Source organism: Bacteroides fragilis (assembly GCF_019583405.1).
GTDB lineage: Bacteria > Bacteroidota > Bacteroidia > Bacteroidales > Bacteroidaceae > Bacteroides > Bacteroides fragilis_B.
In genome coordinates this window covers 634,386-865,071 of sequence record NZ_SZUU01000001.1, presented here as the reverse complement: position 1 = coordinate 865,071, position 230,686 = coordinate 634,386, and the positions used below count along the sequence as shown (strand labels likewise).

At 43.5% G+C, this 230,686-nt stretch carries 188 protein-coding genes, 10 tRNA genes, 1 pseudogene and 2 riboswitches (2 of these 201 only partly in view); of the genes and pseudogenes, 128 read left to right on the top strand and 71 right to left on the bottom strand.

All coding sequences use genetic code 11. The features are described 5' to 3' along the window. Positions 1 to 2,004 carry the 5' portion of an excinuclease ABC subunit UvrB gene (gene uvrB, locus FDF36_RS03730; RefSeq protein WP_220390375.1) on the bottom strand. It extends 30 nt beyond the left edge of the window, so only the first 2,004 of its 2,034 coding nucleotides appear in the window; its start codon is at positions 2,002 to 2,004; its stop codon lies off the left edge, out of view. Between the two features lie 116 nt (positions 2,005 to 2,120). Here uvrB and FDF36_RS03725 point away from each other — a divergent pair, with 116 nt between their 5' ends. The 5 genes from FDF36_RS03725 to FDF36_RS03705 all read left to right on the top strand — a co-directional run bounded on the left by FDF36_RS03725 (position 2,121) and on the right by FDF36_RS03705 (position 5,774). After that, complete coding sequence (locus tag FDF36_RS03725; RefSeq protein ID WP_220390374.1) at positions 2,121 to 3,419, top strand: phenylacetate--CoA ligase family protein; 1,299 nt, start codon at positions 2,121 to 2,123, stop codon at positions 3,417 to 3,419. A 27-nt stretch (positions 3,420 to 3,446) separates the two neighbouring features. After that, positions 3,447 to 3,872 (top strand): hypothetical protein, encoded by a 426-nt coding sequence (locus FDF36_RS03720; RefSeq protein WP_005778250.1) that lies wholly within the window; start codon positions 3,447 to 3,449, stop codon positions 3,870 to 3,872. A gap of 188 nt (positions 3,873 to 4,060) precedes the next feature. Continuing rightward, complete coding sequence (locus FDF36_RS03715; RefSeq protein WP_220390373.1) at positions 4,061 to 4,864, top strand: outer membrane protein assembly factor BamD; 804 nt, start codon at positions 4,061 to 4,063, stop codon at positions 4,862 to 4,864. A gap of 15 nt (positions 4,865 to 4,879) precedes the next feature. After that, the gene (locus FDF36_RS03710) at positions 4,880 to 5,215 is read left to right on the top strand and encodes a DNA-directed RNA polymerase subunit omega (protein WP_005788198.1); all 336 of its coding nucleotides are present in this window, start codon (positions 4,880 to 4,882) and stop codon (positions 5,213 to 5,215) included. A 109-nt stretch (positions 5,216 to 5,324) separates the two neighbouring features. Further along, the gene (locus FDF36_RS03705) at positions 5,325 to 5,774 is read left to right on the top strand and encodes a DUF4293 domain-containing protein (RefSeq protein ID WP_220390372.1); all 450 of its coding nucleotides are present in this window, start codon (positions 5,325 to 5,327) and stop codon (positions 5,772 to 5,774) included. Between the two features lie 81 nt (positions 5,775 to 5,855). On the opposite strand, the gene FDF36_RS03700 is transcribed toward FDF36_RS03705, so the two are convergent. Continuing rightward, positions 5,856 to 6,563, bottom strand: coding sequence for a porin family protein (locus FDF36_RS03700; RefSeq protein ID WP_220390371.1), 708 nt, complete (start codon positions 6,561 to 6,563; stop codon positions 5,856 to 5,858). Then, on the bottom strand, positions 6,560 to 8,329 hold the full coding sequence (locus FDF36_RS03695; RefSeq protein WP_220390370.1) for a LysM peptidoglycan-binding domain-containing protein: 1,770 nt from the start codon (positions 8,327 to 8,329) through the stop codon (positions 6,560 to 6,562). The genes FDF36_RS03700 and FDF36_RS03695 overlap by 4 nt, the downstream gene beginning before the upstream one ends. Positions 8,330 to 8,505: 176 nt before the next feature. Here FDF36_RS03695 and uvrA point away from each other — a divergent pair, with 176 nt between their 5' ends. The 3 genes from uvrA to FDF36_RS03680 all read left to right on the top strand — a co-directional run bounded on the left by uvrA (position 8,506) and on the right by FDF36_RS03680 (position 13,696). After that, the gene (gene uvrA, locus FDF36_RS03690; RefSeq protein ID WP_220390369.1) at positions 8,506 to 11,334 is read left to right on the top strand and encodes an excinuclease ABC subunit UvrA; all 2,829 of its coding nucleotides are present in this window, start codon (positions 8,506 to 8,508) and stop codon (positions 11,332 to 11,334) included. A 162-nt stretch (positions 11,335 to 11,496) separates the two neighbouring features. After that, entirely contained in the window at positions 11,497 to 11,976 is a 480-nt protein-coding gene (ybaK, locus tag FDF36_RS03685; RefSeq protein ID WP_005788187.1) for a Cys-tRNA(Pro) deacylase, read from the top strand. Between the two features lie 61 nt (positions 11,977 to 12,037). Continuing rightward, positions 12,038 to 13,696 (top strand): peptide MFS transporter, encoded by a 1,659-nt coding sequence (locus tag FDF36_RS03680; protein WP_220390368.1) that lies wholly within the window; start codon positions 12,038 to 12,040, stop codon positions 13,694 to 13,696. A gap of 111 nt (positions 13,697 to 13,807) precedes the next feature. Here the strand turns inward: FDF36_RS03680 and FDF36_RS03675 are convergent, their stop codons facing one another. Continuing rightward, the gene (locus FDF36_RS03675; protein ID WP_220390367.1) at positions 13,808 to 14,305 is read right to left on the bottom strand and encodes a GNAT family N-acetyltransferase; all 498 of its coding nucleotides are present in this window, start codon (positions 14,303 to 14,305) and stop codon (positions 13,808 to 13,810) included. A 161-nt stretch (positions 14,306 to 14,466) separates the two neighbouring features. Here FDF36_RS03675 and FDF36_RS03670 point away from each other — a divergent pair, with 161 nt between their 5' ends. The 3 genes from FDF36_RS03670 to FDF36_RS03660 all read left to right on the top strand — a co-directional run bounded on the left by FDF36_RS03670 (position 14,467) and on the right by FDF36_RS03660 (position 17,041). Next, the gene (locus tag FDF36_RS03670) at positions 14,467 to 14,802 is read left to right on the top strand and encodes a PadR family transcriptional regulator (RefSeq protein WP_005788181.1); all 336 of its coding nucleotides are present in this window, start codon (positions 14,467 to 14,469) and stop codon (positions 14,800 to 14,802) included. Between the two features lie 12 nt (positions 14,803 to 14,814). Next, positions 14,815 to 15,894, top strand: coding sequence for a PspC domain-containing protein (locus FDF36_RS03665; RefSeq protein WP_011202943.1), 1,080 nt, complete (start codon positions 14,815 to 14,817; stop codon positions 15,892 to 15,894). 151 nt (positions 15,895 to 16,045) lie between these two features. Continuing rightward, the gene (locus FDF36_RS03660) at positions 16,046 to 17,041 is read left to right on the top strand and encodes an MBL fold metallo-hydrolase (protein ID WP_220390366.1); all 996 of its coding nucleotides are present in this window, start codon (positions 16,046 to 16,048) and stop codon (positions 17,039 to 17,041) included. 100 nt (positions 17,042 to 17,141) lie between these two features. Here FDF36_RS03660 and dpp5 read toward each other — a convergent pair whose 3' ends face one another. The 4 genes from dpp5 to FDF36_RS03640 form a co-directional block, all read right to left on the bottom strand. After that, complete coding sequence (gene dpp5 / locus FDF36_RS03655) at positions 17,142 to 19,250, bottom strand: dipeptidyl-peptidase Dpp5 (RefSeq protein WP_220390365.1); 2,109 nt, start codon at positions 19,248 to 19,250, stop codon at positions 17,142 to 17,144. Positions 19,251 to 19,323: 73 nt separating this feature from the next. Beyond that, a complete protein-coding gene (locus FDF36_RS03650) occupies positions 19,324 to 20,655 on the bottom strand; it encodes an MATE family efflux transporter (protein WP_220390364.1) in 1,332 nt (443 codons plus the stop codon). Between the two features lie 88 nt (positions 20,656 to 20,743). Continuing rightward, positions 20,744 to 22,600, bottom strand: coding sequence for a membrane protein insertase YidC (yidC, locus tag FDF36_RS03645; RefSeq protein ID WP_220390363.1), 1,857 nt, complete (start codon positions 22,598 to 22,600; stop codon positions 20,744 to 20,746). Positions 22,601 to 22,647: 47 nt separating this feature from the next. Then, on the bottom strand, positions 22,648 to 24,249 hold the full coding sequence (locus tag FDF36_RS03640; protein WP_005778216.1) for a CTP synthase: 1,602 nt from the start codon (positions 24,247 to 24,249) through the stop codon (positions 22,648 to 22,650). 381 nt (positions 24,250 to 24,630) lie between these two features. Between FDF36_RS03640 and FDF36_RS03635 the strand changes: the two genes are divergently transcribed. The 10 genes from FDF36_RS03635 to galE all read left to right on the top strand — a co-directional run bounded on the left by FDF36_RS03635 (position 24,631) and on the right by galE (position 33,604). Next, the gene (locus FDF36_RS03635; RefSeq protein ID WP_005778214.1) at positions 24,631 to 26,061 is read left to right on the top strand and encodes a DUF3078 domain-containing protein; all 1,431 of its coding nucleotides are present in this window, start codon (positions 24,631 to 24,633) and stop codon (positions 26,059 to 26,061) included. 119 nt (positions 26,062 to 26,180) lie between these two features. Beyond that, complete coding sequence (locus FDF36_RS03630) at positions 26,181 to 26,585, top strand: hypothetical protein (protein WP_220390362.1); 405 nt, start codon at positions 26,181 to 26,183, stop codon at positions 26,583 to 26,585. 251 nt (positions 26,586 to 26,836) lie between these two features. Then, entirely contained in the window at positions 26,837 to 27,256 is a 420-nt protein-coding gene (locus FDF36_RS03625) for a SoxR reducing system RseC family protein (RefSeq protein WP_220390361.1), read from the top strand. Between the two features lie 5 nt (positions 27,257 to 27,261). Next, positions 27,262 to 28,134, top strand: a complete 873-nt coding sequence (locus FDF36_RS03620; RefSeq protein ID WP_220390360.1) for a Fe-S cluster domain-containing protein — start codon at positions 27,262 to 27,264, stop codon at positions 28,132 to 28,134. 36 nt (positions 28,135 to 28,170) lie between these two features. After that, positions 28,171 to 29,508: an electron transport complex subunit RsxC gene (gene rsxC, locus FDF36_RS03615; protein WP_220390359.1), complete on the top strand. Its 1,338-nt coding sequence runs from the start codon at positions 28,171 to 28,173 to the stop codon at positions 29,506 to 29,508. A gap of 5 nt (positions 29,509 to 29,513) precedes the next feature. Beyond that, positions 29,514 to 30,506, top strand: a complete 993-nt coding sequence (locus FDF36_RS03610) for an RnfABCDGE type electron transport complex subunit D (RefSeq protein WP_032540529.1) — start codon at positions 29,514 to 29,516, stop codon at positions 30,504 to 30,506. Beyond that, the gene (locus FDF36_RS03605; protein WP_005806529.1) at positions 30,503 to 31,177 is read left to right on the top strand and encodes an RnfABCDGE type electron transport complex subunit G; all 675 of its coding nucleotides are present in this window, start codon (positions 30,503 to 30,505) and stop codon (positions 31,175 to 31,177) included. Before FDF36_RS03610 ends, FDF36_RS03605 begins: the two co-directional genes overlap by 4 nt. Before the next feature lie 17 nt (positions 31,178 to 31,194). Continuing rightward, positions 31,195 to 31,782: an electron transport complex subunit RsxE gene (gene rsxE / locus FDF36_RS03600; protein WP_220390358.1), complete on the top strand. Its 588-nt coding sequence runs from the start codon at positions 31,195 to 31,197 to the stop codon at positions 31,780 to 31,782. Between the two features lie 11 nt (positions 31,783 to 31,793). Continuing rightward, positions 31,794 to 32,366: an electron transport complex subunit RsxA gene (gene rsxA / locus FDF36_RS03595; protein WP_005778198.1), complete on the top strand. Its 573-nt coding sequence runs from the start codon at positions 31,794 to 31,796 to the stop codon at positions 32,364 to 32,366. Between the two features lie 203 nt (positions 32,367 to 32,569). Then, entirely contained in the window at positions 32,570 to 33,604 is a 1,035-nt protein-coding gene (galE, locus tag FDF36_RS03590; protein WP_220390357.1) for a UDP-glucose 4-epimerase GalE, read from the top strand. Between the two features lie 324 nt (positions 33,605 to 33,928). On the opposite strand, the gene FDF36_RS03585 is transcribed toward galE, so the two are convergent. The 3 genes from FDF36_RS03585 to ispE form a co-directional block, all read right to left on the bottom strand. Continuing rightward, positions 33,929 to 35,188, bottom strand: coding sequence for a DUF4934 domain-containing protein (locus tag FDF36_RS03585; protein WP_220390356.1), 1,260 nt, complete (start codon positions 35,186 to 35,188; stop codon positions 33,929 to 33,931). 133 nt (positions 35,189 to 35,321) lie between these two features. Next, a complete protein-coding gene (locus FDF36_RS03580) occupies positions 35,322 to 36,566 on the bottom strand; it encodes a 6-bladed beta-propeller (RefSeq protein WP_220390355.1) in 1,245 nt (414 codons plus the stop codon). 22 nt (positions 36,567 to 36,588) lie between these two features. Continuing rightward, positions 36,589 to 37,413, bottom strand: a complete 825-nt coding sequence (gene ispE, locus FDF36_RS03575; RefSeq protein ID WP_220390354.1) for a 4-(cytidine 5'-diphospho)-2-C-methyl-D-erythritol kinase — start codon at positions 37,411 to 37,413, stop codon at positions 36,589 to 36,591. A gap of 177 nt (positions 37,414 to 37,590) precedes the next feature. On the opposite strand from ispE, the gene dnaB (FDF36_RS03570) reads away from it, so the two are divergent. From dnaB (FDF36_RS03570) to FDF36_RS03440, 27 genes are all read left to right on the top strand, one after another. Continuing rightward, on the top strand, positions 37,591 to 39,138 hold the full coding sequence (dnaB, locus tag FDF36_RS03570; RefSeq protein WP_005788141.1) for a replicative DNA helicase: 1,548 nt from the start codon (positions 37,591 to 37,593) through the stop codon (positions 39,136 to 39,138). Positions 39,139 to 39,167: 29 nt separating this feature from the next. After that, positions 39,168 to 39,497, top strand: a complete 330-nt coding sequence (locus tag FDF36_RS03565) for an L-rhamnose mutarotase (protein WP_005788139.1) — start codon at positions 39,168 to 39,170, stop codon at positions 39,495 to 39,497. 4 nt (positions 39,498 to 39,501) lie between these two features. Further along, the gene (locus FDF36_RS03560) at positions 39,502 to 42,351 is read left to right on the top strand and encodes a bifunctional fucokinase/fucose-1-phosphate guanylyltransferase (protein ID WP_220390353.1); all 2,850 of its coding nucleotides are present in this window, start codon (positions 39,502 to 39,504) and stop codon (positions 42,349 to 42,351) included. A gap of 1,140 nt (positions 42,352 to 43,491) precedes the next feature. After that, complete coding sequence (gene upeY, locus FDF36_RS03555) at positions 43,492 to 44,010, top strand: capsular polysaccharide transcription antiterminator UpeY (protein WP_220390352.1); 519 nt, start codon at positions 43,492 to 43,494, stop codon at positions 44,008 to 44,010. Positions 44,011 to 44,045: 35 nt separating this feature from the next. Next, entirely contained in the window at positions 44,046 to 44,516 is a 471-nt protein-coding gene (locus FDF36_RS03550) for a UpxZ family transcription anti-terminator antagonist (protein WP_181996477.1), read from the top strand. A 23-nt stretch (positions 44,517 to 44,539) separates the two neighbouring features. After that, positions 44,540 to 45,427: a glucose-1-phosphate thymidylyltransferase RfbA gene (gene rfbA, locus FDF36_RS03545; protein WP_220390351.1), complete on the top strand. Its 888-nt coding sequence runs from the start codon at positions 44,540 to 44,542 to the stop codon at positions 45,425 to 45,427. Positions 45,428 to 45,440: 13 nt separating this feature from the next. After that, positions 45,441 to 46,013, top strand: coding sequence for a dTDP-4-dehydrorhamnose 3,5-epimerase (gene rfbC, locus FDF36_RS03540; RefSeq protein WP_220390350.1), 573 nt, complete (start codon positions 45,441 to 45,443; stop codon positions 46,011 to 46,013). Then, positions 46,006 to 47,349 carry a lipopolysaccharide biosynthesis protein RfbH gene (gene rfbH, locus FDF36_RS03535; RefSeq protein WP_220390349.1) on the top strand — a complete coding sequence of 448 codons (1,344 nt, stop codon included), beginning with the start codon at positions 46,006 to 46,008 and terminating at the stop codon, positions 47,347 to 47,349. The genes rfbC and rfbH overlap by 8 nt, the downstream gene beginning before the upstream one ends. Positions 47,350 to 47,386: 37 nt before the next feature. Continuing rightward, complete coding sequence (rfbF, locus tag FDF36_RS03530; protein ID WP_005781149.1) at positions 47,387 to 48,163, top strand: glucose-1-phosphate cytidylyltransferase; 777 nt, start codon at positions 47,387 to 47,389, stop codon at positions 48,161 to 48,163. Positions 48,164 to 48,168: 5 nt separating this feature from the next. Then, entirely contained in the window at positions 48,169 to 49,242 is a 1,074-nt protein-coding gene (gene rfbG, locus FDF36_RS03525; protein ID WP_220390348.1) for a CDP-glucose 4,6-dehydratase, read from the top strand. Between the two features lies 1 nt (position 49,243). Continuing rightward, positions 49,244 to 50,164, top strand: coding sequence for an NAD-dependent epimerase/dehydratase family protein (locus FDF36_RS03520; protein WP_220390347.1), 921 nt, complete (start codon positions 49,244 to 49,246; stop codon positions 50,162 to 50,164). Further along, complete coding sequence (locus FDF36_RS03515; RefSeq protein WP_220390346.1) at positions 50,151 to 51,881, top strand: thiamine pyrophosphate-binding protein; 1,731 nt, start codon at positions 50,151 to 50,153, stop codon at positions 51,879 to 51,881. Before FDF36_RS03520 ends, FDF36_RS03515 begins: the two co-directional genes overlap by 14 nt. A gap of 320 nt (positions 51,882 to 52,201) precedes the next feature. After that, complete coding sequence (locus FDF36_RS03510) at positions 52,202 to 53,752, top strand: lipopolysaccharide biosynthesis protein (RefSeq protein WP_220390345.1); 1,551 nt, start codon at positions 52,202 to 52,204, stop codon at positions 53,750 to 53,752. 12 nt (positions 53,753 to 53,764) lie between these two features. Then, complete coding sequence (locus tag FDF36_RS03505; protein WP_220390344.1) at positions 53,765 to 54,655, top strand: alpha-1,2-fucosyltransferase; 891 nt, start codon at positions 53,765 to 53,767, stop codon at positions 54,653 to 54,655. Positions 54,656 to 54,743: 88 nt separating this feature from the next. Further along, a complete protein-coding gene (locus FDF36_RS03500) occupies positions 54,744 to 55,598 on the top strand; it encodes a glycosyltransferase (protein WP_220390343.1) in 855 nt (284 codons plus the stop codon). Next, positions 55,570 to 56,175, top strand: coding sequence for an acyltransferase (locus FDF36_RS03495; RefSeq protein WP_220390342.1), 606 nt, complete (start codon positions 55,570 to 55,572; stop codon positions 56,173 to 56,175). The genes FDF36_RS03500 and FDF36_RS03495 overlap by 29 nt, the downstream gene beginning before the upstream one ends. Further along, positions 56,154 to 56,768: an acyltransferase gene (locus FDF36_RS03490; protein WP_220390341.1), complete on the top strand. Its 615-nt coding sequence runs from the start codon at positions 56,154 to 56,156 to the stop codon at positions 56,766 to 56,768. The genes FDF36_RS03495 and FDF36_RS03490 overlap by 22 nt, the downstream gene beginning before the upstream one ends. Before the next feature lie 11 nt (positions 56,769 to 56,779). Then, entirely contained in the window at positions 56,780 to 57,919 is a 1,140-nt protein-coding gene (locus FDF36_RS03485; protein WP_259281355.1) for an NAD-dependent epimerase/dehydratase family protein, read from the top strand. After that, entirely contained in the window at positions 57,916 to 58,794 is an 879-nt protein-coding gene (locus FDF36_RS03480) for a glycosyltransferase family 2 protein (RefSeq protein WP_220390340.1), read from the top strand. Before FDF36_RS03485 ends, FDF36_RS03480 begins: the two co-directional genes overlap by 4 nt. Before the next feature lies 1 nt (position 58,795). Beyond that, complete coding sequence (locus FDF36_RS03475; protein WP_220390339.1) at positions 58,796 to 60,064, top strand: O-antigen polymerase; 1,269 nt, start codon at positions 58,796 to 58,798, stop codon at positions 60,062 to 60,064. Between the two features lie 93 nt (positions 60,065 to 60,157). Then, positions 60,158 to 61,240, top strand: coding sequence for a glycosyltransferase family 4 protein (locus FDF36_RS03470; RefSeq protein ID WP_220390338.1), 1,083 nt, complete (start codon positions 60,158 to 60,160; stop codon positions 61,238 to 61,240). A gap of 91 nt (positions 61,241 to 61,331) precedes the next feature. Continuing rightward, complete coding sequence (locus FDF36_RS03465) at positions 61,332 to 62,084, top strand: glycosyltransferase family 2 protein (RefSeq protein ID WP_220390337.1); 753 nt, start codon at positions 61,332 to 61,334, stop codon at positions 62,082 to 62,084. 10 nt (positions 62,085 to 62,094) lie between these two features. Then, positions 62,095 to 62,991, top strand: a complete 897-nt coding sequence (locus tag FDF36_RS03460; protein ID WP_220390336.1) for an NAD-dependent epimerase/dehydratase family protein — start codon at positions 62,095 to 62,097, stop codon at positions 62,989 to 62,991. Positions 62,992 to 63,108: 117 nt separating this feature from the next. Beyond that, the gene (locus FDF36_RS03455) at positions 63,109 to 64,062 is read left to right on the top strand and encodes an MraY family glycosyltransferase (RefSeq protein WP_220390335.1); all 954 of its coding nucleotides are present in this window, start codon (positions 63,109 to 63,111) and stop codon (positions 64,060 to 64,062) included. Between the two features lie 149 nt (positions 64,063 to 64,211). Continuing rightward, complete coding sequence (gene pheT / locus FDF36_RS03450) at positions 64,212 to 66,674, top strand: phenylalanine--tRNA ligase subunit beta (protein WP_220390334.1); 2,463 nt, start codon at positions 64,212 to 64,214, stop codon at positions 66,672 to 66,674. Between the two features lie 95 nt (positions 66,675 to 66,769). After that, positions 66,770 to 67,507 (top strand): YebC/PmpR family DNA-binding transcriptional regulator, encoded by a 738-nt coding sequence (locus tag FDF36_RS03445; RefSeq protein WP_008768977.1) that lies wholly within the window; start codon positions 66,770 to 66,772, stop codon positions 67,505 to 67,507. Continuing rightward, complete coding sequence (locus tag FDF36_RS03440) at positions 67,507 to 67,752, top strand: TIGR03905 family TSCPD domain-containing protein (RefSeq protein WP_005788104.1); 246 nt, start codon at positions 67,507 to 67,509, stop codon at positions 67,750 to 67,752. Before FDF36_RS03445 ends, FDF36_RS03440 begins: the two co-directional genes overlap by 1 nt. Before the next feature lie 149 nt (positions 67,753 to 67,901). Here the strand turns inward: FDF36_RS03440 and FDF36_RS03435 are convergent, their stop codons facing one another. After that, entirely contained in the window at positions 67,902 to 68,294 is a 393-nt protein-coding gene (locus tag FDF36_RS03435; protein ID WP_005788103.1) for a hypothetical protein, read from the bottom strand. Positions 68,295 to 68,436: 142 nt separating this feature from the next. Between FDF36_RS03435 and FDF36_RS03430 the strand changes: the two genes are divergently transcribed. Beyond that, positions 68,437 to 69,690 carry an Nramp family divalent metal transporter gene (locus tag FDF36_RS03430; RefSeq protein ID WP_005788100.1) on the top strand — a complete coding sequence of 418 codons (1,254 nt, stop codon included), beginning with the start codon at positions 68,437 to 68,439 and terminating at the stop codon, positions 69,688 to 69,690. 10 nt (positions 69,691 to 69,700) lie between these two features. After that, complete coding sequence (locus FDF36_RS03425; protein WP_220390333.1) at positions 69,701 to 70,462, top strand: exodeoxyribonuclease III; 762 nt, start codon at positions 69,701 to 69,703, stop codon at positions 70,460 to 70,462. Position 70,463: 1 nt separating this feature from the next. Here the strand turns inward: FDF36_RS03425 and FDF36_RS03420 are convergent, their stop codons facing one another. Beyond that, positions 70,464 to 70,874: a secondary thiamine-phosphate synthase enzyme YjbQ gene (locus FDF36_RS03420; protein WP_220390332.1), complete on the bottom strand. Its 411-nt coding sequence runs from the start codon at positions 70,872 to 70,874 to the stop codon at positions 70,464 to 70,466. 69 nt (positions 70,875 to 70,943) lie between these two features. Between FDF36_RS03420 and FDF36_RS03415 the strand changes: the two genes are divergently transcribed. The 7 genes from FDF36_RS03415 to FDF36_RS03385 all read left to right on the top strand — a co-directional run bounded on the left by FDF36_RS03415 (position 70,944) and on the right by FDF36_RS03385 (position 78,509). Further along, complete coding sequence (locus tag FDF36_RS03415) at positions 70,944 to 71,408, top strand: C-GCAxxG-C-C family protein (protein ID WP_220390331.1); 465 nt, start codon at positions 70,944 to 70,946, stop codon at positions 71,406 to 71,408. 146 nt (positions 71,409 to 71,554) lie between these two features. Next, a complete protein-coding gene (locus FDF36_RS03410; RefSeq protein WP_005788091.1) occupies positions 71,555 to 71,755 on the top strand; it encodes a winged helix-turn-helix domain-containing protein in 201 nt (66 codons plus the stop codon). 125 nt (positions 71,756 to 71,880) lie between these two features. Beyond that, positions 71,881 to 73,662, top strand: a complete 1,782-nt coding sequence (gene lepA, locus FDF36_RS03405) for a translation elongation factor 4 (RefSeq protein WP_220390330.1) — start codon at positions 71,881 to 71,883, stop codon at positions 73,660 to 73,662. A gap of 144 nt (positions 73,663 to 73,806) precedes the next feature. Next, positions 73,807 to 74,985, top strand: a complete 1,179-nt coding sequence (locus FDF36_RS03400; RefSeq protein ID WP_220390329.1) for a cation:proton antiporter — start codon at positions 73,807 to 73,809, stop codon at positions 74,983 to 74,985. Between the two features lie 44 nt (positions 74,986 to 75,029). Next, positions 75,030 to 76,343 carry a Na+/H+ antiporter NhaA gene (gene nhaA, locus FDF36_RS03395; RefSeq protein ID WP_220390328.1) on the top strand — a complete coding sequence of 438 codons (1,314 nt, stop codon included), beginning with the start codon at positions 75,030 to 75,032 and terminating at the stop codon, positions 76,341 to 76,343. Positions 76,344 to 76,492: 149 nt separating this feature from the next. Further along, positions 76,493 to 76,858 (top strand): BlaI/MecI/CopY family transcriptional regulator, encoded by a 366-nt coding sequence (locus tag FDF36_RS03390; protein WP_220390327.1) that lies wholly within the window; start codon positions 76,493 to 76,495, stop codon positions 76,856 to 76,858. 4 nt (positions 76,859 to 76,862) lie between these two features. Next, a complete protein-coding gene (locus FDF36_RS03385; protein ID WP_220390326.1) occupies positions 76,863 to 78,509 on the top strand; it encodes a M56 family metallopeptidase in 1,647 nt (548 codons plus the stop codon). A 148-nt stretch (positions 78,510 to 78,657) separates the two neighbouring features. Here the strand turns inward: FDF36_RS03385 and FDF36_RS03380 are convergent, their stop codons facing one another. From FDF36_RS03380 to map, 3 genes are read right to left on the bottom strand one after another with little or no spacing between them, the layout of a single operon-like run. Continuing rightward, complete coding sequence (locus FDF36_RS03380) at positions 78,658 to 79,413, bottom strand: DUF169 domain-containing protein (RefSeq protein ID WP_220390325.1); 756 nt, start codon at positions 79,411 to 79,413, stop codon at positions 78,658 to 78,660. Positions 79,414 to 79,441: 28 nt separating this feature from the next. Then, a complete protein-coding gene (locus tag FDF36_RS03375) occupies positions 79,442 to 80,668 on the bottom strand; it encodes a DNA recombination protein RmuC (RefSeq protein WP_220390324.1) in 1,227 nt (408 codons plus the stop codon). Next, a complete protein-coding gene (gene map / locus FDF36_RS03370; RefSeq protein WP_005788078.1) occupies positions 80,669 to 81,523 on the bottom strand; it encodes a type I methionyl aminopeptidase in 855 nt (284 codons plus the stop codon). It lies immediately after the preceding gene. Between the two features lie 826 nt (positions 81,524 to 82,349). On the opposite strand from map, the gene FDF36_RS03365 reads away from it, so the two are divergent. Both FDF36_RS03365 and FDF36_RS03360 read left to right on the top strand, forming a co-directional pair. After that, entirely contained in the window at positions 82,350 to 82,793 is a 444-nt protein-coding gene (locus FDF36_RS03365) for a hypothetical protein (RefSeq protein ID WP_005815531.1), read from the top strand. A 22-nt stretch (positions 82,794 to 82,815) separates the two neighbouring features. Next, on the top strand, positions 82,816 to 83,220 hold the full coding sequence (locus FDF36_RS03360; protein ID WP_005788073.1) for a hypothetical protein: 405 nt from the start codon (positions 82,816 to 82,818) through the stop codon (positions 83,218 to 83,220). Positions 83,221 to 83,379: 159 nt separating this feature from the next. Here the strand turns inward: FDF36_RS03360 and FDF36_RS03355 are convergent, their stop codons facing one another. Continuing rightward, on the bottom strand, positions 83,380 to 84,297 hold the full coding sequence (locus FDF36_RS03355) for an RluA family pseudouridine synthase (protein WP_220390323.1): 918 nt from the start codon (positions 84,295 to 84,297) through the stop codon (positions 83,380 to 83,382). A gap of 10 nt (positions 84,298 to 84,307) precedes the next feature. Next, positions 84,308 to 85,726 carry a 23S rRNA (uracil(1939)-C(5))-methyltransferase RlmD gene (gene rlmD / locus FDF36_RS03350; protein WP_220390322.1) on the bottom strand — a complete coding sequence of 473 codons (1,419 nt, stop codon included), beginning with the start codon at positions 85,724 to 85,726 and terminating at the stop codon, positions 84,308 to 84,310. A gap of 266 nt (positions 85,727 to 85,992) precedes the next feature. Between rlmD and ppdK the strand changes: the two genes are divergently transcribed. From ppdK to FDF36_RS03335, 3 genes are all read left to right on the top strand, one after another. Then, positions 85,993 to 88,713, top strand: a complete 2,721-nt coding sequence (ppdK, locus tag FDF36_RS03345) for a pyruvate, phosphate dikinase (RefSeq protein WP_220390321.1) — start codon at positions 85,993 to 85,995, stop codon at positions 88,711 to 88,713. Between the two features lie 215 nt (positions 88,714 to 88,928). After that, on the top strand, positions 88,929 to 89,498 hold the full coding sequence (locus tag FDF36_RS03340) for a porin family protein (protein WP_220390320.1): 570 nt from the start codon (positions 88,929 to 88,931) through the stop codon (positions 89,496 to 89,498). A gap of 201 nt (positions 89,499 to 89,699) precedes the next feature. Next, positions 89,700 to 90,212 carry an outer membrane beta-barrel protein gene (locus FDF36_RS03335; protein WP_005788062.1) on the top strand — a complete coding sequence of 171 codons (513 nt, stop codon included), beginning with the start codon at positions 89,700 to 89,702 and terminating at the stop codon, positions 90,210 to 90,212. A 77-nt stretch (positions 90,213 to 90,289) separates the two neighbouring features. On the opposite strand, the gene FDF36_RS03330 is transcribed toward FDF36_RS03335, so the two are convergent. The 9 genes from FDF36_RS03330 to FDF36_RS03290 all read right to left on the bottom strand — a co-directional run bounded on the left by FDF36_RS03330 (position 90,290) and on the right by FDF36_RS03290 (position 97,830). After that, a complete protein-coding gene (locus tag FDF36_RS03330) occupies positions 90,290 to 90,898 on the bottom strand; it encodes a thiamine phosphate synthase (protein WP_220390319.1) in 609 nt (202 codons plus the stop codon). A gap of 61 nt (positions 90,899 to 90,959) precedes the next feature. Next, complete coding sequence (locus FDF36_RS03325; protein ID WP_220390318.1) at positions 90,960 to 91,661, bottom strand: HesA/MoeB/ThiF family protein; 702 nt, start codon at positions 91,659 to 91,661, stop codon at positions 90,960 to 90,962. Positions 91,662 to 91,683: 22 nt separating this feature from the next. Beyond that, positions 91,684 to 92,808: a 2-iminoacetate synthase ThiH gene (gene thiH, locus FDF36_RS03320; RefSeq protein ID WP_220390317.1), complete on the bottom strand. Its 1,125-nt coding sequence runs from the start codon at positions 92,806 to 92,808 to the stop codon at positions 91,684 to 91,686. A 1-nt stretch (position 92,809) separates the two neighbouring features. Next, on the bottom strand, positions 92,810 to 93,364 hold the full coding sequence (locus FDF36_RS03315; RefSeq protein ID WP_220390316.1) for a hypothetical protein: 555 nt from the start codon (positions 93,362 to 93,364) through the stop codon (positions 92,810 to 92,812). Between the two features lies 1 nt (position 93,365). Beyond that, on the bottom strand, positions 93,366 to 95,060 hold the full coding sequence (gene thiC / locus FDF36_RS03310; protein ID WP_220390315.1) for a phosphomethylpyrimidine synthase ThiC: 1,695 nt from the start codon (positions 95,058 to 95,060) through the stop codon (positions 93,366 to 93,368). A gap of 85 nt (positions 95,061 to 95,145) precedes the next feature. Continuing rightward, positions 95,146 to 95,922, bottom strand: coding sequence for a thiazole synthase (locus FDF36_RS03305; protein WP_220390314.1), 777 nt, complete (start codon positions 95,920 to 95,922; stop codon positions 95,146 to 95,148). Positions 95,923 to 96,055: 133 nt separating this feature from the next. Next, positions 96,056 to 96,670, bottom strand: coding sequence for a thiamine phosphate synthase (locus FDF36_RS03300; RefSeq protein WP_032575593.1), 615 nt, complete (start codon positions 96,668 to 96,670; stop codon positions 96,056 to 96,058). Positions 96,671 to 96,673: 3 nt separating this feature from the next. Next, entirely contained in the window at positions 96,674 to 96,871 is a 198-nt protein-coding gene (thiS, locus tag FDF36_RS03295; protein WP_005815690.1) for a sulfur carrier protein ThiS, read from the bottom strand. Positions 96,872 to 96,939: 68 nt separating this feature from the next. Beyond that, positions 96,940 to 97,032, bottom strand: a riboswitch (TPP riboswitch). Positions 97,033 to 97,212: 180 nt separating this feature from the next. Then, positions 97,213 to 97,830, bottom strand: coding sequence for a superoxide dismutase (locus FDF36_RS03290; RefSeq protein WP_220390313.1), 618 nt, complete (start codon positions 97,828 to 97,830; stop codon positions 97,213 to 97,215). 121 nt (positions 97,831 to 97,951) lie between these two features. Between FDF36_RS03290 and FDF36_RS03285 the strand changes: the two genes are divergently transcribed. The 8 genes from FDF36_RS03285 to FDF36_RS03250 all read left to right on the top strand — a co-directional run bounded on the left by FDF36_RS03285 (position 97,952) and on the right by FDF36_RS03250 (position 102,319). Continuing rightward, entirely contained in the window at positions 97,952 to 100,312 is a 2,361-nt protein-coding gene (locus tag FDF36_RS03285; RefSeq protein WP_220390312.1) for an ATP-dependent helicase, read from the top strand. 118 nt (positions 100,313 to 100,430) lie between these two features. Next, on the top strand, positions 100,431 to 101,570 hold the full coding sequence (gene nspC, locus FDF36_RS03280; protein ID WP_032536722.1) for a carboxynorspermidine decarboxylase: 1,140 nt from the start codon (positions 100,431 to 100,433) through the stop codon (positions 101,568 to 101,570). Positions 101,571 to 101,700: 130 nt separating this feature from the next. After that, a tRNA-Gly gene (locus FDF36_RS03275) sits at positions 101,701 to 101,773 on the top strand. Between the two features lie 25 nt (positions 101,774 to 101,798). Then, positions 101,799 to 101,880: transfer RNA gene (locus FDF36_RS03270), tRNA-Leu, on the top strand. A 37-nt stretch (positions 101,881 to 101,917) separates the two neighbouring features. Next, a tRNA-Leu gene (locus tag FDF36_RS03265) sits at positions 101,918 to 102,001 on the top strand. A 22-nt stretch (positions 102,002 to 102,023) separates the two neighbouring features. After that, positions 102,024 to 102,096 (top strand) — tRNA-Gly (locus FDF36_RS03260). Positions 102,097 to 102,157: 61 nt separating this feature from the next. After that, a tRNA-Leu gene (locus FDF36_RS03255) sits at positions 102,158 to 102,239 on the top strand. Positions 102,240 to 102,246: 7 nt separating this feature from the next. Then, positions 102,247 to 102,319: transfer RNA gene (locus FDF36_RS03250), tRNA-Gly, on the top strand. 228 nt (positions 102,320 to 102,547) lie between these two features. Here FDF36_RS03250 and FDF36_RS03245 read toward each other — a convergent pair. From FDF36_RS03245 to FDF36_RS03225, 5 genes are all read right to left on the bottom strand, one after another. Beyond that, a complete protein-coding gene (locus FDF36_RS03245; RefSeq protein WP_032539239.1) occupies positions 102,548 to 102,991 on the bottom strand; it encodes an N-acetylmuramoyl-L-alanine amidase in 444 nt (147 codons plus the stop codon). 218 nt (positions 102,992 to 103,209) lie between these two features. Next, positions 103,210 to 103,689 (bottom strand): HU family DNA-binding protein, encoded by a 480-nt coding sequence (locus FDF36_RS03240; protein WP_220390311.1) that lies wholly within the window; start codon positions 103,687 to 103,689, stop codon positions 103,210 to 103,212. A 128-nt stretch (positions 103,690 to 103,817) separates the two neighbouring features. Further along, positions 103,818 to 105,182, bottom strand: coding sequence for a replicative DNA helicase (gene dnaB, locus FDF36_RS03235; RefSeq protein ID WP_220390310.1), 1,365 nt, complete (start codon positions 105,180 to 105,182; stop codon positions 103,818 to 103,820). Positions 105,183 to 105,313: 131 nt separating this feature from the next. Beyond that, positions 105,314 to 105,934, bottom strand: coding sequence for a hypothetical protein (locus tag FDF36_RS03230; RefSeq protein ID WP_220390309.1), 621 nt, complete (start codon positions 105,932 to 105,934; stop codon positions 105,314 to 105,316). Between the two features lie 364 nt (positions 105,935 to 106,298). Continuing rightward, positions 106,299 to 106,610: a DUF4248 domain-containing protein gene (locus tag FDF36_RS03225; protein WP_005778027.1), complete on the bottom strand. Its 312-nt coding sequence runs from the start codon at positions 106,608 to 106,610 to the stop codon at positions 106,299 to 106,301. A 295-nt stretch (positions 106,611 to 106,905) separates the two neighbouring features. Here FDF36_RS03225 and FDF36_RS03220 point away from each other — a divergent pair, with 295 nt between their 5' ends. Next, positions 106,906 to 108,114 carry a hexokinase family protein gene (locus FDF36_RS03220; RefSeq protein ID WP_005778023.1) on the top strand — a complete coding sequence of 403 codons (1,209 nt, stop codon included), beginning with the start codon at positions 106,906 to 106,908 and terminating at the stop codon, positions 108,112 to 108,114. A 293-nt stretch (positions 108,115 to 108,407) separates the two neighbouring features. Further along, a pseudogene (locus FDF36_RS03215) lies at positions 108,408 to 109,603 on the top strand (ATP-binding protein). 75 nt (positions 109,604 to 109,678) lie between these two features. Here the strand turns inward: FDF36_RS03215 and FDF36_RS03210 are convergent. Then, the gene (locus FDF36_RS03210) at positions 109,679 to 110,053 is read right to left on the bottom strand and encodes a hypothetical protein (RefSeq protein ID WP_220390308.1); all 375 of its coding nucleotides are present in this window, start codon (positions 110,051 to 110,053) and stop codon (positions 109,679 to 109,681) included. A 206-nt stretch (positions 110,054 to 110,259) separates the two neighbouring features. On the opposite strand from FDF36_RS03210, the gene FDF36_RS03205 reads away from it, so the two are divergent. The 13 genes from FDF36_RS03205 (at position 110,260) to FDF36_RS03145 (ending at position 125,556) form a co-directional block, all read left to right on the top strand. After that, a complete protein-coding gene (locus tag FDF36_RS03205; protein ID WP_220390307.1) occupies positions 110,260 to 111,207 on the top strand; it encodes a Tsr25 family tyrosine-type DNA invertase in 948 nt (315 codons plus the stop codon). Positions 111,208 to 111,592: 385 nt separating this feature from the next. Further along, positions 111,593 to 111,967, top strand: a complete 375-nt coding sequence (locus FDF36_RS03200; protein ID WP_220390306.1) for an Rrf2 family transcriptional regulator — start codon at positions 111,593 to 111,595, stop codon at positions 111,965 to 111,967. Positions 111,968 to 112,002: 35 nt separating this feature from the next. Further along, positions 112,003 to 112,560 carry a DUF3575 domain-containing protein gene (locus tag FDF36_RS03195; protein WP_220390305.1) on the top strand — a complete coding sequence of 186 codons (558 nt, stop codon included), beginning with the start codon at positions 112,003 to 112,005 and terminating at the stop codon, positions 112,558 to 112,560. 8 nt (positions 112,561 to 112,568) lie between these two features. Next, positions 112,569 to 113,969 (top strand): OmpA family protein, encoded by a 1,401-nt coding sequence (locus FDF36_RS03190; RefSeq protein WP_220390304.1) that lies wholly within the window; start codon positions 112,569 to 112,571, stop codon positions 113,967 to 113,969. 24 nt (positions 113,970 to 113,993) lie between these two features. Continuing rightward, entirely contained in the window at positions 113,994 to 115,640 is a 1,647-nt protein-coding gene (locus tag FDF36_RS03185) for an Mfa1 family fimbria major subunit (protein ID WP_220390303.1), read from the top strand. A gap of 168 nt (positions 115,641 to 115,808) precedes the next feature. Next, a complete protein-coding gene (locus tag FDF36_RS03180; RefSeq protein ID WP_220390302.1) occupies positions 115,809 to 116,861 on the top strand; it encodes a FimB/Mfa2 family fimbrial subunit in 1,053 nt (350 codons plus the stop codon). Continuing rightward, positions 116,848 to 118,401: an Mfa1 family fimbria major subunit gene (locus FDF36_RS03175; protein WP_220390472.1), complete on the top strand. Its 1,554-nt coding sequence runs from the start codon at positions 116,848 to 116,850 to the stop codon at positions 118,399 to 118,401. Before FDF36_RS03180 ends, FDF36_RS03175 begins: the two co-directional genes overlap by 14 nt. A 35-nt stretch (positions 118,402 to 118,436) precedes the next feature. Next, complete coding sequence (locus tag FDF36_RS03170; RefSeq protein ID WP_220390301.1) at positions 118,437 to 119,462, top strand: hypothetical protein; 1,026 nt, start codon at positions 118,437 to 118,439, stop codon at positions 119,460 to 119,462. A gap of 111 nt (positions 119,463 to 119,573) precedes the next feature. Continuing rightward, the gene (locus tag FDF36_RS03165; RefSeq protein ID WP_220390300.1) at positions 119,574 to 121,676 is read left to right on the top strand and encodes a fimbrillin family protein; all 2,103 of its coding nucleotides are present in this window, start codon (positions 119,574 to 119,576) and stop codon (positions 121,674 to 121,676) included. 10 nt (positions 121,677 to 121,686) lie between these two features. After that, on the top strand, positions 121,687 to 122,736 hold the full coding sequence (locus tag FDF36_RS03160; RefSeq protein WP_220390299.1) for a BF2992 family fimbrillin-A clan protein: 1,050 nt from the start codon (positions 121,687 to 121,689) through the stop codon (positions 122,734 to 122,736). A 117-nt stretch (positions 122,737 to 122,853) separates the two neighbouring features. After that, a complete protein-coding gene (locus tag FDF36_RS03155; protein WP_220390471.1) occupies positions 122,854 to 123,753 on the top strand; it encodes a DUF4906 domain-containing protein in 900 nt (299 codons plus the stop codon). 288 nt (positions 123,754 to 124,041) lie between these two features. Then, positions 124,042 to 124,644, top strand: a complete 603-nt coding sequence (locus FDF36_RS03150; RefSeq protein ID WP_220390298.1) for a hypothetical protein — start codon at positions 124,042 to 124,044, stop codon at positions 124,642 to 124,644. Between the two features lie 237 nt (positions 124,645 to 124,881). Beyond that, positions 124,882 to 125,556, top strand: coding sequence for a DUF421 domain-containing protein (locus FDF36_RS03145; protein ID WP_005806367.1), 675 nt, complete (start codon positions 124,882 to 124,884; stop codon positions 125,554 to 125,556). 6 nt (positions 125,557 to 125,562) lie between these two features. Here FDF36_RS03145 and cbiD read toward each other — a convergent pair whose 3' ends face one another. The 8 genes from cbiD to FDF36_RS03105 form a co-directional block, all read right to left on the bottom strand. Beyond that, positions 125,563 to 127,464, bottom strand: a complete 1,902-nt coding sequence (cbiD, locus tag FDF36_RS03140) for a cobalt-precorrin-5B (C(1))-methyltransferase CbiD (RefSeq protein WP_220390297.1) — start codon at positions 127,462 to 127,464, stop codon at positions 125,563 to 125,565. Position 127,465: 1 nt separating this feature from the next. Further along, on the bottom strand, positions 127,466 to 129,265 hold the full coding sequence (cobM, locus tag FDF36_RS03135) for a precorrin-4 C(11)-methyltransferase (protein ID WP_220390296.1): 1,800 nt from the start codon (positions 129,263 to 129,265) through the stop codon (positions 127,466 to 127,468). After that, on the bottom strand, positions 129,262 to 130,500 hold the full coding sequence (gene cbiE / locus FDF36_RS03130) for a precorrin-6y C5,15-methyltransferase (decarboxylating) subunit CbiE (RefSeq protein ID WP_220390295.1): 1,239 nt from the start codon (positions 130,498 to 130,500) through the stop codon (positions 129,262 to 129,264). Before cbiE ends, cobM begins: the two co-directional genes overlap by 4 nt. Positions 130,501 to 130,532: 32 nt before the next feature. Next, a complete protein-coding gene (cobJ, locus tag FDF36_RS03125; protein ID WP_220390294.1) occupies positions 130,533 to 131,942 on the bottom strand; it encodes a precorrin-3B C(17)-methyltransferase in 1,410 nt (469 codons plus the stop codon). Between the two features lie 224 nt (positions 131,943 to 132,166). After that, positions 132,167 to 133,639, bottom strand: coding sequence for a PepSY-associated TM helix domain-containing protein (locus tag FDF36_RS03120; RefSeq protein WP_220390293.1), 1,473 nt, complete (start codon positions 133,637 to 133,639; stop codon positions 132,167 to 132,169). Beyond that, positions 133,639 to 135,993: a TonB-dependent receptor gene (locus tag FDF36_RS03115; protein ID WP_220390292.1), complete on the bottom strand. Its 2,355-nt coding sequence runs from the start codon at positions 135,991 to 135,993 to the stop codon at positions 133,639 to 133,641. The genes FDF36_RS03120 and FDF36_RS03115 overlap by 1 nt, the downstream gene beginning before the upstream one ends. Continuing rightward, positions 135,990 to 136,907 (bottom strand): sirohydrochlorin cobaltochelatase, encoded by a 918-nt coding sequence (locus FDF36_RS03110; RefSeq protein ID WP_005806353.1) that lies wholly within the window; start codon positions 136,905 to 136,907, stop codon positions 135,990 to 135,992. Before FDF36_RS03110 ends, FDF36_RS03115 begins: the two co-directional genes overlap by 4 nt. A 3-nt stretch (positions 136,908 to 136,910) precedes the next feature. Beyond that, on the bottom strand, positions 136,911 to 138,989 hold the full coding sequence (locus FDF36_RS03105) for a TonB-dependent receptor plug domain-containing protein (protein ID WP_220390291.1): 2,079 nt from the start codon (positions 138,987 to 138,989) through the stop codon (positions 136,911 to 136,913). 56 nt (positions 138,990 to 139,045) lie between these two features. After that, positions 139,046 to 139,282, bottom strand: a riboswitch (cobalamin riboswitch). Between the two features lie 810 nt (positions 139,283 to 140,092). On the opposite strand from FDF36_RS03105, the gene FDF36_RS03100 reads away from it, so the two are divergent. The 5 genes from FDF36_RS03100 (at position 140,093) to FDF36_RS03080 (ending at position 144,088) form a co-directional block, all read left to right on the top strand. Further along, positions 140,093 to 140,860, top strand: a complete 768-nt coding sequence (locus FDF36_RS03100) for a threonine/serine exporter family protein (RefSeq protein ID WP_005777974.1) — start codon at positions 140,093 to 140,095, stop codon at positions 140,858 to 140,860. Beyond that, positions 140,857 to 141,342 (top strand): threonine/serine exporter family protein, encoded by a 486-nt coding sequence (locus FDF36_RS03095; protein ID WP_220390290.1) that lies wholly within the window; start codon positions 140,857 to 140,859, stop codon positions 141,340 to 141,342. Before FDF36_RS03100 ends, FDF36_RS03095 begins: the two co-directional genes overlap by 4 nt. A gap of 33 nt (positions 141,343 to 141,375) precedes the next feature. Further along, entirely contained in the window at positions 141,376 to 142,110 is a 735-nt protein-coding gene (locus FDF36_RS03090; RefSeq protein ID WP_220390289.1) for a DUF6064 family protein, read from the top strand. Positions 142,111 to 142,181: 71 nt separating this feature from the next. After that, positions 142,182 to 143,516: a cobyrinic acid a,c-diamide synthase CobB gene (locus FDF36_RS03085; protein WP_220390288.1), complete on the top strand. Its 1,335-nt coding sequence runs from the start codon at positions 142,182 to 142,184 to the stop codon at positions 143,514 to 143,516. Further along, positions 143,516 to 144,088 (top strand): cob(I)yrinic acid a,c-diamide adenosyltransferase, encoded by a 573-nt coding sequence (locus tag FDF36_RS03080; protein ID WP_220390287.1) that lies wholly within the window; start codon positions 143,516 to 143,518, stop codon positions 144,086 to 144,088. The genes FDF36_RS03085 and FDF36_RS03080 overlap by 1 nt, the downstream gene beginning before the upstream one ends. 147 nt (positions 144,089 to 144,235) lie before the next feature. Here the strand turns inward: FDF36_RS03080 and FDF36_RS03075 are convergent, their stop codons facing one another. The 5 genes from FDF36_RS03075 to FDF36_RS03055 form a co-directional block, all read right to left on the bottom strand. Then, positions 144,236 to 144,814 carry an RNA polymerase sigma-70 factor gene (locus FDF36_RS03075; RefSeq protein WP_220390286.1) on the bottom strand — a complete coding sequence of 193 codons (579 nt, stop codon included), beginning with the start codon at positions 144,812 to 144,814 and terminating at the stop codon, positions 144,236 to 144,238. Between the two features lie 353 nt (positions 144,815 to 145,167). Then, the gene (locus tag FDF36_RS03070) at positions 145,168 to 147,120 is read right to left on the bottom strand and encodes an alpha-L-fucosidase (protein ID WP_220390285.1); all 1,953 of its coding nucleotides are present in this window, start codon (positions 147,118 to 147,120) and stop codon (positions 145,168 to 145,170) included. Between the two features lie 63 nt (positions 147,121 to 147,183). After that, positions 147,184 to 149,070 (bottom strand): RagB/SusD family nutrient uptake outer membrane protein, encoded by a 1,887-nt coding sequence (locus FDF36_RS03065; protein ID WP_220390470.1) that lies wholly within the window; start codon positions 149,068 to 149,070, stop codon positions 147,184 to 147,186. Positions 149,071 to 149,105: 35 nt separating this feature from the next. Then, positions 149,106 to 152,555: a TonB-dependent receptor gene (locus tag FDF36_RS03060; protein ID WP_220390284.1), complete on the bottom strand. Its 3,450-nt coding sequence runs from the start codon at positions 152,553 to 152,555 to the stop codon at positions 149,106 to 149,108. A 249-nt stretch (positions 152,556 to 152,804) separates the two neighbouring features. Continuing rightward, the gene (locus tag FDF36_RS03055) at positions 152,805 to 153,815 is read right to left on the bottom strand and encodes a FecR family protein (protein WP_220390283.1); all 1,011 of its coding nucleotides are present in this window, start codon (positions 153,813 to 153,815) and stop codon (positions 152,805 to 152,807) included. A 356-nt stretch (positions 153,816 to 154,171) separates the two neighbouring features. Here FDF36_RS03055 and FDF36_RS03050 point away from each other — a divergent pair, with 356 nt between their 5' ends. Beyond that, entirely contained in the window at positions 154,172 to 156,076 is a 1,905-nt protein-coding gene (locus tag FDF36_RS03050; RefSeq protein ID WP_220390469.1) for a sensor histidine kinase, read from the top strand. Here the strand turns inward: FDF36_RS03050 and FDF36_RS03045 are convergent. From FDF36_RS03045 to FDF36_RS03015, 7 genes are all read right to left on the bottom strand, one after another. Beyond that, positions 156,039 to 157,229, bottom strand: coding sequence for an ABC transporter permease (locus FDF36_RS03045; protein ID WP_220390282.1), 1,191 nt, complete (start codon positions 157,227 to 157,229; stop codon positions 156,039 to 156,041). The two genes, FDF36_RS03050 and FDF36_RS03045, sit on opposite strands and share 38 nt — an antisense overlap. Beyond that, positions 157,213 to 158,385, bottom strand: coding sequence for an ABC transporter permease (locus FDF36_RS03040; protein ID WP_220390281.1), 1,173 nt, complete (start codon positions 158,383 to 158,385; stop codon positions 157,213 to 157,215). The genes FDF36_RS03045 and FDF36_RS03040 overlap by 17 nt, the downstream gene beginning before the upstream one ends. A 143-nt stretch (positions 158,386 to 158,528) precedes the next feature. After that, a complete protein-coding gene (locus tag FDF36_RS03035; RefSeq protein ID WP_005777960.1) occupies positions 158,529 to 159,527 on the bottom strand; it encodes an HlyD family secretion protein in 999 nt (332 codons plus the stop codon). A 30-nt stretch (positions 159,528 to 159,557) separates the two neighbouring features. Continuing rightward, entirely contained in the window at positions 159,558 to 161,006 is a 1,449-nt protein-coding gene (locus FDF36_RS03030; protein WP_409013148.1) for a TolC family protein, read from the bottom strand. A 127-nt stretch (positions 161,007 to 161,133) separates the two neighbouring features. Continuing rightward, positions 161,134 to 161,457, bottom strand: a complete 324-nt coding sequence (locus FDF36_RS03025; protein WP_005793605.1) for a type II toxin-antitoxin system RelE/ParE family toxin — start codon at positions 161,455 to 161,457, stop codon at positions 161,134 to 161,136. Further along, the gene (locus FDF36_RS03020) at positions 161,454 to 161,801 is read right to left on the bottom strand and encodes a hypothetical protein (protein ID WP_005793606.1); all 348 of its coding nucleotides are present in this window, start codon (positions 161,799 to 161,801) and stop codon (positions 161,454 to 161,456) included. The genes FDF36_RS03025 and FDF36_RS03020 overlap by 4 nt, the downstream gene beginning before the upstream one ends. Positions 161,802 to 162,537: 736 nt before the next feature. Next, on the bottom strand, positions 162,538 to 163,329 hold the full coding sequence (locus FDF36_RS03015; RefSeq protein ID WP_220390279.1) for a DNA-binding protein: 792 nt from the start codon (positions 163,327 to 163,329) through the stop codon (positions 162,538 to 162,540). Positions 163,330 to 163,945: 616 nt separating this feature from the next. Here FDF36_RS03015 and FDF36_RS03010 point away from each other — a divergent pair. Genes FDF36_RS03010 through cbiB form a run of 3 tightly spaced genes read left to right on the top strand, consistent with a single transcriptional unit; the run spans position 163,946 to position 167,431 of the window. Next, positions 163,946 to 165,433: a cobyric acid synthase gene (locus FDF36_RS03010; protein WP_005803609.1), complete on the top strand. Its 1,488-nt coding sequence runs from the start codon at positions 163,946 to 163,948 to the stop codon at positions 165,431 to 165,433. Further along, on the top strand, positions 165,426 to 166,439 hold the full coding sequence (gene cobD / locus FDF36_RS03005) for a threonine-phosphate decarboxylase CobD (protein WP_220390278.1): 1,014 nt from the start codon (positions 165,426 to 165,428) through the stop codon (positions 166,437 to 166,439). Before FDF36_RS03010 ends, cobD begins: the two co-directional genes overlap by 8 nt. 35 nt (positions 166,440 to 166,474) lie before the next feature. Beyond that, positions 166,475 to 167,431: an adenosylcobinamide-phosphate synthase CbiB gene (cbiB, locus tag FDF36_RS03000; RefSeq protein WP_220390468.1), complete on the top strand. Its 957-nt coding sequence runs from the start codon at positions 166,475 to 166,477 to the stop codon at positions 167,429 to 167,431. On the opposite strand, the gene cobC is transcribed toward cbiB, so the two are convergent. Genes cobC through cobU form a run of 4 tightly spaced genes read right to left on the bottom strand, consistent with a single transcriptional unit; the run spans position 167,409 to position 170,372 of the window. After that, entirely contained in the window at positions 167,409 to 167,954 is a 546-nt protein-coding gene (gene cobC / locus FDF36_RS02995; RefSeq protein WP_005787967.1) for an alpha-ribazole phosphatase, read from the bottom strand. The two genes, cbiB and cobC, sit on opposite strands and share 23 nt — an antisense overlap. Before the next feature lie 2 nt (positions 167,955 to 167,956). Then, positions 167,957 to 168,700: an adenosylcobinamide-GDP ribazoletransferase gene (locus tag FDF36_RS02990; RefSeq protein WP_032594172.1), complete on the bottom strand. Its 744-nt coding sequence runs from the start codon at positions 168,698 to 168,700 to the stop codon at positions 167,957 to 167,959. A 12-nt stretch (positions 168,701 to 168,712) separates the two neighbouring features. Next, positions 168,713 to 169,750 (bottom strand): nicotinate-nucleotide--dimethylbenzimidazole phosphoribosyltransferase, encoded by a 1,038-nt coding sequence (gene cobT, locus FDF36_RS02985; RefSeq protein WP_220390277.1) that lies wholly within the window; start codon positions 169,748 to 169,750, stop codon positions 168,713 to 168,715. Positions 169,751 to 169,772: 22 nt separating this feature from the next. After that, the gene (gene cobU / locus FDF36_RS02980) at positions 169,773 to 170,372 is read right to left on the bottom strand and encodes a bifunctional adenosylcobinamide kinase/adenosylcobinamide-phosphate guanylyltransferase (protein ID WP_081319858.1); all 600 of its coding nucleotides are present in this window, start codon (positions 170,370 to 170,372) and stop codon (positions 169,773 to 169,775) included. A gap of 64 nt (positions 170,373 to 170,436) precedes the next feature. On the opposite strand from cobU, the gene FDF36_RS02975 reads away from it, so the two are divergent. The 6 genes from FDF36_RS02975 (at position 170,437) to FDF36_RS02950 (ending at position 177,753) form a co-directional block, all read left to right on the top strand. After that, positions 170,437 to 170,509 (top strand) — tRNA-Gly (locus tag FDF36_RS02975). 153 nt (positions 170,510 to 170,662) lie between these two features. Then, positions 170,663 to 173,896, top strand: a complete 3,234-nt coding sequence (locus FDF36_RS02970) for a S41 family peptidase (protein ID WP_220390276.1) — start codon at positions 170,663 to 170,665, stop codon at positions 173,894 to 173,896. A gap of 131 nt (positions 173,897 to 174,027) precedes the next feature. After that, positions 174,028 to 174,762 carry a TIGR02757 family protein gene (locus FDF36_RS02965; RefSeq protein WP_220390275.1) on the top strand — a complete coding sequence of 245 codons (735 nt, stop codon included), beginning with the start codon at positions 174,028 to 174,030 and terminating at the stop codon, positions 174,760 to 174,762. An 84-nt stretch (positions 174,763 to 174,846) separates the two neighbouring features. Next, the gene (locus FDF36_RS02960; RefSeq protein ID WP_005820357.1) at positions 174,847 to 175,611 is read left to right on the top strand and encodes a CDGSH iron-sulfur domain-containing protein; all 765 of its coding nucleotides are present in this window, start codon (positions 174,847 to 174,849) and stop codon (positions 175,609 to 175,611) included. Positions 175,612 to 175,790: 179 nt separating this feature from the next. Continuing rightward, a complete protein-coding gene (gene proS, locus FDF36_RS02955) occupies positions 175,791 to 177,284 on the top strand; it encodes a proline--tRNA ligase (RefSeq protein ID WP_220390274.1) in 1,494 nt (497 codons plus the stop codon). 88 nt (positions 177,285 to 177,372) lie between these two features. Further along, a complete protein-coding gene (locus FDF36_RS02950) occupies positions 177,373 to 177,753 on the top strand; it encodes a YccF domain-containing protein (RefSeq protein WP_005820355.1) in 381 nt (126 codons plus the stop codon). Between the two features lie 105 nt (positions 177,754 to 177,858). Here FDF36_RS02950 and FDF36_RS02945 read toward each other — a convergent pair whose 3' ends face one another. Continuing rightward, entirely contained in the window at positions 177,859 to 182,463 is a 4,605-nt protein-coding gene (locus FDF36_RS02945; protein WP_220390273.1) for a translocation/assembly module TamB domain-containing protein, read from the bottom strand. Positions 182,464 to 182,495: 32 nt separating this feature from the next. Between FDF36_RS02945 and tsaD the strand changes: the two genes are divergently transcribed. The 19 genes from tsaD (at position 182,496) to FDF36_RS02850 (ending at position 200,194) form a co-directional block, all read left to right on the top strand. Then, positions 182,496 to 183,515 carry a tRNA (adenosine(37)-N6)-threonylcarbamoyltransferase complex transferase subunit TsaD gene (gene tsaD / locus FDF36_RS02940; RefSeq protein WP_220390272.1) on the top strand — a complete coding sequence of 340 codons (1,020 nt, stop codon included), beginning with the start codon at positions 182,496 to 182,498 and terminating at the stop codon, positions 183,513 to 183,515. A 7-nt stretch (positions 183,516 to 183,522) separates the two neighbouring features. Then, positions 183,523 to 184,755, top strand: a complete 1,233-nt coding sequence (locus FDF36_RS02935; RefSeq protein ID WP_220390271.1) for a CinA family nicotinamide mononucleotide deamidase-related protein — start codon at positions 183,523 to 183,525, stop codon at positions 184,753 to 184,755. Positions 184,756 to 184,876: 121 nt separating this feature from the next. Beyond that, complete coding sequence (gene rpmB, locus FDF36_RS02930) at positions 184,877 to 185,137, top strand: 50S ribosomal protein L28 (protein WP_005787937.1); 261 nt, start codon at positions 184,877 to 184,879, stop codon at positions 185,135 to 185,137. A 26-nt stretch (positions 185,138 to 185,163) separates the two neighbouring features. After that, positions 185,164 to 185,352: a 50S ribosomal protein L33 gene (gene rpmG, locus FDF36_RS02925; protein ID WP_002560155.1), complete on the top strand. Its 189-nt coding sequence runs from the start codon at positions 185,164 to 185,166 to the stop codon at positions 185,350 to 185,352. 19 nt (positions 185,353 to 185,371) lie between these two features. After that, a complete protein-coding gene (locus FDF36_RS02920) occupies positions 185,372 to 185,530 on the top strand; it encodes a DUF4295 domain-containing protein (RefSeq protein ID WP_220390270.1) in 159 nt (52 codons plus the stop codon). A 149-nt stretch (positions 185,531 to 185,679) separates the two neighbouring features. Continuing rightward, the gene (gene ftsY, locus FDF36_RS02915; RefSeq protein ID WP_220390269.1) at positions 185,680 to 186,639 is read left to right on the top strand and encodes a signal recognition particle-docking protein FtsY; all 960 of its coding nucleotides are present in this window, start codon (positions 185,680 to 185,682) and stop codon (positions 186,637 to 186,639) included. Further along, entirely contained in the window at positions 186,636 to 187,934 is a 1,299-nt protein-coding gene (gene rimO / locus FDF36_RS02910) for a 30S ribosomal protein S12 methylthiotransferase RimO (RefSeq protein ID WP_220390268.1), read from the top strand. The genes ftsY and rimO overlap by 4 nt, the downstream gene beginning before the upstream one ends. Positions 187,935 to 188,010: 76 nt before the next feature. Beyond that, a complete protein-coding gene (locus tag FDF36_RS02905; protein WP_005787931.1) occupies positions 188,011 to 188,301 on the top strand; it encodes an HU family DNA-binding protein in 291 nt (96 codons plus the stop codon). After that, the gene (locus tag FDF36_RS02900) at positions 188,294 to 189,745 is read left to right on the top strand and encodes an HU family DNA-binding protein (RefSeq protein ID WP_220390267.1); all 1,452 of its coding nucleotides are present in this window, start codon (positions 188,294 to 188,296) and stop codon (positions 189,743 to 189,745) included. The genes FDF36_RS02905 and FDF36_RS02900 overlap by 8 nt, the downstream gene beginning before the upstream one ends. A 243-nt stretch (positions 189,746 to 189,988) precedes the next feature. Next, positions 189,989 to 190,984, top strand: coding sequence for an AAA family ATPase (locus FDF36_RS02895; protein WP_220390266.1), 996 nt, complete (start codon positions 189,989 to 189,991; stop codon positions 190,982 to 190,984). Between the two features lie 56 nt (positions 190,985 to 191,040). Beyond that, the gene (locus tag FDF36_RS02890; protein WP_005793731.1) at positions 191,041 to 191,910 is read left to right on the top strand and encodes a DUF58 domain-containing protein; all 870 of its coding nucleotides are present in this window, start codon (positions 191,041 to 191,043) and stop codon (positions 191,908 to 191,910) included. A gap of 8 nt (positions 191,911 to 191,918) precedes the next feature. Next, positions 191,919 to 192,992 (top strand): BatD family protein, encoded by a 1,074-nt coding sequence (locus FDF36_RS02885; RefSeq protein ID WP_220390265.1) that lies wholly within the window; start codon positions 191,919 to 191,921, stop codon positions 192,990 to 192,992. Positions 192,993 to 193,044: 52 nt separating this feature from the next. Then, a complete protein-coding gene (locus tag FDF36_RS02880) occupies positions 193,045 to 194,028 on the top strand; it encodes a vWA domain-containing protein (protein ID WP_220390264.1) in 984 nt (327 codons plus the stop codon). Positions 194,029 to 194,041: 13 nt separating this feature from the next. Then, the gene (locus FDF36_RS02875; RefSeq protein ID WP_005787920.1) at positions 194,042 to 195,067 is read left to right on the top strand and encodes a VWA domain-containing protein; all 1,026 of its coding nucleotides are present in this window, start codon (positions 194,042 to 194,044) and stop codon (positions 195,065 to 195,067) included. 8 nt (positions 195,068 to 195,075) lie between these two features. Next, positions 195,076 to 195,786, top strand: coding sequence for a tetratricopeptide repeat protein (locus tag FDF36_RS02870; protein WP_220390263.1), 711 nt, complete (start codon positions 195,076 to 195,078; stop codon positions 195,784 to 195,786). 35 nt (positions 195,787 to 195,821) lie between these two features. Beyond that, the gene (locus tag FDF36_RS02865) at positions 195,822 to 197,645 is read left to right on the top strand and encodes a BatD family protein (RefSeq protein ID WP_220390262.1); all 1,824 of its coding nucleotides are present in this window, start codon (positions 195,822 to 195,824) and stop codon (positions 197,643 to 197,645) included. Between the two features lie 18 nt (positions 197,646 to 197,663). Continuing rightward, positions 197,664 to 198,500, top strand: coding sequence for a tetratricopeptide repeat protein (locus FDF36_RS02860; RefSeq protein WP_220390261.1), 837 nt, complete (start codon positions 197,664 to 197,666; stop codon positions 198,498 to 198,500). Positions 198,501 to 198,709: 209 nt separating this feature from the next. After that, entirely contained in the window at positions 198,710 to 198,994 is a 285-nt protein-coding gene (locus FDF36_RS02855; RefSeq protein WP_220390260.1) for a DNA-binding protein, read from the top strand. A 78-nt stretch (positions 198,995 to 199,072) separates the two neighbouring features. Beyond that, positions 199,073 to 200,194, top strand: coding sequence for a universal stress protein (locus FDF36_RS02850; protein ID WP_220390259.1), 1,122 nt, complete (start codon positions 199,073 to 199,075; stop codon positions 200,192 to 200,194). A 256-nt stretch (positions 200,195 to 200,450) separates the two neighbouring features. Here FDF36_RS02850 and FDF36_RS02845 read toward each other — a convergent pair whose 3' ends face one another. Both FDF36_RS02845 and gyrA read right to left on the bottom strand, forming a co-directional pair. Next, positions 200,451 to 201,662 (bottom strand): tetratricopeptide repeat protein, encoded by a 1,212-nt coding sequence (locus tag FDF36_RS02845; RefSeq protein WP_220390258.1) that lies wholly within the window; start codon positions 201,660 to 201,662, stop codon positions 200,451 to 200,453. A gap of 32 nt (positions 201,663 to 201,694) precedes the next feature. After that, the gene (gyrA, locus tag FDF36_RS02840) at positions 201,695 to 204,232 is read right to left on the bottom strand and encodes a DNA gyrase subunit A (RefSeq protein WP_220390257.1); all 2,538 of its coding nucleotides are present in this window, start codon (positions 204,230 to 204,232) and stop codon (positions 201,695 to 201,697) included. Positions 204,233 to 204,623: 391 nt separating this feature from the next. On the opposite strand from gyrA, the gene FDF36_RS02835 reads away from it, so the two are divergent. The 7 genes from FDF36_RS02835 (at position 204,624) to FDF36_RS02805 (ending at position 213,813) form a co-directional block, all read left to right on the top strand. Continuing rightward, entirely contained in the window at positions 204,624 to 207,158 is a 2,535-nt protein-coding gene (locus tag FDF36_RS02835; RefSeq protein ID WP_220390256.1) for an ATP-dependent Clp protease ATP-binding subunit, read from the top strand. A 130-nt stretch (positions 207,159 to 207,288) separates the two neighbouring features. Beyond that, complete coding sequence (gene htpG / locus FDF36_RS02830) at positions 207,289 to 209,334, top strand: molecular chaperone HtpG (RefSeq protein ID WP_220390255.1); 2,046 nt, start codon at positions 207,289 to 207,291, stop codon at positions 209,332 to 209,334. Positions 209,335 to 209,503: 169 nt separating this feature from the next. After that, complete coding sequence (locus tag FDF36_RS02825; protein WP_220390254.1) at positions 209,504 to 211,804, top strand: patatin-like phospholipase family protein; 2,301 nt, start codon at positions 209,504 to 209,506, stop codon at positions 211,802 to 211,804. Between the two features lie 80 nt (positions 211,805 to 211,884). Then, a tRNA-Arg gene (locus tag FDF36_RS02820) sits at positions 211,885 to 211,958 on the top strand. Between the two features lie 18 nt (positions 211,959 to 211,976). Beyond that, a tRNA-Arg gene (locus tag FDF36_RS02815) sits at positions 211,977 to 212,050 on the top strand. A 22-nt stretch (positions 212,051 to 212,072) separates the two neighbouring features. After that, positions 212,073 to 212,146 (top strand) — tRNA-Arg (locus FDF36_RS02810). Between the two features lie 308 nt (positions 212,147 to 212,454). Further along, the gene (locus FDF36_RS02805; protein ID WP_220390143.1) at positions 212,455 to 213,813 is read left to right on the top strand and encodes a transposase; all 1,359 of its coding nucleotides are present in this window, start codon (positions 212,455 to 212,457) and stop codon (positions 213,811 to 213,813) included. Positions 213,814 to 214,191: 378 nt separating this feature from the next. On the opposite strand, the gene dapA is transcribed toward FDF36_RS02805, so the two are convergent. After that, positions 214,192 to 215,085 (bottom strand): 4-hydroxy-tetrahydrodipicolinate synthase, encoded by an 894-nt coding sequence (gene dapA / locus FDF36_RS02800; RefSeq protein WP_005787869.1) that lies wholly within the window; start codon positions 215,083 to 215,085, stop codon positions 214,192 to 214,194. Positions 215,086 to 215,188: 103 nt separating this feature from the next. Further along, complete coding sequence (ligA, locus tag FDF36_RS02795; RefSeq protein WP_220390253.1) at positions 215,189 to 217,186, bottom strand: NAD-dependent DNA ligase LigA; 1,998 nt, start codon at positions 217,184 to 217,186, stop codon at positions 215,189 to 215,191. 76 nt (positions 217,187 to 217,262) lie between these two features. Between ligA and trmD the strand changes: the two genes are divergently transcribed. Beyond that, positions 217,263 to 217,940, top strand: coding sequence for a tRNA (guanosine(37)-N1)-methyltransferase TrmD (gene trmD, locus FDF36_RS02790; protein WP_220390252.1), 678 nt, complete (start codon positions 217,263 to 217,265; stop codon positions 217,938 to 217,940). A gap of 217 nt (positions 217,941 to 218,157) precedes the next feature. Here trmD and FDF36_RS02785 read toward each other — a convergent pair whose 3' ends face one another. From FDF36_RS02785 to FDF36_RS02765, 5 genes are all read right to left on the bottom strand, one after another. Further along, positions 218,158 to 219,069, bottom strand: a complete 912-nt coding sequence (locus tag FDF36_RS02785; RefSeq protein ID WP_220390251.1) for a dihydroorotate dehydrogenase — start codon at positions 219,067 to 219,069, stop codon at positions 218,158 to 218,160. After that, a complete protein-coding gene (locus tag FDF36_RS02780) occupies positions 219,057 to 219,833 on the bottom strand; it encodes a dihydroorotate dehydrogenase electron transfer subunit (RefSeq protein WP_005793749.1) in 777 nt (258 codons plus the stop codon). Before FDF36_RS02780 ends, FDF36_RS02785 begins: the two co-directional genes overlap by 13 nt. Before the next feature lie 72 nt (positions 219,834 to 219,905). Continuing rightward, entirely contained in the window at positions 219,906 to 220,361 is a 456-nt protein-coding gene (locus FDF36_RS02775; protein ID WP_220390250.1) for a helix-turn-helix domain-containing protein, read from the bottom strand. Between the two features lie 1,203 nt (positions 220,362 to 221,564). Beyond that, a complete protein-coding gene (holA, locus tag FDF36_RS02770; protein WP_220390249.1) occupies positions 221,565 to 222,584 on the bottom strand; it encodes a DNA polymerase III subunit delta in 1,020 nt (339 codons plus the stop codon). A gap of 18 nt (positions 222,585 to 222,602) precedes the next feature. Continuing rightward, entirely contained in the window at positions 222,603 to 223,379 is a 777-nt protein-coding gene (locus tag FDF36_RS02765; protein ID WP_220390248.1) for an AMP nucleosidase, read from the bottom strand. 64 nt (positions 223,380 to 223,443) lie between these two features. Here FDF36_RS02765 and FDF36_RS02760 point away from each other — a divergent pair, with 64 nt between their 5' ends. Beyond that, positions 223,444 to 223,893 carry a type I restriction enzyme HsdR N-terminal domain-containing protein gene (locus FDF36_RS02760; protein ID WP_005815818.1) on the top strand — a complete coding sequence of 150 codons (450 nt, stop codon included), beginning with the start codon at positions 223,444 to 223,446 and terminating at the stop codon, positions 223,891 to 223,893. Between the two features lie 344 nt (positions 223,894 to 224,237). Here FDF36_RS02760 and FDF36_RS02755 read toward each other — a convergent pair whose 3' ends face one another. The 4 genes from FDF36_RS02755 to FDF36_RS02740 form a co-directional block, all read right to left on the bottom strand. Next, positions 224,238 to 227,360 carry an efflux RND transporter permease subunit gene (locus tag FDF36_RS02755; protein ID WP_220390247.1) on the bottom strand — a complete coding sequence of 1,041 codons (3,123 nt, stop codon included), beginning with the start codon at positions 227,358 to 227,360 and terminating at the stop codon, positions 224,238 to 224,240. 4 nt (positions 227,361 to 227,364) lie between these two features. After that, complete coding sequence (locus FDF36_RS02750; protein ID WP_220390246.1) at positions 227,365 to 228,504, bottom strand: efflux RND transporter periplasmic adaptor subunit; 1,140 nt, start codon at positions 228,502 to 228,504, stop codon at positions 227,365 to 227,367. An 18-nt stretch (positions 228,505 to 228,522) separates the two neighbouring features. Continuing rightward, positions 228,523 to 229,929, bottom strand: coding sequence for an efflux transporter outer membrane subunit (locus FDF36_RS02745; protein ID WP_220390245.1), 1,407 nt, complete (start codon positions 229,927 to 229,929; stop codon positions 228,523 to 228,525). A gap of 236 nt (positions 229,930 to 230,165) precedes the next feature. Beyond that, positions 230,166 to 230,686: the 3' portion of a zinc ribbon domain-containing protein gene (locus tag FDF36_RS02740; protein WP_005787827.1), read on the bottom strand. Its footprint extends 304 nt past the window's final position; 521 of the gene's 825 nt are visible here — the last part of the coding sequence; the start codon falls outside the window, past its right edge — the gene reads right to left on this strand; its stop codon occupies positions 230,166 to 230,168.

Sequence of the window (230,686 nt, the reverse complement as noted above, 5' to 3'; positions counted from 1 at the left end):
CTCCATCTTAAGTAATTCGTCTCTGTATTGAGCTGCTTCAATGAATTCAAGTTTCTTAGCTGCTTCCTGCATTAACTTGCGAGTACGCTCCATACTTTTTTCCAGTTGGGTTTTGCTCATATACTGTACGACCGGATCAGCTGCAATATTGGGTGAAGAGGGCTCCACGTATGCATGGGTACCTTTTTGAGTATATTCTGTCTCAGCTCCGCTTCCGAAAACAGACAGATTACGGGCCTTCTTAATTTGTTGCGGAGTAATGCCATGTTCTTCGTTGTATGCAAGTTGCTTCTCACGTCGACGATTGGTTTCATCAATAGTCAGTCGCATGCTATCTGTGATTTTATCTGCATACATGATCACCATTCCATTTACATTTCGGGCTGCTCGTCCGGCAGTTTGTGTCAATGAACGGTGGGAACGGAGAAATCCTTCTTTGTCCGCATCGAGGATGGCAACCAGTGACACTTCCGGAAGGTCGAGACCTTCGCGCAATAAATTCACCCCGATCAACACATCGTAAACTCCTTGGCGGAGATCATCCATGATCTTGACTCGTTCCAATGTATCCACATCGCTGTGAATGTAGTTGCAACGTACATTATTGTTTAATAGATATTCTGTCAATTCTTCGGCCATGCGTTTGGTCAGTGTGGTGACAAGTACGCGTTCTTCTTTCTCAATGCGTATCTGTATTTCTTCCATCAGATCATCTATTTGATTCAGGCTGGGACGTACCTCAATTACCGGATCGAGCAGACCGGTAGGACGGATCACTTGCTCGACAACAATACCCTCGGACTGTACTAATTCATAATCGGCAGGAGTAGCGCTGACGTAAATCACCTGTTTAGCCATCGACTCGAATTCTTCGAATTTCAGGGGGCGGTTGTCCATAGCTGCTGGTAAACGAAAACCATATTCCACTAAGTTTATTTTACGGGCACGGTCACCTCCGTACATAGCCCGTATTTGTGGCACGCTGACGTGGCTTTCATCTATTACGATCAAAAAATCGTCAGGGAAAAAATCCAGCAAACAGTATGGACGTGTACCTGCAGCACGACCGTCAAAGTATCGTGAATAATTTTCAATACCTGAGCAATGACCGAGTTCCCGAATCATCTCCATATCATATGTCACTCGTTCGTACAAGCGTTTGGCTTCGTACTCTTTACCGATAGACTCGAAATAGGCAACTTGTTTGGTAAGATCATCTTCTATTTCATGGATGGCCCGTAAAGTTGCTTCTTTAGTAGTCATAAACAGGTTAGCCGGGTATATTTTATAGGCTTCAAAAGGTGCGATGGTGACTCCGGATACCGGATCTACTTCTTCGATACCGTCAATTTCGTCTCCCCAAAAGGTTACCCGAAGCAGATTGTCCGAATAGGCCAGATATATATCCACCGTATCTCCTTTGACACGAAAATTTCCACGATTCAGTTCGATATCGTTACGCATATACAGGCTATCTACCAACCGACGAAGAAATATATTGCGGTTGATGGTCCGGCCTCGCTCTATTTCAATTACATTGTTATAAAAATCGGATGGGTTCCCCATACCATAAATACAAGATACGGAGGATACAACCACTACATCTTTTCTGCCGGATAGGAGAGCCGAAGTCGCAGCCAATCTGAGCTTGTCTATTTCGTCATTGATAGCGAGGTCTTTTTCTATATATGTATCCGAACCTGGCAGATAGGCCTCCGGCTGGTAATAATCATAATAAGATACATAATATTCGACAGCATTATTGGGGAAAAATCCTTTAAATTCGCTGTAGAGCTGAGCTGCCAGTGTTTTGTTATGGCTTAAGATCAATGTTGGTTTATTGATGTTGGCAATAACGTTGGCTATTGTAAATGTCTTTCCGGAACCGGTTACTCCCAGTAACGTTTGTGCCGGTATGCCTTCAAGAACCCCTTCGGTCAGTTGCGCAATTGCTTCCGGCTGATCTCCGGTCGGCTTGTATGCGGATGTTAATTCAAAATTCATGCTTCTTTTTTTCTTTCAGAAGACAATATTCGGCAAAATAGTTGAGATAAACAAATCAAATTTTAAAATAAATCCTTTACTTTGCACAACATAACTAACAAAATACAACGAAAGACATGATTTGGAATGAGAGCATCGAATGCATGGAACGCGACAATTTGCATAAAATCCAGAGCATTAGACTAAAGAAAATAGTAGAATACGTTTATCATAATACGCCGTTCTATCGTAAAAAAATGCAAGAGTTGTGCATCACGCCCGATGATATTAACGGGATAGAAGATATATCCAAATTACCATTTACCACTAAATTAGATTTACGCGACAATTATCCGTTTGGTTTATGCGCTGTGCCCATGAGCCAGATTGTCCGTATCCATGCGTCCTCCGGTACTACTGGGAAACCGACTGTAGTAGGGTATACCCGTAAGGACTTATCGACTTGGGCGGAATGCCTGTCGCGAGCTTTCACAGCTTATGGTGCCAGTCGTTCTGATATATTTCAGATATCTTACGGTTACGGTTTGTTTACGGGCGGACTGGGTGCACATGCCGGTGCCGAGAATATCGGAGCGTCAGTTATCCCCATGTCAAGCGGTAATACGGAAAAGCAGATTACATTGATGCATGATTTCGGTTCGACTGTGTTATGTTGTACACCGTCTTATGCCCTTTATCTGGCTGATGCCATTAATGACTCAGGTTTTCCACGCGAAGAATTTAAACTGAAGGCGGGTGCTTTCGGTGCGGAACCCTGGACGGAGAGTATGCGTAAAGACATCGAAACCAAATTGGGCATTAAGGCTTATGATATATATGGATTGAGTGAAATTGCAGGTCCCGGTGTTGGATATGAATGTGAATGCCAGAATGGTACGCACTTGAATGAAGATCACTTCTTCCCTGAAATAATAGACCCGCATACACTGCAGCCTGTAGAACCCGGACAGACCGGAGAACTTGTTTTTACCCATCTGACGAAAGAAGGTATGCCTTTATTGCGCTACAGGACAAAAGATCTGACGGCTTTGCATTATGAAAAATGTTCTTGCGGACGTACTTTGGTGCGTATGGACCGCATCTTGGGACGTAGTGACGATATGCTTATTATCCGTGGAGTCAATGTATTCCCGACACAGATAGAATCTGTTATTCTGGAAATGGCGGAGTTCGAGCCACATTATCTGTTGACCATTGACCGCAAGAACAATACGGATACTATGGAACTGAAGGTTGAGGTTCGTCCTGACTATTATTCGGATGAAATTAACAAGATGCTGGCTTTAAAGAAGAAATTGACAGGCCGCTTACAAAGTGTATTAGGTCTGGGAGTAGACGTGAAGCTGGTAGAGCCGCGCAGCATCGAACGCAGTGTGGGCAAAGCGAAGCGTGTGATTGATAATAGAAAACTATAACGAATATTAAATATAAAGTCATTTATTATGGTAGCAAAACAACTTTCCATTTTTTTGGAAAATAAATCAGGCCGACTGACAGAGGTGACTGAAGTATTGGCAAAGGAAGGTATTAATCTTTCTGCTCTTTGCATTGCTGAAAATGCCGACTTTGGCATTCTCCGGGGGATTGTTTCCGATCCGGATAAAGCTTATAAAGCTTTAAAAGATAATCATTTTGCAGTGAATGTGACAGAAGTGGTAGGCATCAACTGTCCTAACGTGCCCGGTGCGTTAGCCAAAGTATTGCAATACCTTTCCAATGAAGGAGTTTTTATTGAATATATGTATTCATTTGCCAATAATAACTCTGCAAATGTAATTATCCGTCCTAATGATATGGAAAACTGTATCCGTGTGTTGACGGAAAAGAAAGTTGACTTGTTGGCGGCAAGCGATTTGTATAAACTGTAAAATCTGTGATTAAGTGGTGGATGGTTAATGAATAGCTGCTATATTGTTTATAAATTAACCATCCATCAATGCTTATTCACCCATTCGTAACTAAACTCTATTCTTCCATTCTTTTTTATCTTAAAAAACATTGATTAATTGGTTTATTCAGCGCGAATCTTTAACTTTGCGCATTATTTAAATACAGAATGAAGAAGAACATCATTATAACGCTGCTTGCAGCTACTGTTTTATCCTCGTGTGGAGAGTACAATAAGTTGCTAAAAAGCACTGATTACGAATACAAGTATGAGGCCGCTAAGAACTACTTCGCCAAAGGTCAGTATAATCGGTCGGCTACATTGCTGAACGAGTTGATAACTATCTTGAAAGGTGGTGATAAGGCAGAAGAATCATTATACATGTTAGCTATGAGTTATTATAATCAGAAAGATTATTCTACTGCTGCACAGTCGTTTATCACTTATTTTAATACATATCCGCGTGGTCAGTTCTCTGAATTGGCTCGTTTTCATGCAGGCAAAGCTTTGTTCTTGGATACTCCGGAGCCCCGCTTGGATCAGTCAAGTACTTATCAGGCTATCCAGCAGTTGCAGATGTTCTTGGAATATTATCCTCAAAGCAGCAGAAAGCAAGAGGCACAGAATATGATTTTTGCTTTGCAGGATAAGTTGGTTTTGAAAGAACTTTATTCAGCAAGATTATATTATAATCTGGGTAATTATATGGGCAATAACTATCTGTCTTGTGTAATCACTGCACAGAATGCTTTAAAAGATTATCCTTATACTGATTATCGTGAGGACTTATCTATTTTGATTCTCCGGGCCAAATATGAGATGGCAGTGAATAGTGTAGAAGACAAAAAGATAGATCGTTATCGCGAAACGGTAGACGAATATTATGCTTTCAAAAATGAATTTCCGGAAAGTAAATATCTGAAGGAAGCCGAAAAGATTTTCAAAGATTCTCAAAAAGTAATTAAAGACTAAATTATAAATAGATTTATGGATTACAAAAAAACAAATGCTCCGACGAATACCATTACCCGTGATATGATGGACTTGTGTGCCGATACCGGTAATGTTTACGAAACAGTGGCTATCATTGGTAAGCGTGCCAATCAGATTAGTGTGGAAATAAAAAATGACCTTTCCAAGAAACTTGCGGAGTTTGCTTCTTACAACGACAATCTGGAGGAAGTGTTTGAAAACAGAGAGCAGATCGAAATTTCACGTTATTACGAGAAATTGCCGAAACCCAATCTGATTGCTGCGCAGGAATATGTAGAAGGAAAGATCTATTATAGAAACCCAGCGAAGGAGAAAGAAAAATTACAGTAATTTACTTCGCTGATTGAAGAGCTAAGAGTCAAGTAGTAAGTGGGAGTCTATTCTTCTATCTCTTATTGCTTGACTTTTTTATTCCGGATTAAACACAACTTTAAAAACTATGATTCAACGAATTCAAACGATTTATCTTTTACTTGTTACTGCATTATTGATAACAAGTATGTGTCTGCCTGTGGGCAGCTTTATAGGTGCTGATGCTGCAATGTATGTTTTTAAACCATTGGGGGTAGAGATGAACGGTACGCTTTATTCTACATGGGGTGTATTTGGTATTTTGTTGCTCAGTGCAATCATTGCATTCGCTACGATTTTTCTGTTCAAGAACCGTATGTTGCAAATTCGTATGACGATATTCAATAGTATTCTGCTGCTTGGTTATTATCTTACTTTTCTTGCTTTCATGTTTGTCCTGAAGAAAGATCTGAGTGCTACTTTTCAGATTTCATGGGCATTATGCTTACCGTTAATCTCGGTTATCCTGAACTGGCTGGCGGTCCGTGCGATTGGACGGGATGAAGTGATGGTAAAGGCTGCCGATCGTCTCCGATAAAAATAAAATCGCCACAAAGGATTTAGAAATTATTCTCTATAAACTCTAAATCCTTTGTGGCGATTTTGTATATATGTTTTTCTACTTCTTTATATCAAACAGATAAGTGATTTTTGCTGTAATGGTACTATTGGCAGAGCGCGAAAAATAATCTTTTTTGGTGCTGTTGTAGAAGTCGGCCAAGCCAAAATAATACCTGCCTTCCAAAAGGAAATTACCGGCTTTAGTCCTGACCTCAATGCCTCCTCCTCCTACAATTCCGTAATCGAACTTATTTTCAACCCATTTACCATATTGTTCATTGGGTGCCCGATTGGCAGTTTCCCAGGTACCTTTTCTTTTTTCGCTCTCGCTTAACAAGAGGCCGATTTGTGGTCCCAGGTTCACGAAGAATTGTACCCCTTTGTCTTTACCAAAAGCCAGATGGGCAAGGAAAGGAATCTCAAGGTAGTTCATGGTACGAACATAAGAGTCTTCGGAAGAGAATCCCTGTTCCGGATCGAATTTTTCATCCCATCCGCGTTGAGAAAAGTTAAGTTCCAATTGTGCACCACAGATCATAGCAAAGTATTTTTCGGAAATGTAGCGTGCTGTGATACCTCCGGTAATTCCCAAAAGACCGTTTTGCTTGATGGTGGGCTGGAAAGATACAGTGCTGTAATTAGCACCGCCATTGATTCCGATTGCAAAATTATGTCGTTGTTCGCCTATCTGGGCTTTTGCCGGCAAGGTAATGCCTGCCAGCAAAACGCTTCCCAGTAGGAGTGATTTCAGTTGATTCCTTTTCATTCGAAGTCAAGTTTAATCAATTCAAAGTTCTTTGTGAAATGAACAAAGAATACTTTCTTGTTCACAAATCCTCCCCAGTTGTTGACACGTTGGAATTTAAATCCGGTCTGGATAGGAGTCAAATCCATTTGCGGAAGGTTCTTTTCCAGTTCGGAACCGTATTTAGACAGTCCTTTAAGGAAGAAGTATCCAGTGTCAAAGCCCAGCATACCATACTTCGGATACCGTTCCTCCATCTCTTTACTGTACCATTTGCGGTATGCCTGAGTGAAGTTGATGGCGGCCGGTAATAGATTGTTCGTGTAGAATGACGAATAAAAATAGGTATCCAGTTCAAAGAAACTTTCCAAATGGTCTTTTGTATACGTCTGCCATTCCGGATAACCGAATAAATGAATACGTGCTTCCGGATTGTCTCTAACGAGTAATGTCAATTGAGGAATGATTCTCAGAAGCGTCAGATCATTCCCCGAAGTCGGAATGAAGAAGTTCTCCTTGTCATTGCGCAGAGCTGCTTTTAGAGTTTCTACCGGGGCATTTTCTTTCAATGTCTTTACGGGTATACCTTTGCTTCCCAATTCTTGTTTCAGACCTTTGATAAACTCTACTTTATCTTTATCTACAACCGCCGATTCCAGAAGAATCACGTTGGCGTTTGGAAATTGGCGTGTGAAGTGCTCGTATACTTCCGAATACAAATAAGATTGCGGAGTATTGATCTGGTAGATAAACGGGTTGTTGAATACTTCTCCCTCTTTTGAAGAAAAAGGAATGACCAGGCGTATATCGTTTTTCTTGGCAAAGGCTGCCAATGGTTTGATATGCTGCTGTTGCGCCGGACCGAAGATCACATTCATATTTTTCATCTCGCTTTTGGCCAGAATGCTGTTCAGCGACGAACTTTCTTTATTGCAATCGTACACATACAGGTCGATTGAAGTTCCGGCACGTTTCAGACTGTCAACTGCCATCAGGAAACCTTCGTAATATTCTACCATTCGCTTGTCGTCAAATGGTAACAGGAGGGCCGCTTTAACAGTGGAAATACTCTTAGGAATTTCTTTGTTTTCACGGAATAATTCGCTGTCACTTGGCGGTATGATGTTGGCATCTGTTTTGGGGACAGTGACTGTCGGTTTTTCAGACGGGTAGGGGATACAGAGAAATTGCCCTTTTTTCATGCCATTCTTTAATTCTGGATTGGCAGCAATCAGTTCTTGTTCGGAAATGCCATATTCACGGCTGACGCTGAAAATGGTTTCTCTGCGTTTCACCTTATGCATATCTTTACAGCGTGGCTTGACGGCCGGTTGCATAGCAGGCTCTGAGGGGATTGACACTACGGCTTCTACAGTAGAATCAATAGCCTCGGCAGCCGAGGGAATACGGATAACTTGTCCGATGCGGAAGTTCTCCGCGCTTAATCCGGGGTTGGCATCACAGATAGCTTTGGCAGAAACTTTATAGGTCGTTGTCAGCCGATAGAGTGTCTCGCCCGGCTGGATCGTATGAAAGGTTTCACCTTTTTGAGCAGTTTTGTTCTGTGGGATTTTAATGGCTTGTCCTGCGTAGATTTTGTCCTCACAACCGGGATTCAGTCGGATAATGTCTGCTTTGCTGACTCCATACATGCTTGAGATGGAGTATAAACTTTGGCCCTTTTCAATGGTGTGCAGGAAGTAGGATTGGTTCTCTTGTGCAAAGGTGCTTAAATAGGAAACACTTATAAAGGACAGGAGAAAGAAGATTCGTTTGATTGATTTCATCAATTTATTAATCTTAATTTGTAATTTTTACTATTCAATTCTCAATTGATTACGGCAAAGGTACGAATAATGTCATACATTCACATAATATATTGAGTTAAGAAAATAATATTGTGTTTTTTAAAACTATATTTCGGGCGGAAACATTAATTTTGCAGCTCAATAAAAGTTAGAATATGCAGGAAACAGAATATATAAATGTGTATGGTGCGCGCGTACATAATCTGAAAGACATTGATGCGGAAATACCACGTAATAGCCTGACTGTAATTACCGGACTTAGTGGGAGCGGGAAGTCGTCTCTTGCTTTCGATACGATATTTGCAGAAGGACAGCGCCGCTATATTGAAACTTTTTCGGCTTATGCCCGCAACTTTTTGGGCAATCTGGAGCGTCCGGATGTAGATAAGATAACAGGATTGAGTCCGGTTATTTCCATTGAACAGAAAACTACGAACAAAAATCCTCGTTCTACGGTTGGAACCACTACGGAGATTTACGACTACCTCCGTTTGCTTTATGCCCGTGCCGGAATAGCTTATTCTTATCTTTCGGGAGAAAAGATGGTGAAATATACCGAAGAACAGATATTGGAACTCATTCTGAAAGATTATAAAGGGAAGAAAATCTATATGTTGGCCCCTCTGGTGCGTTCGCGTAAGGGACATTATAAAGAACTCTTTGAACAAATCCGGAAAAAAGGATACCTGTATGTCCGTATTGACGGGGAGGTTCGTGAGATCACACATGGTCTGAAACTGGATCGTTATAAGAATCATGATATTGAAGTAGTCGTTGACAAACTGATCGTAGAAGATAAGGATGATAAACGGCTGAAACAGAGTGTTGCCACCGCTATGCGTCAGGGAGACGGATTGCTGATGATTCTCGATGCGCAGACAGAGAGTATCCGACACTATAGCAAACGCTTGATGTGTCCTGTTACGGGATTGTCGTATCGGGAGCCGGCTCCGCATAATTTTTCGTTCAACTCTCCGCAAGGTGCTTGTCCGCGTTGTAAAGGATTGGGAGTAGTTAGCCAGATCGATGTGGATAAAGTGATTCCCAATAAAGAGATGTCGATCTATGAAGGGGCAATAGCTCCTTTGGGTAAATATAAGAATGCGATGATTTTCTGGCAGATCGGTGCTCTGCTGGAGAAGTACGATGCGTCACTGAAGACTCCGGTAAAAGACCTGCCCAATGATGCTATTGATGAAATTCTGTATGGTTCGGATGAACGTATCAAAATAAAAAGCTCATTGATAGGTACTTCTTCCGACTATTTTGTAACGTATGAAGGGGTTGTGAAGTATATCCAGATGTTGCAAGAGAAAGACGCTTCGGCCACTGCTCAGAAATGGGCGGAACAGTTCGCTAAAACTACGGTTTGTCCTGAATGTAAGGGGGCGAAGCTGAATAAGGAGGCACTTCACTTCCGTATCCATGACAAAAACATCAATGAACTCTCTAATATGGACATCAACGAGCTGTATGACTGGTTGATGAAAGTAGATAAGTTCCTGACAGATAAACAGAAAACGATTGCCGCCGAGATTCTGAAGGAGATACGCACCCGTTTGAAATTCCTGTTAGATGTGGGGTTGGATTATCTTTCGTTAAATCGCAGCTCGGTCAGTCTGTCCGGAGGTGAAAGTCAACGTATCCGCTTGGCCACACAAATTGGGTCTCAGTTGGTCAATGTACTTTATATTCTTGACGAGCCGAGTATCGGGTTGCATCAACGTGATAACTTGCGGCTGATTAATTCTCTGAAAGAACTGCGTGACATGGGTAACTCCGTGATCGTGGTAGAGCATGACAAAGACATGATGCTTGCTGCCGACTACGTAATCGATATGGGACCTAAGGCCGGACGATTGGGAGGAGAAGTCGTTTTTGCCGGTACTCCTGAAGAGATGTTGAAGACCAGTACACTGACTTCTCAGTATCTTAACGGACAAACGGCTATCGAAGTGCCCTTTAAGAGACATCCCGGAAACGGCAAGTCTTTATGGTTACGGGGCGCGAAAGGGAATAACCTGAAGAATGTGGATGTGGAATTTCCGTTGGGTAAATTAATTTGTGTAACCGGAGTTTCCGGTAGTGGCAAATCTACTCTGATTAATGAAACCTTGCAACCGATACTTTCGCAAAAATTCTATCGTTCTTTGCAGGATCCTTTGGAATATGATTCGATCGAAGGACTTGAGAATATAGATAAGGTGGTTAATGTGGATCAGTCCCCTTTGGGGCGTACCCCACGTTCCAATCCGGCTACTTATACCGGAGTCTTTTCTGATATCCGGAGCCTGTTTGTCGGACTGCCGGAAGCTAAGATCCGCGGTTATAAGCCCGGCCGGTTCTCTTTCAATGTGTCCGGTGGCCGTTGTGAGGCATGTTCCGGTAACGGCTACAAAACGATTGAAATGAATTTCTTACCCGATGTATACGTTCCGTGCGAAGTCTGTCATGGTAAACGCTACAATCGTGAAACACTGGAAGTACGTTTTAAGGGAAAATCTATTGCCGATGTGCTGGATATGACTATTAACCGTGCGGTAGAGTTTTTTGAGAATGTTCCTCAGATCCTGAATAAGATCAAGACCATCCAAGATGTGGGATTGGGGTATATCAAACTGGGACAATCGTCAACAACTCTTTCGGGAGGTGAGAGCCAGCGTGTGAAATTGGCTACTGAACTTTCAAAACGAGATACCGGAAAGACTTTGTATATTCTTGATGAACCGACTACCGGCCTGCATTTTGAAGACATACGTGTGTTGATGGGAGTCCTGAATAAATTGGTAGATAAAGGCAATACCGTGATCGTTATTGAACACAACTTGGATGTGATTAAGATGGCGGATTACATAATCGATATGGGGCCCGAAGGTGGTAAGGGAGGAGGAGAACTTCTCAGTTTCGGAACACCGGAAGAAGTTGCGAAGAGCAACAAAGGATATACTCCGAAGTTTCTTCGCGAAGAATTGAAAATCAATTGAATATTTATATGTATGATATTAACTTCTTATTTACTAAGAAGTTAATATCGTATTTGTCCGAGGTTAACTCCGTGATTGCAGGAAGTTAACTTCGTAGAGTTACATTATTAACTTACTAATGGGCAGCTCCTTTCTGTGGCTGCCGAAATACACATATTGTCTATGAAAATCAATAAGACCAATGCCGCCCGTCTGCTGGATAAGGCCAAGATTGCCTATGAACTTATTCCTTACGAGGTAGACGAGAGCGATCTGAGTGCCGTGCATGTAGCGGCAAGTTTGGGAGAGAATATTAATCAGGTTTTTAAAACCCTTGTACTTCACGGTGATAAAACGGGATATTTTGTTTGTGTAATTCCCGGAGATCAGGAAGTGAACCTGAAGCTTGCTGCTAAAGTGTCCGGCAATAAAAGTTGCGATATGATCCCTATGAAAGAGCTTCTGTCCGTCACCGGATATATCCGGGGCGCCTGTTCGCCCATCGGAATGAAAAAGCATTTTCCTACCTATATTCATGAAACCTGTCTGGGCTTTCCGTATATTTATGTAAGTGCAGGGCAGAGAGGATTGCAGATAAAAATAGACCCTAAAGAGCTAATAAACGAGGTTCGGGCGGAAGTTTGTGTATTATATACTGTTTAATTTCAGTAAAAAGTATATATTTGCAAAAAATATCTATTTAATAATCTAATATTCTAATTTTATGTTTGAAGGACAACCTAAGGGTTTGTATGCTCTGGCACTTGCCAACACAGGCGAGCGATTCGGTTACTACACCATGCTTGCGATTTTTACTTTGTTTTTACAAGCAAAGTTTGGTTACACTGCTGCTGAAACTTCTACTATTTTCGGATGTTTTCTGGCTGCTGTTTATTTTATCCCCTTCTTTGGCGGTATTCTTGCCGATAAGTTTGGTTATGGCAAAATGGTGACAATGGGTATTGTGGTCATGTTTATCGGCTACGCACTGCTTGCCATTCCGACTTCCAACGATTCCGGCAAAGTAATGATGTTCGGTGCGTTGGCCCTGATTGCTTGCGGTACCGGTCTTTTTAAAGGTAATTTACAGGTGATGGTGGGTAATTTGTATGATGCCCCCGAATATAGTTCCAAACGCGACACTGCATTCAGTATTTTCTATATGGCTATCAATATTGGCGCAATGTATGCTCCGACAGCCGCAACGAAAGTAACCAATTATATGTTGGGCAAGGCAGGTCTGTCGTATGTCCCTCAGATTCCTTCATTGGCACATCAATATCTTGATGGAACAATCACTCCTGCCAATCAGGCTACTCTGGAATCCTTGCAGGCTGCGCAAAACTTTACCGGTGACATTGCTACTTTCTGTACTACTTATATCGATAAGCTCTCCGAAGCTTACAACTATGGATTTGGTGTGGCATGTGTGTCCTTGATTATTTCAATGCTTATTTATGTAGCTTTCCGTTCTACATTTAAACATGCGGACTATAACTCTAAACAGGCTAAGCCGGCCAACGTGGTAGAAGAGAAGTTGACTCCGGAACAGACTAAACAACGTATCGTAGCTCTGTTGCTTGTGTTTGCCGTAGTTATTTTCTTCTGGATGGCTTTCCACCAGAACGGGCTGACTTTGACATTCTTCGCTCGTGACTATACGGCACAAGAGGTGACCGGTCTCGACCGTCTGGGCTTTAATATCGTGAACCTGACCTTCTTGCTGGTCGTTATCTATGGCCTGTTTTCACTGTTCCAGGGTAAAACCGGAAAGTCGAAAACGATTGCCGGTGTAGTAGTTATGGTGGCACTCCTCTGCCTGGGATGGAGTTATACTTCTATGGATCCTACAATCAACATCCTGCCACAGATCTTCCAGCAGTTTAATCCGTTCTTTGTGATCGCTTTGACTCCGGTTTCGCTGGCAGTATTCGGCTATCTGGCCAGAAAAGGAAAAGAACCTTCTGCACCGCGTAAAATCGGTATCGGTATGATGATTGCCGTATGCGGTTTCTTGATTATGGCTATCGGTTCTATCGGTCTGCCTACTCCGGACGCTTTGGCTGCCAGTGGTATTGAGAAGGATGCGTTAGTTTCTCCGAACTGGTTGATCTCCACTTATCTGGTTCTTACTTTTGCCGAGCTTTTCTTATCGCCGATGGGTATCTCTTTCGTTTCGAAAGTAGCTCCTCCCAAGTACAAAGGTATGATGATGGGTGGTTGGTTTGCTGCAACTGCCATTGGTAACTACCTGGTTGCCATCATCGGTTATCTGTGGGGAGGCATGCAATTGTGGATGGTATGGAGTGTGCTTATCGTATGTTGTTTGCTGGCCGCTCTGTTTATCTTCTCTATCATGAAGAAACTTGAAAAGGTAGCATAAGACCTTCGGGTTACTGACTATACACCAAACGCCCCGTTACATTACTTGTTATTTCGATAACAATATATGTAACGGGGCGTTTCTCCTATTGGCCTTTTCTTTACAGATAGATCAAAGTTCCAATCCCATAATATAGTCATTCATATAATATCCGTTTCCGATAGGGAAGTCTCCTTCCCGCAATTTCTTCATCCCTTTATGTTCGTAAAAGTGCAGCGCTTTGTTGTTTCGGTTTACATTTAGTTCCATCAGGCAGGGAGACGGGTGTATCCCTTTGATATATTGCACTGCGTGATCAAATAGTTTGCTGCCTAAATGTGCCCCCTGAAAGCCGGGGAGAACATATATTTTCTGGAGATGAAACACATCGGCATCCTGGGGCTGGACAGAGACGTAGCCGCAAGGTTCGTCTCCCTGATAGGCGATAAAGTATACGTGCCCTTCTTCTTCCATTTGTTTACGGATGTTTTCGGGTGCATACATCCACTCCATCATGTAGTCAAGTTGCTCGGTCGAAAGTATTTCTTTGTAAGTGGTGGGAAATACCTGGTTTGCCAGTTCGTTAATCAGTTTGCAATCATCTGAGGTTGCTTTTCGGATAGTAAACATGTTTGTTGTATTTTTCAATTTATACGGCAAATATAGTGATAATTTGCATTTATAATAAGGTGAAAGGGTCTTAATGCGTTAATTAGTATAAAAATAAAGTACTTTGTATTGCATAGTACCATGGCAATGCATATATTTGCTGCATCTAAAAGATAGAACTTATGAATGTAGATAATGTAAAGTCGCAAATGCGAAAGGGTATGCTGGAGTATTGCATCATGTTATTGTTGCATAAAGAGCCGGCTTATGCTTCGGATATCATTCAGAAACTGAAAGAGGCGAGGCTGATTGTAGTGGAGGGGACTTTGTATCCATTGCTGACCCGACTGAAAAATGATGATTTGCTCAGTTACGAGTGGGTTGAGTCAACACAAGGGCCGCCACGCAAATATTACAAACTAACCGGGAAAGGAGAGTCTTTTCTTGGTGAACTGGAGGCTTCCTGGAAAGAACTGAATGAAACCGTGAATCATATAGCTAATAGAGAATCCATTTAAAAAGAAATAAAGATGAAAAAAACATTAACCGTAAATTTAGGCGGAACCGTTTTTCATATTGACGAAGATGCCTATCGGTTGCTTGATAATTATCTGTGCAACCTGAGACTTCACTTTCGCAAACAAGAAGGAGCAGAGGAGATTGTAAATGATATAGAGAACCGCATTTCCGAGCTTTTTGCCGAAAAGCTGTCAGCCGGTTCGCAGGTCATTACGATTGCGGATGTGGAAGAGGTGATTGCACGTATGGGTAAACCGGAAGACTTCGGCGAGGATACCGAAGAAGAGGAGCCCAAAAAGACAACCGGACAAACGGGGGCACAGCAAGGTGCGACCATTCGGCGCAGATTATATCGTAATCCTGACGATAAGATACTGGGTGGTGTAATCAGCGGGTTGGCAGCTTATCTTAATTGGGATGTCACGGTGCTCCGGCTTATCATGTTTGTGGTACTTATCTGCGGATATGGCGTGTTGATTCCTATCTATATTATTTGTTGGTTAGTTATTCCCGAAGCTCGTACGGCAGCCGAGAAACTGAACATGCGGGGAGAGGATATCACTATCGAGAACATTGGCAGGACGGTGACCGATGGCTTTGAAAGGATGGCCAACGGTGTAAACAACTACGTAAACTCAGGTAAGCCCCGTAGCTTTCTGCAGAAAGTAGGAGACGCATTGGTGTCCATTGCCGGATTCTTCCTGAAAGCTTGCCTGGTGGTTCTTGCCATCATTTGCAGTCCTGTTCTTTTTGTTCTTGCCATCGTTTTCGTTGCTCTGGTGATTGCTGCCATTGCAGTAGCCATCGGAGGTGGAGCCGCTCTTTATCAGATGTTGCCTTCGGTCGACTGGTCACCATTGATCTCTACTTCTCCGATGATGACTATCGCCGGGAGCATTGCAGGAGTTGTCTTGGCAGGTATTCCTTTAGCCGCCATCATTTTCGTGATTCTCCGGCAAATCTTCAATTGGTCTCCTATGTCATCCGGACTGAAATGGTCACTGTTGATTATATGGATACTGGCTGTCGTTATTTTTGTCATCAACCTCTCTTACCTGGGATGGCCTTATCCTTTCCTTTGGGTCGGATGACGTGAAATGCCAATTAGTTGATGATCATAGAAATGCTTCCCGTAGTGTGTCCGGGAGGCATTTTTTTTGTAAGAAAAATACGGTTTTGTGCAACGAACCGCAAATCTTTTGTTATTTTTGTTTGTTACTCATCGAAAAGAATACGTATCATATGGGCGAGCATATATGTTTCAGAAGAAATGAAAGACTGGCAACGGTCAATCCTCATTGGCGGGGCAATCCTGTAGTAAGAGGAAAGTTTGTCAATCGCCAGCATCGTTTTCGTCCCGGAATGGGGAGTGTGTTGAAGTGGCGTCTTTCGCCCAATCCGCAGCGGAAAGAGAAAAAGAGTGTGAAGTGGAGTCCCAAGTTGAATTATCTGCGTTCGCTGGATGGCGTGGTAGGCAATTCACTGATTTGGCTCGGGCATAATTCTTTCTTCCTGCAGTTGGGTAGGAAGCGGATCATGTTCGACCCCGTTTTCGGTGATATTCCTTTCGTTAAGCGGCAAAGTGATTTTCCGGCCAATCCCGATATATTTACCGATATCGATTATCTGCTGATCAGCCACGATCATTTTGATCACCTCGATAAGCAAAGTGTGGCACGGTTGGTCAAAAATAATCCGGGGATGAAACTCTTTTGTGGCCTGGGCACCGGAGAACTGATCAAAGGATGGTTTCCTGAGCTTGAGGTGACAGAAGCAGGCTGGTATCAGCAGATAGAAGATGACGGGCTGAAAATAACGTTTCTTCCCGCACAACATTGGAGCAAACGTTCCGTTCGCGATGGAGGGCGCAGGCTGTGGGGGGCATTTATGGTGCAGGCCGATGGCATTTCCCTCTACTACAGCGGTGATACCGGTTATTCCAGGCATTTCCATGAAATACCCGATCTTTTTGGAACTCCCGATTATGCCTTGGTGGGTATCGGGGCCTATAAACCGCGCTGGTTTATGCAACCCAATCATATATCGCCCTACGACGCTCTGACTGCATCGACCGATATGAAGGCTGCTCTCACAATTCCGATGCATTACGGAACTTTCGATTTGTCCGATGAACCTCTGCATGACCCTCCTCTGGTTTTTGCTGCCGAAGCCAAGAAGCGAAAGATAGATGTATATATCCCCGTACTGGGAGAGGTGGTGAAGTTGAAGCGGATGTAGACTTTGGGTACTTCTTACCTTCCAAATAGAGCTTCTGTTGTCAACAAATAAAGGCTCTGTCCGGCAGGGACAGAGCCTTTATTTCTTAGAAACACAGCCTTTATTTCTGTGCCGTTTCGTTTGGTTTCAACCATTGATCCAGCCATTCGAAGAAAGTCCGTTGCCACAGTACACCGTTCTGTGGTTTCAGTACCCAGTGGTTTTCATCCGGATAAATCAGTAATTCGGCAGGTACACCACGCATCACGGCAGCATCGAATGCAGCCATTGCCTGGTTGGCAAGGATGCGGTAGTCTTTCTCACCGTGAATACAGAGAATTGGAGTATCCCATTTTTCGACAAACAAATGGGGAGAATTGGCAAATGTACGTTGGGCTGTCGGGTTCTGTTTTTCCCAGTAAGCGCCGCCCATATCCCAGTTGGCAAACCATTTTTCTTCTGTCTCCAGATATTGCATTTCCATATTGAAGATACCGTCGTGGGCAATGAATGCCTTGAAGCGCTTGTCGTGATGTCCGGCCAACCAATACACAGAAAATCCTCCGAAGCTGGCACCTACACAACCCAGACGATCACTATCCACAAACGGCTCTTTGGCCATTTCGTCGATAGCCGTGAAATAATCCTTCATACATTGACCACCGTAATCACCGCTGATGGCCTCGTTCCATTCCAATCCGAAGCCCGGAAGACCGCGACGATTCGGAGCTACGACAATATAACCGTTGGCGGCCATAATCTGCATGTTCCAACGATAACTCCAGAACTGGCTTACAGGACTCTGAGGACCACCTTCGCAGAAGAGCAGTGTCGGGTACTTCTTATTTGGATCGAATTGAGGCGGATAAATGACCCATGTCAGCATCTCTTTGCCGTCAGTTGTTTTCATCCAGCGGCCTTCTACTTTACCCATTTCGATCTGGTCATAGATTTGCTTGTTCTCTTGGGTCAGCTGTGTGGTTTGTCCGTCCAAAGCTATTGCGTAAATTTCGTCACCCATGCTCATTGAATGGCGTTTGGCAATCAGTTTGTCTCCGAAGAGGGCGACGCCTTCGTAGTCGTACATACCCGAAGTGATGGGGCGTACGGAATCGTTAGCCAGATCGAGTGAGTAAATCTGTGTCTCGCCATGCCATACACCGGTGAAGTAGATCGTCTTGGCATCCTGGCTCCATACGAATGCATCTACATTTGAATCGAAAGCTTTACTTACAAAACGTTTCTCACCCGTTTCCAGGTTCATGACGAAGAGGCGGTTTTGGTCAGCCTCGTAACCGTCGCGCTCCATGCTTTGCCAGGCAATGCTTTTTCCATCCGGAGAATATTGCGGGTTTGTATCATAGCCCATCATACCTTCGGTGATGTTTACTGTTTTCTTGGTATTCAGGTCATATACGTAGATATCCGAGTTGGTAGATATGGCGTAAGCCAGTCCCGTTTTTTTGCGGCAGGTATAGGCTACCTTGTCCGAAGTCGTATTCCAAGCCAGTTGTTCGATGCCTCCCCAAGGTTTCATCGGGCTTTCGTAAGGTTCTCCTTCCAGCGCATCTATGATGTTGGAGATTGATTTGCCATCAAAGTCGGCGATGAAAGGATGTGGAGCGGTGGTCACCCATTCGTCCCAATGTTTATACATCAGGTCGGTGATGATGATTCCGGTCGCTTTATCCAGGTCGGGGTATTTATCAGCCGTGCTCTTTACTGTTTTCACTTGAGCGATGAAGAGTATCTTTTTACCGTCCGGTGAGATGGAATATCCTTCGATGTCTCCGTCATACTTGGAGATCTGTTTGCGTCCGCTACCGTCCGGATTCATTTCATACAGTTGGCTGCTGCCGTTGTCATTGCTCAGGAAGAGCAGCTTGCTTCCGTCTGCCGCCCAAGTCACTTCATTTTCCTGATAAGGAGTGTGGGTAATCTGTCGATTATCCGTTCCATCCGCGTTCATCACAAAAACTTCTCGGTTGCTCTTGTTCTCGGGGACACTGTAATAAGCCACAGTATAGGCTATTTGCTTTCCGTCAGGCGATACGGCCAGTCCGCCGATACGTCCCATCGCCCAAAGCGCTTCGGGAGTCATCCGCTTTCCTTCGATCTTGATATCGGATTTACCGATCAGCGCCTGATCTGTTTTGCCTGCATCTTTGGTTCCACCACAAGATGCTAACATCATTGCTGCCGACATAATAAATAGGTTTACTTGTCTCATAGTTATTTTAATAATTAGTAATTTACTTGTGTTCTCTTCCATAATAGTGCTGCGAAGATAAGCAAAAATCAGGTCAAATCTGCTTTTTCTGCCAGTTTCCTTTCTTTATATAAAGGTATGAAAGGAACAGGATACAGATTCCGTACAGATGTTCCGTAGTCCAGCAGACAGCTACATCTACTCTCAGATAGAGAATCATATAGGTGATATAGATCAGATAAATGGCCAGTACACAGAGTTCCAATCCCAACGCCGTACGTGTGTTGCCCGTTCCGGATACTGCCTGAAAATAGACGTTGGCAGGTACGAGTATCAGATAAGCGGAGCATAGTACCCATAAAGAAGGAATGGAGGCCTCCCGCAAATCGGGAATATCCGTATAGATACTCAATATCAGGTTAGGAAACAGTGCGAAGAGTATAACCAGCGGCAGCACGAAAATATAACCGATACGGATGTGCTGGCGGATCGTTCCGGGAACACACTTGATTTCGCCCGCACCGATCAGGTTACTCACCAGGGAGCCGCAAGTAGCTGCAAATGCCATGGTGACCATAAACGGGATGCCCGATACGTTACGGATGATATTGGTTATGGCCAGTGCACGTTCGCCTAAGTGTTCGACGAATAGGAAGAACATGAACCAAGTGGACAGTGAGAAAAAGTTCTGAATCATTGTCCAAAAGGATACGTTCAGGATTCGTTTCAGCATCTCCGGCCGGAATCCGGGCAGATGATTCAAGGCATACTTTTTACAGTCTATCCGTTTCCAGGTGTAGATGACGAAGAAGATGACCGAAACCATTTCGGCCAGTGACGAACCGATGGCGGCTCCGGCGATGCCTAACTGTGGAGCACCGAACTTACCGAAAATCAGTATGTAGTTGAACACCACATTGGACAATACCATGACTATAGAGTTCAGTGTCAGGGTTTTGGTTTGAGTTGTACCCACGAAGAAAGCACGAAACATTACTCCGATAAAGGAGAAGAAAAAGCCGAAGACCCTCCAGTTGATGTAGCTGATGGACGCATCGTATATATGTTCCGAGCTAATGACCTTTTTCAGTATGTGCGGTGAGAAGCACAGCGAAAGAGTGAATGCTACCACTGCGAGTGAAAGCAGAAAGTAGACACCCTGATAAAAGATGGACCCGATAGCTTGATATTGCTGTTCACCGTTACGACGGGCGATCAGGATTTGTGCGCCTATACTGAATCCGAATGCCATCATAAAAATAGCCAGATAGTATACACCGGCAATGGCCGAGGCTCCCAGTTCGACTTCGCCCACACGTCCCAGAAAAGCAGTGTCGGTCATGCCTATCAGCTGTTCCATGATCAGGCTGATCAGGATGGGGTAGGCGATAATCCATATTTCTTTGTATGTGTATTTAGTAGTCATGTTGTAATTTGTTCAATAAAGGAAAAGAAAGCCGGACAAACATACACTGCTTGTCCGGCTCTTCGGTATTTAAGCTGATTTCTATCTCTTATTTCTTATTCTGCTTATTAGCCCGTTCTTTTGCCAATTGTTCCTGTTGTTTTTGCATAGCTTCCAGGCGTGCGGCAAATCCGGTCTTTTTCATCTGTTTCGGATCTTTCTTCTTAGCTTCCAGTTCGGTAAGCAATTTGTTTTCGTCAGTTGTCCGGCGCAATATGATCATGGTTACTACACTGATCAGAGTCGAAATGAAGTAGTAATAGTTCAATCCCGAAGGATAGTCGTTCAAGACGAAGAGGAACATGATCGGCATCAGGTACATCATCCACTTCATCGCAGCCATTTGCGGCTGGGCACCCGTATCCTGCTGTTGCATTGTGTACTTCGTATTCAGGATGTTGGTAACAGTCATCAGCAAGCAGAACAAACTGAGGTGATTACCCAAGAATGGAATATGGAACGGGAAAGTGATGAATGCGTCATAAGTCGACAAGTCATCCGCCCAAAGGAAACTCTGCTGACGAAGTTCGATAGCACTCGGTACGAACATGAACAATGCCATCAGGATAGGGAATTGCAACAACATCGGCAGACAGCCACCCATCGGGCTTACACCGTACTGGCTGTACAGTCCCATCACCTCCTGTTGTTTCTTCATCGCATCTTCCTGTTTGGGGTATTTCTTGTTGATCTCATCGATTTTCGGTTTCAGCACTCGCATTTTGGCTGATGACATATAGGTCTTCCATGTTGCCGGAAAAACGACAATTTTCACCATGATGGTGAGTAGCAACAGAACGATACCCATACTTAATCCCCAGCCAGACAACCAGTCGAACACGTTGATGGTGATCCATTTGTTGATCCAACGAATCAGCGGCCAGCCGAGATATACCAGGTTGTTAAGTTCCCATTTCTCTTCACGTCCCTTGTCCAATGCGGTCAGTGTTTTATAGTGGTTTGGGCCGAAGTAGAAATACATGTCGGTCGGTTGTTTGCCGGTAGGATCGAAGAACGTACTCATTTCAGCCGAGTAGTCTTTGATGTAGCCACTTCCCTGTTTCTCCATTTTCGATCTGACCGTAGTCTTTTCGAAATCCTGTTCTGCAATGAATACAGAAGAGAAGAACTGGTTTTTGAAAGCAATCCAGTCCAGACGCTCCGGTACTGACTTTTCATCGTCTTTACTTGCCGAAAGGTTGTCTACATCATCACCTGTATATTTGTAGGTGAGGTCTGCCAAACGGTTCTCGTAAGTATATCCTTTCTCGATCTGGCGGGCACGTTGTGACCACGAGATGTCCACATAGTTTGTAGTAGCAGCCAGTTTGCCTTCCATACCTGTTGCTTTAATCACAAAGCTCATCAGATAATTATCCGGTTTCAGTGTATAAATAAAGTCGATATAGCTGGCACTGTCGGCGGCCAGACGCATCGTAACACTGCTGTCTGTTTTATTGACTGCTTCGAAATAGAAGTCTTTTGTCTGGAGGGCACCCTTCTTATTGTAGAAGTTGAAGTTCATGGAAGCATCGCTGCCGTTGAACAACACAACCGGTTTCTTATCTTGTCCCATGTAGTTTTTCAACAGGGCAGAGTAAACGCGGCCGCCTTTGTTATCCAGAGTGATTTCTACCAAATTGTTCTGGATAGTAGTAAACGCCTCTTTACCTTGGGTGGCATTGAAGAAGAGAGATGCCGAATCAGCGGCTGTTTCCTCTTTTTCGTTAGCCAGTGCAGCTTCGGTTTTGGCTTTCAGTGCTTCTTCTTGCTGCTGTACCACGGCTATAGAGTCATAATACCGCTTCTGGGCGGCAATTTGCTCCTCGCTGGGACGGCTCAGAAAACTGAATCCTACCAGTAATATACCTATTAAAACGAGGCCTGTGATGGTGTTTTTATCCATTCTCTTGTTTTAGTGATTAATGATTAATAATCTATACGATAGTGATTTTACTTATCGATTGCAGCCTTAATGAACGATACGAACAACGGATGCGGGTGTAGCACTGTACTGCTGTATTCCGGATGGAACTGCGTTCCGATGTACCATTTCAATGTAGGGATCTCTACAATCTCTACCAAGTCCGATTCCGGATTGATACCTACACATTTCATGCCGGCCTCTTCGAATTGCCTGCGATAGTCGTTGTTGAATTCGTAACGGTGGCGATGACGCTCCTGAATGTGTTCTTGTTTATAAGCTTCGTATACTTTAGAGTCTTTTTTCAAGACGCATTCGTAAGCACCCAGACGCATGGTACCTCCCATATTGGTGATGGCTTTCTGCTCTTCCATGATGTCGATCACGTTATGTTTGGTCTTTTCGTCCATTTCAATAGAATTGGCATCGGCATAACCCAGTACGTTGCGGGCGAATTCGATGGCCATGCATTGCATACCCAGGCAGATACCAAAAGTCGGAATGTTGTGCTCGCGGGTGTACTTGGCAGCTACGAACTTACCTTCGATACCACGTGAACCGAATCCCGGACAGATAACTACTCCGTCTACATGTCCCAACTGTTCGTCCACATTGTCCGGAGTGAGGTGTTCGGATGATACATATTCTATTTTAACTTTACGGTCATTGTAAGTGGCAGCCTGTGACAATGATTCCAGGATAGACTTATACGCGTCCTGCAGTTCAACGTATTTACCTACCATTGCAATAGTCACCGTTTCGGTAGCATTGGCACGACGGTTCAGGAAGTCTTTCCAAGGTCCCAACGGCGGACGTTCGCCCACAGGTAAGCCCATTTTCTGAAGTATGGTTTCGTCCAAGCCTTGTTCCTGCATCAACAGGGGTACTTCATATATAGTTGAAGCATCGATTGACTGAACGACCGCATTCTCGGCAACATTACAGAACAATGCCACTTTCTTACGCAGGTTGGCGTTCAGGTCATGTTCGGTACGAAGCACCAGAATATCCGGTTGCACTCCGAGTGACTGCAATTCTTTTACAGAGTGTTGGGTCGGTTTGGTTTTCAGTTCTTGAGCGGCAGACAGGAAAGGTACATAAGTTAAATGCACGCACAACGCATTCTGTCCCAACTCCCATTTCAACTGACGGATACTTTCCAGATAAGGTAAGGATTCGATGTCACCTACTGTACCTCCGATTTCTGTAATTACAAAGTCGAACTTATACTTGTTGCCCAGCAACTTGACGTTACGCTTGATTTCATCCGTGATGTGAGGAATGACTTGAATGGTTTTTCCCAGATAGTCTCCACGGCGTTCTTTATCAATGACGCTCTTATAGATACGGCCTGTCGTGATATTGTTGGCCTTTGTAGTCTGGATGCCCAGGAAACGTTCGTAGTGTCCTAAGTCAAGGTCGGCTTCATGGCCGTCTACAGTCACGTAGCATTCTCCGTGTTCATAAGGGTTCAATGTTCCCGGGTCAATGTTGATGTACGGGTCAAACTTTTGGATAGTTACTTTATAACCTCTTGCTTGCAGCAATTTACCGATGGAAGATGAAATGATACCTTTTCCTAAAGAAGAGGCAACACCACCGGTTACGAAAATATACTTTGTTTCTCCCACAGCTATAACTGTTTTAATAATTTGTTTCTAAATCGTTTGATTTGAATCTTAAAAACCGCAAAATTACAAAAAAATGGGGAAGAACGGATGCTTTCTACAAAACAAATTTATTAAAAAATGCAATTCCGGGTTCCGAAATGTTTGGACGACAAAAGGCTGTATGGCTGTAACGGATGAATGGGGCTTTATCCGTCTGGTGGCATAAGTAGCATAAACCTGTCTACAGGATAAATTCGCATAGCTCTGTATGCCATACAAATTCCGGTAAAACAGATCGGTTGTTTCATCGATCCGTTTGATCGGTTATTCCTATTAAAAATGAGCGAATTTTATGTAATCTAAACTATTTAATGTAAATTTGCCCTCAAATTTGTTATAAAAATGAAGACTAGTCACATCTCAACATTAGCATTTGCAATCCTGTTTTCTTCGTCAGTGATGGCGCAGAAGACGATAAAACCGGTTTCCGAGACAGTGCAAAATGAAGTGAAAGCTGATACACTTTCCGAGGTGCTTCAGCAGTACCTTCTCCTGAAACTGAATCTGGATGGTCCGAAGCCCAAGATGGATACAGTGTCCATCTTATATAATAACTATATAGGAGAATTGGAATACCTCAATGATCCTTCAGTACCTATGCGTTATGTGAAAACAGATCCGGATTACTACCGCCTGTTTGTTCCGCTAACTTATTATTATTCGCCTATTGCGGAATATTCTACTATGCGCTGGAAATTTAAAGAGCCTTTTACTGCACCTTCCCTTAATGAGCAGTTATCACCGTATGACACTTTGCAGTTTACCAAGATCAAGAGATCGGCCCGGCTGGTAGATGCCGCTTTGATGGATTTATACCTGAACCATCCCAATTTGGTTGTTACTACCGAAGATCATATAATGAGCCGTAAATTGTATCATGGCGATAAAAAGATTGAAATTCCGAAGACGGAAGTGAAAAGCCTGTTCCGTGCAGATAAGGTAGAAGAGAATGTAGGTGAAGCAGAAATGGTAATTTCGAAACCTAACTGGTGGGTGACGGGAGGTAACGGTTCGCTTCAGATTACTCAGAACTATATATCGGACAACTGGTATAAAGGTGGTGAGAGTAACAATGCTGTAATGGCTAATTTACAGTTGTTTGCCAATTACAATGACCGTGAGAAAGTACAGTTTGAGAATCTGTTGGAGGCTAAATTGGGATTTAACTCTTCTCCATCGGATGAATATCATAAGTATCTGGTCAATACCGACCAATTGCGCTTGTATTCCAAATTAGGTATCCAGGCTGCACATAATTGGTACTATACTATCACCGGTGAGTTTAAGACTCAGTTTGCCAAAGGTTATAAGGCTAACAGTGAAGAATTGGTTGCTGCTTTCCTTGCTCCTGCTGATGTGATTGTCAGTGTCGGTATGGATTATAAGCTGAAAAAGAAAAAGTTCAACCTTTCTGTATTCATGTCTCCATTGACCTATAACCTTCGTTATATTGGTAACAAAAATGTGGACGAAACCAAGTTCGGACTGGATAAAGGCAAATGTTCAAAGAATGACTTTGGTGCACAGGTACAACCTACCATTTCATGGACCATTATTCCGTCCATTGTAGTCGATTCCCGCCTGAACTATCTGACTAACTATAAATGGGTACGCATTGAGTGGGAAAATACTTTCAATTTTGTATTGAACCGTTATCTTTCTACTAAGCTTTTTGTGCATGCACGCTTTGATGACAGTGCAAAGCCGACCACCGGTAGCAGTTATTTCCAGTTGAAAGAGTTGCTCAGTTTTGGTCTGAACTATAAATGGTAAAGGAATAGTTGACACAAAGATAAATATGGAGCCGGCGGGAGTTTTCAGTCGGCTCTGTTGTTTCCGTTAGTGCAATTTCATCGTTGTAATCAAAATGTTATACTTAAAGAAAGTGTCTTATGATTAAACAAGATTATCTGATACGAATGATTCAGGAAATCATTTCGTTAATTGTTAATATGATTTTGAATAAAAAGAAGTTTCGTAAGGATGAATGGACAGAATATGACTGTCTTACGCGACAGATTTTAGGACTTCCCCAAGAGCAGTTGCAGAGCATGAGTCCGGATGAACTGATTGACCATTATGAAGGAGATCCTAACCGGATGGGAAAGATAGAACTGGCTGCCATGACCCTGCTGAAGATCTCGGATGAAATGGAATCTAACATTTTGCAAAAGTCTAAACTGCGTCAGGATGGTCTTGTTTTACTGAAGTATGTTCAGAAAGAAAGCAGCACTTTTTCTATTCAACGGACAGATTTGATTCAGATGATTGAGATCAATGAATGTTTGAAGATGTAAAAGGGAAAATGAACAGAAAGTGATAAAAGAATCGGTTTCTGTTTCTAATTTATTTTAAAATATCGGAGGATGATAACAATTTAGCAGTAAAGCAGGCAAAAAGCCTGCTTTTTCTGTTTCTACTCCTGATTAATGGAGTAAAAAAATACTTCAAAAAGAACTCTTATTACGCTATAAAAAACATTCAAATACTTCGTAGTTCTCAAACTTATGCTTAAATTTGCCGCAATTTGTAATGTGCAGTTTGCAAAATGACTAATATAATAACTCATCAAGGTATTGTGGAAAACATAAGTGGTTCTCAGGTTTCTGTGAGGATCATCCAAACATCGGCCTGCTCAACTTGCAGTGTCAAGGGACATTGCTCTTCGACAGATAGCAAAGAGAAGGTAATTGAGATTACCGACACTTCATCTGTATGGAAGGTAGGTGACGAGGTGACAATTATTGGTGCTACTTCCATGGGTATGCAGGCTGTATTTCTGGCCTTTGTTATTCCTCTCTTTCTTTTAATTCTCGGCCTTTTCGTTTTCAAGACAGTTCTTCATAGTGAACTATATGGAGCGCTTGCTGCTTTAGCGGTGCTTGTTCCTTATTATTATATAATATGGCTGAACAGAACTCGGTTGAAACAAAAATTTTCTTTTACTATAAAACCAATAAATAACTAAAAATTATGAATTTGATTCTGATTGCAGTGATTTCTTTGGGAGCTATTGCGCTTGTACTGGCTGCGATATTGTATGTTGCTTCCAAGAAATTTGCCGTGTACGAAGACCCACGAATAGCCCAGGTATCCGAAGTGTTGCCTCAGGCTAACTGCGGTGGATGTGGTTATCCGGGTTGCAGCGGATTTGCTGATGCTTGCGTCAAAGCCGGTTCGCTGGAAGGTAAGTTTTGTCCGGTAGGCGGACAACCTGTGATGTCGCAGGTTGCTTCGATCCTCGGGCTGGACGCCGGAACTGCAGAACCGATGGTGGCAGTGGTTAGATGTAACGGAACCTGCACGAACCGTCCGCGTACAAATATGTATGACGGTGCAAAGAGTTGTGCTATTGCCGCTTCGCTTTATGGTGGAGAAACCGGTTGTAGCTATGGGTGTCTGGGATGTGGCGATTGTGTGGCTGCTTGTCAGTTCGATGCTATTCACATGAATCCCGAAACAGGACTTCCTGAAGTGGATGAAGAAAAGTGTACAGCCTGTGGCGCTTGCGTCAAAGCTTGTCCGAAAGCGATAATCGAACTTCGTGCTAAGGGCAAAAAATCGCGCCGCGTATATGTATCTTGTGTCAATAAAGACAAGGGGGCTGTTGCGCGTAAAGCTTGTACGGTAAGTTGCATCGGTTGCGGTAAGTGTGTCAAGACTTGTCCGTTTGAAGCAATCACTCTTGAGAACAATCTTGCTTACATTGACTACAACAAATGTAAGTCTTGTCGTAAGTGCGTTGAAGTTTGCCCGCAGCACACTATCATCGAGTTGAATTTCCCTCCGCGCAAACCCAAAGAGGAAGCACCTGTTGCCGAAGCTGCTAAAACAGCTGAAGCTTAAGAAAACGAGTAATAAACAGATAAAATACAGAATTGTATGTTGAAGACATTTTCAATTGGTGGTGTTCATCCACACGAAAATAAACTCTCAGCACATCAACCTATTATTACGGCGGAAGTTCCGGCAAAAGCTGTAATACTTTTGGGGCAGCATATCGGTGCACCTGCTAAGCCTATTGTGGCAAAAGGTGATGTGGTGAAGGTGGGCACTAAAATAGCCGAAGCCAATGGCTTTGTTTCGGCAGCCATTCACTCTTCTGTCAGTGGCAAAGTCGCTAAGGTTGATTCGATCGTCGATGCGAGTGGTTATGCCAAACCTGCTATTTTTATAGATGTAGACGGGGACGAATGGGAAGAATCTATCGATCGCAGCCCTGAACTGGTGAAAGAGTGCGAATTGACTTCGGAAGAGATTGTGAAGAAGATAGCCGATGCCGGTATTGTTGGTTTGGGAGGAGCTTGTTTCCCCACTCAGGTTAAACTCTGTCCGCCTCCTTCATTTAAAGCAGAATGTGTTATTATAAACGCTGTAGAGTGTGAGCCTTATTTAACCGCCGATCATCAGTTAATGTTGGAGCATGCCGAAGAGGTAATGGTAGGAGTTTCCATTCTGATGAAAGCCGTAAAGGTAAATAAAGCATTTATCGGTATTGAAAACAATAAACCCGATGCTATTGAGTTGATGACAAAAGTTGCATCCAGTTATGCCGGTATCGAGGTTGTACCTTTGAAGGTGAAATATCCGCAAGGAGGTGAGAAGCAGCTGATCGATGCTATAACCAAACGTCAGGTTGCGAGTGGTGCACTACCCATCTCTACAGGAGCGGTTGTTCAGAATGTAGGTACAGCATTTGCGGTATACCAGGCTGTGCAGAAAAATAAGCCTTTGTTTGAACGTGTGATTACGGTGACCGGTAAATCGGTTGCTAAACCTTCCAACTTCCTGGCACGTATCGGAACTTCGATGCAACAACTGATTGATGCTTGTGGCGGTTTGCCCGAAGACACCGGAAAGGTAATTGGCGGCGGCCCGATGATGGGTAAAGCATTGGTTAATACCGATGTTCCTACTGCCAAGGGAAGTTCCGGAATTTTGATTATGAACCGGAAAGAGGCTAAACGCGGAGAAATACAAAATTGCATCCGTTGTGCGAAGTGTGTAAGTGCTTGTCCGATGGGACTGGAGCCGTATCTGCTTTCCGCTTTGGCCGAGAACACAGAATTTGAAAGAATGGAATCAGAAAGAATCATGGATTGTATCGAATGCGGCTCTTGCCAGTTCACTTGTCCTGCCAATCGTCCGTTACTCGACTATTGTCGTTTGGGTAAAGGGAAAGTCGGTGCCATGATTCGTGCACGTCAAGCTAAAAAATAATAAGTATGGAAAATAAATTAATCGTATCATTATCGCCTCACGTTCATGGTGGAGACAGTGTACAGAAAAACATGTACGGTGTGTTGATCGCACTGATTCCTGCCTTTATCGTTTCGCTCGTATATTTCGGACTGGGTGCGTTGATTGTCACAGCGACTTCTGTAATAGCCTGTCTGTTTTTTGAATGGGCAATCGGTAAGTTCTTGCTGAAGAAAGAAACCACTACTATTTGTGATGGGTCTGCTATCATCACGGGGGTGTTGCTGGCATTCAATCTTCCGTCGAACCTGCCTATTTGGATCATTATTTTAGGTGCTTTATTCGCTATTGGCGTCGGTAAGATGTCATTTGGAGGATTGGGAAATAATCCGTTTAACCCGGCATTGGCAGGACGTGTGTTTCTGTTGTTATCATTCCCTGTACAAATGACTTCGTGGCCGGTGGTTGGTCAGTTGACTGCCTATACTGATGCTACTACCGCTGCTACTCCGTTAGCCTTAATGAAACAAGCCGTTCATGGTGATGCCTCAGCTTTTAGCCAACTTCCTGATGCCTGGAATTTGTTCATTGGCAATAATGGCGGATGTTTGGGCGAGGTGAGTGCAGCTGCTTTGATTTTGGGCCTCCTCTATATGTTATGGAAGAGAATCATTACATGGCATATTCCGGTATCTATTCTGGCCACTGTATTTGTATTCTCAGGCATTATGTACCTGGCCAATCCGGAAGCTTATGCTTCTCCGGTAATCCAGTTGCTTTCGGGAGGTCTGATGCTGGGTGCCATTTTTATGGCGACTGATTATGTGACTTCTCCGATGAGTAAAAAAGGTATGCTGATTTATGGTGTTTGCATCGGTTTGCTGACAGTTGTTATCCGTTTATTCGGTGCATATCCGGAAGGTATGTCATTTGCTATTCTGATTATGAATGCATTCACTCCGCTAATCAATACATATTGTAAACCAAAACGCTTTGGGGAGGTAGCGAAGAAGAAATGAAAAAGTTAGAATCATCATTGAAAAATATGTTGCTGGTACTCACGGGAGTAACAGCTATTTCGGTAGCTCTGCTGGCTTATGTGAATGAGTTGACCAAAGGGCCTATTGCAGAAGCAAATGCAAAAACACTGAATGAGGCTTTAAAAGAAGTCTTACCCGAATTCACGAATAATCCGGTTGCAGAGTGTGATACTATGTTTAGTGAGAAAGACGGTAAGAAGATTGTTGACTTTATTATTTATCCGGCTAAAAACGGAGATCAATGGGTCGGGACGGCGGTTGAAGCTAAATCGATGGGATTTGGCGGAGAACTGAAAGTACTGGTTGGTTTTGATGCCGAAGGCAAAATCTATAACTATTCATTGTTGTCACATGCCGAGACTCCCGGGCTTGGTTCAAAAGCGGCCGATTGGTTTAAGGAAGGCAATAAAGGTAGTATTAAAGGAATGAATCCGGGTGAGCAACCGTTAACGGTAAGTAAGGATGGGGGACAGGTAGATGCTATTACCGCTTCTACAATCACTTCACGCGCTTTCTTGAATGCCGTGAACGCTGCGTATGGTGCTTATAAAGGCAATGGCGATACTAACGGGACAACCGGTGCTTCTCAGAAAGCCGCTCCGGTACAGGAGTCTGAAACTGCGATTGTCGATTCAGTAGTTATTAAATAAGAAAGGAGTATAAAGATATGAATAACTTTAAAGTATTGATGAATGGGATTGTTAAAGAGAATCCGACATTTGTGCTCCTGCTTGGTATGTGTCCTACATTGGGTACGACTTCTTCGGCCATTAACGGTATGGGTATGGGACTTGCCACTATGTTTGTTTTGATTTGCTCTAATGTGGTGATCTCGTTGATAAAGAACTTGATTCCGGACATGATACGCATTCCGTCATTCATTGTGGTAATCGCGTCTTTTGTGACTTTGCTTCAGATGGTGATGCAGGCTTATGTCCCTGGATTGTATGCTACATTAGGGCTTTTTATTCCGTTGATTGTTGTGAACTGTATTGTATTGGGACGTGCAGAAGCATTTGCAGCTAAGAATAATGCTCTTTCGTCCATGTTCGACGGAATTGGTATGGGACTGGGCTTTACGATTGCTCTTACATTGTTGGGAGCTGTCCGCGAGTTTCTGGGTACAGGTAAGATATTCAACTTGTCAATCATCCCCGAAGAATATGGTATGCTTGTCTTTGTTCTTGCTCCGGGTGCGTTTATTGCATTAGGATATCTGATTGCGCTGATTAACAGCCTTAAGAAAGCAAATTAAAATAAACGATTATGGAATATATATTGATATTTATCTCGGCAATCTTTGTTAATAACATTGTGTTGTCGCAATTTCTGGGAATCTGTCCGTTTCTGGGTGTTTCCAAGAAAGTGGATACAGCGTTGGGTATGAGTGCAGCGGTGGCTTTTGTGCTTACCATTGCCACAATCGTAACGTTCCTGATCCAGAAGTTTGTGCTCGATGCTTTCGGATTGCAGTACTTGCAGACTATTACGTTTATTTTGGTCATTGCGGCACTGGTCCAGATGGTGGAAATTATTCTAAAAAAGGTTTCCCCTGCACTTTATCAGGCACTGGGCGTATTCCTTCCCTTAATTACGACAAACTGTTGTATTTTGGGGGTGGCTATTCTTGTTATCCAAAAAGATTATGATTTATTGACGGGAGTTGTCTATGCATTCTCTACTGCTATCGGTTTTGGCTTGGCCTTGGTGCTTTTTGCCGGACTGCGTGAGCAAATGAGCCTTGTGAAAATTCCCGAAGGTATGAAAGGAACTCCGATTGCTTTAATTACAGCCGGATTGCTGGCTATGGCATTTATGGGATTCTCCGGAGTGGTATAAATCCTGACGACAAACAACTGAAGGATGAGCGGCGGACAGGCTATCGTTAAGGTAGTTCTTCCGTCGCTTTTTCTGTTATTTTGTCTTAATCCACATTAGCATCATGAAATAATATTCGTTTTTTGTGCATTTATCTAAATTTATTTTGTTACATTTGCAAACACTTTACAAGAAAACCGAAAAAACTAACCATTATACACGTTATGAAAGAAAGAATTTTAGTAACAGGCGGAACCGGATATATCGGCTCTCATACTGTTGTAGAGCTGCAAAACAGTGGATACGAAGTAATCATCATTGATAATTTATCTAATTCAAATGCTGATGTCGTAGATAATATCGAAAAGGTATCAGGTATTCGTCCTGTTTTCGAGAAACTGGATTGCTTGGATTTTGACGGTTTAGATGCCGTGTTCAATAAATATAAAGGTATTAAAGCGATTATCCACTTTGCGGCCAGTAAGGCAGTAGGTGAGTCAGTAGAAAAACCATTGCTTTATTATCGTAACAACCTCGTTTCTTTAATAAACTTGCTTGAATTAATGCCCAAACATGGCATTGAGGGCATTGTATTCTCTTCTTCATGTACTGTATATGGTGAACCGGATGAATTGCCTGTAACAGAGAATGCTCTGATAAAGAAAGCTACTTCTCCTTATGGAAATACCAAACAGATTAATGAGGAGATTGTAAGAGATACAGTAGCTTCCGGTGCTCCGATTAATGCAATTTTACTGCGTTATTTTAATCCGATTGGTGCTCATCCGACAGCATTGTTGGGAGAACTTCCTAATGGTGTACCTCAAAATCTTATTCCGTATTTGACTCAGACTGCTATTGGAATTCGCGAAAAATTGAGTGTCTTCGGTGATGATTATGATACACCTGACGGTTCATGTATCCGTGACTTTATCAATGTAGTCGACCTTGCTAAAGCACACGTAATTGCTATTGCACGTATTCTTGAAAAGAAACAAAAAGATAAAGTTGAAACTTTCAATATCGGTACAGGACGTGGAGTTTCAGTTCTTGAACTGATCAACGGATTTGAGAAAGCTACCGGCGTAAAACTGAACTATCAGATTGTTGGACGTCGTGCCGGTGATATTGAAAAGGTATGGGCTAACCCTGATTATGCGAACAATGAATTGGGTTGGAAAGCTCAGGAAACTCTGGAAGATACACTGCGTTCTGCTTGGGCATGGCAGTTGAAACTTCGTGAAAGAGGTATCCAATAAATAAGAATATTGTTTTAATTAACATATAAGACATGAACAAATGTTTTTATACATTTGTTTATAGGATGCAAATCGGCCTGAAGCTGTTTATGTGTATGTGAATATCCATAATTAGTACTTATGCCTCCCCGGCATAGACAGGTAAGATTGCATAGTAGTTTTGTCGTGTTTTATTTTGTGTTTGTGTTGTGACAGTACTACGACGTGAGTCGTGGTACTGTTTTTTTATTATAAACTTTATTTTATCTATGAGATTTTATTTTGTCTGACTATTGGATAGAAAAAACTCTCCTCTTTGAACTCCTTCAAAGAGGAGAGTCGTTATTATTTTACCAATACTACTACCGGGTTTGATTCTTCATTCAAATTCTTCAGGACGCTTAGTTCTTTTTCTATTTTGACTTCCGGATGTTCCTCTAGCCAAGTAAGAATGTCAGCAGCTTGAACCAAAGAGGCACATTCACCTTTTTCATTAAGAAAGCTGGGATTAAAAGGCATAAAATGGGTCAAGTCATCAACGAAGTTATTTTCAGCTAAAGCTATATTAGTCACTTTTGTATTTTTGTCATAAATTCCATTGTACAAGATGTGTTTGTCTGTGTAAAGCCCTCTGATGAACTGGAAATAGAGTAACTTGTCATTCTCGATTGCATAGCTGATCATAATTCGGTCACTGTTATTGTCTGTAAGCGTACGTTCGGAAGCCGGCCAGTAATATTTACCGGTATTGAATATTATGTACTTTTCCAGCTGATTGTGTCTCAATGTGTAGATGGTGTCGGTAAATAATTCTTTGAATCGGATTTCGTCATTACACTTCCATAGTGCCGTATATCCGGGTACACAGATGCTTTGTTTTCCATTGTTATACTGTATTTGAATAATGCCTTCTAACAGTCCGAATCCCTTGCGTACCGAAATGTTGTTGATATCTCCAACCTGTCCTGTTCCTAATTCGGGAATGATATTCGGGATAGTATCTATGTAATTACCCTTATCGGAGAAATATAATACCGAACTGGGACATCTTTGCCCTAATCCTCCTACATAATGCCCTATAATAATGGAATCAGAGAATACAAATCCATTCATTCCGGGACGGTTTATTTGTATATTGCCCGTTGAAGTTTCTGGCGAAGGGATGGTGATGACTCCTGCGAAATTTCCTTTTTGGTCATATTTTACCAATTGGTTGGGATCGCGATTAAAATACAATAACTGGTTTTTAGGATTCAGATATCCGCAAGTACTGCTATAAGCTTCAGGATCGTCTCCTTTGTGCCCTACAGAACAAATAAACTTTCCGGTTTCTTTGTCAAACAGCAAACACTGTTTGCCGTTATAGACCATAATTTTGTCATCCAGAAGTTTGATATTAGGAAAATCTCCGATCAGGCAGGAGTCCGTTGTTTCTAAAGGAATGTATCGGATTGTTTTCCCGAGATCAGATACTTTTAGTTCTGTCAGTTTTTCCATTCCTCCGGCAATATCTATCAGATCGACTTCAGAGGTTTGCTGCGCTCCATTGCAGGAGGCTAACAATAGCATAGCAAAAATGCCGCATGATACAATTTGTCTCTTCATGTTTTTATCATTTAATCAGGTCGTAAAATACCTGTTGTTTGTTATGAAGGACAAATAAACTAAATATTTTAGTGATTAAACTATTGTATGTAGTTAAATAACCAAAATATTTAGTTTGTTATTGTTTTATGATCTATTTCATTAAGATAACGACCGGGTTGGATTCTTCATTTATTCCTTTGATGAAAGAGAACTTGCCGTCTGGATTTACTTCCGGATGTTCTTCCATCCATTCCAGTATAGTGTTTGCCTGAACGAGATCTACATATTCATTGTCAGTATTACAATTCCGGGGATTTAATGGCATAAAATGATCGATATCGTTTACAAAATTTTGTCCTTTGGCTATTTGAGTTATTTGAGTATCTTTATTGTATATGCCGGTATACACTTCTCCTCGTTGTCTGAACTGGAAGATGACCAAAGTGGTACTTTCCATCACATAGTCGATCTTGACTCTTTCGTCATTTTCTTTTTGCTGATATCTTTCTTCTGCCGGATAATGATACTTGCCTGTATTGAAAATCAGATAAGGAGATAATTTATTTTCGGATAAAGTATAGATTGTATCCAGATATGCCTCTTTAAATCGTACTTTTCCGTTATGTTTCCATAGTGTTGAAAGTACTCGCGGTGATTCAATTGCGTCATCATTATTAAAGTATGCTGTCATCATACCATGAACTCCTATATTACCGTAAAGCTCCCGTGCTTTTTCACTTTTTAATATGTTTAATCGTACTACATTAGTGGTGACAGGTATAACCGGGAGTAAAGAAGGGATACTATCTATCACATTTCCTTGTTTGTCAAGAAGTAGGAAAGGAGATTTCTTTTCATTTCCTTGTATTGGCAGGAGACTCAATTGATGACTGACAATTAATGAATCTGTGAAAACAAAACAAGCGGGATTTCTTACTCCCAGGTTTGGGGCAACCTTGACGTCACCCAAGTAGTTGCCTTGCAGGTCGTATCGCATAAGAGTACCGTTCCATCCTATGAAATACAGTTCTCCTGTTATATCGTCAATCCAGAAGGTTGCTTCGCTGTACCCTCCCGGGTCATTGCCTATATGACCGATAGAACGCAGGAATTTTCCACTGTCTTTATCGAAAACCAAACATTGTTTGTTTGTATTTACAATAATGTTATTTTTGAAAACCTGTATATTAGGATTCTCGTTTACTAAACAACTGTCTGTAGTCTCCAATGCCACATAGTTGATCTCTTTAATAAAATCAGATGCTTTAAGTTCTGTCAGGCTCTCTATTTTTCCGGCAATATCTATCTGTCCCGGTGCTTTGGTCTGTTGGGATGGAGATCCGCAAGAGGCTAATAGAAACATGGCACAGCCATACGTTATTAAGTAGTTTTTCATGGTATTATATTTTATGATCAGATTATTTCAATTCGGCTTGGAAACAGAATGCTGCTTCAAAATCCATCTTCGTTATTTTTTCTTCGGGAGAGAATAAACCGAAAACAGATGAACCAGAACCCGACATGGCGGCATATATGGCTCCTTTGCTGTACAATTCTTTTTTTATTTCTTCAATGACAGGGTATTGTGGAAAGACGCTTTCCTCAAAGTCATTGAACATGCAGTTTTTCCATTCGCTTACCGGACGTTTTATAATTTCTTTCAATGAATGATCCGGGTAGTGAGGTTTTATTTGTGAAAAGGCATCTCGGGTCGAGACAAAGACATCCGGTTTTACAAGTACCAACTGATATCCTTTCAATGATAAATCGACTGGGGAAAAAATGTTGCCGATACCCTCTGCAAAGATTGGTTTGTTTTTAATAAAAAAAGCGCAGTCAGCTCCTAATATGGCAGCATACTCTTCCAATTTTTCATCTGCCAGATGTAAATTGAATTTTTCGTTCAACAATTTTAGCATGAAAGCAGCATCTGCCGAGCCACCTCCCAAACCGGCACCCGAAGGAATATGTTTATATAGATAAATGTCTACCGGAGGTAATTGAAATTCCTGTTCCAGCAGCAGGTATGCCTTTACTACCAGGTTGGTTTCCGGCTCCCCGCTGATTTCCAGGCCGGATTGGTGCAGGACAAATTTTTGTTTCGAGTCATTTAATATTGTGATTTCAAGGGCATCCTCCAGAGGTATGGGATAAAATACAGTTTCCAGATTGTGGTATCCGTCCGGACGTTTCTCGGTAATGTTCAGTCCCAGATTTATTTTGGCATTCGGAAATGTAATCATGTCTTTGGGCTATTAGTGATTCGTGATTAATGATTAATGCTGTCTAATGGACGCAAAGTTAAATAAATAATTCAGATTTGATAATGGAAAATTGATAATAGAGAATTATCTTTGCCTACATTTTGTGGATGTGCGCAGCCATCCACTATTCATTTTCTATATTTCAATAAAATACAGATGGCCGAACAAAGAAGAAATACCCGCAGTACTGCTAAGTCTAAGGTGCAACCCGTAAATGATTACGGGCGGATCCAACCGCAAGCGCCGGAACTGGAAGAAGCCGTGCTCGGGGCCTTGATGATTGAAAAAGATGCCTATTCGCTGGTGAGTGAGATTCTCCGTCCGGAATCGTTTTACGAACATAGGCATCAATTGATTTATGCAGCTATTACCGATCTTGCCGTTAATCAAAAACCGGTAGATATTCTTACTGTGAAGGAGCAGCTCAGTAAGCGTGGTGAGCTGGAAGAAGTCGGAGGACCGTTTTATATTACTCAATTGAGCAGTAAAGTGGCATCTTCCGCCCATATTGAATATCATGCCCGTATTATTGCACAAAAATATTTGGCAAGAGAACTCATTACTTTTACAAGTAACATACAGAGTAAGGCTTTTGACGAAACTCTCGATGTAGACGATCTTATGCAAGAGGCCGAAGGAAAACTCTTTGAGATTTCACAGCGGAACATGAAGAAGGACTATACGCAGATCAATCCGATTATTGCCGAGGCTTATGAACAGATTCAGAAAGCCGCCGCACGTACCGATGGTCTGAGCGGATTGGAGAGTGGATATACCAAACTGGATAAGATGACTTCCGGATGGCAGAAATCCGACTTGATAATTATTGCTGCCCGTCCGGCCATGGGTAAAACGGCTTTTGTACTTTCAATGGCTAAGAATATTGCCGTGAATTTCAGGAATCCGGTAGCCTTGTTTTCTCTTGAAATGAGTAACGTTCAGTTGGTCAATCGTCTGATCTCGAACGTTTGTGAAATTCCGAGTGAAAAAATCAAGAGCGGACAATTGGCAGCTTATGAATGGCAACAGCTCGATTATAAATTGAAGGATTTGCTGGATGCACCGCTTTATGTTGATGATACTCCCTCTCTGTCCGTATTTGAGCTTCGAACTAAGGCACGTCGATTGGTTCGTGAGCATGGAGTAAGAATTATTATCATTGACTACTTGCAGTTGATGAACGCCAGCGGTATGGCATTTGGCAGCCGTCAGGAAGAGGTTAGTACTATTTCACGTTCGTTGAAGGGGCTTGCCAAAGAGTTGAATATTCCGATTATTGCTCTGTCTCAGTTGAATCGTGGTGTCGAGAGTCGTGAAGGACTTGAAGGAAAACGTCCTCAGTTGAGTGACCTTCGTGAATCCGGTGCCATTGAGCAGGATGCCGATATGGTGTGTTTCATTCATCGCCCCGAATATTACAAGATATTTCAGGATGATAAAGGAAACGATCTCCGTGGAATGGCCGAAATTATTATCGCTAAGCATCGTAATGGTGCGGTTGGCGATGTTCTGCTACGATTTAAAGGTGAGTATACCCGTTTCCAGAATCCGGATGACGATATGGTAATTCCGTTGCCTGATGCCGGGGCCATGCTTGGATCACGAATGAATAATACCGGAACAGTACCTCCGCCTCCTGCTGAATTTGCCCCTCAGAATAGTAATCCGTTCGGAGGTGGAAATGACGGACCTCTGCCTTTTTAAAAGAGATATTTATTTAATTTTATAATACCATGAAAAGATATTGCCAAACACTCGAATTGTATAATGATTCGGAATTGATTCGTGCTTATGTCGCAGAACATCAGCATGTGTGGCCGGAAATTAAAGCCGGTATCCGTGAAGTCGGGATACTCGATATGCAGATTTATATCCACGAACATACACTCTTTATGATTGTCGATACGGTAGATGAATTCGATTGGATAAAAGATAACGAGCGCTTGGCTAAACTTCCCCGGCAGGCAGAATGGGAGGCTTATATGTCTCGCTTTCAGCGTTCATTGCCCGGACAAGCGTCACATGAGAAGTGGAAAATGATGGAACGTATATTTAAACTCTGACAATATGCAAAAACTACTATCTTTACCGCCCAATCTGGTTCAGTCTTTTCATGAACTGGAGAGGGTGAACCGTACCGATTGGTTTTGTACTTCCGACCCGGTAGGTAAGAAACTTGGTTCCGGTGGTGGAACATCCTGGCTGCTTGAAGAATGTTATAATGAATATTCAGATGGCGCTACTTTTGGAGAGTGGCTTGAAAAAGAAAAAAGAATTCTTCTTCATGCGGGTGGGCAAAGCCGCCGTTTACCCGGCTATGCACCTTCTGGAAAGATTCTCACTCCGGTTCCTGTGTTCCGGTGGGAGAGAGGGCAACATCTGGGACAAAATCTGCTTTCTCTGCAACTTCCCTTATATGAAAAAATCATGTCTTTGGCTCCGGATAAACTCCATACACTGATTGCGAGTGGTGATGTCTATATTCGTTCGGAGAAACCTTTGCAGAGTATTCCCGAAGCGGATGTAGTTTGTTATGGACTGTGGGTCGATCCGTCTCTGGCTACCCATCATGGCGTGTTTGCTTCCGATCGCAAACATCCCGAACAACTCGACTTTATGCTTCAGAAGCCTTCGTTGGCAGAATTGGAATCTTTATCGAAGACCCATTTGTTCCTGATGGACATCGGTATATGGCTTTTGAGTGACCGTGCCGTAGAAATCTTGATGAAACGTTCTCATAAAGAAAGCTCTGAAGAACTAAAGTATTATGATCTTTATTCCGATTTTGGATTAGCTTTGGGAACTCATCCCCGTATTGAAGACGAAGAGGTCAATACGCTATCCGTTGCTATTCTGCCTTTGCCGGGAGGAGAGTTCTATCATTACGGGACCAGTAAAGAACTGATTTCTTCAACTCTTTCCGTACAGAATAAGGTTTACGATCAGCGTCGTATCATGCACCGTAAAGTAAAACCCAATCCGGCTATGTTTGTCCAAAATGCTGTAGTGCGGATACCTCTTTGTGCCGAGAATGCTGATTTATGGATCGAGAACAGTCATATCGGACCAAAGTGGAAGATTGCTTCACGACATATTATTACCGGGGTTCCGGAAAATGACTGGTCATTGGCTGTGCCTGCCGGAGTGTGTGTAGATGTGGTTCCGATGGGTGATAAGGGCTTTGTTGCCCGTCCATACGGTCTGGACGATGTTTTCAAAGGAGATTTGAGAGATTCCAAAACAACCCTGACGGGTATTCCTTTTGGTGAATGGATGTCCAAACGCGGTTTGTCATATACAGATTTGAAAGGACGTACGGACGATTTACAGGCAGCTTCCGTATTCCCTATGGTTAATTCTGTAGAAGAGTTGGGATTGGTGTTGAGGTGGATGTTGTCCGAACCCGAACTGGAGGAAGGAAAGAATATCTGGTTACGTTCCGAACGTTTTTCTGCGGACGAAATTTCGGCAGGTGCCAATCTGAAGCGTTTGTATGCACAACGTGAAGAGTTCAGAAAAGGAAACTGGAAAGCATTGGCCGTTAATCATGAAAAAAGTGTTTTCTATCAACTTGATTTGGCCGATGCGGCTGAAGATTTTGTACGTCTTGGTTTGGATATGCCTGAATTATTGCCTGAGGATGCTCTGCAGATGTCACGCATCCATAACCGGATGTTGCGTGCGCGTATTTTGAAATTAGACGGGAAAGATTATCGTCCGGAAGAACAGGCTGCTTTTGATTTGCTTCGTGACGGCTTGCTGGACGGGATCAGTAATCGTAAGAGTACCCCAAAATTGGATGTATATTCCGATCAGATTGTTTGGGGACGTAGCCCCGTGCGCATCGATATGGCAGGTGGATGGACCGATACTCCTCCTTATTCACTTTATTCGGGAGGAAATGTGGTGAATCTGGCCATTGAGTTGAACGGACAACCTCCCTTACAGGTCTATGTGAAGCCGTGTAAAGACTTCCATATCGTCCTGCGTTCTATCGATATGGGTGCTATGGAAATAGTATCTACGTTTGATGAATTGCAAGATTATAAGAAGATCGGTTCACCTTTCTCTATTCCGAAAGCCGCTCTGTCATTGGCAGGCTTTGCACCTGCGTTTTCTGCTGTATCTTATGCTTCATTGGAGGAACAGCTTAAAGATTTCGGTGCAGGTATTGAAGTGACTTTATTGGCTGCTATTCCTGCCGGTTCCGGTTTGGGCACCAGTTCCATTCTGGCTTCTACCGTACTTGGTGCCATTAACGATTTCTGTGGTTTAGCCTGGGATAAAAATGAGATTTGTCAACGTACTCTTGTCCTTGAACAATTGCTGACTACTGGTGGCGGATGGCAGGATCAGTATGGAGGTGTGTTGCAGGGTGTGAAGCTTCTTCAGACTGAGGCCGGCTTTGCTCAAAGTCCATTGGTGCGTTGGCTGCCCGATCATTTATTTACGCATCCTGAATATAAAGACTGTCACTTGCTTTATTATACCGGTATAACTCGTACGGCAAAAGGGATCTTGGCAGAAATAGTCAGTTCCATGTTCCTCAATTCATCGTTGCATCTCAATTTACTCTCGGAAATGAAGGCGCATGCATTGGATATGAATGAAGCTATACAGCGTGGAAGTTTTGTTGAGTTTGGCCGTTTGGTAGGAAAAACCTGGGAACAAAACAAAGCATTGGATAGCGGAACAAATCCTCCGGCTGTGGAGGCAATTATCGATCTGATAAAAGATTATACCTTGGGATATAAATTGCCGGGAGCCGGTGGTGGCGGGTACCTATATATGGTAGCGAAAGATCCGCAAGCTGCTGTTCGTATTCGTAAGATACTGACTGAGAATGCTCCTAATCCTCGTGCACGCTTCGTTGAAATGACGCTGTCGGATAAGGGGTTCCAAGTATCACGATCATAAAATCATTATTAGTCGACGGGAGGTAAATACTTTATCTCTCGTCGACTTCTTTTTCCATTCCTCATTAAGTTTGCCTCTTCTGTTATTCTGATAGTAAAATAGAGATTCTGATATCTTTAAGTCTGCTTTTTTCTTGTTTTAAAAACTCTGTTGTCTTGAGAAAGTGATGAAATAGCAAGTGATGGAGCATTAACTTGCCTTTAATTCGTTTCTTCATACGTGTACTCTTCATACGATGTTAACTTCGTCTTTGCAAAACATTAACTTCTTGTGAAGAAAAAGTTAGTTATAAGAAAATACGAAGTTAACTTCGTATAGTTACGAAGTTCATTTTCATTGAAAATCCTCCTACTTTTTGCCTGGCGGTTTCATTTATTGAACAAAAACTATAGAATTCTTTTCTGTAGCATAGGTCAATATGAATCATTTCTGAATGTTATTCTGGAGGTATAGGATGCCTTTGCCGTTGCTTACTGATTGAAATTAGTGCATGTTTATCGATCTTTTGACAGGTGATCTGATTTATTTGGTGGAGATATGATATTGGTGAAAATAGAATCCCGGTGTTTTTTATAACAACTTAGTCAGTGGTCCGTAAATAAGGGATTCCTGAGGCTACTCAAAATACAATGTGACAGAATGCTTTTGGGAGTATATAGTTTCTAAACCTTTATAGATGGAATAATGAAGATTTTATCTTATTGTGTAATTTGTTTATAATCAGTATGTTATGTGGTAAATACGAAAAGGATAAAAAGAGTGAATTCTTTTGTAATTAACTGATAGTCAGTGGTGAATGTGTTTCAAAAGACGTTCGTTTAATAGCACAAAGGTATAAACTAAATTTTGATGTGCAAAATATTTTTAGATGAAAAAGTAAATAGACTTCTTTATGTACTGATTATCAGATAATAATCTGGTAATAAAAACAGCTTTTTACTTATTTTGTATGTGGTCTTTTATCTCCATAATTGATGTTTCAAAAGACGAACGTTTTTTGAAACATCAATTGATCGAATTCGTTCGTTTCCACCTAAAATAAGTCATAAAAAATCTTGCAGTTTGGCTGAGAAAAAGAGTCTCACCCAACTGCGAAGCATACCCGGACTTAAGTAAATCACTCAGGAATATTCCTTCTAAATGTCTCAACAACAAGAATATTGGTTCGCTGCCCGTACCCGTAAGGATCAGGAGCTTACTACTCGTGACGCATTAGAGAAAATAGGTGTCGAGTATTTTTTGCCGACCCAATTTGTCATTCGTCAATTGAAATATCGCCGGCATCGTGTAGAAGTTCCTGTCATTCGTAATCTTATTTTTGTACATGCTACCAAAGAGTTTGCTTGTGCTATTGCCAACGAATACGGGGTGCGTCTTTTCTATATGCGTGATTTTGACACTAAGAGTATGCTTATTGTTCCCGATAAGCAGATGAAAGATTTTATGTTTGTCATGAATCTCGATCCTGTTGCTGTTATCCTCAACGATGATTGTTTCGCAGTTGGCACCAAAGTACAAGTCATCAAGGGAGATTTTTGTGGAGTTGAAGGTGAACTGGCCAGTCTTTCTAATCGTACTTATGTCACTATCCGAATTCGTGGCGTTTTATCTGCCAGTGTCAAGGTTCCTAAAAGCTACCTTCGCATTCTCGCACCGTAATCAGTAATATTTTATCATATAAAATGAATACTCTTATGACCCAGATTCATGAGCTGCAACATGTGGCTCACGAATTATTGTATTTGGGTGCTGACGGTTCTCCTATCTATGCCGACAGTTTCCGTCAATTAAACACTGAAGTGCTTCAAAAATCTGATGCTTTGTTTGCTTTGAAAGGAGAAAATCCGGAAGAAGAAGCACGACTTTGCCTGGCTCTCTTGATGGGCTACAATGCAACAATCTATGATTATGGCGACAAGGAGTCTAAGAAACAGGTTATTCTGGATCGTTCCTTGCTTGTGTTAGAGTCTCTCCCGTCTTCTTTGCTCAAGTGTCAGCTTTTGACATATTGTTATGGAGAAGTTTTTGAAGAAGAGTTGGCAAAGGAAGCTCATGCAATTATAGATTACTGGGATAATAAAACTTTATCGATAGATGAACAGGAGACTGTAGATATGCTGAAGATGATAGAGGAAAATCAGTATCCAAATAATTACATAGATTAATTTTTAACCTATAATTTATTGTCATGAAAGGTATTGTCTTGGCCGGTGGTTCGGGCACTCGCTTATATCCGATCACCAAAGGAGTCAGTAAGCAGTTGCTTCCGATATTTGATAAGCCGATGATCTATTATCCTATCTCTGTACTTATGTTGGCAGGGATTCGTGAAATATTGATTATCTCCACTCCATACGATTTACCCGGCTTTCAACGTTTGCTGGGTGACGGTTCTGACTTTGGAGTACGATTTGAGTACGCCGAGCAACCTTCTCCTGACGGCTTGGCACAGGCATTTATTATTGGTGAGAAGTTTATAGGTGGTGATTCTGTATGCCTGGTTCTTGGCGATAATATCTTTTATGGGCAAAGTTTTACCCGTATGCTGCGTGAAGCAGTCCATACAGCCGAATCAGAGAACAAAGCCACTGTTTTTGGTTATTGGGTAAGCGATCCCGAACGCTATGGTGTAGCTGAGTTTGACAAGGCTGGGAATGTTCTCAGTATCGAAGAGAAACCTGCTGTTCCTAAGTCCAATTATGCCGTTGTGGGTCTTTATTTTTATCCTAATAAAGTGGTGGAAGTAGCCAAGAGTATTCAGCCTTCCCCTCGTGGAGAATTGGAAATCACGACGGTCAATCAACGGTTCCTGTCCGATCGAGAACTGAAGGTCCAGCTTTTGGGGCGCGGCTTTGCCTGGTTGGATACAGGTACTCATGATTCTTTGTCCGAAGCAAGTACATTTATCGAGGTTATTGAAAAACGTCAGGGTTTGAAAGTGGCCTGTTTGGAAGGCATAGCCCTGAGGCAAGGCTGGATTTCTCCTGAAGAGATGAAAGCATTGGCAGGTCCGATGCTGAAGAATCAATATGGACAATATCTGTTGAAAGTTATCGATGAATTATCCATAAAGTAGAATTTTTATTCCAATGAATATAATAACAACATCAATCGAAGGTCTTGTTATCCTTGAGCCCCGTCTGTTTCAGGATGACCGTGGTTACTTTTTCGAATCCTTCAATCAGGGGGAGTTCGAATCAAAGGTATGTCAAACGACTTTTGTCCAGGACAATGAATCCAAATCGAGCTACGGTGTCATTCGCGGTCTCCATTTTCAGAAACCTCCTTTTGCCCAAAGCAAACTGGTACGAGTGATTAAGGGTGCAGTTCTTGATGTGGCTGTCGATATCCGCAAGGGTTCTCCCACATTTGGAAAACATGTTTCGGTTGAATTGACAGAAGACAATCACCGTCAGTTTTTTATTCCGCGTGGCTTCGCACATGGTTTTAGTGTGCTGAGCGAAGAGGTCATCTTCCAATACAAGTGTGATAGTTTCTATCATCCGGAAGCTGAAGGGGCGATTGCCTGGAATGATCCGGATTTGAATATCGACTGGAAGATACCACAAGACCGGGTTATATTGAGTGGTAAAGACTACACACATCCTCTGTTACATAACATAGAACTACAGTTTGATATAAACAATACATTATATGAGTAAGAAAGAAACACTCAAGCAACAAATTCTCGATTTAACCCGGGAATACTACAAAGAGGTTCACGGTTCCTCCCCCTCCTTCGAACCCGGTAAGAGTTTTGTCAACTACGGTGGTCGCTATTTCGATGACCGCGAACTGGTGAACCTGGTTGACTCGTCCCTTGACTTCTGGCTGACCGCCGGTCCCTGGGCCCGGAAGTTTGAAATCCGTTTTGCCGCATGGCTGGGTGTGAAGTATTGCTCCCTGACTAACTCGGGCTCTTCGGCCAACCTTCTCGCCTTTATGGCCCTGACCTCGCCGCAGTTGGGTGAGCGCAGGATCAGGCGGGGCGATGAAGTGATCACGGTAGCCTGCGGCTTTCCCACAACGGTGACCCCCTGCATCCAGTATGGTGCTATTCCCGTTTTCGTGGATGTCACTATCCCTGAATATAATATTGACGTGACTCAACTGGAAGCCGCATTATCTCCCAAAACTAAAGCGGTAATGATTGCCCACTCTTTGGGTAACCCGTTTGATTTGCAGGCTGTCAAAGATTTCTGTGATAAACATAACCTCTGGTTGGTAGAGGATAATTGCGATGCCCTTGGCTCTACTTATACAATCGACGGTGTAGAAAAGAAAACAGGTACGATCGGCCATATCGGCACAAGTAGCTTTTATCCTCCACACCACATGACGATGGGAGAGGGCGGTGCTGTCTATACCGATGATCCTCTGCTGCACAAACTGGTCAACTCTTTCCGTGACTGGGGCCGTGACTGCTGGTGCATCGGGGGTGTTGACAACACGTGCAAATACCGTTTCAGCAAACAGTTCGGCGACCTCCCGGTAGGTTACGACCATAAATATGTCTATTCCCATTTCGGGTATAACCTGAAAGTGACCGATATGCAGGCCGCCATCGGCTGTGCCCAGCTTGAGAAGCTGGACTCCATTGTCGAAGCCCGGCGGTCGAACTTCGCCTACCTGAAAAAAGGCCTTGCGGGTACATCTGGCCTTATCCTTCCCGAAGCGCAGAAGAACTCCGACCCGAGCTGGTTCGGCTTCCTTATTTCGGTGAAGGAAGATGCGGGCTTCACCCGTAACGACCTTTCCCAACACCTGGAGAGCAGGAAGATCCAGACACGCAACCTGTTTGCGGGCAACCTACTGAAGCATCCCGCCTTTGATGAAATGCGCTCCACGGGTGAGGGCTACCGCGTAATCGGCAATCTGGAAGGTACTGATTACGTTATGAATCATACCCTCTGGATCGGTGTCTATCCGGGTATGACCCGTGCCATGCTCGACCACATGATCGGTACGATCCGTGACTTTGTCTCTTCCCATAAGTAATTTCCGGTTATTAACCTTCAGTAATCTGTCAAGCATAATGAAAGCTGTCATTTTAGCCGGTGGCTTCGGCACCCGCCTGAGCGAAGCCACTAACCTGATCCCCAAACCTATGGTGGAGATCGGTGGTAAACCCATCCTCTGGCATATCATGAAAACCTACAGCCATTACGGCATCAACGATTTCGTGATCTGCTGCGGTTATAAACAATATATCATCAAGGAGTATTTCGCCAACTATTTCCGCCATAACAGCGATATGACCGTGGACCTTTCCAACAATACGACCACCATTCTGGATAACCATTCCGAGAACTGGAAAGTCACGATGGTCGATACCGGGCTGAACACCCAAACGGGCGGGCGTATCCGGCGTGTACAGAAATATCTCGGGAACGAACGTTTCCTGCTGACCTATGGTGACGGTGTCACCGACCTGAACATCGGTGATACCCTGAAGGCTCACGAGTCTTCGGGCTGCCTCCTTTCCCTTACGGCCTACAAACCCGGTGGTAAGTTCGGCGCCCTGCAGCTCGATCTCGATACGGACAAGGTCCTCTCTTTCCAGGAGAAGCCCGACGGGGACCGTAACTGGATCAATGCGGGCTATTTTGTGTGTGAACCCGAAGTGTTCGATTATATCCCTGAGGGTGACTCCACCATCTTTGAGCGGCAACCCCTCGAGTCTATAGCCAAGGCGGGCCGGATGCACGCTTTCCGCCATACGGGTTTCTGGAAACCGATGGATACTCTGAGAGACAATACAGAATTGAATGAAATGTGGGATCAGGGAGTCGCTCCCTGGAAAGTGTGGTAAGCCGTATGGGAATTGATATATTTGATAATTTTTATCGGGGCAAACGTGTCCTTGTCACCGGTCATACGGGTTTTAAAGGTAGCTGGCTCTCCATCTGGTTGCATGAATTGGGGGCCGAGGTGATTGGTGTGGCTCAAGACCCTTTTACGGCTCGAGACAATTTCGTACTTTCCGGTATCGGCGAGAAAATTAAGGCCGACCTTCGTGCCGATATCCGCGATGGTGAGCGTATAAAGGCTATCTTTCAGGAATATCAACCTGAGATTGTTTTTCATCTTGCTGCCCAACCTCTGGTTCGCTTGAGTTATGACATCCCTGTTGAAACCTACGAAACCAATGTAATGGGAACAATCCATGTTCTTGAGGCAGTCCGTTCTACGGATAGCGTGAAGGTAGGTGTGATGATTACCACAGATAAATGTTACGAGAATAAAGAGCAAATCTGGGGCTATCGTGAAAACGAGCCTATGGGCGGTTATGACCCTTATTCCAGTAGCAAGGGAGCCGCTGAGATTGCTATTGCTTCATGGCGTCGCTCTTTCTTTCACCCCGAGCAATACGATAAACACGGAAAATCCATCGCCAGTGTAAGAGCTGGTAACGTTATCGGTGGTGGAGACTGGGCCTTGGACCGTATCATTCCGGACTGCATCAAGGCTTTGGAATCTGGAGCGGCTATCGATATCCGAAGTCCGAAAGCTATCCGTCCCTGGCAGCATGTACTTGAACCGTTGAGCGGTTATATGCTGCTCGCGCAGAAGATGTGGAGTGATCCTACGAGATACTGTGAAGGCTGGAACTTCGGTCCGAGAGCCGAGTCAATCTCTACTGTATGGGATGTGGCTACGAAAGTAGTGAATAATTACGGTTCCGGTGAACTTCGTGACCTTTCTGATCCGCATGCGTTGCATGAAGCGAAGTTGTTAATGCTGGATATTTCGAAGGCAAAATTCCGTTTAGGTTGGGAACCGAAGATGAATATTGAGCAGACGGTTGAGTTGACGGTGGACTGGTATAAAAGATACCGGAAAGAAGAGGTATATGATGTTTGTGTTGACCAGATAAAAAATATTTATTAAAATGAAGATATTATTGACGGGGGCGACTGGTTTTTTAGGATCGCATATTGCAGAAGCCTTGCTGGCAAACGGTGTTAATCTGATGATAACTAAACGGTCAATGTCTTCGTTGAACAATTGCACCTCTTTCATTGATCATGTACAAGTCATAAACTCGGATAACCCTATCTGGATATCCCAAGCTTGTTCTTTTAGCCCTGATATTATTATTCATTCAGCCTGGACGGGGGTTCTGTCTGGCAATAGAGACGATTGGCCGGTCCAACTGTCTAACATTGACTTTATGAATTCTTTGCTTTATATAGCAGAGAAAAGTAACGTTTCTAAATTTATAGCTTTGGGTAGTCAGGCCGAATATGGGGATTTTGATGGGATAGTCTCTGAAAATGCCGGCTTGTTTCCTGTCAATAGCTATGGATACGTGAAGTCCATGGTTTCTCGGATGGTTGGTTCTTTCTGTGATTTACGTGGGATTGATTGGTACTGGTTAAGAGTTTTTTCCGTATACGGAGAGCGGGAGTCAAACCAATGGCTGATCCCCGGTCTTTTGACTAATATGCTTGACAATATGGCTGGTATGGATCTGACTTTAGGGCAACAACGCTACGCTTATTTATATGTGAAGGACTTTGCCAATGCCGTAATGAAAGTATGTTCAGGGAAAGCTCCCTGCGGTGTCTATAATTTATCATCTTCTACTGCGATCGAATTAAGAGTACTTCTTGAACATTTGAGAGATAGATTAAATCCGGCTTTTGAGTTGCGTTTTGGTGCGTTGCCCTATCGTGCCGGTCAACCAATGTTGGTGCAAGGTGATGTGTCGAAATTTGTAAAGTCGTTTGGGCACTTTGAGAATACACCGTTAAATGCCGGTTTGGAGTATACTATCACTTATTATAAAAAACAACATGAAAGTATCTGACTATATAATATCGTATATCGAGTCCCGGGGAGTACATGTCATATTCGGATATATAGGTGGAATGATCACCCATCTGGTCGATTCTGTTTCTCAGAATCCGAATATGCAATTTATTCAAACTTACCACGAACAGACCGCTGCTATCGCTGCAGAAGGCTTTGCGAAAGAATCCGGACTTTTTGGAGTTGCTATTTCGACCAGTGGTCCTGGAGCTACTAATATGATGACGGGTATTGCTGACGCATATTTTGACTCTATTCCGGTTCTTTATATAACGGGCCAGGTAAATACATATGAATACAAATATGATAAGCCTGTCCGTCAGCTAGGTTTTCAGGAGACGGATATTGTAAGTATGGTTAAGCCGGTCACTAAATATGCCAAATTGATAGATAAGGCTGAAGATATTAAATATGAACTGGATAAAGCCTTATATATTGCTTTGTCGGGTAGAAAAGGGCCTGTACTGCTGGATCTGCCAATGGATATCCAACGGGAGGAAATTAATCCGGAAACATTGATCGGATATTCCGGTGAGAGTATTTTAAATAATCCTTTGATAGCCTGGGAGGAAATCAGGTTATTAATGGAGTCGTCCCATCGTCCCATGTTGCTTTTAGGGGCAGGATGTTGCAATTCGGATATGGTTTTGCTGAATGATTTCATAAGACGGCACCATTTCCCGGTTATTACTTCTTTAATGGGTAGAGGGGCTATTGATGAAACATACGATAATTATATTGGGATGATAGGCAGTTATGGCAACCGTTGTGCTAACATGGGCGTTGCCAATGCCGATTTGCTGATTGCATTAGGAACCAGATTGGATACTCGACAAACCGGTGCCCGGTTGGATCAATTTTTATCAAATGGGCACATCATTCATGTTGATATTGATGACAACGAACTGGAATATCATCGTTTATTGAATCGTAAAAAAGTGAATTGTACCATTGATTGTTTTCTACAGAAGGAAAAAGAAATGCCGGTTTCTTTAGGGGACATTTCAGAGTGGAATTTTTTCCTGCATGGGCTCAAGAAACGATATGGTCAGGATGAAGAAATAGAGCGTTTTGTTGAAAACAAATCTCCATATCGCTTCATGCAATATTTTGATTCGCTGACCCAAACCGACGATGTTATATGTGCGGATATAGGTCAGAATCAAATGTGGGCGGCTCAAACCTTACGGTTAAAATCCGGGCAAAAATTTGTAACAAGTGGCGGACTTGCTCCAATGGGCTTTTCATTACCGGTAGCCATCGGGTGTTCGTTTGCCAATCCAAATAAGAAAGTTTTTTCCATAAATGGTGATGGAGGTTTTCATATGGCTATCCAGTCTTTGATGCTTATTTCTCAATATGATCTTCCTATTAAGGTAATAATATTGAATAATGCTTCTTTAGGTATGATTACTCAATTTCAACATTTGTATTTTGGTGATCGAATGTGTGGAACTACTTTGAATGGAGGCTACAGAGTGCCGGATATTAAATCTCTCTCTACGGCTTATGGCTTACCTTATTTTAGATTGACTGTTGATCGGTTGGATGATCCTGATTTGCGGGAAGAGATGCAGGCAGCCCACAACTGTATTATTGAATGTGTGGTAGAAGGCTTGACTAGTGTTTCTCCGAAATTGGAATATGATAAGCCTATTTCCAAGCCTTTACCTTTATTGCCAGAAGAAGAATATAAAGAGAATATGCTATTTTAGATTTGATTATATATCTAGGAGTTGTATAGTCTTAAATATATATATAGTCAATAAATTGAGTATTTGTTTATAAGGACAATGCAGAGCTATCTGGAGTAATAACAAAATAATTCTTTATGTTTTGTAGCTAAGCGCTTAGTGGAGTTATTTTTCTCTTCTCTTTATTATAAGACATTTGATTGGTATAGAATAGAGGCTTTATATACATTTAGCAGTCGAACTACTATTTGGATTATTTTTTGATATAGGAATGATTTATTGTAAATAATTGAAAATCATCTGGGGCTAAATGCTCAGTAGTGATTTATAATAGATAATATATGATTATCCCTTTGATAAATTCAAGGAGGAAATCTGCTATGATAAATTCAAGTATCGGATTTATTACGCAGATGGTGCTATTGATCCTTCAATTTTTTTGTCGTCAGATTTTCTTGCATTATTTAAGTATTGAATATTTGGGAATTAGTGGGACATTTACCTCTTTGTTGGATACTTTGTCATTAACTGAGTTAGGGTTTCAAACAGCTATTGTTTACGGTCTCTATAAGCCACTAAAAGAAGGAAGTATACAACAAATCAATAGCATTATTAATATATTAAGAGTTATTTATAAATATATTGGACTATTTTTTCTTTTGATCACAATTTTTGTAACACCTTTTGTTGGCTATTTTTTGTCAGGAATAGAGGTCACAACAAGTATATATGTTTTCTTTGCTATTCAATCAGTTAGTGTTGCCATATCATATTTTGGTGCTTATAGAAGAGCTTTATTATTTGCAGATCAGAAAGACTATATAGCAAAAATTTCTGATACAGTTTGTTCTACAGTATTTATAGCTATTCAGATCCTAGTGATAGTTGCTTATCGTGATTTTGCTTTATTTTTGATTGTAAATGTTTTTAAAATTTTCTCTTCGAATTTGATTGTACACCTTTTATCTAAGAGGCTTTATCCTTTTTTGCATAAAGAGAAAATAAATATTGAAAAATTCAGAGAAATATGGGGAAATACAAAGAATGTATTTGTTGGTAAAATGGCTGCATATGTCTATTCTTCAACAGATAATTTAATTATATCTGTATGTATTAATACTGTTTCTGTTGGGCTGATTGGAAACTACAAGTTATTAATTCAAGGATTAATGAGATTGGCTAATGGTGTGTTTAGCCCGATAGGACCTATTATTGGGAATTTATTATTAGAAGAAAATAATAGTAGGAAGGAAGAGATATTTAGGACCTATAATTTTATACGTTTTTTGATAACCGCATCTATACTTTCACCAACTATGATTCTTATTAATAGTTTTATCGCTGTATGGATTGGAGAACAATATGTAATGACGGAAGGAGTTGTTGCATTACTAATAATTGATGTATATATTAGTCTTGTTTACTCTTCTTGTTGTGACTTCCTTTCAGCCGCAGGACTCTTTAAACAAGATAGAAAGATAGCCTTGTTAGGAGCTTCTATAAATTTTATTACTTCTATTATTTTAGCTTATATTTGTGGAATTGAAGGTGTTTTATTGGGGACAATAATTAGTCAGTTTTGGTTTTGGGGTGCTAGAAGCTATTTGGTATATTCATCTTGTTTCGGGGTATTTGATAAAAAAAAATATAAGAAATATTGGAAGATGAATATAGTTTATATACTTATTGCTGTTATGTCTTTTTGTCTATCTAATTTTATTTGTCATTTCTATAATTTTGATTGGTTTGTACATTTTCTTTTAAGTGGAATTACAAGTATGTTTGTAACTTGTATATTAATATTGATTCTTTTATGTAGAACCCAGGAATCAGCTGAATGCATTGCTGTTTTTTTTCGTCTCTTACGTAAAATTTATAAGATAAATTCTTAATATGAGTAATCTATGATGATAGTTAGTTTTTTTGGAGGATTAGCCAGCCAGATGGATCAATATGCTTTTTATCAAGCATTAAAGTTTCATTATCCCGATGTGAGTATAAAGATGGATATTTTTAATTTGTTTCCTATAGAACATAATGGATTTGAATTAGATACAGTGTTTAATATCGAAAGAAATGAATGTAGGTGGATTGATGTAGTAACACTTGCTGATATTTTCCCTCTTAAAAAACGCTATTTTCTGCCACGCTACTTAAATAAAGTGCGACAGATCTTTTTAGGAGTAAAAGAATCTTGGATAACGCCTGATGATCCTACAGCTTTTTATAAAGATGTTTTTGAATTAAATCCCTTAAGGCCTTATCTTTTTTTTGGTAATTGGAGTCATGAGAATTATAAGAAAGGAATTGAGGCAAGATTACGTTCAGATTTTAAATTTAAAGAAGAATTGACTGGATTTAACTTGGATTTTGCCCAAAAAATTCAAGAATCGGAATCGGTAAGTATTCATGTTAGGCGTGGAGATTATAAAAAATGTAATTTTCCAATGTTGGATTTGAACTATTATAAAGCAGCCGTGGATATAATAAGTCATAATGTGAATAATCCATTGTTTTTTATTTTTTCTGATGATATCGAATATGTGAGATCTCATTTTTCCTTTTTAAGTAATTATGTGATAATTCAAGGTAATTGTAGGGAAAAAAGCTATATTGATATGCAATTAATGAGTCTTTGTAGACATAATATAATAGCTAATAGTGGGTTTAGTTATTGGGGGGCATGGCTTAATACCAATCCGCAAAAAATTGTAATAGCTCCTAAGAATCATGTAAAATGGTGTAAATATCCTATCGCATGTCATGATTGGACTCTTATAGACAATTGTATTTAAATAAGGTGAAGCAAGCGCCTATATTGTTATGTCTGTTTTGATTTGTTTGGAAAATAATATACTGATCATTAATTTGTGATATTAAATTATGAATAAAAAGATAAGTTACCATCCAATAACATTTGTTGTGTTTACTTATAATGAAGAAAAACGAATAGAGAATGTTATCAGGAATTTTATAAATTTTGGTAAAGTACTGATTGCTGATGATGGAAGTACTGATGGGACTTTGGAAATTGCTAGAAAATATGGCTGTGATATATATATAAGAGAAAATTTTGGCTATGGATACGTTGAAAATCAACCTTTAGTAGATCGACTATATGAATTAGTTGATACGGAATGGATTTATTGGGCTTTTGCTGACGAAATGTTAGCTTTGGATACTATTCAGGAAATTATGAAGATAGTGAAAGAAGATAAATATGAGATAATTAATATAGATAGGAAAAATTATTTTATGGGCCGCTTCTGTTATAACATGTTTCATTCGAGAACTAATAAATGTTTTAAGAAAAGAGCTATTGATTTCTCTAATAACGAGATTCATGGCTTTGGAAAAGCTGTTGTTGCTACAGATAAGATATATACATTGCCTGATAAATACTATGTACATCATTTTATTTCTAACAATGTATCTTCATATATTAATGTTATTAATAGGTATACAGAGGAAGAAAACGGACGAGGATATAAGTCTTCATTTGTATTTCTCATATCTTGTATTTTGTTATTATTTCGCTTTTTAATAAAACACTATCTTTTGGGTAAAGGATATAAGGCCGGAATAGTGGGTGTTTCCTTCCTTTTTTTAATGTATATATACCATATTGTTAAATTGATGAAGTCTGTTGAAGGTCTTAATTTGTTGAATGTAGATGATCGAATAATGAAACGTTATAAAATATATCAGCATGATTTATTATCAAAGATTGTGGAGTAAAAGTAAGTATGCTTTTAATGCTATAATCTCATATGTCAGATATTCAGTTGTGTGCAAAAGATATGGTTTTAAAACAATAATTCTTTCTCCATTAGCTATTGTAGGTACAAAATATATGTCTATAGGAAAGTGTTGTTTTATTCATAAGAATGCTCGAATAGAGGCTGTCTCTTTTTATGAAAATGTCGTATATACACCAAATTTGATAATGGAAGATGGAGTCTTCATTCAGCAAAATTTTCATTGTACTTGTGCACATTTAGTTAAAATAGGCAGAGGTACATCTATAACTGCAAACGTTGGAATATTCGATATTATTCATCCGTATGAAAATATTGATATAAATCCACGTAATCAGTCTATATTGACAAAGGATGTTATAATAGGAGAGAACTGTATGGTTGGGATGAATAGTGTAATATTACCAGGAACTATATTAGGAAAGCATTGTGTGGTTGGTGCCAATAGTGTCGTTTCTGGAGTTTTCGATGATTATTCTGTAATTGTTGGCTCTCCAGCCAGAGTTGTGAAGAAATATAATAAAGAGACAAGGGAGTGGATACATATAAAATTATAGCTTTTGTTAAAAGAAAAACAATAATGGAGGTAACCCGCATATATTATAAACTATTCTTTAGACATATGGGGAAGAAAACATATATAATATCTCCATTGCATGTTGATAATCCGCGTTATATTTCTTTGGGAAATAATGTTATAGTTCGTGAATTTACTTGGTTGGCTTCTGTCCCTTTAACGGGAGAAAATGAAAGCTTACTTGTAATAAATGATGGTTCCGTCATAGGACATTTTAATCATATCTATGCAACTCATAAGGTTATTATTGAGAAGAATGTATTAACTGCTGATAAAGTTTATATATCAGATAATTTACATGGATATAGGGATATTACTATTCCCATAAAATGTCAATCTATAGTTCAAAACGGAGAAGTTGTTATCGGAGAGGGAACATGGATTGGAGAAAATGCTTGTATTTTGGGGGTTACAATTGGTAGACATTGTGTCGTTGCGGCAAATTCTGTTGTAAATCGAAATATTCCAGACTATTGCGTTGTAGCGGGAGTGCCTGCAAAAATAGTGAAAAGATATTGTGTTGAGACTAAAAAGTGGTATCGGACAACTCCTAAAGGTGATTTTATATACTAAATATTGAAATAATGAAGAATATACTTATTAGTGGAGGAGCTGGTTTTATTGGCTCTAAATTGGCTTTACGGCTTGTTGAGAAGGGGTATGATGTAACAGTTCTTGATAATCTATCTCCACAGATTCATGGTGATAATCCAGATTTAACATCACCACTTTATAATTCTATTAAAGGTAAAGTCCGCTTTATTAAAGGATCTGTTAATTTAAAAGCAGATTGGTTACAAGCAATTGAAGGCCAGGACTGTATTGTACATTTGGCTGCGGAGACAGGAACAGGGCAATCGATGTATGAAATATATAAATATGTCAATGTTAATATTGGGGGTACTGCCCTGTTGCTGGATATTCTTGCTAATGAAAAACATTCCGTGAAAAAGGTTATAGTGGCTGAATCCAGAGCTATTTATGGAGAAGGTCGTTATTTTTGTGAAGAATTAAATCAATATGTTTATCCCACAGAACGCTTAGAGGAAGATATGCGTAATGGTTTTTTTGAAGTGCAATATCCTGGATGTACAAAACCATTAACTTTAGTTGCTACAACGGAAGATTCATTAGTTCATCCAACTTCTGTTTATGGTATTACTAAACAAGTGCAGGGACAATTAGTACACTTAGTTTGCGGTTCAATTGGTATTGCTTCTGTTTCATATCGTTATCAGAATGTGTATGGTCCTGGTCAATCTTTATCAAATCCTTACACTGGAATACTTTCAATCTTTTCAACTCGTATAAAAAATAAGAATAGTATCAATATTTTTGAGGATGGTAGAGAAGCCCGTGATTTTGTGTATATTGATGATGTTGTTGAAGCTACTATTCTTGGAATAGAGAAAAAAGAAGCTAATGGCCACGTTTTTAATGTAGGGACAGGTGTTGCTACTAGTGTATTGACAGTTGCAAAGACTTTGATGAAGAAGTATGGTATAGATGTACCTTTATTGATTTCTGGTAATTACCGTTTAGGAGATATTCGTTCTAATTATGCTGATATATCTGCTGCAAGAAACATTTTGGGCTTTGAGCCTAAATGGAGTTTTGATGGTGGTATTACTGAGTTTGTGAAGTGGGTAAACACTCAGGAGGTTTATACTGATAAATATGAGAAATCTATTGAGGAAATGAAAATAAAAGGTTTGTATAAATGAAAAAGGCTAAAATTGGGTTAGTAACTGTTTTATATAAATCAGAGAGTGTTTTACCAGGATTTGCAGAAAGCTTACAAAAACAGGATTATGATAATTGGATATTATATTTGGTAGATAATTCTCCTTCAGATGATAACTTAGCTTTGATAGATAGATGTTTCCGATTTTGTCGAGGTAAATATGTATATATAAAAAATGAAGATAATGTCGGGGTAGCTAAAGGAAATAATATTGGAATTAAGCAAGCTTTAATTAATAATGTTGATTACATACTTTTATTGAATAATGATATTGAATTCTATCAAAGAGAATTGCTATCAGAGATGTTGAGATTAGCGAATGATAATGATGAAAAAATTATAGTTCCTAAGATTTTTTATTATGGTTCTCGTAAAATATGGATGGCAGGAGGATATTTTCAGCCATTGTTGGCGCGTACTCCACATATTGGAAATGGTAAAGAAGATTCAGAGCAATATAATATTCCTAAATATGTGAATTATGCGCCTACTTGTTTTATGTTTCTTTCGTCATCTGTGTTTTCTGAAATTGGGTTTATGGATGAAAAGTTTTTTGTTTATTATGATGATTCTGACTTTGTCTTTAGGGCATATAAAAAAGGGTATTATATATATTATATGCCATCATTAGAAATTTTTCATAAAGTCAGTTCGTCTACTGGTGGAGGTGTGTCGTTATTTACAATCTATTATACAAATAGAAATCGAGTTTATTATATAAGAAAACATTATTCGTTATTTCATTTCTCTTTTTTTTATTCTTTATTATCTACTATATTTTTTTATTTATTTAAATATAATTCAGAACAGAGAAGAGCTCTTTTAAAAGGATTTGTTGATGGAATAAGACTCTGATATGGAAGTTGTATTTTATGTATTTAATATATTATTATGCGTATGGCTCATACTGTACTATCCATTTTTCTTGTCTCGGAAGTTGAATGTTGGATTATTTAATCCAATAACGATTCCTGCTCTTTGTAATTTTCCTGTAGTTATAGCTCAAGTGTTAATTGGACCTGCGTACTTTTTAGAAGAAGGACTACTTAATCCATATTATAATTTTGCGTTATTTACAACAAATGTAGATTATATATCTCGCTATATTTTGACGATTGTAGGTTTTATGCTTTTTAGGAAAAATGAAAGTAAAATCACGATGATAGTGAATAAATATAATCCTAAATGGAAAGTGAAAAAAAATAAAATGATTTTAGTGTCATTGTTTTTTTTCTTCTTAGCTATTTTTTCGTTTTTATTACTTTCTTCACATTCTTTTGGGGTTTGGAATTGGATTAATGACCCGCGTACAGGTTATCAATATCACCGTGTTGGTGGAGGACAGTATTATGCTTTTTTTCTTCTTTTTCTATCTACTTCTTATTCGATATTATTATTATATATTAAGCGAAATTCTATAGTGCTATTTTCTTATTTTTCTTTTATGTTTGTTGTGTGGTTGTTGGGGTCAAAAGGACATTTGCTTACATTTTCTATTTATACTTTTATTATATTATGGTTTAGACAGTATAGATATATTGATAAGGTCATTAAGTTCTTTCTACCTCTTATCTTTGGATTGATGATTCTTAATTTAGGGGAAATTTCGTTTGTTGAAATAGTGTCATATTTTGATGATTTTTATGTAAATAGTGCGAAGTTTTTTGAAGAATATTTTAACGATCGAATTGAATTGTTTTATGGAAAAGTATGGTTTAGTCAATTTTGGGACTTGGTACCTCGTGCTTTGTATAGAGATAAGCCATACGTATATGGTATTATATTGATAAATGAATACTTCTTTCCAGGGGCAGCTGAAGCATCTCATACCCCAGTGTTTAGTGGCCCTATAATGGCATTTGCCGATTTTGGTTTATTAGGTGTCTTTTTAAATGGTATATTCAATTTTAGTGTTTTAGTGAAAATATTAGCATATAAAATAATATTAAATAAGTTTTCGTTTGATGATATTCGTAGCCGTCCTATTCTAGTTTATATTTTTATTTTACTTTTTGCTCCAGGATTTTTAACTTTCTTCTCCTTTCCTTGGTCATTGCTTGTTTTTATATTTCTTGTAAAAAATATAAGTTTTATAAATAGAGCTGTATGTAAAATGTCTTATTGATTATCACATTATTATTAATGTCCGATTATCATTTTTTTGTTGGGGTTTTAGTGGATAATTTAGTTGTCAAATAGTATAATTTGAATTTTAAAAATGTTGATTTTAGATAATATAATTTTTTATTTGCAAAAATCCGGAGGGGTTTCTGTCGTATGGAATGAATTAATTAGTAGATTAAATAAAGAAGAATGTTTGGATATTTTGTTCCTTCAGTATAATACTTGTCCTGATAATATTTATTGTGGTAAAATGAACATTTCTTCAAGGAAAATCCTTATTTCAAGATTGCTCTATTTACCAGTTCAACGATATATTCCAGTACGGTTATCATCTATTAAGGAACCTTTTATTTTTCATTCTTCTTATTATAGATTTTCAATAAATCCTTTTGCAATTAATATAACAACTGTTCATGATTTTATATATGAATATTATATAAAGGGTATAAGAGGAAGAATACATTTATGGCAAAAATATTATTCTATTCGTAATTCAGATTATATAATATGTGTTTCAGAAAATACAAAAAAAGATTTATTGAAGTTTGTCCCTGAAGTAGATCCAGCAAAGGTAAGAGTGGTTTATAATGGGGTTTCAGATGATTATTTTGTTTTATCAGGTAATAATAGTTTGACTAAAGTCCCGTTTAATATCAAGCAATATATTGTTTTTGTTGGTTCTAGAGCGGAATATAAAAACTTTATGTTTACAATTGATGCTGTGATGCAATCACACTATAATTTGGTCATAGTTGGGGCTTCTTTATCTCTGGGAGAAAGAAAAATATTGAATATTAAATTAGGTGAAGAACGTTACCGTCATGTTGGTAGAGTTTCTAATGAAGAGCTAAATACATTGTATAATAATGCTTTTGCATTGCTTTATCCCTCTTCATATGAAGGTTTTGGCATTCCTATTTTAGAAGCGCAAAAAGCAGGGTGTCCTGTTATTGCATATAATTCATCTTCAATACCTGAGATAATAGGGGATACTCCGTTACTACTTCAAAGCTTGACAATAGCAGAAGTTAATAGATGTATCTTATTATTAGAAGATTTAGAGCATAGAAATAATATAATTCTAAATGGCCTTAAGAATGCAAAAAGATTTTCTTGGGATAGAATGTATGCTCAAATATTAGCTATATATAAAGAGGCGTTATTATCTAAACTGTGACAAGATGTGTATTATTATGAGTTTTATTTTTACATGTTTGTTTTGTTTGTGTTAAAAAATAAATGTATATAAATGTGAAAGATGTGTATTTATGAAAGTATCTTTAATTACTGTGACTTTTAATAGTGAACAAACACTACTTTATACATTAGATTCTGTTCTATATCAAACATATATGGATATAGAATATATTCTTATAGATGGTTTTTCTCAAGACAATACAATTGGTTTAATGAAAATGTATGAACCTTTATTTAATGGGCGTATGTTTTGGATCTCTGAAAAAGATGATGGACTCTATGATGCTATGAATAAGGGATTTTCTATGGCAACTGGAGATATAATTGGAATTATAAATTCAGATGATGTGTTGGCTGATCCTGCGGCGATAGAGAAAGTGGTAAGATGCTTTGAGACTGATGAAACAATTGATGCTGTTTATGCTGATTTGTATTATGTTGCTCAAAACGATATATCAAAGATAGTACGTCATTGGGTTTCTGGGAAACAGAGGAGCTTTGCCAAAGGTTGGCATCCTGCACATCCCACGTTTTATGTGAAAAAAGAGGTGTATCATAAGTATGGAGCTTTTGATTTGGATTTTAAGTTTGCCGCAGATTTTGAATTAATGCTTCGCTTAATAGAAAAGTATCATATTAAGTTACACTATCTTCCGGAACCTTTGGTTAGGATGCGTTTAGGAGGGACAACTAGTAAAAATTTATCCAATATAAGTAAGGGTAATATAGAATGTATCAATGCTTTTAGAAAGAATAATATACCTGTTAGTTGCTTATATCCATTGTTTCGTTTATTACCTAAATTGAAACAATATTTCCAATAATTTTTTGTTTATGAAACTTTTATTTACAGGAGGTTCCGGCTTTTTGGGAAATAACATATACCCGTTGTTGAAGAAAAAATATGTTATTGAAACTGTTGGGCTCACTTTAGAGGATAATTATAATGTAAATCTTGCTTGGGAAATACCTAATTTAACAGGTACATTTGATGTCGTATTTCATGCTGCAGGTAAAGCGCATTCTACTCCTAAAAGCGAATTGGAAAAACAAGCTTTTTTTGATGTTAACTTACAAGGTACTAAGAACTTATGTGCTGCTTTGGAACAAAGTGGTATTCCTAAAGCTTTCATTTTTATTAGTACCGTTGCCGTTTATGGTTGTGATTCGGGTGAGAATATTACGGAAGAGCATCCTTTAAATGGAACTACTCCTTATGCTTTGAGTAAGATTAAGGCCGAGAAATACTTGGAAGGGTGGTGTGCTATGCATAATGTAAAGTTAAGTATACTTCGTCCTTCATTGATTGCCGGACCTAATCCTCCTGGAAATTTAGGAGCGATGATTCGTGGGATTAGAAATGATAAGTACTTAAGTATTGCCGGGGGAAAAGCCCGGAAAAGTGTTCTGATGGTTCAGGATATTGCAAATCTTCTTCCTATGTTAATAGAAAAGGGTGGAATATATAATGTTTGTGACAGTTACCAGCCGAGTTTTCGTGAATTAGAGATGGTGGTATGTAAGCAATTGAATAAAAAAAGACCAATATCTATTCCTTATTGGTTGGCTAAAAGTATGGCTGTCATTGGAGATTGCTTGGGTGAAAAAGCTCCGATCAATTCATTGAAACTTCGTAAAATCACAAGCTCTTTGACCTTTAGTAATGAAAAGGCTGTACGAGAACTCAAGTGGAAGCCCATGAATGTACTGGAGACTTTTCTTATAGAATAGAAGAAAGTGTGGATGGAAACTTTTCTTTGGATTATGGGCATTTTGACCGGATTGGCAGCTTTAGTCTTTTTAGGGCTTCAGTTTTGGTTTCATTTAATAGACAAGAATGAATAACTTATGTATTATCTGATAATCTTAGTTCTGCTATTCTTAGTAGAACTTTTTTATTTCCGTATTGCTGATAAATGCAATATCATCGATAAACCGAACGAACGGAGTTCGCATACCCGGATCACGCTACGGGGTGGAGGTATTATTTTCTACTTTGGTACGTTGGCTTATTTTCTGACAAATCAGTTTGAGTATCCTTGGTTTATGCTGGCTCTGACTTTGATAACCTTTATTAGTTTTGTGGACGACATTCGCTCTACCTCTCAGGGATTGCGTTTAGTTTTTCATTTTACTGCAATGGCCTTGATGTTTTATCAATGGGGATTATTCAGTCTGCCTTGGTGGACTATCCTTGTTGCCTTGATTGTATGTACAGGCATTATCAATGCTTATAACTTTATGGATGGGATTAATGGCATTACGGGAGGGTATTCTTGGGTTGTATTACTTGCTTTAGCTTTTATCAATGTGCAAATTGTCCGTTTTGTGGAGGAGGATCTGATATACACTATGCTTTGTGCTGTGTTGGTATTTAATTTTTTCAATTTTCGCAAGAAGGCCAAATGCTTTGCCGGGGATGTGGGATCGGTCAGTATTGCCTTTGTGATTCTTTTCCTGATAGGTAAACTAATAATTCGAACAGAGAATTTCAGTTGGATTGTTTTGCTTGTGGTTTATGGGGTAGATAGTGTGCTGACTATTATCCATCGGCTTATGCTACATGAAAATATTGGTTTGCCACATCGGAAACACTTATATCAGTTGATGGCAAATGAACTGAAGATCCCGCATGTGGTGGTTTCACTGATTTACATGACATCACAAACCATAATTATTGTTGGTTATCTGTTAACTCCCGGTTGGGGCTATTGTTATTTATTGGGCACAATTGTCATACTAAGTATGGTGTATATCTTATTTATGAAGAAATATTTCCATTTGCATCCGGCTATGAAATGATATCATGATATCGACTCTGATAGAAAATGCCTCCCGGCCATCTTTTTTAAAGCTGACCGGGAGTTTTTTTATAACCATTCATTCCCCATCAACCAAAAAATCTTATTAACTTTGCGGGTCACTTTTGAAAACATAAAAAACTTAATGATATGAATATCTCTTATAATTGGCTGAAAGAGTATGTCAATTTCGATCTGACGCCCGATGAAGTGGCGGCTGCGCTGACTTCTATCGGACTGGAAACAGGTGGAGTAGAAGAAGTTCAAACGATTAAAGGCGGGTTGGAAGGCCTCGTGATTGGCGAGGTGCTGACTTGCGTGGAACATCCCAATTCAGACCATTTACACATCACAACCGTAAATTTGGGTAACGGCGAACCTACTCAGATTGTGTGCGGAGCTCCAAACGTAGCTGCCGGACAGAAAGTCGTTGTTGCCACTTTGGGCACGAAGCTCTATGACGGTGACGAATGTTTTACTATTAAGAAATCAAAGATTCGCGGCGTGGAGTCGATCGGTATGATATGTGCTGAAGATGAAATCGGGATCGGAACTTCACATGACGGCATCATCGTATTGCCGGAAGATGCCGTACCGGGTACTCTTGCGAAAGATTATTATAATGTAAAGAGCGACTATGTACTTGAAGTAGATATTACTCCGAACCGTGCTGACGCTTGTTCACACTATGGGGTGGCACGCGACTTGTACGCTTATCTGGTACAGAATGGCAAACAGGCTGCACTGACCAGACCGTCTGTCGATGCTTTTGCTGTCGAAAATCATGATCTGGACATCAAGGTAACTGTAGAAAACAGTGAGGCATGCCCACGTTATGCGGGCGTTACTGTGAAAGGGGTTACTGTTAAAGAGAGTCCGGAATGGTTGCAAAATAAACTTCGCATCATCGGTTTGCGTCCTATTAATAATGTAGTGGATATCACAAATTACATTGTGCATGCTTTCGGGCAACCGCTTCATTGCTTTGATGCAAACAAAATAAAAGGGGGCGAGGTGATTGTGAAAACAATGCCGGAAGGCACAACGTTTGTCACGCTGGATGGCGTTGAACGTAAGTTGAATGAACGCGATCTGATGATCTGTAACAAAGAAGACGCTATGTGTATTGCCGGTGTTTTCGGAGGTCTTGATTCCGGTTCTACAGAGGCCACAACGGATGTGTTTATCGAAAGTGCATATTTCCATCCGACGTGGGTGCGTAAGACGGCCCGTCGTCATGGCTTGAATACAGATGCTTCTTTCCGTTTTGAGAGAGGTATTGATCCTAATATCACGATCTACTGCCTGAAATTGGCGGCCATGATGGTAAAGGAACTTGCCGGAGGTACCATTTCTTCGGAGATTAAAGATGTCTGTGCTGCTCCTGCACAGGATTTTATTGTCGAGTTGACTTACGAGAAGGTACACAGCCTGATTGGTAAAGTGATTCCGGTAGAGACGATAAAGAGCATTGTTACCAGTCTTGAAATGAAAATCATGGACGAGACGGCCGAAGGGCTGACATTGGCCGTACCTCCATACCGTGTGGATGTACAGCGTGACTGCGACGTGATTGAAGATATCCTGCGTATTTACGGATATAATAATGTGGAAATTCCATCGACACTGAAGTCGAGCCTGACTACAAAAGGAGATTGTGACAAGTCGAATAAGTTGCAGAACCTGGTGGCTGAACAGTTGGTAGGTTGTGGTTTCAACGAGATCCTGAATAACTCTTTGACTCGTGCCGCTTATTACGACGGTTTGGAAAGCTATCCTTCCAAGAATCTGGTTATGTTGCTGAATCCGCTAAGTGCAGATTTGAATTGTATGCGACAGACACTGTTGTTCGGTGGATTGGAAAGCATTGCCCATAATGCTAACCGTAAGAACGCGGATTTGAAATTCTTTGAATTCGGTAACTGTTATCACTTTGACGCGGAGAAGAAGAATCCGGAGAAAGTTTTGGCTCCTTACTCAGAGGATTATCATTTGGGACTGTGGGTGACCGGTAAAATGGTATCAAATTCATGGGCACATGCAGATGAAAACACTTCTGTCTACGAATTGAAGGCTTATGTGGAGAATATTTTCAAACGTTTAGGATTGGATTTGCACTCTCTGGTAGTGGGCAACCTGAGTGATGATATTTATTCTACGGCCTTGACGGTAAATACTAAAGGTGGCAAGAGGCTGGCTACATTCGGTGTCGTTACCAAGAAGATGCTGAAAGCTTTTGATGTTGATAATGAAGTCTATTACGCTGACTTAAACTGGAAAGAGCTGATGAAAGCGATTCGTTCAGTAAAAGTAAGCTATAAAGAGATTTCTAAGTTCCCGGCTGTGAAACGTGACTTGGCTCTGTTGCTGGATAAGAAGGTACAGTTTGCCGAGATTGAAAAGATCGCTTATGAAACAGAGAAGAAACTCTTGAAAGAGGTTTCTTTGTTTGATGTTTACGAAGGCAAGAATCTTGAAGCCGGAAAGAAATCTTATGCTGTCAGCTTCTTGCTTCAGGATGAAAACCAGACTCTAAACGATAAGATGATTGATAAGATCATGTCGAAACTGGTGAAGAACCTGGAAGACAAACTGGGAGCCAAACTCAGATAAATATATAATATAGAAACAACAATTAAATAATTAATAAAACTCATGCCCGCTTCTTCTCTGAATTAGAAGCGGGGTGAGGCAAATATTTTAAACCAATGGGAAGAGCGTTCGAATATAGAAAAGCTACCAAGCTGAAAAGATGGGGCAACATGGCCCGTACATTTACGAGAATCGGTAAACAAATTGCTATCGCTGTAAAAGCCGGCGGTCCTGATCCCGAAAACAACCCGCATCTGCGTGCGGTTGTTGCTACTGCAAAACGTGAGAACATGCCGAAGGATAACGTGGAACGCGCTATCAAGAATGCCATGGGTAAAGACCAGAAGGACTATAAGGAAATGAATTATGAAGGTTACGGTCCTTTCGGTATTGCGGTATTTGTAGAAACAGCTACAGATAACACAACCCGTACTGTTGCCAACGTTCGTAGCGTTTTCAATAAGTTTGGCGGAACATTGGGTACTTCAGGCAGTCTTGATTTTATGTTCAGCTGGAAGTCAATGTTCACCATTACAAAGAAAGAAGGCGTGGATATGGACGATCTGATTCTGGAACTGATCGATTACGGGGTAGAGGAAGAGTATGATGAAGACGAAGATGAAATCACGCTTTACGGTGATCCGAAGTCGTTTGCCCAGATTCAGAAATATCTTGAAGAGAATGGCTTCGAGGTGAAAGGTGCTGAGTTTACCCGTATTCCGAATGACGAAAAAGATCTGACACCGGAACAACGTGCCACCATTGATAAGATGGTAGAGCGCCTGGAAGAAGACGAGGATGTACAGAATGTGTACACCAACATGAAGCCTGCAGATAACGAAGGCGAAGAGTAATGAAATACGTTTATAAAACTCAGGGTACTTGCAGCACAAACATCGAATTGGAGGTGGAGAATAATATTGTGAAGGAAGTGGCTTTCTGGGGTGGATGTAACGGTAATCTGCAAGGAATTTCACGTCTGGTGACCGGAATGCCTGTGTCGGATGTCATTACGAAACTTGAAGGGATTCGGTGCGGGGCTCGCTCTACTTCATGTCCCGATCAACTATGCCGTGCTTTGCACGAGATGGGTTTCTAAGAAAAATAAAGGCTGTATTTGATGTCAACGCAGACTCTGTTACGGAGTAACAAAGCTTCTGTAAACATCATTTAGAGGCTGTATATAAAAATAAGAGAGGCGGCAACTCAAAGTTGACCGCCTCTCTTATTTTTATATAAACCGATTTCTTATTTATACATATCGGGAGTAACTGTTACTTGAATCAGCTCTTCCTTTGTTTTGCCTGACAGATAGATGTATTTAATGGTCACATCCGATTCTCTGTACACTTTCATCTCTTCAGTGTTCTTTATTGTTTCCGGCAGGGTTTCTTCCAATGATTTCTTCAGTTGTTCTGACATGGTAGGGTCGTCAGCCTGGCCGCTTAAGGTATAGAAATAGGTAAATGTATTGTCTTTACCTGAATAAGTGGTGCTGTCCATTCTTGTCATTTCATCGACAGTGATGGGGCATTGTTTGTTTACTTGTTCGGCAGCCAGTTCGAAAACTTTTTGTTTGGCCTGTTGGCAAGAAGCAAGCGTGAAAAGAACAGCGCATGCTCCGAGAATAATTTTTTTCATTTGCTTAATCTTTTTAATGTGTGAATATTGGGCAAAGATAGTTGTTAAAAGTGAACCGAACAAGGTTCTCGCTTGTTATTAATAACTATCTTTGTAGATAGATTTTATGAATTAGAAGAAAAACAAGAGACATGACATCCTTATGAAAAATATTTTTAAAGATTTAAAAAGTAAAGACCACAAACGCTATCTGGGAGGTTTGGACGTCTTCAGATATATTGGTCCCGGTTTATTGGTTACTGTAGGTTTTATTGATCCGGGCAATTGGGCTTCTAATTTTGCGGCAGGTTCAGAATTTGGTTACTCACTGTTATGGGTGGTTACGCTGTCCACCATCATGCTGATCATATTGCAACACAATGTTGCTCACTTGGGAATCGTGACAGGGCTTTGCCTTTCGGAGGCGGCAACGCAGTATACGCCCAAGTGGGTATCGCGTCCCATACTGGGGACGGCCGTACTTGCTTCCATCTCTACATCACTGGCCGAGATTCTGGGAGGGGCCATAGCACTGGAAATGTTGCTCGACATTCCTATTGTCTGGGGGGCCGTTCTGACTACCGTTTTTGTTTCCATCATGCTTTTTACAAATTCATATAAGAAAATAGAGCGCTCCATCATTGCTTTTGTGTCGGTGATCGGCTTGTCGTTCATCTATGAACTCTTTTTGGTGGATATTGACTGGCCTATGGCAGTAGAAGGGTGGGTGACGCCGGCTATACCTAAGGGGAGCATGCTCATTATTATGAGTGTGCTGGGTGCTGTGGTGATGCCTCACAATCTTTTCCTGCATTCGGAGGTGATTCAGAGCCACGAATACAATAAGCAGGATACAGCGTCCATAAAGAAAGTGTTGAAGTACGAATTGTTTGATACGCTCTTTTCAATGATTATAGGATGGGCCATCAACAGTGCCATGATTCTGTTGGCAGCCGCTACCTTCTTTAAAAGTGGCATTCAGGTTGAAGAGCTGCAGCAGGCGAAATCATTGCTCGAACCCCTGTTGGGAAGTAATGCGGCTATTGTTTTTGCTTTAGCCCTGCTTATGGCGGGTATCTCATCTACGATTACCAGCGGGATGGCGGCCGGATCTATTTTCGCCGGTATCTTTGGCGAATCATACCACATTAAGGATAGTCACTCTCAGGTAGGGGTTATTCTGTCGTTGGGCATTGCGTTGCTGCTGATTTTCTTTATCGGTGATCCGTTTAAGGGTCTGATCATCTCTCAGATGGTGCTGAGTATCCAGTTGCCGTTTACGGTTTTTTTGCAGGTCGGTCTGACCTCTTCGCGTAAGGTGATGGGCGATTATGTCAATAGTAAATGGAGCACGTTCGTGCTTTATACCATTGCCGTGATAGTGACAGTGTTGAATATAATGTTGTTGTTCTCGTAAAATATAAAAGATGAAAATTATAACTTATAATGTGAACGGACTTCGTGCCGCAGTAAACAAGGGGCTGCCCGAATGGTTGGCCGAGGAAAATCCCGATGTGCTTTGTCTGCAGGAAACCAAACTGCAACCCGAACAATATCCGGCAGAGGCTTTTGAGGCACTTGGATATAAAGCATATCTCTATTCGGCACAGAAAAAAGGATATAGCGGAGTAGCCATCTTGACCAAAGTAAAGCCCGATCACATAGAATATGGCATGGGAATTGAAGAATATGATAACGAAGGGCGTTTTATTCGTGCGGATTTTGGTGATTTGTCTGTGGTGAGCGTTTACCATCCTTCGGGCACAAGCGGAGACGAACGCCAGGCTTTTAAGATGGTCTGGCTGGAAGCATTCCAGAAGTATGTGACGGAATTGCGTAAATCACGTCCCAATCTGATTCTTTGTGGGGATTATAACATTTGCCATGAACCGATCGATATTCACGATCCGGTTCGTAATGCTACCAATAGTGGTTTCTTGCCCGAAGAACGGGAATGGATGACCCGTTTCCTGTCGGCGGGCTTCATTGATTCTTTCCGTACGCTTTATCCTCAAAAGCAAGAGTATACTTGGTGGAGTTACCGTTTCAATTCGCGTGCCAAGAACAAAGGGTGGAGAATCGATTATTGTATGGTCAGCGAGCCGGTACGCTCTTTGCTGAAAGAAGCCGTTATTCTGAACAACGCCGTTCACTCCGATCATTGTCCGATGGCGTTGGAGATCGGCTGATTTACTCCAAAATGGTAATACTCAGTTTGCGTTTGTCGCCCCCGTTCCGGAATTCACACAGGTAGATCCCTTGCCAGGTTCCGAGGTTCAGACGGTGATTCCGGATGGGGATACTGACTGAGGTTCCGATTAGTGAAGCCTTAATGTGTGCGCTCATATCGTCCGGGCCTTCAAGGGTGTGGACGAAATAAGGGCCACCGTCGGGTACGAGTTTGTTGAAAAACGTATTGAAGTCATGACGCACGTCCGGATCGGCATTTTCGTTGATAGTGATGCCTGCTGAGGTATGCTTGATGAACACAACCAGCAATCCGTTTTCCGGCAGGTCCGGAAGGATAGAAAGGATGTCACGGGTGATCAGATGGAAGCCACGTGGATAGTGTGGCAATTGTATGTCAAAGGTTGTTGCCATAAAAATCATTGATTAGTTGCCGACAAAGATACTTTTTTAATAATTTTGCAAGAAATAAAAAAATATAAAATGACAAAGGAAGAAAGGATAAGCCGTGCTACTGAGCTTTTCAAGAGCGGCTATAATTGTTCGCAGTCTGTAGTAGCTGCATTTGCCGATATGTATGGATTTACTGAAGAGCAGGCGCTGCGTATGGCAGCTTCGTTTGGCGGAGGTATCGGGCGCATGCGTGAAACGTGTGGCGCTGCCTGTGGCATGTTTCTGCTTGCCGGACTGGAGAAGGGGGCAATTGACGGAGCCGATCGTGAGGGAAAGGCTGCCAATTATGCTTTGGTGCAAGAGCTTGCGGCCGAATTCAAGAAACGAAATGGTTCGTTGAATTGTGGCGAACTGCTTGGTTTAAAGAAGAAAGCACCGGTGTTGTCCGAGCCGGAAGCCCGGACAGAACAGTATTATGCCAAAAGACCTTGTTCGAAAATGGTAGAGGAGGCAGCCAGAATTTGGGCAGAATATCTCGAAAAAGAGAAGAAATAGTCTTCAAATTGATGTTTTCATTACAAAAAAGAGAAAAAAGTTACTAATAATCTGTTATATAACATAATTATAACTATATTTGCAGTCGAAATAAAACCTGAATTGTTCGGGTTTTAACTCATGTCTAACTAAAATTTCTAAAGCAAATGTTGAAAGAAAAAGCAGGTGAAATTGCAGGTAAAATCTGGAATGCACTGAATGGAACAGAAGGACTGACTGCCAAGCAGATTAAGAAAGCAACTAAATTGGTGGATAAAGATTTGTTCCTTGGCCTCGGATGGCTGTTGAGAGAAGATAAGATCTCTACTCAGGAAATCGAAGGTGAACTCTTCGTTACATTGAACTAAGGAGTGAATTACTTCCCCAATAAAAAAATGCGTTGATACATTATGATATGTTATCAGCGCATTTTTTTATGTTCTGGCATTTGTGTATATTTGCGCACCAAATTAAATTAAGATAATAGTATCAGATGGATAAAATCAGAAATTTTTGCATCATAGCTCATATCGACCATGGTAAATCAACATTAGCGGACCGCTTGTTGGAGTTCACTAATACCATTCAAGTGACAGAAGGGCAGATGCTTGATGATATGGACCTGGAGAAGGAGAGGGGGATTACAATTAAAAGTCACGCCATACAGATGGAGTATACATACAGGGGGGAAAAGTATATTTTGAACCTGATTGATACTCCGGGGCATGTTGACTTTTCGTATGAAGTGTCCCGCTCGATAGCTGCCTGTGAAGGTGCGTTGCTTATTGTAGATGCATCACAAGGGGTCCAGGCACAGACCATCTCAAATCTTTATATGGCTATTGAGCACGATCTTGAAATCATTCCGATCATTAACAAGTGCGACATGGCAAGTGCCATGCCCGAAGAGGTGGAAGACGAGATCGTAGAGCTGCTGGGATGTAAGCGGGATGAAATTATCCGTGCGTCCGGTAAGACCGGTATGGGTGTGGAAGAGATACTGGCAGCGGTCATCGAGCGTATACCTCATCCTCAAGGTGATGAAAGTGCGCCGTTGCAAGCTTTGATATTCGACTCCGTATTCAACTCATTCCGTGGAATCATCGCTTATTTTAAGATAACGAACGGAGTCATCCGTGCGGGGGACAAAGTGAAGTTCTTCAATACCGGAAAAGAGTATGTTGCAGACGAAATCGGAGTGTTGAAAATGGAAATGGTTCCACGCAAGGAACTTCGGACGGGAGATGTAGGCTATATTATTTCGGGAATTAAGACTTCGAAAGAGGTGAAAGTGGGAGATACGATCACTCACGTAGCCCGCCCTTGCGATAAAGCGATTGCGGGATTCGAAGAGGTGAAACCGATGGTGTTTGCCGGAGTTTATCCTATCGAAGCCGAAGAATTTGAAGATCTGCGAGCTTCACTTGAGAAGTTGCAGCTGAATGATGCCTCACTGACATTCCAACCGGAATCATCTTTGGCCTTAGGCTTCGGTTTCCGTTGTGGTTTCCTGGGGTTGCTTCACATGGAAATAGTACAGGAGCGTCTGGATCGTGAGTTCGATATGAATGTCATTACTACGGTTCCTAACGTATCTTATCATATCTACGATAAGCAAGGCAATATGACGGAAGTTCATAATCCCGGCGGTATGCCCGATCCGACTATGATCGACCATATAGAAGAGCCTTATATCAAAGCTTCTATTATTACAACGACCGATTATATCGGACCTATCATGACGCTTTGTCTTGGTAAGCGGGGAGAACTGTTGAAGCAGGAATATATCTCGGGAAACCGCGTCGAGCTGTTTTACAATATGCCTTTGGGCGAGATTGTGATCGACTTCTATGATAGATTGAAGAGTATCTCGAAAGGTTATGCTTCGTTTGATTATCATCCGGATGGTTTCCGTCCGTCTAAGTTGGTGAAACTGGATATTCTGTTGAATGGCGAATCGGTTGACGCGCTTTCCACCTTGACTCATTTCGATAATGCCTACGATATGGGACGCCGGATGTGTGAAAAATTGAAAGAACTGATTCCGAGACAGCAGTTTGAGATTGCCATCCAAGCTGCCATCGGTGCCAAAATCATAGCACGTGAGACGATCAAGGCTGTGCGTAAAGATGTTACGGCGAAATGTTACGGAGGTGATATCAGCCGTAAACGTAAATTGCTTGAGAAGCAGAAAAAAGGAAAAAAACGTATGAAGCAGATCGGTAATGTGGAAGTGCCGCAGAAGGCATTCCTTGCCGTGCTTAAACTGGATTAGGAAATAAAGGCTGCAACGTAATAAAAAACAGGAATCTTTCTGAACAAATTTTGTTGCAGCCAGTTTCTAATATACCAGGCAATTGTCATCTGTCCGCAGAGCTTTCCCTGGCAATTGCCTTTAAAACAACGATAAACAATAAAAATGAGAAAAGTTCTGTCTTTTTCGGCCTTTTTGATTATTGGCCTTTTGCTATCACAATACTTGCCGTTATTGGCAGGTGAAGGATATGCTACCGTAAAAATTGTATCTAACATTCTTCTTTACATCTGCCTGAGTTTTATTATGATTAACGTAGGGCGTGAGTTTGAAGTTGATAAGACCCGTTGGCGAAGTTATGCCGGAGACTACTTCATTGCGATGGCTACTGCCGCCATGCCTTGGTTCCTGATTGCTATCTATTATGTATTTGTGCTTTTGCCGCCAGAATTCTGGAACAGTTGGGAGGCTTGGAAAGAGAATCTGCTGTTAAGCCGTTTCGCTGCTCCTACATCGGCCGGTATTCTTTTCACGATGCTCGCCGCTATCGGACTTAAATCAAGTTGGATTTATAAAAAGATTCAGGTCCTGGCAATTTTTGATGACCTCGATACCATTTTGTTAATGATTCCCCTGCAGATAATGATGATTGGTTTGCGCTGGCAGCTGATCGTGGTCGTCTTTATTGTCTTCTTATTGCTTTCATTGGGTTGGAAACAGTTGGGAAGGTATAACTGGCGTCAGGACTGGAAAGCGATAATGGGCTATTCGGTGCTTGTGTTTGTTGCTACCCAAGCCGTTTACTATTTTAGTAAGCAGCTCTATGGCGAAGAGGGGAGTATTCACATCGAGGTGTTGTTGCCGGCTTTTGTGCTGGGTATGATCATGAAACACAAAGAAATAGATACTCCTGTCGAGCATAAAGTTTCAACAGGGGTTTCGTTCCTGTTTATGTTCTTGGTAGGTATGAGCATGCCGCATTTCATTGGGGTGAACTTTGCCGAGACACATGCCGGAACCCATTCGGTGACAGGTTCGCAGGAAATGATGTCGTGGGGAATGATAGCACTTCACGTATTGATTGTTTCACTGCTTTCAAATATCGGTAAGCTGTTTCCTGTGTTCTTTTACCGGGAGAGGAAGTTCAGCGAACGCTTGGCGCTTTCTATCGGTATGTTTACCCGTGGTGAAGTAGGAGCCGGAGTCATCTTTATTGCCCTCGGATACAACTTGGGTGGTCCTGCATTGGTTATTTCAGTGCTGACCATTGTATTGAATTTGATTTTGACCGGTATCTTTGTACTATGGGTGAAGAAGTTGGCATTGCGAAGCTATACAACTTAGCCGTGTCATAGAATTGCTTAAATCTAATATTATATATACCTATTATGACAGTTTTACGTTCGATGAAGGATTTCTCGTCGATGAATATTACGGCGAGTATTCTATTGTTTGTCACAGCGATTGCCGCTGCGGTAATCGCTAACTCTCCGGCAGCATCGGTGTATCAGGAGTTTTTGTCGCATGAACTTCATTTTCGTATCGGAGGCTTTAATTTACTTTCGCATGCGGGACACAATCTGACGATGATTGAGTTCATTAATGACGGACTGATGACGATTTTCTTCTTGATGGTCGGACTGGAGATTAAGCGAGAGTTACTGGTAGGCGAGCTTTCCTCGTTCCGTAAAGCTGCACTGCCATTCATTGCCGCATGTGGCGGAATGGTAGTGCCTGTTGTCATCTATTCCATGGTTTGTGCTCCGGGCACTGAAGGCGGGCAAGGACTGGCTATCCCTATGGCAACCGATATTGCCTTTTCTTTGGGAGTACTCAGTCTGTTGGGCAAGCGTGTGCCGCTAAGTTTGAAAATCTTCCTTACAGCTTTTGCGGTAGTCGATGATATAGGCGGCATTTTGGTGATTGCTATCTTTTACAGTTCACATGTGGCTTATGAGTATTTGTTATGGGCGGCGTTACTTTACGTACTGTTATATTTTATAGGTAAGAAGGGAGCCACTAATAAGATTTTCTTTTTAGTTGTCGGTGTGGTTATCTGGTATCTTTTCCTGCAATCAGGTATCCATAGTACGATTTCCGGTGTCATTCTGGCTTTTGTTATTCCCGCCAAACCTCAGTTGAATGTTGGTACTTATATTGAGCGTATCCGGCGTATTATCAGTACATTCCCCGAAATGGGAGCAAACAATATTGTATTGACTAACCAGCAGATAGCTAAGCTGAAGGAGGTTGAGTCGGCTTCCGACAGAGTCATCAGTCCGCTTCAGTCGCTTGAGGATAACTTGCATGGTGCGGTGAATTACCTTGTTCTTCCATTATTCGCTTTTGTCAATGCCGGTGTTATGTTCAGTGGTGAAGGCGAGGTCATTGGCGGAGTTACCTATGCGGTTGCTCTGGGGCTATTGGCAGGCAAGTTTCTGGGGATTTATTCTTTTACCTGGCTGGCTGTCAAAAGCGGTCTTACTCCGATGCCTTTGGGGATGAACTGGAAGAATATATCCGGAGTGGCATTACTGGGTGGAATAGGCTTTACGGTATCGCTTTTCATTGCCAATCTTTCGTTCGGTTCCGCCCATCCTGTATTATTGAACCAGGCCAAACTCGGTGTTTTGTCCGGTACGGTAATAGCAGGTATATTGGGATATCTGGTTTTGCATTGGGTCTTGCCTCGGAAAAGATAATTTTCTTATATAATAAGGTAGTCTTCTAATCTCCTGCTAAGATTAGTTAAATAACTTATGTTGTTAGTTTAATAACTAATAATATTAGTTGTTTGTTCTGAATGATTTATTATCTTTGCGGTATACGAACCTTTTAATGTTTAATTACGATGAAAAGACTTACTGCCAAAGAAGAAGAGATCATGCGCATATTCTGGAAAGAAGGTGCAATGTTTGTCCGTGAACTTCTGAAGTATTATGACGAGCCCAAACCCCATTATAATACAGTATCTACTATCGTACGTGGGCTTGAAGAAAAAGGGTTTGTCGGATATAAAGCTTACGGCAATACCTATCAGTATTTTGCCTTGATCTCAGAGAAACAGTATAAGCGCTCCGCTCTTCATGAAGTTGTTTCTCAATATTATGATAATTCCTACACCAATGTTGTATCGGCATTTATTGAGGAAGAAGGGTTATCTGTTGAAGACCTGAAAGCTTTGATTTGCCAGATCGAACAAGGACGTAAAAAATAATCTTATGGGAACTTTCTTGTTTTACCTGCTCAAGTCAGCTTTCTGCCTGATATTATTTTATGTGTTTTATCGGGCGTTGCTGAGCCGCAGCACTTTCTTTCGCTTCAACCGATTGACATTGCTGGTGGGGATGTCGGTATGTGTCGTCCTCCCTTTGATGGAGTTTACTACTGGGGAAGAACATTTGTTGCATACTCCTTTTCAGGTGATGCATCGGGTATTGGTGGAAGAGGGGTATTCTGATTCTTTATTGGGGATGAATCTCGACGGAGAGGAGGGGCTGTTGGCAAACTTGTCTGAAACACTACAACAGCCTACTTCTGACACTACTCTCCGGCACGAATTGGTAAAGGCGGGAGGAGTCATTTATATAGTAGGGAGCAGCGTAGTGTTCTTGGGTTTTGTTCTTTCTACGATTCGTATGTGGCTCCTAATATCGCATGCCGGAAAGAGTAAATATGGAAAATACACATTGGCCCTTACCTCTCAGGCAGTCGGTTCTTTTAGCTGGGGGAGAGTGATCGTTATGTCCGAGACAGATTACAATCATTCACAAGAAATTCTACTACACGAGGTGATGCATCTGCGTAACTGGCATACACTGGATTTATTGTGGATTCAACTTCTTCTTGTTTTATTCTGGTTTAATCCGGCTGTGTGGTTGTTGAAAAGTGAATTGCGGGAGGTTCACGAGTTTGAAGCAGATAATGGGGTTATTAATAATGGCATCGATGCAACGAGATATCAACTTTTATTAGTGAAGAAGGCTGTTGGTACAAGGCTCTACTCTATGACCAGCGGTTTCAATCACAGTAAACTTAAAAACCGAATCACCATGATGTTGAAAGAAAGAACCAATGGGTGGGCACGTTTGAAGCTGTTGCTTTTTGTGCCCGTGATGGCCGGAACGCTTTATGCGTTCGCCCGGCCCGAAGTGAAGGAGACATTTGTACAGGCAGTACCCGGCCTGCATCAGAAACAAATGATGAGTTATCAGACTCTGTCTAAACTGCTGAAAAATGAAGAAGAGGCTTACAACCTTCGGAAATTTGGAAAGAGAGCAACTCCGGATATTCCTGAGAGTCAAATGAATCGATTGCTTATGAATGCCAAGAATGTACTGATGTTCGATGGAGATTATGTTACAAAAGAGAATCTGAAGGATAAAGTTAAGGAGAGACTCTTGTATAAGCAACGGAAGGAGAAAGAAAAGTATGGTCGCAAAGACGAACAGATTGTTGGATTCTGGTGTGATAGAGGAGCCAATGTGAATGAAGCAAGCCAGGTATTGCAAGCGGTTTACGATGCATACACCGAGATACGCGATAGCATCGCTGCTGTTTCGGGCAATAATGGCAAAGACTTTCTTGATAAGGAGTTTCCCATCGTTGTTTTGCAGTCTGAAAATCTGAAAACATTTGGTCCGCAAGTCGGAGAACGTCTGAGTGGAATCGAGCTGAATTTTATGTCCGGTGAGGAGTCGTATAAAGTATTGAAAAATCCTACGGTGGAGGAGTTAGAGCAGACGGTGACCGATTATCGGGAGAAATTGAAAATAGGCGGGGAACTTAGTGTGAAGGTCAAGGCCGATCGTGATTGTAATATGGGGACCATGCTAAAGATGAAACAAATACTCAAGGAGAACTGGTAAGAAAAGCCGGTCCGGCGTATTAGGGTAAGGAGGGTGTGTTATATTCGCCACACAGATAGATGACATTAGTTATCAATATATTAAGCTTGCTCAGTGAAACTCTGTGTTACTCTGTGGTGAATATGAGTTTCGACACACCCTGCTTTATTTAAAGTTGATCGGACCTGTCTATTCTCTTTTTGATTATGTCCCACGTTGCTGTCTTTAGGAAACTTTCTTCCATTTGTGATACTATGCTTTTGAACTTGTTAAACGGAATGGCAAAAGATAAGAGATCGGATTTCATACATTTGCGTGCAGAAGGGTCGAATGATCCCAATACCGCCCGATTGGTTCCGTCCAGTTGTTCCCGGTACGGATGATAGATAATAGAAGCACAGCCTGCACCAAAAGGAGCGATCACTGCATCAGGAGCTACATTGTCAAAATAAGCCAATGTGAACAAACCGGAGAGGATATCGGCAGATACAAAAAAGATAACAACTTCCGGCATGTCTTCCGCTTCCAGCTTATCCCAACGTTTGAAGATCAGGTTTTCTCCCTTGACAGGAAGTGCAGGCAACTGTGCCAGAGCGGCAGCTGCCAACTCCGGAGTCTGCTTGTATCGTTCTCCTTCGCCCTGTTCATTGTGTGAAAGGAAGCATTCGAATCCGGGAAACATCTTGTCCGTAAAGTTTGTGTACCGTTTTCCACCCCGGCATCCCACGGAATCCGCCTGCATACAGAGAGTTTTTCCACGCTGTACTTGGGCCAACTGTGCAATGATGCACCGATGTTCTTTCGGAGCTTCCACTATCGGGAGATTTTGTGCATTTGCCGAGTATTGGAATGTTATCGGAAGTCCGGCTTGTGGAAAATAAGTATTCCACAAAGTAATGAACTGATTTTTAAGTGTTATTTCCATGGCTGTATACTTCTTTGTTTTTTAGTGGTCAGTCATCTTCTCCGCCATCGTCTATCGGTAATATTCTCCGGCTTTCCTCGTGGGGGAGTTCTTCGACCTGACGGAGCTTGCGTTCGATGGCGCGTGTACGTTTTCCCATCACTTCTTCCAACTGGTCACCTGCGCTTTGTAGATTCTTCTGTACCTTTTCAAGCAGTCCTCCGAATTTTCCGAATTCGGTTTTTACAGCTCCCAGTACGGTCCATACCTCGCCTGTGCGTTTCTGTATGGCGAGTGTCCGGAATCCCATTTGCAAACTGTTCAGGATAGCTCCCAAAGTAGTCGGTCCGGTTACTACAATCTTGTAATCCTTTTGTAGCGTTTCAACTAAGCTTGTCCGGCGGATCACTTCTGCATAGATGCTTTCGAAGGGGAGAAACAAGATGGCGAAGTCCGTTGTAAACGGAGGATCGACATACTTGTCGTGGATATCCTTCGCCATTTTTTTGATGGTTGTCTCCAGTTGTCGTCCGCACGATTCCATCAATGCGGCATCTCCGGCTTCGAAAGCATCGTAGTATTGTTCGTAAACATCTTTGGGGAATTTTGCGTCGATCGGCAGATAAACAGTGCTGTTGGCATCATCTTTTCCCGGAAGTTTGATGGCGAACTCCACAAATTCGGTTCCGCTTTTCTTGGTCTTGACATTCGCTTCATACTGTTCCGGACTCATCATCTGTTCCAGAAGTGCGCCTAACTGGACCTCACCGAACGTTCCGCGCATTTTCACGTTACTCAGAACTTTCTTGAGACCGCCTACGTCTTGTGCGAGCGACTTCATTTCGCCCAGGCCCTTTTGCACATTTTCAAGTTGCGAACGGACTATCTCGAAAGATTGTCCGATGCGTTCGTTGAGAGTCTTTTGTAATTTCTCTTCAACCATCACGCGCATGTCGTCCAGACGCTTCTCGGTGGACTGTATCAGCGTTTCCTGCTGGCGTGCCATTGCGTCGAACTTCTGGCGTTGCAGTTCTCCGGTGGTCATCATGTTCTTATGCATGGCATCCTGCAGCTGTTGCAAACCCTGATTCAGGGTTTGCGTCATTTCCATGCGTAACTCGCGAATACTGCGATTCAACTCTTCCCGGTTTTCCTGCATTTGTTGGCGCAATGCCCGTTGCATCTCTTCGCTTTGTGCGTGATTGTTGCGGGTTAGTGTCAATGCGAGCAGGGCAACCAGTAAGGCTGCAATAATCAAGAGGAGAGTCAGTTCCATTTAATAAGTCAATATTTCGTTTCCGGTTTCAGTAATCAGAATCATATTTTCCCATTGTGCAGACGGCAATCCGTCGTCTGTACAGACAGTCCAGTCGTCAGCAGAGTCGACAAAGACCTCATACGTTCCCATGTTGATCATCGGTTCGATGGTAAAAGTCATTCCCGGAAGAATCAACATACCGGTACCGCGGCGTCCGAAGTGCTCTACGTCGGGTTCTTCATGGAATTTGATTCCCACTCCATGTCCGCATAAGTCGCGTACCACACTATAACCGTTCTTTTCGGCATGTTCCTGAATAGCCGCACCTACGTCACCTAAACGGGCCCAAGGCTGTGCGGCAGCTATGCCGATTTCCATACATTCTTTAGTGACCTGTACCAATCTTTGTTTTTCAGGGCTGACTTCGCCGATCATAAACATGCGTGATGCGTCAGAGAAATAACCATTGTAAATGGTAGAAACATCTACGTTGATAATATCTCCGCTTTTTAGAATTTCGGTTGAACTGGGGATTCCGTGGCACACTACATCGTTGATGCTGGTGCAGACGCTTTTGGGAAATCCTTCATAGTTTAGAGGAGCCGGAATAGCCCCATGGGACGTGGTGAAATCGTAGACCAAGCGATCGATCTCTTCGGTGGACATTCCTTCACGAATATTTTCTGCAATGTGGTTCAGCAGAGCTGTGTTGATCTTTGCACTTTCACGGATACCTTCAATTTGTTCCGGTGTGCGCAATACCTTGCGTGGAGGAAGTTTGTAACCTTGTTTTCTGTATTTCTGTATTTTATCTTCTATTTCATCCGGATAATTGGAAGGAGTAAACCGGACTCCTTTGATAAATTTTTTCATTTTACTATCTTGATTTTTTATTCGTAGTACAAATGTAGGGAATAAAAAGGGGAATGCGGTATTTTAGGAAAGATAATTTCGGGGAATCAGGGGTGAAGAAAAGTAATAAAGGCTAATTAGTCATTTTGTCATTTTGTATTTTAATGCTGCTCAGATTTGATTCTTTAAGCTCCATATCCACTCTTGCGGAAAAAAACGCTAAATAGGAGCATTAGGACGATTCAAGATGATGCTGATTATACGGTTTTCTTGTGATATGGATCGTTTATTGTTTCTGTTTATATTATTGTGCTGTCTGTTTTAACGATTTTGTATGTATCTGCCATCTTCTTTCGGTTGCTTCTCTCAGTGCTAATAAATGGAAAAAGTGCTTTTATGCAGCCATATATCTCTTTTCTTGTCATGGAGTTAACAAAAGACTTGGACGAAGTTTACAAAAGACTTGAATGAAGTTAATAAAAGACTTGGAGGAAGTTAACAAAAGACCTAAACGATATTAATAAACGTCCGAGTGTTTTTGCATATTTATCTTAAGACAGCACTGAAACTGCATGTTATTTCTCTTTTTATTCATTTTGCTTTAAATAAAAGTTCTATCCGATAACTTTTATATCTCAATAGAGTTAGCAATTTATCTGTAAATAAAGCAATCTGTAGCCAATTTGTTTTTTTAAGTTACTTTTTGAAATTTACAGTAAGCCACATGGAATACTTTCGATGCACACCGTATGGTTTTTGTTTGTCTGAAATGTTTTTATTTATCCTATTTCCTTTTTATTAGAAAACAATCCTTATATTTGTCCGTGTATTATTAATTTAATGACAAATGACACTTATGAAGACATTGAATTTTATGAAAACGCTATTCTTATTGGTAGCTATAGTAGGCCTAAGCTCTTGTGGTGACAAGTATTATTCAGATGATTATCTACGAAATAGCAATGCAAAGCTCTGTGGCAAAACCTGGGTGAATGATTCGGAGAAGAATGATGTAGACGAGTGGGTTCGGCATACATTGAAGTTTGATGATAACGGCCGGCTGGCAGAGACTTATGCCTATTATCATGTAAATGAAAGTCAGCCTTACCGTACGGAGACCAATAATCTGACCTGGTCGTGGATAGACGATACGATGGAAGGTATTGTTTTTGACTATGGAGTGAACGGGGTGACTTATTTCGATAACGTGTGGGTACGTGAGCATAATCTGTCCGGGAAGCTGAACGGAAAGGTAGTTGTATTTGTCGATTCAAAATATAACAGAAACTAATTAGAGAAGGAGATAGGAAGAAATGAAAGGCTATTGGAAGATTTTACTGATACTGATGCTCGCTGTCGGATTCGCGTCTTGCGAGGACGATCAGGGAGAGATTGAATATGTCATTACCGGGCGGGCATGGACCGGCGATGTAGGGATGAATGCCCATAATGGTGAACCCCTGTTCAGTACCTTTGAGTTCGGGAACGACGGTTTTGGAGTGGAGACCCAGTTCTATGCTTCAGACGGTCTTTTGTATGATCAGTTTCGCTTTCAGTGGTATTGGGAAGATTCTTATAATCGTAATTTAGTATTGAATTACGGTAAGAACGGTATCTCTTATATGGACGACGTAAGGATATACGGAGATCGGATAACCGGTGCCTTTTATCTTTCGGACGATGCCCGGGGATTTAACTTTGAATTAAGAATGGAATAAACTTATATCCGGCAAATATTAAATGAAAGTGTTTCATAACTCACCACAGATTACACAGATTTACACAACGATTTTTAATTTACTGATAACAATAATATTTATCTGTGTAAATCTGTGTAATCTGTGGTAAATACGAGTTTTGATACATCCCTATTTATATTATCTCTTCAGAAATAGCTTCTTGAATGTAGGAGGGTAAGGGGTTTCAAACTCCATTAGCTGATCTGTCACCGGATGATAGAAACAAAGTTTGAAAGCATGCAAAGCCAGGCGCCCGAGAGGATTGGGTCCACCGTCTATCCCATAACGTCCGTCTCCGATCAGAGGATGCCCCAGATCCTGCATGTGTACACGTATCTGATTCTTACGTCCGGTTTCCAATCGCAATTCTACCAGTGAGTAGCCATTGGCACGTTTGATGGTGCGATAGTGGGTGATCGATTTGGAACCGCCATCATCATAGCTGCTTGAGCTAACGTACAAGGTACGGTCTGTCAGCCAGGACACTACCGTGTCGCTGTCTTTCTCCATCTCGCCGGTAACCACTGCTACATAGCGACGGTCCGTCACGATGTCGTGCCAATGGTCACGCAACGTATATTGTGTTTTTTCGTCTTTGGCAAACATCATTAACCCCGAAGTATCCCGGTCCAGGCGATGAACCACGTAGATGCGGTTTCCGCGTCCCGAACGACCTACGTATTCACTTAAAATATGCTGGGCAGTACGTTCTTTCTGCCGCTCTGTGCCAACGGAAAGCAATCCTTCCTTTTTCTCCACTACGATGATATAGGCGTCCTCGTAGACTATCTTCAGTAGCGGATGGCGGAATTCTTTCTTGTTCTTATCCTTGCTGATAAGCACCTTCATGCCCGGTTGCAGAGGAAAGTTGAATTGTGTCGTGATCACATTGTCAACCAGCACGATTCGTTTGCTCAACAGAGACTTTAGCTTGGTGCGGCTGGCATCGGGCATTTTGGCCGCAAGGAAATCCATTAATTCCATCGGCTCTTTCACCAGATAGCCGGTATATTGTGCACGGGCCTTCTCGGCCGGAGTTCGTTTTATTCTCTTCATATTCATTTTTTTATTTAAGTTCAAGCAGCACTACGTTTTCCACGTGATGGGTGTGGGGGAACATATCTACCGGTTGCACTGCTTTTACACGATATTTGACATCCAGCAACTGGAGGTCACGTGCTTGTGTAGCCGGATTACAACTAACATATACGATCCGTTTGGGTTCGGCAAATAAGATTACGTCTACCACATCCTGATGCATTCCCGCCCGGGGAGGGTCGGTGATGATTACATCCGGACGCCCGTACTGATTGATGAAATCCTGTGTCAGAATATCCTTCATGTCTCCGGCAAAGAACAGGGTGTTCTCTATTCCATTGATCTCGGCATTCACTTTTGCATCTTCTATGGCTTCGGGAACATATTCGATGCCGATCACTTTTCGTGCCTGGCGTGACACAAAATTGGCGATGGTTCCGGTACCCGTATAGAGGTCATATACCAGTTCGTCACCTGTCAGCCCGGCAAAGTCGCGTGCCACCTTATAAAGATTGTACGCCTGTTCCGAGTTGGTCTGATAGAACGATTTCGGTCCCACCTTGAAACGAAGTCCCTCCATCTCCTCAAAGATGTGATCGTTGCCACGGAATACGTGTACATCGAGATCATTGATGGTGTCGTTGCATTTATTATTAATAATGTATAGGAGAGAAGTTATTTCCGGAAATTGGTCGGCCACATACTGCAATAACTGCTTGAAGAGATCCATTTCATGCTCTTCGGTAATTTTACAAATCAGAATTACCATCAGTTCGCCGGTACTTGAAGTACGCACAATCATGTTGCGGAGCATTCCTTCCTGCGAACGAAGATTGATGAAAGAGTAGTTGTGTTCGTAAGCATAATCACGGATTGTGTTTCGGATGCGATTGGAAATATCGTCTTGTAACCAACACTTTTCGATAGCCAGCACTTTGTCGAATGCTCCCGGGATATGGAATCCCACTGCATTCATCTGGTCGTACTTTACGTCCTGTTTCACTTCTTCCGCTGTCAGCCAGCGTTTGTTTGAGAAGGTGAACTCCAATTTATTCCGGTAAAACTCTGTTTTAGCAGATCCCAGGATGGGAGAGATTTCCGGCAATTCAATCTTTCCGATACGGCGGAGGTTGTCTTCCACTTGTTTCTGTTTGTGTTTGATTTGTTCTGCGTAAGGCAATACCTGCCATTTACACCCGCCACATACGCCATAGTGCTGGCAAAAAGGAACGGCACGTATCGGCGAGAGTTCGTGAAACTTCACCGCTTCGGCCTCGGCATATTTATTCTTTTTTCTTTTGACTTGCAGATCCACCACATCGCCCGGTACTACATAAGGCACAAAAACTACCAGGTCATCTACTTTTGCGATGGCTTTTCCTTCGGCAGCCACATCCGTTATTGTCACCTTCTCCAGCAGGGGAAGTTCTTTTTTCTTTCTAGCCACAATACTCCTTGAATTATATTAAAATGATTTCTTTATGTATAAAGCGTGAATATATAAAATCACCATTCTACGCCATATTAATAAAATCTTTCGCAAAAGTAGGTATTTTTTTTCGTATTTCTCTATATGAAGTGAAATAATGCAGATTGCAATGTCGAAATTGCATTTTGATAGAAAGTTTTTCATATAAAAGTTTTCTGGTTTGCGAAATATCCTTAGATTTGCGAACAGAAAAGAATCACAACTAATAACTTTAAAATCGTATTATGGACAAAAAAAGAGTTTATACCTTTGGTAATGGACTGGCAGAAGGAAAAGCCGGTATGCGAAACTTACTTGGGGGCAAAGGTGCGAACCTTGCCGAAATGAATCTGATCGGTGTCCCCGTACCTCCGGGCTTCACAATTACAACTGACGTTTGTACCGAATATTACGAGATGGGACAGGAAAAGGTCGTATCTCTCCTGAAAGAAGAAGTAGAAAAAGCCATTGCAAATATAGAGAACCTGATGCGTTCAAAATTTGGTGACGTAGAGAATCCGTTGCTGGTTTCTGTGCGTTCGGGTGCACGTGCATCCATGCCGGGTATGATGGATACGATCCTGAACCTGGGTTTGAATGATGAAGTGGTTGAAGGTCTGACCCGTAAGACCGGAAACGCTCGTTTTGCATGGGATTCTTACCGTCGTTTCGTACAGATGTATGGTGATGTAGTATTGGGTATGAAGCCTGTTAACAAAGAAGACCAGGATCCGTTTGAAGCCATCATCGAAGAGGTGAAACATGCCAAAGGCGTGAAACTGGATAACGAGCTTGAGGTGGAAGATCTCAAGGAACTCGTGAAGAAATTTAAAGCTGCCGTAAAGGCACAAACAGGTAAGGACTTCCCGACTTGTGCATACGAACAGCTTTGGGGAGCAATTTGCGCCGTATTTAATTCATGGATGAATGAACGTGCCATCCTGTACCGTAAGATGGAGGGAATTCCTGACGAATGGGGTACTGCCGTAAGTGTTCAGGCAATGGTATTCGGTAATATGGGCGATGGTTCTGCTACAGGTGTTTGCTTCTCACGCGATGCTGCCACAGGTGAGGACCTTTTTAATGGTGAATACCTGATCAATGCACAGGGCGAGGACGTTGTTGCCGGAATCCGTACTCCGCAACAGATCACGAAGATCGGTTCTCAGCGTTGGGCTCAGTTGGCCGGTGTGAGCGAAGAAGAGCGTGCTTCGAAATACCCTTCTATGGAAGAAGCAATGCCGGAAATATATAAACAACTGGACGAATTGCAGACTAAGCTCGAAAATCACTATAAAGATATGCAGGACATGGAGTTCACCGTTCAGGAAGGCAAACTTTGGTTCCTTCAGACACGTAACGGTAAACGTACCGGTGCTGCCATGGTAAAGATCGCAATGGATCTGTTCCGTCAGGGAATGATTGATGAAAAGACTGCCCTGATGCGTGTAGAACCCAATAAGCTGGATGAATTACTCCACCCGGTATTCGATAAGTCTGCTTTGAAACAGGCTAAAGTGTTGACTCGCGGTTTGCCGGCTTCTCCGGGTGCTGCTACCGGTCAGATCGTATTCTTTGCTGACGACGCTGCCGAATGGCATGCTGCCGGAAAACGTGTCGTAATGGTTCGTATTGAAACATCACCGGAAGATTTGGCCGGTATGGCAGTTGCTGAAGGTATTTTGACCGCACGTGGAGGTATGACTTCACATGCAGCCGTGGTTGCCCGCGGTATGGGTAAATGTTGTGTTTCGGGAGCCGGTGCACTGAACATCGACTACAAGGCCCGTACAGTAGAGGTGGACGGCGTGTTGCTGAAAGAGGGTGATTTTATCTCTTTGAACGGTAGTACGGGTGAAGTTTACCAAGGTAAAGTAGAAACGAAGGCTGCTGAGTTATCGGGTGATTTTTCCGATTTGATGAAGTTGGCCGATAAATATACCCGCCTGCAAGTACGTACTAATGCCGACACTCCGCATGATGCTGAGGTTGCCCGTAACTTCGGTGCGGTAGGTATAGGCCTTTGCCGTACGGAACACATGTTCTTTGAAGGTGAAAAAATTAAGGCTATGCGTGAAATGATCCTGGCAGAAAATGCTGAAGGGCGCCGCAAAGCACTGGCTAAGATCCTTCCATATCAGCAAGCCGACTTCAAAGGTATCTTTAAGGCTATGGCCGGTTGTCCGGTAACCGTACGCCTGCTCGATCCTCCTTTGCATGAATTCGTTCCTCACGATCTGAAAGGACAGCAAGAAATGGCCGATACGATGGGGGTAAGCCTGCAATATATCCAGCAGCGTGTAGAATCACTTTGCGAACACAACCCGATGTTGGGTCACCGTGGTTGCCGTTTGGGAAATACGTATCCCGAAATCACACAGATGCAGACTCGTGCCATTCTGGGTGCCGCTCTTGAACTGAAGAAAGAAGGAATAGAAACACATCCCGAAATCATGGTGCCGCTGACAGGTATTCTTTACGAGTTCCAACAGCAGGAAAGTGTGATTCGTGCCGAAGCAGACAAGCTCTTTGAAGAGGTGGGAGACCGCATCGACTTCAAGGTCGGAACCATGATCGAAATTCCTCGTGCAGCTCTGACTGCCGACCGTATCGCTTCGTCTGCCGAGTTCTTCTCGTTCGGAACCAACGACTTGACTCAGATGACTTTCGGTTACTCTCGTGACGATATAGCTTCTTTCCTTCCGGTTTATCTGGAGAAGAAAATTCTGAAAGTAGACCCATTCCAGGTACTCGACCAAAATGGTGTAGGCCAGTTGGTACGTATGGCAACCGAAAAAGGCCGTGCCATCCGTCCGGACCTGAAGTGCGGTATCTGTGGTGAACATGGCGGTGAGCCTTCATCTGTTAAGTTCTGCCATAAAGTAGGTTTGAATTACGTTAGCTGTTCTCCGTTCCGTGTGCCTATTGCACGTCTGGCAGCGGCTCAGGCAGCCATCGAAGAATAACTTTAGATTAACAACTGGTTTGTGCGAGGCTACTCCAAGAGGGTAGCTTCGCCTTTTTGTATATATCTGTATGATGCTGACAGAGCCGACAGGAGAGAAGAGCCGGCGGAAACCTAAAATGTAGAGTAAATATTTGTATAATTCAAATAAAAATATTTCCTTTATCTTATGAAACCTTACTTATCATATTTTTAACAAACTAAAATTACAGAATTATGAAAAGAAATCTTGTGTTTGTATTGTTTGCCCTCGTTTCGGTTGTGGGCTTTTCTCAAGTGAGCTGGAATGCCAAGGTGGGAATGAATATCAGTAACTTTACCGGTGATTTTGATATGAATGCCAAAGTAGGATTCAAGATAGGCGGTGGCATGGAGTATGGATTTAATGAAATCTGGTCGTTGCAACCCTCTTTGTTTGTATCTTCCAAAGGTGCCAAGAAGGACGAATTGAGTGTGAATGCTGTTTATCTGGAACTGCCGGTTATGGCTGCTGCGCGTTTCAAAGTAGCCAGTAATACCAATATCGTGTTGAGTGCGGGTCCTTATTTTGCTTGCGGTATCGCGGGTAATTCTAAAGTAGATTTGGGTAAAAGGCGCTTGGAAGTCGATACCTTTGGTGACGACGGTCTGCTGAAACGTGGCGATGTAGGTCTTGGTATCGGTGTTGCCGCGGAGTTTGGCAAGATTATCGCAGGACTTGACGGTCAGTTCGGGTTTGTCGATGTCATGGACAACGTAAATGGTAAGAATCTGAATCTTTCTATTAGCGTAGGCTATAAGTTCTGAGGGAAACCGATAAATATTTAAATATAAAAGCCGCTGTAAATCAATTACAAGCGGCTTTTTTCATTTTGCTCTCCGGTGAATAATGATCAAAATAGTTGTTTAATTAATGAATATGCTATACTTTTGCGACCCGAAACAAAAGTGAAATTATTCTTTTGTTTGTTTTCAAAATAGGTATATTTAATTAAAACTACTAAGAAGATGAAAAAGATTGTATTGTTTTTATTTGTTGCTATTGCAACTTTATCTGTTAAGGCACAAGACCTTTACATGGGAGGTACCGTAGGTTTGTGGCGTAATGATGATGCCAATACCACTTCCTTTAAACTGGCTCCGGAGATCGGATACAACCTGAGCGAACAGTGGGCATTGGGCGTTGAGCTTCAGTTCAACCATGAATACAAGGAGCATATCTCAACAAACACATTTGCCATTGCTCCTTACGCACGTTTTTCTTATTATGAAAACAAGATCGTACGTCTGTTTGTCGATGGCGGATTTGGTTTTGCTACCACTAAGGTGAAAGATGGCGGTGATGCTGTAAACGGTTTCGAGATCGGTTTGAAACCGGGTATCGCTATCAAGTTGAACCAGCATTTCAGCCTGGTTGCCAAATGTGGCTTCCTGGGATATAAGGACGACTACATGGGCAACGGTTTTGGCTTTAGCGCAAGCAGTGAAGACCTTACATTCGGATTCCATTACGAATTTTAATCAAATAGGTTTCAACGAAATAGGGTGACCTCCGCAAGGAGAGTCACCCTATTTTATTTTGTCTGTTGTCGTTTTGTTCAGTCGGCCATTTTTTTCAGCTTCTTGAAGTGTTCTATCACTGCCAGGTAATCCTGGTCGGAGCAAGCGTCGAATTTGCCCCACAAATCTCCTAAAACCACTGCACCCCCGAATCCGAAATCTTTCACTTCCAGTATGTTATCCGGTGTAATACCTCCTAAAGCCATCACCTTGCTATCAATGATCTTGTCTTTGGCTGCCAGGCGCAGTTCTTCGGCTGTATAGGGTGAGTTATATCCCTCTTTCGAGATACTGTCATAAACCGGGCTCATGAATACATAATCATAAAAGTGCTTTTTATTCTTCACTTCCTCCACCGAGTGACACGAACAACTGATATGCCCCGAATAGTCATGCGGTTCTTTGGGATTTCGTGCATTCAGATGAATTCCCATCAGGTTGAATTCTTCTTTCAGATAGAAGTGTTCGTGCGTGACAATCCGTTTGTGGTATTTCTCCGGAATCAGTGTCAATAGGCGCTCTGAATACATAGCCGGTGTTTCCGGTTTTCTGAGATGCAGAATATCCAGTCCCTCTTCAAAAAGAGCAGTGATAATCTTATCTTCTTCTACAAAGAAAGTAGGCGTCGTTACTACGATAAGTTTCATTTCTTTTGTTAAACTGTTAAGTTTAGCAAAGTTACTAATTAACTTAATCAGAAACCAACCTTTATAGTGAAAATATGTTAGATTGCAATGTCCGCAAGTCAATTGTCCATAGTTTGCCTGCCAGGATCTCTCCGAATCCACAAATGATTTTGAGAACTTCGCATGCTTCCACACTGCCCGTTACTGCCGGTGTCACTCCGACCACCCCTTTGGGAGGAGGAGGCATGTGTAACATTCTTTCTTCGTCCGGGTACAGGTCGCGATAAGTTTTCCGTTGAGTTCCTTCTCCGTAGTTGAAGACGGATACCTGTCCTTCAAATCCGCAGATAGCACCGTATACATACGGTTTCCCGAGCTCCGAACAGACATCGCTGAGCAGATACCGGGTTGCAAAGTTATCGCAACCGTCCACGACGATGTCATACTGGCCTATCAGATCGCGTGCATTTTCTTTACTCAGCCTTCCCGGACAGGCGTTCACTTTTATCTCCCTGTTGAGGGCGCTGATCCGCATGGAGGCACAGATAGCCTTCAGGTCGCCCACTTCTTCCTCCGTGTAGAGTATCTGCCTCTGCAGATTGCTGAGGCTCACTTCGTCGTCATCTGCCAACCCGATGGTACCCACTCCTGCACCGGCCAGATAGAGGGCGATGGGAGAACCGAGTCCTCCCACGCCTACAATCAGTACTTTGGCAGCTTTTAGCTTTAGCTGTCCTGCTTCTCCTATTTCCGGAAGCATGGTTTGTCTGCTGTATCTTTCCATAAATTCCCTTTTATTTCAGTTATCAGCATTGGGGTAGCGTCAGCGCCGTGTCCCAGTCTTTGTATACCGGTATCCGTCCCAGCGACCGTAGTGCTGCATCCACCTCCACGGCTTTCCGTTCGTCGCTTACGTGAAACTGTTCCAGTGCTTGCGGATAGGTAAAGTATCCTCCCGGTTCCGTTTTGCTTTCTGCACTCATGGTGGTCACTCCGAGCGTAGCCATGTGGTTACGGAAGGCTGCGCTTTCGCGGGTAGAGTAGGAGATGTCTACATCATGGTCGAAGATGCGCATCGCAAAAGTCACTTGTGCCAGCTCACGGTCGTTCATCACCACATTGGGCTGGAAGCCTCCGTTTTCCGACGGGCGCATGCGGGGGAAGTTGACACTATATTTCGTTTTCCAATAATGCTTCTGCAAGTAGCGGAGATGATAGGCCATCATGGTGATATCCGTTCTCCATTCCTCCAGTCCGATCAGTACGCCCATTCCTATCTTGTGTACTCCGGCCTGTCCCATGCGGTCGAATCCGTTGACCCTCCATTCGAATTTAGACTTCATGCCGCGAGGGTGGTAGATGTTGTAATTGGCTTTGTTATACGTCTCCTGAAAGCAGATGACCCCGTTCAGTCCTGCATGTGTAAGTCGTTCATATTCTTCTGCTTTAAGTGGCATTACTTCAATCTGAAGGTTAGCAAAGTAGGGCTTTGCCAGCAAGAGGGCACGTTCGATGTAATCCACTCCGGCTTTGGCAGGATTCTCGCCTGTTACCAGCAACAGATTCTCAAAGGGGGCCAGCTTCTTGATCGCCTTGTACTCGTTCACCATCTCTTCTTCCGTAAGGATGGTGCGCTTCATCGGGTTGTTGTGGTTAAAGCCGCAGTATACACACGAGTTTGTACAAGAATTTGTAATATAGAGAGGCACGAACATCGAGATTGTTTTTCCGAAGCGTTCCATCGTATACTGCCGGCTGAGACGTGCCATCGTCTCCAGATATGGAGCGGCAGCCGGCGAAATCAATGCCATAAAATCATTTACATCGCAGTGTTCCTTCGACAATGCGCGGCGCACATCAGCGTCAGTTTTGGAATAGATGGCTTTAGTCGTCTCTTCCCAGGAAATCTTTTCTAATTCATCTGAAAACATTTTATTTTTTCTTTTTATTCTTCTGGTTAATCTTCTTCAATGTGTTCCGTACAGCCGATTTTACGGCGGTCGAATACATTTCCGTTTCTATACTCTCCAGTATGGTACGCAGCTCATACAGCAACTCCGGCTCGGGCTCGCACAGGCGGTAAGCCATTCGGATGGCGAGCGATTGCACGCCGATGCTCTCTTGGGGCGACAGCATGGCGTCCAGGCAGAAGTTGAGCAGAGCCACGGATGGCACCTTCGTTGCGGGTGTATGGTAGAGTATGGAAAGAAGCAGTCGTTTTGAACCATCGTGCCCGCAGGACATCAACCTTCCGGTCAGCTCTTCCCTAAAAGGAATTAGCCACTCCGGTTTCTGCCTGCACAGTTTGTCGCATATCCATAAGGCCCGCCAGGACACCAATAATTTATCGTCCGACGTCAGCCGGTAAATGTTGTCGAAGTTCTCCGGTCGATCCAGGATTTCTTTTACAATCCGGTCTGTCTCCAGTTGGGAGATAGGCACATCGAGTACTTTCCGGTATTCCGCTGTCCTTTTCGTTACAGTCATCCTATTTTTGTTTTTGAGTTTTCTTCAGATCGCGGCTCAGTCGCATCGCGCAGAAATTCGGTCCGCACATGGTGCAATACTCTCCGTCGGTATGTCGTCCGGCATGGAAGTAAGAGAATGCACGTTCCGGATCGAGTGATAGGTCGAACTGGTCTTTCCACCGGAATTCGTACCGTGCTTTGCTCAGTGCGTTGTCGCGTACCTGTGCCCCCGGATGTCCCTTGGCCAGATCGGCCGCATGGGCGGCTATTTTATAAGTGATTACTCCCACGCGTACATCTTCTTTATCGGGTAGGGCGAGGTGCTCTTTAGGGGTCACATAGCATAGCATAGCTGTTCCCAGCCATCCTATTTGTGCTGCTCCGATAGCCGAAGTGATGTGGTCGTATCCCGGAGCGATGTCCGTCACCAGCGGGCCGAGCGTATAGAACGGGGCATTGTGGCATTTTTCAATCTGGCGTTCCATGTTTTCGCGTATCTTGTGCATCGGCACATGTCCCGGCCCTTCGATAAATGCCTGTACGTTTTTCTCCCAGGCGCGCACCACCAGTTCGCCCATTGTGTCGAGTTCGGCAAATTGCGCTTCGTCATTGGCATCGTGGGTCGATCCGGGCCGTAAGCCGTCGCCGAGTGATATTGCGACATCGTATTGTGCCAGGATGTCGCAGATGTCATCGAAGTGTTCGTAAAGGAAGCTTTCCCGATCGTGTACCAGGCACCATTTGCTCATGATACTTCCACCGCGGGATACGATGCCGCAGAGGCGCTTTTCCGCCAGGTGCACATTATGCCGGCGGATGCCCGCATGGATGGTGAAGTAGTCTACTCCCTGCTCACACTGCTCGATCAGCGTGTCGCGATACAGTTCCCAGGTCAGGTCTTCTACCTTTCCGTTTACTTTCTCCAGAGCTTGGTAGATAGGTACGGTCCCCACCGGAACGGGACAGTTCCGGATGATCCATTCCCGCGTTTCGTGTATGTTCTCTCCGGTCGAAAGATCCATCAGTGTGTCTCCTCCCCATTTACAGCTCCACATCGCTTTCTCCACCTCTTCGTCTATGCTCGAGGTAGTGGCGGAGTTGCCGATGTTGGTATTAATTTTCACCAGGAAGTTGCGGCCTATAATCATAGGTTCGGCTTCGGGGTGGTTAATGTTGGCAGGCAGCACCGCCCGTCCTTCGGCTATTTCCTGACGTACGAATTCGGGGGTGATGTGGGTCTCGATGCCCAACTCTTCGCAGTTCATATTCTCACGGATAGCCACATATTCCATTTCGGGAGTGACAATGCCCTGTTTGGCATACGCCATCTGGGTGATATGCCGGCTGGCCTTGGCCCGGTAGGGCAGTGCGATATGTTCAAAACGGAGGTGGTCGAGGCTCCCGTCATCCCGCCGCATGCGTCCGTATTCCGAACTGATCTCGGGCAATTGTTCCACGTCTCCTCTGTTCAGTATCCATTCTTCACGCAGGCGCGGGAGGCCTTTTTTCAGGTCGATTTCTATGTCGGGGTCACTGAAAGGACCGCTGGTATCGTAGATGTACACATGCGGATTGGGAGTGATCACCTTCTTTTCTCCTTCGAAAGTAGTGCTGGGCACTTGCTCTACTTTTCGCATACCTACACGGATTTCGGGGAATAGCTTGCCGGACAGATATACCTTCTCAGAGCGGGGAAATTTTATTCTTTGTTCCATAAATTCGTTATTAGGATCTCTCAGCCCCGTATTCTTTTCCCGAAGAGTGATCGACAGGAGAGGGGCCGGAGGCGAGGTTATTGTTTTATTCGTTTAAAAATGCCGTCAGTGGTGAACTTGCTTCAGCCACAAACCCTACGGCCTGCATACCCAGTCCGGCCTCATATGCCGTCCGTCCGGCTTCTACTGCCTGCTTGAAGGCTTTTGCCATTTCTATCGGGTTGCCGGCTACGGCGATGGCTGTGTTTACCAGGCATGCCGACGCGCCCATTTCCATAGCTTCCGCCGCATGGCTCGGTGCTCCGATTCCGGCGTCCACCACTACCGGAATGCCGGCCTGTTCGATAATGATTTGCAGAAACTCCTTGGTTTGCAGTCCTTTATTGGTCCCGATAGGCGCTCCGAGCGGCATTACCGTGGCGGCTCCCGCTTCTTCCAGTTGTTTGCAGAGCACCGGATCTGCCTGGCAATAGGGTAGCACGACGAATCCGAGTTTCACCAGTTCTTCGGTCGCTTTCAGGGTCTCCACCGAGTCGGGCAGCAGATAGCGCGGGTCAGGATGAATCTCCAGTTTCAGCCAGTTGGTTCCGAAAGCCTCGCGTGCCATTTGTGCGGCAAATACCGCTTCCTCTGCGTTGCGTACGCCCGATGTGTTGGGAAGCAACTGAATGTGCGGATGTACAATATGTTTCAGCATGTCGTCTTCTGTGTTCTCCATGTCGACACGCTTCATGGCCACTGTCACCATTTCGGTGCCCGATGCCAGTATCGACTGTTTCATCCATTCATTTGAGCTGAATTTACCTGTTCCCAGGAAGAGGCGGGAGTTGAATTCGCGTCCCGCAATGATTAACTTTTCCATTTCTGATCTTGTTTTGAGTTCATTTCACCACAGATTACACGGATTTTCACAGATTGATAATTTATTTCATTGGAAATTAGATTAAGACATCTGTGTTAATCTGTGTAATCTGTGGTGAATTCAGTTCATTTCCTTATATGTTTAGAATTCTTTTTGTTTCTTCTACCGGGTCCGGTGCTTGCAGGATCGCTCCGGAGAGGGCGATGCCGTTCACCCCCGTTTCCATAATGGCCGGAATGTCTTCCGCCACGATCCCTCCGATGGCTACTACCGGTATCCGGATACCGGCCTCGTTCATCTGTGCCAGTATGGAGGTGTAGCCTTCGAGTCCCAGTACCGGGCTCAGATTTTTCTTGGTAGTGGTAAACCGGAAAGGACCTATGCCCAGATAGTCGGCTCCGGCGGCATGATGCAGCTTTACGTCTTCAAAGGTGTTGGCCGTTCCGCCAATGATGAATGCTTCGCCCAGTATTTGCCGGGCTTCGCTGATGGGCATGTCTTTTTTGCCCAGATGCACTCCGTCCACTTCCAGCTTTTTGGCCAGCTCTACGTGGTCGTCGAGAATCAGGATCGCTTCTTTAGCTTTACAGAGAGGTTTCAGTTGCAGTGCCACTGCCTCCACCTCTTCCGGCGATGCCTCTTTCATGCGCAGTTGGATCCATTTACAGCCCCCTTCGAGGGCCATGCGCGCCGATTCCAGATAGGAGTAATTTTCTGTTTGATGGGTGATAAATTGTAGGCTTAACATAGGCTATCCTCCGCAGGCTGCTTTAATCACAATCAGGTTATCATTCTCTTGCAGCCCGAATCCGTCCCATTGCGGACGCGGTATCATGCGGTTGTTGACGGCGATGGCTACGCCGTTTTCGGGAAGTTGCAGTTGGGTGGCAAGCTGGGCCAGTGTGCTTGCAGCTGTTTCCACTTCTTTGTTGTTCACTTGTACTTTCATATTCGTATAGGTGTGTTTTGGGATAAATGAAAGTAAATACAAAGAGGGTGCGTGCGGAAGAAGAAAAAACGGAAGAAATACACAATCCCTTCGGCAGTACTAACTGCATCAGGTTCTTAGGGTATAATCTCAGCCACCGGGTGGCACCCCTTTGTCTTTACGGAGGCAAAGTAAGTGAAAAAGAAAATAAGAAGAAAGTAAATCGGGGATTATTTCACCACAGAGTAGGCAGAGGGTGCGGAGGAAACAAAAAGATGCAGAGGACATCAGAGCCAAATTCGTTCTTTTCCCGAATTTGAAACTCTGTGTCCTCTGCGTCCTCTGTGGTGAATACTTTTGAATTACAGTCGTTTTTCTACGACATCCCAGTCGATGATCTCCCACAGTTTGTTTACATGGTCGGCACGACGGTTCTGATAGTCGAGATAATAAGCATGTTCCCATACGTCAAATCCCAGTAACGGCTTCAGTCCCGCACGTACCGGATTGCTTCCGTTGGGTTCTTTGGTGATGTGCAGCTTTCCGTCTTTGTCAACAGACAGCCAGGCCCATCCCGAACCGAACAATCCTACAGAGGCTGCATTGAACTCTTTCTTGAAGTTTTCAAAGCTGCCGAAGTCACGTTTGATGGCTTCTCCCAACTTGCCCGTTGGTTCGTTCTTTGCCGGTTTCGGCGCAAATTGCAGGAAGTACAGAGTATGGTTCAGCACCTGTCCGGCATTGTTGAAGATGGCTCCGTCGGGAGCTGAAGCTACGATGGCTTCTACTGTTTTCCCTTCAAATTCGGTGCCCGGAACGAGGCTATTGAGATTGTTTACATATGTTTGAAGATGTTTACCATAATGGTAATCAATGGTCTGCTGACTGATTACAGGTTCCAGCGCATTGTTTGCGTACGGAAGTTTAGGCATTTCGTAAGTCATGGTTGTAAATATTAAAGACATTAATAATGTATTCATAAATTCAAATCTTTTATTTCGTTTCTATAAATATATAACGGGATATAGGGCCTAAATGTTCGGAGTTGTCCAAACTTTCCTCTATCTTTGCCAGTGAATAGAGATTTAACAGATAAATTTTATGCCCGACTATATCGAAGAACTTAATGAAAGCCAGCGTGCAGCGGTGCTCTACGGTGAGGGTCCTTCACTGGTCATTGCCGGTGCCGGTTCCGGAAAGACACGCGTACTTACTTATAAGATAGCCTATCTGCTCGAGAACGGTTACAATCCCTGGAACATCCTGGCACTGACTTTTACCAACAAAGCCGCCCGTGAGATGAAAGAGCGCATTGCCCGGCAGGTGGGCGAACAGCGTGCACGGTATCTCTGGATGGGTACATTCCATTCGGTGTTCTCCCGTATTCTTCGTGCCGAGGCATCCCACATCGGGTTTACGTCACAGTTCACCATCTACGACTCGGCGGACAGCAAGAGCCTGCTCCGTTCCATCATCAAGGAGATGGGGCTTGACGAAAAGACCTATAAACCCGGCAGTGTGCAGGCTCGCATTTCCAATGCCAAGAACCATTTGGTGTCTCCTTCGGGCTATGCTGCCAACAAGGAGGCTTACGAGGCAGATGCTGCGGCCAAGATGCCTGCCATACGCGACATTTACAGCCGTTACTGGGAGCGTTGCCGACAAGCCGGAGCAATGGATTTCGATGATTTGCTGGTCTATACCTATATTCTTTTCCGCGATTTTCCCGAAGTGCTGGCGCGCTATCGTGAGCAGTTCCGTTATGTGCTTGTCGACGAGTATCAGGACACCAACTATGCGCAGCACAGCATTGTGTTGCAGCTCACTAAGGAGAATCAGCGTGTTTGTGTGGTGGGTGACGATGCTCAGAGCATCTACTCTTTCCGGGGAGCCGACATCGACAATATTTTGTATTTCACCAAGATATATCCCGACACAAAAGTCTTCAAGCTGGAGCAGAATTATCGTTCTACCCAGACCATCGTCCGTGCAGCCAACAGCCTGATCGAAAAGAACGAGCGGCAGATCCCCAAAGAGGTTTTCTCCGAGAAAGAACGGGGGGAAGCCATCGGTGTATTTCAAGCCTACAGTGATGTGGAAGAGGGCGATATCGTGACCAATAAAATCGCCCAGCTGCGTCGCGAACACGATTATGGCTATTCTGATTTTGCGATCCTTTACCGCACCAATGCCCAAAGCCGTGTCTTCGAGGAGGCCTTGCGTAAGCGGAGCATGCCTTATAAGATTTACGGCGGCCTCTCTTTCTATCAGCGTAAGGAAATAAAAGACATTATAGCTTATTTCCGTCTGGTGGTCAATCCCAACGATGAAGAGGCGTTCAAGCGGATTATCAATTATCCGGCACGCGGCATCGGTGATACTACGGTGGGGAAGATTATCAAAGCCGCCACCGACAACAATGTCAGCCTGTGGACTGTGCTGTGCGAACCTATCACTTACGGACTTACTATTAATAAAAATACACACACCAAGTTGCAAGGCTTTCGTGAACTGATCGAACAGTTCATGACCGAGGTGGCGGAGAAGAATGCCTATGAAATAGGTACGGCAATCATCCGCCAGTCCGGCATTATCAATGACGTCTGTCAGGACAATTCGCCCGAAAACCTGAGCCGCAAAGAGAACATCGAGGAACTGGTGAACGGTATGAATGATTTCTGTGCCATGCGTCAGGAAGAGGGGAACACAAATGTTTCACTGATCGACTTTCTCTCCGAAGTATCCCTGCTCACCGATCAGGATTCCGATAAGGAGGGAGATGGTGAGAAGGTGACTTTGATGACGGTGCATTCTGCCAAAGGGCTGGAGTTCCGCAATGTATTTGTGGTAGGGTTGGAAGAGAATCTCTTCCCCAGTGGCATGGCGGGCGATTCACCGCGCGCGATGGAAGAAGAACGTCGCCTGTTCTACGTCGCCATCACCCGTGCCGAGGAACACTGTTTCCTCTCGTTTGCCAAAACCCGTTTCCGTTACGGAAAGATGGAGTTCGGCAGTCCCAGTCGGTTCCTGAGGGATATCGACACCCGCTTCCTGCAACTTCCGCAGGAGGCAGCTTTAGGCCGTAGCGTTGACGAAGGAGCCGGCCGTTTCCGCCGCGAAATGGAGGAGGGATACTCCCGCCGTCCGTCTGCCGAGCGTTTTTCTGCCCGTCCGTCTGCCGACCGTCCGCAGCGTGAACGTCCGAAGGAGCAGATCATTGCCCCGACCGTCCCCCGTAACTTGAAGAGGGTGAGCGGTACCACGGTATCCCCATCGGCAGCTCCCGGAGCCGGCATTACAGGTGTACAACCCGGGCAGACCATTGAACACGAGCGTTTCGGCATAGGCCAGGTGATTCGTGTCGAAGGTTCGGGCGACAATGCCAAAGCGACGATCCATTTCCGTAATGCGGGCGATAAACAGTTGCTGCTGCGTTTTGCGAGATTTAAAGTAATAGAATAATTATTCACCACAGAGTAACACAGAGTTCACAGAGGAAGAATTTAAGATCTTTCTATAAACCTGGAAAATAAAAACTCCGTGTCCTCTGTGTCCTCTGTGGTGAACCTTGTAGTTGACTATGATAGATTTTACCCAATTTCCCTCTCCGTGCTATATCATGGAGGAAGAATTGCTGAGAAAGAACCTCAGTCTGATAAAGAGTGTGGCCGACCGGGCCGGAGTTGAAATCATCCTTGCTTTCAAGTCTTTTGCCATGTGGCGTTCATTCCCTATTTTCAGGGAATACATCGGACATTCCACGGCAAGCTCCGTCTACGAGGCGCGCCTGGCACTCGAAGAGTTCGGCAGTAAGGCACACACTTATTCTCCGGCTTATACCGAAGCCGACTTTCCGGAAATCATGCGTTGCAGCAGTCATATCACGTTCAATTCCATGGCGCAGTTCCACCGGTTCTACCCGATGACCGTGGCCGGAGGCAGTGACATTTCTTGCGGCATTCGCATCAATCCCGAATATTCCGAAGTGGAGACCGAACTCTATAATCCGTGCGCTCCCGGCACCCGTTTCGGCATCACTGCCGATCTGCTGCCCGAAAGGTTGCCGCAGGGGATCGAGGGTTTTCATTGCCATTGCCATTGTGAATCATCTTCGTTTGAACTCGAGCGTACTTTGCAACATCTTGAAGAGAAGTTCTCCCCGTGGTTCTCTCAGATAAAGTGGCTCAACCTGGGAGGCGGACATCTGATGACCCGTAAAGATTATGATACCGGGCACCTGATAGGCTTGTTGCAGGGCTTAAAGAAACGTTATCCGCATTTGCGCATCATCCTTGAGCCCGGTTCGGCTTTCACCTGGCAAACCGGGGTACTGACTTCCGAGGTGGTAGATATTGTCGAGAGCCGTGGTATCCGTACCGCCATTCTTAACGTCAGCTTTACCTGTCACATGCCCGACTGTCTGGAAATGCCTTATCAACCGGCCGTTCGCGGGGCGGTGATGGGAGAGGAGGGACCGTTTGTCTATCGGCTCGGAGGTAATTCCTGCCTGAGCGGAGACTATATGGGTTCCTGGAGTTTCGATCATGAATTGCAGATCGGCGAACGTATTGTTTTTGAAGATATGATACATTATACGATGGTAAAAACAAATATGTTCAACGGGATCCACCATCCTGCCATTGCTTTGTGGACGGCGAGTGGAAATGCTGAAATCTTCAAGCAATTTTCCTATGAAGATTATCGCAATAGAATGAGTTGATAATCAAAACATTTGTCGTTTGGCAAAAACAAAATGCACATTTTCCTGAGAAAAAAGTATCCCGAATGCTTGCAGATATCAAGAAAATGCCTACCTTTGCAACCGCAATCGAGAAACAACGGTTGCAAATGCGGAAATAGCTCAGTTGGTAGAGCATAACCTTGCCAAGGTTAGGGTCGCGAGTTCGAGTCTCGTTTTCCGCTCTCTTTGAAATGTTGGAAACCTTTTGCCCAGGTGGCGGAATTGGTAGACGCGCACGTTTCAGGTGCGTGTGTCGAGAGGCATGCAGGTTCGAGTCCTGTTCTGGGCACAAAAGGTGAGAATAGTTCAAAGCTTTAATTGAGATTGGAGAGGTGGCGGAATTGGTAGACGCGCTACTTTGAGGGGGTAGTGACATTACTGTCGTGGGAGTTCGAGTCTCCTTCTCTTCACATTCTTTATTAAAGTTGTTTTGCGGAAATAGCTCAGTTGGTAGAGCATAACCTTGCCAAGGTTAGGGTCGCGAGTTCGAGTCTCGTTTTCCGCTCAACAAGAACGTCGGTTATCTGTTCCTCTCCATTTAAACAGCAGATTCCTGATTAGTCAATGCCCAGGTGGCGGAATTGGTAGACGCGCACGTTTCAGGTGCGTGTGTCGAGAGGCATGCAGGTTCGAGTCCTGTTCTGGGCACTACATTGCGGAAATAGCTCAGTTGGTAGAGCATAACCTTGCCAAGGTTAGGGTCGCGAGTTCGAGTCTCGTTTTCCGCTCAAAGAAAAAGGAAGTTGAATCATTTGATTCAGCTTCCTTTTTTTGTTTACCGTTTACCGGGGTCAGTGCCATGCTGATTCCACAAACTTCACCACAGATTACACAGATTAACACAGATTTATCTATTTCTCAATCTGTGATAATCCGTGTAATCTGTGGTGAGCTCCGTTCATTAGCAATAAAACTCTGTGTACTCCGTGTACTCTGTGGTGAGGTTTGTGGTGAATTTAAAAGCTTTCCTCTTTCACCTCAAAGCACGGGCATGCCTTGATCCACTCTTCGGGTTCTATCTCTCCGTTTCCGTTCAGGTCCGGACTCAGATCCCTGTGTCCGCATACCCTGCTTCCGGGATACTCCTTCAGCAATACTCTCACCAGTACCCGCATTGAATGTTTTTGCCATTCTGTCCGGGTGTCTTTGGGTCGTCCGTTGCAGTCCAGCCCTCCTTCGTAGCAGATGCCTATGGAGTGTGCGTTGAATCCCTTGGCATGTGCCCCGGCCCGTTCCACCGGTCGGGTAGTGATGATCTTCCCATCCTTGCGTATGTAGAAGTGATAGCCCGCTCCTTCGAATCCCCGTCTTCGGTGACACTCCTCCAGGTCATGCTCCGTGAAGCAGCGGTCTTCTCTGGTTGCGGAGCAGTGAATAACGATCAGATTGATTTCTCTCATAGTTCCGGTTCTATTTTTCGGTGTTCCCCCCGCGGAGAAACATCAGGAATGCCAGTAGACATTCCAGTATTTTTTGTATTTTCTTCATTGTTTTTGCTGTATTAAGTTTCGTTGTTTCACCACAGATTTCACAGATTATCACAGATAAAGATTTATTTTCTCTGCAATCGAACTTAAAATTTAAATCTGTGTAAATCTGAGTAATCTGTGGTGCGGATTTATGCCGTCGGGTCGTCCACAATGCCCCCGTCTCCGCTTCCTCCGCCTTCCGGAGCGCCTGCCGAAGCCATGGCAAACGTCACGTTGTTCGGGCTTCGGGTCATGCTCCGGCTGGCGTTCACCAGCTTCATTGCCTTATCGGGTATGAACCGCACGTTCACCCGCTTGATATTCTTCACCGTGCACTCCTTCTCGGTTTCGCCCGGCAGGCAGGTCAGCGTCATGTGGAAGGTTCCCAGTCCTTCTATTTTCACTTTGTTTCCCTGCGTCAGCACCTTTCGCAGCTGTTCCACCAGCGCCTCTATGGTGTGTTTCACATCGCCCGTTGTCAGGGCACAATTGGTCTGGATATCTTCCGCCAGTGCGTCGATATCTACGATTTTGGCTGTTCCGGCCTTTTGACGAATGTAATACAGTAGGGGAGAGCTCTCCTGGCTCACATACTTCTTGCGCTGATAGCGCTCTACAGATACTTCCATAAATAAAAAGTTAAGGTTTAGGTTAATAAATTTCTTGTCTCAATCACTACGTAAAGATACGAAATCAAACAGGTAAAGTCAAGTAAAATGATGAAAATAACGATGTGTCGGTTAAGAAAACGGAGCCTCTATCTGGCATTCTTTTTTATCCATTCCATGGGCGGAACGTAGTCGCCGATTTTTGTCATGCTCTTGTTGTGTCCGAAGTATACGTTTCCCGTTTCCCCGTTGCGGTGTTTGGCGATGATGGCTACTCCCAGTCCCTCCGTCGGATATCCGCTTTGTTTGTCTGTTGCCAGATGTGCCAGTGCCGGACGATAGAGGAGGAGCACCAGGTCGGAATCCTGTTCTATGGCTCCACTCTCACGCAGGTCGGCTAATTCCAGACGTCCGTACGCCCTGTTTTCGGAGCCACGGTTGAGTTGGCTTAGCAAGATGACCGGGATGTGCAGCTCTTTGGCCAGCAGTTTTGCTTTACGGCTTGCCTGTGCCACCTCTTGTTCCCGGTTCCGGTTGGTTTGTTCGGTGCGCATGTCACACAGTTGCAGGTAGTCGATAATGATAAAGTCACACTTCCCTTTGCTTTGCAGCAACCGGGCGCTCGAGCGTACACGGTCCATGCTCATATCCGGGTTATCGTCTACGCAGATGGGGAGCCTTGCCAGTTCTCCGGCCGTTTGCCGGGCCTGTAGCCATGTTTCCTGTGATAGCTTTCCGCTTCGCCAGAGGTATGGGTCCATTTCTCCTGCCGACAGGAGCCAGCGGTCGCCCAACCGCTCGGCTTGCATCTCGAGGCTGTACACCACCGTGTGGTGTCCGGCCGTTGCCGCAGCTTTTGCCAGATGGAGTGCAAAGGCGGTTTTCCCCACTGCCGGACGGGCAGCGATGGTGATCAGATCGCTGTTTTGCCATCCTCCTGTCATCTTGTCCAGTTCGGCCAGTCCGGTGGGGATTCCGGTCACTCCGTCCTTATTTTTCTGCATGCGTCCTTCCGCTTCGGTCAGGGTTGCCTGCATCAGCGTGTCCATATCGCGCAACTGCCTGTTGTGCCCACATGCCCCTTCCAGCCTGTCCAGCAGGTTGTGTCCATCCACTAACGTGTCTGTCAGGTCGATGGTTTCGTCACCGGAGAGTGTCAGCAGTTTGCTGAATCCCACGATCATTTCCCTTCGGATGTACTTTTGGTGAACGATGCGTGCGTGATATTCCAGGTGTGCCGAACTTGCCACCCGGCTGCTCAGTTGGGTGATGTAGAACGGCCCTCCGGCATCGTCCAGCTTTCCACGTTTGCGAAGCTCCTCGGTGACGGTGAGGATGTCGATGTTCGTACCGGTGTGGAACATTGCCTGCAATGTGGCGTAAATCAGTTGATGACGGGTGACATAGAACATTTCCGGTTTCAGCAGTTCGTCAATCAGTGCCATGCCTTCTTTTTCAATCAGGCAGGCTCCGAGGATGGTTTCCTCGAGTTCGGGTGCTTGGGGTTGTAGCATAATGTTTAGATGGTATATGGTTTGGGGTATAGTTCACCACAGATTACACGGATTTTCACAGATTTTTAAATTTTAAATATCAACAGAATAACTTTGTAATCTGTGTTAATCCGTGTAATCCGTGGTGACTTCTAAAATTCGTATTCGTTCAGAAACGCCTTATCTTCCAGATATGTGGCTGCCTGTTTACAGAAGCGTATGTCCTTTTGGTGGGTGTAATACTCCTCGATGTTTTCCAGTGCCAGTTTCTTTTCCGTTACTGTCAGTTTTTTCCATTCTTTCCGGGCACGGGCTATGTTTATCTTATCTTTTTGGGTGACTCGGTGATAAAGATCCCAGAAGTCGGCAAAGCCTTCCATCGCATTGCTGTCCCGGGTGGTGGTGGCTTTTTTATGTCCGGTCCAGAGGTCATAGTCTGTTACCCGGAGCAGGGTGATTCCGGCGGGATTCTCTACCGCCTCCATGATTCCGGATTTGAACAACGTTTCGAAGAAGTGTCGGGTACGGTATCGGCTCCATCCCAGTGTTTTTTCCCACTGTTTGTAGGTATATACGGTTTCACCCCGCCGGCAAACGATCCGGTTGCCTTGTACACAAACCTCCGTATCGGAGTAGTTGACCCGCGTCAATACCTGTATCCATGCTTCCAGGTAGCCCTCGGTTTGCGATCCGGTTTTGAAGAAATCTTCGATCATGGATTTGGGAATCAGGATATATCCTTTTTTCAGAATTGTTTCGGTCGGTGCGTTCATGGAATTTCGTTTTAAAGGTTATTGAATGTGCCGTCCTTTCCCGAACGGCATGACAAAGCTACGCATAGAAGGGCAAGGATGCAAAAGATTGGTGCAGATTGGTGCAGATTGGTGCAAAAGTGTACGGCGATCCCTATTGCTGTCCTACGCACACTCTACCGGGGTGAAACCGAGCCTTGTTTTCACCCTTTCAGACCCTCTGTTGCCGTCATTCAGAGCCTCTAAATCACCAACACGGATACCAACATGCTTTCAGACTTGTAGTCCGTTGTCCGTCAGCTGTTTACGGAGGCTGTTCCGGAAGCCGCCAACATGCAGACCTGCACATAAATAAATAATAAGCAAAAAGATATATTAACATATATCAGTCGAATTTGCGATCGGCGAACAGTTTTTGGACCCGATCCTCCGGATGTTCGCGTAGCCATTGGTACACCGTGTCGGGCATTCCCCAATGCTGTATCACGATACAGATTTGCCGGGGTGTCAGCAGTGTATTGGAGCGTTTGTATCCTGCTTCCAGTAGTTCGGCATGCAAGTCCGGATATCGTTCTATCTGCTCACGCATCTGTCTGCCCGCCGAGCGGGGATAAACACAAGTTGTAAAATACGCCATCGCCACGTCCGACAGCAGGCAGCTTCCACTCAGCAGCCAGTCAAAATTTAAGTCTTTCATTCTTGTTGTTTTTGTTTACGTGGCAAAGTAGCATATTCTCTGCTTATCGAGAAAGACTTTTTTACTATGTAACGGAACTGAATGCTTGCATGGGTTTTGTTCTGTTCTTTCACCACAGAGGACACAGAGGACACAGAGGAAGATTTTTTAAGATCTTTCTGTAAATCTGAAAATTAAAAACTCTGTGTCCTCTGTGTCCTCTGTGGTGAAATCGTTTTTATCCCGGTTTTGAGCAAAAATCCTCCTCAGTTGTTATTTACAGAAATAAAGATCATCCATACATAAAACCAACACCATGGAAAAGAATATTTTCAAACTGGACAACGAACAACTCAAAGGAATTGCCTATGCATTCCGGGAGAAAGTGGAAGAAGGATTAAGTAAAAAAAATGCAGAGATACAATGTATTCCTACCTTTATTCTGCCCAAGGCGGCCGACGTCAAAGGGAAAGCCTTAGTCCTCGATCTGGGAGGTACCAACTACCGGGTGGCGATTGTCGATTTCACCCAAGAAAAGCCGGTCATCTATCCCAACAATGGCTGGAAGAAAGACATGTCCGTCATGAAGTCGCCCGGCTATACGCGCGAAGAACTGTTCAAAGAACTGGCCGATCTGATTGTGGAGATAAAACGGGAAGAGGAAATGCCTATTGGCTATTGTTTTTCTTATCCCGCCGAATCAGTGCCCGGAGGAGATGCAAAGCTGCTTCGTTGGACCAAAGGAGTGGATATCCGGAAAATGGTCGGGCAGTTTGTGGGGAAACCTTTACTCGACTATCTGAATGAAAAGAATAAAATAAAGTTTACAGGCATCAAAGTTCTGAATGACACGATCGCCAGTTTGTTTGCCGGGCTTACCGACAAGAGTTACGACGCCTATATCGGCCTGATTGTCGGGACCGGTACGAATATGGCCACTTTTATTCCCGCTGACAAGATAAAGAAACTGGATCCGGCATACAGCGTAGAGGGTTTGATTCCTGTCAATCTGGAGTCGGGCAACTTTCATCCGCCATTCTTGACAGCGGTGGATGATACGGTGGATGCAATGTCCGACAGCATGGGCAAACAGCGTTTTGAGAAAGCGGTGTCCGGCATGTATTTAGGGGATATCTTGAAAGCGGCCTTTCCGTTGGATGAATTTGAAGAAAAGTTCGATGCCCGGAAGCTGACTGCCATCATGAACTATCCGGATATCCATAAAGATATTTATGTGCAGGTGGCTCGTTGGATCTATAGCAGATCGGCCCAACTGGTTGCCGCGTCCCTTGCCGGACTGATCGCATTGCTGAAATCATACAACAAAGATATTCATCGGATTTGTCTGATAGCCGAAGGAAGCCTCTTCTGGAGTGAGAGCCGGAAAGATAAAAGTTACAATATTCTTGTGATGGAGAAATTGCAGGAACTTCTTCGCGAACTCCAACTGGAAGATGTGGAAGTTCATATCAATAACATGAGCAATGCCAACCTGATAGGAACCGGTATTGCAGCACTGACTTGATTGTATTTGGGGCTCACCACAGATTACACAGATTAACACAGATATTTTAATTTAACTCTCAGTAAAATAAATTATTAATCTGTGAGAATCTGTGTAATCTGTGGTGAATTAAACTCAAAATCATTCTTTTAAGACACAATACGTAAAATACAAAAGAAAATGTTATCTTTGTATTCATGGGTATAAGGATAATAAAGAAGGGACAATTGTGGCATCCCTTACATTTTTGTAACCACGTGTGAGAATCTAAAAAATAATTGTGTACATTTTCAAAAGACTAACTTCAATGCCCCATGGATACACCGATCAATGCCCCGCTTAGAAAACTCCCGATAGGGATACAGAGTTTTGAGAAACTGCGCTCCGAAAATTTCCTTTATGTAGATAAGACTGCATTGATTTACCGACTGGCTCAAGCGGGCAATCCCTGTTTCCTGAACCGTCCCCGCCGCTTTGGCAAGAGCCTGTTGCTTTCTTCTTTCGAGGCGTACTTTCAAGGTAAGAAGGAACTCTTCCGCGGATTGGCTATCGAGAAATTGGAAAAAGAGTGGCTGCAATATCCCGTGCTGCATCTCAGCCTCAATGCGGAGAAGTATGACAGTCGTGAGGGGCTGGTCGATATACTTGAGCGGCAGTTGCGGCAGTGGGAAGAGTTATACCGGACGGGAGGAGAAGGCATTACGCACTCCGGACGTTTCATGACCGTCATCCGGCGCGCCTGCGAACAGACGGGGCACCGCGTGGTGGTGCTTATCGACGAATATGACAAACCCTTGCTGCGTTCGTTCGACAATCCGGAGTTGCAACACGATTTCAGGGAGACGCTGACCGCTTTCTATACTGTGCTCAAAGATGCCGACCCTTGGTTGCAGTTCGTCTTCATCACCGGAGTGACCAAGTTCGCGCAAATGGGCATTTTCAGTAATCTGAACCAACTGAACGATATCAGTTTCGACCTCGACTATAACACCCTCTGCGGCATGACCCGTGCGGAGATAGAAGCTACCTTCTCTCCCGAATTGGAAGCCCTGGCAGTGAAAAGTAATGCGACCTGCCGGCAGGTGATGGACCGGCTGACTCGCCAATATGACGGATACCGGTTCACCAAAGACGAGGAATTCACCTCCATGTATAATCCCTTCAGCGTGTTGAGTGCCTTGCAGAAGCGTTCGTATGGCAATTACTGGTTTGCGACCGCACGGAGCGGCATTATCAGACGGTGTTCTACCTCGTCTTCCAGCTTATGGGGCAGTTTACGGAGACGGAGGTCCGGAGTGCCCGGGGGCGTGCCGATGCGGTGGTGAAGACACCGGACTACATCTACGTGTTTGAGTTCAAGCTGAACGACAGCGCCGGGGCCGCTTTGAGGCAGATTGATGAAAAGGGATATCTGCTGCCCTATCAGGCGGACGGGCGGAAAGTAGTGAAGGTGGGTGTAGCCTTCGAGAAGGAAGAACGGAATATTGGGGAGTGGGTGATAGGAGGATAACTCACCACAGATTACACGGATTCTCACAGAAGTGCACGGGTGATACGAAATTAAAGAGCAGAGGCTACTTCCCCTTCATCCACCCCTTTCTCTTTTAAAATATCCCAGTACCGTGCAAGGCGACAGCTTGTGGCGGTCGCGATAGCGTGACTCAAACTCGTAGCGGGTGCAGAGCCAGCGGCAGAAGCAGCGGTAAGTGATGCGGAGGTTCAGGCGTCGTTGCAGGTCTTCATAAAATAGGGCGATCCGGCTGAAAAAGCTGCCTACCTGTTTTCGGGTGATTTTTCGTTTCCGGGAGGCTTGTGGTGAGGCGGCTTGTTCCTCCCTAACTATCAGATAGCGCAGCACACGGATGTCTTTTTCTATCGATTCTTCTTTTTCACGCAGTCGCTGTTGTTTCTCTTCCTTCTTTCTTAATGACTCTTTCAGGTCTTGGATGCTCTTTTTCATTTTACTTTGAGGTTTGTATGGGATGGCGGATGCCAATGTTTGTTAAAACGACGTTAGGATCGGCAAAGATATACAAAAAGAGTATAGCATATCGTCCCGGGGATTGTTCTGCAAAGTCTCTTTAGATGTTTTTTGTAAAGATATAGATTCTGTTATCCGGCTATTTACACAATTTATATCTAAAGGAAATTTGTAAACTAAAAACAATGAATAAGATGAATGAAACATTAACAGTATTTATGATTTCGGAGATTGAAAGGCTCAAAGAAGAGGGGCGTGAACCGGCCCGGCGTATCTACCATAATATGCTGCGTACACTTAGGGAGAGTGCAGGAAAAGAGGAGATCGGATTCGAAGAGGTGAGTCCGGTGTTTCTGGACAAGTATGAACATTGGCTGCTGGGAAAGCGGTTGAGTTGGAACACGGTATCGACTTACATGCGTGCCTTGCGTGCGGGCTACAACAGAGGGATGAAAGGCCGCCCGGGATATGTGACCGGGCTTTTCGATAAGGTATACACCGGTACGCGCTCCGACGTGAAACGTGCTGTCAGTCCGGGGACAGTGGGGCGGATGATCCGGATGGCAGGACATCCGGACGGAGACGCTTCAGGGGAAGCCGTCGACTGGTTTGTGCTGATGTTTATGCTCCGAGGGATCCCGTTTGTCGATCTGGCTCACTTGCGCAGGAATAATCTCGATAAAGGAGTGCTGACCTACTGCCGCCACAAGACGGGGCAGGAGGTGATTATCACCGTACCGCATGAGGCGATGGAAATTATCAACAGGAGGATGGCTGAGAACTGCCATCCGAGCTATCTGCTGCCTATCCTGGGGCAACCCCGTACCCGAAAGCGGCATACAAAGAAAAATCCCACTCCTTATCAGGAATATCAATGTGCCCTGCGTAACCTGAACCGGCAGTTGGAACGGGTTTCGGTGGAGTTGAAACTGGGAGGCAGGCTCAGTTCATATACCGCCCGCCATACGTGGGCTACGGTCGCTTTTCATCAGGAGACTCCCGTAGGAGTTATCAGCCGTGCGTTGGGACACTCCTCGGTGAAGGTGACGGAAACTTACCTGAAGCCTTTTGGGGATAGGGAAGTAGATCGGACAAACAGGAAGATAATCCGGTATGTGCTGAATGCGGTTTGAAAAACGAAAAATAGAGTGTATTATGCTTGTAATCAGAGAAGTGTATAGACCGTTACTTTGTAGGTAACGGCAATGAATTATTGCTGCAAAATTGGATATTATTTTTCACACAAACAAATAAAAAGACAAGTTTTTTATAAAAAAGGCAATTAATTTTAAAAAAGATGCATGCTTTGCATTAGTTTTCCCTATTTTCTCCTAAAAAAACTATAAGAGGGGTTGGCCACGTTTACTGTTATTTAACGCGGATGATTATTCTATTGCCATCATCAGATGTTTTTTATTATTTAAATCTCAGTGTTCTGTCAGGAACGCTATCCGAATCTATTTTATGTTAATTGCCGTTACCTACAAAGTAACGGACGATCACAAAACAAAATAGCTTATGCTTACGCCGTTAACTTTGACAGCCATATCTGTCTTGCGTCATATTTCCCTTCAGGAAACAGTAAACTTCCAGGAATTAGAATGTAGTTGTAAGCCTCTTGATGAACTTCTGGGGCAATTGGAATCCGCAGGGCTGATACGTGTCAAGGCGGATCATGCCGGTGATGTCACTCCGGAAATCTATGAGCTGACCCGTCCTCTTTTCCGAATTTCCCTGCTTGACGTAATGGTAGCCACGAACCAATATCTGAATTGTAATCAATCGGATTGTGAGAAAATGTACGCACGCTATCATCGTGCCGCCCATAAGTTAGGGATCATCAACCAGATGACCCGCGTCTATCTGTCGGAGATACCTTTGACCGATTTATGAACGGATTGCCGGTTTGTTTCAGATAAACTAACAGAATGAAAAAACAACTATTCATATTGCTTTTGCTCGTTTCGGGCTCTGCGCTGGCACAGCAAGTAGCGGTGAAAACCAACCTACTGTACGATGTCACGACCGCTCCTTCGCTTGCCGCCGAGTGGGCGTTGGCCTCCCGATGGACACTCGATGTTTCGGGAAGCGCCTGTCCGTGGAGCTTTGAGAACAACCGGAAGTGGAAATTCTGGATGGCACAGGGGGAGGCGCGCTATTGGCTTTGCCAATCGTTCTACGGGCATTTTCTGGGCGTGCATGCCGGAGGGGGAGAGTACAACCTGAGCCGGGTGCGTCTGCCTTTTGTTTCCCATTCGGCCTCTTCCCGCTACGAGGGGTGGGCGGTGATGGCAGGGCTTTCATACGGCTACTCGTGGGTGCTGGGCAAACGCTGGAATCTGGAGGCTACCGTAGGCGCGGGATGGGTACATGCCGAGTACAAACGTTTTAATTGCCCTGCCTGTGGCGAATATCGGGGAGCGGATAAGAAAAACTTCCTGGCACCGACCCGTGTGGGCATCAGCTTGATTTATATGCTAAAATGAAAAGTTTTATGAAAGAGAAGATACGATCGACCCGTTTAAGAATATGCTTTCAGAAGGCTTTGGCGTCAGCCTGTTGCCTGGCGGCCTTTGCCCTGTGTTCCGGCATGCCGTTTGCCCGTGCGGCGGGGCCGTCCGGAGGAGTGGCCCTTACTGCTGTCCGAATGCAGCGTGCGGGTGGACAGGTATATGTCTCGTTTGCCATAAAGATAGCCCCCCGTGCAGTGCGTGCCCGTCACCGCTGGGTGATTACCCCTTGCCTGGGCAACGCTTCGGATAGTGTATTGCTCAGCCCGTTTGTGGTGACGGGGCGCATCATGGCACGCAGGGAGAGGCAGGAACGTCTCTTGAAAGGCAGTGCCGGTGAGGCGGACCATCGGCTGACTGCCCGCAATGGAGATACCTTCTTGTATACCGATACGCTGCGCTATGCTCCGTGGATGGAGAGTGGTTTGAACTTGCGGCTCGACATCGACCGGGAGGGTTGCTGCCGGGTACAGACGGTGGGGAGCGTCGTTTCCTCCGGTGCTTTTCCGGTGGCTTTGCCCTATCGTCCCTCGGTTTGTGAGGTTGCTCCGCAGGTGAGCCGGTCGGTAGCGGAACATGCGGCTGACTATCCGTTCTTGTGTGAGGCGGGCAGCCGTCCCCTGCGTGAAAGCGGCATCGGTATTCGTTTCCGTGCGGCGTCGGCAGTGGTGGATACACTATACTCGGCCAATGCCGGAAACCTGCGCCGGATAACGGAAGCCATCGGATTGCTGCGTGCGGACAGTTGCGCATTCCTGCAAGGTATCTCGATCACCGGATATGCTTCGCCCGAAGGAGCGACGGAGCTGAACCGGAAGTTGTCGGCGAAACGTGCCGAGGCTTTGCGACATGCTCTCTCGGTCCGTATGAACCTGTCTGTATCGTTGTTTGAACTGAATGCCGGGGGAGTAGACTGGGGCAGACTGGCCGAATTGGTAAATGAAAGCGACATGACGTATAAAGAGGAGGTGCTTGCCATTCTCCGCAGCCATCCGGAGGAAGAACGGAACGATAGGCTGAAAGCTCTGGCGGGAGGGCGTCCGTATCGTTCGGTGCTGGATGTGCTCTATCCGCAGTTGCGCGATGCCTGCTACATCCGTGTGGAGTATGCCAACCGTCCTGACAGTGTGGCGGATACGGTGAACCGTGCGATAGCTGCCATTCGGGTGCGGAATTATGAAGAAGCATTCCGGCTGCTGAAAACAGTAGAGGCGGACGAACGTTCGTGGAACGTACGGGGAGTATGCCATCTGTTGTGCGGAGACGACAAAGAGGCCGGGATATGGCTGCACAGAGCGGCGAAAGCCGGAAACCGGGAGGCGGAAGAAAACCTTAAAAAGATGAATGCGGAACAACGGGCCGCGACAACCGGTATAACGCAATAAGTGTATCACATAATATAAAAAGAAATGAAAAGACTAAAGTACATGAGTATGATGGGGTTGGCTGCTTTGCTGCTGACAACCTGGTCCGCCTGTTCCGACGATACGGACATCCCGGGCGGAGAGAATCCGGAAGAAGCGAGAGCTTATACCACAGTGACCATTGCCGTGCCGAACGGCGTGGCGGAAACAAGGGCCGGTACGACAGCAGATACTGACGATAACACTACTGAAGTCGGTTCGGAGGATGAATACAAAGTGAAGACCGCCAACCTGTATTTGTTTCCGGGAGGAACGGGTAGTAGCTTTGGTAGCGCTAAGTTGAAAGAGATTATTTCCATCAACCAGTTTACACAAATGACAGCCAGCACTGCCGACGCTAAAACGATTGTATGGACCAGTAAGAAAACAGCCTTGACACCGGGAGACTATCGTATTTACATTGTGGTGAACGGTACGGTCAATGGAGTGACTGACGGCAGCAAGAATAGCTTGACCGAAGCCGATTTCCTTGCAAAGACAACGGCTGACGCTACGGGCGTGATAGCCGCTGTGCCGGAGGCCGGACTGGTGATGGCGAGCCGTTCTCCCAAAAGTGATAATATGAATACTCTTCCTTATATTGCCCAGACGATCACTAAAGATCCGGAACAAACCATTGCGGCAACGGTAGAGCGTATGATGGGAAAGATTACGGTGACGACAGGAGGAACCAGTGTAAATTCTGCTGCTACTGCTAATAAATACACTTCGTTTTCTACCACAGTGACTGCTATCGGAAATATTACGGATATTACCCTGAAAGGCTATTATGTAGTCAATGTACGGAAAGAGGGCTATTATTTCCGTCATGTGGATAAAGAAAGCACTGCAACGAGTCCTTTGACTGAGGCAAATTATGGTAACTCAAGCACTTCATTGCCGTATGTGGTAGATCCGCAAACGTATAGTAAAACTTTTGCTGCCACCCCTGCTTTAGCCGGTAGCTATGCCGACTGGTATCTGCAAGGATCAGGTGCATTCGGTTTGTCGTCTTTCGGCTCTTTTGGGGGAACTTATACGGCTATGCCGGGTTATTCTTCCAGTGCAGCAGAAACCAAAGTCGCCGCTTACTGCTATGAAAACACGATGCTGAAGGAAAAACAGAAGAACGGATATACAACCGGTATCGTATTTAAAGCGGAAATTACTCCGAGTAAAATGATGAAGGCTTCCGCCGGCAGTGGTGTGGAAGAAGAGACTACTATTGGCTCTATTACTGAAATCTTCTATCATTCCGGCATCTTTTACAAGGATATTGCAGCGCTGAAAGCAGCCGGCGTATTGCTGGAGGCGGGAACTACTTCCAGCTCTGCCGCTACTGACCTGAAGAAGAACGACGTCCAGTGCTTCAAAAAAGGGAGTGTCGATGGCAAGTTCATTTGTTATTATCCGTATTGGATCAAGCACATCCCTTCGGACGATGTGGCAGAAGACGTGATGGAGTTCGGCATTGTCCGCAACAATGTCTATAAAGTAACCGTCACCGGTATTCAAGGTGTGGGCAAAGACGGTGTAACCGAAGATATCATCACCGATACCGAAACCGATGATCCGACCACCGTATTGCTGAATGTGAAGTTAAGTATCAAACCCTGGACAGTACGTGCGAATAGTACCGTATTGGGACGTTAACCCACTGTTTTAACGCTTTAAAGTAATTGCTTTGAGATGGTTTTTCACCACAGAGTACACAGAGGGCACAGAGAACATATTTTTCTCTTCAATACCCTATAAACAAGAGCTTAAAACTCTGTGTCCTCTGTGGTGAACCCCCTGTTCAATCATAAAATTTTCCCAACCATGTCCGATAACTTTCAGACCTCCTGTTTATCCCATTCCGGCAGTCGGCTTCTGCCGTTCTTATGGTTTTGCCTGTTGGCGGGCTTATCCGCCTGCTCGTGGACCAAGGACGATCGCGGCGACTGTCCCAGTGGTTTTCGTATTCGTCTTCAGCCTGCATTGCATGCACAGATACAGCCCGGTAGCGGGATAGGCATCATCACCGACGAGATTGACACATTGTCCCTCTACGTGTTCGACGCACAGGGACAGTTTGTCTGCCTGCACACTGAAAACAGGCAATCGCTGACTGAAAACGGATCTATCATTACCCTGCCACTGGAATATAAAGACGGAGATGCTTACGAACTGGTGTTCTGGGCGGGAGGGGACAACCGGCATTACCGGATACCGCAGCTCACACCGGGCAGTTCGACCCGTGACGAGTTGGTCCTCTGGCTGGAACGTGACGGGGACGGACGTCAGGATGACGAACTGGGACACCTGTGGTATGGGCATGTCCGGCTGAGCCGGATACAGCCTTCGGAACTGACATCGGTCAGTGTGCCGATGCTGAAGGATAGCAACCGGTTCATCATCACCCTGCACGACACTTCGAGCGAGGGGCTGGATGCCGATGATTATGACTTTACCCTGTTGGCGGATAACGGTCACCTGAATGCCGACAACGAGATAATAACGGGCAACCGGGTGACTTATGCCGCCTACCATACGGAGTCCGCGTCCGAAACGGAACCGGCGGCCACCCGTACGGGAGAAGTCAGCCTGGCACGTGCCCGCTTGAATACATTGCGCCTACTGGCAGGGCAGGAGGCCCGTCTGGTGGTGACTGACCGCACCTCGGGACAGAAAGTAGTGGACGTCGACCTGACGCATTATCTGCTGATGACGCGTCCCCTGTTTGAAGAGAGCAGCGGTGTGGAGCTCAGCGATCAGGATTACCTTGATTACGAAGATCAGTTCAACGTGATTTTCTACCTTACCCCGATGGGAAGGCTGGAGGCGCTGAACATTAACGGATGGATTATCAGACTGAATGATGCACAACTGTAAAGGCAGCATATTTATCTTGTTTTTTCGGTTTCTGCTCTGCCTGCTGGCATGCGGATGCTCCGACGATACCGATATGCCGGGCACTCCGGCAGGGACAGACCGGGTGACGGCGTGTGTCCGTTTCTCGGTGCGGGTGGCGGGAGCAAGTACCCGGGTGGTCGTATCGGCGGGCGAAGCGGTTGAGGAAAAGATCTCTTCTGTCGCCGTTTTTCTGGTATCGGTCGACGGGAGCGGAAACGAAGATTGGAATGATGTGCAGTACGAAGTGGTTTACGGCGCGACAAGTGGTGCGACGGACGTGTATCAGGCCCGCATACCGACCGCTCCCGGACGGAAGAAGGTCTATGTGGGTGCCAATCTGTTGCCTGGTCAGGTGCATGCCATTTGCGGGCAGGCGGGAGGCCTGGGACTGTATACCGCTGCCGGAGACGGATATGACGAAGTGATCGGACAGTTTGCCCGTCAGGCGGAGGGCATTGCCATGACCGGAAAAGCCGCCGATGCCGTAACGGTCAGTGCGGGTACCGATGTGAATATAGATCTTACGGCCTCGCCTGTCGAGCTCGAAAGGGTGGTGGCTAAAGTAATGCTGGTGTGCGATACCTATACGGACGACGGAGGGGCGTATGTACGGATGTCCGACAATGCGGCTCGTCCGGCGGATGATCCGGGCTGGATCCGTTTGTCGGAAGTGCGGTATGCCCTCAATACGGTGAACCGGAAGGTGTATCTGAATGCGCCTTCGGATGGGAAAGATCCTAACTATGAAGTAGACCCGTATGTGGTAAAAGATGGTGGCGGCAATTATGTGTCGGCACCCGATGTGTCTGAACAGCAATTCGCTTACCGTACCTTGGGCAGTGTCTGGGCAGAAGGTAGCGCTCCGGAAGCGTATGACGCCACCCGATACAATGCTACGACCACTGTCCCCTCGACAAGCGGCGCTTATACCGGTGGACTGTATTGTCCGGAGAACACGACTGCCACTTCTACCACCTCTCTTGAAGGTGGGCTGGATCTGACAGGAACGCTCAGTTCAACCCAAGCGGAGATTCCCCGCCTGGTGGCTACCCATCTGCTGGTAGCGGCGAAGTTTGTCCCCAAACAGATTATTACCGGGGCCGGAACCACGCAAACCCTGACATCTCCCGCCGATGCCGCTACTTACTTGCCCGCAACGACGACACCTGCCGAGGCGGAAGCACATGCGGCAGGCACTTACTTTACCAACGGGAGTGACTATTACAGCTATGCGGGCATGAAGGCCGCCATCGGTGCGGGTACCTTGAAACGTACTGATTTTACCGCTTACGAAGGCGGGATCGGCTATTATTACACTTATATAGACGGTACAATTGCTACCGACGGCACAATTGCTTTCAGTGCGGCTTCCGGCATTTTGCGCAACCGTTATTATCTGCTGCGTATTACCCGGTTCAGCCTGCCTTCGGCCGCTTTGCCGCAGCCGATGCGTGCCACGATGAAAGTAGCGGACTGGGTGACGAGTTCGGGTAATACAATCATAGTCAGGCCGACGTAGAAAGGAGAATGTGGTGAAAAAGAAAGCATACAACTATGAATAAAGAAGAAAAAAAGAGTGGATTCTGCCGGGCATGCCTGCTGCTTTGCCTGTGTCTGTTGTCTGCCTCGTGTGCATCCGGAGAAGGAGAGTATGAACAGGAGGTACCCATGGAGGTAGCTCTCACCCGTACGGATGGGGTGGCAGGCAGCGAAAGCACTCCGTTACTGCTGTTCTGGAAAGAGACGGATTTCAGTACGGGGACATTGGGCTCTCCTTATAACATCTCCACTCCGGCAGGGGGGATCGGTGATTACGCCGATGCACCCTATAATACGGAAGCGGACTATCCGGCTGATAACTCCCGGGTGGTGGTGATGGGACTTTGCCCTTCGTCCATGACTATGGCAGATGGTCACGGCACCTATTCGTTACCGTCTTCGGGAGCAGGACTGACCGATGTGCTGGTTACTCCGAATGGAGTTACGGGCAGCAGGAAGCAACCTTTCGGACGGGCGTTGGAGTTCGCGCATGCCGCCGTACGCATCGTGCTCAAGGCAAGGCGTACGGACAACACGGTCGGTAAGCTGTATGTCAAGAACCTTAAGTTGACAGTACCCTCACGCTTAGTGTGCGGAGGGGTGAAATGGGATACGGGGGTGAAACACTATGTAGGGGCTCCGGCTTCCGCCGATTTGGTTATCGATCATCCCGGTCAGATATTGAGTACGGAGGATACGCAGATTGCGGTATTCTATCTGATACCCTGTGCGACGAACGACTTGCTGACCGATATTTCCTCTTTGGGTACACCGGGGCTTACGTTGACAGCGGATGTGGCCAAGGATGTAAATTTTACGACCGGAGCGCGAAAGGCAAGCTTTCCTGTTTTGGATGGCAACCTGAATTTCATGGATCAATCCGGCGTCCCGGTAACTCAGTTGCAAGCCGGAGAGTCGTATGGAACCACTCTCAATTTTGATATCGACTCTTTTACGCTGGAAGGCGAAGAGAAAGAGTGGGGGGATGGAGGAAAAATGACCATTCCCGTGGTAGTTCCTGAACCGGTTCCAAGTACATAGATGAACGGTGAACAGGGAACGATGAACAGAGGAGGGACTGTAAACTTAAATACTCCAACTCTGTGCTCTCTGTGTCCTTTGTGATGAATCTAAATAAAAAGAGCTGAATATATGAAAACAATAATACGATTCTTTCTTTCAACCTTAGCGGTACTGGTTACCGGCTGCACTCCCGAAGAGGAACACATACCTGCGCAGGGTGGTGACAGCTTTACACTCTCCTCGAGTGAAGAGCAGGCCATCACCCGTGCGGGAGATGTGTCGGTGAATCATTTTACAGCCGGCACTAAATATCGGCTATACGGACTTATAGGGAGTTCGTGGAGCAGCAGACTCTCTACGATGGATGGGCGGGAAGGCACGGAGGCCGTGGATGCGGACGGCACACATCAGATAGAATATCTGAGTGCAGATACTGACGAAGACCGTTTTGAAGGCCGAACCCTCGACTTTTATGCACTGACATACGGTAATACGACTCTGCCGGCATGCAGTTCCGAAGCAGATGGCGTACCTGTTTGCAACGTCACTTCCTCTGCCGGAGGAGCACTGCCCGACTTGCGCCGTGCTGTGCTGACAGGACAATCGGGTATCAACTCGGGAGTGATTACCTTACCCTTCAAGCATACTTTGTCTAAGTTGAAGTTTGAGGTGGTGAAGCAAAAACCGGAAAGCGGTTCAACGGGTACGGATGTATTGCAAAATATCCGGTTGCAAGGTATCTCTGTCAGTGATTATAGCGAAGGAGCGCTCTTGCTTTCGACCGGAGAATACAGCCATACGGGAGGGAAAAGTGACCGTACGGTTCTGGGCAGCGGATTCTCTCAAGCTGTGACGGAAAGTGTGCAGTCTGTAACTATAGACGGGCAATCGGGCAGTGCGGCTGCCGAATGCCTGATATTCCCGACTTTAACCACGGCTACGGAGGGAGTTAAAATAAATGTGGCTACGACGGGAACGAACAGTGGAGATCGAACGGATACGTATGAGATTCGTGTTCCGGTTATGGGAGATGACGGGACCGTTCAGAAAGATGAAAGCGGTCAAACCGTGACGGAGCCTTTCCGCTTCCTGCCCAATTACGAGTATACACTCACCATTACGATCACTAACAGTGATGTACAGATTATTACTATTATTCCCCGCCGATACGATTGGATTGAACATGATGATGATTCGCAATATCTGGGGCAACCCTTGACTTTTAACGGTCTGATGTGGATGGACCGGAATCTTGGGGCTACCAGTGCGGATATGACAACCGCTGAGGGATGGGAAGGAGCCAGAGGATATGTGTATCAGATGGGAAGAAGTATTCCGTATTATCTGCCTAAAACAGTAAACTATAGGGGAAGTGACGGAGTGATGCGTCAAAGGCCTAAAAGTATGATTGATGTAAACGGAGGTGCAAGCCCTTACCCACAGATAGTGAAACATGAGAGCGATGCTCCTATCGGGCGGCCTGCGGTGGCGACCTTAGCGCTTAATCCGGGAGATGCCGGTAAGGCATTTAGTTACGTTAGGGTCAGTGGTGATTGGGATAATACTACTGCTACCAGTTCTACTTATTGGAAGAACACAAAGAATGACCCTTGTCCGACGGGCTGGCGCGTGCCTACTAAAGCGGATTTTGATGGAATTATGCCTACGGCAGAGAGATATGGCGACTTGACATTTGTAAACCATAGCGGAACGTCCTGGAGAGAGGTTGCTTCAAATGACCCGGAGGCAGGTGCCCGAACAGTTTATGTATGTCAACGGGCAAGTGGTGCATCGTATGGAGTCATTTATGCAATTAAGTATCAGGGAACTCCACAAGCATACCGCCTAATGTGGACACTGGGGATGGTTGGAGACAACCAGTCTGTAACGGATAATGGAACACGCTATCGCGCCTATGTTACAATCTCGAGGTTTCCATGTGATAAAAATGCCGACCTGAATATAAGTACTTGTAATACGGATTATGATTGGGCGCATCCCAGTGATTTTATCAATCTTCCTGTTTCCGGTTATATTTATCCCGATCAAGCGGTACTGTATAATGCCGGTGCTGAGGTAGTATACGCGACATCGACCCCTACCGGTGCTTATATGTATGGCGCTTCGTTTAAATATGTAGGTAATACCAGCCATCGCTATTTTGCGTTATACTCTATGAATAGGGCTGCCGGTGTTTCCGTTCGTTGTGTGCGGGATGTCACTTCACAATAAAATGGTAAGTATGAAAAGAATGATTGTCTTTAAAAGTTGGTTGTATGTAATCATGGTTCTACTCTGTACGGCATGTGTCTCTGCCTCTCCCGAAGAAGAGAATACGGAGGAACTGATACAGGTGAATCCCATTGTCGGCGGATATTACGCTTCTATGCTTCCTTCGGTCCGTACCCGTGCAACGGCACAGGATAGTGAAACATTGCAGGATAAACCGATTTATCTGCTGGAAGACGGGAGTACGATACGACTGGTGGTATATGATAATACCAAGAACTTAATGGAAGAGTATTCCAAAGCCTATCTGGTACGTAACGCCGGTACGTCAGGCAGCAGTTTGCTTTATCCCTGCGAGGTAGACGACAACGGGGCGGTAATATCTTCAAGCAGCACTCCTCTTTATATGAAGGCGGGTACTTATTACTTCAGAATCCTGTCACCTGCCAAGGCCTTAAACTCAAAGGGTTTTGTCAATATCGGTAACGGAGAATATCTGCTTGCTACCGACGACCGGTATACACAAACAGCCATGACAGCGGTGACCATTACGAAAATTGATGAAGGGGGTACATTGAACAATGTTCAGACCCTGTATCTGCCCCCCATCATCAACCAGACGGCACGGATGCAGTTTACTGTCAAAGCGGGTGAGGGTGTACACTCCTTGGAGATGCTTGCCGAAGGAATTGAAATCAGTGGCATACAGCAACCACTGGACAATACAACCAGTTTTGACTGGGTGAATGGAGAGGTGCTGCCCGTGAAAGTGGGCGACCAAAGTGCATCGGTACGTATCACACAAGCCACTCAAAATGCCGATAACAGCCTGATGGCACATACCGGCATATTGCCCACAGATGCACGTTCCCACTCTATCAGCGTGTTGCTGAATCTGAAAGTGAATGGTAACCCCACTCAATATCAGATGTTGCTGACCGGTTTGTATCTGACAGCAGGGCATTCGTATAACTATACCGTTACGGTGAAGATCAGTAACGGGGTGACTGTACTGACCTGGCAAAACCGTTCGTGGACGGAAAATGTGGAAATGGATACATAAGAGCTCACCACAGATTAAACAGATTTACACAGAACTTTTAATCGTAGATATCAACGAGATAAATTATAAATCTGTGTTAATCTGTGTAATCTGTGGTGAAATGAACAAATTAGAGTAATACTTAATAATAGTCCCATGAAAAGATTCGGATATATCGTTTTTAGTGTTTGTCTGCTTACGTTGGGTGCCTGCATATCCCATGAACCGATGGATCAGGAAGAGGACGTGGTAAAAGTGTCGATTGGGCTTACTGCCGCTTCTTTTACCAATGATGCGGTTACCCGTGCGGAGCAGCCGATGGCACCCGATTATGAAAACCTGATTGGTAATTTGTGGATTCTGCAGTTTGACCGTGAAGGTATCCTGATCGGCAGTGAACAGATAGTGCTGACCACGCCGGTGCTCAATACAACGCTTGAAGGAGTCACACTGAGGACCGGGCGCAGCACCCTTTGTATAGTAGGCAATCTGACAGATGAGGAGACTCCCGCGTGGCCAGATAACCTGAATGGTTTCAAAAGTCTGGTGGTAGATATGGGCTGGATGAAAGAACGGAGTGCTGACCGGAATGTATGTCTTTTCGGCTATTATGAGGGAGAGATTACTACCGGAACCACTGCTGTGAATGTGGTATTGGGACGTCTGGTATGCAGGCTCAACATAGCTGTTTCGGCCAAGACGGCAGGAGTATTCAGCAACGTGAAAATTCAATTGAAGCGGGCACAGACCAAAGGTTATTTATTCCCTTCGGATACGTATCTGGCACCGGAAAGCGGTGATTATACGGAAGAGGTGATCACTGCCGGAACATTGGGAACAACTTCTTCTTATCGTTATTATTATATGGCGGAGAATGTAACCACAGGAACAAACCGGAATGAACGCACGCAACTCCAAATAAAAGCAACGAAAGGGGGGACTGAGTATACAAAAAACATTGATCTGGGCAGGAGTGATATCAATGACTATTCCCTCCGCCGAAACAATAACTATACATTCAATATCATTTTAGAATAATCATATATCTTAATAGTGTGGAAGCTATCTGCGACAGACGCTTCCCCTTGCTTGTTTTGTTTGTTGCAGGTCCATGCTTTTCCGGTGGGGAAAGGTGGACTTGCTCGGTTTATATCGGTTATCATTCATATTAAAAAATTAATGGGGTAGTCAGAAGAAATAGCAATTCAATAAGAGAAAATAGTTGTTTGTCGTCAGTAAAGCTTCTACTTTTGAGGTGTAAGCTTATAAGGAAGAATCCGAAAATCCTGATAGTAAATAGAGTAGGAGACTATAATTATATTTTATATGGGACTGACACAGTTAAGAACAAATCCGCAAACAGTATTGAGTAGCGAACATTTTTTTGTTGATACACGTAATTTAGTTCAAACTCCTTTAGGATGTACTGTACAGATAAATGAACAGTTGAAGAATGGAGTGTTTTATTGGGACATTGCTAATCATCACTCAACAGATTTTTATTTTCCATATGTGCAGGGCAATGCCGGATATGTGGGGATACAAACTCCTATTCAGGATGGAACGGTTGTAGTGACAGGAGGAATGAATGGATGTGCTTTGGAAGTTTGCTACCTGAATGATAACTATTATTTTTATCATGATGCAAACGGGAGCAATATGCATAAACAACTCAATGTGGGAACACAGGTATGCAGAATTGAGGCTGGGAACTATTGGAATAATAATATAGCAGGGCAATCAACGTTTTATATACCTACCATTCAGTTTGTTTGTGTTTATAAGGCAGGTTTCTGGCATGTAGGAGCTTCTGGCATTTATTATACTGGTAATGACTTTGCTTCTAAAGAAATAAAAGGCGTATTTGTGCCTGAGGGAGGAAAGTATAGAGGTTACTTTAATGATACAATTCATCTGATTCAAAGGTGATGATTGCTAATAACTGATAAAAACGTGCTTGTTTTCATTGTCACTACGAAGGATTCGACAGATTACAAAAAGAAAGGAGGGCTACTATAAGGTCCAAGAGTGTAAATGGGAGTATACTGGTAGGATTAGTCTGATTGCTATGTTTGTGGTGACAAGAGAGGGAAGAATTTGGTCTGCTCGTAAACAAAATCTCGTTTCGGATGTTGTTGTTTGTAAAATTAAATCCTATTATTGCAGATGATGTACCTTACTATTATAGTCAAAATTGTGGTAGGCATGCTGGGCGTGCTCTTCTTTCTTCGTATCTCCGGTAAAACACAGATGGCGCAACTGACTCCTCTTGATTCAGTCAATGCTTTTGTGCTGGGTGCGCTCGTCGGAGGTGTTATCTATAGTCCCGATGTATCGGCATGGCAACTCGTTTTCTCTTTGGGGGTGTGGACCTGTTTCAACATGGGTATTCGCTATCTGCTTCGTTTCAAAACGTTGCGTCGCCTTATAAAGGGAGATACGGTGATGATTGTCCGCAATGGTCAGATTAATCTGAAAGAATTTAAACGAAACGGGCTGGAAATGGAACAGTTCCGTACCCTTTTGCGTGAGAATGGCATCTTCTCGATGATGGATGTGGATGATGTGCGCTTTGAAACAAACGGGCAACTTACGGTATCGACCCGCAATTCCAAATCGGAATCGTATCTTTTCGTAAACAGTGGCTCAGTGCTGGATTCTTCATTGGAGAGTGCCGGTAAAACGGAAGAGTGGCTGAAGGATAATCTTGCCCGGCAGGGGTATCCGGACGTCAGTGAATTGTTTTGTGTGGAGTGGACGCCCGGACGTGGTTTCTATGTTGCAAAGAAAAACTCGGATAATGGTATCATAGGCAAAGAAGAGAATGATGTGTGTAATTAAAATCAGTTAACGAATCACTTTCCCTTCTTCCGTTATCAGCAGAATAGTCAGTTCTCCGTCGGGCAACAGGGGGTCGCAATGGCGATGGCATTGTTCGATCAGTAATGAACAAAACGCCTGAAGTTCCGCTTCGGGCAGGAGTTCCCAAAGTTCCCGTGCCAACGTGATGCCTTCGATGGCTGTTACAGTGGCAGTGTTGCACCCGGACTGACGGGCTATCTCTTTCAGGAATTCCTTATTCATCGTTACTTTTTTACTATGCGTGTCGAGATGTCCTTCTGCCAGCTTTACGGCTTTACCGATCATAACCCCCAACGTGAGTTGCCGGATGCCGAGTTCGGCAGCGATCCGAATGGTTTCACCAATGAAGTTACCATAATGGACGAAAGCCTGTGAGGGTAATTCAGGGTAGAGGCTGCGGATGTATTTCTCGCTCTTGGCACCCGAATTGATGACGATGCGGGGAGAACCTGTAGCCCGGGCTACCGACATTTCTTTACGGATGGAATTGACAAATGCTTCGGAAGAAAATGGCTTCACAATACCGCTGGTGCCGATAATGGAAATGCCACCTACAACACCGAGGCGGGGATTGAAGGTGCGAGCGGCAACCTCTTCGCCTCCGGGGACAGAGATGGTGACATGTATGGGGGCAGTGGGCACGGGGGTGTGTCTGTCAAGGATGTGCAGCAGATTTTCTGTAATCATTTGCCGGGGAGTGGTGTTGATGGCCGGTCCGCCTACTTCCAGTCCCAATCCGGGCAGGGTGACGGTACCTACACCTTGTCCGCCGTGGATTTGTATAACCTGTTGCCGCTCACCTCCGGTGTGCAGCTTTTCTTCAGAAATATCGATGGATACGGTAGCTACAATGGGTAGCCCGTTCGTGACATCGGGATCATCACCTCCGTCTTTGATCACAGTGCAGGAGACTTCCATTCGCCGGTCAGTGAACGAGCCGGTAACGGAATGGACAGGGACGGCAATCTTTTCTCCGTTGGGGAGCAAAACGGAAACGTCTTCTATTCTATTTCCGGGTATGGGCGACAGGAGTTTCCGCAGAGCTGCGCTGGCGGCTGCGGTTGCGCATGTCCCGGTGGTAAGTCCGCTGCGCAGGGGCAGGAAGTCGGGCAGAAAGTGCTCGATGGCACGGCGCATTCCATTCACTCCATTCACTGTCTGGTCATACGGGGGCAGAGAAGGGCGAAGAAGGATATAAAGACGGATTCCCTGTTCGGTAATGATGTTCACTTTCTCGGAGAATCCTCCGGACACGCCGCTTTCTTTCAGAAGAACGACTTCCGGAGAGAGTTGCCGGAGGAGTTCGGGCAGGTTCTCTTTGCCGGGAGTATAATAGACCAGGCGGTCTTCGGGAAAGCCTGCCTTCCGGACTATCTCGCGGGAGCTTTCGCGGTCGAGAATGCGGAAGTAACACTCACTTTCCTTTTTCTTCCAGAAGGGTTTTAGTTTGGGGATGGACTGGACCCCGGTCAGGGCAAGTACCCGATGTATACCTTCTTCGTTGAGTAACTCTGACAGTTCTTCGTACTTTTCCCTCAGTTTGAACGGATATTCATCGTACATCTCTTCATTAAACAGCTTGAACAGGTCATCATACATGCGTTCGTACCGAATGCAAGGGATGTCGAGCGCCTGTGAAACGGCGGTGACCGTTGCGTGCAGTTGTTCTGCAAAGGGATGGGCGGCATCCACCAGCAGGCGGATACCGTTCTCTCGGCAAAAGGCTTTCATGGTGGTCTGGGTTAGCGCACCTGTGAGCCGTATTCCGTGTTGCAGGCTGATTTCCTGTTCGTCTCCTTTGGTTGAATAGTAATAAGGTTTTCCGGCTTCTTCGGCAATGCCGACGACCTTCCTTCCTTCGGTTGTTCCTCCTAATATCAGTATCATTTTACTTACGGAATAGATGTTTGAATTGGTGTGAGTACAGGCGTGATAATCCTTCACGGTTGTCGATGGCGTCGCCTACGACAATCATGGTGGTCAGTGTCAGGTTGTTCTCCTTTACGATTTGTGCCAGATCCTTCAGCTCGCCACGATAGATGCGTTCGTCTTTCCACGTCAGATGATAACAGGCGGCAACGGGGGTAGTAGGAGGATAATGTTCAAGTAATTCCTGCTGAACCTGATCGACCACACCCGCACTGAGGAAGATGCACATGGTGCTTTGCGAACGTGCCAGCAGGCTGAGTTTCTCTTTCTCGGGCATGGGCGTGCGTCCTTCGCCTCGGGTGAGGATGATAGTTTGTACTTTCTCGGGGATGGTGAACTGTGATTGCAAGGCAGCGGCCGCGGCCTGGAATGACGAGATGCCCGGAGTGATGTGATAACGCATGCCGTATCGGTCGAAAAAGTTCATCTGTTCCTGGATGGCACCATAGATGCAGGGATCGCCCGTATGCAGGCGGACTACCAGCTGTCCGCGGTCGTAAAACTCTTTCATCAGGGCAAACTGTTCTTCAAGAGTCATGGATGCCGAACTGCGTATGGTGGCTCCGGCTTTGGCACATTCGGTCAGTTCGCGCGGGACGAGGCTACCGGCATAAAGAATCAGGTCGGCTTCTTCAAGGAAACGGCATCCGCGTACCGAAATCAGTTCGGGATCGCCGGGACCGGCTCCCACAATTTCGATGTGTCCTTGGCGTACGGCTGCGTTATCCATGGCGATGGCAACGGTAAAGTTCTCACATTTCTGCTTCGGCAGAATCAGCGGGCCGCCTCCGGCTGTCAGCAAGGCTGAGGCTTCGGATACGCTGGGCGTACCCATGTATTTGTCGACTACCTCGCTCGGGGTAGGTACATCTACCCGGCTGAGTTGGCTGGCTGTGTACAAGTGCAATTCATAAGCATCAGCAAGCAGTTTCAGCACTTCTTCATGCTTTTTCTCTTCGATGGAGGAGATGGTCCGAATGGCGGCAGGTACGATGTTTGCTTCCAGTAAGGTGTTCATCAGGCGGGTGATGACGGCATTCTTCGGGCCGGCGTTGCGTGCCAGTCCCATACCCATGTGCAGCACTTTGGGTACATAATAGAGTGCTTGCATGCCGGAAGTTTCATACAAATAAGGAGTGACGAGCAGCAACAGGCGGTATCTGCCGGTATCTATGTCCTTGAAGTTATAGAACACATCTACGTGTGACGGCAAGGTGTGTTCCAGTTGGGCAGTGCCTTCGTCACGAATATCGAGTAACAGGGCGGTCGGTGCACAGTCGACGAAAAGGGATATCAGGTGGTTCATGTCGCAGTTTTCGCCGGGGATTGCCTGCCAGTCGTATTTCTTTCCGAGGGTGTCGAGTGCCCAGAGTCCGGTGCGGTCGCTACGGGTGGTGATGACAGGTTCGGCACCCAGAATGCCTGCCACATATTGGGTGAGTCCGTTGGCACCGCCGACGTGTCCGGAGAGTACGGAAATGACGTAGCGTCCCGTACTGTCTACGCATAGCACGGCGGGATCTGTCTTCTTATCTTCAATGCAGGGAGCGATGGCACGCACACAAATGCCCATCGCCCCGATAAAGATAAGTGCGTCGGAGTCGCGGAACAGTTGTGGAACTGCTTCCTGAAGGGCCGGGATATGCCGGCAGTCGGCATTTGCGATGGTAGAGAAAATTTCAGACTCAGGTAGTTCCTGCTTGAGGGTTTTCGCCATGGATATGCTGGCTTCTGATATTACGATAATAGCTGTTTTCATTGTTGTTCGGCTTTGAGTATTTCAATGGGGTTGTATTCATTGACGGCAATTCTTGTTCCGCTGAGGAGCCGGAGTCCGGCTTCTCTTATCCCTTCGATAAAGAGCGACTTGCTTTCTTCGGATACGGAGTTGAAGACAATGCATCCTCCCGGAAGGAGGTAATGGGAGATGCGTGCAACCATCTCCTTCAGATGTCCGCCATGCCCGCCGATAAAGACGGCATCGGGGCGGGAAATGGTGTCGAGGTCGGCTTCAAGGAAATCACCAATGAGGATGGTGATGCCCGGAGTGCCGAAACGCCGGCTGTTGACCTCCATCAGTCTTTGTCCTTCGGGACGGATCTCAAAGGAGGTAACGTGCAGGTGTGGGAATTGCAGTTTGGCTTCGATGGATACGGAGCCGGTACAGAAACCGACATCCCAGAAAGAGACGCGGCGATTCAGTTCCAGCGCACTGAGTGTAAGCAGACGGATGGGAGCTTTGGTGATCATCCTGGTGCGCCCGTCCAGCAGTTCGAATTCTTCATCGGGGATTCCGAGTGGAGGAAGATTTATACGCGCCCTGGGGTGGGTGGGAGTATAGGTGTCGGGGTACTGATGGACAATCAGGCAGTTGGGATATTCAAAGGTCAGTTCTGCCGCCTCTTGAAGTTCCAGCCGGCGGATACGTTCCCGTTCCGGGTTGCCCAGATGTTCGCCGACGTATATCGTATAATGAGTGTAGCCATAGTCCAACATACGTCGGGCTATAGAGGCAGGGGTGTGTTCCCTGTCGGTGAGAATGCCCATTTTCGGTGTGCGTTCTATCAGCGCCCGGTCAAATTCATGCCAGGGACGCCCTGTGAGGGATACGGTGCGCATGTCGTCATAAGGCATGACTAATCGGTGAGCCAGTGTTTGCAGGGAGTTGAAGGTAGGATAAAGTTGTATCCCCGCCTCGGGCATACGCCGGCGGATGGTATTGGCGAATCCGAAAAAGAGCGGGTCGCCCGAAGCGAAGACAACAATGTGGTCGTAGGCCTCGTAACGGGCAAATACCGCATCGAGAGGGACAGTAATATCGATCCATTCCGCCCCTTCGGGAAGGAAGGCGGAGATGATGTCATGGTGACGCAAGCCCCCTGAAAAGACTTTACCCTCGTGTATCAGTGCCTGTATCGAGGGTGGGAGATAAGGAGTAGGGCTGTCGTCCAGACCGATGACAATGAATTGGGTGGGATGATGGTGATCTGTCATGTCTTTAAGTTTCTAATGGGTTTTCTCTCCTTTTAAACGTCTCTTCCCGGTCTTAATTGTTCGGCATCCGGATAACAGAGGATGGCGTTGACCAGTGTGGCTGCCAGGTTACTGCCTCCTTTACGGCCTTCTACAATCAGTTTGGGGATGTGAACGAAGGGTTTGGTCATGTGCTTGGACTCCTGTACGTGGACAAAACCTACGGGAGCGGCAACGATGCCGGACGGCTGTGCTCTCTCTTTGCGGATCAGGTCGCACAGTTCCATGAGTGCCGTGGGAGCATTGCCAAATACGAATAGAGCGTCCGGGTGTTCTTCTACGGCCAGGCGGATGCCGGCTTGTGTACGGGTGATGCCTTTAGAGGCAGCCATTTCTGCTACCCTTTCATCATTCAGGTAACATTTTACCTCGACACCCAGACGTTGCAAAGCACCTTTGCGAATGCCGGATGCAGCCATGGTCACATCTGTGACAATCGTTTTCAATTTTCCCTCACCGATGGCATGATAAAGTGAAGCCACTGCACCGGGATCGGTGTAGAGTAGTTTTTCCATATCAAAGTCCGCCGTTGTGTGGATGGCATGCAGCAAAGCCCATTTATGGTCGAGCGGGATGTTTTTGTTTTTCAATTCTCGATCGATGGTACGGAAACTGCGTATCATAATATCCTGTCCTATGCCGGTTGCGTCTTCTTTTGTCTCACGATAATACCCGCGGGGAGTAATCATCGTTTCACCGAAAGAGTAGGTTTGCGAATTACCAATGATGATGACCGTGAACATGTCTACTTCTTCCGGATCGAATGCGGAAAGAGTCGTTACGTGTATTTCCTGTTCATCTCTGCCCGCCTGGCGGACATATCCCACCGGAGTCTCCGGCGAGCGCCCTTCCTGCAGAAACAATCCCCGGAGGCGGTATAGCTGCCAGTAGCGTCCTTCGCTTTTGGGGTTGTAGACGGCGGTTACAAAATCGGCTTGTGCGGCGGCGATGATACGGCGTTCGATGCGTTCCCACGGAGTCATCAGGTCGGAGAGGGAGATGACGCAGAAATCGTGTCCTACCGGAGCACCCAGCAGGGAGGCAGCTTTTTGGAAAGCACTGATTCCGGGCAAGGCGATGATTTCCACATCGCTCTGTCGTTCGCGTTTCATTTCATATATCAAGGGAGTCATGCCATAGATACCTGCATCGCCCGAACTGATGACGCAGACTGTTTTGCCTTGTTCGGCGTATTCGAAAGCTTGTTCGGCACGAACCCGTTCGCGCTTCATTCCGGTGTCGATACATTCGGCATCCGGACGGACAAAGTCACGGATAAAACGAAAATAATACTTGTATCCCACCACTACATCTGCTTCACTTACGGCAGCGAGCACCGCAGGGGTAATATCTTGTTCACTTCCCGGCCCGATGCCGGCTACGATTATCTTGGGTTGTTTCATAATTTATCGGTTTTGAGTATTATTCACCACAGAGGACACAGAGAATATCTTTCTCTTAAACATCCATATAAACAAGAGATTAAAACTCTGTGCCCTCTGTGTCCTCTGTGGTGAACCTGATTCATTTCCTATTCCTGATTTAGAGAAACTATGTAGCAAAGATACGGATTAATCCGTTTTTAGCCTTTTATTCGGGAACATAAAGATGGGTGCACCCTTTCATTTTATCTTTTTATTTTCTTTCTGCATTTACGTTCGATGTACCTCACTCCGAGCACTACACCACTCAGCGAACAGACAGTACCGCCCAGCAATAGTACCCAAAGAACGGTTTTACGGAGTGTAGGCGAAGAGTTCAGTCCCTGTATGCGTAAGCGGTGCAGGGCGGTGTACATCCAGTATTTCCAACGGGCCGTATCGTTCACATATCGTACGGTGGCCGTTTCCGGATGGATGTAGTAACAACTCTTGTCTGCGTCGCCGACAGTGACTTTCCAGACGGGCAACAGACTGCGGTCACGGTACATCCGGCTCATATCCCTGTAGTAGGTTTCAAATTCGTTGATCAGTGCTGCATGTAGCCGGGCACTGTCACCATGTATGACTCTCACGGCATCCGTTATCTGCTTTTCGTCCAGTTTCAGCGGGCGCGACAGGGAGTCCGATGCATCGATATATAGATCTCCTTCACTTCGTTTTACTATATAGTAAGGCTGCGAGCGGAAATTATTCCATTCTATCTGGCGTACGTCGGGATATTCGGTTAATATCCGGCGGTAATCCAGCACATACCGCTCTAACCTCGGTGCTCCTTTCTTTATTTCGCGTGTGGGATTTTTATCCAATACCGGTTTGCTGATCCAGGACGGAACTTCTGCCAGTGACATCATTCCGCTGAAACAGAATGTCAGCACGAAGAGACCGAAAACGATTCCCGTCACATAATGCCAGTGATACCACTTTTTGCGATAGGGCGAGAAACCTTTTCCCTGTTTGCGTGAACGGCGCCAGATGTCGATACCTACCCAAAGTCCTGCAATCGTCATCAGGCAGCCAATGCCCGACAGCCAGATCACCGTGACGCTCCATAAAGCGGCATCTTGCCGGAGCCAGGTGAAGTAAACCCAATGTGGAATAGCCCCCAGCCATGCCCAGAAACGTTCGTTACGGGTGGTGAACTGCAATACTTCTCCACTTTGCGAGCCGATGTATAACTGGTGTCTCTCTGCATCGGCAAAGTGGAACTTATAAATGGGAAACTCCTTCTTCAGGCTACCGAACGGAATCCATTGATCGAGCCGGTTCAGCGTATCTATCCGCTCCACCGGCGCACTGCACCATAGGGACGCTGTCCGGCGGATACGGGATCCGTCTACAGATGGTAGTGCCTGAGCAGAGTCAGCGGGCAGGTTATGTTCACCTTTGTCCGTGCGGATGTGGAAGACGGTCTGTCCGAGGTATCGGTCTATCCGGATTCCTTTCACTTTTTCACCTTCGGGCAGTCGGGAAGTGATTTCGCCGACAGAAGGCAGTGAAGGAGACAGGGGTTCCAGTTTCTCTAATTTTTCAGCTTGAGATGCACGTGGAAATCCGTGGTACATCATGACAAAAGCTGACAGGAACCAAACTAAAAACAGGATACTGAGCAGTGTGCCCAGTACCCTGTGAATGGTGTACATCAATTTCGTGATCATCATTATAAAGTATAAGACGCAGAAAGCATGAAATTACGTGGCATGCTTGGTATCAATTGATTGCCAAGTGCCTGGTTGCAGTATTCCTTGTTGAACAGATTGTTGAGATTGACTCCCAGACGCACATTGCTCTTTAATGTATAAGAGAGACCGAGGTCGGTCAGCCAGTAAGCATCGAACGAACTTGTATTGTCCGAGTTACGGTACACTTTGTCCTGGAAACTGGTAGAGAGATTCACTCCCAAACCTTTCAGCATACCTTTTGAAACCGTATAGGCACCGAAAGCGTAGAAAGTATTTTTAGGGATATAAGCATACTGCTTGCCTTCGCTTGCGTTCGTCTGCATATAAGGGTTGTTGGCCAGGTCACGCACTTTGGCATCGGTGTATCCGTATCCGGCGCTCATAGACAGGTTGTAAACAGGACTCCAGGTAATATCAATATCGAATCCTTTGGAATCCATTCTACCCACTTGCCCTACAACTTTTTTGTCCAGTTCTACACCATTGGCAATGTCTCCTTTGTTTGCAAGAGTCTGGCGGATATTATCTTTATTAATATAGAATAAGCTTACGTTAGCCTGCAACGTACGTGTGATCTCGTATCGTGCTCCCACTTCTACCTGGAAACCTTTCTCCGGCTTGAATACCTCTTTGCCATTTACCGGAATAAACTCTTTACCATCCTTATCAATGTAAATGGTATTAGCGTCATAAAATGCGCGGATAGGTTTGAAGTAAGTACCGTATGAACCGTAAATGGACACTTTGTCAATAGGTAGATACACCAATCCCGCACGGAACGTGAAGGCACCGTTGGTGATTTTGTTATATGCATCGTCATCCGGTTTGTCATAATGGCGTCCTCCGTCGCTGGTGTTCAGGTTGGCGGTCTTGTACATGAACAGGTCATAACGTCCTGCCAGCATCATTTTCAGTTTATCACTGAACTCCACCAGGTCTTGCAGGTAAAATCCGTGGGTGAATGTTTTCTGTGCGGTGACAAATCTGAAAGGCGCTTCCATCCAGCCAATGCTGTGTGGATTATATACCGAACCGTGTCTTGTGGTTCCGGGGCCGGTGGCTCCAGTGCTTTTATTACGATAAGCCATGTAAGAGTCACGCATCAGGGATACAAAAGAGTAACCGCCCAGATAGTTGTGCACAACGTCTCCGGTATAGAACTTACCGCTTGCTTCCAGTTGGTTGTTCACAGTTTTAGCGATATGTGAGAAGCGTAGCGGATAACTGTAATAGATGGAATCCAGACAGATATACTTTTTGGTGTCGTTACCTTGCTCGTCTTTGGTCATGTAATAATGATCATAGATAGGGCTGTCACTTGTCAGATAGTCCAATGACTCGGTACCGAAATAATCAATATCGTCATACGTATAAGAGAGCTTGTCCATCAGCTTGAACGCTTCGCTGAAGGTGTGTTTATACAGGACGGATGCGTTGAAACCACGATTGTACATAAAGTCCGATTCACTGTTGTAGCGGGCTTTTTTGTTCAGTCCGGGCAGGGCATCTCCTTTGCTCAGGTATTTGCTGCCGTCTGTGGCTGAGAGTATATCATAAGACATCGTGGGAGGTAAACCGATCTCAGTCGGATAGAAATCGCGGTTGGCGCCGATACGGATGTCCAGTTCGTCGCTTTCAGTCAGATGGCCGCCAAGGGCCAGGTATCCGGAAAGACGTTTGGTAGCATTGCTTCTCCATCCTTCCTGATCTTGCCAGTTGACGCTTGCACGATAGTTTAGGGGACCTATCAGTTTGCCGCCTAACGCCATTGTAGCCTGTTTGTTATAATAACTGCCATAAGCGAGACGTGCGTATACGCTTTGTTTGCTTATGGGAGCTTTACGGACAATGTTGAGGACGCCACCTACGGCGGACTGTCCGTAGAGTACCGAAGCCGGACCTTTCAGCAATTCGATACTTTCAACGGAAGACAGGTCCATAAACGGATAGGAATTGTCGATGGATGAACGTTCGTCACGCACTCCGTCCACCATAATCACGGAATTATCGAACCCGCGGATAGAGAACTGCGTAAAGGCTCCGTAGGAGGTGCGGAAGCGTACACCTGGGAGGAAACGGGCAGCTTCCTGTATGTCCCGGATGTTTCGTTTCTCAAGCATTCCGGAAGTGATTGAATTGGTTGAAATGGGAATGAACTTGGCGGGAACATCCAGTTTCAGGGCATCGGTCTTTCGTCTGTAGTTGGTTGACACTACTACTTCGTTGATTGAGAATATAGAATCATTGAAGTTGGTATATTTTTTGTTTTGCAGCTGTGCTTGCGAGGGGAGCAATAGTACACTGCCTATTGCCATTAATATCACTCTTTTCATTCGTCTTTTTCTTTTGCATATTTGGCTTTTTTCTTCATAATGTCCACCATTTTGTGCTTCAGCATAAACCGGGCATGGTCGATAAACAGTTGTTGGATAGCGGGTATTTCACCCAATCCCTGCATACGTACATCTATTTTCAAGCCTTCCTTTTCAAGAGCTTCTTTCCAGTCGACGGCAATGTCGTTGTTGGCATGGTCACCTGCTACAAACATAAAGGGAACCAACGTCACTTGCTTGGTTTTGTTATCCTTCAGTTGCTGAAGCATGGTGTCGAATGTAGGGTAACCTTCGATGGTACCTACATGAAAGTTTTTTAATCCTTTGGCTTTCAGCATATAGTCGATCATGGCATAAGTAGCTGTACTTGGGGTATAAGTGCCATGTCCGACGAGGACCACACTGCCTTTTTCCGGCTTGCTGTTGCCCAGGATATCCACCACAGCCTCAGCGTCTTCTACCGAATAAAGAAGCGGGTTACCTACCCGGATCTCTTTAAAGAATGGCGCTACTGAGGCTACGTCACGTCTCAACGACTCCATCTCAACACCTTCTATAATGTTAGTGCTCTGCACAATGACATGTGTATAGCCGTCTCCGAGAAGTTTCAACAGTGCTTCCAGTGGACTGGGTTTCTCAATGCCGCGAGCTTTGAGGCGGCGCATGACAATACGTGAAGTATAAGCCTCGCGCATTTCCAGTTGCGGGAATGCTTCTTTGGCTTTGGCATTGATGGCATCGATGGTTTTGGTACGGGTGTCATCGTATGTAGTACCGAAGTGTACCATAAGAAGGGCGGCTTTATCGCCCGGTTGCATGGTGGCCAGCATATCGGAGGCCACGAAGTTTCCCCCTTCGTGCGCGGAGCAGAAGAGGGAAACTAACAAGAGTAAAGAGAGAATAGATGTTTTCATTGGTTATTTCTTGAATCGGAGAGTTAAACTTACATATGCCATACGTCCCGGAGAAAGAAGTGCGTAGTTAACGCCATTGGGACGGGTATCACGTTTGTTGAAAATGTTGTCGATCCCCATGCCGAAGTCCAGTCCCAGGTGTTCGAATCCTGTCAGTGAATGTTTTACGTTCAGGTTCCACACCCCATAACCCGGAGCGTCACCATAGCTGTGTCCCGGATGGAAGCGTTTGCTCTGGAAACGTCCGTTGATGTTGATGTTCAGCAGATAGTCATCCCAAGAATGGCTGTAATTCCCCGCTACGGTTCCTGTATGGCGTACCGAGCGTTCGATGTTACCCCACACACCGTCCACACTTTTACCACGTGCATAAGCGAAAGCATAGTTTCCATTCAGGCTGAAGCCTGCACCGAGGTTGCTTGCTGCATTTATTTCAAAGCCACGGATAACACCCTTGTCGAGATTGCCGTAGAGTTTGTAATTGGAGAGCTTTTTGGCTTCGGCATCTGTCAGGTTGAAGTCTTTCTGAGCTTTTGCACGAAGTTCTTCACCATTGGGTAAGTCTTTGAGGGGAGTGGTGGTTGCGTTAATCATACCATTAATGTAATTCAGATAGCCCGTAACAGATACATTCAGACGGTTCGTGTTATATTCCAGATTGATGGAGTAGTAGTTACTGTGTTCTGCTTTCAGGTCTTTGTTACCTTGGGTAATGGTACTCCCCCCTGGCTTTACGAGATAATAATATAATTCATCCAAACCCGGAGCACGGTAACCGGTAGAGTATGTACCACGGATATTGAAAGCCCCCACGGAATACATCAGAGCTACTTTGGGAGTGAAACGTCCCCCGGCAAGTTCGTGATAATCGTAACGCACACCGGCAATACCTTTGAGGCAGTTCCATAATTTAATTTCGTGTTGTGCATAAGCAGAGGCCGTATAGATTGCTTTATCAACATTAGCACTGGGGCGGTCCAGGCTTTCCGAACGGTAGTCTACTCCGAATACCGTCATGTTGTCTTTCGCAAAGTTGAAGATACCTTTCAGTTCGGCATCATAGAAGTGCTGCCGTTTTGTTTTTGTATAATCACCAATTGCAATATTTTTTTTAGTGTCATCAACCAGGTACTTATAGTTCTGCATATAATTGTCGTTTATCAGGTCGAGTTGGATAGAAGACCGTTTATTGATTTTATAGCGTCCGCCTACACCGAAGTTATACGATTCGTAATGCAGGTCATATTTTGAACCTCCATCAATCTCTTTGTCGTATACCGGGCGGTCAGTCAGCTTCCAGTAATAACCGCCGTTGGCATAAAATGAAAGTTTTTCTGTTGGTTCGAAAGTGAACTTCTGATTTACTAAATTGGAGTGGAAACCATTGGACGTAGGCGATACCGTAGGTACTGTCGATACATTGCCTTTTTTATCAGTCACGTATGCTAAGTCACTGTTTCTCCACCCTGCGCTTTGTTCATGTTTGTAGGAGGTGTACGAACCGAACTTTTCAGTAGCGATGTCCGCATTTACCATTTGTGTCAGTTGGCGATGATCTTCATATCGGGTGGTGGAAGTTACCTGCATCAGTTCTTTCGGTTCATTGGTGATGATGTTGATTACACCTGCAATGGCATCAGAACCATAAAGTGATGAACCTGCGCCGTCAAGCACCTCGATGCGTTTCACGCGGCTCATGTCGATGCGTGAGAGGTCGATATTGTTCGCAGTGTCCCCTATCAGTTTTCGGCCATTAATCAAGATGAGTACATATTTGTTGGAGAGGCCGTTCATCATCAGGTAAGAACCCATTGAGTTGGTAGAGAATGAAAGGGAAGGAACGAGCATGGTCATTGCCTGCTGAAAGTCTGTGATACCGGCTTTCTTTATTTCGTTGGCAGTTACTACTTCCACCGGAGCCGGTGTGTTTTTCAGTCTTTGGTGTGTACCGGTACCTGTCACAACTACAGGGTTCAGGTCCACAGTCATCTCTTTGTCTTTGCCTGTTGCGTGTTGCTGTGCAAACGCACCCACCGCTGCACATCCTCCCAAGAGAATGGTCAGTAAGCATCTTTTGTCCATTGATGTTTTTGAATAATGTGTTAATAAACGGCCTTCCTGACCCCGGGACGGCACTGTTATCTATGTCTGCTCGGCAGGTTTCCTGACTATCCCTTTTTTAGAAAGCAACCTTCCCGCCTTGCCTTCCGGCATCGACAGTGGTATGTGTAGAAATGCTTTCCTTTCCTCCTTTGAACAGAATGCGGAGTATATGGGCATCACAGTAGCGGGCACTGTTCCGGATTCTCACCGGATTCCCTTTTATGCATCGAACGGAATGCTTCGACTGCATCACCTAAGCGGGGGCAAAGATATACATTTATTAGTTTATATAGAAATAAATTAAAGAATATACTTATTTATAGGTATATCGGAAAAGTGAAGTCTTTTATATTGGGAAAGGCGGATGTCTTTCAGTCAAAAGGACGCGGTTTACTGCTTATTTGTAGCAGAAAGAAGGAATTTGCTCCATTTTTAAAACAAGGGAAGAATTCTATATGTGTGAAATAGAAAAGTCCTCTGCATAAATATGGCATTAGTATACGATATTCGGATTGTATTGTGATTAAATATGCTTTGAATGATCAGAAATGATCGATTTCTTGCCTTTAGGAAGTTAATATTGTCTTTATATGAAGTTAACATCGTATTCGGAGGAAGTTAACATTGCGTTCAGAGGAAGTTAACATTGTATCCGGGTGAGATTAACACTCTAAAAAGAGGCACTAAAAGCTCTGTTTCTTACGCTGGTTGACTCCGTCTCGATGCTCGGCCGGATTAATCGTTTGGATTGTAATATCAGTTATTTATATGCTTTATGCTACAAAATGCAGTGGATATATTTTAATTTGCTTGGAAGATATGTTCACGAATGTTCTTTTGTTTTTGGAGAATTGTAAATACGGCGCTTTTTCCGGAGAGGCCTGGGACAGACTCCGAAAAATGCGCTATAAGCCATATAGAAAATACAAAATGGCAGAATGTCAAAATGTCAATGATGGAAGATGCTGAATGGAAGCAGGAAAGCGGTGCGAAACAAGATTTGGATAAAATGAAAGGTTGCATCATGTCTCTCTTTCCTATCTTTTTTGTACTTTTGCGCCCGATTTAAAAAAGTGAGCATTATGACTACAAATGAATCTTTGATTTCCATATCCAAGTTCATTGCCGGATATTCGGCCCATCTGATGGGAGCAGGTGTGCACACCTCACGTGTCATCCGTAACTCGAAGCGTATCGGAGAAGCCTATGGGGTGGATGTGAAGTTGAGTGTTTTTCATAAAAACATTATCCTGACCATTATTGATAACGAAACGCGTGAGGCTTGTAACGAAGTAATTGATATTCCTGCTCATCCGATCAGTTTTGAACACAACTCTGAATTGAGTGCTTTGAGTTGGGAGGTTTATGACAAACATCTGCCTTTACACGAGTTGGCGGACAAGTTCAATAAAATTATATCGGCACCGAAAATAGATCCGTTGTTTGTGCTTCTGCTGGTCGGATTCGCCAATGCTTCGTTCTGTAAGTTGTTTGGTGGTGATATCATTTCTATGAGCATTGTCTTTTCGGCTACTATCACGGGGCTTTTCCTGAAGCAACAGATGCAGAAGAAGAAAATAAATCATTATATCATTTTTATTGTTTCCGCTTTTGTTGCGTCATTATGTGCGTCGACGGCACTTATTTTTGACACTACCTCTGAGATAGCCCTTGCAACCAGCGTGCTTTATCTGGTACCGGGCGTGCCGCTGATCAATGGTGTGATCGATATTGTAGAAGGATATATCCTCACGGGATTTGCCCGGTTGACGGAGGCTGCCCTGCTGATTGTCAGCATTGCGATAGGTCTTTCGTTTACATTGTTAATGGTTAAAAACAGTTTGATATGATAACTTTAGATATTCTTTCCGATGGATTTTTTGCCGCAATTGCGGGTATTGGCTTTGGGGCTATATCCGATCCGCCGTTGCGGGCTTTCAAGATGATTGCGTTACTTGCGGCTGCCGGACATGCCTGCCGTTATTGCCTGATGACTTTTCTGGGGGTGGATATTGCTACGGCTTCTTTGTTCGGAGCATTGATTATCGGTTTCGGCAGCTTGTGGCTCGGGCAGAAAGTATATTGCCCGATGACCGTACTCTATATACCGGCATTGCTTCCGATGATTCCGGGTAAGTTTGCTTATAACATGGTGTTTTCACTGATTATGAGTCTGCAAACAATGAACGAGCCGGAGCGGCTGGGTAAATACATGGAGACATTCTTTGCCAACGGACTGGTGACCTGTACCGTTATCTTTATGTTGGCAGTGGGAGCCACTTTCCCCATGTTCCTGTTTCCTCACAAAGCATTTTCCCTGACGCGGCATTAATAAATTAATCTGTTTAATAAGAACCTATATTTTATGGAGATATTCTGGAAAACTATTGCGTATTATAATTCTGCTACCTGGATCTATCAGTTGCTGATCATTGTTGCCGGCTTGCTGCTGACAGTGATGCTAATAAAGAATCCCCGTCCATGGGTAAAGATGGGCATGAAACTGTATATGGTTTTTCTGTATTCGTGGATTGCCATCGCATACTATGCCATCTGTTGTGACGAGCGCAGCTATAACGGGTCGCTGGCTATGTTTTGGGTGGTTATGGCTACGATATGGGTGTGGGATGCCATCACCGGATATACCACTTTTGAGCGTACGCATAAATACGATATGCTTTCGTATGTGCTGTTGGCTTTGCCATTCGTATATCCTTTGGTGTCTGTCGCAAGGGGACTTGCTTTTCCCGGCATTACATCGCCGGTGATGCCTTGCTCGGTAACCGTTTTTACCATCGGTCTGCTTCTGTTATTCTCGCGCAAAGTGAATATGTTTCTGGTATTGTTCCTGTGCCATTGGTCTCTTATCGGTTTGTCGAAAACTTACTTCTTTAATATTCCGGAAGATTTTCTGCTGGCCAGTGCAACGATTCCCGCATTATACCTCTTTTTCCGGGAGTATTTCCTCAACAATCTGCATGCCGATACCAAGCCTAAAGCAAAATATATTAATTGGTTACTTGTTCTTGTCTGCGTATCTATCGGGATTTTACTGACCACGACCATGTTTCTGGAACTGGTGCCGACCCAGCAGCCATAGCGCATTTTTACAGATAAAGATATACCCTTAGAGAGAAATATCCGTATCTTTGCAGGATAAAAACTGACAATATGGAGTGTAGGATGATTTCTCAGTTTCTGATAGCAGCCCCTTCTTCGGGCAGCGGAAAGACAACGGTCAGTCGCGGATTAATGGCACTATTGATAAAGAAAGGGTTGAAAGTACAACCTTTCAAGTGCGGGCCCGACTATATCGATACCAAATATCATACGGCAGTTTGCGGGCGTCCTTCCATTAACCTGGATACCTTTATGGCTTCGGCAGAGCATGTGGGGGAACTTTATGCCCGTTATGCCACGGGGGCCGATGCCTGTATTGTGGAGGGAATGATGGGCATGTATGACGGATATGACCGTGACCGGGGTTCTTCGGCCGAAATAGCCCGCTTGCTGAATTTACCCGTCGTATTGGTAGTCGATGCCAAGTCGACGGCCTACTCGATGGCTCCTTTGCTTTCGGGCTTCCTTCATTTCCGTCCTGAGATAAGAATAGCGGGAGTTATCTTTAACCGTGTAGGGTCTCCCCGTCATTACGAAATGCTACAGGAAGTATGTAGCGAACTGGGTATTTCCTGTTTAGGATATTTGCCTAAGCGGGAGAATCTGGTGCAGGAATCCCGCTACTTGGGGTTGGACTTCAGCCGTTCGGGAGGGACGGATGCACTTGAGGAGTTGACCACCTTAATGGAAACACACATCGACTATACCCGCCTGCTTGAAGAGACAATGTTTCCTGCCCCCATACCTTCTACTCCGGATACTTTCCGACAAGGAGATTTAAAAATATCCGTGGCATGCAGTGCAGAGTCTTTTTCTTTCATCTATCAGGAACATCTGGATATACTTCGCCGTTTGGGAACCGTTACCTTTTTCAATCCTGAACACAATCGTCCGTTGCCGAAAGGAACCGATCTGCTCTATCTTCCCGGAGGCTATCCGGAGAAATGTCATACCCGGCTGAGTCGGGCTTGGCGAAGAATGCAGTCTGTCCGTAACTATGCTGAGTCGGGCGGGCGCGTGCTTGCCGAATGCGGAGGGATGATTTACCTTTCTAAAGGTATTCTCTTCGACCGGTCGGAACATCCGGGGATTGCGACCGGACCGCAAACATGGGTATTTCCTTTCTATATTTCAAGCCGTAAAGCCGACAGGCGTTTGACGTTGGGGTATCGGTCTTTCGATTATAACGGACAGCATCTTCGCGGCCACGAGTTCCACTATACGCAATTCGAACCGAAGCCGGAAGAACTGCCGGAGTCTGTCACTCAGGTATACAATGCCAAGGGAATACCTGTCGGTACACCTGTGTTCCGATACAAAAACGTGATAGCCAGTTACACGCATCTATACTGGGGAGAGATTGATTTACTTAAATTATTTGAATAATGAAACGAATCTATACACGGACCGGCGACCGGGGAACAACCGGTATTCATGGTGGAGAACGGGTAGAAAAAGACGATATCCGGATTGAAGCAAACGGAACCATCGATGAATTGAATGCGGTGATCGGCATAATCCGTTCATTGCTTCCACGAACACATGATTGGCAAAGGTTGCTGCATACCCTCCAGCGGGAGTTGATGGTGGTTATGAGTCATGTAGCGACTCCGTCGGCCATTCGCGACAAGAACCCGAACAGTCTATCACCCCATCTGGCAACCTTCTGTGAGCAGGAAATGGATGCGATGACGGCCGAGCTGAAAGAGAATGGTTACTTCTTGCTGCCCGGAGGCACACCGGTTTCTGCCCAATTGCAGTTTGCCCGCACAGTTGCCCGAAGAGCAGAACGCCGTCTTTGGACTTTGAACCGGCAAGATGCCGTCCCGGAAGAAATCCTGAGCTTTATCAACCGCTTGTCCGACCTGTTTTTTGTTATGGCACGCTATGACATGCAACAACAGGACTGGCCGGAAGAGCGCTGGCAGTCGTTCGCATATAAGACAAAGAAAAAATAAGGGGCTCGTACCTCTAAAAACTTTTCTCGGTAGATAATAAATATCTATCAGTTCTGTTTAATGTTTTGTCAAGAGCAAGCTATAATTTTCGTGTTTCCTGATATAGTACTTTTGTCTATCATGTATTAACCAATAAATATGGTTGTATTATTTTGAATAGTAAAAAAGTAATAGTAATAACAAGAAGTCCTTTAACTCTAATCGTAATAGTTTTAGTGCTTGCTGAATACGGTAAGCTACAGTTTGGTAAGAGACTCCCAAAGTTTCAGCAATTTTTTTATAATTCATGTGCTGAAAGCGGTGCATAATGAATGCCTCTCTATAAGCGTCAGGCAACGCAGCAACTGCTTCGTCAATTTTGTTCATCAACTCTTGTATCTGATAAAAGTCCACATCGTGTAGCACCTCTTGTATGTCTTCATGGAATTGGGTGAGAACACGTTGGGTTGTTTGATTATGTTCAATGCGGTTTAAAGCTTTACGATAGACCATCGTAAAGAGGAAAGAACTAAGTGATACGTTAATGATAAGAACTTCCCGGTTTTCCCAAACCCACAGCAAAGAGTCCTGCACAATTTCTTCTGCATCTTCTAAATCTACAAATCGGTTACCATAGTTACAAAGCAATTGATAATATCTATGGAATAATATATTAAAAGCTATATTGTCTCCTTTCTGGATGGCCTCCAGTAAAGAACTATCTTTTGGGTGGGTGTTTACTCTCATGGTACTGCAAATATAGCTTTTTTCTGCAAATAATAAGGTCGTGGTGCTAAAAATAATTTATCTAAAATTATTCTCTTTTTCCTATAAAGTGGCACATGCACTTTTGGGGTTTTGAATATCACCTTTTACATGTAATATCAGCTCTTTACGCGCACTTCCGTATTATTTATATAGGGAGTATGGCTTCATTAAAGAAAGTTTTCCAGGCATACTCATCTATAAGTATTGAATGATGTGATGGGGTACTTTTATGAGCGACAATGCTCATGATGCATGTCAACTAAGACAGACAAGTTAAAAATAAGTATTGTTTCATCTTGATAACCTATTGATTTTCTATAAAATTAGTCATGTTATTTTTCAAAAAGTCGTAAATCGGCTATTGTGAAAGTATGTGCATTCGACGTAGTTCCGAGAACTTCAAACTTAAGATAATGCACTTTGTCTGCATTTAGCGTAATAACCTGTTCTACCGGGTTATTTGTTATATTGCCGAAACGTCCTGATTTGGCAGGCTTTCCCCAGTTTATTCCATCGCCGCTAATATACATGGCGTAATTTTCAATATATCCCATACCGGTTTCTATCGGTAGATAAGAAAAACCTGATAAATTGCGAGGATTTTTCAATTTAAAGATAAATGCGGCAGGTAGTTTTTGAGCTTTGCCTTCCCAATGGGTGTCTGCGTTTCCATCAACCAGTGCTTTGTAATCATTGTTTGAAAGTGATGTAATTCCACTTAAGCTGATTTGTATATCGGAAGGAGGGATTACTTTCTGTTTCTTCCCTTGTCCTGTTTCGTCGGGTACTTGTTCCAGATAGTACATTGATAAATTGCCCCAAGAAACGGAGATGCGAGCATCTGTGAAACGTATCCGGAATTTGTCAGCGGTAATAGGCTCGGATAAACGGAGCATTTTCCGGAATCCGATGGTAGTACTTTGTGCTATCTCTTTCCAACCATTACCGGTCCAGACATCAATGGCAAAGCGTTCGACCCGCTGACCGAAATCGCGAACATTCTCCTGCAATTTTATGACATTGATCATAGCCGGTCGCTTTAATTGTATTTCTGCTACAGCAGCAGTTGTTCCGTCCGGTGTGTGCCAGGAGGTGAAAGGAGTATCGTCGGTTATAACGTCTGACGGTGTGTTACCCTCCCAACCGGAAACAGCTTTTACGGTAGCTCCCTTGGCATAGTCTGAATGCTTCATCCGGGAGATGATTTCTCCAAACTGAATCAATCGATTCGCATCTCTCTCCGGAATACATCCTGTAGGGTCGGGAGATAGGTTGGGGAGCAGGTTTGCATTCTGCCCAATAGTCTCGAAATAACTATCTACCAGATACTTCAGGGATTTTATGTTATCATCGTCCCGTTTGTTATAAAACCAACCTTTACGCAAGGGTAGCCCACCACGGGAAGGATACCAAACCAGCCTTTTTTTCTTCATCAGGTCGTCTATACTGCCCAGATTATGTAAGGTCGGGTTATATCCGGTCAATGACCCAAACAATGTTTCTGTATTGTTAATGCCTTGTACACACCATTCCGTTTCCCGGCCTTTTCCTTTTTCATTACCTACCCAACGTATGTCAGGGGCGTTGCCGGAAAGAAGTACGTCGGGTTGCAGCTCACGGGCTTTTCTGAATATCCGCTCCCAGTCAAATGGCATCTCAACACCGCTTACGTCATTTGTAGTTCCAGCTCCATCAAACCAGAGCAGATAAACCGGACCGTAGCCGGTTAATAATTCCTCCAATTGGTGGATGTAATAGTCATTGTAGGCTTCTGTTCCGTAGGTTTTTTCATGCATATCCCAAGGAGAGAGGTAGAGGCATAGTTTCATGTCGTATTTTCGACAGGCATCTGCGACTTCTTTCACCAAGTCTCCTTTACCGTTTCGCCAGGGAGAATTGGCTACCGTGTGCGAAGTATATTTACTGGGCCACACGCAAAAACCATCGTGATGCTTCGCTACTAAGATAACGCCACTAATTCCCGCATCTTTAAAGGTTTTGACCCACTTGTCGGCATCCAGTTGCGAAGGATTGAACAGGGAAGGATTTTCCTTCCCTGTTCCCCATTCCGCACCGGTGAATGTATTCATACCGATGTGTATAAAACCCAGCATTTCCCGCTGCTGATAATCCAGTTGCCGATAGGAGGGACGCACTTTTGTTGCCAATCTTACCACTTCTTCCCTCAATGGATTGTCCGGAAGAGTAACTGGAACACCTTCTTGTGCTATTAATCCACTCGACAGCAACGAAATAATCACAGCCAATGTAAGTTTTCTCTTCATTTTTAAATAATCTAATTTGGATTGTCTAATTTGTAATATATTTTATGCTTGCAAGTTAATTTCCTATTCCCACCCGGGATTGTTAGGTTTCAGTTCAGGGTTCAATGCAATTTGATTGGTTGGGATCTGGTAAAGATAATATTTATCCAACCATCCTTTACCTGATTTCTCAGGGCTATTGTACATGTAAATGAACCCTTCAGTCTTTCCAGTTGCATCGGCATAACCATTTTTCAAGTCAACAATCTGTCCCTTTGCACCAATCTGTTCTTTAGTTGCCCACTGTCCATATTGTATATGATTGATGAACCAAGGCGCTTTTTTCCATCGACGTACATCATAAAATCCGAAACCTTCACACATCAACTCAATAATACGTTCACGTCGTATTTCCCATAACACGGGATCTACACTCGGGTCTCTTTGGGGATCGAAAGCAGCATTTATCTCATTAACTTTCATGTCTGCTACATATGCGCGTTTGCGCAATTTGTTGATAGTGGCATCGGCCACCTCTTGAGTGAAGCCATCGGTTCCTGTTCCTGCTTTTTCAAACTTGGCTTCGGCATAGTTTAACATCACTTCGTCGATCTTAAATAATGGTACATCAGAAGTTCCTTCATTCTCTTTTGAATTGTCCCATACGTTATAATATCTATATACATAGTTTCCGCTACGAGCCACAATAAATCCTTGTCCTCCGTTGTTTGTAAAGAAGTGAGGTATTGTTTTCAATACTTTTCCTCCCCAATTCATCAACGGAAACACTTTGTGTTTTCCAGCTTCACCGTTTCCGCCGCCATAGCCGGTATAGTGAGTTATTCCCATTATATCCATAAATTCACGGTCTTTGGGATCATTTGTAAAGTCAAAGCTATCGTTGGAGTTTTTGGGAACGACACGGTAAGGAGGAACCACAGTCTCCAGCAGACGGCGGTCACGATTGCTAAACGTTGCATGCATACTTTTGTCGCCATCTTGTTTCCATTGATACAACGGACTGTTTGAAATCGTTTTACCATCACTGCAAAGATACATATCAATGATATGTTGGGGCATTTCCACGTTATGAGTAGACGTTCGTTCTACATGTGTAAGTACATAGTTGGTCATCTCTTTTGCAATATACTCTTTGTATAAAATGATTCCCGGCATACCTTGCAGATCGGATGTTAGCATTTCTCCCCAGTCACTATTCAAATCTGAATAGGTGTCCATTAACTTTTTTGAATAGTTGATACATTCATCAAGATACTTGTTTTCGTCTCCCAATCCGTGATATTTACGCCAAGTACCTTCGAACAGGCAAAAGCGAGAAAGGAGAGCACGTACTACATGTACATTGATCGTATTAGCACCGTCACCGGCTTCTCCGATGTTTTCTTCGGCATATTTCAGATCACTCAATACATGATCGGCTACTTCCTTTCGCGGAGTCCGAGGACCATAGGTTACTTCCGTATCGCTATCTCCCAATACATGGTCAATCCAAGGTACATCTCCGAAACGGGCTATTAATTCCATATAGTAATAAGCGCGGAAAAAATATCCAACCGAACGCCAATGAGCCTTCTCGGCATCTGTCATTTCTGATTTATCAATATTGGTCAGCATGACATTGACCCTGTAAACGTAAGAGAAATCCCAACCGTTACCCGAAGCCACGCTGGAGATGTTCTGAAAGGCATATGGATTGCCACCATCCTGACGGCGCATCAGGTAACCGGCATATATGTCACTTTGATAAGATAGGGCACTGGCATAACTACCGCCTGTGCCCGGTCTTCGTAAAATATTTCCGTTCTCAAATACACTGTATAATCCCCAAGAATAAGTCTTGAAGGTATTGTAGTTGCTGAACACCGTTTTTTCTGTCAGCGAAGTATCCGGATAGAGTTCCATAAAGTTGTCATTGCATGAAGTGAATCCAATCGCAATTGCTGACAACATTAAATATATTATTTTTTTCATAATCACATCTGAATTTAAAGAGTAACATTAATGCCAAAAGAAATTGTACGATAGAAAGGATAGTTCCATGACAGGCGCTCTGGATCATATCCTTTCATCAATTTAGTGAATGTGTGAAGGTTTTCACAACTTACGAATGCTTTCAACCCTGTCAATGTAACAGGGATCAGCCATTCTCTTGGGAAACTGTAACTGAAGGTCACATTTTTGACGCGTAAGTAGGATCCGTCCATCAAAAACTTTGTTTGTGGACGTTTATTGGAATTGAGATTTTGAACTTGTCCGTAAATCCGGAAGTAATCTGCATTGGGATTTACTGCAGTATAATCTCCATTGGCAATATCTACCGGTTTCCAATAATTCAGCTGATCCTTAAAGATAGAACCGAATTGTCCTCTGTCAAATGGCCAGCGGCGCTCATCACTAATCCATACGTCACGTTTGCCCACGCCCTGTAACATTACACTCAAGTCGAATCCTTTATAGCTTACTCCCAAATTGATACCATATTGAAAACGCAAAGTGTTGTTACCTATGATTTTGCGATCACCCGGATTTTCCAGTGTTCCATCTCCTTCATCTATGCGGTTCACACTTTGTTTATCATCGCGCAAATTTTTGAATTTAATATCACCAGGACGTGGGTTGACTCCATCTATAGTGACTACCCCTTCTTTCAGTTTCCAAGTATTCGTATCTTCAAAATCATCTACCGAATAGAATCCATCTGTTTCAAATCCCCAAATAGACCCGATTTCATATCCTTCGTAATATTGGTTATTATCATCGCTCTTTTTTATAATTTTTGATTCGTTCTTGTACTTGGTAACTATGGTTTTAGAGTCATAAATGTTGAATCCTATATTATACCCCCATGGTCCGATTTTGTCTCTCCAGTTAAAAGAAATTTCCCATCCTTTTGTTCTCAAATTAGCTGTATTTTGCAAGGGTGCAGCAGCTCCTACTACGGCTGGTAACTCTATTCCCGGAGCCAGCATGTCTTTCGTATCACGGCGATACCAGTCCAGGACTCCTTGAAAGCGTCCATTAAAAGCAGTGATATCAAGGCCGAATCCGAGTGTTTCCACTGTTTCCCATGTGAAGTTACTTCTTACCAAGCCCGGAGCCTTCAGAGTTACCGGTTTAGCTCCATTTACCAACCACTTTACATCTCCTTTGGCCTCTGTTCCCATAACCGGGACAAATTGATAGGGGCTAATAGATTGGTTACCAATCTGCCCCCAGCTGGCACGGACTTTGAGATCGGACAGCCAATTGGCTGCTATTGACTTTAGGAAACCTTCGTGGGCAATATTCCATCCTACGGATGCGGAAGGGAAAAATCCAAAACGACTATTTTTGGGAAACTTGGACGAACCATCATAGCGACCGCTGGTTTCGAACAAATACTTGCCTTTATAATCATAGTTCAGGCGATAGAAAGCACCGCGTACGGCATAGGCTGTGTGTCCTTCAGTGATTACCCTGTTTTCCCCGGTAGCTGTATTGTGTGACGGATACTTGTCGTTAATCATGTCATAAGAATAGGCATAGAGATTTCTATAGTTGCTTGACTCTTGGTTAAAACCTGCCATCGCCGTAAAGTTATGACTATCATTCCATAGATGGTGGTAAGTGCCATATAAGTTAAAAGCATTATAGTCGGTAGTTTCATTCTTAGATTCCAAAGAGGAAGTTGGTGCTGTCTGCTGCACGGCCAATTGTACTGTAGTATAGTCAATAACGGCCTTATTCTTTCTCTGGTTGGCTAAAGACTTGTTAAATGTATATTCAAAAGCTATTTCAAGTCCTTTTAAAGGCTTTAGCACGGTCCTTGACAAAATACGGGCATTATCTCTGATTGTATTGTCGTCTGTTGCTATCCTTAGCATGTTTGAAGGGGTATTTGTCAACAGACTTCTTCCGTCGGATAGTGTCAATGACCCTTCAGGATATATGGTCGGCAACCTCAGGTCATACAAATGAGTTTTATCCGAAATAACAGGCATATTCTTTTCACTTTGGGCATAGCGTATATCGATCGACTGAGATAACCATGGTGTAATCTCGGCAGAAATGTAAGCACTGCCGGATAGACGTTTGTAACGGTCTTTGTCTGTAATCAGAATACCTTGTTCATTGTTATAACCCAAAGACATACGATAGGCTAATTTCTCTGTCCCTCCGCTGACCGATATATTGTGGGCCTGGAGGAATCCGAATTTGTCAAGCATCAGAGCATATGCGTCGTTTTCTTTCAGATAGTATTCCATTCCGGTATCCGGCTCTGTGTATATACCATTTTCCGTAGTCTGAAACTGACTCCGATTTTTACGGTATTCCGTCAAATACCCCATCCATGTCTTGATGTCTTGCCCCGTATAGTATTTACCGGCATTAAATTCTGCATCCAGATAACCTTGCATCCATTCCAATCCATTCGCTTGTTTCGGTCGGTCTACAGAACTCTGGAAACCAAAATTGTTATTGTAATTAACATGGAAAGCTTCTCCTTTCTTGGCTTTCTTGGTAGTGACCAGGATGACCCCGAAAGCAGCACGTGCTCCGTAGATGGCAGAAGAAGCGGCATCTTTCAAAACCGAGACACTTTCTATATCTTCAGGATTCAGCATATCAAGACTTCCGGGGACATTATCTATCAACACCAATGGGCTGCCACCATTGATAGATGTTGTTCCTCGGATATTGAAATTTTTGCTTTCTCCCGGTCCGGGAGCATCATTATTGGCGGTAATTTGAAGTCCGGGCATAGCTCCCTGCAGAGCGGCCATGGCATTTACAACCGGTCGATCTCCCAAAACATCATCCATCTTTACTTGAGAAACAGCACCTGTCAGGTTAATCTTTTTTTGCACACCAAAGCCCACTACGACTACTTCTTGCAATGCCTGAGCATCTTCTATTAGTATAATGTTTAAAGGTTTACCTAAAACGGTCTTCAATTCCTGTGACTGATATCCGACATAAGATATCTTGATCACTGCATTATCAGAACTTACCAAAAAAGAAAAACAACCGTTCAAATCTGTTATAGTTCCGTTTGATGTATTTTTTTCCTTTATACTGGCACCAATAATCGGTTCTCCTTTTGCATCTACCACTTTACCGTTGATCCTGTTCTTGTTATCACTTTGGACCGGAGTTTTTGTGGTAAGTATAATGCTTTTATCAAGAATTGAATATTGGATATTAGTCGTTGCGAAGATTTGTTTTAAAACGTTGAAAATACTGCTATTACTTATTGTAATGGATATTCGTCTGTTTAAATCTAACTGATCATTGTCATAGAAGAAGTTAAACTCGGACTGCTTCTCTATTCCTTTCAAGACTTCTTTCACTGTCTGATTGTGTACGTTGATACTGATCGTTGCTTTTTGGGCGTAACTGTTATTGGCTTGTACCATATTGATAAGGCAAATCGAAAGAAGAATCAATAGTCGCATAGCCAGTGGGATTTTTTTTGAGGTTAGCCAAAGTGACTTTGCTACCCTCGAAAGTTGGGTACTAAAATAATTTTGCATAACTTTGTACGGATTTAAGGTAAAAAACTATTTGTCAGGAATTGTCGTCAAACAGATTGCCTGATTAATTTTGTTTTTTCGTATGGGGAGACACGTCAATGTCTTTCCATACGTTTTTTTGTTTTCTTAAGGTGGTTCTCTATTCATAAGTATTAATAATATTAAGGTTAATCAATAAATCTCTATTCTCTCCTTCTCGTTTTTGTATTCTTTATCCTGAATATATTTCCATCGTATTGTTGAAGATCTCTTAAAATGCTCCAATACTCTTTCCAGAGGCTGATTGTTAAAGCATCCGGTAAATTTTCTTTTTTTAAGGTTTTTGTTTTTGATGATAAATTCTACATTATACGTTTTCCCTACTATGTGTAAAATCTCCTCTAAAGGGGTATTATCAAAAATGATTTTATTTTCTTTCCATGCTGTTTCTGATATGCCTGTAGTTTTGCAAAGCTTAACTTTATTAGTTTCCGGTGTATAGATCAGTTTTTGACTGGGGGACAAAGCTATCTGTCTTGTGGAATCATTTTGATTATAGAGAAAATTCACCTTTCCTTTAATTAAGGTGGTGGTAATTTCATTGTCTTGTTCATAAGCTTCGATATTGAAGCATGTTCCCAATACCTCTATTCGTGATTGGTGAGGAGTGGATACTATGAATTTCTTGTTCGGATTCGGAGTCACTTGAAAATAAGCTTCTCCGCTCAATGCCACTTCACGTTTTTTTCCACTGAAAAAGGATGGATAGGATAAGGAAGATCCTGAGTTTAAATGTACAATGGTGCTGTCAGGCAAAGTCAATGATGCCGTCATACCCGGTTTTACATTCACTTTCCATATTTGTGGGGATATAGATTCCTCACCATTTTGATAATATACCAACAGGGTTGCTGCAGCTACAACAGGGATAAATAAAACGGCAGCTATGCGCTGTATCCATTGCAACCAAGTAGTTCTTTTGTGTGGAGACATATGCTGTTTTACCTTACATAACGCTTTTTCTACATTAACTCTCTTTTGGCCTGAGGTTAAATATAGCACAAAGTGCTCTCGTACTATACGACGATTTTCCTCAGATTCATTCATCCAGTTTTTTACTTGCTGTCTTTCTATGTCAGTTACTTGCCCTGTACAATAGCGAGGTAAAAGCGTTTCTACTATGTTTGAATTATCTTGTTTCATAATCTGTTTTTATTCCTTGTATATAAGACAGGCATGATATGATATGCTTCTAAATGGTTGAATGAATATTTGAATATTATAACTTATGTTAGCATTCTAAGCTCTTTTCTAAGTTCTCTGTAAGAGGTTATACTTTTCTTTTGAGCACGATTATATTTTCACTTTAAAGGTATAGGGAGAGATTGGCAGGCGGCTCTTTTTAATAGAGGTTAAAAAAAACTTGTAAGAATAATCTGCCGAACAAAATATTTCTATAACTTTGGTATTAACAAACATGGTAGTAGAACTGTAAATTGGCTATTTGTCAATGAATCAAAGAGATGAATTTTATATACCCACGTTAAATCAAAACAAACATAATGATTAGCAAAACTCCTTTAGATGATATAACCAGACTGAATAAAATTTGTGCGTCTGCACAAATCGGATGGTGGGAAGTGAATTTTACTACAGAGCAGTGTTTAATTTCAGAAACCCTGCTTAAGGCACTGGGAGCCAAAAGTGAATTGCTGAGTATAGATGAGTTGATGTCCACCATACGCCAAGACTATCGCAAACGCATTACGGACGAATTCATGTCCATTCCCCAAAAAGGAGTATTCGAACAGACCTTTCCCGTATCTTCCAGCCATGGTAACATCTTCTGGATGCATTGTGCACTGAGCATGGAAGAGGAAAATGAAGAAGGACAGCTGATTGCTACCGGATATAGCCAACGGATAGAAAACCCGGAGACAGAAGGCTATCAGTGCGTATGGAGCCAACGTAGCGATAAGTTGTTTCACGATATATTCAATCATATTCCGGTCGGTCTCGAGCTATATAATAAAGAAGGGGTGCTGCTGGACTGCAATAACCGGAATCTTGAGATATTCGGCGTTACAGACAAGAACCGGATCATCGGTCTGAGTCTGTTTGAGAGTCCCAATGTGACTAAAGATATGCATGAAAGTCTTCAGGCGGGCCGCCCCGGTAGTTTCCATTTGCATTATAACTTCGATGAAGAATGTAAATTTTTCCAGTCAGAGCGGAGGGGGATGGCCGATTTGGACGTACAGACACTGATGCTTTATGATGCGGAAGGGAATCTGTCGAACTATCTGCTAATGAATATAGATAATACCGAACGCAATCATGCACTGAGCAAAGTGCATGATTTTGAGAACTTCTTCTCTATTATTTCCGACTATTCCAAGGTGGGATATGCGAAAATCAATCTGCTGGATCACACCGGATACGCCATCCGCCAGTGGTACAGGAATCTGGGAGAAAGCCATGATACACCTTTGGCAGATATTATCGGTATATTCTCACATATGCATCCCGATGACCGGAAGTTGGTACTGGATTTCTATGAAAAGGCCAAAGCGGGTACGGAACGTTTCTTTGATGGTGATCTGCGTATTCGCCGGACAGAGGGTTCAGATCAATGGAACTGGATACATAAATCTTCCATGGTGACTTCCTACCAGTCGCCCGATCCGAGACTGGAATTAGTAGAGGTGAACTATGACATAACGGTCCAGAAAGAAACGGAGGCAGAACTTAGGGCAGCCCGCGATAAAGCGGAAGAGTCCAACCGGTTGAAGTCCGCTTTTCTGGCAAATATCAGCCATGAAATACGTACACCGCTCAATGCCATTGTCGGTTTTTCCGATCTTCTGATGACAATTGACGATCCGGCGGAGCAGGAAGAGTTCCGTCAGACCATACAGAAAAACAACGTATTGCTCCTGCAACTGTTCTCCGATATCATCGACCTTTCTAAGATCGATGCAGGTTCGTTTGAGTATATGCCAAAGCCTGTTTATCTTTATCAGTTCTGTGCCATGATGCTACAGAAGATGAAGGACAGAGTACCTGAAGGAGTTGAGTTACGGATCGATGAAGATTCCCCGCTCGATGCCTGGTTCTACGCCGACAGCGGATACTTGAACCAGGTGATTACCAATTTCGTGAGCAATGCGATTAAGTTTACGCACCGGGGTACTATCACCGTCGGTTATCAGATCGATTCCGCCCGGCAGCTTGAAATGTTTGTAGAAGATACCGGCATCGGCATCTCTGCTGAAAATCAGGTGGCAGTTTTCGACCGTTTTATGAAAGTAGACAGTTTCGTACAGGGTACGGGCCTCGGCCTCCCTTTGTGCAAGAGTATTATCGAAAAGATGGGCGGGTGTATCGGTGTCACTTCCGAATTGGGGAAGGGCTCACGCTTCTGGTTCACACTTCCAGCTTCTTCTTGTATACCCACACACTAAGTCCGAAATAGACAACAACCTGTATCCAAAGAGTGATGTATTCCGGCTGTATATCTGCCATACTGGCTCCCATTGAGTTTAGTTTGACGAAGGCCAGCGTGGCAGGTGCAGCTGGGAGGATGTAATGTGCCATGCGCCAATACCATGGCATCAGCTCCAACGGATAGGAGACTCCGGACAGGAAAATCAAGCCTACCGAGAAGAAAGCGATCATCAGCAACGGAGCTTCCGAATCGGTGAAGTAACGCGAGGCTGCCAGCCCGAAGAAAGAGGTTGCCATCAGGTAAGGCACCATCATGGCGATGATGTACAGCCCGTTTCCGATATTGGGAATGCTGAAGAAGTGGGGTAATAATCCCAACAAGAACATGGAAAAGATCGCATAAAGTCCGCAGTACACAAAAGTTTTTCCGGCAACGAGACGCATTGCCCCTCCCCAGAGTCCGCTTTTATCTACTGTCCTGAATCCCGGAAGCAACGGTTCTGTAGCGCGGTGCTGATACTCGTCACCTGTCAGCATACCGATGACCATCAATAAAGTCTGGAAGATAATGACCATCATGACGGCCGGAATCAGATAAGAACCATACCCCTCGGTGTGGTTATAGAGTGCGGTGCCGGCCACGTTTACGGGCTTGGCCATGGCGACAGCAAGCAGTCCCTGCGGGGGGAGGAATACGGCACCGTCCATGCGATGGGCATCGTTGATGGCAAGGTATACACGTGAAGTGGCTTCTTGCAGCGCTTCAAAATAGAGAAAGGCGTCTGTGGTGGCGTATAGCGAGAACACAGCCTCGCGTCCCTGGAAGACACGGGTCTCAAAATCATGCGGAATGTACAGAATGCCTTGTACCTTGCCCTCTTTCATCCATTCGCGGGCTTCCCGATAGTCCATGGCTTGTGCATAGACGGCTACTTGCGGCGTGGCGTCGAGCCAACGGATGTATTGCCGGCTAAGGCTGCTGTGCGAGTTGTCGACCACTGCCACCGGAGCGTCGGTCACGATGTTGGGAGCATACATATAATTATAGAGCAGCCCATAAACAAAGATACCTCCCATCAACACCAACAGTACGGCATAGCTGGTGCTGATGGCACGAAACTCACGTGCGATGATGAAGGAAATTTGCGAAAGTTTACCGGATGTTTTCATATTTACGACTGATTATGGCTCGTCTGAGGTGCGGAAGCATCGCCAACGCCAATAACGGGAAGATACAGAGTATCACTGCCGAAGGCCATAGGTGGATAAATCCGCCGCCATAGTAGAGCATGGTTTGTGTAATTTCGGTGTAATGGCGCACCGGAAACAGATAAGAGGCGTCGCGCACCAACGGATACATGTTGAGTACCGGAAAGGTGACACCGGATAAAGTAGCTCCTAACGAGCCGACCATGGATACGATACTGATGATGATTGCCACGGCAGGGAACAGAGAGAAGATGAACAATGCCAGTGCCTGAGTGGCAATGATAAAGAGCACTGTCATGACGTTGAGCAGCAGCCAGCTCCCCTGAAAAGGTATATGCAGGATGCCAAACATGACAAAGTTGCCTAATATACCGATCAGGCTGAAGATAAGCGTGTAAGGCAACAGCTTGCCCGTAACGGCAACCGTGATGTCGCCGTCCGCCGCCTGCAACCATTGACCGGCTGTACCGAACTTTATTTCGCTTCCTACGGCATATACCGTGATAAGCAGTACCAACACCTGAAAGAGTACAAAAAAGAAAGGCTGGCTCAGGTAGACCGAGTAATCCAGCGACGGGTTATAAATGGGATGATTGTTGGCCTGCACGGGGAGCAGAAAGGTTTCTATCTGCTGTTCGTTCACTCCCAGTGCCACAGCTTTCATCACGATGGGGGAGAGAGCTACGGGTGCGAGCGAGCTTTCGAAGGCGGCCATCAATTCACCTCCCACCGAGAGCAGGGCATAGTGATAATAATAGTTCAGAGTGGCGTCCTGCCCCGATATCATATCCTGTTCAAAGCGGGGAGGGATCGAGAGATAACCATATATTTCTTTCTGCTGTACCGCTTTGCGTGCCTCGGCTTCGTCAACGAAGTGGCGGGTTACCCGGAAGGTGGGTACGGCAGACATCCGCCGGGTAATATCTCTCGAAGTGGCCGTGTTGTCTTGGTCGACAATACCGATGGGGATATTTTCCATCTGGCCGTTGCCGAATATGGTAGCCATGAAAAAGAGCGTGAACAACGGAAGTACCAGGCAGACACCGAAGTAGAGGCGTCGAGAGGTCATCCGTTGCCACTCACGTTGTATGACACGGGTTATAGGGGAGTGTTGCATAATTAGATTGTCTTTGAGTTTTGATTTACCACAGAGTAACACAGAGTCCCACAGAAAATATCTTTTCTCTTAAACATCCTATAAACAAGAGATTAAAACCCTGTGAGCCTCTGTGTCCTCTGTGGTGAATCGTATTCATTTCTCTATTTGATTTCTACCAGTACCGACATTCCCGGACGCAGCCCCTCCACTTTCTTGGTGGGACGAGCGTGGATTTCGAATGTCTGTAAATCATAGCTGCCCGTTTGCTTGGTCGACTTCCAGGTAGCAAAACTACCCAGCGGACTGATATAATATATCTTGAACCCGATTCCTTTTTGGGCCAGGGCGGGCACATCCCCAATGAATGTACCTCCCATGCGGAAGTCCGGCATCAGGTCTTCCCTTACGTTCAGTACCACGTGTATATCATCCATCACCACCAGGTTCATGATCGGAGTGCCCGGTGCGACAAGTTCGCCCCGTTTAGGAAAGATGGTTGCTATTTGTCCATCTTCCGGTGCGATCAGGCGGGCATCTACCAGGAGTGATGAAACTTCATCAACCGTGCTGTTGGCCGCATTGACCATCGAGCGGGCCGAGGCTTTATCTTCACTTTGCGCTCCGTCTACAGCCATTTGATATTGCTCGTAAGCAGCCCGTTCGGCCGCTTGTGCGGCTTTGTACATGGCTTCCACTTCATCTTTACGTTGAGAAGTGACTACACTGTCCTTATATAAAGTGAGAATACGGTTGTACGTTGTCCGTGCCAATGTCAGGTCGCTTTGAGTTTTGTTCCATAATTGCTGCGCCGTAGCTATGATCTGCTTGCGGGTTCCGGCATCAATCTTCTTGTTCTGTTCTACGGCTACTTGTTTCAATGCGTCCACCTGGCGATACTTGGCCTCTACAGTCGGACTGTTGATGACTACCAGCGTATCTCCTTGTTTCACCCACTGGCCTTCTTCAACCAGGAAGGTGTCGATGCGTCCCGGCAGTTTGCCGCTGATGCGAATCTCGGTAGCTTCGGCCTGCCCTTGCAAGACGAGAGGCTGGTGGCGCATGGCAATCATTCCGATGACGGTGAAGAGTGCTACTGCCACAAGTACAACGATGAATGCGATACTTAAGGTTCTGCCTTTTTTAGATTCTGAATTCTCCATCTCTTATTATTGTTTTATTGGTTACTCCGTTCATTCGATTTCTATTTCATTTCTTCTGTTCTCCGTAATGGGAAGAGAGGTGACATCCTTCATGTTTCCGAACTGTTCCGGTATTCCGCACAGTGCCAGCAGATTCATCAGCGTCACGTCATATTCGTAGTAGGCCGCCAGTCTGGCTACTTTTGTTTTCGAAAGTAAGGTTTCTGCGTCTACTACCTCTGTCGAAGTGGCCATTCCTTCGGCGAAGGCTTTTTTCCGCATCCGTACCAGTTCTTCACTCAGTTCGATGGTGGTGTTCAGCGCCCGTACGTTGTCGAGTGCCTTTTGCAGGCCGGTGTATAGTTTGTCTACCCCGACGGACAGGTCGTCACGCGCTTTCTCCTGTCCCAGTGCAAGGGTTTGTTGTGTCAGGCGTGATTGCCGGATTCGCTTTTCCCGTTCCAGTCCGTCGAAAAGGTTCCAGGTGAAGCCTACCCCGATCATGGTGCGGGGCAACAGGTTGCTCTGTATGCCATGTGAATAAAGAGTTTGTTTGCCGAAAAGAGCGATATTGGGCAGATAGCCACTCTGGTCGATGCGGACCTGCTGCTTGGCCATGTGTTCTTGAAGACTCAGTTGGTTGAGCAGATAGTTGCTGATGCCCACTACCTGCATAAACTCCATCTTCGGAGGAAGAGTATCGTTGATAAACAAGGGAGAGGAAGGTGAGATGTCTCCGCTCGTCTCCAGATTCAGCAAGGTCTTGAGGGTGCGTTGCACCACGGCCTCTTCCTTGCGGGCGGCCTCCAGTTCACGCAGTGCCTCGTCCATGTTGACTTGGGCAAAGAGGCGTGCCGCTTTATCTATCATACCGGTGGACTCCAGTTTCAATGCGTTCTCGTAATGCAGCTTCAGTGCTTTGTACGATTCCAGGCGGACACCGACAATTTCTTGTGCCAGGCGCAATCCGTAGTAGCTTTCGGCAAGCAGTGTTCGTTGGGTGGCATCGGTCTGTGCCCGGTTCTCACGGGCAAGGTCTATCATCGTATTGCCTATCTTAGTGGCATGAATACGTTTGCCTCCGGCGAACAATACCCATTCGGCGGTCAGGTCGACAGTGGTCAGGTTGCGCGGTGCCAACGGAAAGATAAGTGTGTTCGTCCCGATTTGATCGAGTATGGACGATATGATTTTATCGTCCGGCAAGATGGAATGTACGAAGTCTTTGGCCGGATCGGTGAATTGAGAAAGCGGTTGCTTCACTTCTATCTTCTCCGAAAGGTGTACAAATGCTCCGGTCGATTGCAGGCTGGGCATCCAGAAAGCATTCAGCTTCCCACGTTCGGCACGGGCTATGTCGATGCCTTTGTCGGCTATCTTCAGGCTTTGGTTGCCTTTGTGCAGCAGTTGCAGCGCCTCGTTAAAGCTAAGCTGATGTTGCGAAGTTTCCTGTGTGGGAGGGAGGCTCTGCGCCGCGACGGTGTTGTTGTATAAGAGCATTCCTGCCGCTATCATCAGTGCGACGGGTATTTTCTTTTTTTCCATACGTCTGTTACGGTTTAGGTTTATGAGTCCTTGTAACAGACGAGGGGGGAGGTTTGTTCAGAAGATAAAAGGAATGCCGTCTTTATAATCCGACTTCTCTGTTCAACTTAGAAGGATGTTGGTGTGTATGAAACAAAGTTACGATGAATATGGTTTCTTCCTTTTCGTCTACATAATATATAATTTTATAAGGATTTACGAGTAAATATCGGCAGCTAATCTGTTTTTCTTTGGCAAGTATCAGTTCTACAGGTCCTCGGAATGGGTTATTGATTAATTGCAACGTTTTTTGCTCAATGGTTCTTGCCAGGCGATCGGCTGCTTTGTTGCCAAACTCTTGTTGGCTGTATTCTAGAATTTCAATAACTCTTTTTTGTGCTCGAATTGTCCATGCTATCTTCATCATAATAGATAGTGTTTAAAAGTAGTGTGCATTTCTTGGCTACTGATTGTTTGTCCTTGTTGTATTTCATCTATTGCTTGTTCTATTTCTTCTTTAATTTCATCTTCTGTGAGTTGGCAAGGGACTGTTTTTTTAACAACAGTTTTTTCTTTCAAACCGAGTACATCGTGAAGTTTCTGTTTCACTTTATCGATGATTTCTTTACTGTCTATATTAGCAATAGTCCGGATCAGTTCTGCTTTCTCTGCTTCTAATTCGAGATAAGCCATACTATTGTAAGCTACTGTCGGCTCGGACAGTCGGGTGGTTTCCTCCTCTGGTTGCTTGTATTTTTCAGGCTCTTTCATAATACATCTTGTTTCTTTTAGTACAAATACAAAGATAATAAATTAATTGATAGCGAATGATATTTATCTGTGTAAATCAGCGTAATCTGTGGTGAAGTTCATTATAACATATTCGTTTGTCAAATTGGTACCTTATAAAATGTTTTCTAGATCAAAAAGACAGGCAATGGCATTTTCTGCTAACTATCCCTTTTTGTTTTCTTACCCATATAGGGGAGAATGTCCCGGAACTTTCTGCTTCTTTGCCCCGAAAACCGGGCTTGGGAAGGGAAAGAGCCGGTGTTTTCACCTCGAAGAGCCGGCATTTCGACCAAAAGAAGTAAGCATTTGCTCCGAAAGATGGTTGTGTTTTTCAAAAATGAATAAGAGTTTTGCCCAATATCTCTATATGTTTTCTTCCATTACATATATTGTTCTTGTTTGGGAGTGAAAACAGTGATCCTATTTCTTTGGTTGCTCTCGTAGAGTGATAGGTTGATGATTGATAAAAATGTGATATTTTATTGGTTTTTGTTTCTGTTGTTAAACGATAATGCAAAGTAGGTATCCTTTTGTTCTCGTAATTGATGTATTGGTTTCTAACGGTATTTTCTTGGTGCGAAAATACGGCGATTTTAGCCCATCCTTGGTACTTTGTACGGGAAAAAGCGAATCTGAAGCGTTTGGATTATCATTTTGATAAAAGGGTATTTTGTATCTGTTTCAATTCCCTTCGGGATACTCGGTTCTATCTTTTTTATATTACCAGTGCAGCGATCTCTGGTGACAGCTCGATGTTTCCGTCTTTGCGGACAATGATGAAGTTGGCATCCCTTAGTGCGTTCATCACATTCTTATACGTAACCAGTCCCATACCCTTGAAGCGTCTCAGGCTTTGCCATCCGTTTTGGGTGGTGTATCGCAGAAGGTCATGCACTGTTCTGAATCCCATTTCTCCATATAAAACATTATTGGCATGTCCGCGGATAAGACTCGATAAGGGAGTATTGATACGTGTGGCCATATTGCATTTATCGAATATCAGTTCCATTGTCGGACTATGAAACGTGGCGATCCTTTCTGTGTTCTCACTCAATCTTCCGAGGATAGAGCTGTAGGAAACCGAGACTTGGGCATAAGTCATCTTATTGCGTTTAGCCACCCGTGCGATGGGTTCGCCACCGGAAACGGAAAGGAATATTTCCCGTTCGTGATCATCGGTAATCAACTGCCCAAGTTCTTGAATGAGGATATGAAAAAGCGGTTGGTGCAGTTTCTGGGTTTTCAATAGGAAGAGTTCGTCGTCACATTGTGAGAGGAGTACTTCACGTTCCAGTTCCTTTTCTTTGATAATCTTTTCCAGATAGTTCTCACCTAAATCTTGGGTTTGGTGAACATCCAGATATTGAATCAGGCTTTCGTCATCAATCATTAGGACGTTCTCTATCCTCGATGAAGCGATATATCCCAAGTTTGCCCATGTGCGGAGATCGGATTCGGCGATGCCGCGTTTCTCCGACAGTTGTTTGAGGGTTATCCAGTTAGCCATGCCTGCCCCTCCTTGTTACTTCTTTGATTGGTCTGTTCATACCTTTCTGATTATTATGAACGTCCACATCCTTATGTATACCTTATATATAAGAAGTCGGGCGCTGAGTTCATATTTATCCAGACGAAAGGTAGTACCAATACCCCTGTATATAATAAATATGTTCACACGCCCGACCCTACGTCGTACGCATGAAACAGATTTATTGATATACAGTTTTTGCATTAAATTAATTTGGTACTTTCTTCGTCTGCAAAATTGTTTCAATATGCCGCATTTCTCTTCGGCTTTCAAGTGACAAAGATAAAGAATCTTGTGGGAATAGCAAAGAATGTGACAAGAAAGTTGAGACTGTTATGACTTCCGCATGGAAACACTCTGCATGGATTGGGGATGTGTCATTATTCACCACAGAGTAACACAGAGTTCCATAGAGCTAACTTAATCTGTTGATAACTAATGATACTTATCTGTATAAATTTGTTGTGAATACGAGTTTCGACACACCCCCTCTCTGTGTTATTCTGTGTTCTCTGTGGTGAGTTTTTGATACCCCCACTTGTCCCCCCCGAATATTTTCACTAAGTTTGTCGCCCATTAACGTGACAAACACGATATGAATAAGAATTTACACCCTTTAATGTTGGCCGGAACCGGTAGTGATGTGGGTAAAAGCATCATTGCCGCAGCTTTTTGCCGCATATTCCTGCAAGACGGTTATCATCCGGCGCCATTCAAGGCACAGAACATGGCATTAAATTCATATGCCACTCCCGAGGGACTTGAAATAGGAAGGGCACAAGCTGTGCAGGCCGAGGCCGCAGGTGTGCCTTGCCATACGGATATGAACCCGTTGCTACTGAAACCATCGTCCGATCATACTTCACAGGTAGTGCTCAACGGACGTCCCATCGGTAACCGGAATGCTTACGAATATTTCCGCCGTGAAGGGCGGGAGGAATTGCGAAAAGAGGTTCATGCCGCGTTCGACCGTTTGGCTGCCCGATATAATCCGGTAGTGATGGAGGGAGCGGGGAGTATCTCCGAGATCAATCTTCGTGACAGCGATCTGGTGAACCTGCCCATGGCCATGCATGCCGGGGCAGATGTGATTCTCGTGGCCGATATAGACCGTGGAGGAGTGTTTGCCAGTGTTTACGGTTCGGTGATGCTGCTTCGGCCGGAAGAGCGGAAGCATATCAAGGGGATATTGATTAATAAATTCCGTGGAGATATCCGCCTTTTCGAGTCGGGAGTAAAGATGCTGGAAGATCTTTGTGGTGTTCCGGTGGTTGGGGTGGTGCCCTACTATAAAGATATCTATATTGAGGAAGAAGACTCGGTGATGCTTCAGACCAAGAATATCCGTGCCGGACAAGGCAAAGTGAATGTGGCTGTCGTGTTGCTTCGTCATTTAAGCAATTTCACCGACTTCAATGTCTTGGAGCGCGATCCGCGTGTACACCTGTTCTACACCAACAATACGGACGAGTTGATGAAAGCGGATATCATCCTGTTGCCCGGTTCGAAAAGCACTTTGTCCGATCTGTATGAGTTGCGCCGCAACGGAGTGGCGCAGGCCATCGTCCGTGCCCACCGCGAAGGTGCCACGGTAATGGGCATTTGTGGAGGTTATCAACTGATGGGTAGGGAGGTTTGCGATCCCGATCATGTGGAAGGCGAGATAGAACGCTTGCCGGGATTGGGGTTACTGCCTGTCAGCACCCGCATGCAGGGAGAGAAGGTTACCCGCCAGGTACGGTTCTGTTTTCTTGAAGACAGCGCTGTCTGCGAAGGATACGAAATACACATGGGAACGACCACGCCCCTTGCGGATGTTCCAGTTTCTCCACTCAACCATCTGGCGGACGGAAGGGAGGATGGGTATTTTGTAGACCGCACCTGCATGGGAACATACGTACATGGCATTCTCGACAATCCTTCAGTTATCGATTACCTGCTGGAGCCTTTCGCCGATAAACTGAAAGAGACGGCTTTTGATTACAAAGCATTTAAAGAAGAACAATACGATAAACTGGCAGCCCATGTCCGTAAGCACGTCGACTTGCCGCTTATCTATCAAATATTGACAGACAATGATTGAAGGACACGGAGACGATTCTTATAAATACCGCCACCCGATACGGAGCAATTTCAGTTCCAACGTATATAATAAGGTGAACCTCGACGGACTGCGTGCACATTTGTGCGGGCGCATCTCTGCCATATCCGCTTATCCCGAACCGGAACCTTATACGCTGGAGGCCCGTCTGGCGGACCGCCACGCTCTGTCTGCCGCCTCGGTTTGCGTGACGAATGGCGCTACGGAAGCCATTTATCTGATAGCGCAGACCTTTCGGGGAACGAACACGGCCATTCTGATGCCTACGTTTAGTGAGTATGCCGATGCCTGCCGCATGCATGGGCACAAGGTCACATCGCTGTACACACTCGATGCAGTGCCGGAGGACGTGCGTATGGTCTGGCTTTGCAATCCGAACAACCCGACCGGAGAGGTGCGTGATAAGAAGTATCTGACGGAACTGATCGCAAAGCATCCCCGGGTCTGTTTCGTGATCGATCAGTCATACGAGTATTTCACGCTGAAAGAGCTTTTTACGGCGCAGGAAGCTGCCGGATTTCCCAATGTGATCCTTCTACATTCGATGACCAAACGCTATGCCATTCCGGGACTTCGGTTGGGGTATGTCACTGCGCATCCCGGACTGATAGGGCGTCTGCGTACGAACCGGATGCCTTGGTCGGTCAATCAGCTTGCCATCGAAGCAGGACTCTACCTGCTTTCCGAAGGCATCCCGGCCGGTCTCTCCATGAAAGATTATCTGGCGGAATGTGCCCGCCTGAAAAGTTCGCTTGAGGCGATAGGCGGGTTAGAGGTCTGGCCTACCGATACTCACTTTATGCTGGTGTGCCTGCGTTTCGGAAAAGCTGCTGCTCTAAAGGAATATCTGGCCCGTGAAGAAGGGATTCTGATTCGGGATGCTTCCAACTTCGAAGGGCTGGACGAACGTTTCTTCCGCATTGCCACCCAGACACCGGAAGAGAATGACGAACTGGTGGGAGCGATTGCGAAGTGGATGGCGGAGTAATGACTGATTGATAGGATAGAGAAAGTATGGATGGAATGTTCTTTTGGTATATTAGCCTTGTGTATTTTTGCAGGTTGTTTCCGTTACCGTTAGCCTGGTTGTTCGATCGCTGGCAAGGCGATCCGTCCTGGTTGCCGCATCCTGTGGTAGGATTCGGTAAACTGATAGCTTGGGGAGAGAAGTGTCTGAATGCGGGGAGGGCCCGCGTTTGGAAAGGGGGAATGATGTCGGTAGCATTGATTGCGGGAGTCTACTTTTTTACCTTCCTCTTTTTTAAAGTGATCGGAGAGTATTCCATCATACTGACAGCGCTGATACAAACACTGCTGATCTTTTGTTGCCTGGCAGGTACAACCCTGATACGTGAGGTCCGGATGGTCTTCGAAGCCGTAGACCGTTCATTGGACGAGGGGCGTAAACAAGTGGCCCGTATTGTGGGACGGGATACCTCTGCACTATCTGCACAAGAGGTGCGTACCGCAGCTTTGGAGACTTTAGCCGAAAATCTGAGTGATGGGGTAATTGCACCACTTTTTTGGTATGCAGTGTTGGGAGTGCCCGGCATGATGGCGTACAAGATGGTGAATACACTTGACTCTATGATCGGTTACCGCAACGAGCGTTACCGTCAATTCGGCTGTATAGCGGCCCGGATCGATGATGTTGCCAATTATATTCCTGCCCGCCTGACGGCTTTGTTGATGATCCTTGTCAGCGGACGGTTTTCTTTGCTCAGGTTCGTGGGTAAATATGGCAGCCGGCACGCCAGCCCAAACTCCGGTTATCCCGAAGCTGCTTTGGCCGGTATTCTGAATTGCCGTTTCGGCGGGCCCCACTATTATTTCGGCGAAGAGGTGTGGAAGCCTTTTATAGGCAACAACGAACGGGCATTGACAACCGAGGATATGAAGAAAGCCGTCTGTGTTAATCGGCGGGCAGAGGTACTGATGGTTGTGTTAGTGTGGCTGACTATTCTTCTGTCTTTGAGTTAAGTTGCAGCCGGACCACTCCGCCGTAAGGTGTCAGTGCGTCAAAAGCGTCTTCCATTCTCAGTATCCCTGCATAGATTTGCGCACAAATCAGTACCCCTCCATGTGCAAAGACGGCTATGCGTTTATACTCTTTTCCACTCACTTCATTCAGGAACTCCGATACCCGTTGAAGCTGCATCATAAAAGACTCTCCGCCTGTAGCCGCTACATGGAAGTAGTCGTTATACCACTCCTCCAGTCGCGGATCACATATTTTATCAAACTCCTGCATCTCCCATTCACCGAAATTCAACTCTTTCAGCCGGGCATCACGAATGGCATCCGGATAGCCGCAGTGGTCTGCAAGGCGGGTGCAACGACTCAGCGGGCTTGTGAATACGGCATCAAATACGTCGTTCTGTAGTTGTTGAGCCGTAATTGAGGCTTCTTCTTCAAAACTATCTCGCAAAGGTACATCAGTCTGGCCATAACAGACTCCTTTAGGAACATCGACAGAGGTATGGCGGATTAATATGACTTCCATGACTATATAAACATTAGTATAACTATTCCCAGGTAGAAAGACAGTTCGCTTAGAAGAAACAGTGCCCCGCAACAGTCGCCGGTATAACCTTGCAATTTCCGTTTCATCAGTGTGCAAAGCAGATACAGCATGACCAGCGGAAGTACGATAGCCATCCAGTATCGGTACGGTAGCAGGAGTGCTGAAGGAAGTATACCGCATAACAGACCGAAAGCAAATTCTCCGCCTGACATTCTGTTATATACTACTTTGGCCTTGCTTTCTTCTTCTTTCCGTGCGTAAGGCAGGAAGTTGATGATTTGTGATGAGGTCAGCTTGCTTATCGTGTCGCCTGCAATCAATGTAATACATGCGAAGGAGAGGGGGAGCGACATCAAAAGACTCCATAGAAGAAGGAAGTAGAAAATCAACCCGATGACACCGTAGCTACCGATATGCGAATCTTTCATGATGGAAAGAATCCGCTCCCGGTTCGTACCTCCTCCGAATCCATCGAAGAAATCCGCCAACCCGTCTTCGTGTAGGGCACCGGTGATCAATAACCGGGCGGCAAGTGCCAACAATACGGCAACGGAGAAGGGGAGGATCTGTGCGCTCAACCAAAGTACCCCTGCCATGATGCCGCCCGTGAGCCATCCGGACAAAGGCCAGTAAGGCACAACGTGTTTAAAACATTCTGCCGGAACTTCGCGGATACGCCAGAAGGGGAGGCGGGTAAAAAAGATAAATGCTGCTAATATATTCATCGGCAAATCTTATTAGAAATATTTGGTGATGGCTGCATGTGCAAAGTTGTCCATCTCGTTGATCATCCGTACAGCAGAGTCAATGATAGGATAGGAGCAGATGGCTCCGGTTCCTTCTCCGAGACGTAAACCCAGATTCAGTAATGGCTTGGCTCCCATGGCATCGAGTACCAGCTTATGTCCGGCTTCATCTCCCTGATGACCGAAGATCGCATAATGCAATACCTCAGGGTAAAGTTGGGAGGCTGCAAGGATGCAGTTTGTCATGATGAATCCGTCTACCAGGATAATCATCTTTAACTCGGCTGCCTGAAGCATGGCGCCTATTGCCATTACCATTTCCAGTCCGCCGAAATAGCGGATCAGGTCGTGTGCACTTCCGTCTCCCTGATAATGGTCCAGTGCCTGCTGCAATACATTATATTTATGACGGACGCCTGCATTGTCGAGTCCGCTGCCTGCTCCGACACACAGTTCGAGAGGGATATGGGTGAAACACGTCATCCACATGGAAGACGAAGAAGTGTTGCCGATACCCATTTCGCCCAAAGAAAGCACATTGCACCCTTCGGCATGACACTGACGGACTACTTCCGCTCCGCGCTCGATGCACAAATTCATTTCTTCTTCTGTCATGGCTGCCTCGTACAGATAGTTACGCGAGCTTTTGCGCACCTTCATGTTGATGATTCCTTTCTCGTATGGGAGGTCGTAATCCACTCCGGCATCTACAATCTTCAACTCGAATCCGTGCTGGCGGCAAAGGAAGTTGACACCCGCCCCTCCGTGAAGAAAATTGCTGATTTGTTGCCAGGTGATCTCTTTGGGAGAGAGGCTGACTCCCTCGCCGACAATGCCATGATCGGCTGCGAATATGATATTTTGAGGATGTCTCAGCTCGGGAGTAAGTGTTTGCTGGATAAGCCCGATCTGCAAGGCCAGTTCTTCAAGTGTTCCCAGAGAGCCTTTGGGCTTGGTCAGATTATTTATTTTGTCGGTCAGTGCTTCCCGGATGGTTTCGTCCGGTCTGGCGATTTGAAATGTTTTCATTTTATAAGGGTTATTCTATCATTTACTTTTCGTCTTTTACTTTCACAGGAATCCCCGATACCATTAGTATTACCCGATTGGCCCGGGAGGCTATATACTGGTTCATCCATCCTTGCATGTCAGTGAACTTTCGTTGTATCAGGTTTTCTGAAGTTCCTCCCATACCGATTTCGTTGGTGACAAAAATAAAGGTCGCGTCCTGTTGTGTCAGTCGGTCAAACTCGGCTTTAACAGCAGTCAGTGCCTTGTCGGTGTCTGCTTCGAGATCAAAGAAATAATTGGTGCACCAGAGGGTTACACAATCGATCAGCACTACACGCCCCTCCAAAGAGTGGCGGCTCAATTCTTTTTCTTCTTCTATATTGGTCCATTCCGGTCCGCGGTTGGCTTGATGGCGCAATACCCTTTGACGAAATTCTTCGTCCCAGATACGTGAGGTGGCCAGGTAAACCGGATTAGGAGAGAGGGATAGCGCCAGGCGTTCGGCATGGCTGCTTTTGCCCGAACGGGCTCCTCCGGTGATGAGTATGATCTGTTTCATGAATCTATCTGTGTATTTTCGGTTAGCAAATGTACGGTAATATTTTATATTTTCATTCCCGGATGCAAAATATTGTGCCATTGCTATGGGTATTTCGGAAACAATATTTATCTTTGCATGGCTTTACAAAATAAAAGCAACACATGCGGTAGTAGCTCAGTTGGCAGAGCGGCGGCTTCCCAAGCCGCAGGTCACGAGTTCGACCCTCGCCTACCGCTCAAAAGTTTATCTCCTCAATTAAAATAGAATATCGCAGATTTCTCCAGTCTTTTTGTAGGAAAAGAATGATGGATCTGCGGTTTTTTTATGTATTTCTTCTGTCACTCTTTGTTCTTTTCTTACCTTTGTGAATCAATTTAATAGATAATCACATGAACAAGAAACTAATCCTATCTATTTTCGTTCTGGCAGGTGCTCCTGTGCTGCTGTCGGCTGCAGGAGAAGCACGGTTGTTGCGTTTCCCCGCTACGAACGGAAATGAGATCGTATTTTCGTATGCGGGCGATTTGTATAAAGTGCCTGCTTCGGGAGGTGAAGCACAACGCCTGACTTCCCATGTGGGATACGAAATGTTTCCCCGGTTTTCTCCGGACGGCAAAACGATTGCATTCACCGGGCAGTACGATGGAAATACAGAAGTGTATACCATGCCTGCAACGGGTGGCGAACCACTACGGATAACCTACACGGCTACCAATAGCCGTGACGACTTGGGTGACCGTATGGGACCTAACAACATTGTTATGACATGGACTCCGGACGGACAACGTATCGTGTATCGTAATCGCATCAGCGACGGATTCTCCGGTAAACTCTTTACAGTAGACAAAGAAGGCGGATTGTCAGAAGTCATTCCTCTTCCCGAGGGGGGCTTTTGCAGCTATTCACCGGACGGAAAACAATTGGCATACAACCGGGTGATGCGCGAATTTCGTACCTGGAAGTATTATAAAGGCGGTATGGCCGATGACATCTGGGTGTATAATCCGGGAAACAAAACAGTGGAGAATGTTACCAATAATGTAGCTCAGGACATTTTTCCGATGTGGATTGGCGATGAAATCTTTTTCCTTTCCGACCGTGACCGTATCATGAATATCTTCGCATACAATACGAAGACCAAACAGACTGTAAAGGTGACGAATTTCACTGAGTATGATGTGAAATTCCCAAGCGTCCATGGCAATACCATCGTTTTTGAAAACGGCGGATATATTTATAAGATGGATGCTGCGGCCCGGAAAGCTGAAAAGGTAAACATTACACTGGCTTCTGATAATATCTATGCCCGCACCGATTTGAAAGAGGGAGCGAATTATGTGACTGCGGCCAGCCTTTCACCGGATGGAGCACGGATGGTAGTGACAAGCCGGGGTGAAGTATTCAATCTGCCGGTAGAGAAAGGGGTTACAAAAAATATAACTCGTTCGCCGGGAGCTCACGACCGTGACGCACAGTGGTCACCGGACGGAACGCAGATTGCTTATATCTCTGATGCCACAGGGGAAACCGAACTTTATCTGCAGAATGCGGCAGGTGGCGAACCGATGCAGTTAACTCATAAGAACGATACGTATATCCGTGACTTTAAATGGAGTCCGGATTCTAAGAAGATAGTGTATATGGATCGTAAGAACCGAGTTAATCTGCTGGATGTGGCTTCCGAGAAAGTTTCTTTATTATTGCAAGATCCGGTGGGAGTGCCGGGTGGAGTTACTTTCTCTCCGGACAGTGAGTGGTTGACTTATACACGGATGGGTAAAAATGAAATCAATGTCGTATATGTCTACAACATTGCGGAAAAGAAAGAATATCCGGTGACCGACAAATGGTATAACTCTTCTTCTCCGGTGTTCAGTACCGACGGAAAGTATCTGATATTCTCTTCTGCCCGTGATTTTAACCCGACTTACGGATCATTGGAATGGAACCATGTATATAATAATATGTATGGTGTGTACATCGCTTTGCTGTCTAAGGATACATCATCTCCTTTCATGCAGAAAGATGCGGAAGTGGCTGTATCTAATGCTACCCCTAAAAGCGGGGATAAGAAACCGGCAGATAAGAAGGAAGTGGCCGATGCTTCGTTGGTGAAGTTCGATCCGGATGGCATTACCGATCGCATCGTTCGTTTGCCCTTGTCTCCGTCTTATTATGGTAACTTCTATTCGGATGGCAACAAGGTGTACTACTGGGGACGCGGTGGTACGAAAATGTATGACTTGACAAGTCAGAAAGAGGAATCGATTGCCGATGGAGCTTCGATGGATGTTACTTACGATGGTAAGAAGGCACTTTTCTTTAAAGGCCGTCAGATTTATGTGACCAATCTTCCTTCGGGTAAGACAGAACTGACCGCTCCGGTCGATTTAAGCAATATGAAGATTACTGTGGATTATCCGAAAGAGTGGGCACAAATCTTTGATGAAGCTTGGCGTGCCTATCGTGACGGATTCTATCAGGAGAGCATGCACGGTGTAGATTGGAAAGCAATTAAAGAAAAATATGCGGTCTTGCTGCCTTACGTTAAAACTCGTTTAGACCTGAATTACATTATCGGTGAGATGATAGGTGAATTGAACTGTGGGCATGCTTATGTCAATCCGGGAGAAACGGAACAGCCCAAACGGATCAATACCGGTTTGCTTGGTGCGGAGATTACCCGCGACAAGAGTGGCTTTTTCCGTCTGGAGAAGATATTCCCCGGAGCATCTTGGAGCAAAGAACTGCGCTCTCCGCTTACGGAACCGGGGGTTGATGTGAAAGCAGGAGAGTACATCGTAGCTATTGACGGTGTGCCGACCAATACAGTTAAAGATATGTATTCTTTACTGGTGGGTAAAGCAGAGATACCTACTGAAATTTCGTTGAATGTCAAACCTCAGCTTTCCGGAGCACGTAAGGTTGTGGTCAGTCCGCTTGCCAATGAATATCCTTTGATACATTACAATTGGGTACAGGATAATATAAAGAAAGTGGACCAGGCTTCCAACGGACGTATCGGATATATTTATATTCCGGATATGGGACCGGAAGGCTTGAACGAGTTTGCCCGCTATTTCTATCCGCAACTTGATAAAGAAGGGTTGATTATTGATGATCGTGCCAATGGTGGAGGTAATGTTTCACCAATGATCCTGGAACGTCTTTCCCGTGAACCTTATCGCCTGACTATGGGTAGAGGTACCAGCCATGTGGGAACAGTGCCTGATGCTGTACAGGTGGGACCGAAGGTTTGTTTGATTAATAAATACTCCGCTTCTGACGGCGACCTGTTCCCATGGGGCTTCCGCGCACTTGGATTGGGCAAGTTGATAGGTACGCGTACCTGGGGAGGTATTGTTGGCATTAGTGGTTCATTGCCATATATGGATGGAACAGACATACGTGTTCCGTTCTTTACCAGTTATGACCCGAAGACGGGACAATGGATTATCGAAAACCATGGTGTGGACCCGGATATCCTGATCGATAATGATCCGGTGAAAGAGTGGAATGGAGAGGATCAACAGCTGAACAGAGCCATCGAAGAGGTTATGAAACAGCTTCAAGACCGTAAACCATTGGCTCCGGTACCTGCTCCGAGAGATTTTAGCAAATAAAAAACTTACTGAGATTGCAGTAAGAGGTTTTCACCACAGATTCCACGTACTTTTACAGACTCATTATCAGTGTTATGTATAGAATCGCGTAATCTGTGGTGTTTCTTTTTGATACATACCTTCTAACGTTTATGAAACAGGAACTAAAGAATAAACTTGCATTTTTGGCAGATAAATACGAGGTAGCCGAATTTATTATGGATGACCCTGTACAGTTTCCACATCGCTATACCGGCAAGGCCGATATTGAGATCTCTGCCCTGGTAGCCTCTTGGATTGCTACTGGAAACCGGAAGGCTATTATCAAAAGCGGCGACCGGATTGACCGTGAACTGTTCTCGAATGCTCCTTACCGGTATATACTTAGTGAGGAGTGGAAGAAATATCGAGGAGTAAAAACCAGCTTTTATCGTTATTATTCCTGGAATGATTTCTATTTACTTTGTCAGGCTTTGTATGCGGCCTATCAGGAACATGAAGACCTGGAGTCGCATTTGTGCCATTCGCTTTCTTCGGGTACTCCGTTGGAAAGACTGCAATCCGTGTTCGGACATATCAATGGGATGCCTGCTTTGGCAAGTGCTTCCGAAGCGAAAAAGATGTGTATGTTCCTGCGCTGGATGATTCGTCGGGATTCTCCTGTGGATCTGGGTATCTGGCGGAGTTTTGATCCTTCGGATCTGATTATTCCTCTCGACACGCATGTGCATCGCATTTCAGTCGATCTTGGACTGACCGATGCACGTAAATGTCTGAAGACTGCGCGTTGTATTACCGATGCATTGCGGGAGGTATGGCCGGATGATCCGGTGAAAGGAGACTTTGCACTTTTCGGGTTTGGTATCAACGAATCCGTAAGAAGTTAGACGGTGTTATAAGAAACTTTTTAGCTTGACTATCTGTTCTTTAAGCGATAAAGGATATGTTAAACCTCCTTATGGCGTAAAATTATGACTAAGAAAGAAGAAGTTTTAGTAGAAGAGGGCAGCCGGCAAGCACCCGAGAAGTATTATATCAAAATAACTCCTGACGGCCCTTATCTTGTTTATGGTAATCCTCCCATTGACCAGGAAATTATTCTTCCCAATGAAGAAGGTTCTTCGTGGGTGTATCAACGCGGGCTGAGTTTCGACAGTTCGGCCACTCCGGTGGCTCTGTGCCGTTGCGGGCATTCCCGCCATAAACCCTTCTGTGACGGTTCTCATAAGCGTGCCACCGATTGGGACTCTAATGAAACCAATAACAAACGTCCGTTACTTGAAGAAGCCGAGGAATTGGAAGGCCCCGCCATGGTGCTTGCCGATAACGAAAAGTATTGTGCTTTTGCCCGTTTCTGCGATGCACGCGGCCGAATCTGGAATCTGGTACAACTCGCTGAAACGGAAGAAGAGCGTGAACTTGTCCGTCGCGAGGCCGGCCATTGTCCTGCCGGGCGGCTCGTCGTTTGGGACAAAGAGACGCAAAAAGTCTTCGAACCGCCTTTTGAGCCCTCTATCGGTATTATTGAGGATCCTGGAATCAGAGTGAGCGGACCTATTTGGGTAAAAGGCGGTATCCGCATAGAGAGTGCGGATGGCAAAAGCTATACAGTCAGGAACAGGGTGACTTTGTGCCGTTGCGGACAGTCGTCCAATAAACCGTTTTGCGACGGTACACATGCTTCCATGGGATTCAGCGACGGACTTCCGTTGGAAGAAAAAGGCAAGAAGTGGTGATTCTGCTTTCTGAAAAATCATAAATAAGCCGGTTGTCAATCGATAAACCGGCTTGTTTATGAACTGCCCTGCCGGGTTCCCTCTTAAAATTATAGATAAAGAATGATCACAGTTCACCCATTTTTAGTATTTTTGCATCCTGTTTTGAAGATAGAAAACTTTAAAAGAAGAAAAATATAATGGCAAAAGAACTGAAAGACCTGACCAAACGCAGCGAAAACTATTCGCAGTGGTATAATGATTTGGTAGTGAAAGCCGATTTGGCAGAGCAATCGGCTGTACGCGGATGTATGGTGATTAAGCCTTACGGATACGCTATTTGGGAGAAAATGCAACGTCAGCTGGATGATATGTTTAAGGAAACCGGACATGTGAATGCTTATTTCCCGTTGCTGATTCCAAAATCATTCTTGAGTCGTGAAGCTGAGCATGTGGAAGGCTTTGCCAAAGAGTGTGCCGTAGTTACTCACTACCGCCTGAAGAATGCCGAAGATGGTTCGGGTGTGGTGGTTGACCCTGCTGCAAAGTTGGAAGAAGAACTGATTATCCGTCCGACTTCCGAAACAATCATCTGGAATACTTATAAAAACTGGATTCAGTCTTATCGTGACCTGCCTATCTTATGCAACCAGTGGGCAAACGTTTTCCGTTGGGAGATGCGTACACGACTGTTTCTCCGTACAGCAGAATTCCTGTGGCAGGAAGGCCATACGGCACATGCAACACGTGAGGAGGCAGAAGAAGAAGCAATCCGCATGCTGAATGTATATGCTGACTTTGCAGAGAAATATATGGCGGTTCCGGTGGTGAAAGGGGTGAAGTCGGCCAATGAACGTTTTGCCGGTGCGCTTGACACCTATACCATTGAAGCGATGATGCAGGACGGCAAGGCGTTGCAGAGTGGTACGTCTCACTTCCTGGGACAGAACTTTGCGAAAGCATTTGATGTGCAGTTTGTTAATAAAGAAAATAAGCTTGAGTACGTATGGGCTACTTCATGGGGTGTTTCTACCCGTCTGATGGGTGCATTGATCATGACCCACTCGGATGACAACGGTCTGGTATTACCTCCGCATCTGGCTCCGATTCAGGTAGTGATCGTTCCTATATATAAGAATGACGAGCAGCTGAAACTGATTGATGCCAAGGTAGAAGGTATTGTAGCGAAGCTGAAGGCATTGGGCATTTCGGTCAAATATGATAACGCCGATAACAAACGACCGGGCTTCAAATTTGCCGATTATGAACTGAAGGGTGTACCGGTTCGTTTGGTAATGGGCGGACGCGATCTGGAAAACAATACGATGGAGGTGATGCGTCGCGATACATTGGAGAAAGAGACCGTTACTTGCGATGGTATCGAGACATATGTTCAAAATCTGTTGGAAGAGATTCAGACCAACATCTACAAGAAAGCACGTACTTATCGCGATTCACGTATCACTAAGGTAGACAGCTACGATGAATTCAAGGAAAAAATCGAAGAGGGCGGTTTCATTCTGGCTCATTGGGACGGAACTACGGAAACAGAAGAGAAGATCAAGGAAGAGACAAAAGCTACTATTCGTTGTATCCCGTTCGATTCGTTTGTTGAAGGTGACAAAGAGCCCGGTAAGTGTATGGTAACCGGCAAACCTTCTGCTTGCCGTGTGATATTTGCTCGTTCTTATTAATAATTAATATAAGGTATAAGGAAAAAAGGTTGGAGGTACCGAAATGAACTTCCGACCTTTTTCTTTACTACCGTTATTCTAATAGCCTATGAATCCATTCTTGAATCTTATCTGGCTGCTGTGTGGCGGCATTTTTACTGCGATAGAGTATCTTATTGCAAGTCTCTTGATGATGGTTACCATTATTGGTATTCCATTTGGCTTTCAGACACTGAAACTGGCCGGGCTTGCTTTATGGCCGTTCGGCAAAGAGGTGAGGAGCACCCCCGATTCGGGAGGTTGCCTCAGTATAATAATGAATATAGTCTGGCTGTTTCTCGGTGGAATTTGGATCAGCCTTTCTCACCTGGGATGGGGGATTCTGCTTTGTATTACAATCATTGGTATACCATTCGGAAGACAACACTTCAAGCTTGCCGGACTGGCTCTGACTCCCTTCGGAAAGGTTATTGTCGATAAAGGCTTTTAATCGTTTTATCTTCTTCACATCCCTTTATCGGTATTCATACACTTTCCGTTTTTGTATTTTTTGCAAGAGAGACATAAGAAAATAAAGACTGAAGAAAAGAGAGCGTCACATCGGATGCTCTCTTTTCATTTCCGATTTAGCTTTGGTGATGTCTTTTACCGTGTCATTCGGGATGCTATCCCGTGCGGCAGCCTGTTTCTTTCTCAGGTTTCTCAGCTTCCATTTATTCCAGAAGAGAAGTTCACTCCATTTATTAAAATCTTTTTTGTACATGATACCGATTCCTTGGGTAGTCAGGTTGGTCCGTGTATAATAACGGTCGTTCGTTTCATTATACGCCTTCAGACGTATGTCTCCTGAGCGGTTGAGCAGCCATTCCGCTTCAAAGTCTCCGATGAAATTGGTATTAGCTAACGGATTATCCCGGTAGCCGAAATTACCATTAATAATCAGACGGTTGTTCAATAACTGTCCGGACAGGATACCTTCTATTTCCATGTCCGTCCAGCCTTTGTCACCGGTACTGAGGTTCGTTCCGATGTTCCAGTTGTTGTTATCGAATACTTGTGACAACAGATTGTTTAACTGCCCGGATAGGGTAGAGAACAGGGCCGATGATGTCATATTGGAGTTTTGGGTACCTCCCGTACTTTCTTGCGGATAGAACTTGCCAATACCCAACAGGTAGAGAATCTGCATGTTCATCTGTTCATCCGTACTGATGTAATTGCGTACCAGTGTCTGTATCTCGTCCCGTTCATTGGGGAGCTCAATTCCCAACTTGATGTTAGGACGCCAGAGAATTCCTGTCAGATTCATGATGCAATTCACTTTCACATTAGGTTGTTGGGTAATCGTTTTCGAAGCGTCGGGGATCAGGTCATTCAGTGAAGCTGAATTTACCGTGTAACTGGCCTGAATGTCAAGCGTTGCATCCAATGGGGGACCGTTGAAAGTGATGCTGCTTCCGTCTTTAATGATAAAATCTTTGCGGATGACCTCTTGCAAACTGAATTTGTAAATACCTTGGTTGATGCGGTAATTACCGAACATTTTCACATCTCCTTTATTAAAGAACTCTGTACGTATATTACCGGAGCCTTTGCCGCTGATGTAATCTCCGGCAATAGGGTCCATGATAATTTTCATTGTAGCATCCGGGGTAGCATCTATCAACAGGTTCAATCGAATATCCGTTTTGGATTCTTCCTCTTCCATCTCTTGCTGTAACCGATCGTATTCTGACATTACATTAATGGAATCTTGAACAAACCTGCGGGGCGTTTTGTCGACAAACTTAATAAACTGGTTGCTGGCTGCTGAAGCTGTTGCATTGGTTATGTAGACAAAATTGGTGTTACGGTTGGTAGTGACAGCTGCAGTGACTTGTAATTCCTGTGGATTTCCAACCAACATTGCATTGCCGGTTCCATATACTTTTCCATAAAAGTTAATATCCGATTTTTCTTTCGTATTCATAAGTAACATGTTGTTCACGTTGAATTCGAAATGATAACTTAGGTCTTTGAAATGCCTGAAATTCAGTTTGCCATTCATTGTACCCTGATGACCTTCCATATCTGCTATGCGTATATTATCGAAGCTAATACCACTGGTGGACAAACGGATGGTGTCTGTTACGGCGAACGAAGTATTCAGTATTCCTATTTTTAAGGATGCGTCCGTCATCAGGTTTCCTTCGATATTGAGTGCCTTGAACTTTCCGTAGAAATGGGCTTTACCACTGGTACGTCCATGCAGGTCTTCAACAATGGAGCGCATGAAGTATTGGAGAAATTGAATATTCGTATGCTCTGTCTCTATATTCAGGTCCAGTTTGCTTTCCGGTTTTAGCGGATAGACATGCCCGATGACATGCGTCTTCGACACTCCTTTTTCTTCCATGTGTGCATCAAGAAAGATAGCGCGCATATCGTTCTTCCAGGCACCGTAAATATCCATTGCTCCCAATGAGGCATCATTAAAGGTGAAGTTCTTAAAATGCAGGCGGGTGTTCATGACCGGTTCTTTTAAAATACCACTGGCATATGCTGTTCCCGTAGCGTCTCCTTTGAAATCGACATCGTCAAAGTTTACCACATCGAACACGTAGCCTACATTGATGTCCTTTAGTTCTACTTTTAATGTATCTTCGGCTTGTTCTGAAATGCGTCCATTGATACGGATATGACGGTCCTGATGTGAAAAATAGAAATCATCCACATCTATTTTTCCTGAATCGACGACAACTTGTGACGGATGAACCTGCCATAGGGTATCATTCAGGATGATGTCTGTCTGTTTAATATCTACGATAGTTTTCAGTGGAGACCTTTCTTCGGCTGCGCGGAAGAAACTGGCGGCGGCAGATAGTCGTCCGCTATAAGTACTGATGGCATTGTTACCCCAGTTGATATTGGCATTTATAGTGTCATTCTTGGCTTGTGCGTCCAGAGAGATGCTTACAGCACTTTCTTTTTTTAGGTTATTGAACCGGACCTTTGCTTTGAACTGATCGGTAGGATTCTCGCAAAGTACCAAACCTGACTCGATAAACGTGTTTTGATATTGTAAACGTGGAAAATAGCCTTCTATACGCAAGCGTTGTGCCTGATCGTTGAAGTAACCTTTCACAGTCGAGTGTGAATATATTTTCAATGGGATGTCAAATACTGTCGACAACAATTCTGTATTAAATATGTGAATATCGAAACTAAAGTTATTATTGGTTTTAATAGGCTTTTTCTCCGGTTGAATCAGTGAAGGAATATATCGCCGCATAATATTCATAACACTTGCCGGAAGCGTATGATACAGATAATTGCCTTCGATACTTGCTTTTAAGAAACTGGAGGTTAGTCTCAATTGGTTCTGTTTATCTTGGCGGGTTGCGGTGATGTTGATATTATCCAGCAAATAATTCTTTTCGGGTGCAGTGAACTGTAGACTGTCTATGTTGATTTCACCTATCATTTCATCAATGGCACCGCCGCGGAAGTTAGCTTTCAGTTTCAGAGAAAATTCTGCATCCGGATAATTCTTGGTCAGGTTCAAGTCGTGTGGACGTACTTTATCTATTGTAGCATTGAAGTTGAAAGTTGGGATTTTCTCGACCACATTGATATTACCATTTAAATGTACCGAACCGTTTTCGTCATCCAGTGCCACCTTTCCGTCGAAACCGCCACGTTCGAACTCTCCGTCGAGTGTGATATTCTCATATTTATAATTACTGTATTCGACGGCGGCTATCAGGCCTTTTAGTGTGATAGTGGGGTATTGGTTGCGGTAGTGGCTGCCTTGGACATCCAGATTAAAGGTGATTTTGCCCAGTTGCTTGTTATCCAGCAACTGTCCCAGTTCGAAGTCGGTAGTCTTCACGCCTCCCGAATAGGAGAACAGGGCTTTGGCTTTATCAGAACTGAGCTTTAAGTCGGTTTGGACAGAACCAATGTTGGTACGAAACAGACCGTACATGACCAAATCTGTGAAATACCCTGATATTTCACCGTGGAAGGAAGCATTCCCTAAATGTTGCAGAATAGGAGGAACCCCATTGTAATGCGGACTTAGGTTGCGTACCAAGAATCCGATTCCTTCGTTATTAGCGGATAGATTGGCGAGATGTCCGTAGACATAAGCATCTTGCGGGCGTGATAGATCCTGCAAAGAGACATCTCCCTTCAGTCGGAATTTATCGCCTGCATTGATTTCTATCGTTTTACAGTTCAACTGGTTGAGTGTACCTTCTACATCAATGCTCAGATCCAATTTTTCTTTAAAGTTGGATAGTGCCGGAACAAAAGCTGAAATATCATTTAGGGTTACGTATGATGGTAGAGTACGGAAAGAGAAACGGACTTCATCGGCAAAATGCATGAGTGCTCCCAAGCTATCATATTCCATCCGAATGGTATCCATTTTCATTTCGGTACTTGGCATTTCTATAGCAAAATTCTCTATTTTCATGCCTCTGTCATTAGCTATGACTTTCAGGCTCAACTTTCTCAGTTCAAAGCCCGATTGTTCGTCTACGCTCAGCCGTTTGATAGCCGCATTGATCGAATCCCCCTGAAGTGCTTTGAGCGAGATGTTGGCAATGATATTATGCAATTTGACATGTTGGGGGTTAAACTTTCCGGGAGTGTCTTCTTCTGACAGTACATCGTAAGCTAATTTACCACGGCGTATCAATATAGAGTTGATCCGCAGATCAAGGTTCTTGCTTGTTTTTACTGTGTCTTTAGATGCAAATGCGTCAAGGACAAATTTGAAATTAGGATCTGCATTCGGAGTAGGTTTGTTCAGGTTGATGTTAAAGCCAAACAATTGTACACTACTGATTGCGATTTTTCCGTTGAATAGAGGAATAATATCAAATTTGGCGGAGAGACGGGTGATTTTAAGCATTTCTTTGCCCGATCGATCATCGAGCAATACGTCATCTATAATGATACGGTTTAATAATCCAATGTCTATCTTACCGATAGTCAGTTCAGTACCCAAAGTCCGGGATAGTTCTTTTGTGACAAACGTAGTCATATTTCGCTGAATAAAAGGAATATTCAGCAAAATAATACTTCCGATATATATACCTAATATGATACCGATAACCCAACGTACAGTCTTCTTCAGCGTTCTGATAGGCGGTTGTTTTGATTTTGAGAACAAAAATATAAAATAGTTCGTTATGAATCCTACTTTTATCATTACTTTTGCATCGTTTAAATATCAAAAAGCGTATGAGTACAATTATATTAGGAATTGAATCTTCCTGTGACGATACATCAGCTGCAGTTATTAAAGATGGTTATTTGTTATCGAATGTGGTATCTAGCCAGGCTGTACACGAAGCTTATGGTGGAGTAGTACCGGAATTGGCATCGCGTGCTCACCAACAGAATATAGTACCTGTGGTGCATGAAGCGTTGAAGCGTGCAGGAGTGACCAAGGAAGAGCTGAGTGCGGTAGCCTTTACAAGGGGGCCTGGGTTGATGGGGTCATTGCTGGTTGGAGTATCTTTTGCAAAGGGTTTTGCACGTTCATTAAATATCCCGATGATTGATGTTAATCATCTGACAGGACACGTGTTAGCGCATTTTATTAAAGAGGAAGGAGAAGCAAATGAACAGCCCGATTTTCCATTCCTTTGTTTGCTGGTATCCGGAGGTAATTCTCAAATTATATTGGTGAAAGCATATAATGATATGGAGATTCTGGGGCAGACTATTGATGATGCTGCCGGAGAAGCAATTGATAAATGTTCGAAAGTAATGGGACTCGGTTATCCGGGGGGGCCTATAATTGACCGTTTGGCACGTCAGGGCAATCCGAAGGCTTATACTTTTAGTAAACCTCATATTTCTGGTTTGGATTATAGTTTTAGCGGACTGAAAACGTCGTTTCTTTACTCTTTACGTGATTGGATGAAAGAAGATCCCGATTTTATCGAACACCATAAGAATGATTTGGCAGCTTCGCTTGAAGCAACGGTAGTAGACATTTTGATGGATAAACTCCGTAAAGCATCCAAACAATATAAAATTAATGAGGTGGCTGTAGCGGGCGGTGTTTCTGCTAATAACGGTTTGCGTAATGCCTTTCGTGAGCATGCAGAGAAATATGGTTGGAAAATTTTTATTCCCAAGTTCAGCTATACTACAGATAATGCCGCAATGATCGCTATCACCGGATATTTTAAATATCAGGATAAAGATTTCTGCTCTATAGAATTGCCTGCTTATTCACGTGTAACTTTGTAAGAGTCCTATGTTTGCGGAGATAATAACTATTGGTGATGAACTGTTGATAGGACAAGTGACTGATACCAATTCGGCATGGATGGGGCGCGAATTAAATAGGGTAGGTATAGAGGTGATTCGTGTCGTGTCTGTACGAGATCGGGCAGAGGAGATTATTGAGGCTGTAGATGCTTCGATGAAAAGGGCAAATATTGTACTAGTGACAGGGGGCTTGGGACCCACTAAAGATGATATTACCAAACAGACTCTTTGCAAATACTTCGGTACCAGACTGATCTTTAGTGAGGCTGTTTTTGAAAACGTAAAACGGGTATTGGCGGGACAAATACCGATGAATGCGTTGAATAAAAGTCAGGCAATGGTACCTGAGGATTGTATCGTTATTAATAATCGGGTAGGAAGTGCTTCTGTCAGTTGGTTTGAGAAAGATGGTAAGGTACTTGTTTCTATGCCGGGAGTTCCTCAGGAAATGACCACTGTGATGAGTGAAGAGGTTATTCCACGTTTGTGTGCAAAGTTTCGTACGGATGCAATTGTTCATCGGACATTTACTGTACAAAACTATCCCGAATCGGTATTGGCTGAGAAATTGGAATCTTGGGAAATGGCATTGCCTGCTTGTCTAAAATTGGCTTATTTACCAAAACCGGGTTTGATTCGTTTAAGATTGACGGGACGTGGGCAGAATCGTAGCGAGGTAGAAGCTTGTGTAAATACTGAGAGTGCCAAACTTGAGGCAATTTTAGGAGAAGATATTTTGGATGAGGAAGATACTCCGATTGAAGTTTTGATAGGCGAACTTTTAAAGAAGAAGAATTTGACTTTTTCTACCGCAGAAAGTTGTACTGGTGGAAGCATTGCAGCCCGCATCACTTCGGTTGCCGGAAGTTCGGAGTATTTTAAAGGAAGCATAGTAGCGTATGCCAATGGAGTAAAGGTGGAGTTGCTGGGTGTATCGATGGAAACGCTTGAAAAAAGAGGTGCGGTAAGTGAGGAAACGGTCATTGAAATGGTAAAAGGTGCGATGAAAGCGCTAAAAACTGACTGTGCTGTAGCTACGTCTGGAATTGCAGGTCCCGGTGGGGGGACTGAAGAGAAGCCTGTTGGTACGGTTTGGATTGCTGCTGCCTATAAAAGTGAAATTTGCACTATGAAGCAGGAAACTAATCGTGGAAGAGAGATGAATGTGGAGAGAGCAAGCAATAATGCCCTCCTATTGCTTCGAAAATTGATTAAATGAAGAAAAATTACTGTTGAATAGTGAATTTATTTAGGAAATGCTTGTTTTATATACATAAAAGTGCTTACTTTGCGCTCTGTTTGAAAGAAGTATAGATTAAAACTATAAAAATAAGATAGAAATGTCGAAGATTTGTCAAATTACCGGAAAGAAAGCCATGATTGGCAACAATGTTTCACACTCAAAGAGAAGAACTAAAAGAACCTTTGATTTGAACTTGTTTAACAAAAAGTTCTACTATGTAGAACAGGACTGCTGGATCAGCTTGAGCCTCTGTGCTGCTGGTTTGCGTATTATTAATAAAAAAGGTTTGGATGCTGCTTTGAATGATGCGGTTGCCAAAGGGTATTGTGATTGGAAAACCATTAAAGTTGTTGGCTAAAACGTTAAAAAGAGGAGAAACTGATTATGGCAAAGAAAGCAAAAGGTAATAGAGTTCAGGTGATTCTGGAATGCACAGAACACAAAGATAGCGGTATGCCGGGAACATCTCGTTATATCACAACTAAGAACAGAAAGAATACTACTGAAAGACTTGAGTTGAAGAAATACAACCCAATTCTGAAAAGAGTAACAGTACACAAAGAAATTAAATAATAAAGAAAGAGTATAACCCATGGCAAAGAAAACAGTAGCAAGTTTGCACGAAGGATCTAAAGAAGGTCGTGCTTATACTAAGGTTATCAAAATGGTTAAATCTCCGAAAACTGGAGCTTACATTTTTGATGAACAAATGGTTTCTAACGAAAAAGTACAAGACTTTTTTAAGAAATAAGCCGGTTGCATAAATAGCAATCCGAAAAATCCTCTCACTGATATTCATTGAGGGGATTTTTTTTGCCAATTTTATTCGCTTCATTTTTTACTTTACGCCAGTTTTATTATATCTTTGTAGCATAATGTATTATACAAATAATTGTAATCATGGGATTTTTTAGTTTTTTCTCAAAGGAAAAGAAGGAAACTTTAGATAAAGGATTATCTAAAACCAAAGAAAGTGTATTCAGCAAGATTGCCCGTGCGGTGGCCGGAAAATCGAAGGTGGATGATGAAGTGCTGGATAATCTGGAAGAGGTACTTATCACATCGGACGTAGGGGTAGAGACTACTCTTAATATCATCAAGCGTATCGAAAAACGTGCAGCAGAAGATAAATATGTAAATACACAAGAGTTGAATTCGATTCTTCGTGAAGAAATAGCTGCATTGCTGACTGAAAATAATTCGGATGATGTTGCCGATTTCGATGTTCCGGTAGAGAAAAAGCCTTATGTTATTATGGTGGTGGGTGTAAACGGAGTTGGTAAAACAACCACTATTGGTAAACTGGCTTATCAATTTAAGAAAGCCAGTAAATCTGTATATTTGGGGGCAGCCGATACTTTTCGTGCAGCAGCTGTGGAGCAATTGGTGATATGGGGTGAAAGAGTGGGTGTTCCAGTCATTAAACAAAAGATGGGGGCCGATCCGGCTTCTGTTGCGTTTGATACATTAAGTTCTGCAGTAGCTAATAACGCTGATGTTGTGATCATTGATACGGCAGGACGTTTGCACAATAAAGTTGGCTTGATGAACGAACTGACGAAAATTAAAAATGTAATGAAGAAAGTAGTGCCTGATGCTCCGAACGAGGTGCTGTTGGTGCTTGATGGCTCGACCGGACAAAATGCCTTTGAGCAGGCAAAACAATTCACACTTGCAACAGAAGTAACTGCTATGGCTATAACCAAGTTGGATGGGACAGCAAAAGGTGGCGTTGTTATCGGAATTTCAGATCAGTTTAAGATTCCGGTGAAATATATCGGATTGGGTGAGGGTATGGAAGACCTACAGGTGTTCCGCAAGAAAGAATTTGTAGACTCCTTATTTGGAGAGAATGCATGAAAAGAAAAACTATAGATATCATAACATTAGGGTGCTCAAAGAACCTGGTGGATTCAGAACAGTTGATGCGTCAATTGGAAGAAGCCGGATATGATGTAACCCATGACTCGGAAAAGCCGACAGGAGAGATAGCTGTTATTAATACCTGTGGTTTTATCGGTGATGCAAAAGAAGAATCGATTAATATGATTCTGGAGTTTGCACAAGAAAAAGAAGAAGGCAATTTGGAGAAACTTTTTGTAATGGGCTGTCTTTCGGAACGTTATTTAAAGGAATTAGCGATTGAGATTCCTCAGGTTGATAAGTTTTATGGAAAATTCAATTGGAAGGGGTTGTTACAGGATTTGGGTAAAGCTTACCATGAGGAGCTTCATATTGAGCGTACTCTTACCACTCCTAATCATTATGCTTATCTGAAAATATCAGAGGGTTGTGATCGTAAATGCTCTTATTGTGCTATACCGATTATTACAGGACGACATGTATCTCGTTCTATAGAAGAAATCCTGGAAGAGGTGAGATATTTGGTTTCCAATGGTGTAAAGGAGTTTCAGGTAATTGCTCAGGAACTAACTTACTATGGAGTGGATTTATATAAGAAGCAAATGCTTCCGGAGTTGATCGAACGTATTTCTGAAATTCCGGGTGTAGAATGGATACGTTTACATTATGCATATCCGGCACATTTCCCTGAAGAGTTGTTCCGGGTGATGCGTGAACGAGATAATGTATGTAAATACATGGATATTGCATTACAGCATATCAGTGATAATATGCTGCAACGTATGCGTCGTCATGTGACGAAAAAGGAGACTTATCGGTTGATTGAACAGTTTCGTAAGGAAGTTCCCGGAATCCATTTGCGTACGACGTTGATGGTGGGTCATCCAGGAGAGACAGAAGAAGATTTTGAGGAATTGAAAGAGTTTGTACGTAAAGCGCGCTTTGATAGGATGGGGGCTTTTACTTATTCAGAAGAAGAAGGAACATATGCTGCGGCTAATTATGAAGACTCTATTCCTCAGGAGCTAAAACAGGCACGATTGGATGAGTTAATGACTATTCAGCAGGGAATTTCTACTGAATTAAGTGCATCAAAAGTTGGACAAAAAATGAGAGTCATTATTGATCGTATAGAGGGTGGATATTACATTGGGCGTACAGAGTTTGATTCTCCGGAAGTAGATCCTGAAGTTTTGATAAAACGTGAAGGGGTTAATTTGATGATTGGTAACTTTTATCAAGTACAAGTGATTGATTCCGATGAATTCGATCTTTTTGGTGAAATAATTTAAATATATTTCCTGAAGAATTTGTTTTTTGATCTGGATTGATTAATATAGCAACATATTTTTTTTAAATTGTAGGATCTTGAATAATAAAGAATTTACTTCTGAACTTTCTCGCAGGTTGGGGTATAATACAAAATATACTTCTGAGCTGATAACATCTCTGCTATCTGATATTACTCAGGAATTGCAGGAAAGCAATGCTATAGGAATACAGGGGTTTGGTACTTTTGAGGTAAAAAAGAAAGCAGAACGTATTGTCATCAATCCCGTCACTAAGTTGCGACTGTTGGTTCCACCCAAGTTAGTACTGGCGTTTAAGCCGAGTCCTATATTAAAAGATAAGTTTAAAGAAACATTTCCGTATGAATGAAAAGTTGACTATACAAGATCTTGTTGAACTACTGGTTAACAGACATGAGGTTTCTCAAGAAGATGCTGATGTTTTCGTCCGGGAGTTTTTCTTGTTGATAGAACAAGCTCTGGACACTGATCAATATGTGAAAATCAAAGGATTGGGTACATTCAAATTGATAGGGGTCAATAGTCGGGAAAGTGTAAATGTCAATACAGGTGAACGTATTAAAATAGAGGGGCATACTAAGATTTCTTTTACTCCTGACCCTTCTTTAAGAGATATCATAAATAGACCTTTTTCACATTTCGAAACGGTAGTGCTGAATGAGAATACAGTCTTGGAAGATACGCCAATAGAGGAACTGGAGGAAGAATCAGGGAATGTATCCGAAACAACTGAGCCTCCGTTAATAACAGAGATTGTAGAGAGAGAGGAAGCGAAAGCAGAGGAAAAAACAATTGAAACAGAGGCGAATGAGAAAATTGAACCGGAAACCTTAGACGAGCAGAATGTTGTGTTGTCAGATGTGGAAGTTGCAGAAGACGTTCCGGAAGTTATGAAGGGATCCGAAAGGACAGAGGTTGTAGATGATATTGACATACTTGAAACAGTTGAAGATGTTAGTATACATAAAGGTAGTGAAGCTGTAGTAGAAGGTTCATCCATTGCTGAGGTTCGAGAAGAGGGTGGATTGGATAAAGTAGTAGAAAATTCTGAAGAGCCAATCCAGTTCACTGGAGATACAGGGCAAGAAATTACAGATAATTTTAAAAAGGTGATAGAAGACGAAGGTTCTCTTAAATTGACTGCCGAAGAAATTATAGCACGGGAGATTCAAAAAGCAGAAGTATCGACTATCCCTGTAAAAAAGGAAAAGCGCCCAAAGAAGGAAGTTAAACCGGAAAACCAAAAATCTCCTGTTCCTTATTTAATAATGATTATAGTAGTTGTTATGTCGCTTTGCGGTGCAGCATTAGCTTTTGTTTATTATCCGGATTTGTTTTCTAAAAAAGAATCGGAACAGTCAATAACCACAGAGGCAGTAGAGAAAAAAGAACCGATACGGGAAATTCCATTGGATACTATTGCAAAAGCGGATACTATTGTTGAGGTGGTAGCAAAGACTCCGAATCAACAGGAGGTAAAATCGATGTCTGAGCATGTCAATGTATCGGAGAAAGTAGATAAAACTTCAGAAAGTAAATCGGTATCCCGGGAAAAGAATACTAAAACAGTGTCAATCCCAGTTAAGCCGGATTCAGTGAATTATACAATTACCGGTACTAAGGCGACTTATACAATTAAAGAAGGTGAAACTCTGACCAGGGTATCTCTACGGTTTTATGGTACAAAAGATTTATGGCCCTATATCGTTAAACATAATCGGGGAGTGATTAAGAATCCGAATAATGTACCGTATGGTACTGTACTTAAAATACCGGAATTGGTTAAAAAATGACAGTCTAATGTGATCACCCGGGTGTATACAAGTTTATACATTCGGGTATTGTGTTTATGTTATACAAATACAAAAGCGTATGAAAGTACCTTAATCTAAAGACTTCGCATTGTTTTTTAATAAAAATTAGTTGGAATGGTTAAAGATATAGTGTACTTTTGGAATCGAAATTAAAAAGCCTTACAACATAGGCTTTACTCATATTATTAAAAAGAAAATTAAACAATAAAATAATTAGTATTTATGGCTGAATCAATTGACATCCGCGAATTGAACGAGCGGATTGAAAGACAGAGTGCTTTCGTTACCAATCTTACAACAGGCATGGACCAAATCATTGTAGGTCAGAAACATTTGGTAGAGTCACTGTTAATCGGATTACTTTCTGATGGACACGTGTTGCTTGAAGGTGTACCGGGTTTGGCAAAAACTTTGGCCATTAAGACATTGGCCTCGTTGATCGATGCAAAATACAGCCGCATACAGTTTACGCCTGACTTATTGCCAGCTGACGTTGTCGGTACGATGGTTTACAGTCAGAAGGATGAAAGTTTCCAAGTGAAGAAAGGTCCGATTTTTGCTAATTTTGTATTGGCTGATGAAATAAACCGTGCTCCCGCTAAAGTTCAAAGTGCTTTGCTTGAAGCAATGCAGGAACGTCAAGTAACTATTGGTAAAGAAACATTTTTGTTACCCGAACCGTTCCTCGTTTTGGCTACTCAGAACCCGATAGAACAGGAAGGTACATATCCGCTTCCGGAAGCTCAGGTAGACCGTTTTATGTTAAAGGTGATTATTGATTATCCGAAACAGGAAGAGGAGAAATTAATTATTCGCCAAAATATCAATGGAGAGAAGTTTAATGTGAAGCCTATCTTGAAGGCTGAAGAGATTATCGAGGCACGTAAAGTGGTTCGTCAAGTTTATTTAGACGAGAAGATTGAACGTTATATTGTAGATATCGTGTTTGCTACACGTTATCCGGAAAAATACGATTTGAAAGAATTGAAAGATATGATTGGATTCGGTGGGTCACCTCGTGCCTCTATTAATTTAGCTTTGGCTGCACGTACATATGCGTTTATTAAACGTCGTGGCTATGTGATTCCAGAAGATGTACGTGCTGTTGCGCATGACGTACTTCGTCATCGTATCGGATTGACATATGAAGCGGAGGCCAGCAATGTGACTTCTGATGAAATTGTCAGCAAAATTTTGAATAAGATAGAAGTGCCTTAATTTTAGTTGAGAATGAACAATCCTCAATTATCAATTTTCAATTCTCAATTAAATAGATGGAAACAAGTGAAATTCTAAAAAAAGTTCGTCGGATTGAAATAAAGACGCGTGGACTGTCTAACAATATCTTTGCAGGCCAGTATCATTCAGCCTTTAAAGGTAGGGGTATGGCTTTTTCCGAGGTGCGCGAATATCAGTTTGGCGATGATATCCGTGACATTGACTGGAATGTGACAGCGCGTTTCAATAAACCTTTTGTGAAGGTGTTTGAAGAAGAACGCGAGTTGACGGTAATGTTGATGGTAGATGTTTCCGGCAGTTTGGAATTTGGCACTGTAAAACAGCTGAAGAAGGATATGGTGACAGAAATTGCGGCCACTCTTGCATTTTCTGCTATCCAGAACAATGATAAAATCGGAGTTATTTTCTTCTCAGACAGAATAGAAAAGTTTATTCCTCCTAAAAAAGGACGTAAGCATATTCTATATATCATTCGTGAATTGATTGATTTTAAGCCTGATAGTCGTCGGACCAACATACGTCTTGCTTTGGAATATTTGACGAATGTAATGAAAAGACGTTGTACCGCTTTTATTCTGTCTGACTTTATCGATCAGGAAAGTTTTAAGAATGCAATGACCATAGCGAATAGGAAACATGATGTAGTTGCCATTCAAGTATATGACAGGCGAGTGGCCGAGTTGCCGGCAGTAGGTCTGATGCGGATTAAAGATGCGGAAACCGGACATGAACAATGGATCGACACATCTTCGGCAGGAGTACGTAGGGCACATCATGAATGGTGGGTGAATAAACAAACTGAGTTAGATGAAACGTTTACCAAAAGTAATGTCGATTCTGTTTCGGTACGTACTGATCAGGATTATGTCAAAGCATTACTGAATTTGTTTGCTAAACGAAATTAACGGGAAAGATGAATAAATATATATTGCTGATAGTATTGTTATTTCTGGTTTCTGGCAGAATTGCTGCACAGTCAGTGACTGTGGATGCTAAAATAGACTCTTTGCAAATTCTGATAGGAGAGCAGGCGAAAGTGCAATTACAAGTAGCGATGGATGCGAAGCAGAGGGCTATTTTTCCGTCATTTACGGATACATTGGTACGTGGTGTGGAGATTGTGGATATTGCTAAACCTGATACACAATATTTGAATGATCGCCAGAGAATGCTGATTACTCAAGAATATACGGTAACTTCTTTTGATTCGGCATTATATTATATTCCTCCTATGGGAGTAAAGATTGATAATAAAGAGTATAAATCAAAGGCGTTGGCATTGAAGGTATATTCAATACCTGTAGATACGTTACATCCTGATCAATTTTTTGGTCAGAAGACTGTTATGAAAGCTCCCTTTGCCTGGGAGGATTGGTATGGTTTGATTGCTTGCTCTTTTCTGGCATTACCATTGCTCGGATTGCTTATTTATCTGATTATCCGTATCCGTGATAATAAGCCTATTATTCGTAAAGTGAAAGTTGAACCTAAGTTGCCTCCGCATCAATTGGCGATGAAAGAGATTGAGCGAATAAAGACTGAGAAAATTTGGCAAAAAGGACAATCGAAGGAGTATTATACCGAACTGACGGATGCTCTTCGTACGTATATTAAAAATAGATTTGGCTTTAATGCATTGGAGATGACTTCATCCGAAATAATAGATAAACTGCTGGAATTTAATGATAAAGAAGCTATATCAGATTTGAAATATTTATTCCAGACAGCCGATTTAGTAAAGTTTGCCAAGCATGATCCGCAGATGAATGAGAATGATGCGAATTTGATCAATGCAATTGACTTTATAAATGAAACAAAACAATTGGAAGAAGAGAATCAGAAGCCGCAACCTAATGAAATCACGATAATAGAGAAACGATCTTTACGTACGAAGATATTGCTGATCTGTGGTATCGTATTCCTGTCGGTAGCTCTTATTGCGACCTTCGTCTATATTGGGTTGCAACTTTATAATCTATTTGGGTAATAGATTTTGATTTTTATTGTTTTAAAATAAGAAATAGTAAATTATAAATAGAATGGTTTTTGCCAATATTGAATATTTGTTTTTGCTGCTGTTGCTTGTGCCATATATTGTATGGTACATAATGAAGCGGAAAAAGACTGAGCCGACTCTTCAGATCTCTGATGCACGAGTATATGCACATGCCCCTAAAAGTTACAAGAATTATCTGCTTCATGTACCGTTTGGTCTGCGTGTCATCACTCTAATATTGATTATTTTGGTTTTGGCACGCCCCCAAACAACAAACAGCTGGCAGAACAGCGAAATTGAAGGTATTGATATTATGTTGGCTATTGATGTATCGACCAGTATGTTGGCAGAAGATTTGAAACCCAACAGGTTGGAGGCTGCCAAAGATGTGGCTGCGGAATTCATCAACGGTCGCCCGAATGATAACATAGGAATTACACTGTTTGCCGGTGAAAGTTTTACTCAGTGTCCTTTGACAGTAGATCATGCTGTATTACTTAACTTATTTCAGGGGATACAGTGCGATATTATTGAGGATGGAACAGCAGTTGGTATGGGAATTGCCAATGCAGTAACCAGGCTGAAAGATAGTAAAGCAAAATCAAAAGTGATTATTTTGTTGACGGATGGTACCAATAATAAAGGAGATATTTCTCCATTGACCGCTGCTGAAATTGCAAAGAGTTTTGGTATACGCGTTTATACTATTGGTGTGGGAACAAACGGTATGGCTCCATATCCGGTACGAGTTGGTGGTACAACACAGTATATTAATACACCGGTTGAGATTGATGAGAAGACTCTTACTCAAATAGCAGGTACTACGGATGGGAACTATTTTCGTGCTACCAGTAATTCGAAGCTGAAAGAGGTTTATGAAGAGATTGATAAATTGGAAAAAACAAAACTGAATGTGAAAGAGTACAGTAAACGTCAGGAAGAATATCGTTGGTTTGCGTTGGCTGCATTCTTATGTATATTGCTTGAGGTACTGTTACGGAACTCAATATTGAAGAAGATACCATAAAATTGATAAAAAGATGTTTCGATTTGAAGAACCTGCATATTTATATTTGTTGCTGCTGCTACCATTGCTGGCAGCCTTCTACCTTTATTCTAATTATAGAAAGAGGAAGGCTATTCGTAAATTCGGAGATCCGGTGTTGATGGCACAATTGATGCCTGATGTATCTAAATATCGTCCGGATGTAAAATTCTGGTTGTTATTTACTGCCATAGGTCTATTTGCTGTACTATTGGCTCGTCCGCAATTCGGCTCTAAATTGGAGACAGTAAAGCGCAAAGGGGTGGAGGTTATGATTGCATTGGATATTTCGAATTCTATGCTTGCCCAAGATGTCCAGCCTAGTCGTTTAGAAAAAGCTAAACGGCTTATATCTAAATTGGTAGATGGTATGGAGAATGATAAGGTAGGAATGATTGTCTTTGCAGGAGATGCCTTTACTCAATTACCTATAACAAGCGATTATATTTCTGCTAAAATGTTTTTGGAATCAATCAGTCCTTCGTTGATATCTAAACAGGGTACAGCTATCGGTGCTGCTATCAATCTTGCTGCCCGTAGTTTTACTCCGCAAGAAGGAGTGGGACGTGCTATTGTGGTGATTACCGATGGTGAGAATCATGAAGGGGGAGCTGTTGAAGCTGCTAAAGAGGCTGCTAAAAAGGGAATTCAGGTGAATGTTTTGGGAGTGGGCTTACCCGACGGAGCTCCCATTCCGATTGAGGGTAGTAACGATTTTCGTCGTGACCGTGAAGGCAATGTAATTGTGACTCGTCTGAATGAGGCAATGTGCCAAGAGATAGCAAAGGAAGGAAATGGTATTTATGTTCGTGTAGATAACTCTAATTCTGCTCAGAAAGCTATTAATCAAGAGATTAATAAAATGGCTAAATCGGATGTTGAATCTAAGGTTTATACAGATTATAATGAACAGTTCCAAGTGATTGCCTGGATGATATTGCTCTTGTTATTGGTAGAAATGTTGATTCTGGACCGCAAAAATCCATTGTTTAAGAACATTAGGTTGTTTTCTAATAAGTAGTAATGTATATGTCAAGAAATAAATATATATTGTTTGCTCTGTTGCTATCGCTTTCTGCGGGTGCATTTGCACAAAAAGCCGAGCGTGATTATATCCGTAAAGGCAATCGTCTGTTTAAAGACAGTGTTTTCGTGGATGCTGAAGTTAATTACCGTAAAGCATTAGAGGCAAATCCTAAGTCTACTATTTCCATGTACAACTTGGGTAATACGTTGTCGCAGCAGCAAAAGTTCAAAGATGCGATGGAACAATATGTGGCGGCAACCAGTATAGAAAAAGATAAAGCTAAACTGGGACAAATTTATCATAATATGGGAGTGTTATTCCAGTCTGGTAAAGATTATCAAAAAGCGGTTGAAGCTTATAAGATGTCTTTGAGAAATAATCCGAAAGACGATGAAACCCGTTATAACCTGGCATTAGCTCAAAAGTTGCTGAAGGATCAACAGCAAAATCAGCAGAATCAAGATCAGAATCAGGATCAGAATAAAGATGATCAACAAAAGCAACAAGATAAAAAAGATCAGAATAAGCAGAATGATCAAAATAAAGATAAACAACAGCAACAACCTCCTAAATCAGAGAAAAATGATAATGAAATGTCTAAGGAGAATGCGGAACAGCTGCTCAATTCTGTGATGCAAGATGAAAAAGGGGTTCAGGATAAAGTGAAAAAGCAACAGACTCTTCAAGGAAGACGTCTGGAAAAAGACTGGTAATAATAAAATAATTGATGATAAAAACTTCAGATGAAATGAGAAAATTGATTTTCTTATTGATTGCACTGGTAGCCATGACTACGCAAGCGCAGGCTGACGGAAAGGTAGTGTTTACTGCATCTGCCCCTGATGCTGTAGTAGTAGGTGATCAGTTCAGGTTATCGTATACGGTAAATACGATAAAAGTACGAGATTTTCGTGTGCCTTCTATTAAGGGATTTGAGGTGTTAATGGGGCCTAACCGTTCCCAACGTATGCAATCGATTAATGGGGTTACTAATAATAGTATTACCTTTACTTATATCTTAATGGCTACGGCTGAAGGAGAGTATTCTATTCCAGGTGCAACGATTACGGCTGACGGGAATCAGATGGTTTCTAATTCGGTAAAAATTAAAGTTCTTCCTCCGGATAAAGCCGGGAATACGGCAGATGGCAAAGGAACTGCATCGTCTGGCAGCCAAAGTGGAACGCCTTCCTCTGTTTCTAACCAAGACTTACTTATAACTGCGACAGTCAATAAAACGAATGTATATGAGCAGGAAGCCTTTCTGTTAACTTTTAAGATTTACACAAGAGAGTCTCAACTTCGTTTTGAGAATGTGAAACTTCCTGATTTTAAGGGATTTCATTCACAAGAAATAGAGATGCCTGCTAATGCAAAATGGTCACAGGAACATTATAAAGGAAAAAACTATTTTACGACAGTGTATCGTCAATTTGTGCTGTTCCCACAACAGTCTGGAAAATTGACTATTGAGCCTGCACGTTTTGATGCTACCATTGCTAAAGCTGTACAATCTGATGATCCGTTTGATGCCTTCTTTAATGGTGGAAGCAATTATGTGAATGTAAGTAAGGTAATTGTAACTCCTAAGATTACGATTAATGTGAATCCGTTACCAACAGGTAAACCTGCCAATTTCTCCGGAGGAGTAGGAGAGTTTAGTATCACTTCTTCCATTAATTCTAAAGAAGTGAAAACGAATGATGCTATCACGATAAAGCTAGTGATTTCGGGAACCGGCAATTTAAAATTAATTGCAAATCCGGAAATAAAATTCCCGGAAGATTTTGATGTATATGATCCGAAGGTGGATAGCAAAGTTCGTTTGACTCAAGAAGGACTTTCCGGTAATAAAGTTATTGAATATCTTGCAATTCCAAGACATGCAGGAGTTTATAAAATACCAGGAGTATCCTTCAGTTATTTTGATATCAAGTCGAAGGCCTATAAAACACTGAATACCGAAGATTATGAGGTTAAGGTGGAAAAAGGAGCAGGAAATGCAGATCAGGTTATTGCCAACTTTACTAATAAAGAAGATCTGAAAGTATTGGGTGAAGATATTCGCTATATAAAACTGAATGATGTGAAGCTTCAGCCAAAAGATAATCTTTTGTTTGGTTCTTTACTTTATTGGCTATTCTACATCATTCCTGCTGTGGTGTTTATTGTTTTCTTTATAGTTTATCGCAAACAGGCTGCCGAGAATGCCAATGTAGCTAAGATGCGTACAAAGAAAGCCAATAAAGTGGCTACTAAACGAATGAAGTTAGCTGGTAAATTGCTTGCGGAGAATAGCAAGGAGGCATTTTATGATGAAGTACTTAAAGCTCTATGGGGATATATCAGTGATAAACTTAATATTCCGGTTTCTCGTTTGTCTAAAGATAATGTAGAAGAAAAACTTAGAAATTATGGAGTCAGTGACGAACTAATAAAAGATTTCCTGAATGCTCTGAATGAATGTGAGTTTGCACGTTTTGCTCCAGGAGATGAGAGCCAGGCTATGGATAAAGTTTATTCATCGTCATTGGAAGTTATGAGTAAAATGGAAAATTCAATAAAACGCTAATTTAGAGAAGAATAAGTCATGAAAAAAATATTGTTTTTTGCTTTGGGTTTGTTAATGGCTGTAACTTCTTTCGGGCAGGATTCGTTAACAACAGATTCTACTCAGATGATACAGGGAGATACTGTCAGTATCCATAATGCAGAGTTTTCCGGTTCCAAATTAGAAGATGCCACAAAAGCTGAGGGAGATAGTGCATATATCAGAAATGATTTTGCGTCTGCAATCCAGATTTATGAATCACTTTTGCGTAAAGGCGAGTCGGCCGATGTATACTATAATCTTGGTAATAGCTATTATAAAATAAATGAGATAGCAAAAGCCATTTTAAACTATGAAAAGGCCTTGCTGCTTCAGCCCGGTAACGGAGATATTCGTGCCAATTTGGAGATAGTTCGTGGTAAGACTGTAGATAAAGTAGAAGTTGCTCCTGAGATATTCTTTGTTACATGGACAAAGGCATTAATTAATAGTATGAGCGTAGATTCATGGGCTATATGGGGGATTGTAAGTTTTCTACTGCTAATCGTCTCTCTATATTTCTTTATTTTCTCGAAGCAAGTGGTGTTGAAGAAAGTCGGTTTTATTACAGGCATTATCTTTTTGATAGTTGTTGTGATGGCCAATGTTTTTGCCTCTAAACAAAAAGAAGAGCTGTTGAACAGAGATACTGCGATAATAATGAGTCCGAGTGTAACGGTTAGAAGTACGCCTAGTGAAAATGGTACCAGCTTATTTATTCTTCATGAAGGGCATAAGGTTAACATTAAAGATGATTCAATGAAAGATTGGAAAGAAATCCGCCTTGAAGATGGAAAAGTGGGATGGGTACCGGTTGGTTCAATTGAAATTATTTAAGAATAGAATCTATATATATTTCATCAAAGTCCGCCCTCAATAATCTAAGATTATTGAGGGCGGACTTTATTATATTATAACAAGTTATCGTTGATTTATATTGTTTTAGCGAAAAAAGAGAAGCTTTTGTTTTGTTTTATCTTTTTTTTTCCTTAAGTTTATAGCGTGATAATAAAGTCACATAGTATTAACCATTAAATTTATGAGACATGAGAACAATAACATTTAATGAACTTCGTAAAATTAAAGATTCATTGCCTAGCGGTAGCATGCATAGAATAGCAGACGAACTCAATTTAAACGTCGATACAGTGAGAAATTTCTTTGGTGGTCATAATTTCAAGGAAGGGAAAAGTGTCGGAATACATCTTGAGCCTGGTCCGGATGGTGGATTGGTTATGATTGATGATACCACTGTGCTCGATCGGGCATTAAGAATATTGGATGAATTAAATATGAGTAAAGAAGAAGCTACCGAATCTATGCAGGTTTAAATAAGAGATAAAGTCAGAATCCCAATTGGCAAAACAATTGGGATTTCTTATTTGTTGAATTCAATAAATAAACGAATTATGGAAGAGAAATTAGTAACTTTAGCTATTCTGACTTATACAAAAGCTCAGATATTGAAGAATGTTCTTGAGAATGAGGGTATAGAGACGTATATTCACAATGTAAACCAGATACAGCCAGTTGTTTCATCCGGTGTGCGTTTACGTATTAAAGAAAGTGATTTGCCGCGTGCATTGAAGATTACCGAGAGTTCTGCCTGGCTTGCTGAAAGTATAGTGGGAGAGAAGGTCCCTAAAGTGGAGCATCGCACTAAAAAGGTTCTTATTCCGGTTGATTTCTCTAATTATTCAATGAAAGCTTGTGAATTTGGTTTTAATTTTGCCAAATCTTTCGATGCGGAGGTTATCTTGCTGCATGTCTACTTTACGCCAATTTATGCTTCATCATTGCCATATGGCGATGTGTTTAACTATCAGATTAGTGATGAAGAGACTGTGAAGAATGTATTGCATAAAGTACATGATGATCTGAATGCTCTGTCAGAGAAGGTTAAGCAAAAAGTTGCATCCGGAGAGTTTCCTGATGTCAAATATACGTGTGTCTTGCGTGAAGGTATCCCGGAAGAAGAAATACTCAGATATAATAAAGAACATCGTCCCAGAATCATTATAATGGGTACTCGAGGTAAGAATCAGAAAGATATTGATCTTATTGGTAGTGTAACTGCCGAGATAATTGAACGTAGTCATACTACAGTGCTGGCTATTCCCGAAAATACTCCTTTCAATCGTTTCGATGAAGTGAAGCGGATTGCCTTTATGACGAACTTTGATCAACGTGATTTGATTGCTTTCGATTCATTTATCAATGGACTTAGCCCATTTCATTTTTCTGTTTCTCTTATTCATTTATCAGACGTAAAAGATACATGGAATGAAATAAAATTAGCTGGTATTAAGGATTATTTCCAAAAGCAATATCCGGATCTTGAGATTCATTATGATGTGGTGATGAGTAATGATTTTCTGAATAGTTTGGATAATTACATTAAAACAAATCAGATTGATATTATCACATTAACTTCTTATAAACGGAATATATTTTCCCGTTTGTTCAATCCCGGTATTGCTCGTAAGATGATATTCCATTCAGATACACCGTTATTAGTTATTAACGGATGATCAGTCACCTGAAAAAAGAGTTTTAAATTAATGGAATAATCAACATTATGTTTAATAAGAAAGAGGCAATTTACTTATATATAGTAAATTGCCTCTTTTATTTAATCCCTATTTCCATCTTGCTAATTTTGCCTTCTTTAGCTCTTAAAAAATAAGAACCTGTATCCTGATTTAAGCAAAAAAAGAGGCTGCCCAATTTCTCGAATCAGGCAACCCCTTTCACAAAAATCTTTGCGAAAAAATATCTATTTAATCATTACATCATTTTCTCGATTTCTTCGAATTCCGGTCCCATATTCAAGTTGTAATATACCCGGTAAAGACCTTGTAACCACAAATCTTTCTGATCAGGTTTCAACTCTCTTGCTTTTTCGTAATACGGTTTAGCAGCTTCGTAGAATTTCTTGATCTCAGCTTGTGCTGCTGCATAATTCGGGTCATTAATATCTGCCGGTGCTTTGTCAGCATACTCTTGTGCTTGTAACAGATATACCAAACCTAAATTTGAGCATGCTTCTGCATATGTAGGATCTATGTCAAGAGTCTTTTTATAGAACTCAATTGCTTTCTCATAATCTTTCATATTATGATACAGATATGCCTTCACATACAGATATAATTTGTTATTCGGATCTTTAGCCAACATATCATCAGCAAACTGCATTGCTTTGTCATTTTGGTTAGAGCTGCTATAGTAGTCAACCAGATTTGCGAAGAAATATTGATTTTCAGGGAACTTAACAATACCTTCCTGCAATTTTTCTACCCATTTAGCAGTATCACCTTTAGCTTTGTAAGCATCTGTCAACAATTGCATTGCAAATTGGCCATTTTCTTTATCTTTCAAAGCATATTGAGCATATTTCATGACAGCATCTTTGTCACCTACTCTATCTGCAGCCAAAGTGGCATAATATGCTACCTGCGGCAAAATGGTATCTTTTTCCAGCAAATTTTCTTTCTCCATCATAGGTAGCGTAGCTGCATCTACATAAGCTGCAAAATACTTTAATGCGTCTTCGTTCTTATTTAAATTGAAGTACTGAATACCACCGTTAATCAAGTTAGGACGCTCTGCCAGAATTGTTTTTGAGTTAGCGCTTCTGTATTTGTTTTTGATTTTACCTTTTTCATTAGGAATCTGTGCCAGTTCGTCACATTTAACGTAATAGTTGTACATATTCAGTACGCTATTGTATACTTTCAATGTATCATAAGGTTTTCTCAGATAAGCATTTTCCATCTCCTTTTCGTTGATTCTTTTCTGAATATAACCTGCCACGTCCCAAGTTGCCGCATTATCCTTTGTTTCAGGGTTAGTTAATGCTTCGTTAATCAGTTGTTCAGCTTTTGCGAAGTCAGGTTTTACTTCTCCGGCAATGCTTTTCGCTTCTTTTACATTTTTCTCCTGAGCGAATGCAAAACTTACTGCCATCAGTAAAACCATTGAAAATAATACTCTTTTCATGATTGTTGTTTGATTAATTATTAATATTATGTCTATTCTTCTGTTTCATTTACCGGTGTATTCGTTTCCGGATCGCTTGGAATATTTCCTTCTCTTTCTTCTTCCGGAACTTCATCTTCCAGGCTTTCGGATGTAACTTTACATACAGAACCGATCTGGTCGTTACGTTTTTCAAGATTGATCAGACGGACTCCTTGAGTTGCACGGCCCATGATGCGGACATCAGCTACTTTCAGACGAATTGTAATACCCGATTTATTAATAATCATCAGGTCGTTATCGTCTGTTACAGACTTGATTGTAACCAGCTTACCCGTTTTTTCGGTAATATTCATGGTCTTCACACCTTTGCCGCCACGGTTTGTTTTACGATAATCTTCAATATCAGAACGTTTACCATAGCCTTGTTCGGAGACAACCATTACGGACTCTGTCTCAAGATCCTTAATGCAAATCATGCCTATTACTTCATCCTGTCCGTCGTCATCCAGTGTGATACCACGAACTCCGGTAGCTGTACGGCCCATTACGCGAACTGCTGCTTCATGGAAACGTATTGCGCGTCCGTTGCGGTTGGCTATGATGATTTCGTTGTTTCCGTTGGTCATACGCACTTCTATTACTCGGTCGTCTTCACGGATAGTAATTGCATTGACACCATTCTGGCGCGGGCGTGAGTATTGTTCCAAAGATGTTTTCTTTATAACGCCATTCTTGGTACAGAACAGTACATAATGACTGTTAATATATTCCTGGTCATTCAAACTCTTCACACGCAAATATGCATTAACAGCATCGTCCGAGTCAATGTTCAGCAAGTTCTGGATAGCACGGCCCTTAGAGTTCTTTGTTCCTTCAGGTATTTCGTATACCTTCAGCCAGTAACATTTACCCTTTTGAGTAAAGAACATCATCGTGTTGTGCATTGTTGCCGGGTAGATGTGCTCAACAAAGTCTTCATCACGGGTTTCAGTACCCTTCGAGCCTACTCCCCCGCGGTTTTGAGCACGGAATTCTGTCAATGGCGTACGTTTGATATATCCCATGTGTGAGATGGTGATAATCATCTGATCATCCGCATAAAAGTCTTCCGGATTGAATTCTTCTGATGAATAAACGATTTCAGAGCGGCGTTCGTCACCATATTTAGCTCTTACTTCCAGCAATTCGTCTTTAATTACTTTACGGCATATTTCATCATCGGCCAGGATACTTTCCAAATATGCTATCTGCTTCATAACCTCCTCGTATTCAGCATGGAGCTGATCTTGCATCAGACCTGTTAATTGGCGCAGGCGCATTTCGACGATGGCGCGTGCCTGAATTTCGCTCAGGTTGAAGCGTTCCATCAGTCCGGAGATTGCTTCGTTGGGTGTTTTGGCGGCGCGGATGATACGAATTACTTCGTCGATATTATCCGAAGCGATAATCAAGCCTTCCAAGATGTGTGCACGTTCTTTGGCCTTACGCAGGTCAAATTGAGTACGACGAATTACCACATCGTGTCTATGCTCTACGAAGTAGACAATCAAGTCGCGTAAGTTCAGCATTTTAGGGCGTCCGTTGACCAGTGCAACGTTATTTACACCGAATGATGTCTGCAAGGCTGTCATTTTATAGAGCTTGTTCAGCACTACACTTGCATTTGCATCTCGTTTGATATCAATAACGATGCGCATACCTTCACGGTCGGACTCGTCGTTGGCATTTGATATACCTTCTATTCTTTTTTCATTGACAAGATCGGCAATTGCTTTAATCAATTCTGCCTTATTCACGTTGTAGGGAATCTCTGTAACGACGATCTTATCATGTGTCTGTCCGGACTCGATTTCTGCTTTCGCGCGCATAACCACGCGTCCGCGTCCCGTAAGATAGGCTTCACGTACGCCGCTTATGCCATATATATATCCTCCTGTAGGGAAGTCGGGCGCTTTTACATATTCCATCAGTTCCTCTACGGTCACATCTTTATTGTCAAGATATGCTTCGCAGGCATCGATGACTTCAGACAGATTATGGGGCGGCATGTTGGTTGCCATACCTACAGCAATACCGGAAGCACCGTTGACCAGCAAATTCGGAATACGTGTCGGCATCACTTTGGGTTCCATCAGCGTATTATCGAAGTTAGGTTCGAAATCTACAGTCTCTTTGTAGAGGTCCTGCATCATTTCTTCACCTAATTTGTTCAGACGTGCTTCAGTGTAACGCATGGCAGCAGGACTGTCGCCGTCTACAGAACCGAAGTTACCTTGCCCGTCTACCAGCGGATAGCGCATTGCCCATTCCTGAGCCATACGTACCATCGCAAAATATACAGAAGAGTCTCCGTGCGGGTGATATTTACCAAGTACTTCACCTACGATTCTGGCTGATTTCTTATAGGGTTTGTCTGACGTATTTCCCAGTTCCATCATTCCGTAGAGAATTCTGCGGTGAACGGGCTTAAATCCATCTCTAACATCGGGAAGGGCACGTGAAACGATGACCGACATGGAGTAGTCAATGTACGATGACTTCATTTCCTCCTCGATGTTAATCTTTATAATTCTGTCTTGTTCAAGCATTTAAAAAGATTATTAATTATACATTTGCGGTTTATCAAAAACCACGCTAAAGTACTACTTTTCCTTGATATACGAAAACTTTAACGAAGAAAGTTTTTTGCTTTTTGTAAGAGTGCCCTACCCTTATTCTTTAGGTCTGTGACACCCGGGTCTCGTACCCTCCGACACCCGGGTGTCAGGCATCACGACATCCGGGTGTCGGAGGTGCTTTTATCATTATCTAATGTTTTTTTCTATACTTAATTGTTTTATTATATTATAATGTATAAGAACAAAGGAAATAATGGCACGACATTTGTTATATAATAAATAAAGCAAATGAAGCGCATGCAAACAATATGAAATGCGTATATTTGCCAGTGAATAACCTCTTAGAAGAAGGAAGATAAGTATGAATAATCAATTCTCACAAAAAGTTTCCGATATTATCGTATATAGCAAAGAAGAGGCAAATCGCCTGAAAAGTAGCTATATAGGGCCTGAGCACTTGTTGCTTGGTATGCTTCGCGATGGTGAGGGAAAAGCAATCGAGATATTGTCTAAACTCAAAACAAACCTGACCGACATAAAGAAGCAGATTGAGGCCATACTGAAAGAGCATGCAGACGACATGCTGTTGCCTGATGCCGATGTTCCATTGTCAAATGGAGCTGCAAAGATATTGAAACTATGTATTTTAGAAGCACGAGTGATGAAAAGTCAAGTTGCAGATACGGAACATGTACTGCTGGCCATCCTTAAAGATAAGGATAATCTGGCAGCAACGGTTCTTGAAGCGAATCATGTGAATTACCAGCAGGTATTCGAACAATTGTCCTTACAGCCGGATATCAGTGCCGGCATGGGATTTACAGAAGATGATGACGACGAAGAAGAGATGAATCAATCCCGTTCGTCCCATGGATCCGGTGAACGTCAGCAACAGGCGCAGACTGCCTCCAGGAAGCCGGCTAATGATACTCCGGTGCTTGATAATTTTGGTACTGATATGACTAAGGCCGCCGAGGAAGGCCGTCTTGACCCTGTGGTGGGACGTGAGCGGGAAATCGAGCGCCTGGCACAGATATTAAGTCGCCGTAAGAAGAATAACCCCATTTTGATCGGTGAACCGGGAGTCGGAAAATCGGCCATAGTGGAAGGTCTGGCACTTCGTATTATACAGAAAAAGGTGTCCCGTATTCTGTTTGACAAGCGTGTGGTTGCACTCGATATGACTGCGGTTGTTGCCGGTACCAAGTACCGCGGACAGTTTGAGGAACGCATTCGTTCCATCTTGAACGAATTGCAGAAGAATCCGAATGTGATTCTGTTCATTGACGAGATACATACCATTGTAGGTGCCGGATCGGCAGCCGGATCGATGGATGCTGCCAACATGTTGAAGCCGGCATTGGCGCGTGGAGAGATTCAGTGTATCGGTGCCACTACCCTTGACGAATATCGGAAGAATATCGAAAAAGACGGGGCGTTGGAGCGTCGTTTCCAGAAGGTAATGGTAGAACCTACTACAGCTGACGAAACGTTGCAGATTCTTCGTAATATTAAGGATAAATATGAAGATCATCACAACGTAAATTATACGGATGCGGCATTGGAAGCTTGTGTCAAGTTGACAGACCGTTATATAACCGACCGTAACTTCCCGGATAAAGCTATTGATGCACTCGATGAAGCCGGTTCGCGTGTACATCTTACCAATGTGAGTGTACCCAAGGAAATAGAAGATCAGGAGAAGTTGATCGAAGAAGCTAAAAATAACAAGAACGAGGCTGTCAAATCACAGAATTTCGAACTTGCTGCCAGTTTTCGCGATAAGGAAAAAGAACTTGCTGTCCAGTTGGATGTGATGAAGAAAGACTGGGAGGAACGTTTGAAGGATAATCGTGAAACGGTGGATGAGGAAGAAATCGCAAATGTCGTATCAATGATGTCCGGCATTCCGGTACAGCGTATGGCACAGGCGGAAGGCATCAAGTTGGCAGGCATGAAAGAAGACCTGCAATCGAAGGTGATAGCTCAGGACGACGCTATCAAAAAGCTGGTCAAGGCCATTCTGCGCAGCCGTGTCGGACTGAAAGATCCGAATAAACCGATTGGTACATTTATGTTCCTAGGCCCTACCGGCGTTGGTAAAACTCATTTGGCCAAGGAATTGGCTAAATATATGTTTGGTTCTTCGGATGCATTGATCCGTATCGATATGAGTGAGTTTATGGAGAAATTCACAGTCTCACGCTTGGTTGGAGCGCCTCCGGGATACGTAGGATACGAGGAAGGCGGACAATTGACAGAGAAAGTACGCCGTAAACCCTATTCTATCGTATTGCTTGACGAAATAGAAAAGGCGCATCCCGATGTGTTCAATCTGCTTCTCCAGGTGATGGACGAAGGTCGGCTGACTGACAGTTATGGCAGAATGGTTGACTTTAAGAATACTGTTATTATCATGACGTCGAATATCGGAACCCGCCAGTTGAAAGAGTTTGGGCGTGGAGTCGGTTTTGCCACTCAAAGTCGTCTTGACGATAAAGAATTCTCTCGCAGCGTGATTCAGAAAGCTCTGAATAAATCGTTTGCACCCGAATTTATAAATCGTGTTGACGAAATCATCACCTTTGACCAGTTGTCATTAGAAGCTATAACGAAGATTATCGATATTGAGTTGAAAGGATTGTATAACAGAATCGAATCTATCGGCTATAAACTGGTCATTGAAGACAAGGCTAAACAGTTTGTCGCTTCAAAAGGCTATGATGTCCAGTACGGTGCACGTCCGCTGAAGCGTGCCATCCAGACCTATCTGGAAGACGGCTTATCGGAACTTATCATTTCGGCTGATCTGAATGAAGGAGATACGATCACTGTCTCTTTAAATGAAGAAAAGGGTGAGTTGGAAATGAAAAATAAAGCCAAAACGGCTGAATAATCCGACTGTTTCTTTCAAACATACGTCAAAATGTCAGACCAGCATGGTCTGGCATTTTTTTTGTCTCTATTCAGGCAATAAAGAAATTCAATTATTAATAACCAAGATCATTTAAAAAATATACGTTATTATGCAAAAAGGTAATATTGGGGTTACAACAGAGAACATTTTCCCTATCATCAAAAAGTTTTTGTACAGTGACCATGAAATCTTCCTGCGGGAATTAGTATCCAATGCCGTTGATGCCACTCAGAAGTTGAATACATTGGCTTCTATCAGTGAATTTAAGGGCGAACTGGGTGATTTGACCGTTCACGTTTCATTAGGCAAAGACACCATTACCATCTCCGATCGTGGTATCGGTTTGACTGCTGAAGAGATTGATAAATACATCAACCAGATTGCCTTTTCGGGAGCTAACGATTTCCTTGAAAAATATAAAAACGATGCGAATGCCATCATTGGACACTTCGGACTTGGGTTCTACTCTGCATTCATGGTTTCCAAGAAGGTTGAAATTATCACCAAATCATATAAAGAAGGTGCACAGGCCGTAAAATGGACTTGCGACGGCAGTCCGGAGTTTACACTTGAAGAGGTGGAGAAAGCGGATCGTGGTACAGATATCGTATTATATATTGATGATGATTGCAAGGAGTTTCTCGAAGAGTCACGCATCTCTGCCCTCCTGAAGAAATATTGCAGCTTCCTGCCCGTTCCCATCGCTTTTGGTAAAAAGAAAGAGTGGAAAGACGGCAAACAAGTGGAGACGGCAGAAGATAATGTAATCAATGACACCATTCCTTTGTGGACAAAGAAACCGAGTGAATTGTCGGATGAAGATTATAAGAAATTCTATCGTGAGCTTTATCCGATGTCAGATGAACCTTTGTTCTGGATTCATTTGAATGTAGACTATCCGTTCCATCTGACCGGTATCCTCTACTTCCCGAAGGTAAAGAGCAATATTGATTTGAATAAGAATAAGATTCAGTTGTATTGTAATCAGGTTTATGTTACGGATTCTGTAGAAGGTATTGTTCCGGATTTCCTTACTCTGCTCCATGGTGTGCTCGATTCACCGGATATTCCTTTGAATGTATCCCGTTCTTACCTGCAAAGTGATTCGAACGTGAAGAAGATCTCTACCTATATTTCGAAAAAGGTATCAGACCGTCTGCAATCTATCTTTAAGAATGATCGCGCTCAGTTCGAAGAGAAGTGGAATGATTTAAAAATCTTTATTAATTATGGAATGCTCACTCAAGAGGATTTCTATGATAAAGCACAAAAATTTGCCCTTTTCACCGATACGGATGGCAAACATTATACCTTTGAGGAATATCAGAATTTGATTAAAGATAATCAGACAGATAAAGATAAAAACCTGATCTATCTGTATGCCAATAATAAGGACGAACAGTTTGCCTATATCGAAGCTGCCAAAAATAAAGGTTACAATGTGCTGTTGATGGACGGACAACTGGATGTGGCCATGGTAAGCATGCTCGAACAGAAACTGGAGAAATCTCGCTTCACTCGTGTAGACAGTGATGTTGTCGACAACCTGATTGTGAAAGAAGATAAGAAGAGCGATGTGCTTGAGGCTTCAAAACAAGAAGCTCTGTCAGCAGCCTTCAAGAGTCAGTTGCCGAAAATGGAAAAGGTTGAATTTAATGTCATGACTCAGGCTTTAGGCGAAAATGGCTCTCCCGTGATGATAACCCAGAGCGAATATATGCGCCGTATGAAGGAAATGGCCAATATTCAGGCCGGTATGAGCTTCTATGGTGAAATGCCCGATATGTTTAATCTGGTGTTGAATTCAGACCATAAATTAGTGAAAGAGGTATTGGCTGATGAAGAAAAGGAATGCAGTACTGCCATTGCTCCTATACAGGCGGAACTGGAGGATGTGACAAAACGTCGTGATGCACTCAAGAAAAAACAAGAAGGCAAGAAAGACGAAGATATCCCTACTGCGGAGAAAGATGAACTCAATGATCTGGATAAGAAATGGGATGAGTTGAAGCAGCAGAAAGATTCTATTTTTGCCGGATATGCAGGCAAAAACAAAGTGGTACGTCAGTTGATCGATCTGGCATTGTTGCAAAACAATATGCTGAAAGGTGAAGCATTAAATAACTTTGTAAAAAGAAGCATTGAGCTGATTTAAGCAGCCGCTTTTTAATTTCATAATATCATTCAAAGAGCATTACGTGCATGAAAATGTATCGTAATGCTCTTTTTTCATTAGAAATGTATGTCAGCTGTCGATAAATTGGAAACTATTGTATATATTTGAACGATGATTTAACCCTCTATATAGTGTTTTGCTGGACCTTATGAAGAAAAATCTTTTATTGTTATTTCTTTTTTTACTGTTTTTGCCAATGCTTGTCCAGGCACAGAAAGTCGGACTGGTATTGAGTGGTGGCGGTGCTAAAGGACTGACGCATATTGGAATTATTCGTGCTCTAGAAGAGAATAATATCCCGATAGATTATATAACCGGTACTTCTATGGGAGCCATTGTTGGTTCTCTTTATGCCATGGGATATTCGCCTGACGACATGGAAACCTTACTGAAATCGGAAGATTTCAAGCGATGGTATTCCGGTGAGGTGGAAGAAAAATACATGTACTATTTTAAGAAGAATCTTCCCACGCCGGAGTTTTTCAATATACGTTTTTCCTTTAAGGACTCGTTGAGCCTGAAGCCGCAGTTTCTGCCGACCAGTGTTGTTAATCCTATTCAGATGAACCTTGTCTTTATTGATCTGTATGCGCGTGCTACGGCTGCATGTGACGGTGATTTTGATAAACTTTTTGTACCATTTCGTTGTATCGCATCGGATGTGTATAACAAGAAGCAGCTGATTCTGAAGCGTGGTGATCTGGGTGACGCCGTACGGGCTTCTATGAGTTTTCCCTTTATGTTCAAGCCTATCGAGATAGACAGCATGTTGGCCTACGACGGTGGAATCTATAATAATTTTCCGACCGACGTGATGCGTGAGGATTTTCATCCGGACATCATTATCGGTAGCGTTGTATCTACTAATCCGGGGAAGCCGAAAGAGAATGATTTGATGAGCCAGATAGAAAATATGGTTATGCAGAAGACAGATTATTCTCTTCCTGATTCTGCCGGTATTTTGATGACTTTCAAATATAATGATGTAAGTCTGATGGACTTCCAACGAATCGATGAGCTTGAGAAAATAGGATATGACCGTACAATGAGCCTGATGGACTCCATCAAAAGCCGTATTCACCGTAGGGTTAATATGGATAATATTCGTTTAAGGCGGTTGGTGTATAAGAGTAATTACCCTGAACTCAGATTTAAGAACATCTATATCGACGGAGCTAATACCCATCAGCAAGTATACATAAAGAAGGAATTTCATACCTCGGACGATAAAGAATTTACGTATGAGGATCTGAAACGGGGATATTTCCGTTTACTTTCGGATAACATGATTTCGGAGATTATTCCCCATGCCGTTTTCAATCCGGAAGATGATACGTACGATTTGCATCTGAAAATAAAGATGGAGAATGAATTTTCGGTTCGTGTGGGAGGTAATGTGTCTACGACCAGCTCCAATCAGATTTATCTGGGTCTTGCGTACCAGAACTTGAACTATTATTCGAAAGAGTTTACGCTTGACGGACAGTTGGGCAAAATATATAATAATGTCCAGTTCATGGCCAAAGTAGATTTTGCCACTACTATTCCGACATCCTATCGTTTTATCGCTTCCATCAGTACTTTCGATTATTTTAAAAAAGATAAGCTTTTCTCTAAGAACGATAAACCGGCTTTCAATCAGAAGGATGAACGATTCCTGAAATTGAAGGTCGCTCTTCCTTTTTTATCCAGTAAAAGAGTGGAGCTTGGTTTGGGAATTGCACAAATAGAGGATCGCTATTTCCAAAATAATGTGATTGATTTTGATAAAGATAAATATGACAAGAGTGGATATCGCCTATTGGGTGGTTCCGTTAGTTTTAATGGCAGTACACTGAACTTCAGGCAATTCCCTACTCAAGGTGCAAGAGAGGCTCTGGTCGCTCAGATATTTACGGGAAATGAAAGTTTCCGTCCGGGGGTTAATTCGGAGAATAAAAAGCCTGTAAAAGAAAAGCATTCGTGGTTGCAGTTGTCATATATGAAAGAGAAATATCACAAGATGGGTGCTAATTGGATATTAGGATGGTATCTGGATGCGGTTTATGCTTCTAAGAACTTCTCAGAGAACTATACGGCCACTATGATGCAAGCCAGTGAGTTTGCACCTACTGCGCATAGTAAATTGACGTATAACGAAGCTTTTCGTGCCAATCAATATGTTGCTGCCGGAATACGTCCCATTTATCGTTTGAACCAGATGTTTCATGTCCGGGGAGAATTTTATGGCTTTTTGCCTATTTTCCCAATTGAACGGAACTCAATTAATAAGGCTTATTATGGAAAAGCATTTTCCCGATTCGAATATTTAGGAGAAATTTCAGTGGTATGCCAATTGCCATTTGGAGCCATCTCTGCATATGTAAATCATTATAGCTCACCAAGAAGGGAGTGGAATGTAGGGCTGACACTCGGCTGGCAACTGTTTAATTACCGGTTCATCGAATAATTTATTTGCAAAAAAAGTTCCCTAAAAGCTTGCAAATTCAATAAAAGGCCGTATCTTTGCACCCGTTAAACAAAAACAATGGTCGCGTAGCTCAACTGAATAGAGTAGCTGACTACGGATCAGCCGGTTACAGGTTTGAATCCTGTCGCGATCACTCTAAGGTTTAACAAATGGCCGCGTAGCTCAACTGAATAGAGTAGCTGACTACGGATCAGCCGGTTACAGGTTTGAATCCTGTCGCGGTCACTCTAAGAAAATAATGACAAACGGTCGCGTAGCTCAACTGAATAGAGTAGCTGACTACGGATCAGCCGGTTACAGGTTTGAATCCTGTCGCGATCACAAGAGCCTTCATAATCAAATTATGGAGGTTTTTTGTTTTCCTTGCATTATCTCTTTTATTGGATCATACAGATTATATCTAAATTCTGAGGAATGGTGGTGCTATCCACTCTATACACTTAACAAAGAAATAAATACCATATAAATATACTAAATGGGCCGTTTCAGCTGAATTAGGGATATTCCTAAAATAAGAAAATTTAAGGCAACTAATTCATTGCGAGTTAGTTGCCTTTTTTGTATCTTTAAGCATTCCCCCTAAAAAACGGTTTGACGGCCAAAACGGGGGTAATCTAAAATAAAAACACATGGTAAAGATACAAAAAATATCAGAAATCGAACCTTGTTTAGGTTTTAGTGAGTTCGATATGCTTAAAAAATATCGTCAAAGTTTTGCAACGAGTGAATTAGGTCGCCTCCATTCTTTATTCCCTTTCTCGGAACTGGCCCGACAAATGCATTTGAAGTCCTCTGCTTTGGGGCGTAAAAGTTATTTTTCTCCCGAAGGTAAAATAGCCTTGATGGTCTTGAAGTCTTATACCAACTTTTCCGATTCACAACTGATTGACCATTTAAACGGTAATATTCATTACCAGTTATTTTGTGGTGTTCAGATCGATCCGCTTCATCCGCTAACCAATCCTAAAATCGTTAGTGCGATTCGTCAGGAACTAGCGGCTCGCCTTGATATTGAGTCCCTCCAGCTTATTTTGGCAGAGCATTGGAAACCTTATCTTGAGAACCTTCATGTCTGTATGACCGATGCCACCTGTTATGAAAGTCATCTGCGCTTTCCTACTGATGTCAAACTCTTATGGGAAGGTATTGTATGGCTTCATCGTCATCTGTGCAAACATTGCCGGACATTGCACATGCAACGTCCCCGTAACAAGTATCTTGATGTAAGCCGTGCCTACCTTGCTTCTAGCAAACTGCGTAAACGCAGGAAATCACAGACCCGTATGATTAAACGCAGACTACTTCAGTTATTGGAAAAGTTACTGGACCAGCTGGAGCAGCTTCATTTATCCTACAGGCACAGGCTTACACTATCCTCTGATTACCAAAGACGTTTCTCGGTCATACGGACGGTCCTTGAGCAAGGGAAGAATTTATTTGCAGGCAAAAAAGTGCCCAACCGTATTGTGAGTATCGACCGGCATTACCTTCGCCCCATTATCAGAGGCAAGGAAACCAAATCCGTTGAATTCGGAGCCAAAGTCAACAATATACAGATAGATGGAATCTCCTTTATTGAACATATCTCCTTTAAGGCTTTTAACGAAGGAGTACATTTGAAAGACTGTATTCATCTGCAACAACAACTGACCGGGGTTAGGGTTAAGGCGCTTGCAGCGGATTCAATCTATGCTAATAATGCCAACCGGAAATTTTGTACTAAATATCATATAAGTACTTCCTTTAAGCGTAAGGGCAGAGCGTCCAAAGATGAGCCACTTCGGAAGATCTTACGGTCGGAACTCAGCCGTGAAAGAGCGACCCGCCTGGAAGGAAGTTTTGGAACGCAGAAACAACATTACTCACTGGCCAGAATTAAAGCTAGAAACAGGAAAACGGAAATGCTTTGGATTTTCTTTGGAATACATACGGCCAATGCAGTATGCATGATAGAAAAGGTTGAAAAGAAAAAAAGAGCGGCTGCATAATCAGACTAAAATAACAAAAGGAAAACAGGAGAGGTTTTTAACTTCCCCTAAAAAGACATATACATAATGTACCGTTGGGGAGAAAATATAAGAATATGTAAATAATATTCTATAAAAAAGATAGAAGACTGGAGACTTTACAGGAAAAAATTAAGAGAAAAGCTCACGTAAAGTAAAACTGTTCTCTTAATTTATAAGAAATACGGACATTTACTGAATATCCCTAAATACCATATAAATATACTAAATGGGCCGTTTCAGCTGAATTATAAAAAATAAAGGAGGATGTGTCAAAATTCTGTGGTAAGTTATGACGCACCCTCCTTTATTCCGTAAGTTGATGAAAATATTATTGATACCTCGGGATTACTTTGGTCGTTAACATTTTATATTCAGTTCATTGAGCACTTTACGAATCGCTTCAAATGTGGTGATACGTGTCGGTACTAATGGTAAACGGAGTTTATTCTCGATCATTCCCATAGCGTTCAGCATGGATTTTACTCCGGCTGGGTTTCCGTCTACAAATAAGAGGTTAAACAGTTCCGTAAATTTATGGTGTATGGTCAGTGCATTGGCAAAGTCGCCCTGCAGCGCCAAACGGGTCATTCTGCTGAATTCACGTGGAAAGGCGTTTCCAATAACCGAAATGACTCCTACGGCTCCCAATGTAATCAGCGGGAAAGTAATGCCGTCATCTCCGGAAATAACGTCAAAATTAGCCGGTTTGTTTTTAATGATATCATCCATCTGGGTGATATTACCAGAAGCCTCTTTAATGGCTATAACATTCTGAAAGTCCTTAGCAATGCGCAAAGTGGTCTCTGCGGTCATATTAACTCCTGTACGTCCCGGAACATTATATAGTACGATGGGAAGCTCTGTAGCGCTTGCAATTGCTTTATAGTGCTGATAAATTCCTTCTTGTGAGGGTTTATTGTAGTAAGGGACAACGGATAAGATAGCATCTACTCCGGTGAAATCGTCGTTTTTGAGTGTCTCTACAACTGCGCGTGTATTGTTACTTCCGACTCCCAGCAGGATGGGGATTCTTCCGTTGACACGGTCGATTACCATCTTTTTGATTTTCTTTTTTTCTTCTTCACTCAAGGTCGGAGTTTCGGCTGTAGTTCCCAGCACACACAGAAAATCTGCATTATTTTGCAGCAGATAGTCTACCAGTCGCATTAATGCATCGTAATCAACGCTTTCATCCTCTTTGAAAGGAGTAATCAGCGCTACCCCCATTCCTTTCAATCTAGTCTGTATCATGAGTATTAATAATAATCTCTAAATATTTTGCTCGCAAAAGTACGAATATTTTCTTTTTTTACAGCAATAATAATATATAAAATAAGATTATTGCAGAAAAATGTTACGATATAAGCTTTAAAAATTCCTCTTCGCTCATAATTTTAATTCCCAGTTTACTTGCTTTTTCTAATTTCGCAGGTCCCATATTGTCTCCGGCCAGAATAAAACTGGTTTTAGAAGAGATGCTTCCCACGTTCTTGCCACCGTGTTTTTCGATAAGATCTTTGTATTCATCTCTTGAATGGTGGGTGAATACTCCACTGATGACAATGGATTGTCCGGCCAATTTATCGGTATGTCCGCTCAAGTCTTCTTCAGGTCTGTATAGTTGCAATCCTGCTGTTTTTAATCGGCCTACCAATTTACGATTTGATTCATTCGCAAAGTAGTTAAGGATACTCCGAGCTATTTTTTCACCGATTTCATCGATATTGATCAGAGTTTCCAGATCTGCATTTTCCAACTTTTCTATGTCTTTAAAAGATTTGGCTATTTTTTTAGCTACCGTTTCGCCTACAAAACGGATACCTAATGCAAAAATTACTCTTTCAAAAGGTACCTCTTTGCTCTGCATGATTCCTTTAATGATGTTTTCCGCAGATTTGTCTCCCATGCGGTCCAAGCCTCTGATGTCATCTGTCGTCAGTTGATAGAGGTCGGCCGTGTCATGAATCAGTCCTAAACGATAGAACATGTCGACGGTTTCAGGTCCTAATCCGTCTATATTCATCGCTTTCCGGCTGATGAAGTGTTCTATTTTTCCTTTGATTTGTGGTGGACAGGCGGTCTCATTCGGACAATAATGGGCGGCTTCTCCTTCGTATCTTATCAGTTTACTGCCACATTCCGGACAGTGAGTGATGAATTTTACCTTTTCACCGATCATGAAGCGGGCCGACGTATCCACACCGGTTATTTTGGGGATGATTTCTCCTCCCTTTTCTACATAGACCATATCGCCTATATGCAGATCGAGTCCTTCAATGATATCCGCATTATGCAAAGATGCGCGCTTCACTACTGTGCCCGAAAGTTGTACCGGGTCGAGATTGGCTACCGGTGTTACGGCGCCGGTTCTCCCTACCTGATAGGTTACCATGTTCAAGCGGGTCAGTGCGCGTTCAGCCTGAAATTTATAGGCAATGGCCCAGCGCGGAGACTTGGCTGTGAACCCAAGATTCCTTTGCTGTTTGAGGCTGTTTACTTTCAGTACGATTCCGTCTGTAGCAACGTTCAAGTTTTTGCGCTCTACGTCCCAATAGTTGATAAAGTCGAAGACTTCTTGTAATGTCTGGCACTTACGCATCAACGGAGAAATTTTAAATCCCCATTTGGCTGCTTCCTGCAGATTCTCATAATGTCCGTCAGTCGGCAGATTATCACCAAGCAGGTAATAGAGGTAGGCATCCAGCTTACGGGAAGCCACGATGGCAGAATTTTGTAATTTCAATGTTCCCGATGCGGCATTCCTCGGATTTGCGAAGAGAGGTTCTTCGCGGGCCTCTTTTTCTCGGTTTAATTCTTCGAAAACTTCCCATGGCATCAAGATTTCTCCACGAATTTCGAAAACTTCCGGATAATTATCTCCATGTAGGACCAGAGGAATACTCCGAATGGTCTTTACGTTGTCTGTTACATCGTCCCCTTTTTCACCGTCACCGCGGGTTACCGCGCGGATTAGTTTACCATTTTCGTAAGTTAAGGAGATAGAGGTACCATCATACTTCATCTCGCAACAAATCTCAAAATCTTCATTCAAAGCTTTACGCACTCTGTCATAGAAGTCGGTTACTTCATTCTCCGAATATGTATTCGACAATGAAAGCATCGGATATTTGTGTGCTACCTGGGTAAAATTCTTATTGATATCGCTACCTACCCGCATAGTAGGTGAATTTTCGTCTTTATATTCCGGATGTTCCTGTTCCAGGTCCTGAAGTTCCCTCATTAAATCGTCGAATTCTTTATCTGAGATTTCCGGGGCATTCAGCACATAATAATTGTAATTATGCTGATGGAGTTGGAGGCGGAGTTGCTCTATTTTTTCTTTTACAGTCATATATTCTTAGGATTGTTTTAGGCAAAAATACGGGTTTCTCTTCAAATATTTGTACTTTTGCGAAAAATTAAAGATTATGCGTATCGATATTATAACGGTTTTGCCCGAAATGATTGAGGGCTTTTTCAATTGTTCTATTATGAAACGGGCCCAAGACAAAGGACTCGCTGAAATTCATATTCACAATTTACGTGATTATACCGAAGATAAGTATCACCGGGTGGATGACTATCCATTTGGAGGTTTTGCCGGTATGGTGATGAAGATAGAACCTATTGAACGGTGTATTAATGCCTTGAAAACAGAGCGTGATTATGATGAAGTGATATTTACCACACCTGATGGAGAGCAGTTTGATCAGAAGATGGCTAATAGTTTGTCTTTATCCGGTAATCTTATCATTTTATGCGGGCATTTTAAAGGTATCGATTATCGTATCCGGGAGCATTTGATCACAAAAGAAATCAGTATTGGAGATTATGTTTTGACCGGTGGTGAATTGGCTGCCGCCGTTATGGCGGATGCTATCGTTCGAATTATTCCGGGTGTGATTTCTGATGAACAGTCTGCCCTTTCTGATTCTTTCCAGGATAATTTGTTGGCGGCACCTGTTTATACCCGTCCGGCAGAATACAAGGGGTGGAAAGTACCCGAGATTCTGCTTTCAGGGCACGAAGCGAAGATTAAGGAATGGGAACTTCAACAGTCGTTGGAACGTACTAAGAGACTGCGTCCGGATCTGTTGGAAGATTAACTTATATTGTATACAAAAAAGAATGCCTTTCTAATGGAGAAAGGCATTCTTTTTTTATGAAATATATTATAAATAAAAGGAATAGTCTTTGAATAAACTCATACTTTCCGGTCCGGAGTTCTTCGATTTGTTCCGCGAGCAGACTGAGATAAGCGTATCCCCATTTGGATAACATTTTAAAGTCAAACTGCAGCGAAGGGGTATGATCTGTTTTTGACTATACCTCAAGTGCACCTATAATTTCAGAAACAGACTTGCATCCGTGTCTTTCCAGGTAATCGTTTATACCATCTATAACTTTGATGGTGACAGCCGGATCTATGAAATTTGCCGTACCAATCTGTATGGCTGAAGCACCTGCAAGCATGAACTCGACAGCATCTTTCCAATTCATAATGCCGCCTAACCCTATGACCGGAATATTTACTGCTTTAGCAACTTGCCAAACCATTCTTAGTGCGATGGGTTTTACTGCTGCTCCGGACATTCCGCCTGTCACTGTTGAAAGGATGGGGCGTTTGCGCTCAGCGTCGATGGCCATTCCTAACAATGTATTGATTAATGATACGCTATCGGCGCCATTGGCCTCGGCTACCCGTGCCATTTCTGCTATATCGGTAACGTTGGGTGATAGCTTGACGATAAGTGTCTTTTTGTAAGCAGAACGCACTGCTTGTACAACTTCTGATACTCCTTTAGTTGTTACCCCAAATGCCATACCTCCTTGTTTTACATTAGGACAAGAGATGTTTAATTCGATAGCAGGAATTTTGTCAAGTTCATTAATGATCTCTGCAGTCTTTACATAGTCTTCAATGGCTGATCCGGAAACATTCACAATCATATGGGTCTGAATGTCTTTGATACGGGGATAAATGTGATTTGAGAAATATTCTACACCCTTATTTTGCAGTCCTACAGCGTTTAACATACCGGAAGGGGTCTCTGCCATGCGAGGATATGGGTTGCCTTCACGTTTGTGAAGAGTAGTACCCTTTACAATGATACCGCCTATTCGCGTTATATCAATAAAATCCGCAAATTCCTCACCATATCCAAATGTACCCGAAGCTGTCATTACCGGGTTCTTCATTTGTAGTTTACCAATGTTTACACTTAAATCTGCCATAATAGTTTATTTATATTGAAAACAGGACCTTCTTTACAAACGCACAAATGCCCCTCTGTGGTGTTTTCAACGCAACAGAGGCAGGCTCCTATGCCACATGCCATTGTATTTTCCAATGATACTTCGCAATTGATATCGTTACCTTTGGCATATTTGGCTACTGCCATCATCATGGGTTTCGGACCACATGTATAAATCTGCTCGAATTTTATTTTATTCAGTATGGAATGTTGGGTCACATATCCCTTTTCTCCATGGCTGCCGTCTTCGGTTGTAGTATAGACCTCTCCGTAAGCGGCAAAATCTTCTAATTGGAGCAGATCTTTGTTGCTGCGTGCCCCCAAAAGGAATGTTGGTTTACTGCCGTTTTTAGCAAGTTGTTCACCCAAGTAGAGCATAGGGGCAGTCCCTACACCTCCGCCCACTAATAATAGCTTATCAGAAGGCTTTTCGGGCATTGTGAAGCTATTTCCGAGTGGGAGTACTACATTGATAATCTCTCCTCGATTTACTTGCGCAAGACGTTTTGTTCCATCACCTACAAGTTGGATCAGAAACCATACTTCGTTGCGTTGTCTGTCTACATAATTAATAGAAATGGGGCGACGCAGGAAAGTGGTGGGTGAACCATCTATCCGAATTTCCGCAAACTGTCCCGGTAGCATTTCCGGGAGGACGGTCTGAGAGGTCAATTTCAGCAGCACATAGTTGGTATGCAATCTGAGATTCTCAGTTACTGTCAGGTCTAAAATAAATTTTTTCATGTATTGTTGAAAGTAAATTCGTATTCGTCCTGCAAAGATACGGGAAATTGTGCAAACAGTGATTTATCTGTCTTATTTTTCTCCTCTGAATGTCTCATACGTATTATCATCGAAGAAAATTCTTATTTCAGTTATTTTTCTGGAAGGCTTTTCTATGTATCTAATTTCTTGTTTTACAATCTCTTTCTGGGTGTTTTGAGAGCTTTCTAACGGCATTTCCCTGCGATTTTCCGGAGTAACTGTCCCGTTGGGCGGAATTATGGCATTCTCAGCAAATAAGGAAGGTTGAAAATCAGAAGCTGATTGGATGCTTTCTTCGGATATATTGCCTTGCCCATACAACAGCCATTCCAATTTTACATAGTTATATTTCTGATGTACTTTCATAATAACATCCAAACTGGGGTTATTCCGCCCATTCAAAATATGAGAGAGAGTGGATTGCTGAATACCTATGCTTTCGGCGAAAGCACCGGAAGCCATATTCTCTTTTTCCATGATAATTTTAATCCTATCTTTTATTTCCATATCCTTTGAAGATTTACAAATGTATGACTTGTTAGCTGTTTCACAAAAGTAAAGCGTTTATTTAGCCTTGCACAAAAGTAAAAAATAAAAATCACAAAAGCAAATTACAAATACAATATTAATATTTTAGATTTGTAAAGAGAGTGTGATATATTGCTCTTAATATTTTGGGTATCGATGTGTATGATTGTAATATTCGTTAAACCTTTAGTTTATATTAGTTCTGTATATATCTGAAAAACAATGTCTTTTGTGTGTTTTCGTATGCCTTAATGCTCTTTATATCACAAATGTTTCTGTATCTTGGGCTATTACCTGAATATTAGATTGATATATTATTTTTTTCTTATTGAGTATTTAATCATTAGCTGGTATTAAAGTAAGTGTTAACCACTCTCCTATTACATCCACAATTGTAAATGTATATATGTAATGAAGCTGTGATCACAAATGTAATTCATGATTTTATTGTCTAAAAAGAAAGATATTACTTCTGTGAATGTATATTGTGCTACATACATACTTCACAACTGTCATATCCTATCGTTAAATATGCAACAAATAGTAGATATTTATCTATTTTTTCTTGTCACTGGAGAACTCTTCAAGTAAAATTTGTCACTCTTAGTTTTACATACAGGCTATAATGCCAAAATATTGCATTATTTCCATATAAATGCCCGTTTAAATGAAATTATTCAATTCTGAGAGGCTTTAATTCATTATAAATAATTGATATGCAGCATTGTATGTACGTTTTTTTAGGCTGATTTTTTTCTATTCCAGAAAATATAGATACTTTACGTATGAAAATGACATTATGATATAGGTTATGATATTCTGTTAGCATCATGATAAGGCTATGAATATTCATTGGTATCTTAAATAAGGGTTAGCTTCATTGTGTTTCTATTATATAGTATGTGTTGTATTCTTTTTATCCTTTTCTGCCTTTGGGATAAGGAATGTATCATACTGCTTTTACTGAAAAATCTATTTTATGGGAAAATAGACTCTTATTTTGATTAGGTTCGGTATTAAGGAGGCGGAATGACAGAAGGCCAAATGAGGATGTAAAAAAATAGGTTAGTTACCACCAGAGAAGAAGGTATTTGATTACGGAGGATATATTTACTCCCCATACCACACTTCGATATTGGTAAAAGTATGATATAGGGAGCAGATAGTGAAATAAATTGGTTTTTAATGAAGAATCTTGAATACTAATTCACGAAGAATATCTCCATCGCTTATCGAGGTATTGCCTACACCTTTCGATTTTGCGTCTGCATATCGTATTTCTCCTACAATTTGCATTGTCTTCACTCCAGTATATTTCCGCATTGCCGTCAGGTAATCGCGGGCCTGCCACGGAGTTTTAAGCCCTAACATAGTAGCTACTCCCTGTTCTGATTTATCCGGTGCATAGTAGGCTAACATTAGGTTTGAGTAAAAGTTGAATAGTAAAGAAAGCGTCATTTGTATCGGATTTGTTTTGGGATTTTCCTCAAAGTATTTTATTATTTTATTGGCCTTGAGTACATCCTTTTCGACCAGTGCGCTACGCAATTCAAAATTATTATAGTCTTTACTAATCCCTATGTTTTTCTCTATTTGTTCAGGAGTTACGCGTTTCTGACCGCTGGGTAATGTGATGATCAGTTTTTCCAGTTCACCCGTCAAACGGCTAAGATCCGTACCCACAAAATCAGCTAACATCGCGGTAGCTTTAGGCTCCATGTCTATCCCCTTACGTTTCATATATGAACTGATAAATGCAGGCAACTGTGCTTCTTTTATCTTTTTGGATTCGAAAAGAATGCCTGTTTTTTCAATTTCTGCAGCTAATTTCTTCCTGCGGTCCAGAGCGCCATGTTTATGACAAACCACTAATATTGTTGAGTTTAACGGTTTTTGCAGGTAATAAGACAGTTCTTCTATATTGCGGATGGCTTGTGCCTCTTTTACTACCACTACCTGATGTTCTGACATCATCGGGTAACGCTTAGCGGCATTAATCACAGTCGCCACATCCACATCTGCACCATATACTATAGTCAGATTAAACTCTTTCTCAGTATCCGTCAGTACGTTGTCGGTAATGTAATCGGCTATTAAGTCGATATAATACGATTCTTCTCCCATCAAATAGTAGATGGGACGATATTGCTTGGCCCTCAGTTCTTTGAGGATGTCATCGCAAGTCAGTTCTTGTTTGGCCATATAAATATAAGTGTGGCGTTACCAGTCGAATTTCAGGTGTTTTACAGTCTTTTTTTCATCAATGATCATTCGTAGCGAGGCGATGCCTATCTCTACATGCTCCTCTACATAGTTTTTGGTAACGATGTTGTCGCTTTTATCAGTTTTCACTCCTTCTGGAATCATAGGTTGATCGGATACGAGTAGTAAAGCTCCGGTCGGGATATGATTGGCAAAACCGCAACTGAACAGAGTTGCCGTTTCCATATCAACTGCCATTGCACGAGTTCTTCTCAGATACTCTTTAAAGGTGTCATCATGCTCCCAAATACGGCGGTTGGTTGTATAGACTGTTCCTGTCCAATAATCGCGAGCATAGTCGCGGATAGCCGATGATACGGCACGCTGCAGCATAAATGCCGGCAGGGACGGAACCTCCGGCGGGAAATAGTCGTTTGAGGTACCTTCACCGCGGATAGCGGCAATTGGCAGAATCAGGTCACCTATTTTGTTTTTTTTATCGATTCCGCCACATTTCCCCAGAAACAGGCAGGCCTTTGGAGAGATGGCACTCAGCAGATCCATGATAATGGCGGCATTGGGACTTCCCATACCAAAGTTGATGATTGTGATTCCTTCTGCACTGGCAGAGATCATATTAGCGTCTCTACCCAATATGGGAACATTAAATTTCTCTGCAAATATTTCTACATACTTGTTGAAGTTAGTCAACAGGATATACTCTCCAAAGTCTTCCAGGTTACGTTTGGTGTAACGGGGTAGCCAATTAGCTACGATTTCTTGCTTTGTTTTCATAAGATTCCATTAAATTTGCGCTTCCAATAGCAGGAAGCCATTATTTAACTTACAAAAATAGTAAATGTTATCGTTAAACCTACCAGTATTTGACACTAAAATCGCCACTCGAAATGGAAAAAATGTTATTTTCGATGTGATTCGCCGTCGTTATGTCGCATTGACCCCTGAAGAATGGGTTCGTCAGCACTTTGTACACTTTCTTATTGTTCATAAGGGGTATCCGTTGTCTTTGATGGCAAATGAAGTGCTGCTGAACCTGAACGGGACTAAAAAACGATGTGACACAGTGCTATACAAACGCGATCTTAGTGCCAGGATGATTGTTGAATATAAAGCTCCCCATATTGAGATTACGCAGGCTGTTTTTGATCAGATCACCCGCTATAATATGGTTTTGAAAGTTGATTATCTGGTTGTCAGCAATGGGATGCAACACTATTGTTGCCGGATGGATTATGATACTCAAAGTTATTCGTTTCTGTCGGATATTCCGGATTATGACGCTTTATAAAATTAACAATGTTAATGACTCTTTCCGGCATCTATTATCCTCTTTCCAGGAAGTTAATATCGTAAGTGCAAGAAGTTAATTGTTTATCATTACGAAGTTAACTTTAATAGTGTGTTAAAGTTAACTTCGTAATGATGGATTGTTCGTATAATAAACGGCTTGTAATCAATATTTTTGTTTCAAAAGCTAATTTTCATTGTATCGGTATGGCGTTAAGATGAAAATGCTTGGTTGACTTTTTGACAACTATAAAAAAGCCTATTGACACCGGAAACTCTGTTCGGTGACAATAGGCTGTGAAATGAAAAAGACGTTTTTTACAATAGAGAACTTGAAATAGAAGACTATTTCTTTTTCTTGCGATCCAATATGTTTTCCTGGAACTTTTGCATCAACTCGTAGAAATTCGGGATATATACCGTTGCCAGTAACGTGTTCAGGGCCATACCGAAAACAACAGCTGCACCGAGTGCGATACGGCTTTGCGCCCCGGCACCTGTGGCGAACAGAAGAGGCATCACTCCCAATACGAATGCAAAAGAGGTCATCAGGATCGGACGCAGCCGGACATGCCCGGCTTCATAAGCGGCATCGCGAATAGAGTTACCTTCGGCACGGAAGTCGCGTGCAAATTCAACAATCAGGATTCCGTTTTTCGCAGAAAGGGCAATCAGTAAAATGATACCGATCTGAGTATAAATGCTCACAGGTGTTCCCATGACAGAACAACCTATCATTGCTCCCAATAAAGCCATTGGCAATCCCATAATTGCTGATAAGGGGCTTGTCCAGCTTTCGTATTGGGCTGCCAGTACCAGGAATGCCACCAATAATGCCATGATGAATACGATGGTGGTTGTGTTGCCTGCTTGTGTCTCCTGATAGGCTACCGAAGTCCATTCGTAACCAAACTCGTTACCCAGTTGCTCCTTAATCAGGTCTTCCATTTGCTGTATTCCCTCACCCGAACTGCTTCCCGAAGCCACGTTGCAGGTGATAGATGCTGTCGAGTACATGTTGTAACGGCTGATCTGGTCCATCCCCAAGCGCTCTTCGACTTTGGTAAAGGATGAAAATGGGACCATATCTCCTTTAGCGTTGGGGACGCTGAGTTTCAGCACGTCGTCAATTACTTTTTGAGCTTGTTCTCCAGCCTCTATCTTTACCTGATAGATACGTCCGAATTGAACAAAGTCATTGACATAGGCTGCTCCCATATAATAACTCAGTGTAGAGAATACGTTATCCAACTGAATGCCCATAAACTGTACTTTATCGCGGTCGATATTCAGGAAATACTGTGGTACATTGGCCTGGTACATACTGGATATGGATGCGAGAGCAGGTTGAGTGTGATAAGTAGCCATCAGGGTTTCGACAGCCCGTTGCATTTCGGTCGGCCCCAGGTTGTTGCGATCTTCCAATTGCAGCTGTAACCCTCCTGAAGCTCCTAATCCGGGAATGGCCGGAGGTACCATTGCGAATATCTGTGCTTCCTGAATGCCATAAGCCATCTCGTTGAAACGTTCGACCACAGCCGCAGCAGTATGCTCTTTTCCTTTCCGTTGGTCCCAGTTTTTCAAGACAACGAAATAAGTACCTGTATTGGACTGTTCGCCACCTCCCATAATAGAAAATCCGCTGATACCGATATAGTCTTTTACCTCAGGATAACTGTCCAGAATCTGATTGACTTTCCGACCCACAGCCTGTGTGCGTTCCAGACTTGAAGCCGGTGGCAACTGGATGACAGCTATGAAGTAGCCGTCATCTTCATCAGGGACGAAGGTTGAAGGCCATTTCATGAACAGGATAACAGCCACTGCCGTAATAATACCATAAGAGATCAACGCAAGACCGGGACGGACGAGTAATCCCTTCACGATACGGTCATATAGATTCTGTGTCTTATCATATACTTTATTGAATCCCTTGTATATGAAGAAATTGGATGGCTTGTTATGCTCCAGAAACAGTGCGCATAATGCCGGGGTCAGTGTCAACGAATTAATACCGCTTAATACGGTAGATGCAGCAATGGTCAGGGCAAATTGCTTATAAAGTTGTCCGGAGATGCCGCTGATTAATGTGGTAGGGATAAAAACTGCCAGTAATACCAGTACCACTCCGACAATTGGTCCTGTGATTTCTCCCATTGCTTTGGTGACGGCTTCTTTGGGAGAATACTGTCCTGTCTCCAGCAAACGTGAAGCATTTTCTACTACCACAATTGCATCATCCACCACTATTGCTACGGCAAGTATCAATCCGAATAGAGTTAAAGTATTGATTGAAAATCCAAGTGCCGCCATGACTGCCAGTGTACCGATCAGTGATACCGGAATGGTGATACATGGAATGATGACAGCTCGCCAGTTCTGTAGAAACAAGAAGATAACGAGTATCACCAATAAGGTTGTTTCCAGGAAAGTAACGAGCACTTCATCAATGGATGCATTGATGACATCGGTCGTATCCAAGGTCACGTTATAGCTGACTCCGGCCGGGAAGTTTTGTGCAAGCTCCTGCATTTTTGCCTTGACTCCTTTAGAGACATCGAGCGAGTTCGAACCCGGTTGCTGATAGATAGCGATGGCAGCAGTAGGGTGTCCCTTTAGTTTGGACACTACGTTGTACGAAGAACTGCCGAGGTCGATACGTGCCACATCTTTTAGCCGGAGCATTTTTCCTCCTTCTTCAGTTCGGATAATAATGTTGCCGAACTCTTCGGGAGACGTCAGGCGACCCTGTACATTCAAGGTATACTGATAGGCATTATTGTTGTTTTTGCCAATAGGCTGTCCGATATAACCGGCACTGACCTCTATGTTTTGTGACTGGATGGCCTGATAGATTTGTTCCGGCGAGAGGTTACGGATGCGCATTGCTTCCGGATCGAGCCAGACGCGCATACTGTAATTGCCTGCTCCCATTACATTGACAGCCCCTACGCCGGGTACACGTGTCAATTGGTCTACCAGATTCAACTGAGCGTAATTTGTAAGGTAAAGCCCGTCGTATACAGAGTCTTGTGCCTGCATTGTGAGAAACATCACAATATTGGACGATTGCTTCTGTACCGTTACTCCCTGAACGATGACAGGTTCCGGTAACGAAGATTGTGCTACGCTTACCCGGTTTTGAACTTGTACAGTGGCCATATCTATGTCTGTACCGACAGCAAAAGTAATGGTCAACGAATAAGCACCCGAGCTGGACGCTGTAGAGCTCATATACAGCATACCGTCTACGCCATTTACTTGCTGTTCTATGGGAATGCCGACAGTCTGGGCTACGGTCTCAGCATTTGCCCCCGGATAGAAGGCAGATACCTGTACTGTAGGCGGAGTTATCTCCGGAAACTGTGCGACAGGCAATATATTTAATGTTACCAATCCGGCCACCACGATGATCAATGCCAGTACCGTGGCGAATATAGGTCGATTGATAAAGAACTTTGAAAACATGCAGTTAACGATTAGAGGTTGATGACTCGTGATTGACTGATACGGGCTTGACTTTCATGCCATCACGTACTTTCATCAGCGCTGTGGTGACATATTGTTCTTTGGGTGAAAGTCCGCTCTTTATCTGGCGCAATGTGTCATTGACCAGTTGTCCCGGTTCGATATGCCTGTAGCGTACTATATTCGAATCGTTTACGATGTATAGGTATTTCCCTAACTGATCTGTACCGATGGAAGCTTCCGGAACAAGCACTGCTTGTTTTGCCTCGGCATAAGGCAACGTGATACTGACGTATAGTCCGCTTTTCAGAATACCTTTCGGATTATCCAGATTGGCGCGCACGTTGAGTGTTCCTGTACTCAAGTCGACGTTGGGCGATAAATAATCCAATGTGGCCGGATAGTTTTGTGTGCCGTTCTCACCCAGGCGCACGATGACATTTTTGGGGAGTTCCTTTTCTTTACCATTTTGAGAGAGTAGCATTGAAAGCCATTGGTTGTCGGCAACATTAAAATAGGTGTACATGCGGTCGTCTTTATAGATCGTAGCCAAAGTGACAGGTTGTGCAGCTCCGCTGATATAACTGCCCACATCGTAAAGCGAGCGACTGACAGTTCCGTTGAAAGGGGCACGGATATAACAATAGCCCAGATTGGTGTGTGCAGTATTCAGAGTGGCTTCGGCATTGCTGACTGCTGCAGTGGCTTCGGCTACATTCGATTCAGCTTGTAATACTTGTATACGGCTGACCGCATCACTTTTTAGAGCCTCTTTCATGCGGCTATAGTTGTTACGGGCATACTCCAACTGTGCAAGTGCGGTTTTCAGTTGCGCTTCGGCTTGAGTTACATTATCTTTGTAGATCGTTGGTTCGATTACGAATAAGAGTTGCCCCTGCTTCACACGAGTTCCCGGTGTGAAAGAGGCCGACTGCAAGGCACCGTTGACTCTGGCTACCAGATTTACTGTTTGTTCGGTAGTCAGATATCCCGGATAATCTTTTGTTAGGGTAATGTTTTGTACGAGTGGATATGCCACACTGATTTCCGGAGTAGGCATCCCTCCTCTTTCGGCTTCTTTTTTCCCTTTACATCCGCTCATTATTAAAGGAAGGATGAGAAAAATATACATTAGTTTTTTCATTATGACAAGTCTTTATAGTTAATTATTCAGGTTTCCGGACCATCCGCCTCCCAATGCCTGGTACATAGCTATCAGTTGGAGCAGAGAATATCCTCTGGCTTGAACCAGCTGGTTTTCATAACTGAGCAGTGAGCGTTGGGCATCCAGTACGTTCTGGAATGGGGTCAATCCTTGTTTATAAAGTTCCAGCGAGAGAGTCAGGGTCTCTTGTCCCTGATTGCGCACTTCGCGCAAAGCTACTATTTGCTTGATGGAATTCCGGTAAGCGTTCATAGCGTTGTCTGTCTCTTGTACGGCGGTCAATACTGTCTGATTGAACTGGTTGATAGCCTCGTCCAATTGTGCTTTGGCCAATTTGGTAGCATTCACTAGTTGAGTTCCTTTAAAAAGCGTCCAACTCAGTGCCGGAGCAATTTCATAGGTCATACTTTTATGATGGGTCAGGTCTTTCAGGTCCTTTGCTGCATAACCAACCGATCCTTTTAGAAAGACCTGAGGTAACCAGTCCGATTTAGACGCTCCCACTAAAGCGGCTTGTGCATTGACGCTTCGTTCGGCACTGCGTATGTCCGGGCGGCGAAGTAACAAATCGGCCGGAAGCCCCACTCCGATAGGTTCCATATAATCCGGTAATGTTCCGGGAGCGGTTAAAGCTGGCCGTATTTCCTGGGGATAAGTACCCAATAGTATGGCAAGGGCCGTAATGTATTGATTAATGCCTGATTCGATTTGAGGAATCGATGCTTTGGTACTGAATAACACCGACTTAGCCTGTGCCACATCCAGTTTGGATACGAGCCCGGTGTTGTATCTCACTTCTGTAATTTTTAACACCGCCTCTTGTGATGCACAGTTCTTTTGCACTACGGCCAATTCTTGTTGCAACTCCCGCAGGTTGATGTACGCTGAGGCTACCTGGGCACAAAGTGATATCATTGTGCCGGTATATTCTTCTTTACTGGCCGCAAAGTTTTCTTTCTGGGCTTTTACGCGATTGCGTATGCTTCCAAAGAGGTCTAACTCCCAACTCATATTGAGCGAGGCATCATAATAATGTTGAGTCGATTGTGGCAAGTCACTGGTGTTGCCACTGCTTTGCTGGCGGGTCCATCCGGCATTCAACCCGATTGTTGGGAAAAAATTTCCACGTTCCATTCTTAAGTTGGCTTTTGCCATATTGATACGATCAATCGCAGTCAGTACCGAATAATTCTGCTTGACTGCAACGGAGATGAGTGAGTCGAGAACGGGGTCCTGAAATGCTTTCCACCATTGGTCGTCCACTGGCAATACTTGCTGAAATATTTGTGTATCTTCTTCCCATCCTTGTGGTAATGGTCTGTCCAGATAGCGGCTCGTGGCCTGTGGAAAGGCAACGGATGAAAGAAACAGCAAGAACGTGATACTTCCTATTCGTAGTTTCATAAGCTTAGGTTATTTAGAAATGAAAACATAACAACGAAAAGAAGTATTTGTTTATCCGCTCTGCAAGAGAATGGTTACGCTCAAAAGGGAATCTGTTTTCTTTAAAAAGTAAATGGGTATTTCATAAACAAAAACCCATAACTTTACTAAAATTCAATAGGAATTATAGTAAAATTATGGGTTTAAATAGTATTATAATATGTCTCACTAGTCCTCCGGAATCGGACTATCGAGTTTTATTCAGCTTTTCTTCTGATAGCTCTTTTGGTGGTAACCGGTGCCTCTTCTACTTTGTGTTCTATTTCTACACCTGCCAGTTCCGGGTCAATCATGATACGTCCACAGTATTCGCAAACGATAATTTTTTTACGTGAACGGATATCCAGTTGTCTCTGAGGCGGAATTTTATTAAAACAACCACCACATGCATCACGCTGTACGTATACAATACCTAAACCGTTGCGTGAATTTTTACGGATGCGTTTGAAAGATTGAAGCAGGCGGGGCTCTATCTTTGTTTCAAGATCTTTTGCTTTGTCTCTCAACTTTTCTTCTTCCTGTTTGGTCTCCTCAATGATTTCATCCAGTTCATTCTTCTTCTGGTCGAGGTCTTTCTGGCGTTCTTCCAGCGCTTTGGTATTTTTCTCTATTTCTTCAGATTTCTCCTGCTCTTCTGCAGTAAATTCTTTAATTCTCTTTTCGCAAAGTTCCATTTCCAAAGACTGGAATTCGATCTCTTTTGTCAAAAAGTCATATT

What these genes read in the sequence shown, in the direction of transcription:
- dnaB (WP_220390310.1), bottom strand. Translation starts at nt 105,182, where the DNA reads ATGCTACAACCCCAAGCACCCGAACTCGAGGAAACCATCCTCGGAGCC.
- FDF36_RS03695 (WP_220390370.1), bottom strand. Translation starts at nt 8,329, where the DNA reads ATGAAATCAATCAAACGAATCTTCTTTCTCCTGTCCTTTATAAGTGTT.
- dapA (WP_005787869.1), bottom strand. Translation starts at nt 215,085, where the DNA reads ATGATACAGACTAGATTGAAAGGAATGGGGGTAGCGCTGATTACTCCT.
- FDF36_RS03150 (WP_220390298.1), top strand. Translation starts at nt 124,042, where the DNA reads ATGGGACTGACACAGTTAAGAACAAATCCGCAAACAGTATTGAGTAGC.
- FDF36_RS03105 (WP_220390291.1), bottom strand. Translation starts at nt 138,989, where the DNA reads ATGGACAAAAGATGCTTACTGACCATTCTCTTGGGAGGATGTGCAGCG.
- FDF36_RS02885 (WP_220390265.1), top strand. Translation starts at nt 191,919, where the DNA reads ATGAATAAATATATATTGCTGATAGTATTGTTATTTCTGGTTTCTGGC.
- FDF36_RS03485 (WP_259281355.1), top strand. Translation starts at nt 56,780, where the DNA reads ATGAAGAATATACTTATTAGTGGAGGAGCTGGTTTTATTGGCTCTAAA.
- FDF36_RS03110 (WP_005806353.1), bottom strand. Translation starts at nt 136,907, where the DNA reads ATGAAAACATCTATTCTCTCTTTACTCTTGTTAGTTTCCCTCTTCTGC.
- FDF36_RS03375 (WP_220390324.1), bottom strand. Translation starts at nt 80,668, where the DNA reads ATGGAACTGACTCTCCTCTTGATTATTGCAGCCTTACTGGTTGCCCTG.
- FDF36_RS03410 (WP_005788091.1), top strand. Translation starts at nt 71,555, where the DNA reads ATGTTGAAAGAAAAAGCAGGTGAAATTGCAGGTAAAATCTGGAATGCA.
- FDF36_RS02850 (WP_220390259.1), top strand. Translation starts at nt 199,073, where the DNA reads ATGGAAGAGAAATTAGTAACTTTAGCTATTCTGACTTATACAAAAGCT.
- FDF36_RS03010 (WP_005803609.1), top strand. Translation starts at nt 163,946, where the DNA reads ATGAATAAGAATTTACACCCTTTAATGTTGGCCGGAACCGGTAGTGAT.
- FDF36_RS02890 (WP_005793731.1), top strand. Translation starts at nt 191,041, where the DNA reads ATGGAAACAAGTGAAATTCTAAAAAAAGTTCGTCGGATTGAAATAAAG.
- FDF36_RS03560 (WP_220390353.1), top strand. Translation starts at nt 39,502, where the DNA reads ATGCAAAAACTACTATCTTTACCGCCCAATCTGGTTCAGTCTTTTCAT.
- ligA (WP_220390253.1), bottom strand. Translation starts at nt 217,186, where the DNA reads ATGACTGTAAAAGAAAAAATAGAGCAACTCCGCCTCCAACTCCATCAG.
- FDF36_RS03195 (WP_220390305.1), top strand. Translation starts at nt 112,003, where the DNA reads ATGAAAAAACAACTATTCATATTGCTTTTGCTCGTTTCGGGCTCTGCG.
- FDF36_RS03480 (WP_220390340.1), top strand. Translation starts at nt 57,916, where the DNA reads ATGAAAAAGGCTAAAATTGGGTTAGTAACTGTTTTATATAAATCAGAG.
- FDF36_RS03055 (WP_220390283.1), bottom strand. Translation starts at nt 153,815, where the DNA reads ATGAAACAAGATAATTCAAACATAGTAGAAACGCTTTTACCTCGCTAT.
- FDF36_RS03305 (WP_220390314.1), bottom strand. Translation starts at nt 95,922, where the DNA reads ATGGAAAAGTTAATCATTGCGGGACGCGAATTCAACTCCCGCCTCTTC.
- rsxA (WP_005778198.1), top strand. Translation starts at nt 31,794, where the DNA reads ATGGAATATATATTGATATTTATCTCGGCAATCTTTGTTAATAACATT.
- FDF36_RS03030 (WP_409013148.1), bottom strand. Translation starts at nt 161,006, where the DNA reads ATGCTCTTATACAACAACACCGTCGCGGCGCAGAGCCTCCCTCCCACA.
- FDF36_RS03470 (WP_220390338.1), top strand. Translation starts at nt 60,158, where the DNA reads ATGTTGATTTTAGATAATATAATTTTTTATTTGCAAAAATCCGGAGGG.
- FDF36_RS03565 (WP_005788139.1), top strand. Translation starts at nt 39,168, where the DNA reads ATGAAAAGATATTGCCAAACACTCGAATTGTATAATGATTCGGAATTG.
- FDF36_RS03070 (WP_220390285.1), bottom strand. Translation starts at nt 147,120, where the DNA reads ATGAAGAGAAAACTTACATTGGCTGTGATTATTTCGTTGCTGTCGAGT.
- FDF36_RS02855 (WP_220390260.1), top strand. Translation starts at nt 198,710, where the DNA reads ATGAGAACAATAACATTTAATGAACTTCGTAAAATTAAAGATTCATTG.
- FDF36_RS03670 (WP_005788181.1), top strand. Translation starts at nt 14,467, where the DNA reads ATGAATGTAGATAATGTAAAGTCGCAAATGCGAAAGGGTATGCTGGAG.
- FDF36_RS02965 (WP_220390275.1), top strand. Translation starts at nt 174,028, where the DNA reads ATGAAACAGGAACTAAAGAATAAACTTGCATTTTTGGCAGATAAATAC.
- FDF36_RS03020 (WP_005793606.1), bottom strand. Translation starts at nt 161,801, where the DNA reads ATGAAAGAGCCTGAAAAATACAAGCAACCAGAGGAGGAAACCACCCGA.
- cbiD (WP_220390297.1), bottom strand. Translation starts at nt 127,464, where the DNA reads ATGATACTGATATTAGGAGGAACAACCGAAGGAAGGAAGGTCGTCGGC.
- FDF36_RS03065 (WP_220390470.1), bottom strand. Translation starts at nt 149,070, where the DNA reads ATGTTGTCAGCAATTGCGATTGGATTCACTTCATGCAATGACAACTTT.
- FDF36_RS03060 (WP_220390284.1), bottom strand. Translation starts at nt 152,555, where the DNA reads ATGCGACTATTGATTCTTCTTTCGATTTGCCTTATCAATATGGTACAA.
- dnaB (WP_005788141.1), top strand. Translation starts at nt 37,591, where the DNA reads ATGGCCGAACAAAGAAGAAATACCCGCAGTACTGCTAAGTCTAAGGTG.
- FDF36_RS03665 (WP_011202943.1), top strand. Translation starts at nt 14,815, where the DNA reads ATGAAAAAAACATTAACCGTAAATTTAGGCGGAACCGTTTTTCATATT.
- FDF36_RS03200 (WP_220390306.1), top strand. Translation starts at nt 111,593, where the DNA reads ATGCTTACGCCGTTAACTTTGACAGCCATATCTGTCTTGCGTCATATT.
- FDF36_RS03205 (WP_220390307.1), top strand. Translation starts at nt 110,260, where the DNA reads ATGAATAAGATGAATGAAACATTAACAGTATTTATGATTTCGGAGATT.
- FDF36_RS02900 (WP_220390267.1), top strand. Translation starts at nt 188,294, where the DNA reads ATGAATGAAAAGTTGACTATACAAGATCTTGTTGAACTACTGGTTAAC.
- FDF36_RS03100 (WP_005777974.1), top strand. Translation starts at nt 140,093, where the DNA reads ATGACTACAAATGAATCTTTGATTTCCATATCCAAGTTCATTGCCGGA.
- FDF36_RS03180 (WP_220390302.1), top strand. Translation starts at nt 115,809, where the DNA reads ATGTCCGATAACTTTCAGACCTCCTGTTTATCCCATTCCGGCAGTCGG.
- FDF36_RS03300 (WP_032575593.1), bottom strand. Translation starts at nt 96,670, where the DNA reads ATGTTAAGCCTACAATTTATCACCCATCAAACAGAAAATTACTCCTAT.
- FDF36_RS03475 (WP_220390339.1), top strand. Translation starts at nt 58,796, where the DNA reads ATGGAAGTTGTATTTTATGTATTTAATATATTATTATGCGTATGGCTC.
- FDF36_RS03045 (WP_220390282.1), bottom strand. Translation starts at nt 157,229, where the DNA reads ATGAAAACATCCGGTAAACTTTCGCAAATTTCCTTCATCATCGCACGT.
- FDF36_RS02945 (WP_220390273.1), bottom strand. Translation starts at nt 182,463, where the DNA reads ATGATAAAAGTAGGATTCATAACGAACTATTTTATATTTTTGTTCTCA.
- rfbC (WP_220390350.1), top strand. Translation starts at nt 45,441, where the DNA reads ATGAATATAATAACAACATCAATCGAAGGTCTTGTTATCCTTGAGCCC.
- FDF36_RS03385 (WP_220390326.1), top strand. Translation starts at nt 76,863, where the DNA reads ATGGGAACTTTCTTGTTTTACCTGCTCAAGTCAGCTTTCTGCCTGATA.
- FDF36_RS03580 (WP_220390355.1), bottom strand. Translation starts at nt 36,566, where the DNA reads ATGAAAAACTACTTAATAACGTATGGCTGTGCCATGTTTCTATTAGCC.
- FDF36_RS03720 (WP_005778250.1), top strand. Translation starts at nt 3,447, where the DNA reads ATGGTAGCAAAACAACTTTCCATTTTTTTGGAAAATAAATCAGGCCGA.
- rfbF (WP_005781149.1), top strand. Translation starts at nt 47,387, where the DNA reads ATGAAAGCTGTCATTTTAGCCGGTGGCTTCGGCACCCGCCTGAGCGAA.
- FDF36_RS03445 (WP_008768977.1), top strand. Translation starts at nt 66,770, where the DNA reads ATGGGAAGAGCGTTCGAATATAGAAAAGCTACCAAGCTGAAAAGATGG.
- upeY (WP_220390352.1), top strand. Translation starts at nt 43,492, where the DNA reads ATGTCTCAACAACAAGAATATTGGTTCGCTGCCCGTACCCGTAAGGAT.
- FDF36_RS03455 (WP_220390335.1), top strand. Translation starts at nt 63,109, where the DNA reads ATGTATTATCTGATAATCTTAGTTCTGCTATTCTTAGTAGAACTTTTT.
- FDF36_RS02755 (WP_220390247.1), bottom strand. Translation starts at nt 227,360, where the DNA reads ATGTTTTCAAAGTTCTTTATCAATCGACCTATATTCGCCACGGTACTG.
- FDF36_RS02760 (WP_005815818.1), top strand. Translation starts at nt 223,444, where the DNA reads ATGTTATCGTTAAACCTACCAGTATTTGACACTAAAATCGCCACTCGA.
- rsxE (WP_220390358.1), top strand. Translation starts at nt 31,195, where the DNA reads ATGAATAACTTTAAAGTATTGATGAATGGGATTGTTAAAGAGAATCCG.
- FDF36_RS03725 (WP_220390374.1), top strand. Translation starts at nt 2,121, where the DNA reads ATGATTTGGAATGAGAGCATCGAATGCATGGAACGCGACAATTTGCAT.
- FDF36_RS03625 (WP_220390361.1), top strand. Translation starts at nt 26,837, where the DNA reads ATGACTAATATAATAACTCATCAAGGTATTGTGGAAAACATAAGTGGT.
- FDF36_RS02745 (WP_220390245.1), bottom strand. Translation starts at nt 229,929, where the DNA reads ATGAAACTACGAATAGGAAGTATCACGTTCTTGCTGTTTCTTTCATCC.
- rfbA (WP_220390351.1), top strand. Translation starts at nt 44,540, where the DNA reads ATGAAAGGTATTGTCTTGGCCGGTGGTTCGGGCACTCGCTTATATCCG.
- FDF36_RS03325 (WP_220390318.1), bottom strand. Translation starts at nt 91,661, where the DNA reads ATGGAAAGATACAGCAGACAAACCATGCTTCCGGAAATAGGAGAAGCA.
- FDF36_RS03495 (WP_220390342.1), top strand. Translation starts at nt 55,570, where the DNA reads ATGATTTATTATCAAAGATTGTGGAGTAAAAGTAAGTATGCTTTTAAT.
- FDF36_RS03035 (WP_005777960.1), bottom strand. Translation starts at nt 159,527, where the DNA reads ATGGAGAATTCAGAATCTAAAAAAGGCAGAACCTTAAGTATCGCATTC.
- cobT (WP_220390277.1), bottom strand. Translation starts at nt 169,750, where the DNA reads ATGAAAACATTTCAAATCGCCAGACCGGACGAAACCATCCGGGAAGCA.
- FDF36_RS03610 (WP_032540529.1), top strand. Translation starts at nt 29,514, where the DNA reads ATGGAAAATAAATTAATCGTATCATTATCGCCTCACGTTCATGGTGGA.
- thiC (WP_220390315.1), bottom strand. Translation starts at nt 95,060, where the DNA reads ATGGAACAAAGAATAAAATTTCCCCGCTCTGAGAAGGTATATCTGTCC.
- FDF36_RS03440 (WP_005788104.1), top strand. Translation starts at nt 67,507, where the DNA reads ATGAAATACGTTTATAAAACTCAGGGTACTTGCAGCACAAACATCGAA.
- FDF36_RS03210 (WP_220390308.1), bottom strand. Translation starts at nt 110,053, where the DNA reads ATGAAAAAGAGCATCCAAGACCTGAAAGAGTCATTAAGAAAGAAGGAA.
- FDF36_RS02895 (WP_220390266.1), top strand. Translation starts at nt 189,989, where the DNA reads ATGGCTGAATCAATTGACATCCGCGAATTGAACGAGCGGATTGAAAGA.
- FDF36_RS03660 (WP_220390366.1), top strand. Translation starts at nt 16,046, where the DNA reads ATGGGCGAGCATATATGTTTCAGAAGAAATGAAAGACTGGCAACGGTC.
- FDF36_RS03515 (WP_220390346.1), top strand. Translation starts at nt 50,151, where the DNA reads ATGAAAGTATCTGACTATATAATATCGTATATCGAGTCCCGGGGAGTA.
- FDF36_RS03025 (WP_005793605.1), bottom strand. Translation starts at nt 161,457, where the DNA reads ATGATGAAGATAGCATGGACAATTCGAGCACAAAAAAGAGTTATTGAA.
- rfbH (WP_220390349.1), top strand. Translation starts at nt 46,006, where the DNA reads ATGAGTAAGAAAGAAACACTCAAGCAACAAATTCTCGATTTAACCCGG.
- ftsY (WP_220390269.1), top strand. Translation starts at nt 185,680, where the DNA reads ATGGGATTTTTTAGTTTTTTCTCAAAGGAAAAGAAGGAAACTTTAGAT.
- cbiE (WP_220390295.1), bottom strand. Translation starts at nt 130,500, where the DNA reads ATGACAGATCACCATCATCCCACCCAATTCATTGTCATCGGTCTGGAC.
- FDF36_RS03330 (WP_220390319.1), bottom strand. Translation starts at nt 90,898, where the DNA reads ATGAAACTTATCGTAGTAACGACGCCTACTTTCTTTGTAGAAGAAGAT.
- yidC (WP_220390363.1), bottom strand. Translation starts at nt 22,600, where the DNA reads ATGGATAAAAACACCATCACAGGCCTCGTTTTAATAGGTATATTACTG.
- FDF36_RS03680 (WP_220390368.1), top strand. Translation starts at nt 12,038, where the DNA reads ATGTTTGAAGGACAACCTAAGGGTTTGTATGCTCTGGCACTTGCCAAC.
- cbiB (WP_220390468.1), top strand. Translation starts at nt 166,475, where the DNA reads ATGTTCTTTTGGTATATTAGCCTTGTGTATTTTTGCAGGTTGTTTCCG.
- FDF36_RS03340 (WP_220390320.1), top strand. Translation starts at nt 88,929, where the DNA reads ATGAAAAGAAATCTTGTGTTTGTATTGTTTGCCCTCGTTTCGGTTGTG.
- FDF36_RS03675 (WP_220390367.1), bottom strand. Translation starts at nt 14,305, where the DNA reads ATGTTTACTATCCGAAAAGCAACCTCAGATGATTGCAAACTGATTAAC.
- FDF36_RS03230 (WP_220390309.1), bottom strand. Translation starts at nt 105,934, where the DNA reads ATGAACGCACCGACCGAAACAATTCTGAAAAAAGGATATATCCTGATT.
- FDF36_RS03160 (WP_220390299.1), top strand. Translation starts at nt 121,687, where the DNA reads ATGAAAAGAATGATTGTCTTTAAAAGTTGGTTGTATGTAATCATGGTT.
- FDF36_RS03145 (WP_005806367.1), top strand. Translation starts at nt 124,882, where the DNA reads ATGATGTACCTTACTATTATAGTCAAAATTGTGGTAGGCATGCTGGGC.
- trmD (WP_220390252.1), top strand. Translation starts at nt 217,263, where the DNA reads ATGCGTATCGATATTATAACGGTTTTGCCCGAAATGATTGAGGGCTTT.
- cobM (WP_220390296.1), bottom strand. Translation starts at nt 129,265, where the DNA reads ATGAAAACAGCTATTATCGTAATATCAGAAGCCAGCATATCCATGGCG.
- FDF36_RS03605 (WP_005806529.1), top strand. Translation starts at nt 30,503, where the DNA reads ATGAAAAAGTTAGAATCATCATTGAAAAATATGTTGCTGGTACTCACG.
- FDF36_RS02750 (WP_220390246.1), bottom strand. Translation starts at nt 228,504, where the DNA reads ATGAAAAAACTAATGTATATTTTTCTCATCCTTCCTTTAATAATGAGC.
- FDF36_RS03335 (WP_005788062.1), top strand. Translation starts at nt 89,700, where the DNA reads ATGAAAAAGATTGTATTGTTTTTATTTGTTGCTATTGCAACTTTATCT.
- FDF36_RS03365 (WP_005815531.1), top strand. Translation starts at nt 82,350, where the DNA reads ATGACACTTATGAAGACATTGAATTTTATGAAAACGCTATTCTTATTG.
- FDF36_RS02950 (WP_005820355.1), top strand. Translation starts at nt 177,373, where the DNA reads ATGAATCCATTCTTGAATCTTATCTGGCTGCTGTGTGGCGGCATTTTT.
- cobU (WP_081319858.1), bottom strand. Translation starts at nt 170,372, where the DNA reads ATGGCACAATATTTTGCATCCGGGAATGAAAATATAAAATATTACCGT.
- rimO (WP_220390268.1), top strand. Translation starts at nt 186,636, where the DNA reads ATGAAAAGAAAAACTATAGATATCATAACATTAGGGTGCTCAAAGAAC.
- FDF36_RS03315 (WP_220390316.1), bottom strand. Translation starts at nt 93,364, where the DNA reads ATGACTGTAACGAAAAGGACAGCGGAATACCGGAAAGTACTCGATGTG.
- FDF36_RS03400 (WP_220390329.1), top strand. Translation starts at nt 73,807, where the DNA reads ATGAGAAAAGTTCTGTCTTTTTCGGCCTTTTTGATTATTGGCCTTTTG.
- FDF36_RS02870 (WP_220390263.1), top strand. Translation starts at nt 195,076, where the DNA reads ATGTCAAGAAATAAATATATATTGTTTGCTCTGTTGCTATCGCTTTCT.
- FDF36_RS02920 (WP_220390270.1), top strand. Translation starts at nt 185,372, where the DNA reads ATGGCAAAGAAAACAGTAGCAAGTTTGCACGAAGGATCTAAAGAAGGT.
- nhaA (WP_220390328.1), top strand. Translation starts at nt 75,030, where the DNA reads ATGACAGTTTTACGTTCGATGAAGGATTTCTCGTCGATGAATATTACG.
- FDF36_RS03505 (WP_220390344.1), top strand. Translation starts at nt 53,765, where the DNA reads ATGATGATAGTTAGTTTTTTTGGAGGATTAGCCAGCCAGATGGATCAA.
- FDF36_RS03165 (WP_220390300.1), top strand. Translation starts at nt 119,574, where the DNA reads ATGAAAACAATAATACGATTCTTTCTTTCAACCTTAGCGGTACTGGTT.
- FDF36_RS03500 (WP_220390343.1), top strand. Translation starts at nt 54,744, where the DNA reads ATGAATAAAAAGATAAGTTACCATCCAATAACATTTGTTGTGTTTACT.
- FDF36_RS03185 (WP_220390303.1), top strand. Translation starts at nt 113,994, where the DNA reads ATGAAAAGACTAAAGTACATGAGTATGATGGGGTTGGCTGCTTTGCTG.
- FDF36_RS03360 (WP_005788073.1), top strand. Translation starts at nt 82,816, where the DNA reads ATGAAAGGCTATTGGAAGATTTTACTGATACTGATGCTCGCTGTCGGA.
- holA (WP_220390249.1), bottom strand. Translation starts at nt 222,584, where the DNA reads ATGGCCAAACAAGAACTGACTTGCGATGACATCCTCAAAGAACTGAGG.
- FDF36_RS03355 (WP_220390323.1), bottom strand. Translation starts at nt 84,297, where the DNA reads ATGAAGAGAATAAAACGAACTCCGGCCGAGAAGGCCCGTGCACAATAT.
- map (WP_005788078.1), bottom strand. Translation starts at nt 81,523, where the DNA reads ATGAAAAAATTTATCAAAGGAGTCCGGTTTACTCCTTCCAATTATCCG.
- thiH (WP_220390317.1), bottom strand. Translation starts at nt 92,808, where the DNA reads ATGTTTTCAGATGAATTAGAAAAGATTTCCTGGGAAGAGACGACTAAA.
- FDF36_RS03245 (WP_032539239.1), bottom strand. Translation starts at nt 102,991, where the DNA reads ATGAGAGAAATCAATCTGATCGTTATTCACTGCTCCGCAACCAGAGAA.
- ybaK (WP_005788187.1), top strand. Translation starts at nt 11,497, where the DNA reads ATGAAAATCAATAAGACCAATGCCGCCCGTCTGCTGGATAAGGCCAAG.
- cobD (WP_220390278.1), top strand. Translation starts at nt 165,426, where the DNA reads ATGATTGAAGGACACGGAGACGATTCTTATAAATACCGCCACCCGATA.
- FDF36_RS03700 (WP_220390371.1), bottom strand. Translation starts at nt 6,563, where the DNA reads ATGAAAAGGAATCAACTGAAATCACTCCTACTGGGAAGCGTTTTGCTG.
- FDF36_RS03520 (WP_220390347.1), top strand. Translation starts at nt 49,244, where the DNA reads ATGAAGATATTATTGACGGGGGCGACTGGTTTTTTAGGATCGCATATT.
- FDF36_RS02845 (WP_220390258.1), bottom strand. Translation starts at nt 201,662, where the DNA reads ATGAAAAGAGTATTATTTTCAATGGTTTTACTGATGGCAGTAAGTTTT.
- FDF36_RS03285 (WP_220390312.1), top strand. Translation starts at nt 97,952, where the DNA reads ATGCCCGACTATATCGAAGAACTTAATGAAAGCCAGCGTGCAGCGGTG.
- FDF36_RS03380 (WP_220390325.1), bottom strand. Translation starts at nt 79,413, where the DNA reads ATGGAAATAACACTTAAAAATCAGTTCATTACTTTGTGGAATACTTAT.
- FDF36_RS03095 (WP_220390290.1), top strand. Translation starts at nt 140,857, where the DNA reads ATGATAACTTTAGATATTCTTTCCGATGGATTTTTTGCCGCAATTGCG.
- FDF36_RS02935 (WP_220390271.1), top strand. Translation starts at nt 183,523, where the DNA reads ATGTTTGCGGAGATAATAACTATTGGTGATGAACTGTTGATAGGACAA.
- FDF36_RS03015 (WP_220390279.1), bottom strand. Translation starts at nt 163,329, where the DNA reads ATGGCTAACTGGATAACCCTCAAACAACTGTCGGAGAAACGCGGCATC.
- FDF36_RS02805 (WP_220390143.1), top strand. Translation starts at nt 212,455, where the DNA reads ATGGTAAAGATACAAAAAATATCAGAAATCGAACCTTGTTTAGGTTTT.
- FDF36_RS03090 (WP_220390289.1), top strand. Translation starts at nt 141,376, where the DNA reads ATGGAGATATTCTGGAAAACTATTGCGTATTATAATTCTGCTACCTGG.
- FDF36_RS02775 (WP_220390250.1), bottom strand. Translation starts at nt 220,361, where the DNA reads ATGGAAATAAAAGATAGGATTAAAATTATCATGGAAAAAGAGAATATG.
- FDF36_RS03435 (WP_005788103.1), bottom strand. Translation starts at nt 68,294, where the DNA reads ATGAAAAAAATTATTCTCGGAGCATGCGCTGTTCTTTTCACGCTTGCT.
- FDF36_RS03170 (WP_220390301.1), top strand. Translation starts at nt 118,437, where the DNA reads ATGAATAAAGAAGAAAAAAAGAGTGGATTCTGCCGGGCATGCCTGCTG.
- FDF36_RS03115 (WP_220390292.1), bottom strand. Translation starts at nt 135,993, where the DNA reads ATGAAAAGAGTGATATTAATGGCAATAGGCAGTGTACTATTGCTCCCC.
- FDF36_RS03630 (WP_220390362.1), top strand. Translation starts at nt 26,181, where the DNA reads ATGATTAAACAAGATTATCTGATACGAATGATTCAGGAAATCATTTCG.
- FDF36_RS03710 (WP_005788198.1), top strand. Translation starts at nt 4,880, where the DNA reads ATGGATTACAAAAAAACAAATGCTCCGACGAATACCATTACCCGTGAT.
- proS (WP_220390274.1), top strand. Translation starts at nt 175,791, where the DNA reads ATGGCAAAAGAACTGAAAGACCTGACCAAACGCAGCGAAAACTATTCG.
- FDF36_RS02970 (WP_220390276.1), top strand. Translation starts at nt 170,663, where the DNA reads ATGAACAAGAAACTAATCCTATCTATTTTCGTTCTGGCAGGTGCTCCT.
- galE (WP_220390357.1), top strand. Translation starts at nt 32,570, where the DNA reads ATGAAAGAAAGAATTTTAGTAACAGGCGGAACCGGATATATCGGCTCT.
- FDF36_RS03075 (WP_220390286.1), bottom strand. Translation starts at nt 144,814, where the DNA reads ATGAGAGTAAACACCCACCCAAAAGATAGTTCTTTACTGGAGGCCATC.
- FDF36_RS02960 (WP_005820357.1), top strand. Translation starts at nt 174,847, where the DNA reads ATGACTAAGAAAGAAGAAGTTTTAGTAGAAGAGGGCAGCCGGCAAGCA.
- FDF36_RS02825 (WP_220390254.1), top strand. Translation starts at nt 209,504, where the DNA reads ATGAAGAAAAATCTTTTATTGTTATTTCTTTTTTTACTGTTTTTGCCA.
- FDF36_RS03465 (WP_220390337.1), top strand. Translation starts at nt 61,332, where the DNA reads ATGAAAGTATCTTTAATTACTGTGACTTTTAATAGTGAACAAACACTA.
- gyrA (WP_220390257.1), bottom strand. Translation starts at nt 204,232, where the DNA reads ATGCTTGAACAAGACAGAATTATAAAGATTAACATCGAGGAGGAAATG.
- FDF36_RS03175 (WP_220390472.1), top strand. Translation starts at nt 116,848, where the DNA reads ATGCACAACTGTAAAGGCAGCATATTTATCTTGTTTTTTCGGTTTCTG.
- FDF36_RS03460 (WP_220390336.1), top strand. Translation starts at nt 62,095, where the DNA reads ATGAAACTTTTATTTACAGGAGGTTCCGGCTTTTTGGGAAATAACATA.
- FDF36_RS03430 (WP_005788100.1), top strand. Translation starts at nt 68,437, where the DNA reads ATGAAAAATATTTTTAAAGATTTAAAAAGTAAAGACCACAAACGCTAT.
- rpmB (WP_005787937.1), top strand. Translation starts at nt 184,877, where the DNA reads ATGTCGAAGATTTGTCAAATTACCGGAAAGAAAGCCATGATTGGCAAC.
- FDF36_RS02865 (WP_220390262.1), top strand. Translation starts at nt 195,822, where the DNA reads ATGAGAAAATTGATTTTCTTATTGATTGCACTGGTAGCCATGACTACG.
- FDF36_RS02835 (WP_220390256.1), top strand. Translation starts at nt 204,624, where the DNA reads ATGAATAATCAATTCTCACAAAAAGTTTCCGATATTATCGTATATAGC.
- thiS (WP_005815690.1), bottom strand. Translation starts at nt 96,871, where the DNA reads ATGAAAGTACAAGTGAACAACAAAGAAGTGGAAACAGCTGCAAGCACA.
- FDF36_RS03510 (WP_220390345.1), top strand. Translation starts at nt 52,202, where the DNA reads ATGATTATCCCTTTGATAAATTCAAGGAGGAAATCTGCTATGATAAAT.
- FDF36_RS03085 (WP_220390288.1), top strand. Translation starts at nt 142,182, where the DNA reads ATGGAGTGTAGGATGATTTCTCAGTTTCTGATAGCAGCCCCTTCTTCG.
- ispE (WP_220390354.1), bottom strand. Translation starts at nt 37,413, where the DNA reads ATGATTACATTTCCGAATGCCAAAATAAATCTGGGACTGAACATTACC.
- FDF36_RS03550 (WP_181996477.1), top strand. Translation starts at nt 44,046, where the DNA reads ATGACCCAGATTCATGAGCTGCAACATGTGGCTCACGAATTATTGTAT.
- FDF36_RS02875 (WP_005787920.1), top strand. Translation starts at nt 194,042, where the DNA reads ATGTTTCGATTTGAAGAACCTGCATATTTATATTTGTTGCTGCTGCTA.
- rfbG (WP_220390348.1), top strand. Translation starts at nt 48,169, where the DNA reads ATGGGAATTGATATATTTGATAATTTTTATCGGGGCAAACGTGTCCTT.
- FDF36_RS02990 (WP_032594172.1), bottom strand. Translation starts at nt 168,700, where the DNA reads ATGAATATATTAGCAGCATTTATCTTTTTTACCCGCCTCCCCTTCTGG.
- FDF36_RS02780 (WP_005793749.1), bottom strand. Translation starts at nt 219,833, where the DNA reads ATGAAAAAATTTATTTTAGACCTGACAGTAACTGAGAATCTCAGATTG.
- pheT (WP_220390334.1), top strand. Translation starts at nt 64,212, where the DNA reads ATGAATATCTCTTATAATTGGCTGAAAGAGTATGTCAATTTCGATCTG.
- FDF36_RS03420 (WP_220390332.1), bottom strand. Translation starts at nt 70,874, where the DNA reads ATGGCAACAACCTTTGACATACAATTGCCACACTATCCACGTGGCTTC.
- tsaD (WP_220390272.1), top strand. Translation starts at nt 182,496, where the DNA reads ATGAGTACAATTATATTAGGAATTGAATCTTCCTGTGACGATACATCA.
- FDF36_RS03650 (WP_220390364.1), bottom strand. Translation starts at nt 20,655, where the DNA reads ATGACTACTAAATACACATACAAAGAAATATGGATTATCGCCTACCCC.
- FDF36_RS02785 (WP_220390251.1), bottom strand. Translation starts at nt 219,069, where the DNA reads ATGGCAGATTTAAGTGTAAACATTGGTAAACTACAAATGAAGAACCCG.
- nspC (WP_032536722.1), top strand. Translation starts at nt 100,431, where the DNA reads ATGATAGATTTTACCCAATTTCCCTCTCCGTGCTATATCATGGAGGAA.
- FDF36_RS02765 (WP_220390248.1), bottom strand. Translation starts at nt 223,379, where the DNA reads ATGAAAACAAAGCAAGAAATCGTAGCTAATTGGCTACCCCGTTACACC.
- uvrA (WP_220390369.1), top strand. Translation starts at nt 8,506, where the DNA reads ATGCAGGAAACAGAATATATAAATGTGTATGGTGCGCGCGTACATAAT.
- cobC (WP_005787967.1), bottom strand. Translation starts at nt 167,954, where the DNA reads ATGGAAGTCATATTAATCCGCCATACCTCTGTCGATGTTCCTAAAGGA.
- rsxC (WP_220390359.1), top strand. Translation starts at nt 28,171, where the DNA reads ATGTTGAAGACATTTTCAATTGGTGGTGTTCATCCACACGAAAATAAA.
- FDF36_RS03120 (WP_220390293.1), bottom strand. Translation starts at nt 133,639, where the DNA reads ATGATGATCACGAAATTGATGTACACCATTCACAGGGTACTGGGCACA.
- FDF36_RS03425 (WP_220390333.1), top strand. Translation starts at nt 69,701, where the DNA reads ATGAAAATTATAACTTATAATGTGAACGGACTTCGTGCCGCAGTAAAC.
- htpG (WP_220390255.1), top strand. Translation starts at nt 207,289, where the DNA reads ATGCAAAAAGGTAATATTGGGGTTACAACAGAGAACATTTTCCCTATC.
- ppdK (WP_220390321.1), top strand. Translation starts at nt 85,993, where the DNA reads ATGGACAAAAAAAGAGTTTATACCTTTGGTAATGGACTGGCAGAAGGA.
- FDF36_RS03415 (WP_220390331.1), top strand. Translation starts at nt 70,944, where the DNA reads ATGACAAAGGAAGAAAGGATAAGCCGTGCTACTGAGCTTTTCAAGAGC.
- lepA (WP_220390330.1), top strand. Translation starts at nt 71,881, where the DNA reads ATGGATAAAATCAGAAATTTTTGCATCATAGCTCATATCGACCATGGT.
- FDF36_RS03715 (WP_220390373.1), top strand. Translation starts at nt 4,061, where the DNA reads ATGAAGAAGAACATCATTATAACGCTGCTTGCAGCTACTGTTTTATCC.
- FDF36_RS03620 (WP_220390360.1), top strand. Translation starts at nt 27,262, where the DNA reads ATGAATTTGATTCTGATTGCAGTGATTTCTTTGGGAGCTATTGCGCTT.
- FDF36_RS03225 (WP_005778027.1), bottom strand. Translation starts at nt 106,610, where the DNA reads ATGAAAGACTTAAATTTTGACTGGCTGCTGAGTGGAAGCTGCCTGCTG.
- rpmG (WP_002560155.1), top strand. Translation starts at nt 185,164, where the DNA reads ATGGCAAAGAAAGCAAAAGGTAATAGAGTTCAGGTGATTCTGGAATGC.
- FDF36_RS03705 (WP_220390372.1), top strand. Translation starts at nt 5,325, where the DNA reads ATGATTCAACGAATTCAAACGATTTATCTTTTACTTGTTACTGCATTA.
- FDF36_RS03635 (WP_005778214.1), top strand. Translation starts at nt 24,631, where the DNA reads ATGAAGACTAGTCACATCTCAACATTAGCATTTGCAATCCTGTTTTCT.
- FDF36_RS03585 (WP_220390356.1), bottom strand. Translation starts at nt 35,188, where the DNA reads ATGAAGAGACAAATTGTATCATGCGGCATTTTTGCTATGCTATTGTTA.
- FDF36_RS03240 (WP_220390311.1), bottom strand. Translation starts at nt 103,689, where the DNA reads ATGGAAGTATCTGTAGAGCGCTATCAGCGCAAGAAGTATGTGAGCCAG.
- FDF36_RS03220 (WP_005778023.1), top strand. Translation starts at nt 106,906, where the DNA reads ATGGAAAAGAATATTTTCAAACTGGACAACGAACAACTCAAAGGAATT.
- dpp5 (WP_220390365.1), bottom strand. Translation starts at nt 19,250, where the DNA reads ATGAGACAAGTAAACCTATTTATTATGTCGGCAGCAATGATGTTAGCA.
- FDF36_RS03040 (WP_220390281.1), bottom strand. Translation starts at nt 158,385, where the DNA reads ATGCAACACTCCCCTATAACCCGTGTCATACAACGTGAGTGGCAACGG.
- FDF36_RS02880 (WP_220390264.1), top strand. Translation starts at nt 193,045, where the DNA reads ATGGTTTTTGCCAATATTGAATATTTGTTTTTGCTGCTGTTGCTTGTG.
- FDF36_RS03190 (WP_220390304.1), top strand. Translation starts at nt 112,569, where the DNA reads ATGAAAGAGAAGATACGATCGACCCGTTTAAGAATATGCTTTCAGAAG.
- FDF36_RS03390 (WP_220390327.1), top strand. Translation starts at nt 76,493, where the DNA reads ATGAAAAGACTTACTGCCAAAGAAGAAGAGATCATGCGCATATTCTGG.
- cobJ (WP_220390294.1), bottom strand. Translation starts at nt 131,942, where the DNA reads ATGAAACAACCCAAGATAATCGTAGCCGGCATCGGGCCGGGAAGTGAA.
- FDF36_RS03290 (WP_220390313.1), bottom strand. Translation starts at nt 97,830, where the DNA reads ATGAATACATTATTAATGTCTTTAATATTTACAACCATGACTTACGAA.
- FDF36_RS03080 (WP_220390287.1), top strand. Translation starts at nt 143,516, where the DNA reads ATGAAACGAATCTATACACGGACCGGCGACCGGGGAACAACCGGTATT.
- FDF36_RS02860 (WP_220390261.1), top strand. Translation starts at nt 197,664, where the DNA reads ATGAAAAAAATATTGTTTTTTGCTTTGGGTTTGTTAATGGCTGTAACT.